Genomic DNA, 224020 nt, shown 5'->3' on the forward strand with positions numbered 1-224020 from the left:
GGGGGTGTCCGTCCTCGGAACGTCGCGATGGGGTTGGACGCCGACTGACTGTTCGTTGACGCGACAACCGCTGCGGGCGGACACCCCCCGACACGTCCCCTTCTCGCCGTACGCGGGTGCGGGCACGTCCCGACACCGCCCCTTCCGTGAGCCGGCGGGTGCGGGCGCGTTGTGGCTCACGCCGGCCGCGGGCGGCCCGCAGTGGGGGCGGGCCGCACGCGGGCGGGTGGTGCGGGTCAGGAGCAGCGGGGGCGGATGTAGCCGTCGCTGCCTGTGTTCACGTAGGCGTCCGAGATGTACTGGCCGCTCGCGATGTTGTCCCAGATGGTCGTCGTGCCGTACGGGCCCGTGACGCGGGTGCCGGGTGTCTGGCAGTGGATGGCGACCCGGGCGCCTTCCGACAGGGTCCTGACGATCGGGTAGCCCGTGCCGGGGCCGCTGCGGACGTTGAGACGGATGCCGGGTGCGATCGAGTAGTACGTGGCCGCGGCGGCCAGTGTGGTGACCACCGGCATGCCGGTACTGCGCTTGACCTGTTCGACAGGCTCTACAGACATGAAAAACCTCCCCCGTTGACCCCATGGCAGCCATGGGGTCCCGTTGATTCCCCTGAATCACGCCATCAAACACTTGTGCATGATTCGCCAGCGGAGGCTAGCAAGCCGCCTCTGTCTCGTACGAGTCATCGACTAGGCTCCGTGCGTCGCGCGCGCGAACGAACAGCACGGGGGTGGTTCCATGGCGGCGCAGGGAAACGCCGGAGCGGGCCCGGAAGCGGAACTTCCTGAACATGCCGGTCACTACCGGCTCGAGGAGTGTCTGGGTTCGGGCGGCATGGGTGTCGTGCATCTGGCCCGGAGCACCTCCGGGATGAAGGTGGCCGTGAAGGTCGTGCACGCGCAGTTCGCCGAGGACCCCGAGTTCCGGGGGCGTTTCCGGCAGGAGGTGGCCGCGGCCCGGCGGGTCAGCGGCGCCTTTACCGCGCCTGTGGTGGATGCCGATCCCGAGGCCGGGCGGCCCTGGATGGCCACGCTGTTCATCCCGGGTCCGACGCTGGCCCAGGAGGTGAAGCGGAACGGGCCCTTGGCTCCGGCCCAGTTGCGGCGGCTGATGGCCGGGCTCGCCGAGGCGCTGCGCGACATCCACCGGGTCGGGGTCGTGCACCGGGACCTGAAGCCGAGCAATGTCCTGCTCGCCGAGGACGGGCCGAAGGTCATCGACTTCGGCATTTCCCGGCCAAAGGACAGCGAGTTGCGGACCGAGACCGGGAAGCTGATCGGTACGCCGCCGTTCATGGCGCCCGAGCAGTTCCGGCGGCCCCGGGAAGTGGGGCCCGCCGCCGATGTCTTCGCGCTCGGGTCCGTGATGGTGCACGCGGCCACCGGGCGGGGGCCGTTCGACTCCGACAGCCCTTACGTCGTCGCGTACCAGGTCGTGCACGACGAGCCCGAGTTGGACGGTGTACCGGAACAGCTGGCGCCGCTGGTGCTGCGGTGTCTCGCGAAGGAGCCCGAGGACCGGCCCTCGCCCGACGAGTTGATGCGGGAACTGCGGTCGGTGGCGGCCTCGTACGACACGCAGGTGTTCATACCGGCGCAGCGTGTGGAGGAGACGCCGGACGCGGGTGAGGTGCCGAGTGCGGATGAGCCGCCGGCCGTCGGGGCTCCGCGCCGGTCCAGGCTGCGCCTCGGGAAGCGGGCCGCTCTCGGTGCCGGTGCGCTGGGGCTGGCCGTCGTCGGCGCGCTGGCGGCGGTGCCCCTGGTCGGGGGCGGTCCCGGTCCGGCGCCCGCGGTCAGCGCACCGCGGACCACGGCTGCCGCCTTCACGGGGTGGGCGGCTACGCCGTTGTCCGGGACGGGCACTCCTCTGTGTTCTTACGCGGCCCGGAAGTTGCTCTGCGCGCAGAGCGGGCTGGTCTTCGCTCTGGATCCCGCTGACGGGCGTCTGCTGTGGAAGTACTCACTGGAGGGGATCGCCGCCGACGGGCCGCCGAGTGGGGCTCCGGTCGTGTCGGGTGGCCTGGTGCCGGCCGAGCTCGGCCATGGGCAGCGGCTGACCCTGCTCGATCCCGACTCGGGTGATGTGGTGCGGCGGCAGAACATGTCCATGTCCGGCGGGGTGCAGGAGGTGGGCGGGATGGTGCTGCTCACCGCCTCCGACGGCACGGTCACCGGTGTGGACAGTGCCTCCGGGGACGTGAAGTGGAGTCAGTCGATCCCGGGGCAGGACGTGCCGTACTTCGTGGCGTTCCCGGGTGATCCGCTGGCGTACGCGGCGACCGTGTCCGGTGACGGCGCCGGTACGACGGTCACCGCGGTGGACCCGGGCACGGGCGAGGTGCGGTGGGACGCGCGGCTGGAAGGGGCCTTGGAGCCGATCGGCAGCGAGGACGGGTCGGTCGTGTTCGTCTCGGTCGATGCCGTGCGCGGAGAGGCGCGGGCCGTGGTCCGGTACAGCCCGGAGGGACGGAAGAGCGAGCGTGTGCCGTTGCGCATCCCGTTGCAGGGGGTTCAGGGCAGTGTGCGTGGGGACGTCGTCCATCTGATGGCGGAGGGCGGAGGGCTGGTCGCTGTCGATCTGAAGGCGCGCAAGCAGTTGTGGAGCCTGCAGACCGGTGTGGCCAGGGGGTCCGTGCCCGTCGCCGGCGATCGGTATGTGTACGTCACCACGCCGGACGGCCGGCTGCTCGCCGTCGACGCGCGGCGCGGGAAGCTCGTCGGGCAGACCTCGCCACGGCTGAGCGGCCAGTCGGACCGGGTTCCGGCCACGCTGCCGACGCCCGTGGTCGTGGACGGCCGTGTCTACACCGGTGCTCCGGACGGCACCGTCTTCGCCGTGGACGGGCGGGATCCGTCCGCCTGGTAGCGGATACGGGAAGGGGCCGCCTCCCTGAGACGGCCCCTTCGAGAGAGTGCTCAGCCGAGCTTCGACACGTCCCGGACGGCGCCCTTGTCCGCGCTGGTCGCCATCGCGGCGTAGGCGCGCAGGGCGGCGGAGACCTTGCGCTCGCGGTTCTTCGGGGCGTAGACGCCGTTCAGCGCCTTCTCGCGGCGGGCCAGTTCGGCGTCGTCGACGAGGAGCTCGATGGTGCGGTTCGGGATGTCGATGCGGATGCGGTCGCCGTCCTCGACGAGGGCGATGGTGCCGCCGCCGGCCGCCTCGGGCGAGGCGTGCCCGATGGAGAGGCCGGAGGTGCCGCCGGAGAAGCGGCCGTCGGTGATCAGGGCGCAGGCCTTGCCGAGGCCGCGGCCCTTCAGGTACGAGGTCGGGTAGAGCATCTCCTGCATGCCGGGGCCGCCCTTGGGGCCCTCGTAGCGGATGACGACGACGTCGCCCTCCGTGATCTGTTTCAGCAGGATCTTCTCGACGGCCTCCTCCTGCGACTCGCAGACGACCGCCGGGCCCTCGAAGGTCCAGATCGACTCGTCGACGCCGGCCGTCTTCACCACGCAGCCGTCGACCGCGAGGTTGCCCTTGAGGACCGCGAGGCCGCCGTCCTTGGAGTACGCGTGCTCGACGGAGCGGATGCAGCCGCCCTCGGCGTCCTCGTCGAGGGCCTCCCAGCGCTCGGACTGGGAGAAGGCCTCGGCGGAGCGGACGCAGCCGGGGGCCGCGTGCCACAGCTCCAGGGCCTCGGGGGACGGGGAGCCGCCGCGCACGTCCCAGGTCTTCAGCCAGTCGGCCAGGGTCGGGCTGTGGACCGAGTGCACGTCCTCGTTGAGCAGGCCGCCGCGGTGCAGTTCGCCGAGGAGGGCGGGGATGCCGCCGGCGCGGTGCACGTCCTCCATGTAGTACGTGCGGTTCTTGGCGACGTTCGGGGCGACCTTGGCGAGGCAGGGGACGCGGCGGGAGACCTCGTTGATCTCCTCCAGACCGAAGGGGACGCCGGCCTCCTGGGCCGCGGCCAGCAGGTGCAGGATCGTGTTGGTCGAGCCGCCCATGGCGATGTCGAGGGCCATCGCGTTCTCGAAGGCGGCGAAGGTGGCGACATTGCGCGGCAGGACGGTGTCGTCGTCCTGCTCGTAGTAGCGGCGGGTGATGTCCATGACCGTGTTCGCCGCGTCGACGTAGAGCTGCTTGCGCGCGGTGTGCGTGGCCAGGACCGAGCCGTTGCCGGGCAGGGAGAGGCCGATGGCCTCGGTGAGGCAGTTCATCGAGTTGGCGGTGAACATGCCGGAACACGAGCCGCAGGTCGGACAGGCGTTCTCCTCGATACGGAGGATGTCCTCGTCCGAGATCTTGTCGTTCACCGCGTCGGAGATCGCGTCGACCAGGTCCAGCGTGCGGACCGTGCCGTCGACCAGCGTGGCGCGGCCGGACTCCATCGGGCCGCCGGAGACGAAGACCGTCGGGATGTTGAGGCGCAGAGCCGCGTTCAGCATGCCCGGGGTGATCTTGTCGCAGTTGGAGATGCAGATCAGGGCGTCGGCGCAGTGGGCCTCGACCATGTACTCGACCGAGTCCGCGATGAGGTCCCGGGAGGGGAGGCTGTACAGCATGCCGCCGTGGCCCATGGCGATGCCGTCGTCCACCGCGATGGTGTTGAACTCGCGCGGGATGCCGCCGGCCTCGACGATCGCCTCGCTGACGATCCGGCCGACCGGCTGGAGGTGGGTGTGGCCCGGCACGAACTCGGTGAAGCTGTTGGCGACCGCGATGATCGGCTTGCGGCCGATGTCCGCACCCGGTACACCGGAGGCCCGCATAAGGGCGCGGGCGCCCGCCATGTTGCGGCCGTGGGTGACTGTGCGGGACCTCAGCTCGGGCATCGTCGCTCGCTCCTTCAGAGACGGCGTCAGAGGATTCGGAGATTTCTGACTGCTACGAGCGTACGCCGGTCATCCAGAAGGCGGGACGGCGTGTCCGAAATGCGGGATGACTGTCTCGGTCGACGGCTGTGTTCGGCGGGTCAGGGCCCGGTGAGATGGCCCTGTACGACCGGGGCCAGCCGCGCGATGATCAGTTCCGGGTCCGCCGAGGCCAGGGGTTCGACCTTGATGACGTAGCGCAGCATGGCCGTGCCCACGAGCTGGGCGGCGGCGAGCTCGGCGCGCAGTTCGGCGTCCGGGAGGTCCAGGCGGCCGGCGATGCGGCGCAGCACCTGGGTGGCGACGATCCGGCGGAAGACGGCCGCCGCGGTCTCGTTGGTGACGGCGGAGCGGACGATGGCGAGCAGGGGCGCGCGGGTCGCCGGGTTCTCCCAGATGCCGAGGAAGAAGCGGACCAGGCGCTCCCCCACGCCGTCGAGCGGGCCCTCCTCGATGGCCTTCGGTGCCTCCATGGCGGGGGCGAAGGACTGGGTGATCGCCGCCTCGAAGACCTGTTCCTTCGTCCCGAAGTAGTGGTGCACGAGGGCCGGGTCGACCCCGGCCGCCTTGGCGATGCCGCGCACGGACGTCTTCTCGTAACCGCGCTCGGAGAACTCCTCGCGGGCGGCGGCCAGGATGCGGTCCCGGGTGTCGGCCGACTCCGCGCGCGGGGGGCGGCCCCGGCGGCGGGCGGTGGTGCCGGTTCCGGTTCCGGTTCCGGCCGGGGGTCCGCCGGAGGGCCCGTCGTTCATCGTCGCGGCACCTTCACCGCCGAGGCCAGGTGCAGGCGCGTGAAGGCCAGCGCCTCCGCCAGGTCGGCCTCCCGCTCCGCGCTCGACATGGCGCGGCGGGTGTTGACCTCGATGACGACATGGCCGTCGAAGCCGGTCAGGGCGAGCCGCTCCAGCACCTCGGCACAGGGCTGGTTGCCTCGGCCGGGCACCAGGTGCTCGTCCTTGGCGGATCCCCTGCCGTCGGCGAGGTGGACGTGGCCGAGGCGGTCCCCCATGCGGTCGACCATGTCCAGCGCGTCGGAGCGGGCCGTCGCGGTGTGGCTGAGGTCGATCGTGAAGTGGCGGTAGTCGTCCTTCGTCACGTCCCAGTCGGGGGCGTACGCGAGCATCTCGCGGTCGCGGTAGCGCCAGGGGTACATGTTCTCGACGGCGAACCGTACGTCCGTCTCGTTCGCCATGCGCCAGATGCCCGCGACGAAGTCCCTGGCGTACTGGCGCTGCCAGCGAAAGGGCGGGTGCACGACGACGGTGCTCGCGTCGAGCTTCTCGGCCGCCGCGCGGGCCCGCTGGAGCTTGGTCCAGGGGTCGGTGGACCAGACGCGCTGCGTGATGAGCAGGCAGGGGGCGTGCACGGCCAGGACGGGGATCTGGTGGTAGTCGCTGAGTCTGCGCAGGGCCTCGATGTCCTGGCTCACGGGGTCCGTCCAGACCATGACCTCGACTCCGTCGTAGCCGAGGCGTGCGGCGATCTCGAAGGCCGTGGCCGTCGACTCCGGGTAGACCGAGGCCGTCGACAGGGCGACCTTCGCGTCCGGGATCTTTACGGCTGGCTCTGCCATGCAGGACAGATTACGGGGTGTGGTCGGGGCGGGGCGGGGGGCCTCTTCGCCGTTGTGGTGTTTGCCACGGCGGGGGTGCATGTCCTTCGCAGCTCTCTTACGCGGACTCCAATGCTCTCCTACGCGGACTCCATGTGGTCCAGGCGCCGCAGGATCACGCCCTCCCGCAGCGCCCACGGGCAGATCTCCACGCGCTCGACGCCGAACAGGTCCATCGCGCCCTCGGCGACCAGTGCACCGGCCAGGAGCTGGTTCGCACGGCCCTCCGAGACACCCGGCAGCTCGGCCCGTTCCGCCTCCGTCATGCCGGCCAGCCTCGGGACCCAGGCCTCCAGGGACTCCCGCTTGAGCTCGCGCTGGACGTAGGGGCCCTCGGCGGAGCGGGCGGCGCCGGCGATACGGGCCAGCTGCTTGAAGGTCTTGGACGTGGCCACGACGTGGTCAGGAGAACCGATACGGCTGAACTCGCCGACCGTGCGAGCGATCTCGGTGCGTACATGGCGGCGCAGGGCGCGGACGTCGTCCTGGGAGGGCGGGTCGCCGGGCAGCCAGCCCGAGGTGAGGCGGCCCGCGCCGAGCGGCAGCGAGACGGCCGCGTCGGGCTCCTCGTCGATGCCGTAGGCGATCTCGAGGGAGCCGCCGCCGATGTCCAGGACCAGCAGTTTCCCGGCCGACCAGCCGAACCAGCGGCGGGCGGCGAGGAACGTGAGACGGGCCTCCTCCGCGCCGGTGAGGACCTGGAGCTCGACGCCGGTCTCCGCGCGCACACGCGCGAGGACGTCATCGGCGTTGCGGGCCTCGCGTACGGCGGAGGTGGCGAACGGCAGCAGATCCTCGACGCCCTTGTCCTCGGCGGCCTGGAGCGCCTCCTGGACGACCGAGACCAGTTGGTCGACGCCGTGCGGGCCGATCGCGCCGTCGTCGTCGAGAAGCTGGGCGAGGCGCAGTTCCGCCTTGTGCGAGTGCGCGGGCAACGGGCACGCGCCGGGATGCGCGTCCACCACGAGCAGATGCACCGTGTTCGATCCCACGTCGAGGACACCGAGTCTCATGTACGGAACGCTACTGCCAGCCGTGCCGTCCGCCGTCCTCGGTGTGGGTACAAGGCCCGTACCCTGGACCTGTGCCAAAGACGAAAAAGGCGAAACGCGACAAATCATCGGGTGCCGCGGTGTCCGACGAAAAGGGCCTCGACTTCGCCCGCGCGTGGGTGGAGTTTCCTGATCCGGCGGACGACGAGCAGGTCTTCCGCTGCGATCTGACATGGCTGACCTCTCGCTGGAACTGCATCTTCGGCAGCGGCTGCCAGGGCATCCAGGCAGGCCGCGCGGACGACGGGTGCTGCACGCTGGGTGCCCACTTCTCCGACGAGGACGACGAGAAGCGGGTCGCCGGGCATGTGGCGAGGCTCACGCCGGACATCTGGCAGAACCACGCCGAGGGCACGAGCAGCGGCTGGGTCTCCGAGGACGAGGACGGCGACCGGCAGACGCGGCCCTTCCAGGGGTCGTGCATCTTCCAGAACCGGCCCGGCTTCAAGGGCGGCGCGGGCTGCTCGCTGCACATCCTCGCCCTGAAGGAGGGCCGCGAGCCGCTGGAGACCAAGCCGGACGTGTGCTGGCAGCTGCCGGTGCGGCGGACGTACGAGTGGATCGACCGGCCCGACGACACGCGGGTGCTGCAGGTGTCGATCGGTGAGTACGACCGCCGCGGCTGGGGTCCGGGCGGCCATGACCTGCACTGGTGGTGCACGTCGGCGACCTCGGCGCACGGCGCGGGCGACCCGGTGTACGTGTCCTACCGTCCGGAGCTGATCGAGCTGATGGGCAAGGCGGGCTACGACCGGCTGGTCGAGCTGTGCGAGGAGCGGCTGGCCTCGCAGCTGCCGCTGCTGGCGCCGCATCCGGCGGATCCTCTGGACTGACCTGCGTCTATGCCGTGGCCGGGCTCGGGTCGTCGCCTTCCGAGGGCGGGGGCCCCGAGTCCGTCGGGTCCGGGTCCGGGGCCGTTTGCGTCGGGTCCGGGTCGGGTGACGGGGGCGGGGTGGTCGGCGTCGGGTCGGGGTCCGGCGCCGAGGTCGTGGGCGTCGGGTCGGGCTGGTGCGGTTGCGGGTCGCTGGGGTGGGGATCCGGGCCGGGGCCGGGATCGGCGGGGGTGGGCGCGGTGCCGAAGCCCTCGATGTGGACGGCGGCGCCGACGGGTGCCACCGCCACCTGCGCGCGCCAGGGGCCGGAGGGCTCCCGCAGATGGTCGACGTACACCTTGATCGTCAACGACTCGCCGGGCCGTAGCGTTCCCGAGGACTGGCTGAGGTAGAGCCAGTCGGCTCCCGTGGAGGCGGACCAGCGGACCGGGGCCGGGCCCGTGGCGGTGAGGGTGATCAGGGTGGTGTCGCCCGTGTTGTCCGCCGTGACGTCCAGGGTGCTCGCGCGGCCGGCGACGGCGACGCCGATGACCTCCACGGACACGTCGGCCTTGCCGTTCTTTCCGAAGCGGGGGCCGGGTCTGGTGCTCGCGTTGCCGGTGTTCTCGTAGCCGCCGCCCGCCATCTCGCCGTCCAGGCCGAGCGGGTCGTCCACCTCGAGCGCGGAGGCGGAGCGGCCGTCCTGGGCCTCGCCCACGGGGGTGCCCCGGTAGGCGGCCCACAGGGCGAGCACGGGGGCGGCCACGACGGTGGCGACGACGGTCGTGGTGACGGCACGCGCGCGGAGGCGGTCCCTGCGGGCGGCGCGGTCCTTGGGGTCCATCGGATAGCCGCGCCGGTCGAAGCGGGGTGCGGCGCCACGCGCGCGTGGCGGGTGGGCCATGGCCACGTGCAGGGCGGCGAGGGGCGCCGGCAGGACGGGCAGCGCGGCGGGCGTGACGCTGGTGCCGGGCCAGCGGCCGGGGATGGCGCGCTCGGCGGTGCGTCGGCAGCGCGGACAGTCGTCGACGTGCCGGACGAGTTCGCGGCGCAGGGCCGTGCCGAGCACGAGCCGGTCGTCACCGACGAGGTGGGCGACGCTCGGACACGCCCCGGTCTCCACCACGGCGAGGGCGGCGCGCGTGCGTTCGACCTCGCAGGCGGCGGAGGCGAGCAGGTCGCGGGTGGCGGCGAGGTCCATGCCGAGGACGGCGGCGACCTCGTGGGCGGCGAGGTGGTGGCGCACGGCCAGTTCGAGCGCCTCGCGCTGCTCCGGGGTGGTGCCGGCGGCCTCCGGCCAGGCCAGCAGGGCCAGTTCGCCGCGCCGCCGCTCCTGGACCTCCTCGGAGAGGGCCGGGGCGGCCGGGGGTTCGGCGCGCCGTGTGCGGCCCGCAGCGTGGCTGCTCGTACGTTTCTGCTTGGCCTCGGCCAGCCCCCGCAGGCACGCCCAGCGGGCCAGCGCGTACAGCCAGGCCCTGCGGTCCGCGGGCGCCTCGGGGACGTGCCTGCCGCGGCGTTCGGCGAGCGCGAGGACGTCGCCCAGGGCGGCGGTCGCGGCGTCGTGGTCGCACAGCACGGACAGGCAGTAGGTGAACAGGCCGTCCAGGTAGGGCTCGTAGCGCGCGGGCGGCCGCTGCACCAGCGTGCGCGCCGCACCGCGGTCACGCGCTTCCCGGTGCGCCCGGTGGGCGCCGGCCGAGCGGGTCGAGATCTCCGGCGTACTGCTCGTCATTCGGCGACCGTAGGGGGCCGGGAGTGTTACCTTCCGGCGGCTTGAGCACATTTAATCCGTACGGGTGAAACGATCCCTCAATAGGGGACAGGAACCAGTTGTTCCGACGCTGGCGCGGGGTGGCGGGGCCCTGGCGCGCAGTCGGCCGCGCCCTCCGGTCCCCGCGCTGTCAGTGGCTGCGGCTACGGTTTCGTCCATGGCTGCCCGTACGAAGACCACCAAGGACCGTCCGTCCTACCGCTGCACGGAGTGCGGGTGGCAGACGGCGAAGTGGCTCGGCCGCTGCCCCGAGTGTCAGGCCTGGGGGACGGTCGAGGAGTACGGCACGCCCGCGGTGCGTACGACGGCACCGGGCCGGGTCACCACCTCCGCCCTGCCCATCGGCCAGGTGGACGGGCGCCAGGCCACCGCCCGCCCCACCGGCGTGCCCGAGCTGGACCGCGTGCTCGGCGGAGGGCTGGTCCCCGGCGCGGTGGTGCTGGTCGCGGGCGAGCCGGGCGTCGGCAAGTCGACGCTCCTGCTCGACGTGGCGGCCAAGTCCGCGAGCGACGAGCACCGCACGCTGTACGTCACGGGCGAGGAGTCGGCGAGCCAGGTCCGGCTGCGCGCCGACCGCATCGGCGCCATCGACGACCACCTGTACCTGGCGGCCGAGACGGACCTGGCCGCGGTGCTGGGCCACTTGGACGCGGTGAAGCCGTCGCTGCTGATCATGGACTCGGTGCAGACGGTGGCCTCCCCCGAGATCGACGGCGCGCCCGGCGGCATGGCCCAGGTGCGGGAGGTCGCGGGGGCGCTCATCCGGGCCTCCAAGGAGCGCGGCATGTCCACCCTGCTGGTGGGCCATGTCACCAAGGACGGCGCGATCGCGGGCCCGCGCCTGCTGGAGCACCTCGTGGACGTCGTCCTGTCCTTCGAGGGCGACCGGCACGCCCGCCTCCGCCTCGTCCGAGGCGTCAAGAACCGCTACGGCACCACCGACGAGGTCGGCTGCTTCGAACTGCACGACGAGGGCATCACGGGCCTCGCGGACCCGAGCGGACTTTTCCTGACGCGTCGGGCCGAACCGGTCCCGGGCACCTGCCTGACCGTCACCCTGGAGGGCCGCCGCCCGCTGGTCGCCGAGGTCCAGGCCCTCACGGTCGACTCGCAGATCCCCTCCCCGCGCCGCACCACCTCGGGCCTGGAGACCTCCCGCGTCTCGATGATGCTGGCGGTGCTGGAACAGCGCGGGCGGATCAGCGCCTTGGGCAAGCGGGACATCTACTCCGCGACGGTCGGCGGCGTGAAGCTCTCGGAGCCCGCGGCGGATCTGGCCGTCGCCCTCGCCCTGGCGAGCGCGGCGAGTGACACACCTCTCCCCAAGAACCTGGTCGCGATCGGGGAAGTCGGTCTCGCCGGCGAGGTGAGACGGGTCACGGGCGTGCAGCGCAGGCTGGCGGAAGCCCACCGTCTGGGCTTCACACACGCCCTGGTACCGGGCGACCCGGGCAAGATCCCCGCGGGTATGAAGGTTCTGGAAGTCTCGGACATAGGGGACGCGCTGCGGGTCCTTCCCCGCTCCCGTCGCAGAGAGGCCCCACGGGACGAGGAGGGTCGCCGGTAGACTTTGCCCAGGTCTCGCCCGTCCGTGCGAACCAAGTGTGCGACACGGGGCGCCCCAGAACCTGCGACCGGAGGAGTGCAGTGGCAGCCAACGACCGGGCAGCAGCTCCCGGAAAATCCGGTGGGAGTGCCGGTACCGATGGCCTGATGCGCGCTTCACTGAGCGCCGTGGCACCCGGAACCGCCCTGCGTGACGGCCTGGAGCGCGTGCTCCGGGGCAACACCGGCGGTCTCATCGTGCTGGGCTCCGACAAGACGGTCGAGGCGCTGTGCAGCGGCGGCTTCGTGCTGGACGTCGAGTTCACCGCGACCCGGCTGCGCGAGCTGTGCAAGCTGGACGGCGGCATCGTGCTGTCCTCGGACCTGTCGAAGATCCTGCGCGCGGGCGTGCAGCTGGTCCCGGACCCGACGATCCCCACGGAGGAGACCGGCACCCGGCACCGCACCGCGGACCGCGTCAGCAGGCAGGTCGGCTTCCCGGTGGTCTCGGTCTCCCAGTCGATGCGGCTGATCGCCCTGTACGTCGACGGCCAGCGCCGTGTCCTGGAGGACTCGGCGGCGATCCTGTCCCGCGCCAACCAGGCCCTCGCCACCCTGGAGCGCTACAAGCTCCGCCTCGACGAGGTCGCGGGCACGCTGTCGGCGCTGGAGATCGAGGACCTGGTGACCGTCCGGGACGTCTCGGCGGTCGCCCAGCGCCTGGAGATGGTGCGCCGCATCGCCACGGAGATCGCCGAGTACGTGGTGGAGCTCGGCACCGACGGGCGTCTGCTGGCCCTCCAGCTCGACGAGCTGATCGCCGGCGTGGAGCCCGAGCGCGAGCTGGTCGTCCGGGACTACGTCCCCGAGCCGACCGCCAAGCGGTCCCGTACGGTCGACGAGGCCCTGGCCGAGCTCGACGCCCTCACCCACGCCGAGCTGCTCGAACTGCCCATCGTGGCACGGGCGTTGGGCTACACGGGCTCGCCCGAGACGCTGGACTCGGCGGTTTCCCCGCGCGGCTTCCGCCTCCTCGCCAAGGTGCCCCGGCTCCCCGGCGCGATCATCGACCGTCTCGTGGAGCACTTCGGCGGCCTGCAGAAGCTGCTCGCCGCGAGCGTCGACGATCTCCAGACGGTGGACGGCGTGGGCGAGGCCCGGGCGCGCAGCGTGCGGGAGGGCCTGTCGCGGCTGGCGGAGTCCTCGATCCTGGAGCGGTACGTCTAGCCTTCGGCGCACGCTGATGTGTGAGGGGGGTGTTCCCGGTCGGGAACACCCCCCTCACACATGAAGGCCTGGCGGCCGACTGAACGACAAGCGGCTAATCGTTCTTCAGGACGAACGACGTCTGCACCTTCGCGTAGCCCGGGGCCTTGGCTTCCACCAGGTACGTGCCCGCCCCGGCCGAGCCGGAGGGAGGCGTGGCGCACTCGGGGACGCTGGGCTTGCGGTCCCACTTCAGGGCGTAGGTGATGCCGCTGCCCGCGGGCACGCGGTACAGCCGGCTGCCGGCGACCCTGGGGCAGTCCTTGGAGGACCAGTAGCCATCGTCGGCGCTCGCCTCGGTGATCGTGAACACCGCGTTCTTCGGCCCGAGATCGATCTTGCAGTCGTGGCCGGAGATGTTCCGCGCGGTCAGCAGGAACGTGGGCGTCTGCTCGGGGTCGTAGTTGTTGTGCTGGCTGCGCAGGCTGAACTTGACCATGCTCGCGGTGCAGTTGGGCAGCATGGAACCGGCGGGCAGCGTGTCGCCCGCGCCGACGCCGCCCACCGTGGTACCGCCGTCGTAGCCACCGGCACCGCCGGAGCCGCCCGAACCGATCGAACCGCTCGATCCCTCGGACCCGCCGGAGCCGGAAACGCCGCCGGAGCCCGTGCCGGAACCGTCCCCTGCTCCACCGCCCGAGCCGTCACCGGAACCGCCGCCGGACCCCGCCCCGGACCCGGACGACGAGCCGCCGGAGCCCTCGTCGCCCGACTCGTCGCGCCCGCCGGGCGCTTGGCTGATCGCCGGACCCGAACTCGACGGGCCGGGAGTGATGGAGGGCGCGGGATTCTTGCCGTTGGCGCCGTTGTCGCCGTCCTTGCCGCCTTCGCCGCCCATCGTCACGAGCCAGGTGGTCAGCAGCGCCAACAGGGCAGCCACGGACACCAGTACGACCCTCCGACGCCAGTAGATGGAGGAGGGGAGCGGCCCGACCGGATTGCGCAGAGATCCCACGGCGCAAACCTTACGAGAGATCGGAGCGTTCGCCGGTCCCACCCGCCGCTCAGGCTCACAACTTTTCCGGATCATCATGCCGGAAGCAGCCGTCTCACCCCTGTCTTTCGTCAGATACGGCACCCGACGATCGCTGGGTGTGACGGGATCGGTCCGCCACCTACCGTCCGTGACCATGGACTTCGAGAGCAGCGCGCTCTACCGCGACATCACCGACTTCGCCGACGACTCCCCGGTGTGGATACAGCACGGGGCCGGATTATGGACGGAGGCCGGACTGCTGGTCTTCGTCCTGCTGTTCGCCGCCGCCTGGTGGCGTGCCCGCCGTGACACCCCCCACGCGTTCGCGATAGCGGCCCTTGCACCTCTGGCCACGGCTGTGGCGTATGTGTGCAGTGAGGTGCTCAAGTCGGCCGTCACGCAGGAGCGTCCGTGCCGGGCGGTCGCCGGGGCGGCGGCGTCCCTGGCCGAGTGTCCGCCGCACGGCGACTGGTCGTTCCCGTCCAACCACGCCACGATCGCGGGCGCCGCGGCCGTCGCCCTGGCCCTGGTCCGGCGCACCCTCCTGTGGCTGACGGCCCCGCTCGCCCTGCTGATGGCCTTCTCCCGGGTCTTCGTCGGCGTGCACTATCCGCACGACGTGGTCGCGGGGCTGGGCCTCGGCACGCTCGTCGCCCTCGTCGCCGTACGGCTGGGCACGGGTCCGATGACTCGGCTGGCCGGGGCGATGCGCGGTTCGACGGCACCGGCCGCGCGATGGGTCACTGGGCCGGGCCCGGCGCCCGTACGGTCGTACGGGACGCACGCGCGGCCCTGAGCCGACGGGGCGTCACGGTTCGACCAGTCCCGCCTCGTACGCCACGATCGCCGCCTGCACGCGGTTGCGCACGCCCAGCCGGTCCAGGACCGCGCTGACATACGCCTTCACCGTGCCCTCGACGAGATGCAGCCGGGCGGCGATCTCCGGGTTGGACAGGCCGGCGCCGACCAGGCCGAGCACCTCGCGTTCGCGGGGGCTCAGGACGGACACGCGGGCGCGTGCCTGTGCCTCGCGGGTGAGCCGGCCGCCGCCGAGGCCCTCGTCGATGACGTACCGGGCCACCTTCGGCGACAGGAACGCGGCGCCCGCGGCCACCGCCCGTACGCCGGCGATCAGTTCGTACGGGTCCCCGGACTTCAGCAGGAAACCGGTGGCGCCGCCGCCGAGGGCGCGGGTGACGTAGGCGCCCTCGGAGAAGGTGGTGAGCATCGCGACGGCCGTGCCGGGCACGGTCCGTACGATCTCCTCCGCCGCCGTCAGGCCGTCCAGGCGCAGCATGCGGATGTCGAGCAGGGCCACGTCCGGGCGGTGGGCGCGGGCCAGCTCGACCGCCTCGCGGCCGTCGCCCGCCTCGGCGACGACCTCCGTCTCGCCGCCGCTGCCCAGGATGGCGCGCACCCCGGCCCGCACCATCGCCTCGTCGTCGGCCAGCAGCACGCGGATCATTGTGAGAACTCCTCGTAATTCTCCTGGCCTTCGCCGGACCGGCCGGCGCGCGGGACCACGTCCTTGGCGACGAGCCGCCCGGCGGCGAAACACAGTCTGAAGTGGTCGACGGAGACGAACAGCTCGCCGCTCGCCCGGTAGTAACGGCAGTCGGCGCTCTCCGGTGCCGGTGTGGCCGCCCGCTCGGCGGGCGGGTCGTTCACGTCCCGTTCGGGCAGGACGCGCTCGACATCGGCGGCCGGGGCGCCCAGGCGCAGTTTCGCGTAGGCGGCGGGTGCGAGCACCGAGTGCTTCTCCACGTACGCGTACCAGCCGAAGGCGGCTCCGACGAGGGCGACGCCCGTGGCGGCGGCCGTGCCGAGGGCCATGGCGACCCGGCGGCGGGCGTGGGTGAGCGGAGAGGGGGCGAGGCGTGCCGGTCTGGTCGCGGTCTGCTGTGCGGGGACGTACGCCCGGACGCGGTAGCCCTCCCCCTGCGGGCCCGCCTCGAACTCCCCGCCGACGGCGGTCACGGCGGTCCGCAGCCCGAGCAGGCCGGTGCCGCCACCGGAGGGCCGGGAACTGGGCTCGGTGGACGGGCCGTTGGTGACGGTGACGGACGTCCCCTCGGCCCGCCCGGTCACCGCCACGACCACAGGGGCGCCCGGTGCGTGCCGTGTCGCGTTGGTCAGCGCCTCACGGGCCACGCGGTACAGCAGCCGTTCGGCGAGGCCTCCGGGTGCCGCGGTCGGGCGCCGGCCGGCGGGCTGCTCCCAGCGGACCTGGAGGCCGGACTCCGCTGCGCGGGCTACGAGTTGTTCCAGGGTCTCGCCCGCGGGGGTCAGCGGCACCGGCTCGTCGTCCTCGCGCAGGACGCCGATGATGCGGTGCAGCCGGTCCGTGGCGTCGGCTGCCGCCCCGCGCAGTTCGGCCGCCGCCGCCCGGTGTTCGCCGGCGAGGCCGGGAGCGACCTGGAGGGCGCCCGCGCGCAGGGCGATGAGGCTCAGCTCGTGGCCGAGGGAGTCGTGCATGTCCTGGGCGATCCGCGAGCGTTCGCGCAGCCGGGCGCGTTCCTCGGCGAGGCGCTGCTCGTCCTCCAGCCGGGCCGCCCGCAGCCAGCCCTCCGCGGCCAGCTCTCGGCTCTGCCGCCAGTAGCGCCCGCCGAGCCAGGGGAAGACACAGCCGAAGAGCAGCGTGCCCGTCATGACCAGCCACTCGGGGGCCGGGTCGACCCCGGCGAGCACGATCCGCGCGGTGCCCGCACAGCCGACGGCGGCGAAGCCCAGCACCGCGGGGCGGGCCCGGGCCGCCCGCAGGCCGAGGAGCAGCGCGAACACGCCGAGGGCCGGGCCGTAGGAGACGGTGAACAGGGCCGGGGCGGCGGTCAGGCTCAGGGTGGCCGCCAGCCCGAAGGCGGCGAGCGGCAGCCGCCGGGACAGGCCGGCCGCCGCGGCCAGCGCCGCCACACCGGCGGCCTGCTGCCAGACCGTGCGAGGCTCGTTCAGCCCGATCCGGTCCGCCGTGAGCGCGGGGAGGGCGAGGGCGGCCCAGAGGAGGGCGCCCCGGGCGAGCCGCGCCGAACGAGATCGTTCCATTCGGCCGACGCTATCGGCGGACGGCGGGGCGGCACTGCTGCCGATCGTCAGGTACCGATCGTCAGGTACCTCGCCCTCTCGGGTCGCGGTGTGCCCGATTCGCGGCTCCCGCGTGGCAGGATCGAATGGCCATGACTGCTCCCACGAACACCCCGCGCACCAGCCCCGGCCCCACCGACACCGCGTCCGGCCCGCCCCAGGGCGAGGACCTGCACTCCCCCGTCATCGACTGGTTCGACGACAACGCCCGCGACCTGCCGTGGCGGCGCCCCGAGGCCGGGGCGTGGGGCGTGATGGTCAGTGAGTTCATGCTCCAGCAGACGCCGGTGAACCGCGTCCTGCCCGTCTATGAGCAGTGGCTGGCCCGCTGGCCGCGCCCCGCCGACCTGGCCAAGGAGGCGCCCGGCGAGGCCGTCCGCGCCTGGGGCCGGCTCGGCTACCCGCGCCGCGCGCTGCGGCTGCACGGCGCCGCCGTCGCCATAACGGAACGGCACGGCGGTGACGTACCGGCCGACCACGCCCAGTTGCTGGCACTGCCCGGCATCGGCGAGTACACGGCCGCCGCCGTCGCGTCCTTCGCCTACGGGCAGCGCCACCCGGTGCTGGACACCAATGTGCGCCGGGTGTTCGCCCGCGCGGTCACCGGCGTGCAGTACCCGCCGAACGCCACCACCGCCGCCGAGCGCAAACTGGCCCGCGCGCTCCTCCCCGAGGAAGAGTCGACCGCCGCCCGCTGGGCCGCCGCCTCCATGGAGCTGGGCGCGCTGGTGTGCACGGCGAAGAGCGAGTCGTGCCACCGCTGCCCGATCGCCGCGCAGTGCGCGTGGCGGCTGGCGGGCAAGCCGGAGCACGACGGTCCGCCGCGCCGCGGCCAGACGTACGCGGGCACCGACCGGCAGGTCCGCGGGCGGCTGCTCGCCGTGCTGCGGGAGGCCCACGCCCCGGTTCCGCAGGCGGCACTGGACCGCGTGTGGCACGAGCCGGTGCAGCGGGCCCGTGCCCTGGACGGCCTGGTCGCCGACGGCTTGGTGGAGCCGCTGGCGGGCGGGATGTACCGGCTGCCGCTGACCTGATGTACAGGCAGATCACAGCCATGGGTCTCCCGTAACGGCGACACAGGGTGGACAAATCACCCCATAGCGGCCTCAACACCCCCATCGCTGTACCCCGTTCCGACTTCCGTTACACAACCGACGGACAGCCGAGTGCTAGCCGCAGGCTGCTTCGGACAGCGCCGTGACAACGCCTCCGTACCTTCAAATGCGTTCCCGGAAGACACGGGACGACCAAGGAACACAGGCAGTGCACGGGCGGCGGGGAGCCGGCCCGAACGGGGAAACGGGAGGCGGTTCACCATGGCGCAGGGCGAGGTGCTCGAGTTCGAGGAGTACGTCCGCACCCGGCAGGACGCACTGCTGCGCAGTGCTCGCCGCCTGGTCCCGGACCCGACGGACGCACAGGATCTGCTGCAGACGGCGCTGGTACGGACCTACGGCCGCTGGGAGACCATCGAGGACAAGCGTCTCGCGGACGCCTACCTGCGCCGGGTCATGATCAACACGCGGACGGAGTGGTGGCGGGCCCGCAAGCTGGAGGAGGTCCCGACCGAGCAGCTCCCGGACGCCTCGGTCGACGACGCCACCGAGCAGCACGCGGACCGCGCCCTGCTGATGGACATCCTGAAGGTCCTCGCCCCGAAGCAGCGCAGTGTCGTCGTGCTGCGACACTGGGAGCAGATGTCCACGGAGGAGACGGCCGCCGCCCTCGGTATGTCGGCCGGAACGGTCAAGAGCACGCTGCACCGGGCGCTCGCCCGGCTCCGCGAGGAGCTGGAGTCCCGCGATCTGGACGCACGCGCGCTGGAGCGTGAGGAGCGGGAGCGGTGCGCGGCCTGACCGGCGAGGGGTCTGCACGGACCCGGGGCAGCATCCAGGCGGTGAGCACGGCATCGGCCGTGGTCACCGCCCTCGCCCTTTTCGTGTCCGGGTGCGGCGCCGGCGGCACCGGCGCGCGTGACGAGGGCCCGGCGCACGCCGACGCGGTGGCGGGCGCCTCCGCCGCCACACCCTCGGCCTCCCCGTCCAAGACGCCCGACACCGTGAACGCGGTCCGGCTAGTCAAGGACGACCCCAAGGTCTCACCCGAGGTGAAGCGCGAGCTGAAGCCGTGCGTGGCCGACGAGTATCCCGTCGACGTGTCCTACGGCAATCTGACCGGCGGGTCGGCCGACGATGTCGTCGTCAATGTGCTGACCTGCGGTGACGCGGTGGGCATCGGCAGCTACGTGTATCGCGAGCGGGACGGCTCGTACGAGAATGTGTTCAAGGCCGAGGAACCCCCGGTCTACGCGGAGATCGACCGCGGCGACCTGGTGGTGACCAAGCAGGTGTACGACAAGGGCGACCCGGTGTCGAGCCCCTCCGGGGAGAACGTGATCACGTACAGATGGGCTTCCGGCCGGTTCAGCGAGAAGTACCGCACGCACAACGACTACGGCAAGGTCGTCGGCGACAGCCCGTCGCCGGTGCCCGCGAGCTGACGCGGGCGCGGCGTGCGTGAACCGATCGGGCCGCTCGGACCGATCCATGGGTGAACGCGATGCACGGACCGTGCGTCCCCTGAGAGGACGGACCGTGCGTCTCCTGAGAAGTACGCACCCCCACGACCCACACGAGGACTGAGAGCACCGGGATGGCAGACCAGACCCACGTTCTGTTCGTCGAGGACGACGACGTCATCCGCGAGGCCACACAGCTCGCCCTGGAACGGGACGGCTTCGTGGTCACCGCGATGCCCGACGGACTGTCGGGCCTGGAGGCGTTCCGGACGGACCGCCCCGACATCGCGCTGCTGGACGTCATGGTTCCCGGCCTCGACGGGGTCAGCCTGTGCCGCCGTATCCGGGACGAGTCGACCGTGCCGGTCATCATGCTGTCGGCGCGGGCCGACTCCATCGACGTGGTGCTGGGCCTGGAGGCGGGTGCCGACGACTATGTGACCAAGCCGTTCGACGGGGCCGTGCTGGTCGCCCGGATCCGCGCGGTGCTGCGCCGCTTCGGGCACGCCGGCGGCGGCCGGGCCGAGGAGCCGGACGCCCCGGCGAGCGGCGGGATGCTGGCCTTCGGGGACCTGGAGGTCGACACCGAGGGTATGGAGGTCCGCCGGGCCGGGCAGCCGGTGGCGTTGACGCCGACCGAGATGCGGCTGCTGCTGGAGTTCTCCTCGGCGCCGGGCACGGTGCTTTCCCGCGACAAGCTGCTGGAGCGGGTGTGGGACTACGGCTGGGGCGGGGACACCCGGGTCGTCGATGTGCATGTGCAGCGGCTGCGGCAGAAGATCGGCCAGGACCGTATCGAGACGGTCCGTGGTTTCGGCTACAAGTTGAAGGCCTGAGCAGGGGTTATGAGGGGGCATTTCCGGCGCCTGGTCGCCGCGGGCGTGGAGCGCGCGGGGATCCGTACGGGCCTCAGATGGAAGCTGAGCGCGGCCATCGCGCTGGTCGGCGCGCTGGTGGCGATCGCGCTGAGCCTGGTCGTGCACAACGCCGCGCGGGTGTCGATGCTGGACAACGCGCGCGATCTCGCCGACGAGCGCATCATGATCGCCCAGCGCAACTTCGAGCTGTCCGGGCGGATGAACTTCCCCAACACCAAGATCGACGACCCGGATCTGCCGGAGGCGCTGCGGGACCGGGTCGAGGTGGGCCAGCGGGCGACCTATGTGGCGGACCGGCCGGGTGGCTCGCCCGACATATGGGCCGCCGTGCCGCTGAAGAACGGGCATGTGATGTCCCTGCACTCGGGCTTCACCGACCGCAGCTCGGACATCCTTCAGGACCTCGACCAGGCCCTGCTCATCGGGTCCATCGCGGTCGTCCTCGGCGGCAGCGCGCTCGGCGTGCTCATCGGCGGGCATCTGTCGCGGCGGCTGCGCAAGGCGGCCGTCGCGGCCCACCAGCTCGCGGGCGGCGAGACGGACGTGCGGGTGCGGGACGCCATGGGCGGGGTCGTCCGGGACGAGACCGACGACCTGGCGAGCGCGGTGGACGCCATGGCGGACACGCTGCGGCAGCGCATCGAGGCGGAGCGCCGGGTGACCGCCGACATCGCGCACGAGCTGCGCACGCCGGTGACCGGGCTGCTGACCGCGGCCGAGCTGCTGCCGCCGGGACGCCCGACCGAGCTGGTACTGGACCGGGCGAAGGCCATGCGCACCCTCGTGGAGGACGTGCTGGAGGTGGCCCGGCTGGACGGGGCCTCGGAGCGGGCGGAGCTGCAGGACATCATGCTGGGCGAGTTCGTCGCCCGGCGGGTGACGGCCAAGGACCCGGCCATCGAGGTGCGCGTCGTGCACGAGTCGGAGGTCACGACCGACCCGCGGCGCCTGGAGCGGGTCCTGTTCAATCTCCTGGCCAACGCGGCCCGGCACGGCAAGCCGCCCATCGAGGTCACCGTCGAGGGCCGGGTCATCCGGGTCCGCGACCACGGCCCGGGCTTCCCCGAGGACCTGCTCGCCGAGGGGCCGAGCCGCTTCCGCACCGGCAGCAAGGACCGGGCCGGCCACGGCCACGGCCTCGGCCTGACCATCGCGGCCGGACAGGCCCGGGTGCTGGGCGCCCGGCTGACCTTCCGCAACGTCCGCACGCCCGGGACGCCGGAGCACCTGCCGGCCGAGGGTGCGGTGGCCGTGCTGTGGCTGCCGGAGCACGCGCCGACGAACACGGGGAGCTATCCGATGCTGCCGGGGTCGGAGTCGTAGAGCCCGGTTCTCGCGGATGGGCTTTCGCGGACCCGGTTTTCGCGGATCAGCAGGACCAGTCCTGGTCCATGTCGAGTCCGCCTTCGCGGGGCTGGGTGAAGGAGAACCAGTTGCCGGAGTCGTCGCGGAACAGCGCCTCCGTGCCGTACGGGCGCTCCTGCGGCTCCTGGAGGAACTCCACGCCGCGGTCCTTGAGCTTCTTGTAGTCGCCGTGGATGTCGTCGGTGGTCAGGACGCCCGCGCCGAGCGCTCCCTTCGTCACCAGCTTCCTGACCATCTCGGCGGACTCGGGGTCCATCGCGGGGCCGCCGGGCACCATCAGGGTGAGTTCGACGTCGGGCTGCTTCGGTGAGCCGACGGTGAGCCAGCGCATGCCGCCCTCGCCCATGGTCATGTCCGTACGGACCTCCAGGCCCAGTTTTTCGGTGTAGAACTCCTTGGCCCGGTCCTGGTCGAGGACCCAGACGGTGGAGATGGCGAGACCCTTGATCATGGCGTGCTCCTGCTGCTCGGCGGCCGGTTCGGGTGTGCCCTGCCACGGTAGGCAGCGGGGGTGTCAGCCCGCTTCTCCGGAATTGCGCTCCTTGCCGGCGCCGGGCGCGGAGCGGAAGCCGCCGGCCCAGAGCATGGCGTAGCAGCCGGGGATGAGGGCGGCTCCCCTGCCGACGTGCTTGGTGCGGTACTCGCTGGGGGTGAGGCCGGTCCAGGTCTTGAAGCGGGCCGAGAACGTGCCGACGCTGCTGAAGCCGACCAGGTGGCAGATCTCCGTGACGGACAGGTTCGCCGTACGCAGCAGGTCCTCGGCGCGTTCTATGCGGCGGTGAGTGAGGTACTGGCCGGGGGTCTCGCCGTAGGCCTCCTTGAAGGCACGGATGAAGTGATACCGCGAGTACCCGGCGTGCGCGGCGACGGTGTCCAGGTCCAGCCCGGGATCGGCCCAGTCCCGGTCCATGGCGTCCTTGGCGAGCCGCAGCTGCCGCGTCTTGTCCATGACGTCGATGGTGGCACGGGGGTCTGACAGCGGCACCGGCCTCGCGCCCCGGCAAGGCGAAGGCCCCGGCTGGGTGTCCCGTCCGGGGCCTTCGTCAGGAGCTGGAGGAGTCCAGAGAGAGCTGGAGCAGGTCAGACCGTCTCGACGACCGGCGTCTGCGCGGCCGGGCCGTCCGTCTTGTCGTCGTCCGACGTCTTCGGTCCCGCGCCCTTCAGCGGCACCTCCTTCACGAACACCGCCGCCGCGAGCGCGACCACCGCCACCACGGCTCCGAGCAGGAACGCCGAGTGGGTGCCGGCGGAGACCGCGTGCTGGTACGCCTCGCGGGCCAGCACCGGCAACTTCTCCAGGCTCTTCGCGTCGAGCTGCGCCGACTGCTCGGTCACCTTGGAGCCCAGCGCGCCGGCCCGCTCGGCCATGACGTCCTGGACGCGGTTGTTGAACAGCGCGCCCATGATCGCGACACCGAAGGAGGAGCCGAGGGTGCGGAAGAGCGTGGTGGACGAGGACGCGACGCCCATGTCCTTCATCTCGACGCTGTTCTGCGCGACCAGCATGGTGATCTGCATCAGACAGCCCATGCCCAGCCCGACCACGGCCATGAAGACGCCGGAGGTGAAGCGGGAGGTGCCCGTGTCCATCGTGGAGAGCAGGTAGAGGCCGACGATCATCAGGACGCTGCCGAGGACCGGGAAGATCTTGTACTTGCCGGTGTTCGTGGTGACGCGCCCGGCGACCATCGACGTGACGAGCATCGCACCGAGCATCGGCAGGAGCAGCAGCCCGGAGTTGGTAGCGGAGGCGCCCTGCACGGACTGCTGGTAGAGCGGCAGGAAGAGCGTGGCCCCGAACATCACGAAGCCGGTGATGAAGCCGATGACCGACATCAGCGTGAAGTTGCGGCTGCGGAAGATGTGCAGCGGCACGATCGGCTCGGCGGCCTTCGTCTGCCAGAACACGAACCCGACGAGCGCGGCGACCCCGATGCCGATCAGCTCCATGATCCGGGCGGAGCTCCAGGCGTACTCCGTGCCGCCCCAGGTGGTGACGAGCACGATCGCGGTGATGCCGACGGTCAGCAGCGCGGCGCCCAGGTAGTCGATCCGCGCCTCGGACCGCTTCTTCGGCAGGTGCAGGACGACACTGACGGCGGCCAGCGCTATGACGCCGAGCGGCAGGTTGATGTAGAAGGCCCAGCGCCAGCCCCAGTTGTCGGTGATGGTGCCGCCGACCAGCGGACCGCCGATCATCGCCAGCGCCATGACGCCGGCCATCATGCCCTGGTACTTGCCGCGCTCCCGGGGCGGGATCAGGTCGCCGATGATCGCCATGACGCCGACCATCAGACCGCCGGCGCCGAGGCCCTGGACGGCACGGAAGCCGATCAGCTCGCCCATGTTCTGGGCCATGCCGCTGAGCGCCGAGCCGATCAGGAAGACCACGATGGACGTCATGAACGTGCCCTTGCGGCCGTACATGTCGCCGAGCTTGCCCCACAGCGGGGTGGAGGCCGCGGTCGCGAGCGTGTAGGCGGTGACGACCCAGGAGAGGTGTTCGAGCCCGCCCAGCTCACCGACGATCGTCGGCATCGCCGTACCGATGATCATGTTGTCGAGCATCGCGAGCATCATCGCGATCATCAGCGCGAGCAGGACGACCCGCACGCTCCTCGGCTGTTTCTCCCCGCTGCCGGCGTCGACCGCCGGTGTGTCCGTCGTGTCCGCCATCGCTTCCCACTCCCCCAGCTACCGCTACTTACTTGCCGACCGGCTAGTGACTACACTCGGAAGTTAGCTCCGGAACTAGCCGGGCGTCAAGTAAGTTTTATGGAAAGCGGGGCGGCGTAGGAGGATGGGCGGCACCATGGACGGCACCAGGCAGCGGCGCCGCGGGAACACCCGCCAGCGCATCCAGGACGTAGCCCTCGAACTCTTCGCGGAGCAGGGCTACGAGAAGACGTCCCTGCGCGAGATCGCCGAGCGCCTGGACGTCACCAAGGCGGCGCTCTACTACCACTTCAAGACGAAGGAAGAGATCCTCGTCAGCATCTTCGAGGACCTCACCCAGCCGATAGAGGACCTGATCGAGTGGGGCCGGCAGCAGCCGCACACCCTCGCCACCAAGCAGGAGATCGTCCGCCGCTACGCCGGTACGCTCGCCGCGGCGGCACCGCTGTTCCGCTTCATGCACGAGAACCAGGCGACGGTCCGGGAACTGCAGGTCGGCGACTCCTTCAAGGCCCGCATCCACAGGCTGCGCGACATCATCGTCGACCCGGACGCCGACCTGATCGACCAGGTCCGCTGCGCCAGCGCGCTGTTCACGCTGCACGCCGGGATGTTCCTGCTCCAGGACCTCGAAGGCGACCCCGAGGAGAAGGACAAAGCCGTCCTCGAGGTCGCCACTGAGCTGGTGACCCGGGCCCACCTGGGAGCCGGGGGCTCCTAGGAGCCCCTCCCGGGTCAGAGGGGGGTCGTCAGACCTTCACGCCCTTGGCGCGCAGGAACTTCACCGGGTCGACGGCCGAGCCGTAGTTCGCGGTCGTACGGATCTCGAAGTGCAGGTGCGGACCGCTCGAGTTACCGGTGCTGCCGGACTTGGCGATCTCCTGGCCGGTCTTGACTATCTGGCCGACGTTCACGGTGACCTTCGACAGGTGGGCGTACTGGGAGTACGTGCCGTTGCCGTGCTTGATCACGACGGCGTTGCCGTAGGCGGGGCCGTCACCGGCGCCGTTGCCGCCGGCCTTGACCACGGTGCCGCCGTGCGTGGCGACGACCTGGGTGCCGCTCGGCACGGCGAAGTCCTGGCCGCTGTGGGTGGACTGCCACATGCCGCCGTTCTGGGCGAAGCTCGCGGAGAGCTTGTACTTCTTCACCGGGTCGACCCAGGACGGCATGGCCTTCTTGGCGGCGGCCTTCTTGGCGGCGGCCTGCTTCTCGGCCGCCTTCTTCGCGGCGGCGACCTTGGCGGCCTTCTCGGCCTTCACGGCCTCGGCCTTGGCGTGCTTGGCCTGGGCGGCGGCCTGCGCCTGGACGGCACTGGCGGCGCCGGACGCGGACGTGGTGTCGGCGGCGGACGCGACCCCGGCTCCCAGTGCGACCGAGACGCCAAGGCCGGCGGCCAGCACGGTCGCACGGGTGCGGAGCTGGGACGTACGGGAAGAACGGGACGTGACGCGCTGGGACATCGAAACCTCGTGTGGAAGGGGACGGAGAAAACCACCCGGCGCACAGACGCTCGCCGAATGGCCATCCCTTGGTAACCCGAAGTCCGACAAACCCCAAAAAGCGTGATCTACGACTGAAGTTAGTAATTTGGTTCAGTGTTCTACGTCTCTTGACACAGCAGTCATACGGGACGAATCACGCACTGCACCGCACTTCCCCCCACCCTGCGCGGCAAGAATCCCTTTCCTCCCGGTCCGTTAGCCACTATTCCACCTAGTAACGGACATATCGCCTGTGCGCCATGTCACCGGAGGCCCTCTTCGGCCATTCCGGAAATGTGGCGCACGCCTCTAGGCACCTACCGTTCGGTAACCTTACGGTTCCCCTCGCGCCACCCTCGCCCACGAACATGCACACGACATGTTGCAGCGTCACGGACGTGAGAGGACCCCCCACGACATGCAGACCCGACGCCCCTGGTTGCGCCGCGTATCAGTGACCGCCGTATCGGCCGCAGCCCTTGTGGCGATGGCCGCGCCGGCCGACGCCACGACCGCCACCCGCGCCTCCACGGCCGCCACCGCCTCCCCCACGGCCGCTGCGGCGGACGTCGACTACAACACCTGGCAGAAGGACTGCCAGGCGGTGATGGCCCAGGCGCTGCCCTATCTGAAGCAGCGGATCGCGGCCACAAAGCCGGGTGAGAAGCAGGCGATCGTCTTCGACATCGACAACACCACGCTGGAGACCGACTTCGGCTTCAGCTACCCCCAGCCGGCCAACAAGCCGGTCCTGGAGGCCGCCAGATACGCCCAGGAGCACGGCGTCGCCCTGTTCTTCGTGACCGCCCGCCCGGACATCATCGCCTCGTTCACCGAGTACAACCTGAAGCAGACCGGCTACCAGGTCTCCGGCCTCTACGTCCGGAACTTCATCGACCTCTTCAAGAACGTCGCCGAGTACAAGACGGCCCAGCGCGTCGACATCGAGAAGAAGGGCTACACGATCATCGCGAACATCGGCAACAGCGCCACCGATCTCTCGGGCGGCCATGCCGAGAAGACGTACAAGCTGCCGGATTACGACGGGCAGCTGTCGTAGGGCCGCAGGGCATGCGAAAGGGGCCGGTGCTTTTCAGCACCGGCCCCTCTCACTCAGCCGTGACGCTTACGCGTCCTTGCTCAGGTTCGGCCCGCTTCCGCCGGCCGCCTGCTCGATCGGCGGGGCGTCCGGCAGGGCCGCCTTCTCCTCACCCCGGAAGGTGAAGGTCTTGGCCTCGCCCTCGCCCTCCGTGTCCACGACCACGATGTGACCGGGACGCAGCTCGCCGAAGAGGATCTTCTCCGACAGCGAGTCCTCGATCTCGCGCTGGATGGTGCGACGCAGCGGACGCGCACCCAGCACCGGGTCGTAGCCCTTCTGGGACAGCAGCTCCTTGGCGGACTGGGAGAGCTCGATGCCCATGTCCCGGTCCTTCAGGCGCTCGTCCACCTTGCCGATCATCAGGTCGACGATCTTGAGGATGTCTTCCTGGGTCAGCTGCGGGAAGACGACCACGTCGTCGACGCGGTTGAGGAACTCGGGCCGGAAGTGCTGCTTGAGCTCGTCCGACACCTTGTTCTTCATGCGCTCATAGTTCGACTTCTTGTCACCCGAGGCCGCGAAGCCCAGGTTGAAGCCCTTGGAGATGTCCCGGGTACCGAGGTTGGTCGTCATGATGATGACCGTGTTCTTGAAGTCCACGACCCGGCCCTGGGAGTCGGTCAGGCGACCGTCCTCCAGGATCTGCAGCAGCGAGTTGAAGATGTCCGGGTGGGCCTTCTCGACCTCGTCGAAGAGGACGACGGAGAACGGCTTGCGGCGGACCTTCTCGGTCAGCTGGCCGCCCTCTTCGTAGCCCACGTAACCGGGGGGCGAACCGAAGAGCCGCGACACCGTGTGCTTCTCGCTGAACTCCGACATGTCGAGGGAGATCAGCGCGTCCTCGTCGCCGAAGAGGAACTCGGCGAGCGCCTTGGACAGCTCGGTCTTACCGACACCGGACGGGCCGGCGAAGATGAACGAGCCACCGGGACGCTTCGGGTCCTTCAGACCGGCACGCGTACGGCGGATCGCCTTCGACAGCGCCTTGACGGCGTCGACCTGGCCGATGACCCGCTTGTGGAGCTCGTCCTCCATGCGCAGCAGACGCGAGGACTCCTCCTCGGTCAGCTTGAAGACCGGGATGCCGGTGGCGGTCGCGAGGACCTCGGCGATCAGCTCGCCGTCGACCTCGGCGACGACGTCCATGTCGCCGGCCTTCCACTCCTTCTCCCGCTTGGCCTTGGCGGCCAGGAGCTGCTTCTCCTTGTCGCGGAGGGAGGCGGCCTTCTCGAAGTCCTGCGAGTCGATCGCGGACTCCTTGTCCCGGCGGACACCGGCGATCTTCTCGTCGAACTCGCGCAGGTCCGGCGGCGCGGTCATCCGGCGGATGCGCATCCGGGAACCGGCCTCGTCGATCAGGTCGATCGCCTTGTCCGGCAGGAAGCGGTCCGAGATGTACCGGTCGGCCAGCGTGGCGGCCTGGACCAGCGCCTCGTCGGTGATGGAGACGCGGTGGTGGGCCTCGTACCGGTCACGGAGACCCTTGAGGATCTCGATCGTGTGCGGCAGGGACGGCTCCGCGACCTGGATGGGCTGGAAGCGGCGCTCGAGGGCCGCGTCCTTCTCCAGGTGCTTGCGGTACTCGTCCAGCGTGGTGGCACCGATGGTCTGCAGCTCACCGCGGGCCAGCATCGGCTTGAGGATGCTCGCGGCGTCGATCGCGCCCTCGGCGGCACCCGCACCCACCAGGGTGTGGAGCTCGTCGATGAACAGGATGATGTCGCCGCGGGTGCGGATCTCCTTGAGCACCTTCTTCAGGCGCTCCTCGAAGTCACCGCGGTAGCGGGAGCCGGCGACCAGCGCGCCGAGGTCCAGGGTGTAGAGGTGCTTGTCCTTGAGGGTCTCGGGCACCTCGCCCTTGACGATGGCCTGAGCGAGGCCCTCGACGACGGCGGTCTTGCCGACGCCGGGCTCACCGATCAGGACCGGGTTGTTCTTCGTACGGCGGGACAGCACCTGCATGACCCGCTCGATCTCCTTCTCGCGCCCGATGACCGGGTCGAGCTTGGACTCACGAGCGGCCTGGGTGAGGTTCCGGCCGAACTGGTCGAGGACCAGGGACGTCGAGGGGGTGCCCTCGGCAGGCCCGCCGGCGGTGGCGGTCTCCTTGCCCTGGTAACCGGAGAGCAGCTGGATGACCTGCTGCCGCACCCGGTTGAGATCTGCGCCCAGCTTGACGAGGACCTGGGCGGCGACGCCCTCGCCCTCGCGGATCAGGCCGAGCAGGATGTGCTCCGTGCCGATGTAGTTGTGGCCCAGCTGAAGGGCCTCGCGGAGCGACAGCTCCAGGACCTTCTTGGCACGGGGGGTGAAGGGGATGTGCCCGGACGGGGCCTGCTGCCCCTGCCCGATGATCTCCTCCACCTGCTGGCGGACCGCCTCGAGCGAAATCCCGAGGCTCTCAAGGGCCTTGGCGGCGACACCTTCACCCTCGTGGATCAGGCCCAGGAGGATGTGCTCAGTGCCGATGTAGTTGTGGTTGAGCATCCGGGCTTCTTCCTGAGCCAGGACGACAACCCGCCGCGCGCGGTCGGTGAACCTCTCGAACATCGTTAATCGCTCCTCAGAGCGGTCAGGCAGTGGGGGGAACTTCCCCTCCCTGTCCTTCCGCAGCTTAGTCCCGCAAGCGGGGACCGCTCATTCCAACTGCCGACACCGTCGATGGCCTCCTGACCCCGAACGCCGACATCTGCTCCAACCCGATGGTGCGAGACGATGTTCCCGCAGGCCAGGCAGTTACCCCCATCGCCAGTACGCCGATGGCGAACGTGAGACGGCCTTTCCTGCGTGTCGCCCCCTCCCACTAGGGATGTCTTACCCGTAGAGCCCGGATGTCCATGCCGGGTGCCCCGGTTCCCTCCGCTACGGGCGAACAACCTTGCGCCTTCCGGCAGCCCCCACACGCCCCCATTTCGCCACTCTGTGCGCTCGCACGGGAACCCAGCGTAACTCGCACGTCCTTCCGGCGGTTGCACTTGGCATGTTCGGCGCCCCGCACCCCGTGACCGCGTCCGCGTCCCCGCTCGTTCCGCTCCCCCGCCGGCCGCTCGACGAGAGCTGTCCGGTCCGGTGGTGGTACGAGAGGGAACTGGGCTGGCCGACGGTGCCGGGGGAGCCGGGCGAGCCGGTGCGGCTGGCGGTGGGCGCTCGCTTCGACGTCCTGGACGTGCCGGCCGAGGCGGGACACGCGGCGCTGCGGCGTCTGGGGCCGGGCTCTCCCGTGGCCGTACAGGGTGACCGCGTGCGGCTGCTGGTGGCGGCGGGCAGCGTGGAGGAGTTGCCCGGGCTGCTGGAGTGGCTGGAGTGGGGGTCGCTGGCGCTCGATCTGGTCGCGATCGGGGCGGGCGGGTCCATGGAGGCGCCGGCGCCGGCCGGGGTGAGCGGGGTGCTGCCGCGTGTGGCGGATGCGTTGTCGCCCTGCGAGGCGGACGGGGGCCTGCTCTTGCCACGTACGGATGTGCTGTCGCCCTGCGAGGCGGACGGGGGCCTGCTCTTGCCACGTACGGATGTGCTGTCGCCCTGCGAGGCGGACGGGCCGTCGTCCCGTGAGAACGTGCTGCTGCCCGGTCAGAGGGCCTCGCTGGTGCCTCCTGAGGCGGCCGTCACCGGTCCGCTGCCCCTGGGCCCGGTCGGTTCCCAGGGGGCCGCCGTGTGGCTGCGGCCCCCCGAGCCGGGATGCGAGGTCGAGGCCTCGCTGCCGACGCTGTCGGCCTTGGGGGGTGGTGGGGGCGCCCCCGATCTCGTACGGCTGGTGGACACGGTGGCCACGCACTGCCACCGGGTCCGGCTGCGGCGCGCGTGCGCCCAGCCGCCGGCCTTGCGTGCGCAAGGTCAGTAGTGCCGCTGTTCAGCCGTTGGCCTTCTCGTAAGCCTCGCGGATGGTCGCGGGGACACGGCCGCGGTCGTTGACCTCGTAGCCGTTCTCCTTCGCCCAGGCGCGGATGGCCGCGGTGTCCTGGCTGCCGCTCGAAGCCGCGCGCGCCTTTCCGCGCCCGCCCGAAGCACGGCCTCCGGTACGACGACCGCCCTTCACGTAAGCCTCGAGAAGGCCACGGAGCTTGTCCGCATTGGCGGTGGTGAGATCGATCTCGTACGTCTTGCCGTCCAGCGCAAACGTCACGGTCTCGTCCGCCTCGCCACCGTCGAGGTCGTCGACAAGAAGGACCTGAACCTTCTGTGCCACCGGATTTCCTTTCATCGATATCTTCAGGGCCGGGGAGTGTGCCGGCGTCCGCCGTATCGCCGTCCCCTGTTATATGCAGTACTGCAGTACGTCGGAAAGCAAACCGCTTTTGCCGGAAAAACACAAACCCTCGGCAGAGACCGGGAGCCCTGGCTCCGTCCGGAAACGTACGCGTTTCGGACATAGGGCACCGGGGCAGGTGTCGATCCCCAATCGCCGACGATCACAGATGCAGAAGCATCCGGCTGTTGCCCAAGGTGTTCGGTTTCACTCGTTCGAGACCGAGGAACTCCGCGACACCCTCGTCATAGGAACGCAGCAGCTCCGCGTAGACATCCGTGTCGACCGGCGTCTCGCCGATCTCCACGAAGCCGTGCTTGACGAAGAAGTCGACTTCGAAGGTCAGACAGAAAACGCGGCGAACGCCGAGCCAGCGGGCGGTGTGCAGCAACTTCTCCAGCACTTGGTGTCCGACGCCCGCGCCCTTCAGGCCCCGCTTCACCGCGAGAGTGCGGACTTCCGCGAGGTCTTCCCACATCACGTGCAGGGCGCCGCAGCCGACGACCTCCGCGTTGTCGTCCCGTTCCGCGACCCAGAACTCCTGGATGTCCTCGTAAAGCGTCACCGTTGCTTTGTCGAGCAGGATGCCGCCGCGGACGTAGGCGTCAAGGAGACGGCGCACCGCCGGGACATCGCTGGTGCGGGCCCGTCGGACCGTGATGGCTTTTGCGGTGGCTTCGGGGCTCTTCGCGGACATGGGCGGACGCTATCGCCCGCCGCGGTCCTGAGCGGAGGCGGGGTTCTCGGGAGTGGCTTCTCGGGGTTCTGCGGGTTGAGGCGGTTCTGCAGGTTGAGCCGGTTCAGCGGGTTGAGGTGGTTCGGTCGAATCAGACGCTTCGGTCGGTTCCAGGGTTTCCGGGACCTGGACGATGCGTACGGCATCGCGGAGAGCGTGTCGCTGTTCCTCGCTCATCATGCCGAAGAAGGCGACGAGAGCGGCCGCGGGGTTGTCGCTCTGCGACCAGGCGTCGTTCATCAGGGCGGCGGCGTAGGCGGCGCGTGTGGAGACCGCCTCATATCGATAGGCACGGCCTTCCGCCTCGCGGCGCACCCAGCCCTTCTGATGGAGATTGTCCAAAACGGTCATCACCGTGGTGTAGGCGATGGACCGCTCCTTCTGAAGATCTTCCAGGACTTCCCGAACGGTCACCGGGCGGTTCCACTTCCACACCCGCGACATGACCGCGTCTTCGAGTTCTCCCAATGGGCGAGGCACAGCTCAGAACAATAGTGGGAGATCTCGGGAATGGCGTGGCGGACGTGCGCTTCAGCGGCGAACAGGAACAAAAAGGGCGTACGACTCGAAGGGGCGGGCCGGGCGGGGCCTCGCTGAGTCGTACGCCGAGTGGGGCGGTTGGGGCGGTCAGGCCTTCGGGGTGCTCGCGGAGGACTGGTGGGCGCCCTCCACGCGCGCGAGGGCGGCGTCCACGGCCGCGTCCTCCTTGGCTTTGTTGGCGCCGCCCTGTGTCTTCACGATCACCCGGATCACGCCGATGAAGAAGACGGCCATGACGACCGGGGGCAGCAGCGCGGAGACATAGTCCATGGATCCAGGGTAGCCACGTCAGCCTGCGGCGAGCTGCTGGGGGTTCGCGGGAGGCGGCGGGGTGGGCTTGCGGCGCGGGAAGACCTCGCCCGGGGTGGGGATGGGGCGACGGCTGGGCTTGGGGCTGGCCGGGGAGGGGGGTGGGGTGGGAGCCGGGGCGGGTTTGGGGGCGGGTTTCGGGGCCGGTGGCTTGCGTGCGGGCTTCTTCTCGGGGTCCTTTCCGGGGGTGTCCTTGGCGGAGTCTCCGGGGGTGGAGGGGGCTGCGGAGAGACCTCCCGGGAGGGCCAGGAGGCGGGTGCGGGCCGCTGGGACGGTGGGGGTGACGGGGGTGGTGGGGGTCGCTCGGGTGGCCGGGCGGGGGGTCTGGGGGTGCTGCTGCGCGTGGGTGCGTACGCGCTGCTCGGCGAGCCGGCGGCAGCGGTCCAGGAGGGTGGCGGCGGTGGGGTTGCCGCGCAGGGCGCGGAGGGCCGTGAGGTCGTGCGGGTGGGGGCGGTATCCGGCGCCCAGGGCCTCGTCCAGGAGGGTGAGATAGCCGGCGGCGGTGCCTGGCAGGGCTGCGCGGTACCGGCCGAGGTCGGCCACGAGGAAGGCACGCAGCCTGGCCCCCTCCCGCGTCGCCTCGTCCAGCGACTCTGCTAGGCGGAGGCAGTCCTGGACGTCGTCGGACGAGGCGGAGGTGGGGTGGAGGGCGAGGGCGAGAGCGCGGCGGAGCACACGCAGCTCCTCCACGCCGAACGCCATGCCGCCGCGGGATCCGTATGGCGTGGGCATGCTGCGACGATACGCGCTAATCAGACAAATTACGCATAGGGGGCGCGGGTGTGGCGTGGGGGACCACTCGGGTGGGCGGGGTGCCTGCGGCGGCCTGTGCGGGTGTGGTGGGGGTACGCGTAGCGCCTAGCGCCGGGTGGTGGGTCGGGGCCGCGCCGGGGGGTGTCCGTCCTCGGCACGTCGCGATGGGGTGCCACGCCGACTGACTGTCCGTTGACGCGACAACCGCTGCGGGCGGACACCCCCCGACACGGCCCCTTCTCGCCGTACGCGAGTGCGGGCACGTCGTGGCTCAGCGCCGTGCGGCCCACCTGCGCTCGCGCGCCCCGCTCAGCGGCTGCGGGCGCTGGCCACGGCCGCCAGCCCCGCCTAGCCGTGGGCCGCCGGTCCCGCCTAGCTGCGGGCAATCGTGCCGCTAAGGGCGGCACGGGTGGGCGCGGCGGCACCCCGCTCCGCCGGGTTGCGGGCCCACCCGGCCCCAGCACCGGCGCCGGGTGCCTGCTCACATCCGCGAGACGTTCCGCTCGTACACCAGTCGCAGGCCGATCAGGGTCAGCCATGGCTCGTGCTCGTCTATGACCGACGACTCGCCCAGGACCATCGGTGCCAGGCCGCCCGTCGCGATCACGGTGACGTCCTCCGGGTCCTCCGACAGCTCGCGGGCCATGCGGTTGACGACGCCGTCGACCTGGCCGGCGAAGCCGTAGATGACGCCCGACTGCATCGCCTCGACCGTGTTCTTGCCGATGACGCTGCGGGGCCGGGCCACCTCGATCTTGCGGAGCTGGGCGCCGCGGACGCCGAGGGCCTCTACGGAGATCTCGATGCCGGGCGAGATGACCCCGCCGACGTACTCGCCGCGCGCGCTGATCGCGTCGAACGTCGTCGCCGTGCCGAAGTCGACGACGATGGCGGGGCCGCCGTAGAGCTCGACCGCCGCCACCGCGTTGATGATGCGGTCGGCGCCGACCTCCTTGGGGTTGTCCATGAGGATCGGGACGCCCGTCTTGACGCCCGGTTCGACGAGGATCGCGGGCACGTCGCCGTAGTAGCGGCGGGTCACCTCGCGGAGCTCGTGCAGGACCGAGGGGACGGTCGCGCAGATGGCGATGCCGTCGATGCCGTCGCCCAGGTCGTCGCCGAGGAGCGGGTGCATGCCCATCAGGCCCTGGAGGAGGACCGCGAGTTCGTCGGCGGTGCGGCGCGCGTCCGTGGAGATGCGCCAGTGTTCGACGATGTCCTCGCCGTCGAACAGGCCGAGGACGGTGTGGGTGTTTCCTACGTCGATCGTCAGCAGCATGCCCGTACCCGCCCTACTCCGCCGGCCGCAGGTCGAGGCCGATGTCCAGGATCGGCGAGGAGTGGGTGAGCGCTCCGACGGCCAGGTAGTCGACGCCGGTGTCCGCGTACGCCTTGGCGTTGCCGAGGGTCAGGCGGCCCGACGCCTCCAGGGCTGCGCGGCCCTGGACGATGGCCACCGCCTCCTCGCACTCGCCCGGCGTGAAGTTGTCCAGGAGGATCAGGTCCGCTCCGGCGTCCAGGACCTCGCGGAGCTGGTGCAGGGTGTCCACCTCGACCTCGATGGCGACGTCGGGGAAGCGGTCGCGGACCGCCTGGAAGGCCTGGGCGACGCCGCCCGCGGCGACCACGTGGTTGTCCTTGACCAGGGCCGCGTCCGAGAGGGACATGCGGTGGTTGACGCCGCCGCCGCAGCGGACCGCGTACTTCTCGAGGCTGCGCAGGCCGGGGGTCGTCTTGCGGGTGTCGCGGACCCTGGCCTTGGTGCCGTCGAGCGTGTCCGCCCACGCGCGCGTGGCGGTGGCGATGCCCGACAGGCGGCACAGGATGTTCAGCGCGCTGCGTTCGGCGGTGAGGAGGTCGCGGGTGCGGGTGGTGACGGAGAGGAGCTTCTGGCCCGCCTCCACGCGGTCGCCGTCCTCCGCGTGGCGTTCGATCTCCAGCTCTTCCTCGCAGACGACCGAGATGACGGCTTCCGCGACGCGCAGGCCGGCCACCACGCCCGCCTCGCGTGCGGTGAAGTCGGCGGTGGCCACCGCGTCCTCGGGGATCGTCGCGACCGTCGTCACGTCCACGCCGTGGGCCAGGTCCTCCTGGAGGGCCACGTTGGCGATGTCCTCGACCTCGACCGGGTCGAGGCCGGCGTCGGCCAGGAGCTGGGCGAGTGCGGGGTCCAGGCCGCACTCCAGGTACGCCTGCTCGTCCGCGCCGCAGGCACAGCCGTCGCCGCAGCCTCCGGACGAGGCGAGGGGAAGGTCGGGGGTGGTCACGTCGGTCACTGCTCCTGGGGGGCCTGGGTGGGGAGGGTCGTGGGGAAGTGTGTGGTGTCCGTGGTGTGCACGGCCAGCGAGCGGTCCGGGTTCAGGCGTACGACGATGTGGCGCCGCCAGCCGGTGTCGTCGCGCTCGGGGCGGTCCTCGCGCCAGTGGCAGCCCCGGGTCTCCTCGCGGAGCCGGGCGGCGGCGACCAGGACCCGGGCCACGCACAGGAGGTTGGTGGCCTCCCAGGTGTCGACGCCGGGCTCGGCGGTCTTGCCGTTCTCGGCGAGGGCGTCGCGGGCGTCGGTGTGCAGCCGCTGGAGCTGGTCGGCGGCCTTGGCCAGGGACCCGGCCGAGCGGAGCACGCCCGCGCCGTCGGACATGATCCGCTGGATCGTGAAGCGGGCCTCCGCGGTGAGCAGGGGGTGCTCGGGGGTCTCCGGGTACGGGAGCGGCCGGGGCACGCGCGTGAGGAGGCCGTTCTCCGCGTGGCTCGCCGTGATGTCGGCCGCGATGCGCTCGGCGTAGACCAGGCCTTCGAGGAGGGAGTTGGAGGCCAGGCGGTTGGCGCCGTGCACGCCGGTGCAGGCCACCTCGCCGCACGCGTACAGGCCGGGGACGGTCGTACGGCCCTGTGAGTCGGTGCGGACGCCGCCGGAGGCGTAGTGGGCGGCCGGGGCGACCGGGATGGGGCTGGTGACCGGGTCGATGCCGTGGGCGCGGCAGGCGGCGAGGATCGTCGGGAAGCGGTGCTCCCACATCTCGGCGCCGAAGTGCCGGCCGTCGAGGAACATATGGTCGGCGTCCTGCTCCTGCATGCGGCGCATGATGCCCTTGGCGACGATGTCCCGGGGGGCGAGTTCGGCGAGTTCGTGCCGGCCGAGCATGAAGCGCGTGCCGTCGGCGTCGACGAGGTGGGCGCCCTCGCCGCGGACCGCCTCGGAGACCAGGGGCTGCTGACCCTCCGCGTCGGCGCCCAGGAAGAGGACGGTCGGGTGGAACTGGACGAACTCCAGGTCGCTGACCTCGGCGCCCGCGCGGAGCGCCAGGGCCACGCCGTCGCCCGTGGACACGGAGGGGTTGGTGGTCGCCGAGAAGACCTGGCCCATGCCGCCGGTCGCCAGGACCACGGCGGGTGCGTGGACCGCGCCCACGCCGTCGTGCTGGCCCTCGCCCATGACGTGCAGGGTGACGCCCGCGGTGTGGCCGTCGGCGTCCGTGAGGAGGTCCAGGACCAGCGCGTTCTCGACCGTGCGCACGCCACGCGCGCGTACCGCGTCGACCAGGGCGCGGGAGATCTCGGCACCGGTGGCGTCCCCGCCCGCGTGGGCGATGCGGCGGCGGTGGTGGCCGCCCTCGCGGGTGAGTTCCAGCCCGCCCTCGGTGGACTCGTCGAACCGGGCGCCGGTCTCGATGAGACGGCGTACGGCGTCGGGGCCCTCGGTGACGAGGATGCGGACCGCTTCCTCGTCGCACAGGCCCGCGCCCGCGACCAGGGTGTCGTCCAGGTGCTGTTCGGGGGTGTCGCCCTCGCCGAGGGCCGCGGCGATGCCGCCCTGGGCCCAGCGGGTGGAGCCGTCGTCGAGGCGGGCCTTGGTGACGACGACGGTCCGCAGGCCCGCGGCCTGGCAGCGCAGGGCCGCGGTCAGGCCGGCGACGCCGGAGCCGACGACGACCACGTCCGCGTCGATGGACCACCCGGGCTCAGGCGCGTGCAGTCGTATGCCTGTGCTGGTCACGAGGCGGCTCCGAACGTTCCGAAGGTGAGGGGGAGATTGTCGATCAGCCGGGTCGCCCCGACCCGGGCGGCCACGGCGAGGACCGCCTCGCCGGTGAAGTCGCGCCCGATCTCGGTGAAGTCGGACGGGTCGACCAGCGCGAGGTAGTCCAGGGCCAGCGGCGGGTCGAGGCGGGCGGCCTCGTCCAGGACCTGGCGGGCGGCCGCGCGGACGGCCGCAGGACCGCCCGGGACGGCCGTCGCCACGGCGTGCGCGTCGGCCGCCGCGCGGGACTCGCCGATGGCGCTGAGCGCCTCGGCACGCGCGCGCGTGGCCGGCACTTCACGGGCCCGGGCCCGCAGCGCCTCCTGCGCGGCATGCCGGTCCTGGCCCGCGAACAGGGCGCTGGACAGCGCGAGGGCGGTGCGCCGCTCGGCGGGCGAGAGGTAGCGGTTGCGGCTGGACAGGGCCAGGCCGTCGTCCTCGCGGACGGTGGGGACGCCGACGATCTCCACGCCGAAGTTCAGGTCCCGCACCATGCGGCGGATCAGGGCGAGCTGCTGGGCGTCCTTCTGGCCGTACAGGGCGACGTCGGGGCGGGTCAGGTGCAGCAGCTTGGCGACGACCGTGAGCATGCCGTCGAAGTGGCCCGGGCGGGCGGAGCCCTCCAGGCGCTCGCCCATGGGGCCCGCGGTGATGCGGACCTGGGGCTCGCCACCGGGATACACCTCGTCCACGGCGGGGGCGAACACGACGTCCGCGCCGGACTCCTCGGCGAGCTTGAGGTCGGCGTCCAGGGTGCGCGGATAGCGGTCAAGGTCCTCGCCCTGGCCGAACTGCAGCGGGTTGACGAAGACGGTGACGACGACCTCGCCGTCCCGGCCCGCGATGCCGCGCGCGGTGCGGATCAGCGTGGCGTGGCCCTCGTGCAGGGCGCCCATGGTCATCACCACGGCGCGGCGGCCCGCCCGCACGCGTGCGTGCAGCTCGCCGGCGGTGCTCAGCAGGGTGGTGGTCATCGGGCGTCCCCTTCGGTGCCGTCGGTGCCGTCCGTCCCGTCGGCGAGTACCCCGAGGAGGTCCTCGGCGAGCTCCGGCTTCAGCAGGCCGTGGGCCAGGGCCCGGTCGGCGGTCGCGCGGGCCATCGCCAGATAGCCGGCGACGGTCCCCGGGGCGTGCCGGCGCAGCTCGCTGACGTGGGCCGCGACCGTGCCCGCGTCGCCGCGCGCGACCGGGCCGGTGAGGGCAGCGTCGCCGGAGCGCAGGGCGTTGTCCAGGGCCGCGCCGAGCAGCGGGCCGAGCATCCGGTCGGGGGCGGCGACCCCGGCCGCGCGCAGCAGCTCCAGGGACTGGGCGACCAGGGTGACCAGATGGTTGGCGCCCAGGGCGAGCGCCGCATGGTAGAGCGGCCGGTTCTCCTCGGCGATCCACTCGGGCTCGCCGCCCATCTCGATGACGAGGGCCTCGGCCGCCAGCCGCAGCTCCTCGGGCGCGGTGACGCCGAAGGAGCAGCCGGCCAGCCGCTGGACGTCCACGGGCGTACCGGTGAAGGTCATCGCGGGGTGCAGGGCCAGCGGCAGGGCGCCCGCGCGCAGGGCGGGGTCGAGCACCCGCGCGCCATAGCGCCCGGAGGTGTGGACGAGCAGCTGTCCCGGCCGTACGGAGCCCGTGTCGGCGAGTCCGGCGACCAGCTCGGGCAGGGCGTCGTCCGGAACGGTCAGCAGGACCAGGTCGGACCGCTGGAGGACCTCGGCGGGCGGCATCACGGGGACGTCGGGCAGCAGTTGCGCGGCACGGCGCCGGGAGGTGTCGGAGACCGCGGAGACGGCGACCGGGCGGTGCCCGGCGAGTTGCAGGGCCGCGGCCAGCGCGGGGCCCACGCGGCCGGCGCCGACGACTCCGACGGTGAGGCGCGCGGGGCGGTCCCTGGGGTCTGGCTGTGGGGTTGTGTTCACTCGACGGCGGCCTTCCCGTTCCAGTCCGCTCCGGGTACCGGACGATTTCTCGTCATGTTAACGCGATCGGTTCGAGGGGTGTTCGGCCGTCCACAGGGTGTGGGGAAGAGCCGTCCACGGGGTGTTCGGGAAATGCGGGTGCCCGCCCGCACGCGCGCGGGGCAGGATCCGGGGCATGACTGAGACGACGGAACAGGACGAGGAGCGGCGGACGGGGCTCCGTGAGCGGCGGCTGGCCGCCCATCGCGGCGCACGGCGGGTGCTCGCGCGCTTCGCCTTCCACAAGTCGCTCCGGGAGCGCCTGGCGGAACTGGCCGGGGCGGAGGACCTGTACGACCTGGACGAGCTGTCCGACGCGTACGGCGACGGGGTCGTCGAGGCGCTGGAGACCAAGGTCGCCGGGCTGCTCGGCACCGAAGCCGCCGCGTTCTTCCCGACGGGCACGATGGCCCAGCAGGTGGCCCTGCGCTGCTGGGCGGGCCGCACCGGCAACCCGACCGTCGCCCTGCACGCGCTCAGCCATCCCGAGCTGCACGAACGGAACGCGTTCAGCGAGGTCGGCGGTCTGCGCCCGATACGCGTGACGGACGAGCCGCGGCTGCCCACCGCCGCCGAGGTGCGCGACTTCGAGGAGCCCTTCGGGGCGCTGATGCTGGAACTCCCCCTCAGGGAGGCCGGTTTCGTACTGCCGTCCTGGGAGGAGCTCACGGAGGTGGTGGAGGCCGCGCGGGAGCGGGACGCCGTGGTGCACTTCGACGGGGCCCGGCTGTGGGAGTCCACCGTCCGCCTCGGCCGGTCCCTGGAGGAGATCGCGGGCCTGGCGGACAGCGTCTACGTGTCGTTCTACAAGGCCCTGGAGGGGGTCGGAGGTGCGGCGCTCGCCGGCCCGAAGGAGCTGGTGGAGGAGGCGAAGGCCTGGCGGCACCGGTACGGCGGCCTGGTCTTCCAGCAGTTCCCCACGGCTCTGTCGGCGCTGGCCGGACTGGAGCGGGAGCTGCCCCGCCTGCCGGAGTACGTCGCCCACGCGCGCGTGGTGGCCGGCGCCCTGCGCGAGGGGTTCGCGGCGGCCGGGCTGCCGTGGGCCCGCGTGTACCCGGAGGTGCCGCACACCCACGACTTCCAGGTCTGGCTGCCGTACGAGGCGGACGTGGCCGGGGAGGCGGCGGTCAGGACGGCCGAGGAAACGGGTGTCTTCCTGTTTGCCGCCGCCTGGGGCCGGGGCGGTCCGGGCCTGGCCCGCACGGAGGTGAGCGTGCGGGCCCCCGGGCTGGAGTGGACCGCCGAGGACGTGAAGACGGCGGTCACGGAGTTCGTCGCCCGGTTGCCCGGGGAGGGCGGCAGGTAGTCGGAAACGGGCAGAAGGCCGTCGGCCGCCCCTGGTGACGGTCTGCCGGCGCCCGGCGGCCGGAGCGGTCAGCCGGTGAAGCGGCGTCCAGGGTGCAGCCACCGGCTCAGGGCGTGCCGGATCCGCTGCCGGCCGCTCGCCGGGCGCCCGGCCAGGACCGCACGGAATCGGCGTTCGTCGCGCCACTCGCGGACGACCCGCCGGTCGTGTGTGCCCGGCGCGGGCGGGGCGGGCTCGCCGAGCTGCTGGGCGCGGTAGAGGTCGAGGAGGTGCTGCTGGGTGATGCTCATCGTGGATCGCCTCGGCGGGTCGGGGTGATGGAGGTCCGAAGGCTCCGCGGCTGCCCCGGTGCTCCCACCCTGCGCCCGCGCCGGAGGCGAAGTCGCGTCGATTGACGACGCCCGTCAATCGACGGGGGCGTTGTCAGTGGCTGCGTGCACCATGAAGGCATGAGCGTGCACATCGACATCGCGGGGCTGCGGCCGGAGGAGGTCGCCGTCGTGCCCTCGCCCCTGGCCGAGCTCGGAATGGCGCTGCACGCGCTGTCCGAGCCGGGGCACCACCCGGGTCTCCAGGGCTGGGTGACGGGCGTGACCGCCCGGCTCGACCCGCATCTGGCCGACCGGATGTGCGAGGCCGACTTCCTGTGGCGGTCGACGTTCTCGGACCTGTTCATGCCCTTCGCCGGCATCCCGGGCCTGAGCACTCTCCCGGGCGGCACGCTCACCGAGGAGCTGGACCTGCTCGACAAGCTGTCGGACGAGCAGTTCGTGGACGCGGCACTGGAGTTCACCTGTGCCGTCGGGTACGGCTCGTGCGGGCCCACCGCGCTGTCCGACCCCGAGGTGCGCCGCAGGGCACTGGACCTGGCCGCCGCGCGCGGGCCCCAGCAGCTGCGGTTCAGCCGGCGGCTGCTGGGCGACCCGCCCTCGATCCGGGCCTGGCTGCGGCAGTTCCTCCAGGACTGCGACGAGGCGTTCTTCGCGGAGGCCTGGTCCCGGCTGCGCCACCAGCTCGCGGCGGACGCGCGGCTCAAGACGGACCTCTTCCGGCGCAAGGGCATGGCCGAGGCGCTGGCCGCGGTGTCCCCGGCGATCACGCTCGACGAGGCGGCGGCCCGGATCACGGTCGACAAGCTGGGCGGCGACGACGGTACGTCCACCGGCGACGGCGGCCTGCTGCTCGTCCCGACGAGCCTGGGCCGGCCGCATCTGATGGTCCTGCACCGGTACGGCTGGCGGCCGGTGCTGCACTACCCGGTCGGCTCCCCCGAGCTCGCCGCCCCGCCCAATCTGGAACAGCTGGCCCTGCGCATGACCGCGCTGTCCCACCCCGTGCGGATGCGAATGTGCCGCAATCTGGCCCGCAGCGCGTACACCACGGGCGAGCTGGCACAGGTGCACGGCATGACGGCCCCGGAGATATCCCGGCATCTGGCCGTGCTGAAGAAGGCGGGCCTGCTCACCACCCGCCGCCGCGGGCGCTACGTCCTGCACCAGCTGGATGTGACGGTGGTGGCCCGGCTCGGCAGCGAGTTCCTGGAGGGGATCCTCCGGTAAAGGGAATCCTCCGGTAGAGGGGAGATCCCCGGACAGCCGACGGGAGCCGGCCGGTCGCCGTCCGGCTCAGCCGTGCCCGCCGGCCCGTACCAGCCCGGTCTCGTAGGCCAGCACCACGACCTGCACCCGGTCCCTGAGGCCCAGCTTGGTCAGGATGCGGCCCACGTGCGTCTTCACGGTCGCCTCGGACAGCACGAGCCGGGCCGCGATCTCGCCGTTGGACAGGCCCTGCGCGACCAGCACCATGACCTCGCGCTCGCGGCCGGTGAGCCGCTCCAGCTGCTGGTGCTGGGGCTGCTTGGCGGTGCCCGGCAGCATCGGTGCGAAGCGGTCCAGGAGCCGTCGGGTGGTGGAGGGCGCCACGACCGCGTCACCGCTGTGCACGGCGCGGATCGCGGCGAGCAGCTCGCCGGGCGGCACGTCCTTGAGCATGAAGCCGGAGGCGCCCGCCTTCAGCCCCGAGAAGGCGTACTCGTCGAGGTCGAACGTGGTCAGGATGAGCACCTTCGGCGGGTCGGTGTCGGCGCAGATCCGGCGGGTCGTCTCCACACCGTCGAGCTTCGGCATGCGGACGTCCATCAGCACCACGTCGACCTCGGTCGCGCGCAGCACCTGGAGGGCCTCGACACCGTCGCCCGCCTCCGCCACGACCTCCATGTCCGGCTGGGCGGCGAGCACCATCCGGAACCCGGTGCGCAGCAGCACCTGGTCGTCGACGAGCATCACGCGGATCGTCATCAAGGCCTCTTCCAAGTCTCTTTTACGGTGGGAGCGTTGCCGGTGAATGCGTTACAGGTGTCAGCGAGGGACGTGTGCCGACGTCAGTTGACGGGTTTGAGCGGCAGCAGGGCACTGATGCGGAATCCTCCGCCGGGGCGCGGTCCGGCGTCCAGGGTGCCGCCGACCATGCCGATCCGCTCGCGCATGCCGATGAGGCCGTGGCCCTGGCCGTCGAAACCGCCCTCCTCGTACAGCTCGTGCGGGGCGCCCTTGCCGTCGTCCTCGACGAGCAGGCCGAGGCCGTCGTCGAAGTACACCAGGCGCACGCTCGCGCCCGCGTTGGGCCCGCCGTGCTTGCGGGTGTTGGTGAGCGCCTCCTGCACGATGCGGTACGCCGTGAGCTCGACGCCGCTGGGCAGCGGCCGGGGCGTGCCCTCGACCTTGAAGTCGACGGGCAGCCCGGAAGTGCGGCACTGCTCGACGAGGTCCTCGATCTGCTGGACGTCGGGCTGCGGCACGTACTCGCCGGCCTCCTGGTGCTCCCCGGTGCGCAGCACGCCGAGCAGGCGGCGCATCTCGGCGAGGGCCTGGCGGCCGGTGGAGGAGATGGTCTCCAGGGCCTTCTTCGCCTGGTCGGGAGCCGCGTCGAGGACGTAGGCGGCGCCGTCGGCCTGGACCACCATCACCGAGACGTTGTGCGCGACGACATCGTGCAACTCGCGTGCGATCCGGGCGCGTTCGGCGGCGACGGCGACCTTGGACTGGGCCTCGCGCTCCTTCTCCAGACGGGCGGCCCGCTCCTCCAGCTGCGCGAAGTAGGCGCGGCGGGTGCGGATGGAGTCGCCCAGCACCCAGGCGAGGGCGAAGGGCACGGCCATGAAGACCGTCAGGGCGATGTTGCCCGCGATGTTCGTCTGGTCGCTGGGCCAGCGCAGCTGGGACAGGGGGGCCGCGCACAGGCCGGCGCCCAGCGCGAAGCGGGAGGCCCAGCGCGCGCCCTCCGCCGCGACCGTGTAGACGATCACCAGGAGGGCGAAGTCGGCCGGGCCCCGCTCCACATCGGTGATCAGCTGGGCCACGCCGACCGCGGTCGCGAGCAGCAGCATCTTCTCCGGCAGGCGGCGGCGCAGCGCGACCACCAGGCACAGCAGCAGCGTGAGCGGAACGGCGACGGCCGGTGAGCCGTATCCGCCCGCCACTCCGCCGACCACGGAAATCCCGAGGAGGACCACGGCCCAGGAGCCGTCGACCCACATCGGGTGCCTGCGGAGGAAGTCATAGAGGCGCTGCACGTAACCCAGCGTAGGGAAGCGCGATAGGTGCAGGGGTCAACCGGAGGACCGATCCGAACCGGGCGCACGTACTCCGCAAGGTGGAGTTGCGTTCGTTGTGTGCGCTTAGCCTGGCCCGGTGACACCAGGGACCAGGGCCGGGGAGCACGAGTTGCACGAGTGGCGTGGGTGGCGCGCGGCGGTGGAGGAGGCGCTGTACGGGCCGGGCGGCTTCTACCGGCGGGAGGAGGGGCCGGGCGGGCACTTCCGTACGTCCGTGCACGCGTCGTCGCTGTTCGCCGGGGCCGTGGCGCGGTTGCTGTGCCGGGTCGACGAGGCACTGGGGCGGCCCGCGGTGCTGGACTTCGTCGACATGGCGGCCGGGCGCGGCGAGCTGGCCGGCGGGGTGCTCGCCGCGCTCCCGGCCGAGGTGGCGGCCCGCACGCGCGTGCACGCCGTGGAGATCGCCGGGCGGCCCGCGGGGCTCGATCACCGGATCGAGTGGTCGGCCACGCCCCCGGAAGGGACGACGGGGCTGCTGTTCGCCAACGAGTGGCTGGACAACGTGCCGGTGGAGGTCGCCGAGGTGGACTCCGCGGGCACGGGCCGGCTGGTGCTGGTCCGGGAGGACGGGAGCGAGCGGCTCGGGGATCCGGTCGACGGGGATCAGGCTGGGTGGCTCCAGCGGTGGTGGCCGCTGTCCGGCGAGCCGGGGCTGCGGGCCGAGATCGGCCTGACCAGGGACGAGGCCTGGGCCTCGGCGGTCGCCACGGTGGACCGAGGGCTCGCCGTCGCGGTGGACTACGCGCACACAGCGGCTGCGCGACCGCCCTTCGGGACGCTCACCGGGTTCCGGGAGGGCCGGGAGACCACCGCCGTACCGGACGGCTCCTGCGACATCACCGCGCATGTGGCCCTGGACGCGTGCGCGCTGCCCGGCGGGCGCCTGCTCCCGCAGCGCGAGGCGCTGCGCACCCTGGGCGTGACCGGCGCACGGCCCCCGCTCACGCTCGCGTCCACCGACCCCACCGCCTACGTACGCGCCCTCGCGAGCGCCGGGGAGGCTGCCGAGCTCACGGCCGCGGGCGGGCTGGGCGACTTCGGGTGGCTGGTCCAGCCGGTCGGGATCCCGGACCCGCTCCGGGACTGAGCCCCTACTTGTCGATGTCCCCGACCACGAAGAACATCGACCCCAGGATCGCCACCATGTCCGCGACCAGCGTCCCCGGCAGCAGCTCCGTCAGCGCCTGGATGTTGTTGTACGAGGCCGAGCGCAGCTTCAGCCGGTACGGGGTCTTCTCGCCCTTGCTGACCAGGTAGTAGCCGTTGATGCCGAGGGGGTTCTCGGTCCAGGCGTACGTGTGGCCCTCGGGCGCCTTCAGCACCTTGGGGAGCCGCTGGTTGACCGGCCCGGGCGGCAGCTCGGCGAGCCGGTCGAGGCAGGCGTCGGCCAGGTCGAGCGCGTTGTGTGTCTGCTCCAGGAGGCACTCGAAGCGGGCCAGGCAGTCGCCCTCCTGCCGGGTCACCACCTTCAGGACGTCGCCCAGCTCGCCGTAGGCCAGGTACGGCTCGTCCCGGCGCAGGTCGAAGTCGACGCCCGAGCCGCGCCCGATCGGCCCGCTGACCCCGTAGGCGTGCACGGCCTCGGGCGTGAGCCTGCCGACGCCCCGGGTGCGGCCCCGGAAGATCTCGTTGCCGAGCACCAGGTCGTCGAAGCGGTCCATCCGCGAGCGCACGTCCGCGACGGCGGCACGCGCGCGCGTGGTCCACCCGGCCGGCAGGTCCTCCTTGAGGCCGCCGACGCGGTTGAACATGTAGTGCATCCGCCCGCCGGAGACCTCCTCCATGACGTGCTGGAGCTCCTCGCGCTCCCGGAAGGCGTAGAAGATCGGGGTGATCCCGCCCAGCTCCAGCGGGTACGAGCCGAGGAACATCAGGTGGTTGAGCACCCGGTTCAGCTCGGCGAGCAGCGTGCGCAGCCACACCGCGCGCTCGGGGACCTCCATGCCGAGCATCCGCTCCACGGCGAGGACCACGCCCAGCTCGTTGGAGAACGCCGACAGCCAGTCGTGGCGGTTGGCCAGCATGATGATCTGGCGGTAGTCGCGCGCCTCGAACAGCTTCTCCGCGCCGCGGTGCATATAGCCGATCACCGGCTCCGCGTGCCTGATGCGCTCGCCGTCCAGGACCAGCTTCAGCCGCAGCACGCCGTGCGTGGAGGGATGCTGGGGTCCGATGTTGAGCACCATGTCGGTGCTCTCCGCGGCGCCGCCGATTCCGACCATGGTCTCCGTCGTAGGAGTCATGGACCCAGTCTCTCCTACGTACGCTGGGCTCATGGATACGGGGAGTGCGCGGGAGGCGGAGCCGACGGCTGCCGTCGAGGGCACGGCGGGGGCGGCGGACGGGGACGGGCCGGTGTGGATAGCGCTGCCGCCCGGGCTGCTGAGGATGCGGCGGTTGCTGCTGGTGGTGTGGCTGGGGCTGATCGCGCTGGCCGCCGGGCTGCTGCCGGGCCTGCTGGCCGGGCCCGCCTGGGCCGTCTTCGCGGTGCTGCCGCTGGCGCTGATGGCCTGGGGGTGGGTGATGATCGACCGCAACTGGCGTTCCTGGCGGTACGCCGAGCGCGCCGACGACCTGCTGATCAGCCGGGGCGTGCTGTGGCGCGAGGAGACGGTCGTGCCGTACGGGCGGATGCAGCTGGTCGAGGTCACCTCCGGGCCCGTCGAGCGGCACTTCGGGCTGGCCAGCGTGCAGTTGCACACGGCCGCAGCGGCCACCGACGCGACCATCCCCGGCCTGGACCCGGCCGAGGCGGAACGACTGCGCGACCGGCTCACCGAGCTGGGCGAGGCCCGATCGGCGGGGCTGTGACGAAGCCCGAGAGCGCCAGGACCGCCGGGGCCGCCGGGGCCGACAAGACCACCGAGGCCGCCGGGGGTGACAGGGCCGACGAGACCGCCGGGCCCCCCGAGGCCACCGAGACCACCGACACCGCCAGGGGCGACAGGGCCGACGAGACCGCCAAGCCCCCCGAGACCGCCGGGGGTGACAGGGCCGACAAGACCGCCGGGCCCCCCGAGCCCCCCGAGCCCGCCGAGCCCGCCGAGCCCGTCGAGCCCGTCGGCGGCGTGGCCGAGCGGCGGCTGCATCCCGTCACACCGCTGCGGCGGGCCTGGGCGCCGGTCGCCGTGCTCATCGGCTGGGCCGTGCACGACCCCGACGGGGCGCAGCGCCATCTGACCCGGCTGACCACGACCACGCTGCTGATCGGCCTCGCCGTGATAGTCCCGGCCGCCGCGCTCTACGGCTTCAGCTCCTGGTGGTTCACGCACTTCGCGGTGACCGACACCGAACTGCGCATCCGCACCGGCCTGGTGTTCCGGCGCACCGCGCACATCCGGCTGGAGCGGATCCAGGCCATCGACATCACCCAGCCGCTGCTCGCCCGGGTCGCGGGCGTCGCCAAGCTGAAACTCGACGTCATAGGGACCGACAAGAAGGACGAACTGGCCTTCCTCGGCGCGGACGAGGCGCGGACCCTGCGGGCCGAACTGCTCGCCCGGGCGGCCGGTTTCGCTCCCGAGACCGCGCACGAGGTCGGTGAGGCGCCGTCCCGGCAGCTGCTGCGGGTGCCGCCCGGTGTCCTCGCCCTGTCGCTGGTGCTGACCGGCGCGACCTGGGGGTCGCTGGCGGCGGCACTCGTCGTTCCGCCGGTGCTGTGGCTGCTCACCCACAGCCTGTGGACGGTCCTCGCGGTCGCCCTGCCGCTGCTGGGCGCGGCCGGCGCGAGCAGTGTGGGGCGGTTCGTCGGCGAGTACGACTGGACGGTGGGCGAGTCGCCCGACGGGCTGCGCATCGACCACGGCCTGCTGGACCGGGCCCACGAGACGGTGCCGCCGGGGCGGGTGCAGACCGTGCGGATCGTGGAGCCGCTGCTGTGGCGGCGGCGCGGCTGGGTGCGTGTGGAACTCGATGTGGCGGGCTCGTCCAACTCCGTGCTGGTGCCGGTCGCCCCGCGCGAACTCGCGGAGGCCGTCGTCGCGCTCGTGCTGCCCGGGGTGACCGTGCCGGAGCGCGCGGCCCTGTCGCCGTCGCCGCGCCGCGCCCGCTGGTGCGTGCCGGTGTGGTGGCGGGGATACGGACTCGCCGTCACCGACGCGGTGTTCGCGGCGCGCTCCGGGCTGCTGGCGCGGAGTCTGGCGCTGGTGCCGCACGCCAAGGTGCAGAGCGTACGGATGACGCAGGGGCCCTGGGAGCGGGCCCGGGGCGTGGCCGACGTGTGTGTGGACACGGGCGCGAACAAGGTGGTGCGAGCGCGGCTGCGGGACGCGGACGAGGCGCGTGAGTTGCTGGCCCGGCAGGCGGAGCGGTCCCGGACCGGGCGCAGGGACGCACGGCCGGACCGCTGGATGGCGTGACCGGCCGGACCAAAGGCGGGCTTCAGGAAACCGCGCTGCGCAGGCCCTGCACGTCGATCTGTTCCGTCTCGTCGTGCGCGGTCAGGTCGATGACCTGGCCGATCCCGCGCGACTCCTCGTCCGCGGGCTTGTACCGGGCCTCCGCCTCGGCCTTGTGCAGGGCGAGGGCCTCCTGGCCGACGACATCCGCCAGGTCCTCGTTCTGCACGGCCTCCAGGGCGGCGCGGGACGTCTCCTGCTTCGTGCCGAAGAAGTCGAACCCGCCCTCGGTCCGCGGGCGCCGCGCCGGCGTCTGCGGGGCGACGGCCACGGCGGTCGGCACCGTGTAGTGACCTGAGGAGGCGGGCTGCGGGAGCCGCTCGGTCTCGGCCCTGGCGGAGGTGTCGTCCTGGGCGGACGTTCCGACGGCCGCGCGCTCGTGGGCGTCGACCGCCTCGGACCGCTCCTGCGGCTCGTCCTCGTGGGACGGCTCCCGCCGGTCCGGCTGTTCGTCCTGCTGCTCCTGCGCGGGCTCGTCCTCGTCGTCCTCAGGGGCGCCGTCGCCGTCGCCGTCCGGGCCGCCGTCCGGATCCGGGGCCGGGTCGCCGTCGAACCGGGCGAGCGCGGCCGCCGCGCGCAGGAACAGCCGGGAGCCCTCCGGCGAGAAGACGGCGGGAACCGCCGGCTCCTCCTCGACGGTGAGGGCCTCGGCCCGAGCGGCAGGTGCCTCGTCCGCCTCCGCAGAGGCCTCCGCGGAGGCGTCCGCCGTCTTCGCCGACCCCGCGGTCAGCGCCCGCGCCGGAACCGTCGCCTCGATCTCGAGCACCCGGCGGTCCTCCAGGACGCTCGCGCGCTCGGTCTCGGACGTGGCGTACCGGCGCAGCAGCGCGGCGTGTTCGTTGCGCAGCCCGGCCAGTTCCGTGCGCTTGGCGCGCAGCCGCTGCTCGAGCTTCACGCGCAGCTCGCGGGACTCCTCGAGGTCGCCCTCCAGTTCGGCGACGCGCTCCTCGAAGCGCCACTCGTCGCTCGCGCGCCCGCGCGTGAGGTCGGCGACGCGCTTGCCCGCCTGGGCGTCCCAGCGGCGCAGCACGACCGCGCCGACGACCGCCGTGACCGCGGCGGCCGCGGCCAGACCGCGGAGCGCCATCGGCTCCGTGAACACCCAGGGCCCCAGGGCGCAGACGAGGGAGACGCCTGCGATCGCCGACGGGGGGAGCAGCCTGTGCAGGGGCGGGGAATGGCGGTGACGTCCACGTGGCATGGCCAGAAACTTACCGCGCGTAGGCGAATCATGGTGAGCCACCCCGCAAAACAAAGCCATACCGAAGTGTTCACACCGCATCAGAACTCGGCAAGAAGCGGAATCTGCCCTTCAATCAATTCTCAAGATCATTCCCAACGGTCCCCGAACGGCTCTCCAGCCGCCCGCTGATCCACTCCAGCGTCGCCGGAATCTCGCGCCGCCAGGTGTTGAAGTTGTGCCCGCCGCTTTCGAGGACGATCGACGAGATCCGCGTCCGCCCGGTGTTCTTCACGCGCTCGATGAACCGCAGCGTGTCCGTGTAGTTGGACTCGCCCGCCTTGCTGCTGGTGACCAGCAGCGAAGTATCCGGAGCGGGCCGGTGCTTCAGGTACCACCACAGGTCGGCGCGATTCCGCAGCCCCTTGTCACCCTGGAAGAGATCACCGGTCGTGGCGTCGATCGGCGCCTTGTAGTACGCGGAGAGACCCGCTCCCGCGGCATACACATCGGGATGGTGCATGGCGATCTTCAACGCGCAGTAGCCGCCCGTGGAGTTGCCGATGATGCCCAGCCGGCCCGGCTTTCCGGCCACCCTGAACTGCGAACGCAACGCGTCGGGCAGATCCCTGGCGAAGAACGACTCGGTCTGCGGTCCGCCCGGGATGTCCACGCACTCCGTGTCCCGCGGCGGCGCCACCGTCGGCCGCAGCATCACGAGGATCGTCGGCCGCATCCGGCCCGCCCGGGCCAGTTCCAGGGCCGTACGCGGATAGTGGAGCTTCTCCACCAGCGCCGACGCCGTACCCGGGTAGCCGGTCAGCACCACGGCCGCGGGAAACGAACGGGTGCGGTACCGCGGCTGGAAGTACTCCGGCGGCAGATAGACGTACGCCGGGGTGGCGATGCGGGTCGTCCGGCCCACGATGCCGACCTCCTGGATCCGGCCGCCGACCTGGGGCCGCGCACCGCCCGCCCCCGGCACCCGCCGTGTGGCGACCACCTCAAGCGGGCCCTCGCCCCGCGCGTGGTCGACCACCACGCCCTGGTCCTTCTCCTGCCCGAACAGGTCCGCCCAGCTCGCGTAGAACCCGAAGGCCTGGTTGGCGGCGAGACCCACCGCGCCGAACAGCGCCAACTGGGTGGCCAGCAGCAGGCCGACACGCCCGCCCACCATCCGCCAGCCGCGCCGGGCCAGCCGTGGCCACAGCCAGACCGTGCCGGCGAACAGCAGCACGGCCGACAGCACCGCCAGCAGCAGCACCTTGTTGCTCGTGAGACCCATGGGTTGGTTACCTGTCCGCGCTCTCCGTCCGGCCACCTCCGCGACCACACCTTCGCGAGGGCTTGTCCCGGACTTTCCTTGGCCTTTGAAACGGCTTTGACGTGGGGAGTGAACCTCTCCCCCCGAGACACCGTCCTAGAGGGCGCAATGTCGCCGGATGCCCGAATCGGGCCCGGATCCAAGGTCTCTCGCAGAACTACGGGATGCGATGTCTGTCAGGACAGATGAGGAAATGTCGGTCGAGGTTCCGAGTCGCAGAAGCGACGCGGCGCCCACGGGCCGGGTGAACCGGGTGCGCCGGCTGCTGCGCGGACCGCGCCCCGAGGCCGTCCCCGTCCTGGTCGGCAGAGCATGCGCCCTCGTCGGCGTCCTGGACATCGCCGCGGGCGTGTTCCCGCGCTTCCGTCACAGCCGCATGCACGCCATCGCCGAGGTACTGCCCGGCGCCCTCGGCCCGTTCGCGGCCGCCCTGTCCCTCAGCACCGGCGTGCTGTTGCTGCTGCTCGCCCACGGCCTCAAGCGCGGCAAGCGCCGGGCCTGGCGGGCGGCCGTCGCCCTGCTGCCCGCCGGTGCCGTCGCGCAGTTCACGTACCGGCACTCGCTCGTGGGCGTACTCATCTCCCTGGCCCTGCTGGCACCCCTGCTGCGCCACCGCGACCAGTTCGACGCCCTGCCCGACCCGCGCAGCCGCTGGCGGGCGCTCGCCAACTTCGTGCTCATGAGCGCCGGTTCGCTGATGCTCGGCCTGCTCATCGTCAGCGTCCACTCCGAGCGCATCGTCGGCGACCCGAGCCTGGCCGACCGCATCACCCACGTCATCTACGGCCTGTTCGGCTTCGAGGGCCCCGTCGACTACCAGGGCACCACCTCCTGGACCGTGGCCTTCTCGCTCGGCGCCCTCGGCCTGCTCACCGCCGTCACCACCATCTACCTGGCCTTCCGCCCCGAACACCCCGCCGCCCGGCTCACCGAGGAGGACGAGACCCGGCTGCGCGCCCTGCTGGAACGGCACGGCGACCGTGACTCCCTCGGCCACTTCGCGCTCCGCCGCGACAAGGCCGTCGTCTTCTCCCCCAGCGGCAAAGCGGCCGTGACCTACCGCGTGGTCTCCGGCGTGATGCTCGCCAGCGGCGACCCCATCGGCGACGTCGAGGCCTGGCCCGGCGCCATCGAACAGTTCATGGACGAGGCCAAGGCCCACTCCTGGACGCCCGCCGTCATGGGCTGCTCCGAGACCGGCGGTCAGGTGTGGACCCGTGAGACCGGGCTCGACGCCCTCGAACTGGGCGACGAGGCGGTGGTGGACGTCAAGGATTTCTCACTCGCCGGCCGCGCGATGCGCAACGTGCGCCAGATGGTCAAGCGCATCGAGCGCGCCGGTTACGAAACCCGGGTACGACGTGTCCGTGACCTCGGCGACGCCGAGCTGGAACGCATCCGCCGCGCCGCCGACGACTGGCGCGGCACCGACACCGAACGCGGCTTCTCCATGGCCCTGGGCCGCATCGGCGACCTGGCCGACGGCGACTGCCTCATCGCCACCGCCCACAAACAGGACGACCACCCCGGCCCCTACGGCGACCTCAAGGCGATCCTGCACTTCGTGCCCTGGGGCACCGACGGCGCCTCCCTGGACCTCATGCGCCGCGACCGCTCCGCCGACCCCGGCATGAACGAACTCCTCATCGTCGCCGCCCTCCAGGCCGCCCCCAAACTCGGCATCGCACGCGTCTCCCTCAACTTCGCCATGTTCCGCGCGGCCCTGGCACGCGGCGAGAAGATCGGCGCCGGCCCGGTGCTGCGCGCCTGGCGCGGACTGCTCGTCTTCCTCTCCCGCTGGTTCCAGATCGAGTCCCTGTACAAGTTCAACGCCAAGTTCCGGCCCCGCTGGGAACCCCGCTTCGTCGTCTACCGCGCCTCCGCCGACCTGCCCCGCATCGGATTCGCCGCCATGCAGGCCGAAGGCTTCGTCAACCTCGCCCTCCCCCTGCCCCGCTTCCTCCGCCACCGCCGACCCGCGGGCCGCCGCCCCTGCGCCCACGGCACCACGGCCGAACGCAACGTCCGGGCGGCATGACCGAGCCCCACACGGGGCCGTCACTTGGGCCGCAGCGCCTGACGGCCCCCGCCGGGGCCTACGCTGAACATATGAGCAACCAGAGCGGACGCGGGCGCGTGGCGGGCCTACCGGAATGGGACCGCTGCGCGGTCATGGGAGTCGTGAACGTCACCCCCGACTCGTTCTCCGACGGCGGCCGCTTCTTCGACACCACGACCGCCGTCAAACACGGCCTCGACCTCGTCACCGAGGGCGCGGACCTGGTCGACGTCGGCGGCGAGTCGACCCGCCCCGGCGCCGCCCGCGTCGACGAGGCCGAGGAACTCCGCCGCGTCATCCCCGTCGTCCGCGGCCTGGCCTCCGAAGGCGTCACCGTCTCCGTCGACACCATGCGCGCCTCCGTCGCCGAACGGGCCCTCGCGGCGGGCGCCGCCCTCGTCAACGACGTCAGCGGCGGCCTCGCCGACCCCCGCATGATCCCGGCCGTCGCCGACGCCGGCGCCCCCTTCGTCGTCATGCACTGGCGCGGCTTCCTCCAGGGCGGCAACGTCAAGGGCGAGTACGCCGACGTCGTCGGCGAGGTCGTGGACGAACTGCGCACCCGCGTGGACGCCGTGCTGGCCGGCGGCATCGCCCCCGACCGCGTCGTCGTCGACCCCGGGCTCGGCTTCTCCAAGGACGCCGAGCACGACCTCGCACTCCTCGCGAGCCTCGACCGCGTCCTGCGCCTCGGCCACCCACTGCTCGTCGCCGCCTCCCGCAAGCGCTTCCTCGGCCGGGTCCTGGCCGGCCCCGACGGCCCGCCCCCGCCCGCACGCGAGCGCGACGCCGCCACCGCCGCCGTCTCCGCCCTCGCCGCGCACGCCGGCGCCTGGGCCGTACGCGTGCACGAGGTACGCGCCACGGCCGACGCGGTACGAGTCGCCCACGCCATCGAAGGGGCGCGTACGACGGGTCCCGGCGCAGAGGGAGCCCGGTGAGCGCCCCGCACACCGACGTCGAACAGGTCGAGGCCGCCAACACCGCCTTCTACGAGGCACTGGAACAGGGTGACTTCGAGGAACTGGCGTCGCTCTGGCTGACCCCCTCCGACCTGGGCGTCGACGAGTCCTACCACGACCCGGCCGACACCGGCGTGGTCTCCTGCGTGCACCCCGGCTGGCCCGTGCTCACCGGCCGCGGCGAAGTCCTCCGGTCATACGCGCTGATCATGGCGAACACGGACTACATCCAGTTCTTCCTCACCGATGTGCACGTATCGGTCACCGGCGACACCGCCCTGGTGAACTGCACGGAGAACATCCTCAGCGGCGGCCCCGCCCCCGAGGGCGACGAGGAGCTCGGCCCGCTCGTCGGACAGCTCGTGGTCGCCACCAATGTGTTCCGGCGCACGCCCCAGGGGTGGAAACTCTGGTCGCACCACGCTTCCCCCGTTCTGGCCGAAACCGACGAGGACGAGGGCGAGGAGACCCCCTCCTGAGTGGGTAGGCGCCTCACAAGGGCCGGACGCGGGACGACGACGTGGTTGGAATCACGGACCCCCGGGTATGGGCGGCTACCAACCCATGAGCCGCCGGGTTCGCCAGGGGAAACGCTGGATGAATCCTGCCCGGCCCGGCCCGGGCGCCCACCCCCGTGGCCCGGCCCCGTCCGGGCTCGCAGGTAGATTCGACTGAGGCCGGTGTGCCGCCCGCACACGGCACGGACCGGCCGTGACCGACGATTGCAGGAGTGATTCGCGTGGATCGTGTCGCGCTGCGCGGCCTGAAGGCCCGTGGGCACCACGGTGTGTTCCCCGAGGAACGCAGGGAGGGCCAGACCTTCGTCGTGGACCTCGTCCTCGGCCTGGACACCCGGCCGGCCGCGGCCGACGACGACCTGGCGAAGACCGTTCACTACGGCATCGTGGCCGAGGAGGTCGTGGCCGTCGTCGAGGGCGAGCCCGTCAACCTCATCGAGACGCTCGCCGAGCGGATAGCCCAGGTATGTCTGAAGCACGAGGGGGTCGAGGAGGTCGAGGTACGCGTCCACAAGCCGGACGCCCCGATCACCGTCCCCTTCGACGACGTGACCGTCACCATCACCCGGAGCCGAGTATGACTGCACCCTTCATCAAGGGCCCCAGCGACCCGACCGTACAGCCGGTACCCGCCTCCGTCGTCGACAAGGTCGACGCCGCCGACACCACCCTCAGCAATCCCAAATGGGCCGTGGTCGCCCTCGGCTCCAACCTCGGCAACCGACTGGAGACCCTCCAGGGAGCCGTCGACGCCCTCGAGGACACGCCCGGCCTCCGCATCAAGGGCGTCTCCCCCGTCTACGAGACCGAGCCCTGGGGCGTGGAGCCCGGCAGCCAGCCCGCCTACTTCAACGCGGTCGTCGTCCTGAAGACCACCCTCCCGCCCTCCTCGCTCCTGGAGCGGGCACACGCGGTCGAGGAGGCCTTCCACCGCGTCCGGGACGAACACTGGGGCCCCCGCACCCTCGACGTCGACATCGTGTCCTACGCCGACGTCGTCTCCGACGACCCGCAGCTCACCCTCCCCCACCCCCGCGCCCACCAGCGCGCCTTCGTCCTGGCTCCCTGGCACGACCTCGACCCCGAGGCCCAGCTGCCCGGCCGCGGCCCGGTCGCCGGTCTGCTGGACGCCGTCACCCGCGACGGCGTGGCGCCCCGCAAGGACCTGGAACTCCGGCTGCCCGAGTAGCCGTTAAGGTCAAGACGGCCGCGGAACGGGGCCACCGCCGGGGGAACTGAAGGGACACCGTGAGAGAGCTGCGCATCAGGGTGCTGGTCGGCGTCTTCGTCGTGGCCGGGGTGCTGTCCTGGGCCGGGGCCCGCCTGTGGAACTCGGTCGGCACTCTCCCGAGCGTCCCTTTGGCCGCCCCCATCGTCCTGGCCCTGATCGCCGTGGTCCTCCTGGCCACGGCGCTCTCGCTCCGCGCCCGCCTGAAGGCCCAGCGCGAGCGGCAGCCCGACGCCAAGGGCGTCGACCCCATGATGGCGGCCCGAGCAGTCGTTTTCGGCCACGCCAGCGCCCTGGTCGCCGCCCTCGTCTCCGGCATGTACGGCGGCACCGGCGTCTTCCTGCTGGAGTCCCTCGACATCCCCGCCCGCCGCGACCAGGCCATCTACGCCGGCTTCTCCGTCGTCGCGGGCATCGGCGTCATAGCGGCGGCCATCTTCCTGGAACGCGTCTGCAAACTCCCGGAAGACGACGAGAACGACGGCACGGGGGCGGCTCCGACGACGTGACGCCACCCGGGCTTCACCAGGGCGGACGGGCGAGATGCCCGTTGACCAGGAAGCCGGGGTGGGGGTCGGGGCGGTAGCTGTAGAGAGTGAAGGGCTTCTTCGTGGTCGTCCGCCGCCGCACCTCGTGCACCTGGGTCCAGGCGACCTCACGGAGTTGCAGCGAGTGCTGCTCGGGCTTGATCGTCAACCGCTCCCGGCACAGCTTCCGCGCAGGCGTCCAGGCCAGAACGGTCCCCTCTGCATCTCGCCCGTGAACCCACCCGTCGGGCGTGCCCAACGTGACCGTCGTCGGAACTGTGCGCTCCCCGTCCAAGGTACAGAGAGATCAACGACGGTAACGGGCACCACCGACACTCAGGTCAGCGCGCCATGATCAGGCTCATCGCCTCATTGCGGGTCGCGGAATCACGAAGCTGGCCGCGGACCGCCGAGGTGATGGTCTTCGCGCCCGGCTTTCGGACCCCACGCATCGACATGCACATGTGCTCACACTCGACAACGACGATCACGCCACGCGGCTCCAGGATCTGCATCAGGGAGTCGGCGATCTGCGTGGTCAGGCGCTCCTGCACCTGCGGACGCCGTGCGTACACGTCGACGAGCCGCGCCAGCTTGGAGAGGCCCGTGATCTTGCCTTCAACGGACGGAATGTAGCCAACGTGGGCAACTCCGACAAACGGTACGAGATGATGTTCACAGGAGCTCAGGACTTCGATGTCCTTCACCAGCACCATCTCGTCATGCCCGAGATCGAACGTCGTCGTCAGAACATCCTCGGGCTTCTGCCACAGCCCGCCGAATATCTCCTTGTACGCCCGCGCAACCCGCGCCGGTGTCTCCCGAAGCCCCTCGCGGTCAGGGTCCTCGCCGACCGCGATCAGCAGTTCCCGAACGGCGTTCTCGGCTCTCTTCTCGTCGAATTCGCCGAGCTGGCCCTCGCCGGCCAGTGTCACGGGGTCGGTCATCTGGGTGCCTCGTTCCTGTGTCCTTCACGGGGCGGCCTGCGGAAATGGCGAAAAGCCGCGCCCCCCAGGCTAAAACCTGGGGGGCGCGGCATCCATTCCGGGCCCGGGGGGCGCCGGGAGAGCGGTGGTCAGCTCTCGGGGCGGTCCTCCGGGGTCCGCTCGGGCGCCGGGGCGGGTTCCGCCGCGGTGCTCTTCGCGGTGGTGATCGCCGGCGTCGCGCCGTTCGCCCCGTTCGTCAGGGCCAGCTCCTTGGGGGAGAGGACCGGCGGACGGGTGGACGGCGTACGACGGGAGGAGCCGGTCCAGGCGGGCCGCGGCGGGCGCTTGACGATCTGGGAGAAGACCTCGGCGATCTCCTCCTTGCCCAGCGTCTCCTTCTCGAGGAGGGCCAGGACCAGGTTGTCGAGCACGTCGCGGTTCTCGACCAGGATCTCCCACGCCTCGTTGTGCGCGGTCTCGATGAGCTTCTTGACCTCTTCGTCGACCAGCGCCGCGACCTCTTCCGAGTAGTCGCGCTGGTGAGACATCTCACGCCCGAGGAACGGCTCCGAGTTGTCGCCACCGAACTTGATCGCGCCGAGACGCTCGGTCATGCCGTACTGCGTGACCATCGCGCGGGCCAGACCGGTGGCCTTCTCGATGTCGTTGGCGGCACCCGTCGTCGGGTCGTGGAAGACGAGCTCCTCGGCCGCGCGGCCGCCCAGCATGTAGGCGAGCTGGTCGAGCATCTCGTTGCGCGTGGTCGAGTACTTGTCCTCGTCGGGCAGCACCATCGTGTAGCCGAGGGCGCGGCCTCTGGAGAGGATCGTGATCTTGTGGACGGGATCGGAGTTGGGTGAGGCCGCCGCGACCAGGGCGTGTCCGCCCTCGTGGTACGCGGTGATCTTCTTCTCCTTGTCCGACATGATCCGGGTCCGCTTCTGCGGGCCCGCGACCACACGGTCGATCGCCTCGTCCAGCATGTGGTTGTCGATCAGCTTCTGGTCGCTGCGGGCCGTCAGCAGGGCGGCCTCGTTCAGCACGTTGGCGAGATCGGCACCCGTCATGCCGGGCGTACGGCGGGAGACCGCCGACAGGTCGACGTCGGGCGCGACCGGCTTGCCCTTCTGGTGGACCTTGAGGATCTCCAGACGGCCCTGCATGTCCGGGCGGTCGACCGCGATCTGGCGGTCGAAGCGGCCGGGGCGCAGAAGGGCCGGGTCGAGGATGTCCGGGCGGTTCGTGGCGGCGATCAGGATGACGCCGCCCTTGACGTCGAAGCCGTCCATCTCGACGAGCAGCTGGTTCAGCGTCTGCTCGCGCTCGTCGTGGCCACCGCCGAGGCCGGCGCCGCGATGGCGGCCGACCGCGTCGATCTCGTCGACGAAGACGATCGCCGGGGCGTTCGCCTTGGCCTGCTCGAACAGGTCACGGACTCGGGAGGCACCGACACCGACGAACATCTCGACGAAGTCGGATCCGGAGATCGAGTAGAACGGCACGCCCGCCTCGCCCGCGACGGCACGCGCGAGCAGGGTCTTGCCGGTGCCGGGCGGGCCGTACAGCAGCACGCCCTTGGGGATTTTGGCGCCGACGGCCTGGAACTTGGCCGGCTCCTGGAGGAATTCCTTGATCTCGTGGAGTTCCTCGACGGCCTCGTCCGAGCCGGCGACGTCCGAGAACGTCGTCTTGGGGGTGTCCTTGGTGATGAGCTTGGCCTTGGACTTCCCGAAGTTCATGACCCGGGAGCCGCCGCCCTGCATCTGGTTCATCAGGAACAGGAAGACGACGACGATGAGGACGAAGGGGAGCAGCGAGAGCAGGATCCCGACGAACGGGTTCTGCTTGGACGGCGAGACCGTGTAGCCGTCCGGGATCTGCTTGTCCTGGAACTTGGCCTGGAGCGTGTTGGCAATCGTCACGCCCTGGTCGCCGATGTAGCTCGCCTGGATCTTCGAGCTGCCCTCGATCTTTACGCCGTCTTTGAGCTCGGCCTTGATGGTCTGCTCATCGCCGGTGGTCAGCTTGGCCGAATCGACCTTGTTGTCATTGATCGCCTGGACGACCTGGCCGGTGTCCACCGTCTTGTAGCCGCCGGACGAGCCGACGACCTGCATCAACACGACCACGGCAAGGACGGCCAGCACGATCCACATGACCGGCCCACGGAAGTATCGCTTCACGTCCATCCATACGGAGCGGTGCCGCCCCGTCCCTCCTGCCATAGTGAGTTTGATAAAGACTGTTCTTCGGACGGTACCCCAGCATTGTCACCTGAAGCTGCGCGGGACGACTGGCGATCCGTCTACGCATGCTCCAACGGCGGGAAGTCCGCTGGGGTTCCCGATCACCGTCACGGCACCCCGGCCGGGATTCAGCCGCCGTACACGTGGGGCGCGAGCGTACCGACGAACGGGAGGTTGCGGTACTTCTCGGCGTAGTCCAGTCCGTAGCCGACGACGAATTCGTTGGGGATGTCGAATCCGACCCATTCCACGTCGATGGCGACCTTCGCGGCCTCGGGCTTGCGCAGCAGGGTGCACACCTTGAGGGAGGCGGGCTCGCGCGAGCCGAGGTTGGAGAGCAGCCAGGACAGGGTCAGTCCGGAGTCGATGATGTCTTCGACGATGAGGACGTGCTTGCCCTTGATGTCGGTGTCGAGGTCCTTGAGGATCCGCACCACACCGGAGGACTGGGTGCCCGCCCCGTACGAGGATACGGCCATCCAGTCCATGGTGAGGGGGGTGGACAGCGCCCGGGCGAGATCGGCCATGACCATCACCGCGCCCTTGAGGACTCCGACGATCAGCAGGTCCTTGCCCGCGTACTCCGCGTCGATCTTCGCGGCCAGCTCTGCCAGCTTGGCGTCGATCTCTTCTTTGGTGATGAGTACCTGTTGAAGGTCGGCACCCATGTCTTTCGCGTCCACCCGCATCACTTTCGGTCGTCCCACCGGCTGAGCGGCCCCTCCATCGATTGCCCGGAGGGGTCGTTGGTTCAGCCTTGCCGAATCACCAGTCTGCCACCCTGCCGCTGGGCCACGACCTTGCCGGGGAGGTTGATGGCTCCCTGACCGCGCCAGCCGGTGATGAGCCGGTCGACTTCTTCGATGTGGCGGGCGAACAGCGAGCCGGCCGGCGCACCGGCCGCGATGGCGGCCCGGCGCAGGATGCGGCGGCGTACGGCGGGGGGCAGGGCGTAGAGCTTCGCGCACTCCAGCACCCCGGTGGCGTCGCGGACGGTGGCCTCGGCCCGGCCGGCCCAGGCGTCGAGGGCGTCGGCGTCGTCGCGGGAGAGCTGTGCCGTACGGGCGAGGGCTTCGACGACGCCTTTGCCGAGGGCCTTCTCCAGGGCGGGCAGGCCTTCGTGGCGCAGCCGGGAGCGGGTGTAGGCGGGGTCGGCGTTGTGGGGGTCGTCCCAGACGGGCAGGGACTGGACCATGCAGGCCTTGCGGGCGGTCTGCCGGTCGAGTTCCAGGAAGGGGCGCCGGTAGCGGCCGCCGGCCCCCGAGACCGCGGCCATTCCGGACAGGGAGCGGATGCCGGAGCCGCGGGCGAGGCCCAGCAGGACGGTTTCGGCCTGGTCGTCGCGGGTGTGGCCGAGGAGGACCGCGGTGGCGCCGTGGCGTTCGGCCGCGGTGTCGAGTGCGGCGTAGCGGGCGTCGCGGGCGGCGGCTTCGGGGCCGCCGGTTCGGCCGACCGTGACGGCGACGGAGTCGACCGGGTCGAGGCCGAGTTCGCGCAGGCGCTGGACGACTTCCGCGGCGCGTGCGTCGGAGCCGGGCTGGAGGCCGTGGTCGACGGTCACCCCGCCGGCTCTGATGCCGAGTTTGGGGGACTCGAAGGCGAGGGCGGAGGCGAGGGCCATGGAGTCGGCGCCGCCGGAGCAGGCCACGAGCACGAGCGGCGGGGGCGGCGGCTCGTGCGAGGGGGCGTGCCGGAGTGCGGCGGTGGTGCTGTGGTGTTCGGTGAGGAGGTCGTGGAGGACGCGGCGGACCGCCAGGCGTATCGCCGCGACCGCAGGATGGGGACCCATGTCCGGTTCCCTTCATGAAGTTGTCGGGGGGTGAGCCCGAGGTCGGTCACGCAGAGTGTGTAGATGGTGACAGAACCGGGCCGTTCCCCGAGCATTGCACGCCTACCCCTGCCTCACGGTCCCTCGGACGGGTGATTGGAGGGGCGTTCGCCTGCCGTCGCCCGGTTTACTTTCACGACCTTCCCGCGATGTTCACTACTCGGCCCTGCGATGCACCCGCGCGATCCAGTCCGCCGGTTTGGCGATCTCCGTCTTGGTGGGGAGGGTGTTGGGCGAGGTCCAGACGCGGTTGAAGCCGTCCATGCCGACCTCGTCGACGACGGCCCGTACGAAGCGTTCGCCGTCGCGGTACTGGCGGAGCTTGGCGTCCAGGCCGAGGAGCTTGCGCAGGGCCATGTCCAGGCGGGAGGCGCCCTTGGCGCGGCGCTGCTGGAACTTCTCGCGGATCTCTCCGACGGTCGGTACGACGTCCGGGCCGACGCCGTCCATCACGAAGTCGGCGTGGCCTTCCAGCAGGGACATGACGGCGGTGAGGCGGCCGAGGATCTCCCGCTGGGCGGGGGTCTGGACGATCTCGACGAGGGAGCGTCCGCCGTCGTCCTCCTCGGCCTCGGGGCGGCCCCCGGCGAGGGTCTGGGCGGCTTCGCGTACGCGTTCGAGGACGGTCATGGGGTCGACGTCGGTCTCGCCCAGGAAGGACTGGATCTCACCCTCGAGGTGGTCCCGCAGCCAGGGCACGGCGGTGAACTGGGTGCGGTGGGTCTCCTCGTGGAGGCAGACCCAGAGGCGGAAGTCGTGGGGGTCGACGTCGAGTTCGCGCTCCACGTGCACGATGTTCGGGGCGACGAGCAGGAGCCGGCCGCCGCCGTTCTCCCCGGCCGGGAGGCGGCTGGTGGCGGGGGCGAAGGTCTCGTACTGGCCGAGGACGCGGGAGGCCAGGAAGGACAGCAGCATGCCCAGCTCGACGCCGGTGACCTTGCCGCCGACCGCGCTCATCACCGCGCCGCCCGGGGTGTTGCCGCGCCGGTCCTGCATCTTGTCGAGCAGGGGCTTGAGGAGTTCCCGGAAGCCGGCGACGTTCGCGCGGATCCAGCCGGGGCGGTCGACGACGAGGACGGGGGTGTCGTGCCCCTCCTCGGTGCCCAGGCGGGTGAAGCCGCGGACGTGTTCCTCCGAGGCCTTGGCGTGCCGGCGCAGTTCCGCGACGACGGCGCGGGCCTCGTCCCGGCTGACGTCGGGGCCCGGCCGTACGAGCCGGGTCGCGGTCGCGACCGCGAGATTCCAGTCGACCATGCCGGTTGAAGCACCACCGATGCTCGTCATGCGTCAACCGTACGTGAGCGCCGGCCGCTGGGGCAGGGCGGCGAGGGTGGGTGACGCCGGGGTGCGTTCTCAGGTACTCGGCGTTCGGCGGGGTCGGCAGGGCCGGGGTTTCCTGGCCGGTGCTCGGCGTCGCAGGCTGTGCCCACCCGTTCCGCCCCAGCGGAACGACTGCCCACAGCCAGGGCAGGCAGGCGGGCGGCAGTTCGGGGGACGGCTATCCGCAGCCGCACCGCGCCAGTGTCGTCGCCGCTCTGTCCAGGGCCTTCTGGGCTGCCTCGGGGTTTGTCGTGTCATTGGCCATGAACGCGAAGGCGAGGAGGCGGCCGTCCTGGTCGACCAGGGTGCCCGCGAGGGTGTTGACGCCGGTCAGGGTGCCGGTCTTGGCGCGTACGACGCCGGCTGCTCCGTCCGTGTAGCGGCTCGTCAGGGTGCCGGTGAAGCCGGCGACGGGGAGGCCGGTGAGGGCCGGGCGCAGCTCGGGACGGTCGGGGTCGGCCGCCTTGGCCAGCAGGGCGGTGAGGAGGTCCGCCGTCAGCCGGTCGGCGCGGTTCAGGCCGCTGCCGTCCTTGAAGGCGGCGCCCTTCAGCGGGAGGCCGAGCTTGCGCAGCTGGGCGCCGACCGCCCGGTCGGCGCCCTCGAAGTCGGCGCGGTCGCCGGTGGCGAGGGCCGTCTGGCGGGCGAGGGCCTCGGCGATGTCGTTGTCGCTGTTGGTCAGCATGCGTTCGACGAGGGCGGAGAGCGGGGGCGAGGAGACCGTGGCGAGGGTCTTGGCCCGGGTGGTGGCCTTGGACGGGCCGGGGGCGGTGGTCTTGATGCCGTGGGACTTCAGGAGGTCTCCGAACCGGCGGGCCGCGTCGGCCGCCGGGTCGGGGACGCGGGCGACCGGGCCCCTCGTCGAGTCGTCGGTGCGGCCCTCGTCGGCCATCAGGGGGCTGACGAGGGCGAGGTTGGGGTTGACCCCGATCGGGTGTTTTTCGTCGCCCGCGTAGAGGGTCGTGTCGTAGGAGAGCGTCACCTCGCGGACGCCCCGTTCGGCCAGGGATCCGGCCGTCTCGGCGGCCAGTTCGCGCAGGCTCGCCGATCCGTCGGAGTCCTCGTGGGCCGTGAGCGTGGGGTCGCCGCCGCCGACCAGGACGACTTCGTTCGTGTCGGGCTCCAGCGCTGCGCGGGTGGTGATGCGGTGGTCGGCGCCCATGGCGGACAGCGCGGCGACGGCCGTGGCGATCTTGGTCGTCGAGGCCGGGGTGAGCGCGGCGTCCGAGCCCGTGCCGTACAGGCGCCTGCCGCTCGTGACGTCCACGACCGCCGCGGCGGGCCGGGGGCCGAGTGCCGGGTCCTTCAGCAGGGGCGTGAGGGCGTTCGCGAGGGCCTTGCCGTCGGGGGCGGACTTCACCTTGCTGACGCCGCCGAGGCCGGTCAGCACCGGGGCGGCGCTGGGGGCGGGCCGGGGGCGGCCGGGGGCGCCCGAGGTGCCGCCGTGATCTGTGCCACCCGGGCGGTTCAGGGCGGCGGCCCGGTCCCTCTCGGCCGTACGCTGACCCGAGGAGTCCCAGGGACCGGCGGCGGTCACCACACCGGCGGCCAGTGCGAGACCGGCGGTGGCGGCACCCGCGGTGTACTGCCAGGTCTTTGCCCGCGTCAGCCGCGCGACCTGCGGTTTCCCGGCCCGTGCAAGCCGCGCGACCCGTGGTTTCGCGGCCGCGGCGGCCCGGGCCAGGCGCGGTCGTACGGCGCCCGCGATCCGCACCATGTGCGGTCTCGCGGACCGCCAAGGCCTCAGCTCTGGCACGAACACCAGCCCCTTTCGCGATCACACACCTGCGTGAGGGACACTTAACCACCAGAACTATGTGTTGATCATGGAGGAGCCACCGGTGGAGTTCGACGTCACGATCGAGATTCCGAAGGGTTCGCGCAACAAGTACGAGGTGGACCACGAGACCGGTCGTATCCGCCTGGACCGGCGACTCTTCACCTCGACCGCCTACCCGACCGACTACGGCTTCGTCGAGAACACCCTCGGCGAGGACGGCGACCCGCTGGACGCGCTGGTCATCCTGGACGAGCCGACCTTCCCGGGCTGTCTCATCAAGTGCCGTGCGATCGGCATGTTCCGTATGACGGACGAGGCCGGTGGCGACGACAAGCTGCTGTGCGTGCCGGCGACGGACCCGCGTGTGGAGCACCTGCGGGACATCCACCACGTGTCGGAGTTCGACCGTCTGGAGATCCAGCACTTCTTCGAGGTCTACAAGGACCTGGAGCCCGGCAAGTCGGTCGAGGGTGCCGACTGGGTGGGCCGTACGGACGCCGAGGTCGAGATCGAGCGGTCCTACAAGCGTTTCAAGGAGTCGGGCGGGCACTGACCCCTCCTCGACACCATCGGGCCGCACGCCTGCGCGTGCGGCCCGTTCGTCCGTTTGTGCGCATACTGAAGCTGTGGGGGGTACGAGGCTGACGTGTCGTACAGGGAGCGCCAGGCAGTGACGGACGCGGAGGACCGCAAGCCGAAGTCGGACGAGGCGAGGAGTGCGTTCCTGCCGTCGTCCGGGTACGTCGTCGACGGGGAGATGTCGACGACGTCGGAGTTCGCGATTCCAGAGGGCCTCGCCCTCCACAAGGCGGCGGGTACGGAGTCCGAGACGACGTCCGAGTTCGCCGTGCCGGAGGGGCTGGAGGTCTCGCACGCGCCGTCGGTGGACGAGGAGGGGTCGGCGTTCACACCGCCGGCCACGTACAGCGCGAAGCACGCCCTGTCCGCGTTCACCCCGCCGAGCGGGATCCCCGTGGTCAGCCTGACCAAGGACGTGCCCTGGCAGGACCGGATGCGCACCATGCTGCGCATGCCGGTGGCGGAGCGGCCGGCGCCGGAGACGATCCAGCGCCACGCCGACGAGTCGGGGCCCGCCGTGCCGCGTGTGCTCGACCTGACGCTGCGTATCGGCGAGCTGCTGCTGGCGGGAGGCGAGGGCGCCGAGGACGTGGAGGCGGCCATGTTCGCCGTCTGCCGGTCCTATGGCCTCGACCGCTGCGAGCCGAACGTCACCTTCACGCTGCTGGCGATCTCCTACCAGCCGTCGCTCGTCGACGACCCGGTCACGGCGTCACGGACCGTGCGCCGCAGGGGCACCGACTACACGCGGCTGGCGGCCGTGTACCAGCTGGTGGACGACCTCAGCGACGACGAGACGGCGGTCTCCCTGGAGGAGGCCTACCGGCGGCTGGCGGAGATCCGCCGTAACCGGCACCCCTACCCCGGCTGGGCGCTGACCGGTGCGAGCGGGCTGCTGGCGGGTGCGGCCTCCGTGCTCGTCGGCGGCGACCTGCTCGTCTTCGTCGCGGCCGCGCTCGGCGCGATGCTCGGTGACCGGCTGGCGTGGCTGTGCGCGGGGCGCGGGCTGCCGGAGTTCTACCAGTTCACGGTGGCCGCGATGCCGCCGGCCGCGATCGGGGTCGCGCTCACGCTCGTCCATGTGGACGTCAACGCCTCCGCGGTCATCACCGGTGGGCTGTTCGCGCTGCTGCCCGGGCGGGCGCTGGTGGCGGGCGTGCAGGACGGTCTGACCGGCTTCTACATCACCGCGTCCGCGCGTCTGCTGGAGGTTCTGTACTTCTTCGTGGGCATCGTCGCGGGTGTGCTGCTGGTGCTGTATTTCGGTGTGCAGCTGGGGGCGCGGCTGAATCCCGACGCGGCGCTCGGGGTCTCCGACGAGCCGGTGCTGCTGATCGGGGCGTCGATGCTGTTGTCGCTGGCGTTCGCCGTGCTGCTCCAGCAGGAACGATCCACCGTGGTGTGGGTGACGCTGAACGGTGGTGTCGCGTGGGTCGTGTACGGCGCGATGCACTATGCCGGGGACATCTCGCCGGTGGCGTCGACGGCTGCGGCGGCCGGGCTGGTGGGGTTGTTCGGGCAGTTGCTGTCGCGGTATCAGTTCGCTTCGGCTCTGCCGTTCACGACTGCGGCGATCGGGCCGTTGCTGCCGGGTTCCGCGACGTACTTCGGACTGCTGGCGATCGCGCAGAACGAGATCGACGAGGGGCTGGTGTCACTGTCCAAGGCGGTGGCGTTGGCCATGGCGATCGCCATCGGGGTGAATCTGGGGTCCGAGATATCGCGGATGTTCCTGCGGATCGGGTCTGCGGAGAAGCGGCGGGCCGCCAAGCGGACCAGGGGTTTCTGACGCCCTTTGCCTATGGGGTCGGGGCTTCCTGTCCGTTGGCGGCCGCGGGCCGGTGGGGGTTGTTGGCGCAGTTCCCCGCGCCCCTGAGAAGCAGGTCGGCTCAGTAGCCGCCGTTGTAGGGCTGCTGGTTCCCCTGCTGCTGTTGCTGGCCGTAGCCCGGGGCCTGGGGGTACTGGTTGTAGTACTGCTGGTCGTTGTAGCCGTTCTGGTTGCCGTACGGCTGCTGCTGGTGCGGGGGCTGGTCGTCCGGGGTGATGCGGCGGAGCTGGGTCGTGGCATCGTCCATGGCGGGGAGCTGGGACTGGGGGGCCGGGGCCGCGGCCGCCGCGCGCTTCTTCTTGGAGCGTTCGCGAAGGTACTCGATGATGATCGGGACGACGGAGAGCAGGACGATCAGGATGAGGATCGACTCGACGTTCTTCTTGATGAAGCCGATCTGGCCGAGCCAGTAGCCCGCGAGGGTGACGCCGGTGCCCCAGGCGATACCGCCGATGATGTTGTACGTGAGGAACGTGCGGTACTTCATACGGCCGGCGCCGGCCACGATGGGGGCGAAGGTGCGCACGATCGGGACGAAGCGGGCCAGGACGATCGCCTTGGGGCCGTACTTCTCCATGAACTCGTGGGCCTTGTCCAGGTTCTCCTGCTTGAAGAGCTTGGAGTTGGGACGGCTGAAGAGCTTCGGGCCCAGGAACTTGCCGATCATGTAGCCCACTTGGTCACCGACGACGGCGGCGATCACGATCAGCGTGCAGACCAGCCACAGCGGCTGGGTGATGTAGGTGCCCTCGGCCACGAAGAGGCCGGCCGTGAACAGCAGGGAGTCGCCGGGCAGGAACGCGAAGAGCCCGGACTCCGCGAAGACGATGAGCAGGATGCCGGGCAGGCTGAACGTGGAGATCAGATAGTCCGGGCTGAGCCACTCGGGGCCGAGCGCAAGCGTGGTCACGGGGATGTGGCTCCTGCTGCTGGGGGGATACGGGCTGGGGGCTGACTGCCTCAAAGTATCAACGCGGCCGTCATGGCCCAGGTTCCATGGGCGTACTCAGGATGCACTGTGGGCCGTCCCGGTCAAAGCTGTGAACCATGGGCATCGACGAATAAGGCGGCGGACAGGGCCCCCAGCCCGACGTCCTCGTCGTCACCACGAACGACGTACCGGGCTACCGCGTGCAGGAGGTGCTCGGCGAGGTCTTCGGCCTGACCGTGCGCTCCCGGCATGTGGGCAGTCAGATCGGCGCCGGGCTGAAGTCCCTGGTCGGCGGTGAGCTCAAGGGGCTCACCAAGACACTTGTGGAGACCCGCAACCAGGCCATGGCGCGTCTCATCGAGCAGGCACGCGCGCGTGGTGCCAACGGCGTGCTCGCGTTCCGCTTCGATGTGACGGAGGCGGCGGACGTGGGCACGGAGGTGTGCGCCTACGGGACCGCTGTGGTCCTGGCCCGGGAGTGACCCGTACGGGGTCCCGGGCCAGGGGTCACGAGGTGTGCCGGGCGGCGTTCGCCAGGATCGCGTCGCGCAGGTACACCGCGAGGCCCGGGCGGATGGCGTCGTACGTCGCGGTGAACCGCGGGTCGGCGACGTACATCTCGCCCAGACCGGTGTGCATCTCGTGCGAGCAGTCGTAGTACGTCCCGGCGATGAAGCGGCGGTGCTCCTCCGCCGTGTCCATGGCCGGCCCGGAGTCGGCCGGTGTGCCGTCGGCCATCAGGCCGGCCATGCGCCGGTGGATCGCGTCGAACCGCTCGGTGGCGCGCTTCCAGTCCTCCTTGGTGTACGAGGCCGTGCGCCGCTGTGACTGCCGATAGGCGTCGGTGCCGCCCCAGCGCTCGCGCACCTCGCCCTCGTACCGGTCCGGGTCGAAGTCCCCGAAGACCTCGAACTTCTCCTCGGGGGTGAGGTCGATGCCCATGCCGCGTGCCTCCATGGCGTGCTCCACGGCCGCCGCCATCTTGCCCAGCTTCTCGATCCGGGCGGTCAGCAGTTCGTGCTGCCGGCGCAGGTGCGCGCGGGTCCGCTTCCGGGTCGTCGAGCAGGGCGGCGACCTCGTCGAGGGGGAAGCCGAGCTCTCGGTAGAACAGGATCTGCTGCAGCCGGTCGAGGTCGGCGTCGCCGTAGCGCCGGTGGCCCGCGTGGCTGCGTTCGCTCGGGACGAGCAGGCCGATGTCGTCGTAGTGGTGCAGCGTGCGCACGGTGACACCGGCGAAGCCCGCCACCTGTCCCACGGAGTAGCTCACTTCCGCTCCCTTCTTCTTCCGTGTCTTTCTTGCGTGTCTTCTCGCGTTCGTTCCTTCGTGCTTCACGGTCGGGCCTCACGCCACGTGAGGTGCAAGCGTGTTTCCTGATTGTCCCGATTGATCCGTTTATCGTGTGCCCGTGATCCAGGACTCCGGGCGGCAGGCGCCCTCCGTCACCCCCGCGACTCCCGCCCGTGCCCTGCTGCCGTCGATCCTGCCCGCCCTGGCCGTGGGGGTGATCTGCAGCCTGATTCTGGTGGGGGTGGAAACCGCCGCCGAGCAGCTCGAGGACGTGCTGTGGCAGACCGTGCCGGACGCGCTGGGGATCGGCCGGTACTCCGTGGCGTGGATGTTCGTGATGCTCGTCGCCACCGGCATCGCGGTCGGGCTGGTGGTGTGGAAGGTGCCGGGGCACGCCGGCCCCGATCCGGCCACCCTCGGCCTGGACGCCCCGGTCCTGCCGCCCGTCGTGCTGCCGGGGCTGCTGCTGGCGACCGCGCTGATGCTGGCCGGCGGGCCGAGCCTCGGCCCGGAGAACCCGATCATCGCCGCGAACGTCGGCCTTGCGGTCTGGCTGGGCGGCAAGGCCATTCCCCGGGCGCCGGGCCGGATCTGGCCGGCGCTGGCGGAGGCGGCGACACTCGGCGCGCTGTTCGGCACGCCCGTGGCGGCGGCCCTCGTCATCTCCGAGGTGCTGACCCGGCAGGAGACGCGCGGCCTGCTGTGGGACAACCTCTTCGCGCCGCTGATCGCCGCGGCGGCCGGTGCCCTGACCGCGACCCTCATCGACCACCCGAGCTTCGACCTGGACCTGCCGGCCTTCGGTCAGCCGGGTTGGTCGGACCTGCTGGCGGCGGTCGTGGTGGCCTGCGTCGGCGCGCTGCTCGGCATGTGCGCCGTGCGGGCGCTCCCGTACGTCCACGGGGCCTTCCGCCGGCTGCGGCACCCGATGCTGATGCTCCCGGCGGGCGGGGTGGTGCTCGGCGGTCTCGCCGCCCTGGGCGGCCATCTGACGCTGTTCAAGGGGCTCGACGAGATCGCCGAGCTGGCGCACGACCCGGAGGGCTGGTCGGCCGGGGAGTTCGCCCTCATGACGGTGGTGAAGCTGGCCGCGCTGGTCGTCGCCGCGTCCTGCGGGTTCCGCGGCGGGCGGATCTTCCCGGCCGTGTTCGCCGGCACCGCCCTCGGGCTGTGCGCGCACGCCCTGGTGTCCGGGGTGCACCCGTCGGTCGGTGTGTCCGCCGGGGTGCTCGGGGTGCTGCTGGCCATCACCCGGCAGGGCTGGATCAGCCTCTTCGTCGCCGCGGTGCTGGTCCTCTCGCCGGGGATCCTCACCCTGCTCTGCGTCGCCTCGCTGCCGGCCTGGCTGCTGGTGACGGGGCGGCCGCAGATGCAGCTGCGGGAGGACGGGACGCCGCTGCGATGACACCGCTCCGCTGACAGCACCGCCCTTTTCGCACCCATCCCTGGAGGCTCCCTTGCCGCTCAACGAAGGCCCCCGTCAGTCCGGCGAACGCCGGCTGTCCGTCAACCCCTTCTACGGCCCCGCCAACCCGGTCGGCGACATGGCCGAGGCCCCGCCCACGCACCGGCTCCCGGACCAGCCCGTGGCCCCGGCGACCGCCCATCAACTGGTGCGCGACGAGCTGATGCTCGACGGCAACGCGCGGCTGAACCTCGCCACCTTCGTCACCACCTGGATGGAGCCGGAGGCCGGGCTGCTGATGGCGGAGTGCCGGGACAAGAACATGATCGACAAGGACGAGTACCCGCGCACCGCCGAGCTGGAGCGGCGGTGCGTGGCGATGCTCGCCGATCTGTGGCACGCGCCCGACCCCGCGGCGGCCGTGGGGTGTTCGACGACCGGGTCGAGCGAGGCGTGCATGCTCGCCGGGATGGCGCTGAAGCGGCGCTGGACGCGGCGCAACGCCGACCGGTACCCGGGGGTCCGGCCCAATCTGGTGATGGGCGTGAACGTGCAGGTCTGCTGGGAGAAGTTCTGCAACTTCTGGGAGGTGGAGGCCCGGCTGGTCCCCATGGAGGGCGAGCGGTTCCATCTGGACCCGCAGGCCGCCGCCGAGCTGTGCGACGAGAACACCATCGGGGTCGTGGGGATCCTGGGCTCGACCTTCGACGGGTCCTACGAGCCGGTCGCCGAGCTGTGCGCGGCGCTGGACGCGGTGCAGGAACGGACCGGGCTCGACATCCCCGTGCATGTCGACGGGGCGTCCGGTGCGATGGTCGCGCCGTTCCTCGACGAGGACCTGGTGTGGGACTTCCGGCTGCCGAGGGTGGCGTCGATCAACACCTCGGGGCACAAGTACGGGCTGGTCTACCCGGGGGTCGGCTGGGCGCTGTGGCGGGACGCGGACGCGCTGCCCGAGGAGCTGGTGTTCCGGGTGAACTACCTGGGCGGCGACATGCCGACCTTCGCGCTGAACTTCTCCCGGCCGGGCGCGCAGGTCGTGGCGCAGTACTACACGTTCCTGCGGCTGGGCCGGGACGGCTACCGGGCCGTTCAGCAGTGCGCGCGGGACGTGGCCACGGGCATGGCCGGGCGGATCGAGGCGCTCGGCGACTTCCGGCTGCTGACCCGGGGCGACCAGCTGCCGGTGTTCGCCTTCACGACCGCGCCGGACGTGACGGCGTACGACGTCTTCGATGTCTCCCGGCGGCTGCGCGAGAGCGGCTGGCTGGTGCCCGCGTACACCTTCCCTCCGCACCGGGAGGATCTGTCCGTGCTGCGCGTGGTGTGCCGCAACGGCTTCTCCGCGGACCTCGCCGAGCTGCTCACCCAGGACCTGGAACGACTGCTCCCGGAACTGCGCCGGCAGCCGGGCCCCCTGACCCGCGACAAGCAGGCGGCCACCGGGTTCCACCACTAGGTCGTGTCCGCAAAGTCCCGTCGTCCGCCCGGAGGGCGGGCCCCGCGGCGTCTGGTGCGTGCTCTCGGCGTGCCGGGCGGAGTCCCTCGTACTGGATGTACTTGGGGCTTCGCCCGGTGCGGCGAGAGTGCGTGCCGGGCGTCTCGGGGCAGGCGGGACTTTGCGGACACGGCCTAGCGGGAGTCGTCCGGCAGCACCCCGACGAACGGGGCGCCCTCGCCCGCGAAGGTGTAGGCGCCGGCGCGGATGCGTTCGATGAGGTCGCGGGTCCACTGCGCGCCCGTGTCGGCCGAGTGGACCCAGAAGTTCATGATCTCGCCGATGTGGCCGAGCTGCTGCGGGCCGCCCTCGGGCAGGTAGTCCTCGACGACGGTGGCACGCCACTCCTCTATGGACCGCACCCGCTGCTCGAGGAGGCCCAGGGCCTCCTCGCGGCCGAGGTCCACCATGAAGCCGAGCGCGGTGGTGAGCACGTCCGGCTTCTGGTCGTAGGTCGTGAGCGACTGCCGGAGCAGCGCGAAGTACTCCGCGGTGCCCTGCTCGGTGATCTCGTACTCCGTGCGCGGCGGGCCCCCGGCCGTGGACGGGGCGATCTCGTGCGCCCGCAGCAGCCCCTGCTTCGCCATCTGCTTCAGGGCGTGGTAGATCGAGCCGGGCTTGGCGTTGGACCACTCGTGAGCGCCCCAGTACTCCAGGTCGCCCCGCACCTGGTAGCCGTGGGCCCGCCCGTGCTGGCGGACCGCGCCGAGCACGAGCAGGCGGATCGCTGACATGCGGTCCAGGTTAGGACCCGGTCTCCGTCTGCTGTTCCGCGGCCACCAGCGCGAAGGCGGTCGCGCCGTCCAGTGACTCTTCCTGACAAGGACGAAACTACGGACCCTTGCGGTCAGGTTCTGTCCGCAAGGGTCCGCGGCGACCGCCTGGTTCTGCCTAGTCCTCCAGGTACAGGCTCAGGTGCTGTCCGGTGTGCGAGTGCGTCGCCTTCGCCAGTTCGGCGGGCGTGCCCGTGAAGACGATCTCGCCGCCGGTGTTGCCGCCCTCGGGCCCGAGGTCGATGACCCAGTCGGCCTGGGAGATCACGGCCAGGTCGTGCTCGATGACGATGACGGTGTTGCCCCGGTCGACGATCCGGTTCAGCAGTCCGACCAGGTTGTCGATGTCGGACAGGTGCAGTCCGGTGGTCGGCTCGTCGAGGATGTAGACCGTGCCCGAGCCGGAGAGCCGGTCGGCGAGCTTGAGCCGCTGGCGTTCACCGCCGGACAGCGTGGCCAGCGACTGGCCGAGACCGAGGTAGCCGATGCCGGTCTCGATCAGGGCCTTGGTCTTGGCCCGCAGCGGGCCCGAGAGGAAGAACTCCCCCGCTTCCTCGGCGGACATGGCCAGGACGTCCGCGATGTTCTTGCCGCGCACCCGGTGCTGGAGCACCGACTCCTTGAAGCGCCGGCCCTCGCAGACCTCGCAGTGCGTGGTGACCGGGTCCATGTAGGCGACCTCGGTGATGAGCAGCCCGCGGCCCTCGCACTCCTCGCACGCGCCCTTGGAGTTGAAGCTGAAGAGCGAGGCGTCCTCGCCGCTGGCCTTGGCGAAGAGCTTGCGGATCGGGTCCATCAGCTTGAGGTAACTCGCCGGGGTGGACCGCGAGGAGCGCGGGATGGGTGACTGGTCGACGAAGACGGACCCCGGGTACTGGTCCCTGAAGGCGTGGGCGATCAGGGAGCTCTTGCCGGCGCCGGCCACCCCGGTGACGGCGGTGAGGACACCGGACGGGATCTCCGTGGAGACGTTCTTCAGGTTGTTGGCCGTGGCGTTGCGGATCGGCAGGGTCCGGCCCCACGGGCGGGGGGTCTCCTTGATCCCGCCGGTGCGCCGCAGTCCCTGCCCGGTCAGCGTGTCGCTGGTGCGGAGTTCGTCGTAGGCGCCCTCGAAGACGATCGTGCCGCCGTGCACGCCGGCCCGCGGCCCGATCTCGACGACGTGGTCGGCGACCGCCATGACGTCGGGGTCGTGCTCCACGACGAGGACCGTGTTGCCCTTGTCGCGCAGCGCGCGCAGCAGGTCGTTGAGCCGGCTGACGTCGCGCGGGTGCAGGCCGACGCTGGGCTCGTCGAAGATGTAGGTCAGGCCGGTCAGTTCGCTGCCGAGGTGGTTGACGAGCTTGAGCCGCTGGCCCTCGCCGCCGGAGAGCGAGGTGGTGGACCGGTCGAGGGTGAGGTAGCCGAGGCCGATGGACTGGATCTGCTCCAGCGTCTCGATGATGGTGGTGACGAGCGGGGTGTCGAGCCGCTCCCGGAGCGCGGCGACCACGCCGATGAGGTCGCTGACCTGCATCTGGGACCAGTCGGAGATGTTGTGGCCGTCGATGCGGGTGGCGAGTGCCTTCTGGTTGAGCCGGGCGCCCTCGCAGGTGGGGCAGACGCCGTCGGTGAAGAACTCGGCCGCCTTGTCGCGGGCCGCCTTGCTCATGCCGCCGGTGTCGCGCTTGAGGTGGCGGCGGACGAAGCTGTCCACCAGGCCCTCGTAGCGCAGCGCCAGTACGTTGCCGTTGGGGTAGGTCACCTCGACCGTGCCGGTGCTGCCGTGCAGCAGGGTGTGCGTCTCCTCGTCGGTGTAGTCCGCGAGCTTCTTCTCGGCGTCCAGGTGCTCGTAGTTGGCGTAGAACTGCCAGTTGGCGCTGCCGACGGTGTAGCCGGGCAGGAGGATGGCGCCCTCGGCGATCGACTTGCCGGGGTCGGTCATCAGCTCGGGGCTGGGGCGGCGGGCGCGGCCGAGGCCCTCGCACTCGGGGCACATGCCCTTGGGGTCGTTGAAGGAGTAGAGCCAGGTCTGGCCGAGTCCGTCGTTGCCGTGGTTGGCGAAGAGCACGCGCATCACGGTGTAGACGTCGGTGACGGTGCCGACGGTGGAGCGGGCGTTGCCGCCGAGGGGGCGCTGGTCGACCACGACCGGGGTGGTCAGCCGGGTGACGGCGTCCACGTGCGGCCGTTCGAACTTGGGCAGGTCGTGCCGGATGTTCCAGGGGAAGGTGGCGTTGAGCTGCCGCTGGGCCTCCACGGCGACGGTGTCGAAGACCAGGGAGGACTTTCCGGAGCCGGAGACGCCGACGAAGACCGAGATCCGGTTCTTGGGGATGACGAGGGAGACGTCCTTCAGGTTGTTCTCTCGGGCACCTACGACCTGGATGCCCTCGTCGGTTGCGGTAACCGGCGTCTGGTTCACAGATCATCCTTTCCGTGTGGGGCTCACTGCGTCTGCGTCTGCGCGCGGACGGCGCGCAGTAGTTCGGGGTCCTGCGGGTCGACCGTGGGGCCGAAGCGGCCCACGGGTTCGCCGGTGGGCGAGACGAGGAACTTCTCGAAGTTCCAGCGCACGTCGCCGGTGTGGCCCTCCGCGTCGGCGCAGGGGGTCAGGGCGGCGTAGAGGGGGTGGCGGTCCGCTCCGTTGACGGCGGTCTTCTCGGTGAGCGGGAACGAGATCTGCTGGAGGGAGCAGAAGCCGGCGATCTCCTCGGGGGTGCCCGGCTCCTGCTCGCCGAACTGGTTGCAGGGCACTCCGATGACGCTGAGCCCGTCCTCGTGGTGACGGCGGGCGAGCGTGTCGAGTCCGGCGTACTGGCCGGCCAGGGCGCACCGGGACGCCACGTTGACGATGAGCAGGGTCCGGCCGCGGTGCCGGGCCAGCAGGTCGGGCTTGCCGTTGAGTTCCGTGATGGCGATGTCGAAGACGGTCATGCCGTGCACGCTAGGTTCGCCCGCTCCAGAGGTGGTCGACGTCCCGTCGAGGTGGCGGCGGACAGGCTGAGGGGGGTGTGAGCCGACCCGGGGGATTAGCCGGCTCACACCCCGGCACAGGGCCGTCCCTACCGGCTCAGGGACCGGTACTTGCGGACGGCCAGCGGGAAGAAGACCGCGAAGATCGCGAGCGGCCAGACGAAGGACATGAGCATCGCGTGTTCGGCGATCCACGAGGTGCCGCCGACCCCGGGGTTGCCGAACAGCTCACGGGTGGCGTGGGCGGTGGACGACAGTGGGTTCCACTCGGCGATGGTCGCCAGCCAGCCCGGCATCATCTCCGGGGAGGCGAAGGTGTTGGCGACGATGCCGAGCGGGAACAGCAGGGTGTAGACGGCGGAGGCCGCCTCCGGGGTCTTGATGATCAGGCCGAGGTAGATGCCGACCCACAGCAGGGCGAAGCGCAGGAGGAGCAGGAGCGCGAAGGCGCCGAGCGCCTGGGCGAAGCCGTCGCTCCAGCTCCAGCCGGCGATGACCCCGCAGCCCATGAGGATCATCAGGACGACGGTGCTGTAGAGCATGTTGACGATGCTCTGCCCGATGACGACCGAGGCGGCCGACATGGGCATGGAGCGGAACCGGTCGGTGACGCCCTTGGAGGCGTCGGCGGTGACGCCGGCCATGGTCTCGCCGATGCCGAAGGCCATCGACATGACGAACATGCCGGGCATCAGGAAGTCCATGTAGTCCCCGCCGCCCTCGACCTGCATCCCGCTGCCGAAGATGCCGCCGAAGAGCAGCACCATGAGGATCGGGAAGGCGAGGCCGGCGAGGATCTGGGTGGGGTTGCGGGCCCAGTGGGACAGTCCGCGGAGCGTGAGCGTCCAGGAGTCCGCGAGGACCCAGCCCAGTTTGGCCAGCGGGTTCCTGGGCAGTTCGGGCGCGATGATCGCGGTCATGACTGGGCGACCTCCTTGAGGCTCTGCTCGGCGGACGTGGCCGACCCGTTGCCGGTCAGGTTCAGGAACACCTCGTCGAGTGTGGGCCTGCGCAGGGCGATGTCCTCGGCCTCGATGCCGGCGTCGTCGAGTTCGCGGGCGACCGCGGTGAGTGCGGCGACCCGGTTGGCGACGACGACGCTGATGCGCCGGTTGTCGGCGTCCGTCTCGGGCTCGGCCCGCAGCAGCGCGCCGATCATGCGGCCGGCCCGCTCGAGGTCGGGGGACCGGCGGAGCACGACGTCGATCCGGTCTCCGCCGATCTTGTTCTTGAGCTGGTCCGGAGTGCCCGACTCGACGACCCTGCCGTTGTCGATCAGGGCGATCTTGTCGGCGAGCTGGTCGGCCTCTTCGAGGTACTGGGTGGTCAGCATGACCGTGCGGCCCTCGGAGACCAGGCCCCGGACGGACTCCCAGACGTCGTTGCGGCCCCGGGGGTCGAGCCCGGTGGTGGGCTCGTCGAGGAACAGCACGGACGGGGCCAGGATGAGACTGGCGGCGAGGTCGAGCCGCCGTCGCATACCGCCGGAGTACTGCTTGGCCGGCTTTCCGGCGGCCTCGGTCAGGCCGAAGCGCTCCAGCAGTTCGTCGGCCCGGCTCTGCGCGGTGCGCTTGCCGATGTGGTACAAGCGCCCGAACATCACGAGGTTCTGACGGCCGCTCAGGTCTTCGTCCACCGCGGCGTGCTGCCCAAGGAGGCCGATGCTGTAGCGGACCTGCGCCGACTGGGTGGCGACGTCGTAGCCGGCGACGCGGGCGTGGCCCTCGTCGTACTTCAGCAGGGTGGAGAGGATGCGGACCGCGGTGGTCTTTCCGGCGCCGTTCGGGCCGAGAAGGCCGTAGACGACGCCTCGGGGTACCTCCAGGTCGAGTCCCGCGAGGGCCTCCTTGTCGCCGTATTTCTTCTTCAGAGCTTCGGTCTGGATCGCCAAATCGGCGCCGCCCATGCCCGCCCCTTCTTTCGGGTGCTCAAATTTGGGTACCCAGCGAGCATAGGGGAGGGCGGCCCGGTTATTCAAGTTTTAGTACCCCCTCGGGTGCCTCCCGTCGGCGTCGTCCTCCCGGACGTCCCAGTGGTCGCGGTGGGCGGCGTACCACTCGACCGTCTCGCGCAGTCCGTCCTCCAGCGACCAGCGCGGCGCGTAGCCGAGTTCGCGGCGGATCTTGGAGTCGTCCACCGCGTAGCGGAAGTCGTGCCCCTTGCGGTCGGCCACCCGCTGGACCAGGTCCCAGTCGCGCCCGCAGAGCTCGAGGAGACGGCCGGTCATCTCCTTGTTGGTCAGATGGGTGCCGCCGCCGATGTTGTAGATCTCCCCCGGCCGGCCCTCGTCCAGCACCAGCCGCACCGCCCGGCAGTGGTCGTCGACGTGCAGCCACTCCCGCAGGTTGGAGCCGTCCCCGTAGAGCGGGACGGGCTGCCCGTCGAGGAGCCGGGTGACGAACAGCGGGACCAGCTTCTCGGGGTGCTGGCCCGGGCCGTAGTTGTTGGCGCACCGGGTGATGCGCACGTCCAGACCGTGGGTGCGCCAGTACGACCGGGCGATCAGATCGGCCGACGCCTTGGACGCCGCGTACGGGGAGTTGGGCAGCAGCGGCTCGTCCTCCGTCCAGCGTCCCTCGGCGATGGAGCCGTACGTCTCGTCCGTGGAGACCTGGACGAAGACGCCCGTGTCGTGCCGCAGCGCGGCTTCGAGCAGGGCCTGTGTGCCGAGCACGTTCGTGCGGACGAAGGCCTCGGCGCCCGCCACCGAACGGTCCACGTGCGACTCCGCGGCGAAGTGCACCACCGCGTCGTGGCCCGGGAAGACCTTGTCCAGCAGCGTGGTGTCGCAGATGTCGCCGTGCACGAAGGCCAGCCGTGGGTGGTGCGGGGGCAGGTTGTTCAGCGTCCCCGCGTAGGTGAGCTTGTCCACGACGGTCACCCGGTCGTCCTCGTGCCCCGGGTAACCGCCGCTCAGCAGTGTTCTGACGAAGTGCGAGCCGATGAAGCCGGCCGCACCGGTCACCAGGATGTTCACGCGTCTCCCCGTCCTCGTCCCGTCAGCGTGCCGCGACCGGCGACCGGTGACGTGCGGTCAGCTTCTCCAGCGTCGGCACCACTTCGTTGGGGCTCGGCGCCGACAGCATGGCCAGCCGCAGCCGTCGCGCCCCTTCCGTGAACGCCGGGTCGTCGAGCACCCGGACGAGCTTGTCGCGCAGGATGTCGACGGTCAGGCCCTCGGAGTGCAGATGCAGCCCCGCGCCCAGCTCCTCCACCCGCTGGGCGCGGTAGATCGCGTCCCACATCCAGCCGAGCGCCACCTGCGGCACCCCGTAGGCGGCGGCGGTCGCCCAGGTGCCCGCGCCGCCGTGGTGCACGATCGCCGAGCAGCTGGGCAGCAGCGCCAGCAGGGCCACGTGGTCGACCACCCGCGTGTTGTCGGGCACCCGCGACACCTGGGCGAGTTCCTTCTCGCCGAGGGTCGCCACCACCTCGACGTCCAGGTCGGCCAGCGAGGCGAAGACGTCGTTCACGTCGACGGCGTTGGGGAACTCCGTGTCCCGGATGGTGAGCCCGAGGGTGAGGCAGACCCGGCGACGCTCCGGCGGGCGGCGCAGCCAGTCCGGCACGACGGCCGGGCCCGGCCCGTTGTACGGCACGTAGCGCGTGGGCACCGTCGGCAGCCCCAGCTCCATCCGCACCCCGGGGGGCATCTGGTCGACCGACCACTGTCCCGTGACCACGTCGGGGTCGAAGGCGGCCCCGTGCCGGTCCAGGGTGTACGCCAGCCACTCCTCCAGCGGGTCGTCGCGCAGTGCCTCGGGCAGTTCCGCCTGACGCCGGCGCAGCGTCAGATGGGTGTTGGCGAAGAGGTCGGGGAAGGCCAGCAGCCGGGCGTGGGCGGCCCCGGTCGCCTTGGCGGCGATGGCACCGGCGAAGGTGAAGGGCTCCCAGAGCACCAGGTCCGGCTGCCAGAACCGGGCGTAGTCGACGAGCGCGTCGATCATCGAGTCGTTGTTGATCTGGGCGTAGAAGGTCGCCGTCAGCATCGCGTTCGACGTCCGCAGGAAGTCGAGGCTCAGCCGCTCGGGACGGTTCTCCAGATAGTCGCGGTCCAGGTGGTGCATGAGCATCCCGGGACCGACGGTCGGGATGACGGCGTCCATCCGGTGGTTCTCGCCCACCGGCACGGCCGTCAGACCGGCCCGGGTGATGCTCTCGACCGCGGCCGGCTGCCCGGCCACCCGGACCTCGTGCCCGGCGGTCCGCAGCGCCCAGGCGAGCGGGACGACGCCGTTGAGATGGGCGTCCTGTGCGAAGGCTGTCAGCAGTACACGCACCGCGGTGCTCCTCCCCTGGTGTGGGCCGGTCCGGTCATGCGACGGGGAAGCGCAGCACGCCGTGCAGGACCGCCGAGCGCATGCGGTGCAGTACCTCGGCGTTCGTGCGCAGGGCGGGCCGGAGTGCGGCCAGGGCGCGGACCGCGGCCTCGGTCTGGACGCGGACCAGCGCGTCGGTGACCGGGGCGGCGGGACCGCCGAGGAGGGTGAGCGACCGGTCGCCGTCACCGCGGCCGGGCGTGAAGGCGTCCGGGTCGGCGAAGGCCTCCGGGTCCCGGTTGGCCGCGTCGACGAGCACCACCACACGGCGGCCCTCCTCGATCGTCTTGCCGTCGAACTCGACCTGCTCGCGGGCGATACGGCTCTCGAACCGCAGCGGCGGAGCCAGCCGCAGGGCCTCCCGGACCGCGGCCGGGGCCGCCTCGGGGTCCTGCCCGATCCGCTGCCACTGCTCCGGGTGCGCCAGCAGCACCTCGACGGCGTTGCACACAGCGGTCGCGGTGACCTCGACGCCCACCACGACGGCGAGCGTGCCGACGGCGACCGCGTCCTCGGGCGACAGACCGGCGAGGCCGGTGGCACGGCCGGCCTCCACCAGGCCGGTCAGCTCGTCGGACAGGCCCGACACGGCCGTGAGCAGCGCCCGGGCGGTCCCCAGCTGCTGCGGGCAGTGGCCGGCGTCCAGGGCGGTGGCGAGACCCGCGTGCAGTTCGGGCAGGCGCTCGCGGGTCTCGTCGGGCAGGCCGAGCACATCGGCCACCACCCGCAGGGCGGCGGGGACGGCGAAGTCCCGGTACAGGTCGAACCGTTCGCCCGCCGCGGCGAGCGTCTCGCGGTAGGCCGCCTCGATCTGAGGCGCCCGCGCCGCGAGCGCCTCGGCCGACAGCAGCGGCGCGGATACCTCGGCGAGCTCGGCGTACGCGGCCGGGTCGAGGTTGAGGCGGGCGTCGTCGAGCGGGACGACATGGCACAGCCGGGGGTTCTCCCAGACGTCGACGCCCGGGTGGGACTGCGGCCCCTCCTCGGCGTGGCGCGGGGAGAACCGCGGGTCGCCGAGGATGCGGGCGCCCAGTTCGCGGCTCGCGGTGACCCACGCGCCGACGCTGCTCTCGTGCAGGCCCTGTTCGCGGGCGCGGGCCCCGTGGTCGAGCGGGTCGTCGTCACCGGCGCGCAGGATCATGGCGAAGGGGTCGCCCTGGGCGCCGAAGATGAACTGCACGCCTCGGATGGTCAGCAGATGCCGGCCCAACTCGCTGTTGGTCTGATCGGTCAGCATGACACCGTCCTCGAGAGAAGAAGGGTGAAGAGGGAAGAAGAAGGGGCGAAAGCGCCACCGGCGACGCTAGGCCGCGTGCCTACAAAGGCACTCGACACGCACTACACGCGCTACACGCCCAGGGCCCCGGCGGCGGCGCGTACGGCGGCCATGTCCTGGTCGGCCGTACCGGGCCGGGCCGGGAGCAGGGGGACGACGGACGAGCGGCCGGACCGCACGGCCGGGTGGCGGCGGGCCAGCTGGGACAGTCCCTGGCCCGGACCGGCCTCGACGAGCACAAGGTCCCCTTCCGCGAGGAGCGCGTCGAGGGCGGGCCAGAAGAGCACCGGCGCGACGGGGTGACGGGACCAGAACGCCGGGTCCTTGGTCTCCGCGGGGGTCAGGAACCGGGCCGTGTATCCGGACATCACCGGGATGCGGGTCTCGCCGACGGGCAGCGCGGCGATCCGCTCGCCTGCCCCGCGCATGGCCGGGGCCAGGGACGGGCTGTGGAACGCCGTGGAGGCCGGCACGCGCTGGAGCACGAACCCGGCGTCGGCGAGTGCCGCCGTGACCTCGCGCAGCGGGTCGTCGAGGCCGGCGAGGACCGTCTGGCGCAGGGCGTTGACGGCGCCGACGACCACGCCGTCGGTGAGGAAGGGCGCCACCTCGTCCTGGGTGGCCGCGACGGCGGCCATCCCGCCGGGCGGCGCCTGTGCCAGCCGTCCGACGCGGTCGTGGACCAGGGCGGCGGCGTCCCGCAGCGTGAAGACCCGGGAGAGGACCGCGGCCGCCACTTCGCCGATGCTGTGCCCGAGCAGGGCGACGGGCCGTACGCCCCAGTCGAGGACGAGCCGCCCGAGGGCGTAGTCGACCGCGAACAGCAGCGGCTGGGAGCGCGTGACGTGGTCCATCACCGCGGTGTCGGCCGTGCCCAGCCAGTCCTCGCGCAGCCCGGCGCTGTGGCCGCCGAGGTCCGTCAGCGCGGTCAGGGCCTCGTCCATCGCCTCGGCGAAGACGGGCTCGGCGTCCAGGAGTCCGGCGGCCATGCGCAGATGCTGCGAGCCCTGGCCGGGCAGCAGCAGGGCGACCGGTCGGGCGGTGCCGTTCATCGGTCCCTCCAGGGAGGCGTGTTCAGGATCTCGACCACGGCGCAGGACCAGCTGAAGCCGGCGCCGACGCCGAAGAGCAGGCACGTGTCACCGGGCCCGAGCGCCCCGGCGGTGACCAGGTGGTCGAGTCCGGCGAAGGGGTCTCCGGCGCCCAGGTGCCCGATCGTCCGGCTCCAGGACCAGGTGGTGCGCTCGGGGTCGATGCCGAACTTGGCGAAGTAGGCGACGTGCAGCCTGCGGTGGCCGAGGTGCGGCAGCACGAACCGGTCGATGTCCGCGAGGCCGAGCCCAGCGTCGGCGAGCGCCTGCTTGACGACGGACTCCTGCGCGGCGGCGACCCGGGCGACGGTCGGGGCCACTCCGTGGCGGGCCAGGAAGTCCCGCTTGTGCGCCTCCAGATCGACGACCTCGCGGTGGCTGAACGGGGCGGGGCCGAACGGGTCGTCGCCGCGGTGCATGCCCTCCAGGTCGGGCGCGGAGACGGTCGCGACGCTGCGGACCCGGGCGAAACCGGAGTGCCGCGAGAGAACGAGGGCGGTGCCGCCGTCGCCGTAGACGGTTCCGGGGTCGCTGCGCCACCGGTCGAAGCCCGGCGGGCAGAACCGGTCGCCGGTGGTCACCAGGGCCGCGACCCGGGCGGGGTCGGCGGCCAGGTAGGCCCAGGCCAGATCGAGGGCCGCCATGCCGCCGTTGGAGACCTGCCGGACCTCCAGCGCGGGGCACTGGTTGCCGACGGCGGTCCGCTGGACGTAGGAGGCGGGGGCCCACAGGTCGAAGCCCTGGTAGTAGAAGCTGGCGTGCAGCACCAGGTCGATGTCGCCCGGTTCGGCGGCGGCCCGCTCCAGCGCGGTCCGGGCGGCCCGAGCCGCCATCTCGGGAGCGGGCTCCCCCGCGGAGACCGTCACCGACTCCATCCGTGTGGAGCGGGCGACGGCGGCGTCGCACCGCCCGTCCGCGACCGCGTCCGCGACGCGTTCGACCGGCGGCAGCCAGGTCCCGGTCGCCCGGATGTACAGCTCGCCGCCGTTCATGCCGCCACCCTCTCCCCGGACGGGGACGCCAGGGCATCGGCGGACGTGAAGCGCTCGTCCGCGACCGCGTCCGCCACCCGCTCGACGGGCGGCAGCCAGGTCCCGGTCGCCCGGATGTACAGCTCGCCGCCGTTCACGCCGCCACCTTCCGCCCGGACCCCGCGATCGCTGCGGCGGGCGCGGGGGCCCGTACGACCATGGCGCTGTTGAAGCCGTGGTGGCCGCGGGCCAGGACCAGGGCCGCGGTGCCGGTGACCGGCCGGGGCCGGCCGACGACGAGGTCGAGGCCGTAGGCGTCGGGAACCCGGGTGACGTTGACCGTGGGCGGGGCGAGCCCGTCGCGCAGGGTCAGCAAGGCGGTCACCACGTCCAGCGGACCGGCGCCCGAGTAGAGCCGGCCGGTGGCCGTCTTGGGCACGGTGACCGGGACTCCGCCCGCCCCGAAGACCGCGGTCAGCGCCTCTGCCTCGGCCGCGTCGAGTTCGGGCACGCCCGCGCCGTCGGCGAACACGACGGCGATGTCCCGCGGATCGGCTCCGGCGTCGGCGAGCGCCTGCTCGATCGCCCGCCGCAGGGTCGGGGGCCGCCCCGACCCGGGGCGCGGATCGAAGGTGGCGCCGAAACCGGCGATCTCGCCGTAGGGGTGACGCCCCCGGGCACGAGCCCCTTCGGCGCTCTCCAGGGTGAGCAGCGCGCCGCCCTCGCCGGGCAGATGACCGGAGGCCCGGTCGTCGAAGGGCAGGTAGGCGTCGGCGGTGAGCCGTCCGCCGGCCAGTTGGGCGGCCATGCCGTACGGGCACAGGGAGCAGTCCATGCCGCCGGAGATCATCAGTTGCGCCCCGGAGCGGATCTGGCGTCCGGCGTGCGCGAGGGCGTCCAGGCCCCCGGCCTGCTCGCCGACGAAGACGCCGGTCGGCCCGTTCATGCCGTGCCGGATGGAGATCTGGCCGGTGTTGACGGCGTAGAACCACGCGAAGGACATGTAGGCGCTGACCTTCTTGGGGGACTCGCCCCACAGGTGCTGCAGTTCGCGCTGGCCGAAGCCGAAGCCGCCGGAGGCGCCGGCCGTGACGACGCCGCGTGCCAGCGACGGCACGGAGTCGAGGTCGATGCCGGCGTCGGCGACGGCCCAGTCGGCCGCGGCCAGGGCGAACTGGGTCATGCGGTCGGTCTGCGGGATCAGCCGGCTGGGCAGGTGCTCGCCCGCCTCGAACCCGGTCACCTCGCCCGCATGCCGCGTGGGATAGCGGGCGGGGTCGAACGCCTGGACGCGCCGGATGCCGTCCTCGCCGCGCAGTGTCGCCGCCCAGTAGGCGTCGAGTCCGATGCCGGTGGGGGCGACCACCCCGATGCCCGTGACCACGACGGGGGTCATGCGGCCCGCCCCTCGGGCCGGCGCAGCACCATGGCGCTCTGGAAGCCGCCGAAGCCGCTGCCCACGGTGAGCGCGGCCGCGATGTCGCGCTCCCTGGCGTGCAGGGGGACGTAGTCCAGGTCGAGTTCGGGGTCGGGGTCGGTCAGGTTCGCGGTGGGCGGGATGACGCCGTGTTCGAGGGCCAGCGCGGTGGCGGCGACCTCGATGGAGCCGATGGCGCCCAGCGAGTGCCCGATCATCGACTTGATGGAGCTGACCGGGACCCGGTGGGCCGCTGCCCCGAGGCTGCGTTTGAGGGCGGCGGTCTCGTGCACGTCGTTCTGCTTGGTGGCGGTGCCATGGGCGTTGACGTAGCCGAGCGCGTCGGGGCCGAGGCGGGCCTCGTCGAGGGCGGCGTCGACGGCGGCGGCCAGCTCGCGTCCGTCGGTGCGCAGACCGGTCATGTGGTACGCGTTGCCGCGGGAGGCGTAGCCGGCGATCTCGGCGTACACATGGGCGCCCCGGGCCCGGGCCGCGGTGAGTTCCTCGAGGACCAGGACGGCGGCGCCCTCGCCGAGGACGAAGCCGTTGCGGGTGCGGTCGAAGGGGCGCAGCGCGGTCGCCGGGTCGTCGTTGCGGGGCGAGGTGGCCCGGATGGCGTCGAAGCAGGCCACGGTGATCGGGGAGATGGGGGCGTCGGTGGCCCCGGCGATCATCACGTCGGCCATGCCCTCGCGGATGAGGGCGACCGCGTGCCCGACCGAGTCGAGGCCGGAGGTGCAGCCGGCCGAGACGACGGTGCAGGGGCCTTCGGCGCCGGCTTCCCAGGCGAGCTCGGCGGCCATGGAGCTGGGCACGAAGTGGTCGTAGAGATGGGCGCCGGCGGCGGTGTGGTCGACCAGCCACTCCTGTCCGCCGCCGCTGAGGGCCAGGTACTCCTCTTCGAGTTTCTGGGTGCAGCCGACCGCGCTGCCGAGGCTGACGCCGGTGCGGTGGGCGGTCTCGGGGTCGGGCTCGAGGCCGCTGTCGGTGACGGCCTCGCGCAGGGCGACCAGGGCGAACTGCGCCGCCCTGTCGAGCCGTTCGGCGTCCTCGGCGCTCAGCCCCTGCTCCGCGGCGTCGAAGTCGCACTCGGCGGCGATCCGGGAGCGGAAGGGGGCCGGGTCGAAGAGGCTGATGGTCCGGGTGGCGGTGCGGCCGCCGGTGATGGTCTGCCAGAACTGCTTGGTGCCGATGCCGCCGGGGGCCACCACGCCGATGCCGGTGATCGCGACCCGCCGGGTCATCGTGCCTCCCCGGTCGCGCTGTGCCGCTCCAGGTAGAGGTTGGAGCTGCTGGTGCTGATCGCCCGCAGCGCCTCGGCGTGCGGCCGGAAGTCGGCCTGGCCGACGGCGGCGCGGAAGGCGGAGACGTCGGACCAGCGGGCGATGTTGACGTAGCTGTGCGGCTTCTCCAGGTGGCGTACGAGCGTGTAGCCGAGGAATCCGGGCTGCCGCTCCATGAAGCGTGCCGTGCGGGCGAAGACGTCCTCGAACTCCTCCGGGGAGGTGCGAAGCGTGAAGCTGTTCACGAAGGTGGCCGGGCCGCCGGAGGCGGGGCCGGGCTGATCGGCTGACATGGGATCGGTGCTCCTCATCGTCCGGGCGTCCGGCGACGCGTACGCCGAGGTCAGACTGAAACCCTCCGGCGCGTGCCTCGCGGCGCCCTAGAAGACGGCTGGATCCCGCCCCCGGTCAGGGGCCCCCGCGCCCCAGCCGCACGGGGATGCCGACGTCCCGCCGCCAGGCGTGGCCGAGTCCGGCGACGGCGGCGATGACGCTCCAGCCGGCCAGCTCACCGCCCTGGTAGTGGACGATGTCGGAGCCGCTGCGCCGGGGCAGGGCCCGGCCCGCGACGATCTCGGCGAGCGGGAGCGGCTCCTGCGGGGTGCCGGCGGGGCGGCCGCCGGGGGGAGCGATGCCGACGTGCCGCACGGCGGGGGCCGATGCGGCCGACGCGGCCGGCGCGGCGGCGGTGTCGGGAGGCCGGGCAGCCGGGCCCCTGTCGGACGAGCCGTCGGCCGGACCCGTGCCGGGCGGCCAGGAAGCCGGGCCCGTATCGGACCGACCGTCGGCCGGACCCGTGCCGGGCGGCCAAGCAGCCGGACCCGTGCCGGACGGCCAGGCAGCCGGGCCCGTATCGGACGAGCCGTCGGCCGGACCCGTGCCGGGCGGCCAAGCAGCCGGACCCGTGCCGGACGGCCAGGCAGCCGGATCCGTATCGGACCGGCCGTCGGCCGGACCCGTGCCGGGCGGCCAGGCAGCCGGGCCCGTGTCGGGTGGCCGGGCGGCCGGACCGGCAGCGCCGCCGAAGGGGCGAAAGCCGATCGCCGGATCGCGGGGGTCACCCGGGGCGGCCGTCGCGACCGTGGCGGTCTGGTCGATCAGGAGCGCTCCGGCCGCGAGCCATTCGGCCCGGACGGGCGGGTGGCCGCCGGTGGTGGCGACGACGTCGGCGCGGGCGGCGGTGGTGCGGGCGTCCTCGGACACGCGCACCCGCAGGCCGGTGCGCAGGGCCGCGGCGGCGGCGAAGTCCCGGGCCCGGTCCGGTTCCCGGCCGACGACGTGCACCTCGGAGAGCGAGGGCAGCGCGTGATGCAGGACGAGCAGACAGGACCAGGCCGCCTCCCCGGTGCCGAAGAGGCCGAGCGTGGCGGGGGCCGGCGGGGCGAGGTACCGCGCGGCGAGTCCGGCGGGGATGGCGCCGCGCCAGCCGTCGAGGGCCCCGGCGTCCACGAGGCCGAGGAGGGACCCATCATCGGCGAGCAGCAGTTCCACGCAGGCGGCGGACAGGTCCGCTCGGGGTTCGAGACGGACGGCGAAGCAGCGGCCGAAGGGGCCGGAAGCGTGCGGTGCGACGGTCAGCCGGCAGCGCGTGGCGGGGAGCAGGACCAGGGTCTCTGGGCCGGGCGCCGGATCCTGGCCGAGGAGCAGTCGCTGTACGTCGGAGAACCGCTCCTCCATGAAGGCCTCGTCGTCGAAGGCGTCGTCCACGTCTTCCGAGGTCAGCATGATCGGCACAGCGATCGTCCTCTCGGGACCGGCATCTTGGGTATGCAAACTTGAGTATCACGGGACGCGTGCCGTCCTCCACCCGATCCCGATCAACGGCCGGAAGGGCTCCCCGTCAGGCGCCCTTCTCCTCCCCCGCCATGACGTAGGCGCCCGCCTCCAGGCGCTCGATCAGCGCCTCGGTCCAGGCGGCCTGACTGGCGGCGCCGTGCTCCCAGAGGCCGAGGAGCTCACGGATGTGGGCACGCTGCGGCCGCTCGCCGGCCGTCTCGTCGACCTTGGCGATCAGCTCCGACTGTTCGGCCGAGAGCGACGCGATGCGTTCCCGCAGCAGACCGATCGCCTCCTCGCGGCTGAGCGCGGGCAGCAGAACGAGCGCCGCGCCCAGCATGTCCGCGCGGTTGTTCCCCTGGCGCAGCGCGTCACGCAGCAGCCGGAAGAACTCCTCGTCGCCCGGCGGCGCGATCTCGTAGTCGACCCGGCCCGGCCAGTCCGGGATGTCGGTCGACTTCAGCAGCCCGTCCTTGGCCAGCTGCCGGAGCGCGTGGTAGATCGATCCGAACTTGATGTGCGCCCATTCGTCGGCACCCCAGGACAGCAGCTCGGAACGGACCAGATAGCCGTGCGCCCGGCCGTGCATGCGCACGACCCCCAGGACGAGCAATCTCGTGGCAGACATCGTCTCCCTGCTGAATCTCCCTCACGGGGGCGGACCGGCACCCGGCGCTCCGCCCATCGGCCGGGCCCCGCCGGCTGATCCCACGGTAGTACATGACCTGCTGTTCTCCGCGAGCGCGGGAGGGAAGGACCGCGCGATACGCCCCGGATCGAGCGCCGCTGCAACGACTCTCGACTCCCGTACGAGGTCACGGTCCGAGGGTGGAGGCCCATCGCAAAGGGTCGTTCGCCGGAACAGGGGTTGGGATGCGGGTACTCTTCACCACCTTCGCCGCCAAGTCGCACATGCATGCCCAGGTGACACTCGCCTGGGCCCTGAAGGCAGCGGGCCACGACGTCAGGATCGCCAGTCATCCCGATCTCGCCGACGAGATCACCAAGACGGGGCTGACCGCCGTCGGCGTCGGGGAGGAACTGCATCTCGACGAGCAGATGCAGGAAACCCAGGAGAACATCGGCCAGGACGTCGACCAGCTGGAGAGCCAGGCGCAGGTCGGTCTCGACATGAGCGAGACCCGGCCCGAGCGGCTCACGCCGGACTACACACTCGGTGTGTTCACGGCCATGACCTCGGTCGTCTTCCAGAACTGCTGCTCGGACCAGATGGTCGACGAGCTGGTGGAGCACTGCCGCTCCTGGAAGCCGGACCTGGTCCTGTGGGACACCATGACCTTCGCCGGCGCGATCGCCGCCATGGCCACCGGGACGGCACACGGCCGGCTGCTGTTCGGGCTCGACCTGGCGGGTCTGATGCGCGAGACCTTCCTCGGGCAGCTGGCCGCGCGGCCGCCGGAGCTGCGGGACGACCCGCTGCGCGAGTGGCTCACCTGGAGCCTGGAGCGGCACGGCGCCTCCTTCGAGGAGGCCGCGGTGACGGGCGACTTCACCGTCTGCCCGCTGCCGGCGTCCATGCGGCTGCCGGTGGACCTGCACTACGTGCCGATGCGGTACGTGCCGTACAACGGGCAGTCCACGGTGCCGCAGTGGCTCCAGGAGCCGCCGCGCAAGGGACGCCGGGTGTGCATCACCCTGGGTGTGGCGCACCGCGAGGTGCTCGGCGCCGACCGGGCCTCCATCGGGGACCTGCTGGAGGCCGTCGCGGGGCTCGAGGACGTCGAGGTCGTCGCCACGCTCAACGAGAAGCAGCTGACGGACTTCGACACCCTGCCGGACAACGTGCGGGCCGTGGACTTCGTCCCGCTCGACGCGCTGCTGCCCACCTGCGACGCGGTGATCCACCACGGCGGGTCCGGCAGCTTCGGCACGGCGATGATCCACGCCGTGCCCCAGCTCATCGTCGTCGACGGCGTCTGGGACACCATCAACAAGTCCCGCTACCTGGAAGAGCGCCAGGCCGGGCTCTTTGTGCCGGGCAAGCTCAGCGCGAAGGGACTGCGCGAGCTGCTCGTCCGTCTGCTCGAGGAGCCGGTCTTCAAGCGCAACGCCGAGGCCCTGCGGCGTGAGGCGCTCGCCGCACCCGCCCCCGCGCAGGTCGTCCCCACGCTGGAGCGCCTGGCCGTCGAGCACCGCCGCCGGTGACCGGCGCGCCGCACCCGCACACGCCCGGGCCGCCGGCCCTGCCGTACCCGACTACCTCCCGGACGGTGAACCAAGCGATGCAGTTCCGTAAGCTCAAGGTCGAGGGGGCGTACGAGTTCACCCCCCGCCAGTTCCGCGACCACCGCGGGCTGTTCGTCTCGCCCTTCCAGCTCGACGCGTTCCAGCAGGCCCTGGGGCGGCCGCACTTCCCGGTGGCGCAGACCAACCACAGCCTCTCCCGGCGCGGCACGATCCGCGGCATCCACTTCACCGTCACGCCGCCCGGCACCGCGAAGTACGTGTACTGCGCGCGCGGCCGGGCCCTCGACATCGTGGTCGACCTGCGGGTCGGCTCGCCCACCTTCCGGCAGTGGGACGCGGTCGAGATGGACCAGGTCCACTTCCGCGCCTCGTACTTCCCGGTCGGCGTCGGCCACGCCTTCGTCGCGCTCGAGGACGAAACCGTCATGTCGTATCTGCTGACGGGCCCTTACGTGGCCGAGAACGAGCTCGCCGTCGACGTCTTCGACAAGGACCTGGGCGTGCGGATCCCCTCCGGCCCGGACACGGTGCAGTCGGAGCGGGACGCCGCCGCGCTGTCCTTCGCCTCGGCCCGGGCCCAGGGCCTGCTGCCCGACTACGCCGAGTCCCTGGCGGTCGAGGAGGCCCTGTGGCAGCCCTCCGGCATCGGCGCCACGCGCTGAGCCCGGCGATGTCCACCACCACACAGGGCGGGCCGGCCGCCGGGACCGTGGCCGTGCTGGGCTCCACCGGATGCGTCGGCCGCAGCCTCTGCGACGAACTGCTGCGGACCGGGCACCAGGTGCTCGCGGTGGCCCGGAACCCGGCCCCGCACACCCGAGCGGACGCCTTCGTCCCCCTCGATGTCGCCGCCGCCGCGCCGGAGGAGCTCGCGGCGCTCCTCGACCGGCACGGCGTCGGCACCGTCATCAACGCCACCGGCGGCTGGGGCACCACCGTCGAGGAGATGCGCAGCGCCCACATCGATCTCGTGGAGCGCCTGGTCGAGGGGTGCGCCGCGACCTCCCGGCGGCTGCGGATCGTCCAGATGGGATCGATCCACGAGTACGGGCCCGTGCCCGACGGGGTCCGCATCGACGAACAGCGCGAGCCCGGACCGCTGACCCCGTACGGGCTGACCAAGCGCACCGGCTCCGAACATCTGCTCGCCCAGACCCGGGCGGGCCGGGTGGACGGGGTCGTGCTGCGCGCGGTCAACGTCTGCGGACCGCACACCCCGACGGCCAGCTTCCTCGGTGCCGTCGTGGCCCGGCTGCGCGCCCTCGGACCCGGCGAGGTGATCGGTCTCGACGTCGCCGACGCCCGGCGGGACTTCGTCGACGTACGGGATCTGGCCCGGGCGGCCGTCGCCGCGGTGCACGCGCCCGTCACCGGCCTGGTCGTGAACATCGGGCGCGGCGAGGCGGTGCCGATGCGCGACCTGGTCGACGCCCTGTTCGACGCGGCCGGTGTGGACGCCGCGTCGGCGAAGCTCAACTCCGCCGAGGTCGCCAGCAAGGGCGGCGGCTGGACCTGCGCGGACATCCGGTTCGCCGCCCAGGTGCTCGGCTGGCGGCCCACGATCCCGCTCGGCGAGTCCGTCCGGGCGATGTGGGAAGCGTCAGCGGACACCACCTCCCTGGAGGTCTCATGAGCGACACCCCTGCCCCCTCTTCCGCCGCGACGCGAGATCCCGCCGAGCGGCGGATCGACGATTCGGCCCGGCTGCGGACCGGTCCCCTCGGCGACCTCTCCGACTTCACGGACTGGTTCGCCGACTACGGCCGGCGGGCCTACACCCATGTCGACAAGGTCCCCCTGCACGCCCTCGAGGGCTGGGAGACCGACCCCGGCACCGGCGATCTGCGCCACCACACGGGCCGGTTCTTCACCGTGCACGGGCTGGAGGTCAGCAACCCGGGCGCGCCGGTGGCGCGGTGGACCCAGCCGATCATCAACCAGCCGGAGATCGGCATCCTCGGCATTCTCACCGCCCCGATCGACGGGGTGCTGCACTGCCTGATGCAGGCGAAGGTCGAGCCGGGCAACGCCGAGGGGCTCCAGCTCTCCCCGACCGTCCAGGCGACCCGCAGCAACTACACCCGGGTCCACCAGGGGCGCGCGGTGCCGTATCTCGAGCACTTCATGGACATCCACAGCCGTCCCGGAGTGCTCGCCGACGTACGGCAGTCCGAGCAGGGGTCCTGGTTCTACCGCAAGCGCAACCGCAACGTGGTCGTCGAACTGCCCGAGCCAGTGGAGGCCCTCGACGGGTACCGCTGGATGACGCTGGGCCAGATCCACGAGCTGCTGGGGCGCCGGGACACGGTCAACATGGACGCCCGGACCGTGCTGTCGTGCCTGCCGTTCACCGGTCCGGACGTCGAGCAGCCGGACGGGGACGACTTCCGGTCCGCGCTGCTGCGCTCGGGCGACCCCGGGGCGGTGAGCGTACACAGCGCGGCGGAGATCCTCGGCTGGATCACCGACCGGCGTACCAGCAGCGACATCGCGGTCCGCCGGGTCGCGCTCGGCGAGCTGCGCGACTGGAGCCGCACCGACGAACGCATCCGCCACGACGCGGGCACCTTCTTCGACGTCATCGGGGTGCGGGTCGACGCCGGCGGCCGTGAGGTCCACCGGTGGAGCCAGCCGATGATCGAACCGGTGGGGCAGGGCGTCATCGCCTTCCTTGTCCGGCGTTTCGAGGGGGTGCTGCACGTCCTCGTGCACGCGCGCGTGGAGCCGGGCTTCGCGGACGTGGTGGAGCTGGGCCCCACCGTGCAGTGCGTCGCGGAGAGCCACGCGCAGTTGCCCGGTGGGACCGCGCCGCCCTTCCTCGACGAGGTGCTGGGGGCTCCCGGGGAACGGGTCCGGTTCGACACGGTGCTCTCCGAGGAGGGCGGCCGCTTCTTCCACGCGCTCAACCGCTACCTGATCGTGGAGACCGACCAGGACGTGCCCCGCGACCACCCCGACCACCGCTGGATGACGCTGCACCAGCTGTCGGACCTGCTGCGGCACAGCCACTACGTCAACGTCCAGGCCCGCAGCCTGATCGCCTGCCTGCACAGCCTGTACCACGCGGGCTGACGGCAGGCCCCCTGAAACGCCGTGTCCCGGTGAGGCGGACCGCCTCACCGGGACACGGCGTTTAGCACCGGGGCAGGGCGTCACAGGCCGGCGATCACCTCGCGCAGCGCCTCGATCACCTTCTCCTGGACGTGCGGCGGCAGCGAGGGGTACATCGGCAGCGAGAAGATCTCCTTCGCCAGCCGCTCGGTGACCGGCAGATCGCCCTCGTGGTAGCCGAGGTGCGCGAAGCCGGACATCGTGTGCACGGGCCAGGGGTAGCTGATGTTCAGCTCGATGTCGTACGCCTTGAGCCGCTCGATGATCCGGTCCCGCTGGGGGTGGCGGACCACGTGGACGTAGTGGACGTGATCATTGCCCACCGCGTTCTCGGGCAGGACCAGGCCGGTGTCCCCCAGGCCTTCCGCGTAGCGTCGCGCCACGCGCCGCCGGCCCTCGACGTAGGTGTCGAGGCGCCGTAGCTTGCGGCGGAGGATCTCGGCCTGGACCTCGTCGAGGCGGCTGTTGTGCCCGGGAGTCTGGACAACGTAGTACCTGTCCTCCATGCCGTAGTAGCGCAGCCGGCGCAGCTCCGCGTCGGTGCCGGCGTCGTGGGTGACCACCGCGCCGCCGTCGCCGTACGCCCCGAGGACCTTCGTCGGGTAGAAGGAGAAGGCCGCGGCGTCGCCCATGGTCCCGGCGAGCCGGCCGTGGTGGCGGGCGCCGTGGGCCTGGGCGCAGTCCTCCAGGACCTTCAGGCCGTGGCGCTGGGCGAAGGCGGTCACCGCGGCCATGTCGACGCACTGCCCGTACAGGTGCACCGGCACGATCGCCGTGGTCCGCTCGGTGAGCGCGTCCTCGAGCAGGTCGGTGCGCATGAGGTAGTCCTCCTCGCGCACGTCGACGAAGACCGGCCTGGCTCCCACGGCGTCGATGGCCAGGACCGTGGGGGCGGCCGTGTTGGACACCGTGAGCACGTCGTCGCCCGGCTTCACGCCGAGCGCTTGGAGGCCGAGGACTATGGCGTTGGTGCCGTTGTCGACACCGACGCAGTGCGGCTGCCCGTGGTAGGCGGCGAACTCCTGCTCGAAGCCGGAGACGCTCTGTCCGAGGACGAGCTGACCGGACTGGAACACCGTGTCGACGGCGTCGAGGAGTTCCTCACGCTCCTCGGCGTACTCCCGCAGATAGTCCCAGACGTAGGTGGTCATCGTCCGGACACCTCCCGCTCCTTGACTCCGGTGAAGAGCCCGCGGCCGGTCGGCGGGCCCGGCTGGTACGTGACGGAGCAGCCGGCGTCCTTGAACGCCTGCTCGTACTCATCGCGCGTGAACAGGGTCAGTACGTCGATCTCGGTGAAGGTCCGGATGCCCGACGGCTCGCCGACGAGGAATTGGACCTCCATCCGGGTCGCGCGTCCCTGGAGGGTGGAGTGGGAGATCCGGGCAACGGTCCGATCGCCCTCGCGGGCCAGGTCCCCGGCCACGAACCCCTCCTTGAACTGCTCGGGGAACCACCAGGGTTCGATGACCAGCGCGCCGCCCGGTTCGAGGTGACGGGCCATCGAGGCCACGGCGGAGCGCATCTCCTCGACGCTGCCCAGATAGCCGATGGCGCAGAACATGCAGGTGACGACGGAGTACCGGCGGCCGAGGTCGAAGTCGCGCATGTCGCCCTCGTGGATGGTCAGACCGGGCCACCGCTCGAGCGCCAGATCACGCATCGGCGCCGCGATCTCCAGGCCCTCCGCCGTGGCGAAGAGCTTGCTGAAGGGGCCGAGATGGGCGGCGGTGCCACAGGCCACGTCGAGCAGCGTGTCGGCGCCCGGGGCGTGCCCGCGGGCCACGGCCGCGATGTCCTCGGCCTCCGCCGCCCAGTCCTTGCCCCGGCTGCGGTACACCGTCTCGTAGACCTCGGCGAGGTCGGTGCTGTACATGGTTTCTCCTCGGGTCAGGGGCTGGTCAGGGGGGCCTGGTCGTCGACGAGGGCGACCGCGCGCGCCCAGCCGGCCCCGGCGCCGGCGATCTTCACCGGGAAGCAGGCCACCTGGAAGCCGTACGGTGCGGGCAGCTGCTCGAGGCCCGCGAGCCGCTCGATCTGGCAGTACTCCCGGTGGCGTCCGGCGACATGGGCCGGCCAGAGCACGGCGGGGTCCCCGGTCCGCCGGTACTCGGCGATGATCGTGGTGAACGGCGCGTCCAGGCTGAACGCGTCGGTGCCGACCACCCGGATGCCCGCGTCGAGCAGGAAGGCGATGGCACTCGCGTCGAGACCGACGAAGTCGGTGAAGTACCGGCTCGTGCCGGACCACGCGGAGGCGCCGGTGTCGAGGAGCACGATGTCGGACGGGGCGAGCGTGTAGCCGATCCGGTCCAGCTCCTTGCGCAGGTCCGCCGCGTCGACCACACCGGCCTCGCGGCCCCGGACGTCCAGGACGACTCCGGGGGCGAGGAACCACTCCAGCGGCATCGCGTCGATGTGCCGGGGCACGCCGGTGCCGTACGTCGTCCGGGAGCCGTAGTGCGAGGGCGCGTCGACATGCGTGCCGGTGTGGGTGGTCAGACTCAGCCGGTCCAGCGAGAGGAACTCGCCGTCCGGCAGATCGTCGGGGTCGAACTCGATGTCGAAGTGGCGCCGCATCTCGTCGCGCATGTGCAGCGCGCCCTCGCGTGGGGACATCACCTCGTGGACCACGGGGTCCGGTTCGAACGAGCCGGCGTCCACCGGCGAGGACAGGTCAATGATGCGCACGGTCACCTCCTGGACGACCCAGCCAGCCTGGCCGCAGCCGCTCGGAAGGCATTGGAAGACCGCTCGACGACCGCACGGCCCTCTCGAGCGGGATTCGACAGGGGTGCGACAGAGGTACGCCAGGGTCGGGCGTCGAGGACCGACACGCAGGACCGTCGTAGGGGAGGCCGTTCGTGAACAGCACCGATATCCAGCAGTTCTACGCCCGCCATATGCAGTTGCTCGACGGCGGTGCCGCCGAGGCTTGGGCCGGCACGTTCACTCCCGACGCCGTCTTCAAGGCCCCGTCGATGACCGAGCCCGTCCGGGGCCGGGACGGCATCGCCGCCGGGGCGCGGGCGGCGGTCGAGGGGCGGGCCGCCGCCGGGGAGACGCACCGCCACTGGGTGACCATGACGACCGCCCGGAGCACCGGCGACGGGATCGAGACCGTCTCGTACGTGCAGATCCTCGCGACCCCGCGGGGCGGCGCCCCGCGGCTGGAGCTGTCCTGCGTGATGCGCGACCGGCTGGTCCGGCGGGACGGCGAACTGCTCGTGGCCGAGCGGCACATAACCCGGGACGACCGGCCGGCGGACTGACCTCGACCCGGCTTCGAGCCCTCGTCAGTAGCGTCCCGGCATGACTCCTAGGACTGTGATCATCACTGGTGGCGGCACCGGAATCGGCCGTGCGACGGCCCGCCGCTTCGCCGGGCAGGGAGACCGTGTCCTGGTCGTGGGCCGCACCGCCGCCGCCCTCGACGAGACGGCCGAGGGCCATGACGGCATCCGCACCCTGGTGGCGGACATCACCGAGCCGGGCGCCGGCGAAACGGTGGTGGAGGCCGCGCTGCGGGCGTTCGGGCGGGTGGACGTGCTGGTCAACAACGCCGGGACCGGCACGTTCGCACCCCTCGCCAAACTCGACCGGGCGGCGACCGAGCATCAGGTCGCCGTCAACCTGATCGCCCCGGCCTTCGTGGCGCAGGCCGCCCTGGAGGCCCTGGAGGCGTCCGGCGGCACCATCGTCAACGTCAGCTCGGCCGGCTCGCTGGGCATCCAGGGGTTCCCCGACAACTCGGTCTACTGGGCGACGAAGGCGGCGCTGAACCACTTCACCCGCACCTGGGCCGTCGAGCTGGCGCCACGCGGTATCCGGGTGCTGTCGGTCGCCCCGGGCGTGACCGACACCGGCATCGGTGAGCGCGTCGGCATGTCCGCCGAGGAGTACCAGGGGTTCCTGGGACAGCTCGCCGAGCGGATCCCGCTCGGACGGGTCGCCACGCCCGACGACGTTGCCTGGTGGATCACCGCGCTGGCCGACCCCGGGGGCCGCTACCTGACGGGCGCGGTCGTCCCGGTCGACGGCGGTCTCTCCCTCACCTGACCGCTCGTGCCGGCAAGGGCATACCTTCGGGCCGCACCGTTCGCCGGTGCGGCCCGAAGGTATGTGACGGTCGGTACGGCCGCTAGACGCCGTCGTGCTCGACCCTGCGGTGACGCACCAGCCAACCGTCGCCGTGCGGCACCAGTTCGTCCTCGCACACCGCGCTCAGGTGCAGCCTGGCCGGTCCTCCGGCCGGGGTGACGAGGACCTGTGCGTAGCAGCGGGCGCTCAGGGAGCCGTCGGGCCCGGGCACGACGGTGAGCATGGAGAACACATGCCGCCGCTGCTCCGGGGTGTCCGCCGTCCGCTCCAGGTTGCGGCGTACGGCGGCGGCCACGGCGTCCCGGCCGCGCAGGGGCTCGGGGGCGATGTTCTGCGCGAAGACGCCGTCCTCGGTGAACGTCCCCGCCCACTCCTCGGCCCGCCGCTCGTCGAGGAGCCGCATCTGCCGGGCGTAGAACTGCTGCACGGCGACATACGTCTCGGCGGGTACCGGCCCGGTGCCGCGCAGCCGCTCGGCGTGGGCGGCCGCGCACCGCAGCGTCGTGAGGCTGTTGCGGCCGAGGGCCTCGCGGATCATGGTGCGGGCGGCGGCCACGTCCGCCGTCGGGCCGAGGACGCTCGTGACGGCGCCCGGCTCGATCCGCACGGTGTGCCGGGAGGTGACGGTGCAGCCCTTGTCGTCCTCCTCGAAGATCCACTCGCCGGTGTGGGCGGCCATCAGCGCGGGTGTCCGGATCTGCTTGTAGACGATCCGCTCGGCCGGGAAACAGACGCGCACCGAACGCGTGGTGTGGGTCGCGCCGTCGGCGGTGAGCGTGTCCATCTCCAGGATCTGCTCGTTCGGGGTGTCCTCGGTGAGGACGACCCGGGCGACGTGCGGCAGCCGCTCCGTCCAGCGGTCGGCCGCGCGGATGAACTCGTACGCGTCCTTCGCCGAGCCCTCGACGCGCACACTGTCGTCGAACGTGAAGGTGAGCTCCGGGTCGGCGTCCTCCACGCCCCGGCGCAGGGCCTCCAGTTCGGACGCGGTGTTGGTGTCGATGGCCCGGCGGATCCACTCGACGTGCTCGGGATCGTCGTCGGCGGCGGTGAACGCGTGGGTGAACCGCACCCGGGTCCCCTGGTCGCCGAGCGGTTCCAGCAGCCACTCGCCGCTCATGCTCCGCACCGGCGTCCGCGACTCCTCCTGCCGGAACGTCACCCGCAGTCCAGGGCGGTCCAGTTCGCGGCGCGAGGTCCAGCTCTTGACCTCATCGTTGGCCGTCGCCCAGATCCTCAGCCGCTCCTGCCGGCCGTCGCCCTCCAGGCGCTCGACGTGCACGCACGGCGGGAAGTGCACGGGCCAGCGGGAGGCCTCGGCAACCAGGTCGAACACGGCCCCGGCCGGGGCCCGCACCTCGATCTCGTGGACGGTGGTGTGCTCGGTCTCGTCCGGCATGGCTCTCCTCAGTAGTTTCCCAGCCCGCCGCAGACGTTGATCGCCTGCGCGGTGACGGATGAGGCCGCGTCGGTCAGCAGATAGCCGACCATGCCCGCCACCTCGTCGGGCGTGGTGTAGCGGCCGAGCGGGATCTTGGCCTGGAACCGGTCGAGCACCTCCTCCTCGGTGGTCTCCCAGGCGGCGGCGTAGCCCTGCCGGACCCGCTCCGCCATGGGCGTCTCCACATAGCCGGGGCACACCGCGTTGACCGTGATCCCGGACTTGGCCAGTTCCAGTCCGAGGGCCTTGGTGAAGCCGACGACCCCGTGTTTGGAGGCGGAGTAGGGGGCGCCCAGCACCACGCCCTGCTTGCCGCCGGTGGAGGCGATGTTGACGACCCGGCCCCAGCCGCCCTCCCGCATACGGCCGGTGGTCAGGGCGGCGCGGGTGACGCGGAAGACGCTGTCCAGGTTGGTGGCCATCACGTCGTCCCACAGCTCGTCGGCGATGGTGTGCGTCTGGCCGCCGCCGCTGCGGCCGGCGTTGTTGACGAGCACCTCGACGGGCCCGTAGCGCTCCACCGCGGCGGACATCAGCGCCTCGATCTGCGCCACCTCCCGTACGTCGCACACGGCGCCGTCCACGTCGTGGCCCTCGGCGCGCAGCTCCTTGACCGTGAGCGCGACCCGGTCGGCGTCCCGGGCGCAGAGGAACACGCGGTGGCCGACGGCGGCCAGGGACCGGGTGACGGCGAGGCCGATCCCGCTGGTGGCGCCGGTGACGACGGCGACCCTGCTGGTTGGTGAGGACATCGTCCGATCAGCCCTTTCGCGTGCAGAACTCGGTGATGGACTCGACGACGTAGTCGAGCATTTCTTTGGTGAGCCCCGGATAGACGCCGATCCAGAAGGTGTCCTCCGTGACGATGTCGCAGTTGACCAGCTCGTCCACGATCCGGTAGCGCACGTCCTGGTAGGCGGGATGGCGGGTGATGTTCCCGCCGAACAGCCGGCGGGTGCCGATCCTGCGGGCCTCCAGGAAGTCGACCAGGTCCCTGCGGGTGAAACCCGCGTCGGGCAGCACGGTCAGGGCGAAGCCGAACCAGCTCGGGTCGCTGCCGGGGGTGGCCCGCGGCAGCAGCAGTCCGGGCACATCGGCCAGGCCGTCGCGCAGCCGCCGCCAGTTGTGCCGCCGGGCCGCGCCGAAGTCGTCGACCTTCTTCAACTGGCTGAGGGCCAGGGCTCCTTGGAGGTCGGTGGCCTTCAGGTTGTAGCCGACGTGGGAGAAGATGTACTTGTGGTCGTAGCCGGCCGGGAGGGTGCCGAGCTGGTAGTCGAACCGCTTCAGGCAGGTGTTGTCCGTGCCCGGTTCGCACCAGCAGTCGCGGCCCCAGTCGCGCATCGACTCGACGAGCCGCGCCAGTTCCAGACTCGCCGTGAGCACGCAGCCGCCCTCGCCGGCGGTGATGTGGTGGGCAGGGTAGAAGCTCACCGTCGACAGGTCGCCGAAGGTGCCGGTGAGCCTGCCCCCGTAGGTGGAGCCGACGGCGTCGCAGTTGTCCTCGATGAAGAACAGGTCGTGCTTACGGGCCAGTTCCGCGACCTCGGCGACGGGGAACGGGTTGCCCAGGGCGTGCGCGATCATGATGAGCCTGGTGCGCGGGGAGATCGCCGCCTCGATCTGGGCCAGGGAGGCGTTGTAGGTGCCCAGTTCCACGTCCACGAAGACCGGTGTCAGGCCGTTCTGGACGAGCGGGTTGATCGTGGTCGGGAAGCCGGCGCCCACCGTGATGGCCTCGTCGCCGGGGCGCAGCCGCAGGTCCTTCAGCTTCGGCGAGGTGAGCGCGCTGACCGCCAGCAGATTGGCCGACGATCCCGAGTTCACCATGTGGGCCTTGCGCAGCCGGAAGTAGCGGGCGAACTCGCTCTCGAACTTCCGGGTGCGCACCCCGGCGGCGATCCGCATCTCCAGGGCCGCCTCGACCAGGGCGCCCCGGTCCTCCTCGTCGAGGACCGCGCCCGAGGACAGGATCGGCGTGACCCCGGGTTCGAACCCGCGCGGTTCCTGTTCCTTGTGGTATTTGCGCGCCAGTTCCAGCACCAGCGCCTTGGTGTCCGTCACGTCTGGATCCCTCACCCTCGGTCGTGGACTGAGCCGTTCGTGCCGTGCTCGGCGACCAGCCGTTCCAGCACCGGAACGACCTCGTTGGGGCTGGGCACCGCGAGCAGTTCCTCCTGGAGCCGGCGGGCGCCCTTCGCGAACGACGGCTCGCCGACCAGCCGCTGGACCTGCTTGCGCAGGACGTCCGGAAGCAGGTCGCCGCTCGGCACGCACAGGCCGGCGCCGATGTCCTCGAGTCCGCGCCCCATGACCTCGGTGTCCCAGCCGAAGGCCAGGATCAGCTGGGGCACGGCGTGCAGTTCGGCCGTCGCCTTGGTGCCGACACCGCCGTGGTGCACGATCGCGTCGCAGGTGGGCAGCAGGTCGTTGAGCGGGACGAAGTCGACCAGGCGTACGTTGTCCGGCAGGTCCTCGGCGGCCTCGCGGGTCGCCTCGTCGACGGTCGCGACGATCTCCGCGTCCAGCTCCGCGAGATGGGCCAGCAGTTCGGCCATGTCGACGCCGACGTCGGAGGCCGAGGAGCCGAGCGTCACACAGACGCGGCTGCGCCCGGGGTCGGCCCGCAGCCAGTCCGGCACCACCGCGGGGCCGTTGTACGGCACGTGGCGCACCCGCACGGTCGGCAGCTTCAGGTCGAGCTGGGTGCTGGGCGGTGTGGTGTTGACCGTCCACTGACCCGTGACCATGTCCTCGTCGAACCCGGCGTCGCATCCCAGCCGTCGCAGTGTGCGCTCCAGCCACTCCGCGGTGGGGTCCTCGCGGTGCTCCGGCTCCTGCTCGGCGGCCAGCCGCAGGAACTCCTTGCGGGCCCGCACGCTGATGTCGGGGCCCGAGACCAGCCGGCAGTGCGCCGCGCCCGTCACCCGGGCCGCGATGGCCCCGGCGAGGGTGAAGGTCTCCCAGACCACGAGGTCGGGCTGCCAGGAGCGGGCGAAGTCCACGAGGGCGTCGACCATGGTGTCGTTGTTGAGCGCGCCGTAGAGCGTGGGCACCATGATGTTCTCCAGTGCCAGCAACTGCTCGTAGTCCCAGGGGTGTTCGCCCCGGGCGGCGTAGTCGAAGCCCTGTACGTGGGCCGAGGCCTCGTCGTGGAGCTTGCCGAGCAGCCCGAGGTCCTCCAGGGCGCCGAGCGACCACTCCACGGGGACGGCGGTCAGTCCCGTACCCGTGATGACGTCGGTCAGCTCGGGCTGGCTGGCGATCCGCACCTCGTGGCCCGCGGTGCGCAGCGCCCACGCGAGCGGTACGAGCGGGTAGTAGTGGGTGTGGTGGGCCAGTGAGGTGAACAGAACCCTCATCGCGTCTCCTCCTCGCCGAGTCGGGCCGGCAGCCTGACCAGGCGCCGGGTCAGGGGCGCCCGGCGCACGCGCACCGGCTCGCCGTCCGGCCGCGGCAGCGGGCCCCGCGCGGCCAGCGCCACCAGCGCGTGCCCGGCGAGCGCCCGCGCGGCCGGGAGCAGGGTGGCGCAGGCGGCCACGGGAAGGGGCGTCGGGGAGCCGCTGGTCCCGGCGGACCCGCCGGTTTCGTTGGCGCCGGCGGTCCCGGCCGGTACGGCGGTGGTGGTCGTGACGGCGGTGACGGTGTCGCCCGCCTCGATGCGGGTGCCGGCCACCTCCGTCGGGGCAAGGGCAACCAAGGGGCACGCCCGCCACGGCGGCCTGTGGTGCAGGACCTCCTCCACCAGCCGGGCCGCGTGTGCGGGGTCCGAGCGCAGCAGCTCCCACTCCCTCGGCCGGTCGAGGTGCCTGCGCAGCGCGTCGCCGAGCAGGTCCGCCGCGGCCCGGGCCCCGGCCACCGCGAGCACCAGGTCCGCTTCCGCGTGGGCGCGCCCGGCGAAGAGTTCCCGCAGTCCGCGTACGCCCGCCGCAAGGCGTTGCGTCGTGTCCAGCGTCTGCGGGCAGAGCAGCGCGTCCACGGCCGGGGCAGCCGCGGCGAGATCGGCGGCGAACGCCGCGCGCCGCTCCTCAGGGACGTCCAGGAGCACGGCGAACCCGGCCGCGGTCAGCGGCTCGGCGAAGTCCGCCACCAGGTCGACCGGGCCCGGGCCGAGCCGGGCCGCGGCCTGTCCGGCCAGCTCCCGCAGCGATCCGGCCCGCTTCCCCACGGCCCTCGTCCCGCCCCGCCGCGCCAGGTCCCGGGCGAGTTCCGGCGTGCGCTGCCGCTCCGGTCCGGGCAGCCACGCCTCCGCCTGCGGCACCGCGGCGGACACCGCCGGTTCGGCGCCGGCGGACAGCTCCCGCAGCGCCTCGGGGCCGGTGACGACCCAGGTGTCGAGCCGGCTGCGCCACACCGGCCCCCGCTCCGCGATCGCCGCGAGGGTTCCGCCCGCGTCGTCCGTCCCGTCCGTGCCGTCCGTGCCGTCTTCGCCGATCTCGAATCCCCGTACCAGCCGGGCGTACGGGTCACCCGCCCCCGGTACGAACGGCTCCGCGTTGATCGCGTAGAGCCACTGTGCCGCGTGGACGAGTTGCAGTTCGCGCCCCAGGGCATTCGTCGCCGCCGTCACCCCGCCACCTCCGTCATCCGATTACCTCGGCAAGGTACGGGGCCGTATTAGAAGAACACTCGAACTGCCGTTTTCGGTATCCACCGTTCCTCAAGCCGTGCTTGATCTCCCGGTCGTACGGTGGGGAACCCACTGGACTCCCGCAAGGTGATGAGGATCCCTATGCCAGAGCACCGTCAGCAACGGGCGCTCCGAATGGGCGTGATCGGCACGGCGAACATCGCGATTCGCCGGATCATGCCCGTGCTCGCCGCGCATGACCACGTCGACCTCGTCGCGGTGGCCAGCCGGGACAAGGGCAGGGCCGAGCGTGTGGGGGCCGCTTTCGGCTGCGGTGGCGTGGGGGATTACGCGGCACTCGTCGAGCGGGACGACCTTGACGCCGTCTATATTCCGCTGCCGCCCGGCATGCATCACGAGTGGGCGCTGCGGGCTTTGCGTTCGGGAAAGCATGTACTGGTCGAGAAGCCGATGTCGGACACGTACGAGAAAACCCTCGAGCTGATGTCGACCGCTTCGGAACTCGGACTCGTGCTCGCCGAGAACTTCATGTTCCTGCACCATTCCCAGCACGCGGCGGTACGCGCGATGCTCGACGAGTCCGTGGGGGAACTGCGGCTGTTCTCGGGCTCGTTCGCGGTGCCGCCGCTGGCGCCGGACTCGTTCCGGTACCAGCCGGCCCTGGGCGGAGGCGCGCTGCTCGACGTCGGGGTCTACCCCCTGCGGGCGGCCCAGCTGTACCTCACCGGGGAACTCGATGTCCTCGGGGCGTGTCTGCGCGTCGACGAGGCCACCGGGGCCGATGTGGCGGGCAGTGTGCTGCTGAGCGACGACCGGGGGGTGACGGCCCAGCTGGACTTCGGCTTCGAGCACTCCTACCGGTCGACCTACGCGCTGTGGGGCAACCGGGGCCGGGTGAGCGTCCGGCGCGCCTTCACGCCCCCCGAGCAGCTCAAGCCGGTGGTCAGGATCGAGCAGCAGGACGTGGTGACGGAACGGTCGCTGCCCGAGGACAACCAGGTCTTCAACGCGATGGACGCCTTCGTCCGAGCGGCCCTCACGAAGACCGGCCCCTTGGCCGACACCTCGGCGATCCAACGCCAGGCCCTGCTCCTCGACCGAGTCCGCCGAGCGGCCAAACTCATCGGCGACCCCAAGGCGAACCCGGCCACGGGCTTGAGCTGACGCCCTTCTCTCAGGGGCGCGGGGAACTGCGCGAACAACCCCCACCGCCCCGCACCCGCCAACGACACCGCGCCCCGCCAATTCCTCCGGCGGGGCGCGAAGCCATTCCGTCAGCGGTCAAGAACCCGGCGCAGAACCCCCTCAAGCGTCTGCCCCGCATCAACCGCCGCCTCATCCGTACGCCAAGCCACAATCCCGTCCGGCCGCACCAGACTCGCCCCCGCCTTCCCGATGCCATAACGCTCGGACACCACGTTCTCGGAGTCCGTCAGGCCGGCCCCGACCCGGTACGCCCGCACCGGCACCCCCAGTTCCACCGAGACCGCCTCCGCCGCCGCGACCCAGTCCGACCCCAGCTCGCCGGCCAGCAGGGTCCACCCATCGCCGAACAGGTCGACCGTCGAGAGCCGCTCCCCGTGCCGCGACACCAGCACATGCGGCCCACGGAAGCCGGGACGCCCGCTCGGCGTCATCGGGTTCTCCACCCGCGCCGGGTCGTCGTCCGTGGCCAGCACCGCCGAGGACCGGTAGCGGAACCCGAGCAGCGTCTCCGGGTACCCCACCGACTTGTCCCACACATCCGCCATGTGCGGCGCCATCCGCTGTGCGTAGATCGCCAGCGCCTCGGCCACGACCAGCTCCGCGGCGACCTTGCGCTCGTCCTCGTACGTTCCGAGGAGTCCCGTCCCGGCCTGCCCCTGCAGCACCGCCGCCAGCTTCCAGGCCAGGTCGAACCCGTCGGCGACGGCCGCGTTGCCGCTCATGCCCCCGGTCGGCGGGGTGACCTTCGCAGCGTCACCGACCAGGAAGACCCGCCCCTCGCGCCAGCGTTCGGCGATCCGGGCCGCCATCTCCCAGCCCTGGATGTCGACGAGCTCGGGCTTCACCTCGGGGGCGTCCAGGGCGAGGCCGATGAGTTCGACGCAGCGCTCCGGTGTGAAGTCCTCGGGGCGCTCGCCCTTGTCGGGGTCGTACTCGACGAAGAGGGTGTGCCGGTCGGGCCGGTCCGTGGGCCCGAACGTGCCCTTGAACTCCGGGTGGTGGAGGTAGTACCAGCCGGTCGTGCCCGGCTCCATGATCCCGGAGAGGTCCGCGTCGAAGATGACCCCGACCATGTGGGTCAGCGTGCCGTGCCCGTACCGCCCGATGCCCAGGGACTCCCGCACCAGGCTGCGGTTGCCGTCGGCGCCCACGAGGTACCCGGCGCGCAGGTCGTACTCGCCGTCCGGCCCCGCCAGCCGGGCCGTCACCCCATCCTCGTCCTGGCGGAACGAAAGCAGCCGGGTGTCGAAGCGGATGGATCCGCCGTGCTTCTTCGCCTGCGCGAGCAGGATCGGCTCCAGCTTGTCCTGGGACAGCATCGCCCAGCCGGCCGGCGTGCACGGCTCGGTGGCCGCCACCATGTCGTCGAAGCTCTCCGAGACGGTCCGCAGGATCTCGCCCCGCACGCTCTGGGCGAGCCGGATGACGAAGTCGCCCTGGGTGCCGCGGATGTCGTCGGCCCGGACCACCTCGTCCGCGACGCCTCCGATGCGCAGCAGCTCCATGGTCCGCGGGTTCTGCCCGGCGGCCCGCGGATAGGGCGAGAGGCCCGCCCGGCGCTCCACCACGAGCACGCGGACGCCCTGCCGGGCGAGGAACATCGCCGTCGACAGGCCGCCGAGGCCCGCACCCACCACCAGAACATCGACCTCGTGGTCGTTCATGTTGCTCCTCTCTCGTCGTTCGCGTCGTTCACGTCGTTCTCTCGGGTCCTCGGGGGTCGGCCGGTTCACGCCCGGACGCCGACGAACAGGCCGCGGCCCGACGGCGCCTCGGGCAGGTACTCGACCGCGAAGCCGGCCTCACGGAAGGCCTGTTCGTACTCGGCGCGGCTGAACAGGGAGATGATGTGGGTGTCGACGAAGTGCTGGGCGCCGGCGCCGGGTTCGGCGACCACGAAGTGCACGTCCATGTGCGAGGTGCGGCCCCGGCGGGCGGAGTGCGAGACCCGGGAGACGGTGACGCCGTCGACGGTCACGATGTCGGCGGAGACATGGCCGTCGGAGAACGTCTCGTAGAACCACCACGGGTCGATCACGGCCACCCCGCCCGGCTCCAGATGCCGGGCGAACATCTTCAGGGCCTGGCCGAGTTCGGCGACCGACGTCATATAGCCGACGGAACCGAACATGCAGGTCACGACATCGAAGGTGGTGCCGAGGCGGAAGTCGCGCATGTCGGCCGCGTGCACGGTCACCCCGGGCAGCGCGGCCCGTGCCTCCTCGGCCATCGGCTCCGACAGCTCCACTCCCTCGACATGGGCGAAGAGGTCGGCGAAGTGCCGCAGATGGCCTCCGGTGCCGCACGCGACGTCGAGCAGCCGCCCGGCGCCCGGCCTGCTCCGCCGGACCGCGGCGGCGACCGCCTCGGTCTCGGCCCGGTAGTCCTTGCCCCGCTCCCGGTGCACCAGGTCGTAGACCCGGGCGAGGTCCGCCCCGTACATCGTCTCTCCCGCGCGCTGCTCGTCCGCCACGGTCAGACCGCCGAGCGGGCGTGGGCGAGGATGACCTCGGCGAGCGGCCCGTGGACCGAGGAGGGCAGGGCGTGCCCCATGCCCGGGATCTCCTCGAGGCGGGCGGTGGGGATGAGCCCGGCGAGGTGCTTGCCGTGCGGAGCGGGGGCGATCGGGTCGTGCTCGGCCTGGATGACCAGGGTCGGCACGGTGACGTCGCGCAGCTCGGCGGCCCGGGCCGGCGGCGGCAGGGTCAGCGAGTAGTGCGCGTACGGCTCGGCGAGGGCGCCGCCCGCGTGGTCGATCGCCCGTTCCTCCCACCGCGCGTACTCGGCGTCGTCGAACGGCACGCCCGTGCCGGAGAGGATGCGCCACTTGCTCACGCGCTTGGCCACCTCGGCGGCCCGTCCCTCGGCCGGCTGGTTCATCAGGGCGAGCGCGTCCAGGAACGGCTGCTGGGGCCCGGGCAGGCCGTCCAGCGTGGGTTCGCCGCGCATCACGCGCTCGATGTTGGCGTCGAAGTCGATGTCGAGCCCGCCGCCGAGCATCATGGTCAGGCTGCTCAGCCGGTCGTGGTGGTCGAGCGCGATGACCTGGGTGATGGTCGCCCCCATCGACAGGCCGACCACATGGGCCCGGTCGACGCCCCAGCCGTCGAGGACGGCGACCGCGTCGGCGGCCAGTTCGCCGAAGCCGTAGGGGTGCTCGGCGAAGTCGCGGGTGGTGGAGCGGCCGGTGTCGCGGTGGTCGTAGCGGATGACGTGGAGGCCGCCGTCGGCGAGCCGCCGGGCGAACTCGTCGGGCCAGCCGAGGGCGGAGAGGTTGCCGCCCATGACGAGCAGCAGCGCCGGGTCGGCCGGGTCACCGAAGTCGTCGCTCCACAGCTCGACGTCCCCGCTCGGCACGATGCGTTCGGACATGTGTCTACTCCTGTGCTGGGAGGGCCGGGGCCGCTTCCTCGGACACGGCCGTGAACTCGAGGATCGAGAAGTCGAACGGGAGGGTCGTGGAGCCGCTCGTGCGCTCCGAGGCCAGGGCGAGACCGGCCGATGCGGCCAGGGCCACGACCTCGTCCCGGGTGCGCACCCGTCCCCCCATGAACGTCAGCATCCGCAGGTCGAGCAGCGTGCTGAAGAACCGGTCGGCGCCATCGCCCTCGACATCGGCACGGTCGAGGACCAGGAGCTTCCCGCCCGGTTCCAGCGCCCTGACGCATCCGCGCAGGATCGTCAGCGCGTCCTCGTCGGACCAGTTGAGCAGGACGAACGACAGCAGGACGACGTCGGCGGTGACGGGCAGCGGCTTGAAGAAGTCGCCCTCCGCCACCGTGACCCGGTCGGCCAGGCCGGCGTCCGCCATCCTGCGCCGGGCGCGCTCGGCGGGACCCGCGAGTTCGACCAGGGTGCCCCTCAGGTGCGGGGCCCGCAGGGCGATCGCCGCGAGCATGCCGCCGTTGCCGCCGCCCACGTCGAGGACGTGCCGGACCGCCTGCCAGTCGTACGCCTCGGCCGGGGCCTCGTAGGCCAGGTCCTCGTCGCAGGACATGAGCGCGTCGAATGAGTCGGCCAGCGCCACGTCCGCCGAGAGGTCCTCCCAGAAGGGCCGCCCGTACCGCCCGGCGTAGGCGGGGCGGCCGGTGCGGACCACGTCGAGGAGCCCGGTGAAGGCCAGGTCGGCGTGGGAGACGGCCCCGTTGAGGTCCATCCAGGCCCGCTGCTGGGCCGGGTGGCCGTCGGCGAGGAGCATCCCGAGCCGGGTGGGGCGCAGCGGCTGGTCCGGTTTCTCTCCGCCCTCCAGGACGCCGACGACGGTCAGGTGCCTGACCAGGCGGGAGAGCGCCTGGGGGTGGGTGCCCGTACGGTCGGCGAGGCCGGCGAGGGTGTCTGCTCCGGCCAGGAGGTGATCGACCAGGCGGAGCGTCGCGGCGACCCTCAGGGCCATCGGGGTCACCAGGTTGCCGAGGTTCTTCAGGAGTACGTCGAGGTCCTGGTCGGTCGGTTCCAGGGGTTCCCCGGGTGCGGAAGAGCTCACCGTGTTCCTTCCCTTGGGCGTCGGTGTGCCGGAACGAAGGCGCTGCTCAGGGGTCCTTTCAAAGGACCCCTCAGGGGCGCCAGCCCTCCTCGGTGGGCCAGGGCTCGCCGAGCTGGCGGTAGGTGCCGAGATAGTCGGGCCAGTCGCGGTGGTCGCGGATCTTTCCGTCGACGATCCGGATGAGGTGAATCTGTTCGCCGGAGAACTTGCGCCCGGTGGCGGGCATTCCTACGAGTTCGCCCACCTGACGTCCGTACAGGGCGAGTTTCGCCCGCACCCAGCTGCCATTCTCCTCGTAACCGATCTCCTCCAGATGGGCGTCCTCGGAGAAAGTGAGCTTCAACCACTTCACCGCGAGTGCGAACGCCTCGGGACCGCGCAGTTCCGGCATGTGTTCCAGGGCGCCGGGATTGAGGTACTCCTCGTGGATGAACTCGGCGACGTCGTCCGTCTTTCCGGTGTTGTAGCTGTTCACCATACGGCGAACAATGTCGATGCGATCGCTCACGGTCGGCACTCCTTGTCGGTCGTCGATGAGTTCATCCTGACTTCCGCGCCTCTTCGCAACAATCCTTTTCCGCACCGGCTCGACCCGTTGACAAGCCGGTTTCGAGCGGCCGCCGAGCGCCTTCCGACCCACATTTCAGAGGGACGGGCCAGGGTGGTCGGGTCGGCTTTCGTCACCCGGAGGACCCATGGACAAGACGAAGTACAAATCGACGGTCACCGAGGCGTTCAACAATGCCGCGGCGACTTATGACCAGTTGGGCGTCGAGTTCTTCACACCGATGGGCCGGCGACTGGTGGAAAGGGCCGATCCGCAGCCGGGGCAGCGTGTTCTCGATGTGGGATGCGGGCGGGGCGCTTCCCTGTTCGTGGCGGCGGAGAAGGTGGGCCCGTCCGGCCATGTGCTCGGTATCGACATCGCGCCGGCCATGGTCGAGGAGGCCCGCCGGCAGGCCGGCACGCTCGGCGCCCGGCAGGTGGAGGTCCGGGTCATGGACGGCGAGCACCCGGACTTTCCGCCCGCCTCCTTCGACGTGGTGACCGGCAGCTACAGCCTGATCTTCCTGCCCGACGCGCCGGCCGCGCTCCCCCGGTACGCGGCCCTGCTGCGGCCGGGTGGCCGGATCGCCTTCACCAGCCCGGTCTTCACGGAGGACACCTTCCCCTTCCTGCCGCCCGTGTTCACGGAACTGATCCCCGAGCGCCTGCTGCGCAATCTGCCGGCCGACTGGCGGCCGGACGCGCTGAAGCGACGGTTCAACAGCTGGCTTCAGGACACCGGAGACCTGACCGAGGCGATGGTCCGCGCCGGATTCGAGGACGTGGAGATCGCCGACGAGCACATCGATCTGCGCGCGCCGGACGGCGAAACGTGGGTCGACTGGTCCCACACACAGGGAATGCGGTTGCTGTGGCAGCACCTCCCGGAGTACGAGAACCGGCAGCTGCGCCACCGTCTGACCACCGAGCTGGACCGGCTGCGGGGCGAGGGCCCGCTGCATCTGCCCACCCCGGTCCGGTTCGTCAGCGCGTCGATCGCGAACTGAGCGCCCGCCGCGGAGCACGTGGAGCCCGGTCCCCCCTCGGACAGGGCTCCACGTGGCGTCAGTAGACGCGCACCGCGCCGGAGGACGACATCCGCACGATGTCCCCGGTGGGCCTGCGGAGGTTGCCCTGCGCGTCGATCGACTCCGCGTTGAGGATGGAACGGTGCAGTTCCTGGGCCATCGGACCGGGTTCGAGGCCGAGATGGTTGACCAGGTTGACCCGCAGGCGCTGGAAGAGCTCCAGCGCCTGCGCCCGTCGGCCGTTGAGGTAGAGGGCCCGCATGTACTGGGCGTGCAGGCCCTCGTGGTACGGGTTGTCGGCCGTCAGGGCCGCGAGCTCGGTGAGCACCTCGCGGTACATGCCGAGCCGCAGCTGGGTGTCGACGAGATACTCCAGGACGACCAGCCGGGACTCCTCGAACTGCTGGCGCCGCCCTTCGAGGATCCGGCCGGCGACGACGTCCACGAGCGCGGGTCCGCGCCACAGCTGCAGCGCGCTGGAGAGGGTGGACAGCGCGGTGCTGTCGTCCCCCGACGACAGCGCCCGGCGTCCGTCGGACACGAGCTGGTGGAACCGGTGGACGTCCAGATCCCCCTGGGTGGTGCGGAAGAGGTAGCCACCGGACCGGGTCACGAGGATCTCGGAGGCGACCTGACGGGCGGTCATTCCCGTCGCGGACGCCAGCAACTTGCGCAGGTTGAGGATGTAGGTCTGCAGCGTGGTCAGGCAGCTGACCGGAGGCTCCTCGTCCCAGAGTTCGCGTATCAGTGACGACACGGGTACCACCTGGTCGGCGTGCACCAGCAATGTGGCCAGAACGCTTCTCATCTTCGGTGCGCTCGGAGTGTGCAGATCGCCCTCGACCTGCACGGAAAGTGGGCCTAAAACTCCTAGCTTCACGACGTTCCCCCATAGATCGCAGAAAAGCTACTGGTCTATCGACCGTCAACGCCTCCGGCGGTTCACAAGTTCCCCACAGGGAGAACGGAATTTCGCCAGAAAGGAAAGCGCTGTCAGCGCCAGGATTTTCGTTGCGAGAGCAACAAAACAGGTTGCGCAATCAACAGTCGGCCCGGGTTCCTCGGGTGCCGCCGAACGAATCAAGCCACCTTCAACAGGGTGTTGACCACGGACAGAAACCCGGCAGGGGTCGTCACTTCGGAAAGATCCTCTTCGGGGATCTCCACGTCGTACTCGCGCGAGACCCGGGCCGCGGTCTCCAGGAGGGCCAGCGAGTCGTACCCGAGGTCTGTGAATTCCATGTCAACTGCGTTTACCGCGCTGGTTACAGACTCCTCTTCCCCCGCACACTCACGCAGGATGGCAAAGAGTTTCTCGCTCGTCAGTGCCGCCACGACAGTTCTTCCTCCCCTTGCGGTCGATACCTCTCGCTCCTTCGAGACCGTCAGGATCAACAACGGCCACGAAGTTCACCCTATGCAGATTCAGAAGGAACAGACTCGAGAACCGATCGAGCGGACTTGAACAGAAGGTGACCACGGCGCCCTCACCTCGTATCGCAGTCGATATCGGCGGGGCGATTGTTGTCGGTCGGGAGACTTCCGGCCTACTGTCGCAGAGAATGCCCAGACTAAGGAGGAGCCAGTGAAAGGAATTGTGCTGGCAGGCGGCTATGGCAGCCGTTTACACCCGATCACCCTGGCTGTTTCGAAGCAGTTGCTTCCCGTCAACGACAAGCCGTTGATCTACTACCCTCTGTCGGCACTGATGCTGGCCGACGTCCGGGACATCCTCATCATCGCCCTGCCCGGCGACATCCCTCAGCTGCGCCAACTGCTGGGCGACGGCAGCCACCTGGGGATCTCCCTCACCTACGCTGAACAGCCCGTTCCCAACGGACTCGCGCAGGCCTTCCTCACCGGGGCCGACCACATCGGGGACGACTCGGTCGCCCTCGTCCTCGGTGACAACATCTTCCACGGAAACGGTTTCTACGATCTCCTGGACGTGCACTCCCGGGACATCGACGGCTGTGTCCTCTTCGGATATCCGGTCACCGACCCCGAGCGCTACGGCGTGGGCGAGGTCGACGAATCAGGCCGGCTCGTCTCCCTGGAGGAGAAGCCGGAAAAGCCCCGATCAAATCTCGCCATCACCGGGCTCTATCTCTACGACAACGACGTCGTGGAGATCGCTCGCGGAATACGCCCGTCGGCACGCGGCGAACTGGAAATCACCGATGTCAACCGGATCTATCTGGAACAGGGCCGGGCGAAACTCGTCACGTTCGGCCGCGGATTCGCCTGGCTCGACGCCGGCACTCCGCAGTCGCTGCTCCAGGCCGGCCAGTACGTCCAGACCCTGGAGGACCGGCAGGGCGTACGGATCGCCTGCCTGGAGGAAGTCGCCCTCCGCATGGGCTTCATCGACGCCGACGCCTGCCACCGACTCGGGGCGAAACTGTCCCGGTCGGGGTACGGCGAGTACGTGATGGCGGTGGCAAGCGAACTGAACGTCTGACCGCCCCGGGCCGACAGCCCCGGGGGCGAAGGGCGGGCCGGGGGCGGTGGCCTCCGACCCGCTCGCTCCCCGGGGCATCCGTTCCCCGGCCGGCGCGTTCCCGGGGGCATCCGTTCCCCGGCCGGCGCGTTCCCGGGGGCATCCGTTCCCGGGCCGGCGCGTTCCCCCGACCGCCCGCTCCGGACCGCCGGTCCCCCGACCAACTCGCTCCCCAACCCACCCGTCCCCAAAACCGCCCGTTCCGGACGCCCTCTCTCCGGACCGCCGGTCCCCCGACCAACTCGCGCCCCAACCGATCCGTTCCCCGAACCGCCGGTTCCCCGGCCGACTCGCTCCCCCACCGACCCGTTCGCCGGACTGCCGTCCCCGGCCAGTTCGCTCCCCCACCGACCCGTCCCGAAGACCGCCCGTTTCCCGAACCGCCGGTCCCCCGACCAGCTCGCGCCCCAACCGACCCGTCCCCAAGACCGCCCGTTCCGGACGCCCGATCTCCGGACCGCCGGTCCCCCGACCAGCTCGCGCCCCAGCCGATCCGTTCCCCGAACCGCCGGTCCCCCCGACCAACTCGCGCCCCAACCGACCCACCCCGAAGACCGCCCGGCCCCGGACCGTCCGTTGCCAAGACCGCGCGTTCGCCGGGCCGCCCGTTCCCCGGCCGGCTCGCTCCCCCGACCGCCGGTCCCCCGGACCGCTCGCGGCCCAGTCGGGCCATTCCCCGACCCACCGATCCCCCGGCACCCCATCCCCCGGCTTCTCACCCCTCGTCGAGCAGGGTCAGCTGCTCGGCGTCGAGGGTGATGTCCGCCGATGCCATGTTGGATCGCAGGTGGGAGAGGGAGGCCGTACCCGGGATGGGGAGCAGGGCCGGTGAGCGGTGCAGCAGCCAGGCGAGTGCCACCTGCGTCGTCGTCGCACCCGTCTGCGCGGCCACCCGGGCGAGCGCACTGTCCGGGGCCGGCCGGGCCGTACCGGCGAGCGGCTTCCAGGCGATGAAGGCGATGCCCTCCCGCTCGCAGTGGTCCAGTTCCTTCTCGTAACGCCGGTCGTAGAGGTTGTACTTGTTCTGCACGCTCACGACGCGTGCCACGCCCCGGGCCTGCTCGATCTGCTCCACCGTCACCTCGGAGAGCCCGATGTGGCGGATCTTCCCCTCGTCCTGGAGCTGCTTCAGCGCCCCGACCTGGTCCTCCAGCGGCACCTGGGGATCGACCCGGTGCAGCTGGAAGAGCTCGATGCGCTCAAGGCGTAGTCGGCGCAGGCTCAACTCCGCTTGTTGGCGGAGGTAGTCGGGTCGGCCCAGCACCCGCCACTGGTGAGGGCTGGGCCGGACCTCGCCCGCCTTGGTGGAGACGACCAGGCCCGGCGCATAGGGGTGGAGCGCCGACGCGAGCAGTTCCTCGTTGGCACCGAGCCCGTAGACGTCGGCGGTGTCGATGAACGTCGCGCCGAGCTCCACCGCGCACCGTGCCACCTCGGCGGCCTTGTCCGGCCGGGCGGGCGGGCCCCAGTGATGGGAGCCCGTGAGCCGGAGCGCCCCGAAGCCGAGCCGGCCCACGGTGAGGTCGCCTCCCAGGGTGATGTGTGTACCGACGGCTCGGCCGGGTCGCACGGTGACGGTTTCCTTTCAGCCGGGGATCAGGGAAGCCGGACGGAGAGCGGGTGCTGGAAGACGCCTCGGGGGTCGTACTTCGCCTTGACCTTCTGGAGGCGGCGGTATCCGTCCTTGTAGTAGAGGGTGTGCCAGGGCACGTTGGAGGTGTTCCAGCGCGGATCGGCCAGGTCGGTGTCGGGATAGTTGATGTAGCAGCCGTCGTGCTCGTCGTTCGGCACGGGGACGCCGCCGGTGTCGCGGAACACGTCCCGGTACAGCTCGCGGATCCAGTTCAGGTGCACGTCGTCGAGGGCCGGATCCATCCAGGTGGCGGAGAACCACGCCTTGAGGATCGAGTCCCGCTGGGGCACCGCGGTGGCACCGGGCGCCACGGTGTTGACCTTCCCTCCGTACGAGTAGAGGTCGACGGCGCCCCAGCCCTCGAACGCGGGGTCGGTCAGGTGCTTGTGGACGGTCTTGATGCGCTCGGGCGTCCAGGTCCGCCTGAGGTAGGCGCTCTTCGACTTGTGCCGGTCGTATCCGCCGGTGTCGAAGCGTGCCCCGAGGGTGGCCTGGAGCCAGAGGTCCTCGGTGTGCTCGACGGTCGGCTCCAGCCCGGTCCCCGCGTTGACGGCGGTGACGTACCGCTCGATCAGTTCGGCGGCGTCGGCGCGGCCGCCGTCGAAGCGGATGTCCAGAGAGATGGAGCCGATCGCGTGCGTGTTGAGGTGCAGGGTGCTGTAGAGGCTGCCGTACCGGGCGTCGGCGTGGTTCTGCTCGTACCACCGGCTGAAGTTGGTGACGAGCTTGGTGAACTTGGCCAGGTCGAGATCGGCCCACGACCAGGTCACATAGGTGGAGCGGAGCCGGGTGGGCGGCTTGGGCAGCAGGCCCGAGGGGTCGTCGCCCGAGGCCCCGGGCGTACGGAACAGATAGCGGGTGACGATGCCGAAGTTACCGCCGCCGCCCCCGGTGTGCGCCCACCAGAGATCGTGGTGGGGATCGTCCCGCTCACGGGTGGCGGTGAGGGTGCGGGCCTTGCCGGAGGCGTCCACCACCACGACCTCGACGCCGTAGAGATGGTCGACGACGGTGCCGTCGCGACGGGTCAGCGGCCCGTATCCGCCGCCGGCGACATGCCCGCCGGCACCGACCTGGGGGCAGACCCCGGCGGGCAGGGTCACGCCCCAGTCGTAGAACAGCGTGCGGTAGACCTCGCCCAGGGTGGCGGCGGGCTGCACGGCGAACGCCCGGTGCTCCTTGTCGAAGTAGACCGCGCGCATGGGCGAGGTGTCGATGAGCACACGGACGTCGCGGTGGTCGGCGAAGTTCTCGAAGCAGTGCCCGCCGCTGCGGACCGCGATCCGCTTCCCGGCCGCCACGGCGTCCGTGACGACCTGGTCGATCTGCTTCGGCGTGTGGACCACGTGCACGAGGTCCGGCGACCCGACGAAGCGGGCGTTGAATCCCCTGGCGACCAGTTCGCCGTACCGGGGATCGGCGGCGGCGACCGTGGTGACCGGCGACTCCGGCACGCACACGTTGGCCCTGGCCCGTGCTGCCTCGGCCGGTGCCGCGACGGCCCCCGTGGTGGCGACCGCCGCGGCACCCGCCCCTGTGGTTCTCAGAAATCCGCGGCGACTGAATCCGCCCATGACACACACCCAACCCTTCGATGAGAAACGAGTGGGTGGAACGGCGCGATGACGCGTCCCCCCTCACGGCACGGCCCCCTGCCGTCCGCGCGCGGGACCCGGTTCGACCGGGCCCTCGACCGACGCGCACTCCCCCGAGCATCGCCGTAGCCGCCTCCTCACCGGAGGCGTCGGACTCCCGTCAATCCTGTGCGGGCTCCTGTGGCTCCAGCACGATGACGGGGATCTTCCGGTCGGTCTTCTTCCGGTAGCTCTTGTACTGCGGAAAAATCACGGTCATCGCCTCCCACAGGCGATCCCGTTCCCCCTCTTCCGCCTCCCTGGCGACCGCCTCGAACGTGTCCGCGGCCACCTGCACTCGCACCCGCGGCTCCGCCAGCAGGTTGAGGTACCAGTGAGGATGATGGTCGGATCCGCCGTTGGACCCGACGACGACGTAGTTGCCCTGATCCTCCCCGTAGATCAGTCCGGTCCGCCGCAGCGCCCCGGAGCTGCGGCCCCGTGTGGTCAGCAGCAGCGTCGGCTTTCCGTACCAGATGTGGCCCTTCGAACCCTCGCTGGCCACGTATCGACGCACATGCGTGGCGACCCAGCCGGTCGGGCTGTCGAGGACCTCGTCCTGTTCGTGCATGCACTCACTCCGTCCGTCGGTGGGCACAACGTATCACCGGATACTCCAATTTGAGTATCACCTGGCACTTCCCCTCAAACCACTTGGTTCAAGGGGGAGTTGCGCTGTACGACTGCTTTTGGCAGCCCCGACGGACGCGGTAAGAGCATGCTGGGCCGGACCCGCCTCACGCAACGAAATCCGGACATCGGCCACCTGCCGTCGACCGCGTCTCGAGTGAGTCTCGAGACGCTCTTCCGTGACCTGCGGAAGTGCTCTAGAAGGGGAACCCGCTGCGGCCGTGCTGCACCGAGATCCACTTGGTCGTGGTGAAGGAGTCCAGCATCGTCTCGCCGTTGAGCCGGCCGATGCCCGAGTGCTTCTCGCCACCGAAGGGGACGATGGGCTCGTCGTGGACGGTGCCGTCGTTCACATGGAACATGCCCGTGTCGATCTGCTTGGCGAACGCGACGCCCCGCTCGATGTTCCCGGTGTGGACGGCACCGCTCAGGCCGTACGGCGTGTCGTTGACGAGGCGTACGGCCTCCTCCTCGCCGTCGAACGGGACGAGGAACGCGACCGGGCCGAAGACCTCCTGCCGGAGCAGCGCCGAGTCGGCGGGGACGTCCGTCAGCACCGACGGCTCGACGAGGTTGTCGGTCCGCCCGCCGCGCACCAGGGCCGTGGCGCCCTCGGCGAGGGCCTGCTCGACCACGCCGGAGACGGCGTCCGCCTGCGAGGAGTTGATGACCGGGCCGATGACGGTCTCCGGGTCGCGCGGGTCGCCCGCCTTCAGGGTCTTCACCTTGGCGACGAACTTCTCGGTGAACTCGTCCGCGACCGACCGGTCGACCAGGACACGGTTGGCGGCCATGCAGACCTGGCCCTGATGGACGTACCGGCTGAAGACGGCCGCGTCCACCGCGTAGTCGATGTCGGCGTCGTCGAGGACCACCAGCGCGCTGTTGCCGCCCAGTTCGAGGACCGAGCGCTTGAACAGCCGGGCGCAGACGGTGGCCACGTGCCGGCCGACCGCGTCGGACCCGGTGAAGGAGATGACCTTGGGGACCGGGTGCTCGATGAAGGCGTCGCCTATCTCCGCGATGTCGGTGATGACGACGTTCAGCAGACCGGCGGGCAGCCCCGCGTCCTCGAAGATCTTCGCGACCAGGGAGCCGCCGACGACCGGCGTGTTCTGGTGCGGCTTCAGCACAACGGCGTTGCCGAGCGCGAGCGCCGGGGCGACGGACTTCAGCGACAGCAGGAAGGGGAAGTTGAAGGGGCTGATCACGCCCACGACGCCGACCGGCACGCGGTAGACGCGGTTCTCCTTGCCGTCCACCGGCGAGGGGATGATCCGGCCCTCGGGGCGCAGCGCCAGATGGACCGCCTCGCGCAGGAACTCCTTGGCGAGGTGCAGCTCGAAGGCGGCCTTCAGCCGGGTGCCGCCGAGCTCGGCGATGATGGCCTCGGAGATCTCCGCCTCGCGCTCCTCGATCAGCCGCAGGGCCTTCTCGAAGACGGCGCGGCGGGCGTACGGATTGGTCGCCGCCCACTGCTTCTGGGCACGGGCCGCGGCCTGGTACGCCTGATCGACCTCGTCGGCCGTGGCTATGGTGATCGACGCGAGCTTCTCGTCGTCGTACGGGTTGAAGTCGATGATGTCCCAGGAGCCGGTACCCGGGCGCCATTCACCGTCGATGTACTGCTGTGCAAGGTCGGTGAAGTAGGACGACGACATGTGATCCCTCGATCCCTAAGCAGACCTCTGATCGCGCCTTCACGATCTGATCACACGTCATCGTACTTCTGTTTCAGGAGAGTTGGAGGAGGCCTTCAGGAGAGTTGAAGGAGTCCTCGGAGAAGATCCCGGCTCTCCGAGGGGCCCGGGCTGTCGCTCTGGAGTTCCTTGAGCGCCTTCTCGTACTGGGCGACGTCCTCGGCCTTGTCGAGGTACAGCGCGCTGGTGAGCTGCTCCAGATAGACGACGTCCGAGAGGTCGGACTCCGGGAAGCTGAGGATCGTGAACGCGCCACTTTCGCCGGAGTGGCCGCCGAGGCTGAACGGCATGACCTGGAGCCGTACATTGGGCCGCTCGGAGATCTCGATGAGGTGCTGGAGCTGACCGCGCATCACCTCGCGGTCGCCGTACGGACGGCGCAGGGCGGCCTCGTCCAGGATGATGTGGAAGTCGGGAGCCCGCTCGTCGACGAGGTACTTCTGCCGCTCCAGTCGCAGCGCCACCCGCCGTTCGACGTCGGCCTCGCTCGCGCCCTGCATGCCCCGCCGGACCACCGCGTGGGCGTACGCCTCGGTCTGCAGCAGGCCGTGCACGAACTGCACCTCGTACGCCCGGATCAGCGAGGCGGCGCCCTCCAGTCCGACGTAGGTCGGGAACCAGCTGGGCAGCACGTCCGAGTAGCTGTGCCACCAGCCGGCGACATTGGCCTCCTTGGCCAGGGACAGCAGGGAGGCGCGCTCCTGCTCGTCCGTGATGCCGTACAGCGTGAGCAGGTCCTCGACGTCCCTGGTCTTGAAGCTCACCCGGCCCAGCTCCATCCGGCTGATCTTCGACTCGGAGGCGCGGATCGAGTAGCCCGCCGCCTCGCGCGTGATGCCCCGCGCCTCACGCAGACGCCTGAGTTGTGATCCGAGCAGCATGCGCCGCACCACCGATCCCGGCTCTCCCGCGCTCACGTTCGCCAGCCTCCCCAACGTCTTCAGGGCCCGAAGTCTGCCACTAAAACACTCCGAGCAGTACTCGTCCGGTTACGGAAACGGAATCGCATCGGAGAACGCTCGCGCGCGAATGCAAGAAGGAGGCATGCGAACGGCCGGAGAGAGACGCGAAGATGACGGAAAAATTGACCAACAAGCGGTACGGGACGGCTCATTCCGGTCACGTGCACGTGCATCTGCCCTTGCATCTGCTGAACGCATCCGAAACCATGGTCCCGCACCACCGCCGCATCGCACCGACCGCGAATTCCCGGGAGTGCCTCGCATGGGGACGAATGGATCAACCATGCTCGAGCCGTTACGGCAGGGCCTTCCGCCGCTTGATCCAGCGGCCGTGTCCGACGCCGCCTCCTGCGCTCTGCCCGCCCGCTACGAAGCGGTGCGCGACGCACGGCGCTTCACCCGCGTGACCCTCGACCAGTGGGAAATGGGCGACCGCTTCGACGACGTCTGTCTGGTGGTCTCGGAGCTCGTCACCAACGCCCTGCGGCACGGCCTGCCGGCCAACACCGCGTGTGCCGCGGGCCGGGAGCCTCCGGTGCGGCTGCATCTGATGCGCTGGACCGAGCGACTGGTGTGCGCGGTGCGCGATCCCAGTCACGACAGTCCCGTCGCGCGGGAGACCGACGACTTCTCGGCCGAGTCGGGCCGCGGGCTGTTCCTCGTCGACTCGTTCAGCGACAGCTGGGGCTGGCACCCGCTGGCGGGCGCGCTCAGCGGCAAGGTGGTCTGGGCGCTGTTCCGGCTGCCGCGATCCGGCGCCGAATGAGAAACCGCGGCGCTTCCTGGCGCCGCGGTTCTACGCGCGTCACAGCGCGTTGATTTCCGATTACCCCCAGTTTGTAAGGGGTCTGTCGACTCGTCAGCCACCCACCAGGTGGTCGAACTCGCCGTCCTTCACACCCAGCAGCATCGCCTCGATCTCCGCACGGGTGTAGACCAGCGCGGGCCCGTCGGGGAAGCGCGAGTTGCGTACGGCCACGTCCCCGCCCGGGAGCCGGGCGAACTCCACGCACGAACCCTGCGAGTTGCTGTGCCGGCTCTTCTGCCAGGCCACACCGTTCAGCCCGGCGGCCGCCATCCCGTTGTACACGTCGTGGTCCACAGGTCGCTCCCCGGTGGTGCACTGGCTTATGTGGCCATTGATGCAGTGGTCAACTGACCCGGATCATAGCCCTGTTCATGTGCGGATGCATGAGCAGATGCACGTGCACGCGGGGTGGTCCTGCGGTTACAGCTTTGACGACCGCTTTACCGAGTCCTTCTGTTTGACGGCGCTGCCTTCTCACGCGTTCCCGGAGGCAGACGGGGAAGTCGGCGGGTTCGGCGGAGGTCCGGTGGAGGCGGAGCATCCACTCTGCGGCGGGAACGAGGGGCCCGGCGGGGCCCGCGAACGAGAAGAGGGAGCTGGCGGCGCGCGGGCCAGGGACCGGGCGGGGCGGGCCGGGCTCCATGCGGAAGACGACCGCGACCCGCGAGGCCAGGGAGAAATGGGCCGCTCGCAGGACCGGGACGTCGTCCTGCGGGCCGGTGCCCGGCTCGCACCATCGGCGGACGGGCGGTCGGCCACCCGGCCCTGACGGTCCGCCCGGCGTGCACCTGATGGAGGTCCGGAACGCAGGCATGAGGTCCCCCACGCGTCAAGCGTGGGGAACCTCACCCGGGTCCTCTCAGCGGGAGGCGTACGGCAGCAGCGCCATCTCGCGCGCGTTCTTGATCGCCTTGGCCAGCTGCCGCTGCTGCTGCGACGACACCCGCGTGACCCGGCGGCTGCGGATCTTGCCGCGGTCGGAGATGAACTTCCGCAGCAGGTCGGTGTCCTTGTAGTCGATGTACGTGATCCCTGCCTGGTCCAGCGGATTGGGACGGTTCTTGGCGGGGAGCTTGCGGTCGGACTTGCGGGGCATCGGGGATCAGACCTCCAGGAGGGTGTCGAAGGCGTGCGGCAGCCGCTGCCAGGCGTCCCGCCCGGCGGCGTACTCGGCATCGGTCAGCAGGCAGGACTCCAGCAGTCGCTCCAGGCCGTCCCGGTCGAGGCCGGGCGAGGTGAAGACGAGGTGCTGGCCGCGGTCGCCGTGCTCGGGGTGCCAGTCCAGCGCGGCGGCGGCGCGGCGCACCGGCGGGACCATCTCCCAGGCCGCGTCCGGCAGGGAGGCCAGCCAGGGCCCCGCGCTCTCCACGCACAGGGCCCCGCCCGCCGCGTCCCAGTGGTACAGCGTGTCGGGCTTGTCGGCGAGCCAGAACCGGCCCCGGCTGCGGGCCGCCGCACAGGTCAGGTCCTCCAGGGCGGCGTAGAGCCGCTCGGGGTGGAAGGGGCGGCGCATGCTCCACACCAGGGTGGAGACGCCGTGCGCGTCGGCCTCGGCGGGCAGCAGGGCGCAGGCCGGGTGCTGGGCGGCCGCCGCGGCCTCCACGTCGAAACCGGCCAGGGCCGCCTCGGCCAGCGGTGTCACCGGGCGCCGTCGCGGGGCCGGCACCGTCAGGCCGTCGCCGGCCGGCGGCTCGCCCCGGCCGATCGGGACCTGGCGGGCCGTCGGATGCAGCTGCGCGAGCAGCTCGCGGTCCTCGTCGTCGGCCTCGGGAGACTCGGCGATCGCGAGGACGGGGGCGTACTCCAGCTGGCGCGCGAAGGTGTCGGCGACCGTGCGCTGGTCGGTGGCGGCGGCTGCGAGACCGCCGTCGGCCAGGTCGTCGCCGTTGCCGAGGTACGGCAGGACCAGGGCCGGGTCGACGGCGGTGAGCACGCCGGTGACGGTGAGGCCGCCGGCCGTGACGACCTCGGCCATCGCCTTGGGCTCGACGGAGTCCCACAGCTCGACGACGGCCAGCGGCGTCCGCCCGGCGTCGGCGAGCCGCTCCAGTTCCGGGACCAGGTCCTCGCGCAGGGCGCAGCAGGCACAGTCGTTGACCAGCGGCGCCTCCCCCGCGTCGAGGAGGCCGGTGACGTCCCGGACGGTCCGTACGACCGTGCCGGCCGCGGCCGTGGCGAGGTCGTGGTGGAGGGCGACGCTGCCGGGCACGTCGGCGAGCAGCCGGGCCACGGCGGCCCGGCGGGCGTCGGCGTGCAGCCCGCCGACGATCACGACGGAGAGATCGGAGGGACCAGAGGGGGCAGTCACCGGGTCAGCCCTTCTTTCCGTACCGGCGCTCGAAGCGCTCCACGCGCCCCGCCGTGTCCAGGACGCGGGCGGTGCCGGTGTAGAAGGGGTGGCTGGCGTCGGAGATCTCGACGTCGACGACCGGGTAGGTGTTGCCGTCCTCCCACTCGATCGTCTTCTCGCCCGCTCCGGCCGAGAGGGTCGAGCGGGTGAGGAAGGCGTAGTTCGCGGCGCGGTCGCGGAAGACGACCGGGCCGTACTCCGGGTGGAGTCCCTCGCGCATGGTCAGCGCTCCTCTCGGAAGTCGACGTGGCGGCCGGCGACCGGATCGAACTTGCGCAGGGTCATGCGGTCCGGGTCGTTGCGGCGGTTCTTGCGGGTCACGTAGGTGTAGCCGGTTCCGGCGGTGGACCGGAGCTTGATGACCGGCCGGAGTTCGTTGCGTGCCATGCCGCTACACTACTGAAAATGAATTCCATTTACATCTCCTGAGTCAGAGAGGTACGTCACCACATGTCCGCGCACTGCATGCTGACCGGCGCCCGGCCCGGCTTCGGCAACCGCATCTCGCACTCCCACCGGCGCACGTCCCGCCGGTTCGACCCGAACATCCAGTCCAAGCGCTACTGGCTGCCGGGCGAGGGCCGGTACGTCCGCCTCCGGCTGAGCGCCAGGGCGGTCAAGACCGTCGACACGATCGGAGTCGAGGCGGCCGTCGCCCGGATCCGCGCCCGGGGAGTGAAGGTCTGATGGCGAAGAAGAGCAAGATCGCGAAGAACGACAAGCGGCAGGAGGTCGTCGCGCGCCACGCCGCCCGGCGCGCCGAGCTGAAGGAGATCATCCGGCGGCCGTCGTCGACGGAGACGGAGCGCCTCGCCGCGCAGGCGGAGCTGCGCAGGCAGCCGCGCGACGCGAGCGCCACACGGGTCCGCAACCGCGACCAGGTGGACGGGCGCCCGCGCGGCTACTTCAGGGCGTTCGGGCTGTCCCGGGTGAGTCTGCGGGAGCAGGCGCACGCGGGGTATCTGCCGGGGGTGCGGAAGTCCTCCTGGTGAAGGGCCCCGGGGGACGCGCCCCCGAGGCCTCTTGACCGGCCCTGGTAGCTTGCTGCGATCGTTCCGGCAAGGGCCGGCGGGCCCGGTCCGGGCCCGCCGGCGGCTACAGCTTGGGGGCTTGCAGTGACTTCGGTGATCTTCTCGCGTCGCACGGGAGCGCGTCGGCGGCTGCGGGTCGCGGCGGCGGCCGCGGGGCTGGCCGGTGTGCTCGCCCTGTCCGCGTGCAGCGGTGACGGCGACTCCGGGGACGACTCCGCGTCCGGCCCGGCGCCGTCCCCCTCGGCCTCCGCCTCCGCGTCCGACGGCGCGGACGGCGGCTCGGACGGCTCCGGCTCCGGCTCCGGATCCGACACGCTGGCGGGCAGCTGGCTCGCGACGACCGGCGGCAAGGCCGTGGCCCTGGTGATCACCGGCAAGCAGGCCGCGCTCTTCGCCACCGGCGGGAGCGTGTGCAGCGGCACCGCCGGCGAGGAGTCCGGGATGCGGATGGTCCGCCTGAAGTGCACGGACGGCAGCAAGGACCGGACGACCGGCATGGTCGACTCCGTGAACAAGACCAGCCTGAAGGTCACCTGGGAGGGCGGCCTCGGCGCCGAGACCTACACCAGGACCGAGGGCGGCAAGCTGCCGACCGGGCTGCCCACGGCGGGCCTCGGGTAGGAGTGCGACTCCGGCGGGCGGCCTGCCCGGGTGCGTGACGGTCCGTCCGTCCGAGATGATCCCTCCATCGGAACCGCTCACCGCCATCACGCACCAGAGGTCCCCATGCGCACCCTTCCTCCCCTCGCCCTGGCCGCCGCCCTCGCCGGGACGCTCCTGCTGACCGCCTGCGACGACGACGGGGCCGGCACCGATGACGTCAAGAACGCGGACCGGCCGACCACTTCGGCCTGCGCGATCGGCGACATGGGCGTGCAGGTCGGGGCCGGCGCCGCCCCGGCCGCCGGGGACACCGGCAACGTCACCGTCACCCTCACCAACCAGGGCGCGCGGTGCGCGCTGAAGGGCTTCCCCGCCGTCGACCTCGTGGCCGCGGACAGCACGGCCTCCGTCCCCGCCGACAAGGCGGCCCAGGCGGCGAAGGCCGAGTCGCTCACCCTGGCCAAGGACGGCACCGCCTCCTTCACGATCACCTACGTCCGGGGTGAGGCGAGCGGCCCCCGGAGTCTCCCCGTACGGAAGGTGTCCTTCGGCCTGCCCGGCGCGACCGCCACGCACGACGTGAAGTGGTCGTACGGCCCGGTCGCCCTGAAGGGCGACGCGGGCGAGCCCGACGCCTCGGTGAGCGCCTTCCAGGCGGCCGGCGACTGACGGCGGGTCAGCGCAGCGGCGGCCGGTGCCCGACCTGGGCGCGGTCCGCCGCCTGCGCGCCCTCCGTCCAGCCCGCCGCGTCGCGCACACCGCGCAGGCGGGTCGTGGTCGTCTCCGGGAACATGCGGTCCAGCCGCCCGGTGACCGCGACGTCGCGGGAGGCGAGAACCGGGAGCAGATCGTCGCTCACCTGGGCCTGGGCCACTTCTCCCAACCGGGTGCCGATGCGGTGGGCGTAGGCCGCGAGGAAGGACTGCCGGAACGTCTTGGTGCGCTTGCGGCCCCCGGCGCGCTGGGCGGCCTCCGCCTTCGTCATCGCGGTCGTGGCCTGCACGAGCAACGAGGTGTAGAGGAGTTCGACCGCCTCCAGGTCCGTTTCGAAGCCGACGACGGTGGAGAAGCCGAGGGGTTCGTTCCACACCGCGCGGCAGTGATTGGCGGAGGCGACGGCGTCCAGCAGCACCGCCTTGGCCTGCTCGTACGGCGGTTCCACACCGATCCGGCAGGCGCCGGGGGTGTCGGGCGAGGGGGCCCGTGCCGCGAGCAGCGCCTCGTCGACGCTGTGCCGGGCCATCAGCTCCTGCGCCTTGGCGCTGAGCGCCTCCGCCTCCTCCGGGAAGCCGGTGGCCTCCGCCTTGGCGAGCAGGGCGCGGATACGGGTGAGCATGCGGGACTCGGTCCTGGCTCCAGCGGTCGTCCCACCGGCCGCCTCCCCGGCCCTCTCGTCGAGGGATTCGAGGGCGGGCAGCCGCAGCAGCAGGCGGTACAGCTCCAGCACGGCCGTGGCGTGTGAGAAGCGGTCGGCGCGGGGCGGGGCGTCGGCGGGGAGTTCCGCGAGCTGCGCGCTCCAGCGGCGGCCGCGGGGGCGGTCGCCGGGTGCCTGCGCGCGGATCAGCGCGGCCGCGAGGAGCACGTGGACGTCCTCCAGCTCGCTCCGGACGATCCGTACGACATCGGCCGGCTGCCAGCCGCGCCGCCAGGACGCCGCCACGAACTCCTCCCCGCGCCGGGCGAGTTCGGCATCCGCCGCCGAGTCGGAGGCGAGCAGGGACGCGCCGGTGTCGAGGGCCGTCTCGCCGGTCGCGTACAGGGCCACTTCGAACGCGCGGTCGACGGTAGGGGACGTACTCACGGGCCGATGGTGCCACGCACCGAGGTGTCAACTCACGGTTGACACCTCTCAGGGTGCAACCTACGGTTGACACCATGACGAAGAACCCCGACATCACGTCATCCGTGCGCCTCGACGACCTGATCGCGGCGATCAAGAAGGTTCATCAGGAACCCCTCGAGCAGCTCCAGGACGCGGTGATCGCCGCCGATCACCTCGGTGAGGTGGCCGACCATCTGATCGGCCACTTCGTGGACCAGGCCCGGCGTTCGGGCGCCTCCTGGACGGACATCGGCAGGAGCATGGGGGTCACCCGGCAGGCCGCGCAGAAGCGCTTCGTGCCGAAGGAGTCGGCCGACCTCGACCCGAGCCAGGGCTTCAACCGCTACACGCCCCGCGCCCGCAACACGGTGATGGCCGCCCACAACGAGGCCAGGTCAGCGCGCAACGCCGAGGGCCTGCCCGAGCACCTCGTCCTCGGTCTGCTGGCCGAGCCCGAGGGCCTCGCCGCGAAGGCGTTCACCGAGCAGGGCGTCTCCCTCGACGCGGTGCGCGAGGCGGCGACGGCGGCGCTCCCGCCCGGCGTCGAGGACGCCCCGGAGCTCGTGCCGTACGGCCAGGCCGCCAAGAAGGTCCTGGAGCTCACCTTCCGCGAGGCCCTGCGCCTCGGCCACAACTACATCGGCACCGAGCACATCCTGCTGGCCCTGCTGGAGCACGAGAACGGCGAGGGCGCCCTCAGCGGCCTCGGCATCGCCAAGGAGCCGACCGAGCGGTACGTCGTGACGGTGCTGGAGAAGATCGTGCGGGCGCGGGAGGAGACGCCGGAGGAGTCGTGACAGCGGCGTAGCGGCGGCGGTGTCGGCGGCGACGGCGGACGGCGACGGCAATCGGCAGTCGGCGGCGGACGGCGACGGCAGTCGGCGGTCGGCGGTCGGCGGTCGGCGGTCGGCAACGGCAACGGCAACGGCGGCGGCGGTCGGCGACGGCGACGGCGGTCGGCGGCGGTCGGGGGGCGTTGTCAGACCCCCCTGGCAGACTCGCTGCATGGCCGACCGGTGGGCGCTCGCTCCGGCCGAGGACGGTGGCGTGGACGTCGCCCCCCTCGGTCCTGACGGGCTGCCCGCCGGGCCGGTGCGGCGGGAGACGGATCCCGCCGAGGCCGTGCGGAACCGTCCCGGCGTCACGCGGTGGGTGTGGCGGTCCACCGCCGAGGTCTACCCGCGCCTGCTCGCCACGGGGGTGCGAGTCGAGCGGTGCTACGACATCGAGGCCGCCGAGACACTCCTCCTCGGCCACGAGGGGCGGTACGGGGAACCACGCTCGGCCGCGGCCGCCCTGGCCCGGCTGCGCGGCGGCCCCGTACCGCCAGATCCGCCCCAGCGGTCCGCCGAACCGGGCTCGCAGTCCTCCCTGTTCGAGCCGCAGGGCGTCCCCCTCCCCCTCGCGGACCTCCTCGCGGTCTACGCCGAGCAGCAGCGGCGGCACGAGAGCGCCGAGCACCCCGGCCGCATGCGGCTGCTCACGGCCGCCGAGTCGGCGGGCATGCTGGTGGCCGCCGAGATGAACCGCGCCGGGCTGCCCTGGAGCGCCGAGGTGCACCGGGCCGTCCTGCACGACCTGCTGGGCGACCGGTACGCGGGCGGCGGCGAGCCCCGCAGGCTGGCCGAACTGGCCGACGAGGTGTCCACGGCGTTCGGCCGCCGGGTCCGCCCCGACCTGCCGGCCGACGTCATCAAGGCCTTCGCGCAGGCCGGCATCAAGGTCTCCTCGACCCGCCGCTGGGAGATCGAGACCGTAGACCACCCGGCCGTGAAGCCCCTGATCGAGTACAAGAAGCTGTACCGCGTCTGGGTCGCCCACGGCTGGTCCTGGCTCCAGGACTGGGTCCGCGAGGGGCGGTTCAGACCCGAGTTCCTCGCGGGCGGGACGGTCACCGGGCGCTGGGTGACCAATGGCGGGGGCGGGCTCCAGATCCCCAAGGTGATCCGGCGGGCCGTGGTCGCCGACCCCGGCTGGCGGCTCGTCGTCGCCGACGCCGACCAGATGGAGCCGCGCGTCCTCGCGGCGATCTCCCGCGACCCCGGGCTGATGGAGGTGGCGGGCCGGGAGACCGACCTGTACCAGTCCGTCTCCGACCGCGCCTTCTCCGGAGACCGTGCCCAGGCCAAACTCGCCGTGCTCGGCGCGGTCTACGGCCAGACCTCCGGCGACGGCCTGAAGAACCTCGCCGCGCTCAGACGCCGCTTCCCGAGGGCGGTGGCGTACGTCGACGACGCGGCCCGCGCCGGCGAGGAGGGCCGGCTCGTGCGGACCTGGCTCGGCCGGACCTGCCCGCCCGCGGCCCGGGCCACGGACGACGGTACGGAGGAGGCCGGCATCCCCGTCGCCGACGACGACCACCCCGACACCGCCGCGCCCTGGGTGCCCGGCTACGCCTCCACCAACGCCCGCGCCCGCGGCCGCTTCGCCCGCAACTTCGTCGTCCAGGGCAGCGCCGCCGACTGGGCCCTGCTCCTGCTCGCCGCGCTGCGCAAGACCTGCGCGGACATGGCGGCCGAGCTGGTCTTCTTCCAGCACGACGAGGTGATCGTGCACTGCCCCGAGGAGGAGACGGAGGCGGTCGTGACGGCGATCCACGAGGCGGCGACCCTGGCCGGACAGCTGACCTTCGGCCAGACACCGGTGCGGTTTCCGTTCACCACGGCGGTGGTGGAGTGCTATGCGGATGCGAAGTGATCCGCCTCCTGGTCACCGTTGGCCATGTGTTAGCGATCCGTTGGCTCAACCTGATGTGATCACTCCGTCGGATCCGGCCCGGCGGTGCGCGCGTCTCGGCGCGCCACTCGGGGGAGTGTCGCCGCCGCGGCCGGTTCCGGGTCCCGGTCGGCGGAGATGAACGGCCGGGGCCCACTCAATCCCCGTCCCACCACCGCGGCTTCGGCTGTCAGATGACGGGCGGCCGCCCCAGCCGCGTGAGCCGCCACACCGTACGCCAGCGCATGGGCCGCCGCTCGCCCGCCGACTCCCGTACGCCTTCCAGGAATCCGCCGAACCACGCACGCAACCCGGCGGCGGAACGGTTCCGTGCGAGGGTGAGCAGCACCCAGACGCCCAGATGGACGGGGACGAGCGCCACCGGCAGCCGGCGCCGGACCAGCCAGACCCGGTTGCGGGCGTTCACGCGGTAGTAGATGGCGTGCCGGGCGGGCGAGGTCTTCGGGTGCTGGAGCAGCAGTTCGGGCGCGTAGAGGATGTGCCAGTCCGCGTCGGCCGCGCGCCAGGCCAGGTCGGTCTCCTCGTGGGCGAAGAAGAACTCGGCGGGCCAGTCGCCGACCTCGTCGAGCATCGCCATCCGCAGCGCGTGCCCGCCGCCGAGGAACCCGGTGACGTAACCGCCGCGCAGGGGGTCCGAGCCGCCGATCCGGGGCACATGCCGCTGCTGCGTCTCGCCGAGTTCGTCGGCGATGCGGAACCCGACGATGCCGAGCCGTTCGTCGGCGGCGTACAGATCGCGCACGCGGCGCAGCACATCGGCGTCCACGAGCAGCCCGTCGTCGTCCAGGTCGATGACGACGTCGACATCACCGAACTCCCGCAGCCGCGCGAGGGCAGCGTTCCGCCCACCGGGGCACCCGAGGTTCTCGTCGAGTTCGACAGGGGTGACCTCACCGGGCAGCGACAGCCGCCGGGCGAACTCGGGCAGCGGGCAGCCGTTGCCGACGATCACGATCCGCTCGGGCGGCACGTCCTGCTTGGCCACGGACCGGAGCAGCGCGTCGACCTCCTCGGGCCGATTGCCCATCGTCACTACGGCGACGGCGATCCTGGGCGCCCCCATGTCCTCACCTCATCACGGTCGGCAGCTGACGGGTCGACGGGCGATGCTAGCCGTTCACGGTAAGGCCCCCTTAAATACGCCTGCCGGACGACGGTCCGCCTGACTCGTTCGGCCGAACCGGCACCCGACCCGATCGGGCACAGGATGTCGGGTCCGGCAGGGGGCGCGCTGCCTAGCGTGGTGAACACCGAAGAGGCACGAAGAAGGAAGGAACCGGGCGTGCTGGAGCGGCTCAACCAGGCCATGGAACACATCGAGCGCCACCTCGACGACTCCGTCGACGCCGTGGAGCTGGCACGGATCGCGGCCACCTCGGAGTACCACCTGCGCCGGATGTTCTCCGCGCTGGCAGGCATGCCCCTGTCGGAGTACATCCGGCGCCGGCGGCTCACCGTCGCGGGCGCGGAGGTGCTCGCGGGCGGCGAGACGCTGCTGGAGATCGCGGTGCGCTACGGCTACGGCTCCGGCGAGGCCTTCGCACGGGCGTTCCGCACGATGCACGGCGTGGGACCGGGCGAGGCCCGGCGCACCGGCGCCGCGCTCGTCTCCCAGCCCCGGCTCACCTTCCGCCTCACCGTCGAAGGGAGCAGCAGCATGCACTACCGAGTGGTGGACCGTCCGGCCTTCACCGTCACCGGCTTCAAGACCCGGATCCCCCTGGTCCACTCAGGCCCCAACGAGTCGATCATCGACTTCGTCCGCGGCCTCGACAAGCCGGCCCTGGAACACCTGAAAAAACTCTCCGACCAGGACCCCCAGGGCATCGTCGCGGTCTGCGACGACCTGGACCCGAGCCGAGCGGAGGGCACGGAACTCGACTATTACCACGGAGTGATCACCTCAGCGCAGACCTCGCCGCCCGAGGGCGTCGCCACCCTCCCCGTCCCACCCGGCACCTGGGCGGTCTTCACCACTTCCGGCCCGGCCCCCCAGGCCATCCAGGAGCTCTGGCGAGACGTCTTCACCGAGTGGTTCCCGTCCAACCCGTACCGCAGCCGCCCCGGCCCGGAGATCCTCCGAACCGAACTCTCGACGGACGGCACCCACGCGAACGCCGAGCTGTGGCTGCCGGTGGAGCGCGAAACCGTCCACTGAACACCAAGAAACCCCAGGCCGGGCTCCATCCGACCTGGGGTCTCGGTGGAGCCGTCCGCTTCCCCCTCGGGCGGGACAGCGGTCCACAGGCACGCCATGGAATCACCTCGGCCCAATAACAAAAGTTTTGTCAAAGTGGCTCCATGGCCGCCACTCCCGAACCCGCTCCCGGCGAAGGCCCTGTCCGCCCGGTCTCCGTCTCCCTCCACGAAGGCACCATCGCCGCCCTCAAGGCACGCACCGGCAAGCGCGGCATGTCCGCCTACGTCGAAGCCCTCATCCAGCGCCAGTTGGAGCGCGACCGTCTGCGCGAACTCATCGAGGACGCGGAAGCCGAACACGGCTCCGTCGACCAGGCAGCGGTCGAGGCCAAGCGAGCCGTCCTGCGTGGTGACACCGCGGGCTCGGGGGACGCTGCGTGAGCGGCACCCTCGTTCTGGACTGCGAGGGCCTGTCCAAACTCGTACGCCGCTCACCCGAACTCACCGAGTGGCTGACTGCGGCCGAGGCAGAGGACATCCGCGTCATCACCAGTTCCGTCACCCTCGCCGAAGCCCGCGACCCCAAGATCAACCAGGCTCGCTTCGACTACGCGGTCTCGCGCGTCAACATCGTCCCGCCCACCGAAGCCATCGCCCGCCACGCGAGCAAGGCGCTCGCGGCAGCCGGCCTGCACGGCCACGAATACGCCCTCGACGCCCTCGTGGCCGCCACCGCGCTTACCTCCCCCTCCCCGGTAACCGTCCTGACGTCAGATCCCGATGACCTCCACATGCTGTGCGGCCCCGGCGTCCGCATCATCAAGATCTGATCAGGCCCGCGCCACCCCCTCTGCTCGACAGAGGTAGCAGTTCACAGCATCCGGCTCTTCGCAGTTGAGGGCGTAGGCGTGCTGCGCACGTGGCTGACGGTCGGCACTCACTCAGCCTTCCTCGGCGCGTTCCTCCTCGTCCCCGCGACGACGGCGCGCTCGCTCGGCGATCCCGCTGGAGAGTCTGCCCCTCACCGAGCTGGCCCGGTCCAGGGTCTCGTTGCCGAGGCTTCTGGCGGCACCGACGCCCTTCGCTCCTGTCTCAAGCGCCTTGTCCCTCACCTCCGCCGCCGCGACCGCCCATCGTCTCGTCTCCGACGACCGCCGACCGGACTCGATCCCGAGCCGCGTATGGAAGTCATGGATGCCGGTCACTACATGGTTGCTCGACTGGACCACAGCCGGGGACCTGGTCGGGTGCAGCAGCACCTTCGCGTTGGCCGCGTCGGCGGCCGCGTTCATCCGTGCCACCAGTCGCTCGGTGCTCCGCGAGATGAGATCCAGCCGATTCTGCCGGGCGATCCGAACCCCGAGGCGATGCCGGTCCAGCTCCTCCGGAGCCGCGTCCAGCACCCGGTCGAGTTCGAGCACGGCGATCGCGTCCTGCAGTTGGAAGCAACGAGCCAGAACAGCCAACCACTCCTGAGCGTTGGACTCGGCTTCCTTGGCCGCCTCGGCGAGATCACCGATCTTTGCCTTGTGCTCCATCTTCTCCGCGAGTGCGTCGAGTCGACGCAACGCGTACACCTGGGTCGTCGCAATCGTCCCCGGCGTAGCCTGCACCTTCGACCACGTGATCTCGGAAACGCGGCCCACCTGCTCCCGGATGGTCATGGCCTCCTCGATCACGAGCTCCGCTCCGATCATGTCGGACAACGCGGTGTCCTCCTGAGCGCGGAGCACGTCGTCGACCTTCTCGTCGATCGTGGAGAGATAGTCGGTGATCTCGTCCATGGTCTGCTGCATCGCGAGCTGCGCCATGACCCCCGCAGCACGAGCGAGAACCGCCGGGTTGCCCAGAAGCGATCGGGGCCCGCTCACGAATTCGACGAAACCCTTGATCTGGCCCTTCGGCCCCTTCACCACACCGGTGCTGAGACCCGTCTCCGAGCTTTCCCTCAGCCCGTACTTCTTGACGACCTGTGCCGACTCCCGGGTCAGCTTCACCCAGCAGGCGGACTCGGCAGCAACGTCCGAACCTGCCTGCGCGACCACAGCCCCGGCACCGGCCACTGACTTGAGCCGTCGCAGTCCGATGCCCTTCGACGACAGCCCCTCCGAGACGAGGAAACGTTCGACATCCGTCTCACTCCCGATGACTGTCAGTCCGTCACCGTCGCTGATCAGCTGAATCTCGTTGTCCACCCGGCTGATTCTTCACCAGTCCCCGGCTCGGCCCGCGCGTTTTGCGGCCAGTCCTCGTGAGCGTTCCGGTTCAGACCGTCTTGATCGTGCCGCCGTCGATGACGTAGTCGACGCCGGTGATGTTTCCGGCCGCGTCGGACAGGAGGAACGCGATCAGCGCCGCCACTTCCGCCGGTTCGGTCATACGGCCGGTCGTGACGTTCTGCGTCTTCACCATCCGCTGGGTGAACTCATCGAGGGACATGCCGGACGCGGCGGCCCACTGGGCGACCTGTCCGTCCGGGTCCTGGTAGACCGAGGTGCGGACCAGGCCGGGGGAAATGGTGTTCACGCGTACACCCCGGGGACCGAACTCCTCGGACAGGGACTTGCCGAGCGCTGTGAGCGCCGCCTTCGCCGAGCTGATGGCGGGCGGGAAGCCTCCGGTCATCAGGGCCAGGATGGACGAGATGTTGACGATCGCTCCCCGGCGCTCGATCAGGCTGGGCAGAGCCGCCCGCGTGGCACGGACCGTGCTGAGCACGTTGATGTCGAACGCACCGGCCCACTCGGCGTCATCGACGTCCAGGAAGCCGACGGTCGCCCCGTCCCCGCCACCCACGTTGTTCACCAGCAGGTCGATGCCCCCCAGCTCGGCGAGAGCACTGTCGATGAGGGCGGAGACCCCTTCCGCGGTGCTCAGGTCGGCCGACACCGTACGGGCGCCGGTTTCCTTCAGTTCGGGCGTGATGGTGCGAGCGGCGCCCACGACACGGACGCCTTCGCCTATCAGCGTCCGGACGGTGGCCAGTCCGATGCCCCGGCCGGCACCGGTGACGACGGCTGTCTTGGTGGTGAGGTTGAGGTTCATGGCACTCCAATTCCTGAACTACGGGCACAAATTTCTGAACTGCTGGCACAAGAGGGATGGCGAGCATGCAGGTCGGGGCGGCCCTCCGTCGGGCCGGGTGCAGGCGTCGACCGGGCGCCAGACCGGCCGCCTCCGTCGGTGTCGACGCGGCCGAACACGACGTAGGCGAAGTGGACGCCGAATCCGATCGTGCCGGGCTCGGCCAGCTCACGGACGAGGGTGCGGCGGAGGCTCGTGGACGTGCCCGGAGTCGTCGAGGTACTCGGGGTGCTCCGCCCAGTCCTCGTCGGTGGTGTCCAGCCAGAGCCGGGCCTTGTCGAGCCTCAGGGACCGAATGCCCGACGGTCGCCGGAGCCGCTCGTCCAGGTGCGATGCCGTGTGCAGCATGGGTCCGACCTCCATATACCTATGACCTGAAAGGTTATGACCATAACTATCATGACTTGAAGGAGCTTGCTAGCCTGGGGTCATGACGACAACGGATGCGCAGGCAGCGGCGCTGTGGGAGCTGGGCAAGCTGGTGAACCAGCTGGACATCCAGATCACTGCGCACGTCCGTGAGCGTGTGGCCACGATCGGTCTCACCCCGGCGCAGGCCGCGGCGCTGCGCGAGCTGACGAGTCCGATGACCTTGAGCGAGCTGGCCGGGCGGATGATCTGCGAACCGTCGAACGCCACCGTCGTGATCGACAAGCTCGAGAGCCAGCGGCTGATCGAACGGCGTCCCCACCCCTCCGATCGCCGGGCCAAGCAGCTGAGCCTCACCCCCGAAGGCGCCGAGCGCCGGGAAAAGCTGCTGGAAATCCTGCGGGAGGGACCTCCCTTGGTGGGTCTGACCGACCAGGAACAAAGTGCGCTTCAGGACCTGTTGCAGCGAGCCATATCCCGCCGCTGAAACCCATGTTCAGAGCGCGTCGTCAACCCGCCGTTCCTTTCTCGGGCAGCTGCAGGAATCCTGATACGCCTTGGCGTCAACTTGAATGCCTACGGACGAAACTCACCGGAGGGGCCGGAATACGGGAGGCATAACCTCCATCAATCGCCCTTGCCCCCATCGGCCTGCCGGGTGAGGGCCGTTACGAAGTCCTCCAGGTCGGCCGCGAGCGGGGTGCCGTTGTCCCAGACTGCCTCGTAGGCGATCTCCACGGGAGCCCCGGCCGTGGTGGCCGTACCTCCCGCGCTCGCCCTCGCGCGCATCGACTTCGGCTCACAGCTGCCCGCCGAACTGGTCCGCCTCGCCCGGGCGACCCCGGTGTGGATGGGGGCGGTCGCCAAGGTCGTCGTCCGCTACCCTGCCGCCTTCTGGCGGGAAGCGGGGCTCGCCGGGGCGGCGGCCAGCAGGACCGGCCCGCTGCAGGAGCTGCACGACATGTCGGGTCCAGACGGGCGGCCCGCCGCGCTGTGCGGCTCCGAGCCGGCCCAGGCCGTCGGCTCCGGATTCGAGCGGGCGGTGACCGCCCAGCTGACCCAGCTCTTCGACCCGGCCGCCGCCGAGCCCGAGACGCTCCACCCACATACAGGACTGGAGCGGCGAGCGGTGGACCGCACCGCCCGCCGTGCGCCACCTGGCCGACTACTCCCTGTTCGGCCACCCCCTCTACCGACGGCCCGCGCTGGACGGCAGGCTGCACTGGGCCTCGACCGAGACGGCCGACCGGTACGCCGGGCACATCGAGGGCGCCCCCGCCGCCGCCGAGCGAGCGGTGACGGCGTCCCTGACCACCCAGACCACCCCGACCACAGATGAGGCGAACTCATGCTCCAGATAGAAGCGTTGCTGCGCGAGTACGACCGTGCCCGTGCCTACACCGACGACCTGTGGAGGGACCTCACCCCGGACGAGGTGACCTGGCGCCCGCACGAGAACTCCAGCGCCATCGGCTGGCACCTCGGTCATCAGGCCCACGTCGCCCACTTCATGATCCGCAACCTCACCGCGGCCGAGCCCAGCCCGGACCCGGAACTGGACGGGCTCATGGACTCGGCGAACCCGGAGAAGTTCCGCGGCACGCTGCCCACGGTCAAACGGCTCACCGAGTTCCGCACCGCCGTCGCCGAACGCGTGCACGCCCGCATCGGCGACATCGCCGCCGGCCGGGTCGGCGCCCCCACTCAACTCACCGTCGTCGCCACCCACTTGCTCACCACGCTCATCAACCACGAGTACCAGCACGACCAGTGGATCAGCGAGGTCCGCGCCGCCGGCCTCGGCCACGCACTCCCGCCCGACCCCGACAGCGAACACCTGCGCCGGATCGACGGCTATCTCGTCGTAGACGTCCTGTAGCCCCAGGGAGCGACTCACCCGTGACAAGCACCGCCCCGGACACCACCGGCGGTATATCCCCGCGGCCCGAGGCACAGCGCCGCGTGCTCGCCGTCCTGGTCGCCGGCCAGATCCTGAGCGGGGCGGGGCTCGCGGCCGGCATCACCGTCGGCGCCCTCCTCGCGCAGGACATGCTCGGCTCCACCGACCTCGCGGGCCTGCCCAGCGCCCTGTTCACCGCCGGCTCGGCCCTCGCCGCCGTCACCATCGGCCGCATCTCCCAGGCCCGGGGCCGCCGGCCGGGCCTGGCGGCGGGATACCTGACCGGCGCCGTCGGCAGCGCGGGCGTCATCGCCGCCGCCGTCGCCGACAGCCCCGTGCTGCTGTTCATCGCCTTGTTCGCTACGGCGCCGGCACCGCGACCAACCTCCAGGCGCGGTACGCCGGAGCCGATCTCGCGGCCCCCGCACACCGTGCCCGCGCCGTCTCCACCGTCCTGGTCGCCACCACCCTCGGCGGAGTCGTCGGCCCCAACCTCGCCGCCCCCACCGGCGACCTCGCCGACACCCTCGGCATACCCACCCTGGCCGGGCCGTTCCTCCTCGCCGGCGCCGCCTACGCCCTGGCCGCCCTCGCCCTCGCCGCCTGGCTGCGCCCCGACCCCCTGCTGCTCGCCCGCAGCCTCGACCTCCAGCAACCGACGGAGGCCGCCACGGCGAAGACTCGCGGGCCGGGGCTGATACCGGGCGCGCTGACCATGATCCTCACCCAGCTCGTCATGGTCGCGATCATGACGATGACCCCGGTGCACATGCACGACCACGGCCACGGCACCGCAGCGTCCGGCCTCGTCATCGCCATCCACGTCGGTGCCATGTACCTGCCCTCACCGCTGACCGGCTGGTTCGTCGACCGCCACGGCCCAACCGTCGTCGCGGCAGCCTCCGGCCTCACGCTCCTCGCAGCCGGAATCACGGCCGCCGCGGCGCCCCCCGACTCCGTCGCCCTGCTCGCCCTGGCGCTCGCCCTGCTGGGGCTGGGCTGGAACCTCGGTCTCGTCTCCGGCACCGCGATGGTCACCGACGCCGTGCCGCCGGCCACCCGTGCCAAGACCCAGGGCATGGTCGACGTCTCCATCGCCATCGCCGGCGCCACCGGCGGCCTCACCTCCGGACTCGTCGTGGCCACCGCCGGCTACCCCGTCCTCGCCCTCACCGGCGGCGTCCTCGCCCTCGCCGTGCTCCCCGCCATCGCGGCCACCGCGAGCAGCCGGTGAGAGCACAACACAAAAGGCCAGGTCACGAATTATGTGACCTGGCCTTTTTACTGAGCCGCCTTCGGGATTCGAACCCGAGACCTACGCATTACGAGTGCGTTGCTCTGGCCATCTGAGCTAAGGCGGCGCGCTGTCCGCACTATGGTGCGATCAGCAACGACGGTAAGTCTACACAGTTTCGAAGGGTGCTCCGTACCGACCCCGGAGGCGGGCCCTCCGGGGCCGGGGCGACGGTTATGAGCAGCGCTTTCCGTCCTCGGGCGGGGTGCCGCGCAGGAGGTAGGCGTTGATCGTGCGGTCGACGCAGGCGCTGCCGCGGCCGTAGGCCGTGTGGCCGTCGCCCTCGTAGGTGAGGAGGCGGGCCGAGGAGAGCTGGCCGGCCAGGGCCTGGGCCCAGCGGTACGGGGTCGCCGGGTCGCGGGTGGTGCCGACCACCACGATGGGGGCCGCGCCCTTCGCCTCGATGCGGCGCGGCTCGCCCGTGGCGTGCACCGGCCAGTACGCGCAGTTCAGCGACGCCCAGGCGAGGCCCTCGCCGAAGACGGGGGACGCCTTCCTGAAGTCCGGCAGCGCGCTGCGCACCTGGTCGGGGGTGTCGAAGGCGGGCGGCAGGTCCAGGCAGTTCACCGCCGCGTTGGCGAACATCAGGTTGCTGTAGGCGCCGTCGGCGTCACGCTCGAAGTAGCCGTCGGACAGGACGAGCAGTCCGGCGCCGTCGTCCTCCTTCATCGCGGAGGTGAGCGCCTCGCGCAGCTGGGGCCAGGCGCCCTCGTCGTACATGGCCGCGATCACACCGGTCGTGGCGAGCGACTCGGTGAGGCGACGGCCGTCGGGGTCGCCGGTGGGGACGGGCTGCTCGTCCAGTTCCCCGAAGAACGCCTTCAGGTTCCTGCCCACCCGCTCGGGCGAGGTGCCCGCGCCGCCCAGCGGGCAGTCGGCCTGCCGTACGCAGTCCCGCGCGAACGACCGGAACGCCGTCTCGAAACCCGCCGTCTGTTCCAGGTTCAGCCGCCGCGCGGGCAGCGACGGGTCCATCGCGCCGTCCAGCACCAGCCGGCCCGCCCGGTCCGGGAAGAGCCCTGCGTATGTCGCGCCGAGGAACGTCCCGTAGGAGGCGCCGACGTAGTTCAGCTTCTTGTCGCCGAGCGCGGCCCGCACGATGTCCATGTCCCTGGCCGCCTCCACGGTGGACACATGGCGCAGCAGCCTGGGCGCGTCCGCGCCGCAGCCCTCGGCGAACGTCCGGTACGCCGCGACCAGCCCGTCGCCCTCCTTCACGTCGTCGGGCGTGATGTCCGTCTGCGTGTACGTGTCCATGTCCGGCCCGTCCAGACACTCGACGGGTTCGCTGCGGGCCACGCCGCGCGGGTCGACCGCCACCATGTCGTAGCGGGCCCGGACCTCGGCCGGATAGCCGATGCCGGCGTACGACTCCATGTAGCCGATCGCCGAGCCGCCCGGCCCGCCGGGGTTCACGAGCAGCGAGCCCAGCCGCTCGCCCGTGGCCTTCTTGCGGGCGACGGCGAGCCGGACGTCACCGGCGGACGGCCTGGCGTAGTCGAGCGGCGCCTTGATGGTGGCGCACTGGAAGCCGGGGACACCGCAGCCGCGCCAGTCCGGCTTCTGCGCGTAGTACGACGCGAGCGCCGCGGGGACGGACTTCGGCAGTGCGGCCAGCGCCGCCGGCTCCGCCGCCGCGGAGGCCGCGGACGTCGTCGGGCTCCCCGAGGAGCAGGCGGAGACCAGCAGCGCGGCCATGGCGAGGAGGCCGACCGCGGTCCTGACTCCGCCACGGGCCCTGCGGTGAGCGCCGCCGGAGCCCGCGCGACGGGGAGCGGGGTCGGAGGCGGAGGCGGAGCGAGGGGTGCGCCTTGTGTACATCCAGCGAGCGTAACTCTGCGCGATGGAATGAGTGCCGTGCGTGCGTGTCGTGCCTCGTAAGAGTTACAACGTCAACCCCAGGTCCCCCGCGTCTCCCGGCCTCGCCGGGTGTCAGCTCCCGGCCCCGCCGGGTGTCAGCCCGCTCTGAGCGCCATCGTCATCGCCTCCACCGCGAGCAGCGGCGCCACGTTGCGGTCGAGCGCGTCACGGCAGCCGGCGATCGCCTCGATGCGGCGGAGTGTGGACTCGGGGGAGCTGCCGCGGGCCAGGCGCTCCAGGACATCCTCGGCGTCCGCGTTGGCGATGGCCACCCGGGAGCCGAGCTGGAGGGCGAGGACATCGCGGTAGAACGCCGTGAGGTCGGTCAGGGCGAGGTCGAGGCTGTCGCGCTGCGTGCGTGTTCTGCGGCGCTTCTGCTTGTCCTCCAGGTCCTTGATCACGCCGGCCGTACCGCGCGGCATCCGGCCGCCCTGGGCCGCGCCGAGAGCGGCCTTCAGCTCCTCGGTCTCCTTGGCGTCCATCTCCTCGGCGAGCTGCTTGGCGTCCTCGGCGGCCGCGTCGACCAGCTCCTGGGCGGCCTTGAGCGCGCCGCCGACCTCCTCCACGCGCAGCGGCATCCTCAGCACGGCGGCACGGCGTTCGCGCGCGGCCGGGTCGGTGGCCAGCCGACGGGCCCGGTCGACATGGCCCTGGGTCGCGCGGGCCGCCGCGGCGGCGGCGGCCGGCTCGATGCCCTCGCGCCGTACGAGCATGTCGGCGACGGCGTCGACCGACGGCGTGCTCAGGTTCAGATGCCGGCAGCGGGAGCGGATGGTGGGCAGGACGTCCTCGATGGAGGGGGCGCAGAGCAGCCAGACCGTGCGGGGGGCGGGCTCCTCCACAGCCTTGAGGACGGCGTTGGCCGACTTCTCGTTCAGCCGCTCGGCGTCCTCGACGAGGATGATCTGCCAGCGGCCGTTCGCCGGCGAGGTGAACGACTTGCGCACGGTGTCGCGCATGTCGTCGGCGAGGATCTGCGCCCCTACCGCGGCCACGGTGGTGACGTCGGCGTGCGTGCCCACCAGTGCCGTGTGACATCCGTCGCAGAAGCCGCAGCCCGGGGAGCCGCCCAGGGCCCGGTCGGGGCTGACGCACTGCAGTGCCGCCGCGAAGGCCCGCGCCGCCTGGTTCCGCCCGGCTCCGGGCGGGCCCGTGAACAGCCACGCGTGGGTCATCTTCGACGCCTCGGGCGGAGGGGTGTCGGCCGCGGCGGCGGTGACCAGGGCGTCGGCGTCCCTGGCGGCAGCGTCCAGCTGCGCGCTCACCCTCTCCTGCCCGACGAGGTCGTCCCACACGGTCATGGGTCACGCCGCCCTTCCGTCACGTCCGCGTCCGCGGACCGTACTGCCCTGCGAGATCCATTGTGGGGGCGACCACTGACAACCGGCCCCGGCCCTCAGAGGGCCGGGGCCGGTGATCTTCCGAAACCGCCTGCCGGGCAGGGCCTCAGCGGCCCCGGCCCCTCCCCCGGCGCCCCCGGCCCTCGTCCGGCTCGTCCTCGTGCGGTCCGAGCAGCTCGTCCGCGAGTGAGGGCAGGTCGTCCAGCGGCGTCTCCTCGGCCCAGTCGGACCGGCGGCGGCGCGGCTCGCCCTCGGCGTCGACCTGAGGCAGCTCGCGCGTACGGTCCTCGGTCCCGTCGGGACGGGAGGCCGGGGAGTCGTCCCGGAAATAACCGGGCGGAACCCGGTCCGCCGGTTCGTCCCCGCGTACGGGCGGCAGCACGGCCGTCTCCTCGGCGTCCGTCGGCCGGACCGGAGGCAGCACGGCGGTCTCGTCCGCTGCCCAGGACGGCGTGTCCTCGGCCCCGGGGCGCACCGCGGGCAGCACCTCGGTCTCGTCACCCGCGCGGGAAGAGACCGGCGGCAGCACCTCCGTCTCCTCGCCCGCCCTCGGCGGCACCGGCGGCTTCGGCAGCTCGGCCGTCACCTCGGCGTCGGCTCCCCCGGAGGTCCGGCCGCGGCCGGAGGTCTTGCCGTCGGGCCTTTCGCCGGCCTTGCCGCCGGCGTCGTCGCCCGCCTTGTCGTCCCGCACCCGGCGCAGCACGGTCGTCTCGTCCACGGAGCCGGAGCCCGAGCCCGAGCCCGAGCCCGAGCCGGAGCCGGAGCCGGAACCTGAGCCGCCCGGGGCGTTCTCCGGTGTCACCACGGGCGTCGGCACGGTCGCCGCGTCCTGACCGGCCGACGTACGAGAAGCGCCCTGCGGAGCGGAACCCTGGGGAGAGCCCTGGGCAGAGCCTTGGGGGGAACTCTTCGGCCCCGCCTCCGCTGCCGCGGCCGCCGCCTCCGCCAGGCGTCGCGCCTCCTCGGCCCGCAGCAGCGCGGCCTCGGCCTTGCGCTGCTTCTCCAGACGGAGCGCCTCGGCCTCGGCACGCAGCCGGGCCTCTTCCTCGGCCTGCTTGCGGCGCCGGTCCTCCTCGGCCTTGCGGCGGGCCTCTTCCTCGGCCCGGGCCTTCTCCTCCGCGAGGAGCCGCGCCCGCTCCTCCTCGGCCTTCTTCTGCGCTTCCTCGGCCCGTCGCCGGGCCTCCTCGGCCTGCCGTTCGGCCTCGCGCCGCTGCGCCTCCTCGAGCTCGCGCCGCTTGCGCTCCTCCTCCTCGGCACGCAGCCGGGCCAGCTGCTCCTGGCGCTCGCGCTCCAGGCGCTCCTCCTCGGCCTTGCGGGCGGCCTCTTCCTCGGCCTTGCGGCGGGCCTCCTCCTCGGCCTTCTTCCGCGCCTCCTCCTGGGCCTTGATCTCGGCCTCGGACAGCGGCAGCACCTGGTCGAGCCGGTGCCGGACGACGGTCGTGACGGCCTCGGGCTCCTGACCGGCGTCCACCACCAGGTACCGCCCGGCGTCGGCCGCGGCCAGGGTCAGGAAGCCGGACCGCACGCGCGCGTGGAACTCGGCGGGCTCCGACTCCAGCCGGTCGGGCGCCTCGGTGAACCGCTCGCGCGCGGTCTCCGGCGCGACGTCCAGCAGGACGGTCAGATGCGGCACCAGCCCGTTCGTGGCCCAGCGGTTGATCCGGGCGATCTCGGTCGGCGACAGATCACGGCCCGCGCCCTGGTAGGCCACGGACGAGTCGATGTACCGGTCGGAGATGACGACCGCGCCGCGCTCCAGGGCGGGCCGTACGACGGTGTCGATGTGCTCGGCCCGGTCGGCCGCGTACAGCAGTGCCTCCGCGCGGTGCGACAGGCCCTCGCTGGACACGTCCAGCAGGATCGACCGCAGCCGCTTGCCCACCGGCGTCGCCCCCGGCTCGCGCGTCAGCACGACCTCGTGGCCCTTGCCGCGGATCCACTCGGCGAGCGCCTCGGCCTGCGTGGACTTGCCGGCCCCGTCGCCGCCCTCCAGGGCGATGAAGAAACCGGTGCTCGCGGGCGCCTGGTCCGGGTCGTCACCGCGGAGCAGCGCGTCGCGCAGGTCCTGGCGCAGCGGCACTCCGGAGCGGTCGTCGACCTTGGCCAGCACCAGCGCGGCCACCGGCAGCAGCAGGGCGCCGGCGAGCATCAGCGTGAAGGCCGCGCCGCCGTGCGCGAAGACGAGCTTGCCGCTCTCCAGCCGGTGTGGCCCGATCGCCGCCGCCACCAGCGGGGCGATCACCGCGCCGAGCGCCACGCAGACCCGGACGACCGCGTGCAGGTGCTCGGTCGTACGGGACCGTCGGTATTCCTCGGTCTCCTGGTCGAGCAGCGTGTGCCCGATGTTGGCGGCGATGCCCGCGCCCACACCGGCGGCAGCGAGGATCAGCAGCACGGTGGTGACGTCCGGTACCAGCCCGGCGGCCAGCAGCGCGACGCCGGTGAATGCGATCACCAGCGCGAGCAGCCGGCGGCGCGACAGGCCGGGCAGCAGCGCGGGCGCCGTACGGATGCCGACGACGACACCGCCGGTGAGCACGCCCACGAACAGGCCGTACAGCACCGGGCCGCCGCCCAGGTCCTTGGCGTGCAGCACGGACACGGCGACGGCGGCAGAGACCGCGGCGGCGACGGCCGCGCAGGCCAGCACCAGCAGCGGCATCGCGCCGGTGCGGCCCTTGTCCGCGCCGGTTCCGGTCTTCGGGCGGCGCAGCCCCTCGAGCGGGGACCGCGCGCGCGGGGTGCGCGTGGCGGGCAGTTCGAGGAAGGTCAGCACGGAGAGGGACGCGGCGAACAGCCCGGCCGCCACGTACGAGGCGAGGGCCGCCTGGTGCTGGCCGAACCAGTCGATGCCGACGCCCAGCAGGTTGTTGAAGAGGGCTGCGACGACGAGCACGACGGCCGCGAGCGGGATCGCGATGAAACCGGTGCGCAGCGAGAGCCGGCGCAGGGCGTCCAGGTGGTCGGGCAGCGGCCGGACCGTCGCGCCTTCCGGCGGCGGTGCGGGCAGCAGCGCGGGGGCCGCGCTCTCGCGGCACACCGTCCAGAAGCGCTCGGCGACTCCGGTCACGAAGGCCGTGACAAGGAGCATGGCCAGGGCGTCGTCGGGCATCCAGTCGATCCACAGCGGCGCGACGATGAGCAGCGCGGCGCGCAGCCCGTCCGCGCCGACCATGGTCCAGCGGCGGTCGAGCGGGCCGTCCTGGGAGGTGAGCGCCGTGAGCGGACCGAGGAGCACCGCGCCGAAGAGGAGCGTCGCGAGGATGCGCACTCCGAAAACGGTCGCCACTGCGAACGCCACGCCTCGATAGCCGCCCCCGAACGCGCCCTCGGCGACAGCCGCCTGGAGCGTGAGCAGGACCAGCACGAGAAGGGCCAGGGTGTCGGCCACGCCGCCCACGAGCTGTGCGCTCCACAACCGCTTCAACTGCGGACGGCGCAGCAGGGCGCGGACGGCGCGCTCGCGGGAGTCCGCGACCAGGGCATCGTCGGGGGCCGGTGGAGAGGCCGTGGGGTGCTCGGCTCGCGTCATGCATTCAGCCTATCGGGAGCCACCGACACCCTGGAGGGCCCGTCCTGGCATGCGCACGCCCCGACACCGAAGTGTTGCCGGGGCGTTCGCGTTTCGAACCCTGCGCGAAGACGCGGGCCTTGGCGGCCCGGGTCCCGAACAGGTCCTGACCGGGCCTCAGTCCTCCGTCGGCTTCGAGGCGGTCGCCGTCTTGGCCGCCGTCTTCTTCGCCGTGGTGGTCTTCTTGGCCGTCGTCTTCTTCGCGGTCGTGGTCTTCTTCGCCGCGGTCTTCTTGGCTGCCGTCTTCTTCGCCGGGGCCTTCTTCGCCGGGGCCTTCTTGGCGGTCTTCTTCGCCGGCCCCTTCGCCCGCTTCTCGGCGAGCAGCTCGAAGCCGCGCTCCTGGGTGATCGTCTCGACGCTGTCGCCGGAGCGCAGGGTGGCGTTGGTCTCCCCGTCGGTGACGTACGGCCCGAAGCGGCCGTCCTTGACGACGACCGGCTTCTCGCTCACCGGGTCGGTGCCCAGCTCCTTCAGCGGCGGCTTGGCGGCCGCCCGGCCCCGCTGCTTCGGCTGGGCGTAGATCGCCAGCGCCTCTTCCAGCGTGATCGTGAAGAGCTGCTCCTCCGCCTGGAGCGAGCGCGAGTCCGTCCCCTTCTTCAGATACGGGCCGTAGCGGCCGTTCTGCGCGGTGATCTCCTGGCCCTCGGCGTCGGCGCCGACGACACGCGGCAGCGACATCAGCTTCAGGGCGTCGTCGAGCGTCACCGTGTCCAGGGACATCGTCTTGAAGAGGGAGGCCGTACGCGGCTTGACCGCGTTCTTGCCCGTCTTCGGGGTGCCCTCGGGGAGGATCTCCGTGACATACGGGCCGTAGCGGCCGTCCTTGGCGACGATCGTGTGGCCGGTGGCCGGGTCGGGGCCCAGCTCGTAGTCGCCGCTCGGCTTGGCGAGCAGTTCCTCGGCGAGGTCGACGGAGAGCTCGTCCGGCGCCAGGTCGTCCGGGATGTCGGCGCGCTGGTGCTGCTCGGTGTCCTTCTCGCCGCGCTCGATGTACGGCCCGTAGCGGCCGACCCGCAGCACGATGTCGTTGCCCACGGGGAACGACGAGACCTCGCGCGCGTCGATCGCGCCCAGGTCGGTGACCAGTTCCTTGAGGCCGCCGAGGTGGTCCCCGTCACCGTTGCCGGCGTCGGCGGCACCGCCCTCGCCTGTGCCCTCGCCGAAGTAGAACCGCTTCAGCCACGGCACGGACTGCGCCTCACCGCGGGCGATGCGGTCGAGGTCGTCCTCCATCTTGGCGGTGAAGCCGTAGTCGACGAGCCGCCCGAAGTGCTTCTCCAGAAGGTTGACCACGGCGAAGGACAGGAAGGACGGCACCAGGGCCGTGCCCTTCTTGAACACATAGCCGCGGTCGAGGATCGTGCCGATGATCGACGCGTACGTCGACGGGCGGCCGATCTCGCGCTCTTCCAGCTCCTTGACCAGGGAGGCCTCGGTGTAGCGGGCCGGGGGCTTGGTGGCGTGCCCGTCGACCGTGATCTCCTCGGCGCTCAGGGCGTCGCCCTCGGAGACCTGGGGCAGCCGGCGCTCGCGGTCGTCGAGCTCGGCGTTCGGGTCGTCGGCGCCTTCGACGTAGGCCTTCAGGAAGCCGTGGAAGGTGATCGTCTTGCCGGACGCGCTGAACTCGACGTCCCGGCCGTCGGCCGCCGTGCCGCCGATCTTCACCGTGACGCTGTTGCCGGTCGCGTCCTTCATCTGGGAGGCGACGGTCCGCTTCCAGATCAGCTCGTAGAGCCTGAACTGGTCACCGGTCAGCCCGGTCTCGGCGGGAGTGCGGAAACGATCACCCGAGGGGCGGATCGCCTCGTGCGCCTCCTGCGCGTTCTTGACCTTCCCGGCGTACGTCCTCGGCTGCGGCGGCAGATAGTCGGCGCCGTACAGCTGCGTGACCTGGGCACGAGCGGCGGTGACCGCCGTGTCGCTCAGGGTCGTGGAGTCCGTACGCATGTACGTGATGTAGCCGTTCTCGTACAGCTTCTGCGCGATCTGCATGGTCGCCTTGGCGCCGAAGCCGAGCTTGCGGCTGGCCTCCTGCTGCAGCGTCGTCGTACGGAACGGGGCGTACGGCGAGCGGCGGTAGGGCTTGGACTCGACGGACCGGACGGCGAACCGCGTCTGCTCGAGCGCGGCGGCCAGGGCGCGGGCGTTCGCCTCGTCGAGGTGGAGGGTGTTCGCGTTCTTCAGCTGACCCAGGGAGTCGAAGTCGCGGCCCTGCGCGACCCTCCTGCCGTCGACGGACTGCAGACGCGCGACCAGCGACGACGGGTCCGACGAGTCTCCGGCCCGGCCGGTCGCGAAGGTGCCCGTCAGGTCCCAGTACTCGGCGGAACGGAAGGCGATGCGCTCGCGTTCCCGCTCGACGACGAGTCGCGTGGCGACCGACTGGACACGGCCCGCGGACAGCCGCGGCATGACCTTCTTCCACAGGACCGGCGAGACCTCGTAGCCGTAGAGGCGGTCGAGGATGCGGCGGGTCTCCTGGGCGTCGACGAGCTTCTGGTTGAGCTGGCGCGGGTTGGCCACGGCGGCCTGGATCGCGGCCTTGGTGATCTCGTGGAAGACCATCCGCTTGACCGGGACCTTGGGCTTCAGGACTTCCTGCAGGTGCCAGGCGATGGCCTCGCCCTCGCGGTCCTCATCGGTGGCGAGGAAGAGTTCGTCGGACTCCTTCAGCAGGTCCTTGAGCTTCTTGACCTGGGCCTTCTTATCGGCGTTGACCACATAGATCGGCTGGAAGTCGTGTTCGACGTCCACACCGAGGCGGCGGACCTCGCCCGTGTACTTCTCGGGCACCTCGGCAGCGCCGTTGGGAAGGTCGCGGATGTGCCCGACGCTCGCCTCGACGATGTATCCGGGGCCGAGATAGCCCTTGATCGTCTTCGCCTTGGCAGGCGACTCGACGATGACGAGTCGGCGGCCGCCCTCTGCGGTCTCGCTGGTCGGGGACAACTTCGCTCTTCTCTCCGGTCGACGCTGGGCCTCCCCGGGGTCGCTTGCCCGGGGCTGGGTCGTGGTGACGCTGCGGAGTGTGACGGTACAGCCCGCCCCCGTGTCAAACGGGAAAAGCCCGCAACGGCCACTCGAACGGTAACCCGACTACCACCATTCCTGCCGCCCGGAGTGCCCGGAGCCGGCCCGGCCCTATGCGGAGCGCGACCTCTCGATTACCGGCGGGCGCGACGCCGACTCGGGCTTCAGAGGCGGGTGAAGCACCATGTTCCGGCCGCCAGGGCGAGCACCGCGACGATGCTCGCGAGGGTCGCCGATGCGACGGGCCTCACACCCTCGGCGACGGGCCGGTGCTGGCGTACGCGCGTCACGGTCCACGCCAGCAGTCCCCCTCCGAACAGGGAGAACACCGCTCCCGCGAAGATCGCCGGTTCGCTCTCCATGGCCCCCGTGCCCCTTTTCCCCAGTCCGCGACTTCCAGCCCCGGGAGGCTGACACGCGTGGGCGGCGGGCAGGCGAACCGTAGGTGAACGCCGGGGCGACGCGGCCGTGGATCCGGGAGGACCGGCCCCCTCGGGACCCGTTCGGGACGAGGTGTCCAAATCGACTCGAAATTTATTGGCGGGCCTCTTCTCCGGGCCTCTTCTCCGGGCCTCTTCTCCGGGCCCCTCAGCACGCCGCCCCGCCGGGTTCCCTCAGCGGGCCGGCTCCAGGAACCCCTGCTCCACGAGCAGCCGGATCTGCGCCGGTGTGCGGTCGCGCAGCAGCACCGGGTCCTCGCCGATCAGCTGGGCGATGGCGTCGAGGATGCGGCCCGCGCTCATGGTGCCGTCGCAGACGCCCGCGAAGCCCGCGCCGACCGTGTCCACCCGGGTCGCCCGGCGCATGCCGCGGTTCTGGCGCAGCACGACATGCTCGGGGTCCTCGGCGCCGGGCAGCCCGACCTGTTCCTGCACGACCTCGGCGGCGAGCCGGAAGTGCCCTTCGAGCAGTCCGGCGTCGTCGTGGCCGCGGAGGTGGTCGAGCCGGTCGAAGTGGGCCTTGATGGTGTCCCCGAGCGGCTGCTCGACCGGATGCGGCCATTCCTCCACGGTGAGGGAGGGCACGGCGGCGCCCGTCCTGCGCAGGGTGATCCAGCCGAAGCCGACGGCCTTCACCTTGCGCGCCTCGAACTCGTCGAGCCATGCGTCGTACCGGGCCCGGTACTCCGCCGGGTCGCCCTCGTGGTCGCCCGCGTCCCGCAGCCACAGCTCGGCGTACTGGTTGACGTCCTGCACCTCGCGCTGCACGATCCACGCGTCGCAGCCCCGGGGCACCCATGACCGGAGCCGGTCCTGCCAGTCCTCCCCTTCCACGTGCTGCCAGTTGGCGAGGAACTGCGCGAACCCGCCCTCGTTCAGCCGCTCCCCCGCCTCCTGAACGAGCGTGCGGCACAGATCGTCCCCGCCCATGCCGCCGTCGCGGTAGGTGAGCCGGGCACCGGGAGAGATCACGAACGGCGGGTTCGAGACGATCAGGTCGTACGTCTCGTCGTCCCGGACCGGGGTGAAGAGGGAGCCCTCGCGCAGTTCGGCGGCCGGGGCGCCGGACAGGGCCAGCGTGAGACCGGTGATGTGCAGCGCGCGCGGGTTCAGGTCGGTGGCCGTCACGCGGGTGGCGTGCCGCGCCGCGTGCAGCGCCTGGATACCGGAACCGGTGCCGAGGTCGAGGGCGGCGCCGACCGGCGTACGGACGGTGATGCCGGCGAGGGTCGTGGAGGCGCCGCCGACGCCCAGGACGACTCCCTCGTCGCGGCTGCCGATCCCGCCGGCGCCGCCGACCGCGCAGCCCAGGTCCGACACGATGAACCAGTCCTCGCCGCCGGGCCCTCCGTACGGCCGCACGTCCACCGTGGCGGCGAGCTCGTCCTCGCCGGCGCGCTTGAGCCAGCCGCTCTCCAGGCAGGCGTCGACGGGCAGGGTGTCCGCCACGCGCGCGTGCGGCACGGGCTGCTGGAGCAGGAACAGCCGGACGAGCATCTCCAGCGGTGTGTCCCCGCGGGTAGCCCGGAGCGCGGGCACGGTCTCGCTCCGGGCCAGCGCCGCGTACGCGGGGGCGCCGAGCAGTTCGAGCAGTCCGTCGGCGGTGAAGGAGGCCCCGAGCAGGGCGTCCCGGAGCCGGGCGGCGACCTCGGGACGATCGGGGGCGGGCAGCGGGGACAGGGGTGACTGGCTGGCGTTACTCACGCCCCCCATTGTGGCCGCAGACACCGCAGACGCATGTGCCTGTGGCGGGGGTGGCATGTGCCTGTGGTGGGGGTGGCGCGTGCATGTGCCGGGGGTGGCGCGTGCATGTGCCGGGGGTGGCGCGTGCATGTGCCGGTATTCGGACGTGCCCGGGCCGGAGATCGCACGGCCTCTGCCGGGGATCGGACGTGCCCGGGCCAGGGATCGGACGCGCCCTGGCCAGGGATCGGACGTGCCTGTCAGGGATCGGACGTGCCTGTCAGGGGATCGCACGTCCCCGCGCGGGAATCGCCCCTCTCCGTGCCGGTGAGGGGATCGCCTACGCCGGGGATCGAACGCGCCCGGGCCGTGGGTCACACGTCCCCGCGCCGGAGATCAGATCGCACGGCCCTGTGCCGGAGATCGCACGGCCCCGCGCCGGAGATCAGATCGCACGGCCCTGTGCCGGGGAGGGGACGCGCCCCGCTCCCCGGCCCATGTCACTCCCGGCTCAGCAGCCCCCGGCGCCTCGTGCTCCTCGCCCGGCTCCAGATCGTCCGGGTCGCCGACGCCGCGCTCGGCTCAGGTCGCCGACGCCGGCCCCGTCGCCGCCTTGCAGCTCGACTGCCGGGCCATCGCCTGGCCGACCTCGCCCTCCTCCAGGTTGCTGAGCGCGTCGTTCCCGCTCTTGCTCAGCTTGTCCAGCTCGGTGGCGATGTCCTTGAGACCGTCGGCGAACTTGCCCTGGTCCTTCGTGTCGAGCCCGTCGACCTGCTTCTTCAGCGAGGCGTACGACGCGGAGATCGTGTTGAGCTCCTTGACCGCGTCCTTCTGCTTCGTCTCGCCGTTCTCGACGTCCGGCGCGCCGGCCTTGTTCACCGCGGTCCCGATCGCCTTGTAGGCGTCGGACATGTCCTGGAAGGCCTGTGCGTCGGTCTTCTGGACGTCCTCCGGTGTGCTGTTGTCCGAGGTCTCCTTCTGGATCGAGGCATTGGCCGACTCGATCTTCTTGGCCTGCGGCTGTACGGCGTCGCAGACATCCTTGGCCCAGGAGTCCAGCTTCTCGTTGTCGTCGCCGCCGCAGCCGGACAGCGCCAGTACCAGTACCGCACCGCCGGACAGTGCGGCCGCGAGCTTCTTGTTCACCGGTTTGGTCCCTTCCATGGCTCTCGGCCCCGGAACATACACGCCAGAGGCACGGCAACCGCACGTCGAGCACCCATTAAGACCTTTTTGTTATCTTTTGTACTGAGCGAGACAAGGCTCACGACGTGATCGTGCGGACACACAGAGCGGGCGGACGACGCGCCAACGCGCGCCGCCCGCCCGCACCTTGAGCTGGGGCTCGACGGACCTCCCTACGAAACCACCGCCGGATCCGGAGACTTGGGTTCCGGTTCAGCGTTGTTCTCGTCACTTACGGCGATGCCGCGCCGCTTTGACACATAGACCGCCCCGGCGATCACGACGAACGCGAGCGCCGCGATCAGGATCCGCATCCCGATGCTCTTGTCCGGGCCGTAGGAGAACTTGATCACCGCGGGCGCGATGAGCAGCGACACCAGGTTCATGACCTTGAGCAGCGGGTTGATCGCGGGACCGGCGGTGTCCTTGAACGGGTCGCCGACGGTGTCGCCGATCACGGTCGCCGCGTGGGCCTCGCTGCCCTTGCCCCCGTGATGACCGTCCTCGACGAGCTTCTTGGCGTTGTCCCAGGCGCCACCGGAATTGGCCAGGAACACCGCCATCAGCGTGCCCGCGCCGATCGCGCCCGCCAGGAACGCGCCGAGCGGACCGACGCCGAGCGTGAACCCGATGAAGATCGGCGCCAGCACGGCCAGCAGACCGGGCGTGGTGAGCTCGCGCAACGCGTCCTTGGTACAGATGTCGACGACCTTGCCGTACTCCGGTTGCTCGCTGTAGTCCATGATCCCGGGCTTCTCGCGGAACTGCCGCCGCACCTCGTAGACCACGGAACCCGCCGACCGCGACACGGCGTTGATCGCCAGCCCCGAGAAGAGGAAGACGACCGCCGCGCCCGCGACGAGACCCACGAGGTTGTTGGGCTGCGAGATGTCCATCATCAGGCTCATCGGGGCACCTTCGCCGCCGAGCTTCTCGCCCACGTCGCGCGCCCCGGTGATGATCGCGTCGCGGTACGACCCGAACAGCGCCGCCGCCGCGAGCACGGCCGTGGCGATCGCGATGCCCTTGGTGATCGCCTTGGTGGTGTTCCCGACCGCGTCCAGGTTGGTGAGCACCTGCGCGCCCGCGCCCTCGACGTCACCGGACATCTCCGCGATGCCCTGCGCGTTGTCGGAGACCGGCCCGAAGGTGTCCATCGCGACGATCACGCCGACCGTGGTGAGCAGGCCGGTGCCGGCCAGCGCCACCGCGAACAGCGCCAGCATGATCGACGTACCGCCGAGCAGGAACGCCCCGTACACGCCGAGGCCGATCAACAGGGCGGTGTAGACGGCTGATTCGAGACCGACGGAGATACCGGCGAGGACGACGGTGGCCGGACCGGTGAGCGAGGTCTTGCCGATGTCCCTGACGGGCCTGCGGGTGGTCTCGGTGAAGTAGCCGGTCAGTTGCTGGATCAGGGCGGCGAGCACGATGCCGATGGCCACCGCGACGACCGCGAGGATCCGCGGATCGCCGTCCTTGCCCAGGATGGCGGCATCGGTGACGCCGTCGAGCTCCGAGTACTTCCCCGGCAGGTAGACGAACACGGCCACCGCCACCAGCACGAGCGAGATCACCGCGGAGATGAAGAACCCGCGGTTGATGGCGCTCATGCCGCTGCGGTCGGCGCGCCGGGGCGCCACCGCGAAGATGCCGATCATCGCGGTGATCACACCGATCGCCGGAACGAGCAGCGGGAAGCCGAGCCCGGCGTCGCCGAAGGCCGCCGAGCCAAGGATCAGCGCGGCGACCAGGGTGACGGCGTACGACTCGAAGAGGTCGGCCGCCATGCCCGCGCAGTCGCCGACGTTGTCGCCCACGTTGTCGGCGATGGTCGCGGCATTGCGCGGGTCGTCCTCCGGAATGCCCTGTTCGACCTTGCCGACCAGGTCGGCGCCGACGTCGGCGGCCTTGGTGAAGATGCCGCCGCCGACACGCATGAACATCGCGATCAGCGCGGCCCCGAGGCCGAAGCCCTCGAGCACCTTCGGCGCGTCGGCCGCGTACACCAGCACCACGCACGAGGCGCCCAGCAGGCCGAGGCCCACCGTGAACATGCCGACCACGCCGCCCGTGCGAAATGCGATCTTCATCGCCTTGTGCGAGACGGCGGTCAGATCCTTTTCCGGCTCGCCTGCCGCCGGGGTGGCTTCACGCGCCGCCGCGGCGACACGCACATTGCTGCGTACGGCGAGCCACATGCCGATATAGCCGGTGGCCGCCGAGAACGCCGCTCCGATCAGGAAGAACACCGAACGTCCGGCACGCTGATTCCAGTCGTCAGCGGGCAGCAGCATGAGCAGGAAGAACACGACCACGGCGAATACGCCGAGCGTGCGCAGCTGCCGTGCCAGATAGGCGTTCGCGCCCTCCTGGACCGCCGCCGCGATCTTCTTCATGCTGTCGGTGCCCTCGCCGGCCGCAAGTACCTGGCGCACCAGGACGCCCGCGACCGCTAGCGCCGCCAGCGCGACGACCGCGATGACCACGATGAGGACGCGGTTGCCATCGGTCAGTACGGCGGCTGCGAGGTCTGTGGGATGGCCCGACTGTGGTGAGTTGAAAAGCCCCGCCATTCGTCCTCCTTGACGCTTGGGCTGAGCTCAAGATGTGGACGGGATTGTAGGTACCGGAACCTGATCAAAACAGAGCGCGATAAACGGAATTAGCCTTCCGAGGTAATGCCCTGAAAGCATTCCGAGGCGCCCGTGGAGCATGCGAATGATCGTGAACGAATTCACGCGGTGAACGGCACAGGAACTACTGTAAAGGCGAGCACTGACAGCCGCACATGACGAAGGGCCCCACGGGTGGGGCCCTTCGTCATGAACGGTGTGCGGCGTGGCCGGTTCAGACCAGAATCGTCGGCGGCGGCGTGGTCGGCCACGTCATCTTGATCAATCCGCCGTGCTCTCCCGCGCTGACCTCGACGTCGTCGACGAGTCCGCTGATGACCGCGAGGCCCATCTCGTCCTCGTCGGCTTCCCCGTCGGGGTCGCCGGGGCCGGGCGCGTGCTCACCCGGGACCGCGTGCGGGGCCTCGTCGCCGACCTCGATGGAGAACTGCTTCTCCTCCTCGATCAGCAGCACCTTCACCGGTGCCGAGATCCCCACGGTCTGGTGCAGCCCGACGGCACGGGTGCACGCCTCGCCGACGGCGAGCCTGACCTCGTCGAGGACGGCCTCGTCCACTCCGGCCCTGCGCGCCACCGCTGCCGCCACCAGCCGGGCGGTCCTGACGTGCTCGGGCAGCGCGCTGAAGCGGAGCTCAACGGTGGCCATGCATCCCCCTCGCAACTACGGGCGTGCTGTGGGGAGGCTCCGGGCCGCCGAAAGCCCGGGCCCCCTCGGTCTTCACTTCTGCCGATCTTCGGCCGGCCCGGGCGCGAGGCCCGGGACCGGTGTCAGTCGGTGGCCGCAACCGCTTCCTCGACCGAGGTGTGAATCGGGAACACCTTGGTGAGGCCGGTGATACGGAAGATCTTCAGAATGCGCTCCTGGTTGCAGACCAGGCGCAGGGAGCCCTCATGGGCTCGCACGCGCTTCAGGCCGCCGACCAGTACGCCGAGTCCGGTGGAGTCGAGGAAGTCCACGCCCTCCATGTCGACGACAAGGTGGAAACTGCCGTCGTTCACCAGCTCGACCAACTGCTCGCGCAGCTTGGGCGCGGTATATACGTCGATTTCGCCACCGACCCTGACGATCGTGCGATCGCCCATGGTCTCGGTCGACAGGGACAGGTCCACGGATCCTCCAGCACCTTGCTATCGAGCGGTCGCCCTTGGGGCACTCGGCTTCAGCCCTTGGACGCTTCGCCAGCCGCGATGGCATTCAATCACTTACCGGCAGGCGTGCACGACGCCTTGGCTCCATTGTCCGTCACGCCAGTGACACACTCGGTGCCGATGGCCAAGAATCACCGATCCGATCGAACCCCGACGGACCCCGCCTCCCGACCCGCGCCGGGCGTGGTCCTGGACCGGCTCGCATCCGGTCCGAGCAGGGCTTCGCGCGTTACTCATACGGAGCACTTGCCCCCGCGCGAGGGTCGGCATGCCGTCTGGCCGGACCGGATCCGCGCGGAGGTCGTCGCCGCCGTGCGAGCCGCGGGCATCGAACATCCCTGGGCCCATCAAGCGCGCGCTGCCGAGCACGCGCTGGACGGCGACTCGGTCGTCGTCGCGACGGGCACGGCCTCGGGCAAGTCCCTGGCCTACCTCGTGCCGGTCCTGTCCACCCTTCTGGAGGGCGCCGAGGCCCCGAACGGCCGCGGCGCGACCACCCTCTACCTGGCTCCCACCAAGGCTCTTGCGGCGGACCAGTGCCGTTCGGTGAAGGAACTTTCACATCCACTGGGCCATTCGGTGCGCGCGGCCGTCTACGACGGCGACACTCCGTTCGAGGAACGCGAGTGGATCCGCCAGTACGGCAACTACGTCCTGACCAACCCGGACATGCTGCACCGCGGCATACTCCCGTCCCACCCCCGCTGGTCCTCCTTCCTGAAATCGCTGAAGTACGTCGTCATCGACGAGTGCCACACCTACCGCGGGGTGTTCGGCTCGCACGTCGCCCAGGTGCTGCGCCGGCTGCGGCGGCTGTGCGCCCGCTACGGGGCCTCGCCGGTGTTCCTGCTGGCCTCCGCCACCGCCGCCGAGCCTTCGGTGGCGGCCCGCCGCCTCACCGGCCTACCGGTGCTGGAGGTTGCCGACGACGCCTCCCCGCGCGGCGAACTGGTGTTCGCCCTGTGGGAGCCGCCGCTGACCGAGCTGCACGGCGAGAAGGGCGCCCCCGTCCGCCGTACGGCCACCGCCGAGGCCGCCGACCTGCTGACCGACCTCACCGTGCAGGGCGTGCGCTCGGTCGCCTTCGTACGCTCCCGGCGCGGCGCCGAGCTGATCTCGGTCATCTCCCAGGAGCGTCTGGCCGAGGTCGACCGGTCGCTGGCCCGGCGTGTCGCGGCGTACCGGGGCGGCTATCTCCCGGAAGAACGCCGCGCACTCGAACACGCCCTCCATTCGGGTGAACTCCTGGGCCTCGCCGCGACGAACGCCCTCGAACTCGGCATCGACATCTCCGGCCTGGACGCGGTCGTCATCGCCGGATACCCGGGCACCCGCGCCTCCCTGTGGCAGCAGGCAGGCCGGGCCGGACGGTCCGGGCAGGGGGCGCTGGCCGTCCTGGTGGCCCGCGACGACCCGCTGGACACCTTCCTGGTCCACCACCCGGAGGCCCTGTTCGACCAGCCCGTCGAGTCCACGGTCCTCGACCCGGACAACCCCTATGTGCTGGCCCCGCACCTGTGCGCGGCCGCGGCGGAGCTGCCCCTGACGGACGAGGACCTCGACCTGTTCGGCCCTGCCTGCGAGGGGCTGCTCCCCCAACTGGAGGCCGCGAAGCTGCTGCGCCGCCGCACCAAGGCCTGGCACTGGACCCGCCGCGAGCGCGCCGCCGACCTGACCGACATCCGCGGTGAGGGCGGGCGCCCGGTCCAGGTCGTCGAGACCGGCACGGGCCGGCTGCTCGGCACGGTCGACGCCGGCGCCGCGCACTCGACGGTGCACGAAGGCGCGGTCCACCTCCACCAGGGCCGCACCTATCTGGTCCGCTCCCTGGACCTGGAGGACTCCGTCGCCCTCGTCGAGGAGGCCGCCCCGCCGTACTCCACGGTCGCCCGCGACACGACGTCGATCTCCGTCCTGGAGACGGACACCGAGATCCCCTGGGGCGACGGCCGCCTCTGCTTCGGCTCCGTCGAGGTCACCAACCAGGTGGTCTCCTTCCTCCGCAGACGGCTCATCACCGGTGAAGTGCTGGGCGAGACGAAACTCGACCTCCCTCCTCGTACGCTGCGCACCCGGGCCGTGTGGTGGACCGTCACCGAGGACCAACTGGACCGGGCCCGGATCAACCCGGAGATCCTGGGGGGCGCCCTGCACGCCGCCGAGCACGCCTCGATCGGCCTGCTGCCCCTCTTCGCGACCTGCGACCGCTGGGACATCGGCGGCGTCTCGATCCCGCTTCATCCCGACACCCTGCTGCCCACGGTCTTCGTCTACGACGGCCACCCCGGCGGCGCGGGCTTCGCGGAGCGCGCCTTCCACACCGCCCGCACCTGGCTGACCGCCACCCGCCAGGCCATCGCCTCCTGCGAGTGCGACGCGGGCTGCCCGTCCTGCATCCAGTCCCCCAAGTGCGGCAACGGCAACGACCCGCTGCACAAGAGGGGGGCGGTGCGGCTGCTCACGGTGCTGCTGGAGGGCGCCCCCGAGGAGAAGCAGGAGACGGAGGAGAAAGAGACGGCGGAGAGCGTGGCGCCCGAGCGGCCGGCCGGAGGTCCGGAGGAGCCCCTGGAGGACCGGCCCGCGTCCTCCCCGCCGCCGACGGGAGCTCCAGGGGAGCCGTCGGGGGCCCCGCCCGCGCCCTGACCTCCGCCGTGAACGGCCCGCGTCCCGACGCCGCCGTCACATCCGAGATCTCGCCGACGACCTCGCACCGCACGAGCCGCACTCCCTGTGCCCGTGCCACCCGGCCGGCCCGGGCACAGGCCGCCGTACCGCCCTCGGCCCAGTGGTCCGCCGCCGCGAGCGCCGCGAGATCCGCACCGCCCGCCGCACGGTGCCGGATCGCGACCGCCTGTCCCAGCGCCAGGACGACGCCGAACACCACGCACAGGACGGCGATCGCCCCGACGCTCCAGACAGTGGCGGAGCCCCGGTCCGGGACATCGCGCGCCATACCTCGGCGTCTCATGTGCCCACCGCCTCCTCCACCGACGCCACGGCCTCCTCGCGCACGGTGAAGGACAGCCCGCGCAGCACCGGCGGTTCGGCCACGACGGTCACCCGGACGTGTTCCGTTTCCCGGCTGACGGTCACCTCGGCGCCGGGCGGTGCCGCCTCGCGGGTCAGCCGCACGACCGCGTCGGGCGGGTCCTGGCGGGCCGCGGCGCGAGCGCCCGCCCGCGCCGCGTCCACGCACTGGATCTGCGCGGCCACGGCCAGCAGACCGCACACCAGCGCCATCGCGAACATGACCAGTACGGGCAGCACCACGGCCGCCTCCGCCGTGACGAACCCCCGGTCCGAGCCCCGCTCACATCCGCGCATTGAGGGCTTCCGTCACGATGCTCTGCAACTCCGCGCTGACCGCGCCGCCGGTGACGACCTTGTAGAGCACCACCGCGAACGCCACCGCCGCGACGATTCCCATCGCGTACTCGGACGTGACCATCCCCGCGTCCCTCCGCGCCGTACGCATTCCGCACACCAGGGCACGCAGCCGTGCCCGTACCATCTGATCCATCTCAACCTCCGTGAAAAAGTCCGTACTTCTGTCGGGTGTCGCCGGCTTCTGCCGGGTGTCGCCGGCCTCTCTCGGGCCCGTGTCCCGCGTCATCCACCACCCCCTCCGAGCACTCCGCCCGCGAGCCCGATCACCACGGGCAGTACGCCGACCGCGATGAACGCGGGCAGGAAGCACAGCCCGACCGGTGCGCTGACCATGACGCCCGCCCGGCGGGCCCTGGCCGTCGCGGCGCGGCCCCAGTCGGCTCGGGCCTCGGCGGCGAGCCGTGCGACCGGTGCGGCGGCGGGCAGTCCGGACACCCCGGCCCGTTCGAGCAACCGGGCCAGGCCTTCGGCGCCCGGGACGGCGGCCAGCCTCCGCCAGGCCGCGCCCGGTTCACCGCCCAGCCGGACCTCCGCCGCGCCACGCGCCAGGGCGTCGCCCACGGGGCCGCCCAGGGCCTCGCCCACCGCCTGCGCCGCGATCACCGGGCTGGCACCCGCCGCGATGCAGGCCGCCAGCAGGTCGGCCGCGAGGGGCAGTTGCCGTGCCGCCTCGGCGAGATCCGGTGCCCGCGCGTCCGTACCCACCACCTCCTGCCGGAGCCGCCACCGCCACATCACCACCGCACCCGCCAGTCCCACGGCGACACCGACCAGACCGCCGACCAGCGCCCACCCGGCGCACGCCACGCCCGTGGGAGGCAGCCATGTCCGCGCGGTCCGGCGCAAGGCGAGGCGCCGGACGGGAGCGGTCGCCTCCCGGGGCGACAGCTCGGCCAGCCGCCGCCGTATCCTCCGGCGGCGCCGTGCCTCCGTCAGCCACCGCGCCGACCACCCGAGGGCCAGCACGATCCCCACCGCCACCCCCAGCCTGTGGACAACTTCCCCGCTCATGCCGCCTCCTCCGCGCCCCGCACGATCCGCAGCACCCACCACAGCCCCAGGCCCTCCAGCACACCGCCGACGACCAGACAGCCCAGGCCCGCCGCGGTGTGCAGCAGGACATGGAGGGGCTCGGCGCCGAGGGCGGTGCCGATGAGAAGCCCCAGGGCCGGCAAGCAGGCGAGCATCACCGCCGTGGCCCTGGCGCCCGCCAACTGGGCGCGCAGGTCTGAACGTTGGTCCCGCTCGACGCGCAGGGCGGCGGTGAGCCGGTCCAGTCCGGCCGCGAGCCCCGCGCCCTGGTCCACGGCAACCCGCCAGCACGCCGCGAGCCCTCGGAGCCCCTCGCCCCCCGGTTGCCGGGCCGCCGCCTCGAGCGCGCCCGGCACGTCGCCGCCGAAGCGGGCCGCCGCCAGAACCGTCGCCCGCGCGTCCACCAGGCCCCCGCAGTCCCGCGCGGCCCGCAACAGCGCCTCACCCGGCTGGCGTCCGGCCCGCACCTCCCCGGCGAGCGCCCCGCACAACGCGATCACCGCATCCGCCCGCCGCTCCCGGTCCCGCCCCGCCCGGCCGGCCAGCCGGACCCGCCGCAGCAACGGCACCCCGGCCGCTCCCAGGACGACCGGCAGCACCGACGCCCCGAGCACCGCCAGCACCAGCCCGGCCACCGGTGACCACCACTCGGCCCGCAACCGCCCGCGGACCCGCCGCAGCTCACCGCTCATCCGCCGCCACCCGGGCGGCCCACTCCCGACGGCTCCGCCGCCCGCGAGCAGCAATCGCGCCCGCCGCGCCACCGAGTCCCGCTCCCCCAACAGCCAGACCGCCGCACCCATACACGCCACAGCCGCCCCCATCGACATCTCAGCCACCCCCGCCATCACTCGGGCCCTTCAGTCCGTGCCATCACTCCGCCCCCTCAGCCCCGCCATCGCTCAGCCCTCCCAGTCCCTGCCACAGCCCCGCCATCGCTCAGCCCCCTGAGCCCCCGTCACCACTCGCCCGCCGCCCTCACCGGCACACAGCCGACCTCACCCGGCCCACTGCCGCCGCCCCGCCTCCTCCGCTGTCCTCGCCGTCCCCGCCGCCCTCGCCACGAAGCAGCCCCCGCAGCCGCTCCCACCCCCGTTCGCGCACGAAGGCCTCCGCTCCCCACCGCAGCGCCGGCACCGTCCGCACCAGCCCCGACGGATCCCGTTCCAGCACATGCACCTCGGCGATCCGCCGCCGCCCGGACCGGTCGCGTACGAGGTGCAGCACCACGGAGAGGGCGGCAGCCACCTGGCTGTGCAGCGCGGCCCGGTCCAGCCCGGCGGCCGTGCCGAGCGCCTCCAGCCGGGCCGGTACATCGGCGGCGGCATTGGCGTGCACGGTTCCGCAGCCGCCCTCGTGGCCGGTGTTCAACGCGGCCAGCAGATGCACCACTTCGGGTCCGCGCACCTCGCCCACGACCAGCCGGTCGGGCCGCATCCGCAGTGCCTGGCGCACCAGGTCCTCGAGGGTGACGAGGCCCGCGCCCTCCTGATTGGCGGGTCTGGTCTCCAGCCGCACCACGTGCGGATGATCCGGCCGCAGTTCCGCCGAGTCCTCGGCGAGGACGATCCGTTCGTCCGGCCCCACCAGCCCCAGAAGGGCACTCAGCAGCGTCGTCTTGCCCGAGCCCGTGCCCCCGCTGACCAGGAAGGACAGCCGTGCGTCGAGCAATGCGCGCAGCACGCGGTCCCCGCCCGGCGGCACAGTGCCCGCCGCGACCAGCTCGCCGAGGGTGAAGGCACGCGGCCGTACGACCCGCAGCGACAGACAGGCGCAGCCCACGGCCACCGGTGGCAGCACCGCGTGCAGCCGGGTCCCGTCGGGCAGCCGGGCGTCGGCCCAGGGCCGGGCGTCGTCCAGGCGGCGCCCGGCCACGGCCGCGAGGCGCTGGGCGAGTCGTCGTACGGCCGCCGCGTCCGCGAAACGCACCGACGTCAGCTCCAGTCCGCCGCCCCGGTCCACCCAGACCCGGTCCGGGGCCGACACCAGCACGTCCGTGACCGACGGGTCGGCGAGCAGCGGCTCCAACGGGCCGCTGCCGACCAGCTCGGACCGCAACTGTGCGGCGGTGCCCAGGACTTCGGCGTCTCCGAGCACCCGCCCCTGTTCCCGCAGGGCCTGGGCCACGCGCGCGGGGGTCGGCTCGGCCCCGCTCTCGGCCAGCCACCGCCGCACCCCGTCGAGCAGCCCGGCACCCTCGGGCCCGGACACCGCTTCGGTCATCGCACTCATGGGGCACCCGCCTCGACGAGCGCCCGCTCCCAGAACCCCTTGCAGAACCGGGCGAGCGGTCCGCGCGGGGCGCCGCCCGGTGGTGCCGTGCCCTCGTCCGGGCGCAGCAGCCCGGGCTCGACCGGCACCTCGCCGACCAGGGGCAGTCCGAGCAGCCGGGCCACCTCCCGGTCGTCGAGCCCCGGCGGGTACGGCCCGCGGACCGCCACCCGCAGATCGCGCAGGACCATACCGACGGCGGACGCCACACGCCCGGCCGCCGCGACGGCCCGCAGCTCGGCGGGCACCACCAGCACGCCGACGTCCAGTTGGGTGAGCACCTCGGCGACCCCGTCGTCGATGCGGCGTGGCAGGTCGACCACGACCGTGCCGCCCCGGCGCCGGGCCGCCGCGAGCACCGCGCGCACCGCCTGGGGCGGGACGGCGATCCGGTCGCCGCGGTCCCAGCTGAGCACCCGCAGCGAGTGCAGCTCGGGCAGCGACTCCTCCAGTGCACCTCCGCCGACCCGCCCGCGGGAGGAGGCGAACGCGGGCCAGCGCAGCCCTTCGGCCGTCTCACCGCCGAGGAGAACGTCGAGTCCGCCGCCCAGCGGATCGGCGTCCACGAGGAGCGTGCGCAGCCCCTCCCGCGCCGAGGTGACGGCCAGCGCGCACGCGAGCGTGGACGCTCCGGCCCCGCCCCGGCCTCCGATGACGCCCACGGTGAGGGCCGGCCGCCCGACGCCCTCGGCCACGTCGGCGATACGGTCGACGAGCCACTGCTCGCCGTCGGGCAGCATCAGGACGTGCTCGGCGCCGATCTCGACGGCCCGCCGCCACACCCCCGAGTCGTCCTGGTCCCGGCCGACGAGGACAACGCCCCTTCTGTGCACGGCTCCGCGTACGCGCCGCGCTGCGTCGTCACCCACGAGGACGAGCGGCGCGGCCTCCCAGCCGCCTCTGCGCTCCGGCACCCCGTGGTGCACCTCGGGTGTGGCGCCCGCCGCCGCGCACAGGCGCAGCAAGTCGTCGAGGAGGTCGCTGTCCTCGGTGACGATCAGTGGTCCGCCCTGCCGCCCTCCGGCGGCCGGTGGCGGATCGTGTGTGACGGCTCCGGCCACGGTCATCCCCCTTCACTGCTTGCCTCGCGCGGCCCTGCGGCCCCGCGATTCCCGAACGTGGGAAGAACCGACAAGGCGGCCTCCCTATGAACGGCCGACAGAAACCGGCCAAACGCCCCCGGCAATCGGAACCGGCCATGAACTCGCCGCGAGCGGGGCGCGCAGGAATCACCGTGCAGCGATCTCGGAAATCGTGTGGATCTTGGTGGATAACTGTGGACGCTTCGACAGTTGTGAATATCGCCGTCACCCATACCGGTGAGCTCCGCAGGCCCTGTGTACGACTTCCACAGAGCAGTCCGACAGCTACACAACGTGACGAATCATGGGCATGACAAAGCTGCCTTCAGCACCGCATCAGAGCGGCGATCCGGCCGTACGAGGAAGGAGAAAACCCACCCGGACATGCGACGACCCCCGCCGGGGGGGAGAGCGGGGGTCGTCCCCACGGCCGACTCGGGGGGGGAGGAGTCGGGCCGGGTTAGCACGGTCGCGAACGATCCGTGACTTCCATGGTGTACCCGAGAGCCCTCTCAGGCAAACCCACACGCCCCACCTTACGCCGAATGGGCTGCCCCTATGCTCAGGGGCGTGGAAAACCACTCGTTGCCCCGCACAGCGGCCTTCTTTGACCTGGACAAGACGGTCATTGCGAAGTCGAGCACGCTCACGTTCAGCAAGTCGTTCTACCAAGGCGGTCTGATCAACCGCAGGGCTGTCTTGCGTACCGCATATGCCCAGTTCGTCTTCCTGGCCGGCGGCGCCGACCACGACCAGATGGAGCGTATGCGCGCCTACTTGTCCGCGCTGTGCCGCGGCTGGAACGTGCAGCAGGTGAAGGAGATCGTCGCCGAGACGCTGCACGATCTGATCGACCCGATCATCTACGACGAGGCCGCCTCGCTCATCGAGGAACACCACACCGCGGGCCGCGACGTCGTGATCGTGTCCACGTCGGGCGCGGAGGTGGTCGAGCCGATCGGTGAACTGCTCGGCGCGGACCGCGTGGTGGCGACCCGCATGGTCGTGGGCGACGACGGCTGCTTCACCGGCGAGGTGGAGTACTACGCCTACGGCCCGACCAAGGCCGAGGCCATCAAGGAGCTGGCCGCGTCCGAGGGGTACGACCTCAGCCGCTGCTACGCCTACAGCGACTCGGCGACCGACGTCCCGATGCTGGAGTCCGTGGGCAACCCCCATGCCGTGAACCCGGACCGCGCGCTGCGCCGCGAGGCCCTCGCGCGCGGCTGGCCGATTCTCGACTTCCACCGCCCGGTCCGGCTCAAGCAGCGCATTCCCGCGTTCTCCGTACCGCCGCGGCCGGCGCTCGTCGCGGTCGCCGCGATAGGTGCGGCGGCAGCCACCGCGGGCCTCGTCTGGTACGCGAACCGGCGCCGGACGACGGTCGCCTGACCCGATACGACCCGAAGTCCTATTTGAACCCAAAAGTAAAGAAGTGCAGCCTGGACTTCCGCTTACTGCGGGGCAGGAGTACAAAGGACTCAACGGCCCGCGAGACCAAGGACATCCGAGAGGATCACCTTAAATACGCATTTGGCCCCACGGACCGCGCATGAACACCGGGCACCCACGCGACGTCGACCCGTCGAATACGGGCCAGCCGCACCAGGTGACGGGCAAAGTTCCCGACCTGATGGGCATATACCGAGGACGCTTGGTAACCCGATGCTCATGCCAGCGGCGGTACGAGTTTCTCGTACCGCCGCATCTCTTTCCGGCCCTTCCGACTGGGTGTCACGCCGCTCCGCGCTGCAGCGCCTCACACACCGCCGTCGACTCGCGTGCCCCCAGTTCGACCGCCCTGCCGCAGTGCGCGATCCAGGCGGCCACGCCCTCCGGCGTACCGGAGACGTACCCGTCGAGGGCTTCCAGGTAGGCGCCGCGGCCCAGCTCGGCGTGGCCGACCTCGGCCGGGCAGACCGACTTCGGGTCCAGGCCGCTGCCGACCAGGACGATGCGCTCGGCCGTGCGCGCGACCAGTCCGTTGTGGGACGTGAAGGGGCGCAGCGCGAGGAGTTCGCCGTGCACGACGGCGGCCGTCACCAGCGCCGGTGCGGTGCCGCCCGCGATGATCAGCCCGGCCAGCCCCTCCAGCCGGCCGTGCGTCTCGGCCGCGCTCGGCAGCGGCAGCGCGACGAGCGGCTCGTCGACCGGCTCGCCCTCCTGCCGGGGCCGTCCCACCTGGTCGGCCTGGTCGGCGGCCGCGACCAGGTGCAGCCGGGCCAGCACCCTCAGGGGTGACTGCCGCCAGATCGACAGCAACTGACCCGCCTCCGCCGTGAGCCGCAGCGCGGCACCCACGGTGTGCGCCTCGTCGTCACCGCTGAAGTCCGTACGCCGGCGCACCTCTTCCAGGGCCCAGTCCGCGCCGGACAGCGCCGCCGAGCCACGGGCGCCGCGCAGAGCGGCCTCGGAGGTGACCGCGTTGCTGCGCCGCCGCATGATCCGGTGCCCGTAGACCCGGTCCACGGCCTTGCGCACGGACTCCACGGACTCGGCCACCCCGGGCAGCGCCCCCAGGGTCGCGAGGGGATCGGCGGTCGCACCTGCTGTACTCATGAGTACGACCCTACGCACCCCGGGGGTCCTCCCCACGGCGGAGTGGCCTTCTTCACTGCGCTACCGCTTCGCCGCCGGAGCCCCGGGCACGCCCCTCGGGGCCGGGGCGGGGCCGCCGGCGAGGAAGGACGCCCAGCCCTGCTTCGGCTTCTCGCCGACCTTCAGGGAGCGCAGCTTCTCCAGCGTCGCCGGATCCTGGGCGTCCAGCCAGTCCACGAGCCGGCGGAACGAGACACAGCGCACCTCCTTCTTGGTGCACACCGCCTCGATGACCTCCTCGACGGCCCGCATATAGGTGCCGCCGTTCCAGGACTCGAAGTGGTTGCCGATGATCAGGGGCGCGCGGTTGCCGTCGTACGCCCGGTAGAAGCCCTTGAGCAGGCCGTCGCGCATCTGATCGCCCCAGAAGTCGAACTTGTCGGGGTCGCCCTGGGTGGTGGTGCCCGACTGGTTGACCATGAAGTTGTAGTCCATGGTGAGCTGCTCGTAGGAGTGCCCGGGGAAGGGCACGAGCTGCATGGACACGTCCCACAGGCCCTGCTTCCGCTTGGGCCAGACCTGGTCGTTGACGCCGCTGGTGTCGTAGCGGAAGCCCAGTTCGCGGGCCGCCTTCATGAAGTTCCGCTGGCCTTCGAGGCAGGGCGTGCGGGCGCCGATGAGCTCCTTGTCGTAGTCGAAGGGCAGCGGGGACGCGTTCCTCATACCGGTGTTGGTCTTCCAGGTCCTCACGAACTGCTTGGCCTGGGCGATCTCGTCCTTCCAGTCCTCCACGGACCACTCGCCGACCCCGCCGCCGCTGCCGCAGAAGTGGCCGTTGAAGTGCGTGCCGATCTCGTTGCCCTCCAGCCACGCGAGGCGCAGCTGCTTCGCCGTGGCGGCGATGCCGCGGCGGTCGTTGAAGCCGATGTCGGAGCGGCCCGGGGAGTGCTGCGGCGGCCGGTACAGGTCGCGTTTCTCATCCGGCAGCATGTACACGCCGCTCAGGAAGTACGTCATCGTCGCGTCATTGGCCTTGGCGACCTCGCGGAAGTGGGAGAACAGCTTCTGGCTGTCCTCGCCCGCGCCGTCCCAGGAGAAGACGACGAACTGCGGGGGCTTCTGGCCGGGCCGCAGCCGTTCGGGCCTCGGCAGGTGGGGCTGGGCGCCGGTGTAGGCAGTGGAGCCGTCTCCGATCAGCCGGACCGCGCTCTTCGGCGCCTGGGCCGGCTTCGCCCTCTGCGGAGCGGGGGCTTCGTGCCGGGGAGTGCCGGTCGAGCAACCGGCGAGCGATGCGGCGCAGACCGCGGCGATCACGGAGCCCGCGGCGATCCTGTGGGTGGCGGCCATGTGTCGCCCACCTTCTTCCTTCTCTCGGGTGCCGACAGCGCCGCCAAATTCGCACGGGACCGAAGAAGGAATTAGTACGACAAGCCGATCAAATGGCCACTTCACTCGTCGGGGTGATTTATTCGCCCATTTGCCCGTAAAGTCTATGCCCGTCCTTTACTCTGCATTACGATCCGTTTACCGAGCGTTGATTCATCCCGCCGATTTACGCCGTGACCTACGGCCGCGACCGAACCCCGCCCCGAGCGGGAGCCCCAGTTACGCGACCGCGCAGCCCCGGAGGAGACGGGAAACAATGTCTGCCTGCGTCCCCACACGCGCCGCCGACCAGAACCGGACCGAGCGCACCCACCCGCCCCACAGCCCGCCGCCGACCGGCCCCCGCCGCTTCCGGATCGCGGGTGCCGACGTGTCGGCCTCGATCGCGGTCTTCCTGATCGCCCTGCCCCTGTCCCTGGGCATCGCCCTCGCCACCGGCGCCCCCCTGCAGGCCGGCCTCGTCGCCGCCGCCGTGGGCGGACTCGTCGCCGGACGGCTCGGCGGCTCCCCGCTCCAGGTGAGCGGACCGGCCGCCGGACTCACGGTCGTCACCGCCGACCTCATCCTGCGCTACGGCTGGCGGACGACCTGCGCCATCACCGTCCTCGCCGGACTCGCCCAACTCGGCCTGGGCTGCCTGCGCGTGGCCCGCGGCGCGCTCGCCGTCAGCCCCGCCATCGTGCACGGCATGCTCGCCGGGATCGGCGTCACCATCGCCGTCGCCCAGCTGCACATCGTGCTCGGTGGCACACCGCAGAGCTCCGTCCCCGACAACCTCCGCGCGCTACCCGCCCAGTTGGCGCACGTGCACCCGGCGGCCGTCTCGGTGAGCGCGCTGACCCTCGCGCTGCTGCTGCTCTGGCCGAGACTGCCCGGCTGGGCCGGCCGCCTGCTCCGAAAGATCCCGGCCGCGCTCGTCGCCGTGGCCGGAGCCACCGCGGTCGCCGCCCTCGCCGGTCTGCGCCTGCCCAAGGTCGACCTGCCGTCCTGGAGCAACCACGCCCTGGCCGGGCTGCCCGAGGGACCCGCGCTCGGCCTCGTCGCCGCGGTGCTCACCATCACGCTGGTGTGCAGCGTGCAGTCACTGCTCGGCGCGGTCGCCGTGGACAAGCTGGTGGCGGGCCGCCCGGGCCTTTCCGCCCACGTCGGGCGTTCCCGCCTCGACCGCGAACTGCTCGGACAGGGCGCCGCCAACATCGTCTCCGGATCGCTCGGCGGACTGCCCATCGCCGGTGTGGCCGTGCGCAGTTCGGCGAATGTGAACGCGGGCGCGGTGAGCCGGAACTCCACGATGCTGCACGGCGTTCTCGTAGTGATCGCCGCCCTGCTGATGGTCCCGCTCCTGGAGCTCATCCCGCTCGCCTCACTCGCCGCCCTGGTGATGGCCGTCGGCATCCAGATGGTGTCCCTGCACCACATCCGCACGGTGACGCGCCACCGGGAAGTGTGGGTCTACGCCGTCACCACCCTGGGCGTCGTGTTCCTCGGCGTCCTGGAGGGCGTGGCGCTGGGCGTCGCCATGGCCGTCGGCGTCGCCCTGCACCGCCTCACCCGCACCCGCATCACGCACGACGAGACGGAAGGAGTCCATCACGTACACGTCAGAGGACAGCTGACGTTCCTCGCGGTGCCACGGCTCAGCCGGACCCTGCATCTCGTACCCCATGGGGCCGACGCCGTCGTCGAGCTGGACGGTTCGTTCATGGACCACGCGGCGTACGAGACGTTGCAGGACTGGCAGAAGACGCACACCGCGCAGGGCGGCACCGTTGAGGTCGCCGGGCGGCATCCCGGCACCCGCGTCTCCGAGCCCCAGGCCTTCACCGGCTGCCGTTGCCGGCCCTGGACACCCTGGCGCAACCACCAGTGCGACCGCCCCCGGTCCGCGCCCCACTCCGAGCACGCCCCGGACGGGACGGACCGCCCCGAGCCGGACCCGGCGGGACCCGGCGGAGCAAGCGGGCACGAACTGGCGCGTGGCATCAGCGCGTTCCAGCGCAACACGGCGCCCCTGGTGCGCAGTGAACTGGCCCGGCTGGCGCGCGAGGGGCAGCGCCCTTCGCAGCTCTTCCTGACCTGCGCCGACTCACGGCTGGTCACATCGATGATCACCTCCAGTGGTCCGGGCGACCTGTTCGTCGTGCGCAACGTGGGCAACTTCGTCCCGCGCCCGGGCGAGGAGAGCGGGGACGACTCGGTGGCGGCGGCGATCGAGTACGCGGTGGACGTGCTGAAGGTCCGGTCCATCACGGTGTGCGGGCACTCCGGGTGCGGAGCGATGCAGGCACTGCTCGGCTCCGAACCCGGCGGCACCCGGACCCCGCTCGAGCGATGGCTGCGGCACGGGCTGCCCAGCCTGGAGCGCGTGGCCGACGACAGCCCCCCGTGGGGCAGGCTGGCAGGGCGAGCGCCGGAGGACCCGGTCGAGCAGCTCTGCCTGACCAACGTGGTCCAGCAGTTGGAGCACCTGCGCGCCTACGACTCGGTCGCCCGCGCCCTGAAGGAGGGCGAGCTGGAGCTGCACGGCATGTACTTCCACGTGGGCGAGGCCGAGGCGTACCTGCTCACCGAGGCGGGCGACGGCGTCTTCGACCGCGTGCGGGAGGCGGACCTGACGGCGTGAGCCGGGCACCGGCCGGGTGCGGGGCCTCTGCTGCAGCCAGGGCCGCGCACCCGGTCGGGCGCACGGGCTCGCGCTCTGTCGCCCGCCGGGCACCCGCCCGGGTGACGCGACCGGCCCGTGGCACCCCAAGCGGCACCCCCCACCCACGTGGCCCGCACCCCAATACCCGCGCGGCACGCATCCCCTGGCGCATGGGTGACGCGCGTTACACGGACTGAACCTTCCCTGGTCGGCGTCCGTGGGTACGGATGACCCCGCCGCCGAAACGGACCCCCGAGAGGTCTAAACCAATCGACGGTCGGCCCTTGTCATCGCACCCCCGGGTCTGATGAGCTGTGGCCTGGGACACAACGGACACCCCGGGAAAGGCAGATGCCGTGAGCAACGAAAGCCTGGCCAACCTGCTGAAGGAAGAGCGCAGGTTCGCACCCCCCGCCGACCTGGCCGCCAACGCCAACGTCACCGCGGAGGCGTATGAACAGGCCAAGGCTGACAGGCTCGGCTTCTGGGCCGAGCAGGCCCGTCGGCTGACCTGGGCCAAGGAGCCCACCGAGACCCTGGACTGGTCGAACCCGCCGTTCGCCAAGTGGTTCAAGGACGGCGAGCTCAACGTCGCCTACAACTGCGTCGACCGGCATGTGGAGGCCGGGCTCGGCGACCGGGTCGCCATCCACTTCGAGGGCGAGCCCGGCGACAGCCGCGCGATCACCTACGCCGAGCTCAAGGACGAGGTCTCCAAGGCGGCCAACGCCCTGCTGGAGCTGGGAGTTCAGGCCGGCGACCGGGTCGCCGTCTATATGCCGATGATCCCCGAGACCGCGATCGCGATGCTGGCGTGCGCCCGGATCGGCGCCGCCCACTCGGTCGTCTTCGGCGGCTTCTCCTCGGACGCGCTCGCCACCCGCATCCAGGACGCCGACGCGCGCGTGGTCATCACCTCCGACGGCGGCTACCGGCGCGGCAAGCCGTCCGCGCTCAAGCCGGCCGTGGACGAGGCGGTCGAGAAGGCGGGCATCGTCGAGCATGTGCTGGTCGTGCGCCGCACGGGCCAGGAGGTCACCTTCACCGAGGGCCGCGACGTGTGGTGGCACGACGCCGTGGAGCGGCAGAGCGCCGAGCACACGCCGCAGGCGTTCAACGCCGAGCACCCGCTGTTCATCCTGTACACCTCGGGCACCACGGGTAAGCCGAAGGGCATCCTGCACACCTCCGGCGGCTACCTCACGCAGACCGCCTACACCCACCACGCCGTCTTCGACCTCAAGCCGGAGACCGACGTGTACTGGTGCACCGCCGACGTCGGCTGGGTCACCGGCCACTCGTACATCGTCTACGGCCCGCTGGCCAACGGCGCCACGCAGGTCATGTACGAGGGCACGCCCGACACCCCGCACCAGGGCCGCTTCTGGGAGATCGTGCAGAAGTACGGCGTGACGATCCTCTACACCGCGCCGACCGCGATCCGTACGTTCATGAAGTGGGGCGACGACATCCCCGCCAAGTTCGACCTGTCCAGCCTGCGGGTGCTGGGCTCGGTGGGCGAGCCGATCAACCCCGAGGCGTGGATCTGGTACCGCAAGAACATCGGCGGCGACCGCACCCCGATCGTGGACACCTGGTGGCAGACCGAGACCGGCTCGATGATGATCACCCCGCTGCCGGGCGTGACCGCGACGAAGCCCGGCTCCGCGCAGACGCCGCTGCCCGGTATCTCCGCGACGGTCGTCGACGACGAGGCGCGCGAGGTGCCCGACGGCGGTGGCGGCTACCTGGTCCTCACCGAGCCGTGGCCGTCGATGCTGCGCACCATCTGGGGCGACGACCAGCGGTTCATCGACACGTACTGGTCGCGCTTCGAGGGCAAGTACTTCGCCGGTGACGGTGCCAAGAAGGACGACGACGGCGACATCTGGCTGCTCGGCCGGGTCGACGACGTCATGCTCGTCTCGGGGCACAACATCTCCACCACCGAGGTCGAGTCCGCGCTCGTCTCCCACCCGTCGGTCGCCGAAGCCGCCGTGGTCGGCGCGGCGGACGAGACGACCGGGCAGGCGATCGTCGCGTTCGTGATCCTGCGCGGTACGGCCGCCGAGAGCGAGGACCTGGTCGCCGAGCTGCGCAACCACGTCGGCAACACCCTCGGCCCGATCGCCAAGCCCAAGCGGGTCCTGCCGGTGGGCGAGCTGCCCAAGACCCGCTCCGGCAAGATCATGCGGCGTCTGCTCCGGGACGTCGCGGAGAACCGCCAGCTCGGTGACGTCACCACGCTGACCGACTCCACGGTCATGGACCTCATCCAGTCCAAGCTGCCCGCCGCACCCAGCGAGGACTGAGCACGGCATACCGGAACGGACGAGGGGCACCCGGCAGCCACGCGCTCCGGGTGCCCCTCGCGGCGTTGGTGAAGATCACTCCCTGCACCCCGTCGCACACTTAGGTAAGCTAAACAAAACGAGCTCATAGGGGTGCCGGGAAGTCTGGTCGGCAGGAAGCTGTGTCCTGCCCAGAACCGGAGGTCTCCCCCGTGACCGCGCCCCGCTCCACCACCCCTCGCAAGGTCCTCGGACGACTGTCGCTGCCCGAGCGGACCTATGTGGCGGACGCGCTGCGCACCGAGACCGTCGGCGGTGTGCTGCTGCTCGCCGCCGCGGTCACCGCGCTGCTCTGGGCGAACATCCCCGCGCTGCACGACAGCTACGAGAACGTCGCCCACTTCCGACTGGGCCCCGCCTCGCTCGGCCTCGACCTGTCGGTCGCGCACTGGGCCGCCGACGGACTGCTGGCGATCTTCTTCTTCGTCGCCGGGATCGAACTCAAGCGCGAGCTCGTCGCGGGCGACCTGCGCGAGCCCAGGGCCGCCGCGCTCCCGGTCGTCGCCGCCCTGTGCGGCATGGCCGTACCGGCGCTCGTCTACACCGTCACCAACGTCACCGGCGGCGGCTCCCTGGCCGGGTGGGCCGTACCCACCGCCACCGACATCGCCTTCGCGCTCGCCGTGCTCGCGGTCATCGGCACCTCCCTGCCGAGCGCGCTGCGCGCCTTCCTGCTCACGCTCGCCGTCGTCGACGACCTCTTCGCGATCCTGATCATCGCCGTCTTCTTCACCGCCGACCTGAACTTCGCCGCGCTCGGCGGCGCCGTGGTGGGCCTGACCGTCTTCTGGCTGCTGCTGCGCAAGGGCGTACGCGGCTGGTACGTGTACGTGCCGCTCGCGCTCGTGATCTGGGCGCTGATGTACAACAGCGGCGTCCACGCCACCGTCGCCGGCGTGGCCATGGGCCTGATGCTGCGCTGCCACCGCAGGGAAGGCGAGGCCCACTCCCCCGGCGAGCACATCGAGCACCTCGTACGCCCTCTGTCGGCAGGCCTGGCAGTACCGCTGTTCGCGCTGTTCAGCGCGGGTGTCTCCGTCTCCGGCGGAGCGCTCGCGGACGTGTTCGGCTCGCCGGAGACCCTCGGTGTCGTCCTCGGGCTGGTCGTCGGCAAGGCACTCGGCATCTTCGGCGGGACCTGGCTGACGGCCCGTTTCACCAGGGCCTCGCTCAGCGACGATCTCGCCTGGGGAGACGTGTTCGCGGTGGCGAGCCTCGCCGGCATCGGCTTCACGGTCTCGCTGCTCATCGGCGAACTCGCCTTCGCCGGCGACGAGACGATGACGAACGAGGTCAAGGCCGCCGTGCTGCTGGGCTCGCTCATCGCCGCCACGCTGGCGACCGTCCTGCTGAAGATACGGAACGCCAAGTACCGCCGCCTGTGGGAGGACGAGGAGCGCGACGACGACCTGGACGGCATCCCGGACGTCTACGAGGAGGACGACCCGGCGTACCACCTGCGCCTGGCCGACCGCTACGAGGCCAAAGCCGCGGAACACCGCCGGATCGCCCAGGAGAAGGCAGCGGCGCGCCACGAGCTTGCCGAAGTACCGGGCGGGGCAGGCGAGGACCACGACGGTCCGGCATGATCTGACGAGACGGTACAAAAGACGAAGAGGGAGAGACCGCGATGAGCGCACCCGACGGCAGCCCGGTCGGCGCCGAACGCAGCATCGGCCAGCTGTTCGCCTCGGCGACGACGGAAATGTCGGCGCTGGTGCACGACGAGATCGCGCTGGCGAAGGCGCAGCTCAAGCAGGACGTCAAGCGCGGCGCGACCAGCGGCGGCGCCTTCTCGGCAGCCGGCGCGGTGCTGATCTTCTCCCTGCCGATGCTGAACTTCGCGCTGGCGTACGGCATCCGCACCTGGAGCGACTGGAACCTCGCGATCTGCTTCCTGCTGTCCTTCGCGGCGAATGTGCTGGTCGCGGTCGTGCTGGCGCTGATCGGCGTGGTCTTCGCGAAGAAGGCCAAGAAGAGCAAGGGCCCGCAGAAGGTCGCCGCCTCGATGAAGGAGACCGCGGTCGTCCTGCAGAAGGCCAAGCCGCACCCGCGTCCGGAGCTCCCGCAGGACCGGGTCCCCGAGGCCATCGAGGCTGTGGCACGCTCGTCGTCATGACGGACCCCGCCACACCTTCGGCACAACCGGCCTCGGCCGTTCTTCTCGACGTCCCCGGCGGGAGGAAGGTGAGCCACCGCGACGTCGCCGCCAACGGCGCCCGCTTCCACATCGCCGAGCTGGGCGACGGGCCGCTGGTGCTGCTGCTGCACGGCTTCCCGCAGTTCTGGTGGACCTGGCGGCACCAGCTGGTGGCGCTCGCCGACGCGGGCTTCCGGGCCGTCGCCATGGACCTGCGGGGCGTCGGGGGCAGCGACCGTACGCCGCGCGGTTACGACCCCGCCAACCTCGCGCTCGACGTCACCGGTGTCATCCGCTCGCTCGGCGAGCCGGACGCCGCGCTGGTCGGCCACGACCTGGGCGGATACCTGGCGTGGACGGCCGCCGCGATGCGCCCCAAGCTGGTGCGGCGGCTGGCGGTCGCGTCCATGCCGCATCCGCGGCGCTGGCGCTCGGCCATGCTGCGAGACGTCAAGCAGACGCGTGCCGGTTCACACATCTGGGGGTTCCAGCGGCCCTGGATCCCGGAGCGGCAGCTCACCGCCGACGACGGGGCGCTCGTGGCGGAGCTGATCCAGGACTGGTCCGGTCCGCGCCCGCCGGAGGACGAGGCGCTCGAGACGTACCGCCGCGCCATGTGCATCCCCTCCGCCGCGCACTGCGCCGTCGAGCCGTACCGCTGGATGGTGCGCTCCCTGGCCCGCCCGGACGGCATCCAGTTCAACCGTCGTATGAAGCGGCCCGTGCGCGTGCCGACCCTCCATCTGCACGGCTCGCTCGACCCCGTGATGCGCACCCGCAGCGCGGCCGGATCCGGCGAGTACGTCGAAGCCCCCTATCGCTGGCGCCTGTTCGACGGTCTCGGCCACTTCCCGCACGAGGAGGACCCGGTCGCGTTCTCCTCGGAGCTCATCAACTGGCTCAAGGATCCCGAACCCGATCGGTGACCGGACGACCCCGCCCGGTATCCGCACGTGAACGCTCGTCCGACGAACGGCCAATTGCCTGGCGCATAGGCCAATTGGGCGCGCCGGGAGCGGTTATCGACCATGGGGCGGGGGCACACGTCGGGGTATGGGCTGGACGCACGACTACAGTGACGCAAGCCGCAATCGCCGCTCGGCGGGCGGTGCGAACCCCCACCATCGAAGCGGCGCACCGCAGATGGTGACCACGGATCCCCGGGTCGGGATCCCGCGCATCCTCCGTCGCCGGGCCCGCTGGGTCTCCGTACGTCTGCGCCACACCCGCGACTGAGGCGCCACCCGCGCGAGTGACGCCCCGACCACCCCGCCGCAGAGCCGCTCCTAGAGCGCGCAGCTGTCGCTGTCCACCTGCTGGTTGGCGGTGCGCCCCTTGGTGATGTCCTCCTGGATCTCGTCCACGGTCAGCGCGTACCCCGTCTCGGCGTCGTCGAGGGACTTGGCGAACACCACGCCGTAGACCTTGCCGTCGGGGGTGAGCAGCGGGCCGCCGGAGTTGCCCTGGCGGACGGTCGCGTAGAGGGAGTAGACGTCGCGGCGGACCGTGTCCCGGTGGTAGATGTCCGGGCCGTTGGCCGTGATGCGGCCACGCACGCGCGCGGCACGCACGTCGTACGCCCCGTTCTCCGGGAAGCCGGCGACGATCGCGCTGTCCCCGCTGGTCGCGTCCTCGGTGGTGAAGCGCAGCGCGGGCGCCTTCAGGTCCGGCACGTCCAGTACGGCGATGTCACGCCGCCAGTCGTAGAGGACGACCGTGGCGTCGTACTTCTTGCCCTCGCCGCCTATCTGCACGGTCGGCTCGTCGACGCCGCCCACCACGTGCGCGTTGGTCATCACACGGCGGCCGGAGAAGACGAAGCCGGTGCCCTCCAGGACCTTGCCGCAGCTCGGGGCCGTGCCCATGACCTTGACGATGGAGCGCTGGGCGCGGCCCGCCACGGGGCTGTTGGCCAGGGCCGGGTCCGGCGGCTGGACGTCGGTGATCGGCTCGTTCGAGAACGGGCTGAAGACCTGCGGGAAGCCGTTCTGCGCGAGGACGGAGGAGAAGTCGGCGAACCAGGTGGCGGCCTGGTCCGGCAGCGCCTGCGAGACGCCCAGCAGCACCTTGGAGTTGCGGACCTCCTTGCCGAGCGTCGGCAGTGTGGTGCCCGCGAGGGCCGAGCCGATCAGCCACGCGACCAGGAGCATCGCCACGACGTTGACCAGGGCGCCGCCGGTGGCGTCGAGGGCCCTGGCCGGGGACCAGGTGATGTGCCGGCGCAGCTTGTTGCCGAGGTGGGTGGTGAGGGCCTGGCCCACGGAGGCGCAGACGATGACGACGACTACCGCGACGACGGCGGCGGTCGTGTTCACCTCCGCGTTGTCCGTGAGCGCGTCCCAGATGACGGGCAGTACGTAGACCGCGACGAGACCGCCGCCCAGAAAGCCGATCACCGACAGGATGCCGACGACGAATCCCTGGCGGTACCCGACGACCGCGAACCACACGGCGGCGACCAGCAACAAGATGTCCAGCACGTTCACGGAGGCCACCCTGTCATGCGCGCCAGTCGAGCGGGACCTGCTTCTCGCGGTCCCAGGGCAGCTCCCAGCCCGCGAAGTGCAGCAGCCGGTCGATGATTCCGGCCGTGAAACCCCATACAAGGGCTGATTCGACCAGAAATGCCGGACCTCGGTGGCCGCTGGGGTGGACGGTGGTGGCGCGGTTGGCGGGATCCGTGAGATCCGCCACGGGGACGGTGAAGACCCTGGCGGTCTCGTTCGGATCGACGACCCCGACCGGGCTCGGTACGCGCCACCAGCCCAGCACCGGGGTGACGACGAAGCCGCTGACCGGGATGTACAGCCTGGGCAGGACGCCGAAGAGCTGGACGCCGGAGGGGTTGAGGCCGGTCTCCTCCTCCGCCTCGCGCAGGGCGGCCCGCAGCGGGCCGTCGCCGCGCGGATCGCCGTCCTCCGGGTCGAGGGCGCCGCCGGGGAACGAGGGCTGGCCGGCATGCGAGCGCAGGGAGCTCGCGCGCTCCATGAGCAGCAGCTCGGGCCCGCGCTCGCCCTCCCCGAACAGGATCAGCACGGCGGACTGGCGCCCGGCGCCGTCCTCCGGCGGCAGGAAGCGGCTGAGCTGCCGCGGCCTGACCGTCTCCACGGCATGCACCACCGGGTCCAGCCAGGCCGGCAGGCCCTCCTTGCTCGGCGTCAAAGGCCCGCCCTGTGTGTCGCTCGCCCGCGTCATCGCCACCCCCGTCGTCCTGCCGCTTCCAACGCGCGGCGGGCCCGAGATCGTTCCGCGAACGACCGCGATCCCCCGATCGGGCAGCTCATCCGGCCCCCAGCGGCGGCGCCGGCTTGCCGCCCGCGTCCAGATACGCCTGCGGGGGCCGCAGGCGCTGGCCGGGGAAGCCGCCCTTCTCGTACTTGAGCAGCTTCCTCGCCTTCTCCGGGTCGGTCTCGCCCTCGCCGAACGCCGGGCAGAGCGGGGCGATCGGGCAGGCGCCGCAGGCGGGCTTGCGGGCGTGGCAGATTCGGCGGCCGTGCCAGATCACGTGGTGCGAGAGGTCCGTCCAGTCGCTCTTCGGGAAGAGCGCGCCGATGGCGGCCTCGATCTTGTCCGGGTCGGTCTCGCCGGTCCACTGCCAGCGGCGCACCAGACGCTGGAAGTGCGTGTCCACGGTGATGCCGGGCCGCCCGAAGGCGTTGCCGAGCACGACGAACGCCGTCTTGCGGCCTACGCCGGGCAGCTTGACCAAGTCCTCCAGCCGGCCCGGGACCTCACCGCCGAAGTCCTCCACCAGGGCCTTGGACAGCCCTATGACCGACTTGGTCTTGGCCCGGAAGAAGCCGCACGGGCGGAGGATCTCCTCCACCTCCTCCGGGTTGGCGGCGGCCAGGTCCTCGGGGGCGGGGTACTTGGCGAAGAGGGCGGGTGTCGTCTGGTTGACGCGCAGATCGGTGGTCTGGGCGGACAGGACCGTGGCGACGACCAGTTGGAAGGGGTTGTCGAAGTCCAGCTCGGGGTGGGCGTAGGGGAAGACCTCGGCGAGCTCGCGGTTGATACGGCGGGCCCGGCGGACCAGGGCGGTACGCGACTCGTCACCCGGCGGATGGACGACGGCCTTCGCGGGGGCGGTGCCCTTGACGCGGGCCGTGGCCTTCTTGGGCGCGACGGTGACCTTCTTGGCGGCAGGCGCCTTCCTCACAGATGCCGCCTTCTTCACAGATGCCGCCTTCTTCGCAACTGTCTTCTTGGCGGCAGCCTTCCTGGCCGGCGCCGACTTGCCTGAAGGCACCGCCCTCTCTGTCGCTTTCGCCGTTTTCCTACCGCCATCGGGGCTCTGTTCGCCCACAGCGGAATCGCGACGTACAACCACCCGCGCAGCCCCCTCGGCCTGTGCTCTCACCGGCGATTTGGACACCCGGCCAGCCTAAGGCGTGGCACTGACATCTGCCCCGGGCCCTGAAGATCGGCGTCCAATTGGACCCCTGCCGCGTACCCCGGGACACCTGTGCGGCATCCTTGTGACAGATCACACTGTTTGGACCGTCCGGCAAAATGGGCACCTCGGTGCCTTGATACAAGGGGGATCCAGGTCCCCTGAGCAGGTCGACAAGGAGAGAACTCGTGGACGACGTTCTGCGGCGCAACCCGCTCTTCGCGGCGCTCGATGACGAGCAGGCCTCGGAGCTCCGCGCCTCCATGAGTGAGGTGACCCTCGCGCGCGGCGACTCGCTGTTCCACGAGGGGGACCCCGGCGACCGCCTGTATGTGGTCACGGAAGGCAAGGTCAAGCTCCACCGCACGTCCCCGGACGGCCGCGAGAACATGCTGGCCGTGGTCGGCCCCGGCGAGCTCATCGGCGAGCTGTCGCTCTTCGACCCGGGCCCGCGCACCGCGACGGCCTCCGCACTGACCGAGGTCAAGCTGCTCGGTCTCGGCCACGGCGACCTCCAGCCCTGGCTGAACGCCCGCCCCGAGGTGGCCACGGCGCTGCTGCGCGCTGTCGCCCGCCGGCTGCGCAAGACCAACGACGCGATGTCCGACCTCGTCTTCTCGGACGTCCCGGGCCGGGTCGCCCGCGCCCTGCTGGACCTCTCGCGCCGGTTCGGCGTGCAGTCCGAGGAGGGCATCCACGTCGTCCACGACCTCACGCAGGAGGAGCTGGCCCAGCTGGTCGGCGCGTCCCGCGAGACGGTCAACAAGGCGCTTGCGGACTTCGCCCAGCGCGGCTGGCTCCGCCTGGAGGCCCGCGCGGTGATCCTGCTGGACGTGGAACGCCTCGCCAAGCGCTCGCGCTGACGCGCACACGCGCGTGCCGTACGTCATCGGGCCCCGTCTCCTCGCGGAGAGGGGGCCCGACGTCGTACAAGGGCGGTCGTGCACGGGCACGGTCAGATGAGTCCGTGCTCCTCCAGGTAGTCCAACTGCGCCCGGACCGACAGTTCCGCCGCCGGCCACAGGGAGCGGTCCACGTCCGCGTAGACGTGGGCGACGACCTCGGTGGGGGTGCGGTAGCCGTCCTCGACGGCCGTTTCCACCTGTGCGAGGCGCTTGGCCCGGTGGGCGAGGTAGTACTCGACGACGCCCTGGGCGTCCTCCAGGACCGGCCCGTGGCCCGGCAGCACCGTGTGGACGCCGTCGTCGACGGAGAGGGACCTGAGCCGCCGCAGGGAGTCCAGATAGTCGCCGAGGCGGCCGTCGGGGTGGGCCACGACCGTCGTACCGCGGCCGAGGATCGTGTCGCCGGTCAGGACCGCCTGGTCCGCCGGGAGGTGGAAGGACAGGGAGTCGGCGGTGTGGCCGGGGGTCGGTACGACCTTCAGTTCGAGGCCGCCGACGGTGATCACGCCCCCGGCGGCCAGTCCCTCGTCCCCCAGCCGGAGGGCCGGATCGAGCGCACGAACGCGCGTGCCGGTCAGTTCGGCGAACCGCCCGGCGCCCTCGGCGTGGTCGGGGTGGCCATGGGTCAGCAGCGTCAGGGCGACGCGCTTGCCGGCCTGCTCCGCCGTGGCGACGACATGGCGCAGGTGCCCGTCGTCCAGCGGGCCCGGGTCGACCACCACGGCCAGGTCCGAGTCGGGCTCGGAGAGGATCCAGGTGTTCGTGCCGTCCAGGGTCATCGCCGACGGGTTGGGGGCCAGGACGTTGACGGCCCGCGCGGTGGCGGGGCCCGTGAGGACACCGCCACGGGGCTGGCCGGGAAGGGCTGCTGCGTCCGTCATGCGGTGGCTCCACCGGTGGTCGGGATGTGCTTGGTGAACTCGTCGTGGCCCGGCCAGGAGAGCACGATCTCGTCGTCCACGAGACGGGCCGTGGCCAGCACCGGCGTGAGGTCACGCCCCGGGGCGTCCGCGAGCGCCCGGGCGGCCGTGTCGTACGGCGTCAGCTGGCGCAGGGTCGCGAGGGTCGGCGGCATCATCAGCAGCTCGCCCTTGTCGTAGCCGGCCGCCGCCTCGCCCGGGGCGATCCACACCGTACGGTCCGCCTCGGTGGAGGCGTTGCGGGTGCGCTGTCCCTCGGGAAGGGCCGCCACGAAGAACCAGGTGTCGTAGCGGCGGGCCTCGAACTCCGGGGTGATCCAGCGGGTCCAGGCGCCGAGCAGATCGGAGCGCAGGACCAGGCCGCGGCGGTCCAGGAACTCCGCGAAGGACAGGTCCCGGGCGACCAGGGCGGCACGGTCCGCCTCCCAGTCGGCCCCGGTGGTGTCGCCGACGACCGAGTCGGGCGCCGGTCCGGCGAGCAGGACGCCCGCCTCCTCGTACGTCTCCCGTACGGCCGCGCAGACGATCGCCTGGGCTTCCGTCTCGTCGACGCCGAGCCGGTCCGCCCACCACGCGCGCGTGGGGCCCGCCCAGCGGACCTGGTGATCGTCGTCCCGGGGGTCGACGCCGCCGCCCGGATACGCGTACGCGCCTCCGGCGAAGGCCATGGAGGCGCGTCTGCGCAGCATGTGGACGGCCGGGCCGGTGCCTGTGTCCTTCAGGAGCATGACGGTGGCCGCGCGCTTCGGGGTGACCGGCGTGAGGCTGCCGGCCGCCAGTGCGCGGATGCGGTCCGGCCACTCCGGGGGATACCACTGACCGTTCGCCATGGGCGCGAGGCTATCCCGTGACGGGCGGATGTTCGAGTGGCCCCCGGGGCCGATGCCGCACCCGGGCCTGCGGAGAAGGCCTGCGGAAAGGGCCTGCCAATGGCCTGCCGAAAGGGCATGCCGAAAGGACCGCCGAAAAGGCCTGCGCGAGCGCCGTAGGGCGCTACGCGAGCTCCACCTGGATCTCGACCTCCACCGGGGCGTCCAGCGGCAGCACCGCCACGCCCACCGCGCTGCGCGCGTGCACGCCCTTGTCGCCGAGGACCGCGCCGAGCAGCTCGCTCGCGCCGTTCAGCACCGCGGGCTGGCCCGTGAAGTCCGAGGCCGAGGCCACGAAGCCGACGACCTTCACCACGCGCGCGATGCGGTCCAGGTCACCGGCGACGGACTTGACGGCGGCCAGGGCGTTCAGCGCGCACGTACGCGCCAGCTCCTTGGCCTCCTCCGGGGTGACCTCCGCACCGACCTTGCCGGTGACCGGAAGCTTGCCGTCCACCATCGGGAGCTGCCCGGCGGTGTAGACGTACGGGCCGCTCTGCACGGCCGGCTGGTACGCGGCCAGCGGCGGGACGACGTCGGGCAGGGTCAGACCGAGTTCGGCCAGCTTCGCCTCGACGGCACCCATTACTGCTTCTCCCGCTTCAGGTAGGCCACGAGCTGCTCGGGGTTGTTCGGGCCGGGCACGACCTGGACGAGCTCCCAGCCGTCCTCGCCCCAGGTGTCCAGAATCTGCTTCGTGGCGTGGACGAGCAGCGGCACGGTTGAGTATTCCCACTTGGTCATGCGGCCGACTCTAGCCCCTGGCGGACAGGGGCAGGCGGCCGACCACGGCGGCGGTTGTCCACAGCCTCCGGAGTAGCCCGGGCGCCGACTGGTTAGGCTCGAATACGTGAGCAGGCTCCAGGTCGTCAGCGGCAAGGGCGGTACCGGCAAGACCACGGTGGCCGCAGCCCTAGCGCTGGCCTTGGCCACGGAGGGGAAGCGGACGCTTCTCGTCGAGGTCGAAGGCCGCCAGGGCATCGCGCAGCTCTTCGAAACTGAAGCGCTGCCTTATGAGGAGCGGAAGATCGCCGTCGCTCCCGGGGGCGGGGAGGTGTACGCACTGGCCATCGACCCCGAACTGGCCCTTCTGGACTACCTCCAGATGTTCTACAAGCTGGGCAGCGCCGGACGGGCCCTGAAGAAGCTCGGCGCGATCGACTTCGCCACCACCATCGCGCCGGGCCTGAGGGACGTACTCCTCACCGGCAAGGCGTGCGAGGCGGTGCGGCGCAAGGAGCGCAGCGGGCGGTTCACCTACGACTACGTCGTCATGGACGCGCCGCCCACCGGGCGCATCACGCGTTTCCTCAATGTCAACGACGAGGTGGCCGGCCTCGCCAAGATCGGCCCGATACACAATCAGGCACAGGCCGTGATGCGGGTGCTGAAGTCGCCGGAGACGGCCGTGCACCTGGTGACGCTGCTGGAGGAGATGCCCGTCCAGGAGACCGTGGACGGCATCGCCGAGCTGCGGTCGGCGCGGCTGCCGGTGGGGCGGATCATCGTGAACATGGTGCGTCCGGAGGTGTTGGACGAGGCAGATCTGGAACTCGTCCGGACGGCCACGCGTTCCACGGTTGCACGGTCGCTGTCGTCCGCCGGGCTCGGCGGCGCACGGCGCGGCGGGCGCGCCGAGCGGCTGGTGGACCCGCTGCTCACGCAGGCCGAGGAGTACGGCGAGCGGTACGCGCTGGAGCACGAGCAGCGTGCGGTGCTGGCCGAGCTCGGCCTGCCGCTGCACGAACTGCCGCTGTTCGCCGAGGGCATGGACCTGGCGGGGCTGTACGCGCTGGCCCGCGACCTGCGCGGGCAGGGCGTGTCATGAGCGGGGCCGCCGCCGGACGGGGCGTGTCCATGAAGGCAGCCGTGGAACAAGGCGTCATGAAGCTGGTCATGAGTCGGAAGCAGGGGATGTCATGAGTCGACCGGACCCGGCCCACACCCACGACCCGGCCCGCCCCCGCATGTCCCCCGCCCGCCTGCTCGACGTCGATCCGCTGCTGGCGGACCCGAAGACCCGGATCGTGGTGTGCTGCGGCTCGGGCGGGGTCGGCAAGACCACGACCGCGGCGGCCCTGGGCCTGCGCGCGGCCGAGCGGGGCCGCAAGGTGGTCGTCCTCACCATCGACCCGGCCCGCCGGCTCGCCCAGTCCATGGGCATCGACTCCCTCGACAACACCCCGCGCCGGGTCAAGGGCATCGACGACTCCGCGGGCGGCGAGCTGCACGCGATGATGCTCGACATGAAGCGCACCTTCGACGAGATCGTCGAGGTGCACGCGGACGCCGAGCGGGCGGCCGCGATCCTGGGCAATCCCTTCTACCAGTCACTCTCGGCGGGCTTCGCGGGCACGCAGGAGTACATGGCGATGGAGAAGCTCGGGCAGCTGCGGGCCAGGGACGAGTGGGACCTGATCATCGTCGACACCCCGCCGTCCCGCTCGGCGCTGGACTTCCTGGACGCGCCCAAGCGGCTCGGGTCGTTCCTGGACGGGCGGCTGATCCGGCTGCTGACGGCGCCGGCGAAGCTGGGCGGGCGCGCCGGGATGAAGTTCCTGAACGTCGGGATGTCGATGATGACCGGCACCCTCGGCAAGCTGCTCGGCGGTCAGCTCCTCAAGGACGTCCAGACGTTCGTGTCCGCGATGGACACGACGTTCGGGGGCTTCCGCACACGCGCGGACGCGACGTACAAGCTGCTCCAGGCGCCCGGGACGGCGTTCCTCGTGGTCGCGGCCCCGGAGCGGGACGCGCTGCGCGAGGCCGCGTACTTCGTCGAGCGCCTGGCCGCGGAGGACATGCCGCTCGCCGGGCTGGTGCTCAACCGGGTCCACGGCAGCGGTGCCGACCGGCTGTCGGCCGAGCGGGCGCTCGCCGCCGCGGAAAATCTTGAAGAGCCCCGCATTGTGGATCAGGAGGGCGGGAAAGCTGGACTTCGTAACTCCCCCGACGCATACGACAGTTCAGCCTCTTCCACGTCCGAAACCCCAGCTCAGACCTCAGATCAGACCCCAGCTCAGACCCCGGCTCAGACCCCAGCCACGGCATCGACTTCGGCTCCCGAGGGTGGCTCCCCCACCGAGAACGCCGAGGACGCCGAAGACATCGCTGACACCGAAGACCCCGAGCGGTCCATCGACCAGCTCACGGCAGGCCTGCTGAGGCTGCACGCCGAACGCATGCAGCTGCTCTCCCGTGAGCAGCGCACGCGTGACCGCTTCGCCGCGCTGCACCCCGAGGTGGCCGTGACGGAAGTAGGCGCGCTGCCCGGCGATGTGCACGACCTCGCGGGACTGCGCGACATCGGCGACCGGCTCGCGGCGAACGAACGCGAGCTTCCCGACGCGGCCGAGCCGGAGTCGCCCGGCCGTGATGCCTGAGGGCCCGTACGGGCCCTCGACCGGACATCAGCGACGAGGAGCCCCCGTAGAGTCCCCGGTGGGAACTCCTCAGCTCACCGCGGCGTAGTTCTCGTAGATCTCGTCGTCGTCGAGGGACACGACACCCGTGCCGCGCTCGTACTCGCTGCGCGCCGTCTCCAGCAGCCGGCGCCAGGACGTCACCGTGGGCCGCCTGCGCAGCAATGCGCGGCGTTCCCGCTCCGTCATGCCTCCCCACACGCCGAACTCGACGCGATTGTCGAGCGCGTCGGCCAGGCACTCCGTACGCACCGGACATCCGGTGCATACCGCCTTGGCCCTGTTCTGCGCTGCTCCTTGAACGAACAGTTCATCCGGATCGGTAGTGCGGCAGGCCGCCTGCGCACTCCAGTCGACTACCCAGCCCATACCGGCGCCGTCCTCTCCCGAATCGAGGCTCCCCCACGGCGGCAGCGGCATATTCACCGCCGCCAGTTGAGGACGTTACGGAAGGTGGGCACAGCGCAACACCCCCGTCGGGCCCAATCTTGAATGGCCCGAACGGACTATGGGTAAGCGGCAGATCACCCGGGGGAGTGAGCTGGCGACATAAATAACTTTCCCGGCAAACCAGGACAGTTCAGTTGCGTCACAACGGACGCCGCATGACACACAAGGCGGATTCGGACACGACCCCACCAAAAAAGTTGGGGAACACCCGGAACGATTCGGGGTCGCCGGACGTATTGATACGTGGCCTCACTGCTGTGACAGTTGAGAGCAGCTTAGGCCAAGGCATATACGCCTGTCCGGCGAATGAGAACGTAGGCTGCCCTCATGCCAAAGAAGAGCTCGGGCGGTGGTCTGTCTCCTGCGCAGCAGGCCGCCAAGTTCCTCGGTGTCAGTGTCCTTGCGGGAGCCGTGCTGGCCGGCATCGCGCTGCCCGCCGTGGGCGCGCTGGGGCTCGCGGCGAAGGGCTCGGTCGAGAGCTTCGACGAGCTCCCCGCCAACATGAAGACGCCGCCGCTGAGTCAGCGCACCACGATCCTCGACGCCGACGGCGGCCAGATCGCCACGGTCTACTCGCGCGACCGCACGGTGGTCCCGCTCAAGGACGTCTCGCCGTACATGCAGAAGGCGATCGTCGCGATCGAGGACTCACGCTTCTACCAGCACGGTGCGGTCGACCTGAAGGGCGTCCTGCGCGCCCTCAACAAGAACGCGCGCAGCGGTGAGGTCTCCCAGGGCGCCTCGACCCTGACGCAGCAGTACGTGAAGAACGTCTTCGTCGAGGAGGCGGGCGACGACCCGACGAAGGTCGCGCAGGCCACCCAGCAAACCATCGGCCGCAAGATCCGCGAGCTGAAGTACGCGATCCAGGTCGAGGAAGAGCTCGGGAAGAAGAAGATCCTCGAGAACTACCTGAACATCACGTTCTTCGGCCAGCAGGCCTACGGCGTCGAGGCCGCGGCCCAGCGCTACTTCTCCAAGTCCGCCAAGGACCTCAACATCGAGGAGTCGGCCCTTCTCGCCGGCATCGTCCAGTCGCCCAGCCGGTACGACCCGGTCAACGACGAGGCGGAGGCCACCAAGCGCCGCAACATCGTGCTCCAGCGCATGGCCGCCGTCGGCGACATCTCCCGGGCGCAGGCCGGCGAGGCGATGAAGGCGCCGCTCGGCCTCAAGGTCAGCAAGCCCAGGAACGGCTGCATCACGGCGGTCAAGGGCGCGGGCTTCTTCTGTGACTACGTGCGCGAGGTCTTCCTGAACGACAAGGTCTTCGGCAAGACCAAGGAGGCCAGGGCGAAGGTCTGGAACCAGGGCGGCCTCACCATCCGCACCACCATGGACGCGGAGGCCCAGGACTCGGCACAGCGGTCCATCAAGGACCACGTCTACACGAGCGACGAGGTGGCCACCGCCGCCAGCATCGTCCAGCCCGGCACCGGCAAGATCCTCGCCATGGGCCAGTCGCGTCCGTACGGCGTCGACATCAAGAAGGGCGAGACGACCCTCAACCTGTCCGTCAACGACGACATGGGCGGCGGTATGGGCTACCAGCCCGGTTCGACGTTCAAGCCGATCGTGGCGGCGGCGGCCATCGAGGACGGCATGCCGGCGAACAAGGTGTACTCGGCGCCGTACCAGATGGCCTACCCGAGCCCGGTCTCCGCCTGCGACGGCAAGACCTGGCGGAACAGCCGGACCGACCCCGCCAAGCTCGAGAACGAGAACAGTTCGGAGGTCGGCCCGTACGACATGAAGGAAGCGACCGCCAAGTCGGTCAACACCTACTACGTCCAGATGATCAGTGACATCGGCATCTGCCCCGTGACGGCGATGGCGAAGAAGATGGGCGTCGAGCGGGCCGACGGCCGCAAGATGGACCAGGCGCCGTCGATCGCCCTCGGCACCCAGGAGATGTCCCCGCTGACCATGGCCAACGGGTACGCGACCTTCGCCGCGCGCGGCATGTACTGCACGCCGATCGCCATCGAGTCGGTCAGCCAGCGGGTCGGTGGCGAGACCAAGTCGCTTCAGGTCCCGAAGTCGACCTGCTCGCGCGCGATGTCCGAGAAGACCGCCGACACGATCAACGCGCTGCTGAAGGGCGTCGTCGAGGACGGTACGGGTTCGAAGGCCGGCCTCGGCAGCCGTCCCAGCGCGGGCAAGACCGGTACGACGGACGAGCGCTACGCGGCCTGGTTCGTGGGTTACACGCCGAACATGGCCGGCGCGGTGTGGGTCGGCGACCCCGCGCACAAGCGGAAGATGTCCGGCATCACCATCGGCGGCCGGTCGTACGGCAAGGTCTTCGGTGGTGAGGTCCCCGGTCCGATCTGGCGCGACATGATGTCGGGCGCGCTGGAGGGCAAGCCCGTGGAGCAGTTCAACGACATCCACATCCCCGACGGCCGCAACAAGAACCGTGACGACGAGGACCGCGACGACGACCGTGACGACGGGGGCAACGGCAACGGCAACGGTGGCTTCATCGGCGGCCTGGTCGGCGGAAACAACAACGGCGGCGGGGGCGGCGAGCCCATTCCGACGCCTTCGTTCTCCCTCCCCGAGGGCTTCTTCCGGGGCCAGGACAACGGCGGGGGCAACGGCAACGGCGGCCGGTTCGGCTGAGTGACCCGCGCCAGGGCCGCCCCGGGTCGGCCCTGGCGTGATTACGACAACCTGCGTCGAGCACGCCGCTGTCTCATGTGGTGACGACGACGATGGTGAGCATGACAGGCGATCTCGCCCGGCGACTGGTCACCGACGAGTTGTGGGCCCTGACGGAGCCGCTGCTGCCACCGTTCACACCGCGTCGGCAGGGCGGGGGCACCGCGCCCGTCGACGAGCGCAGGGTGCTCACCGCGGTGGTGTGGGTGCTGACCAGCGGCTGCCCCTGGCGGATGCTGCCGCCCTGGCTCGAGGTCTCACCGGCGACCGCGCACCGCCGCTTCACCGCCTGGACGGAGGCCGGTGTGTGGCACCGTCTGGACCGGGCCGCGGTGCGTGACGGACTCGCCGGCCCGGGTGATTCCGGGTGGGCCGCCGTGATCGTGAAGGCGGCGAGGCTGCGGGCCGGGCAGGCACCACGCGAGACGGCCACGAAGGGTTAGATTCACCCAGCAACGACCCAATCCGGACAGCACCGGCGCCCTTGACTCCCCAATTGAACTGGTGTTCCTTTACTCATCAGGCGCATGAGGGGGGAATGCATTCATGGGGCTCCGGAACATCTCCGAGCGGCGAACACGCGGCTTCTTGGCAAGTGCCGCGGCCACTCTGACAGTTCTGGCCGGGGTCACCGCGTGCGGCTCGGGCACAGCCGGCGAGGAACGCGGAGAGCCGGTTGCGGCCCACGGTGAAGCCGAATCCACCGCCCATCCGGCCAAGGGCCCCCTCGACGTCGTCATGAAAGAAAAGGCGGACGAGGGCAAAGGGTTCTCGCTCCGTGATGCGACAGACCTGAACCGGTATGTCAGCCCGGCCCACGCGGAGAAATTCAAGGTCTGTTTCGAGAAGGAGAAACCGGACCTCAAGGCGGTTGTCCTGTTCACGGTCCGGAGTTCCGAGACATGCCCGCCGAGGGTCGGCGCCGAAGGGAAAGCCGACGCGACGCCGGACATCGAGGGCATGGCCCTCCGTAAGGCCACCGACCGGCTCGTGCTGTCGGGATACACACCGAGGCACATCCACGTGGATGCCACCGGAGGAACCGTGTCCAAGGAACGTAGCTGGTCATACAAGGTCTGCGAGCAGAGCCCCGCGGCCGGCACCCCCTTCTCGGCGGACGTGAAGGCGCGGCTCGTGATCGCGGCCTCCTGCCACAAGGGCTGAACCAGAAACCGACGGATCCACCCCGAGACAAAAAGAGGTAATCCATGCGCAAGTTCGCACGCGCCGCGGCCGTACTTCCGATCTTCGCGGCACTCACCATCGGTATGACGGCAACCGCCCAGGCCGAGACCAACTGCACCGACTACTCCGACAACGGCGGCGCCAAGGCCACGTTCAAGGCGTACGGCGAACATCTCCTGGTCGACGACATCTTCGCCGACGGGAACTCCGCCATCGGAGGCATCGAAATCTACGGCGACGGCCACTACTTCTACTGGAACAGGAACGGCGCGGACTCCGGCGTCCGCGACGTCGACCTCAACATCGCGGAGGGAACGAGCGTCGTCATCAACGCCTTCCTCGGAAACTGGGACGGCACCACCACGGGCGGCATCGATTTCGGTTCCAACGTGGTCTCGAATTGCCACGGGGTGGCCTGACCCACCGCGTCACACCCGCGTTGGGCGAGATGTGGGAGTCGCAGGGGGCCGGCCGTATGTCCCTTACCCGGTACGGCCGGCCTCCCTGCGGCCTTCGTTGATGCCGAAGATGAGCCCGAGCTCCTGCGCCTTCGCCCCCAGGGCGAAACGGCCGCTCACTCCGAGATCCGTCATGATCCTCTGGACGCGACGCTGCACGGTCCGATGACTGACCCCGAGCCGTCGGGCAACGGTCGCGTCGTCGAGCCCGAGGTACAGCAACCTCAGCACGTCGAGATCCCTGCCGTCCCCCCGATTGGCCGCCTTCATCGGCCCCCCTTCGCCCCACCAGTCATACCGATCGGCTCAACCCGCAGCGGCCGGCTCGAGGCCGGTCAGCCGGCCAGCAGCTTCTTCACCTCGGCGGCGACGCGGCCGCCCTCGGCCAGCCCGGCCACCTTCGGGTTCACGATCTTCATGACGGCGCCCATGGCCCGCGGCCCCTCGGCACCGGCGGCTTTGGCCTCCTCGACGGCCTGGGCCACGATCTGCTGGAGCTCGTCGTCGGACAGCTGCTTGGGCAGGTACCCGGCGAGCACCTCGCCCTCCGCCTTCTCCCGCTCGGCGCTCTCGGCACGACCGCCCTGCGCGAAGGCCTCGGCCGCCTCGCGGCGCTTCTTGGCCTCGCGGGTGATCACCTTCTGCACCTCGTCATCGGAGAGCTCGCGCTTCTCCTTGCCCGCGACCTCCTCCTTGGTGATCGCGGCGAGCGTCAGCCGGAGCGTCGAGGAGCGGAGCTCGTCGCGCTCCTTGATCGCAACGTTGAGGTCATCCTGCAGCTTCGACTTGAGCGTGGTCATGGGGCTGATTGTCGCAGGTACCGGAGGAAAGACGCCCCCTGTTTTGCGGGGCGGTGGCGGGACGGGGGCGGAGTGGTGCCGGGACTGCGGCGGGGCTGCGGTTTCGAAGCGCCGGTGCCGCCAGGGGGTTTCGGGTCACCGCCCGGGCGGGGTCCACGTCCGGGGTCTGAGACGATGGTCGTATGCGCGCGCGATACGGAGTCCCCCTGGGAATCGCGGCGGCTGGTGCCGCCGGTCTGTTGTACGCCGCGGGCTTCGAAGCCCGCTCCTTCCGCCTCCGACGGGTCACCGTCCCGGTCCTGCCCTCCGGAATGCGCCCTCTGCGCGTGCTGCAGGTCTCCGACATCCACATGGTCGGCGGCCAGCGCAAGAAGCAGCGCTGGCTGCGTTCCCTGGCGGGCCTGCGCCCCGACTTCGTGATCAACACGGGCGACAACCTCTCCGACCCGGAGGGCGTCCCGGAGGTCCTGGACTCGCTCGGCCCCCTGATGGAGTTCCCGGGCGCGTACGTCTTCGGCTCGAACGACTACTACGGCCCCACGCTGCGCAACCCCGCCCGCTACCTGCTGGAGAGGGCCCAGGGCCGCCACGGCCTCAACGGCAACGCCCCGGCCGTGGGTGTGGTGCACAACCCGTGGGAGGACCTGCGGGACGGTTTCGACGCGGCGGGCTGGCTCAACCTGACCAACACCCGCGGCACGCTCAAGATCGAGGGCGTCTCACTGGAGCTGACGGGCCTGGACGACCCGCACATCAAGCGGGACCGCTACGCGCAGGTGGCCGGCGGCCCGTCCGACTCCGCCGACTTCTCGATGGGCGTCGTCCACGCCCCCTACCTGCGCACCCTGGACGCCTTCACGGCCGACGACTACCCCCTGATCCTGGCCGGCCACACCCACGGCGGCCAGCTGTGCATCCCCTTCCACGGCGCCCTGGTCACCAACTGCGACCTGGACACGGACCGGGTGAAGGGCCTGTCGACGCACACGGTGGAGGACCGTACGTCGTATCTGCACGTGTCGGCGGGCTGCGGCACGAGCCGCTACACGCCGGTACGGTTCGCGTGCCCGCCGGAGGCGACGCTGCTGACGCTGGTGGGGCGGGAATAGCGGAGGCGACGCTACTGACGACCCTGGTGGGGCGGGAGCGGCGCGAGTAGCGGGGGTGCGGCCGGGCTCGCGGGTCGGATCGGCGGGTGACCGGCGGGGTGATCGGCGGGGTATAGGGCAACCCTGGTAACCCACACAGCCCCGCCCGCATCGCCCCCTATGTCCGCTTCTGTCAGCGTGGGGGCATGACCGCCCCGATACCCAGGGACATCCCGGACCTGCCCGCGATACCGGGCAGGCCCGCGCTGAAGCCCTCCCCCGTCCCGGCCACGGCCGTCGTCAGCCCGGTCCGCCGCCCCGCGGCCGCGGCCTTCCGCCTGCTGGTCGCCTGCGCGGCGGCCGTCGGCGTGACACTCGAACTGCTCCTCGGCGACCCGTCCCGGGCCCTGGGCTACTTCGCGATCCAGAGCAACATCCTGCTGGCGCTGGTCATGGCCGTCTCGGCCCGCCGCGCCTGGTCGGCCGGCCGCCCCCTGCCGGGAGCCCTGCTGGGCGCGACGACCCTCTACGTCGTCATCGCGGCCCTGGCGTACCACGTGCTCCTGGCGAACGAGGCGAGTCCCTTCTCCCTCACGGGCGAAGCGGCCCACCCGACGGGCTGGCAGGCCCTCACCCACTACACCCTCCACACGGTGACCCCGATCGCCGCCGTACTGGACTGGCTCCTGCTCACCCCGCCCGGCCGCCTGCATCTGCGCCAGGCCAGCACTTGGCTGCTCTATCCCCTGGCCTACCTGGCCTTCTCCCTCATCCGAGGTGAACTGCTCCTCCCGGGCTCATCCGGCCGCTACCTCTACCCCTTCCTCGACGTCGACCAGGACGGCTACAAGAAGGTCCTCGGCAACGCCCTCCTCCTCGGCCTCTCCCTCTACGCCCTGGCGGTCCTCCTCGTAGCCCTCGACCACGCCCGCCCGAACCCCCTCCGGCACCCCTGGAAAACCGGATTTCGTCTCTAGCCACCGGTGGGCTAAAGTAAACGACGTCGCCGCGACAGCAGCGGCATCGGGGTGTAGCGCAGCTTGGCAGCGCGCTTCGTTCGGGACGAAGAGGTCGTGGGTTCAAATCCCGCCACCCCGACAGTTGAAATACCAGGTCAGGCCCAGTGCTGAGAGATCAGCAGCGGGCCTGATTTGCGTTGTGGCCCTGATTGGGGAGCCGGCTGGGTGTGATCTTCGAGATCCGGCTCCGGGCGCTCCCGGAGCCCTTTTGAGTCCGGTGAAACCGGCCGCCCAAGAGACCGACCTGCACGTAGGCTCTGGACGCCCGGTGTGACGCTGCCAGGGCGCATGAGGGGGACGTAGTGGATCATCTCTTCGCCGTTGCGGGCCGGTCGGCAACACCGATCGCGCCGACCGGACTTGCCGCGGAGGGGCTCCTCGAACGGCAGCACCTACAGGAGTGGGTGATTGACAACCCGCAGGTCCTGGGCGATTCGGTGCTCGTGATCACCGCTGAGTTCGACCGGTGGGCCGATACGGACGGAGTGCCGGCAAGGGATCGGCTGGACATCCTTGGGCTGGACGCCACCGGTCGCCTCGTAGTGGTCGAGCTGAAGCGGGGAACGGCCGACCGAGACGTACATCTCCAGGCAATCACGTACGCCGCCCTGGTGTCCCGGTTCGACCTCGGCACCTTGGCGCAGGCGCACCGCGACTTCCTGAGAGGCAGGGGGCAGGCCGTCGAGCTCGACGCGTGCAGGCAGCGCCTCCTGGACCATGTGGACGGAGACTGGAGTCCGGAACTTCTCCAGCGTCCTCGACAAGTGATCATCGCCGCTGACTTCCCCAAGCAGGTGACCCACACCGTGGTGTGGCTGTCGGAGATGAACCTCGACATCGACCTCGTTCAGGTGGGCCTGTGGAAGGTGGATGGCCATCTCGTCGTCGGCTTCACCAAGTTCTATCCGACGCCGGAGGTGGAGGAGTTCACGCTCGCTCCTGCCCGGGTCGAGGCCAAGGCCGCCGCCCAGAAGTTGGAGGAGCGCTCCCGGGCCCGTAACGCCGCGCATGTCCTCGTCGCCGCCGGCCTGCTGCCGGACGGGAGCAGACTGCGGCTTACGCCGAGGCACGGCGCACCGCAATCCATCCGCGAGGCCATCCTCGCCTGGGCAGGTGAGGATGACAGCCGCGCGACGGTCTCCTGGAACAACAACACCGCCAAACCGCTGACCTGGGATGCCGACGGCAAGCCGTACACGCCGACCGGACTGGCCAACCACATCTTCAAGAGCGTGACCGGCCGGACTCCCGACGGCATCCAGGGGACGACCTGGTGGGACGTCGACACCGACAACGTCCCGAACACCGTCGATCCCGATGAGTGGGCGGCGTTGGCAGGGGCCAGCATCGCGGACCTGGCCAAGCAACTCAGCGACACCCGCAAGGACTGGACGAGTCTCCACACCCTGCTGGACGCCATCCCGCCCGGGCGGTGGACGACCTACGGTGACGTGGCATCCGTCATCGGCAGCCATGCCGTTCCCGTCGGCACCCACCTGGCCACCTGCCGCCAGTGCCCCAACGCGTGGCGGGTCCTCACCGCGGTGGGGCGTGTCAGCGCGGGGTTCCGGTGGCCGGACTCAACACGCACCGGGACACCTGTGGAGGTCTTGACGGCAGAGGGCGTTCGATTCGATGGGGAAACCGCCGTTCCGGAAGCCCGCCTGCCACTGGCAGCGCTCCGGGGTCTACTCGACAACTGACTCGCCCCCAAGCCGCTCCGTCAACCGCGTGGGCAAGGTGCGTCTTTACGCACTGTGGATCACGCTGCGCATGGGCGTCGCAGTGAGCGGCGCCATCTTGTCGGTGGCCATCTGCGTGCAGGCCCTGTGACGACGGCTATGCACTTCTGGGCCGTGATGTGGGGCGATGCGTCACTACGATCACGGGCCATGGACTGGTTGGAGCGAGCCTCGAAGCTCAGGCAGTGGAGTCGGGACGGGGTGCGGGCGCCGCACAAGCCGTTGCTGCTGCTGTACGCACTGGCCCGATTCCAGGCGGATTCCGAGGACGGGTTGCGATACAGCGCGGTGGAGGCCGATCTGAAGCAACTGCTGGCGGAGTACGGTCCGGCGCGCGGGACCAGTCCCGCCTATCCCTTTCATCATCTGGTCAGCGACGACATGTGGGAGGTACGGACCGATCGCGGGCCCGGCAGCCCCGGCACCGGAGTTCGGGAACTGCGGGCCAGCGGAGCCACCGGGCGGCTGAGCCCTGACCTGCGGGTGGCTCTCGGACGGGAGCCCTCGCTGTTGGGGCGCATGGCAAGGGTGCTGCTGGATCTGCACTTCCCGCCGTCACTGCACCAGGACCTGTGCGAGGCGGTCGGCCTCGAACTGGAGCTTGCGGAGACGGACTCCCTGGCAGCGCCCGAAAGACGGCGGCGGGACCCGCGAATGCGGGACGTGGTGCTGACCGCCTACGAGTACCAGTGCGCCTTCTGCGGCTACGACGGCATGCTCGGCACCATGCCCGTCGGACTGGAGGCCGCTCACGTGCGCTGGTGGGCGTTCGACGGCCCGGACGACGTCGACAACGGGCTGTGTCTGTGCTCCCTGCACCACAAGCTCTTCGACAAGGGCGTCCTCGGCATAGGCGACGGCCACCGCGTCCTGGTCTCGCAGCGCTTCGTCGGCCGTAGCCCCGCCGCCCGCGAACACGTCACCTCACTCGCAGGCCGTCCGCTCATCGGCCCGCAACCCGGCGTCCGGCCCATCGCCACTGCCCACCGCTCCTGGCACCTCAGCCAGGTCTTTCGAGGCGCGCCACGCCCCAGCACGACCTGAGTAGTTGCGCCCGCGGGCCTGCCTGGGCGCGCCGCACCTCAGAGGTCAGCCGATGCAGCGACATGCGCCTCCGCCCATACCGTCTTGCCGAGGCGCTGAGTTCAGGGACTGAGGTCCAGGGTGCGCACCGGATGCTCCTTCCACATGTGTGGCTTGGTGGTGGCGATCACCGCACCATCCGGTCGGTCGGGGCTGGGCTGGGCGGCATAGAGCGTGTGGGCGTCGGCCCATGTGGTCGCGCGGGCCACCGAGAGGGCGGCCGGCAGGTCCAGGTCGACGATGGCGACGCCGGGCAGCGCCTCGGTGTGCTCCGCGGTACCGGGCCGGGCCCGGTCGGCCTCGACCAGGGCACACACCGTGGCGTAGAGGAACCAGCCCGGCTCGGCGTGAGCTCGATGGATAAGCCGCGAGGTCAGTACGCTGCCCCGGCCGGCGGCCACCATCGCGCTCTCGTCCAGGAACACGTGCACATCACGGGTCACGCGGCACCCGCCTCGGCCATACGGCGGTCCAGCTCGGCGTCCAGCTCGGCCTGCTGGTGCTCGTCGAGGTCGTAGCCGTTCCACTCCCGCAGCACTGCCAGTGCCTTCTCTGCCCGTTCTGCCCGCTCTGCCGGAGTGAGCAGGGTCTCGGCCAGCCGGGCCAGGTAGGAGCGCAAGGACAGTCCTTCCCCAGCAGCTATCTCGGCCAGGCGGTCGCGGGCGTCGGCGGGGATCCGGACGTTGGCATCAGACATCGCGAGAGTTCCCTTTCACGCATCGACCCGGGGTGCGGGTACGCGTACGTACCCGTACCCGCGGTGTCAGTTTAGCCTGGCCGGTAGCCCGGGGGCCGTCCGGGCCGTATGCGGTCAGGTGCGTGCGGCGGGCGTCGCCCCGGGTGAGCATGCCGGCCGAGCCGAGGACCTCGGCGCGTACGTCGTAGCCGTAGACCGCCTGGAACGTGGCCTCGGCGGTGGCCAAGGCGCCGTTGCCGAAGCGGACCGTGACGATGGCCGTGTCGAGCAGGCCGCGGTCCTTGAAGTCGGGGCGGACCACCTGAACCCGTCCGAGCGCTTGCCCTCGCGGTGCCAACTGCCACCACTCCCAGGCCACTTCGATCATGTGCGGTCGTAAACACGTTGTAAGGTGATCGTTCTCTGCTCATGCGTGGGCAGATCGCAACACCACAACGAGGGGAACCTGAAAGTGAATCTGCGTCGAACAGTGCCTTCTCGGCAGTCGTCCGCAGGCAAGAAGTTCATGTCGGTCGCGCTGGTCGGTGCCACCGTCGTCGGCGCGTCCGTGCTGTCCGTCTCGCCGGCGGCCGCGCTGAGCTGGAAGTGCAAGGAAAGCTCCAAGACCATCGACGACGCGGGGTACACCGGCCCCTGGGGCGACAACTGGGACTTCACCGTCAAGAACTGTGTGGCCCGGTCCGGCAGCTATGTCTACGCCAAGGCCAAGGTGACCTGGGACGCTCCCCCGTGGTACTCGGGGACCGACCTGTCGGAGACCTTCGACAGCGCCCAGTTCCGGCTGTACCTCAAGCACTCCGACGCGGGCGCGGACACCATCCTGCTGAAGAAGGACTTCGGCATCCGGTCCAAGCTGGCCGCCATGAACGGCAGCGGGAACGGTTCGTGGACGTCCTCCACGATCAAGAAGAAGGTCGGCGGCAAGAGCGCGTACGCCGACGGGGCCCTGCGCCTCAACTGGGACGAGGACGGCAAGGACATCATTCACTACGGCTTCAAGGCCAGCCGCTCGGTCTGACCCACTGAGCCTGTGCCGAGTTCTCCCATGGGGAGGGCTCGGCACAGTCCTTACGTGAGCGCCCCGGCCAGTGTTCCCGCCAGGGTGAGCGTGAGGAAGACCGCGCCCCAGGCCATCGCATGGCGTATGGAGCGGTACTTGAGCCAGGCGGTGTGGGAGAGGGTCTCCGGCCGGGGCTCGTCGTCGGTGACCGGTCGGGGCCTCGCGGCCAGACTCAGCAGGACCAGGGACGGGGCGCAGGCCGCGCAGCCGGCCCATACGAGGATCTGGGGAATCACGGCGTACTGAGCGGGTGCGATGACGCCGGCGGTGATCGCCACGAGCAGGGCGGTCAGGGCCGCGCCGAGCGTGGCCAGGGTCAGTCCGGCCCGGCTGTCGGCCTTCGCCAGTGCCCTGCGGGCCTCGGTCAGGAGTTCCCGGTCCGGTTCCGTCGCCCGCTCGCCTTCGAGTGTGGTCATGCGGCCCCCTCCCCCTCGGCGGTCAACGGCTTCTTCGAGTACCCGAAAGGAGCCGAGCTACGCCGGGCGTCATGTGTTCCACGTTTCGTCATAGGGGTCGTGCGGTGTGGGCACCGGCTTGGCGCGGGTGACCTCGAGGTACGGGATCGGGCCGTTGTTGACCGGGTCCTCGGTCCGGCGCGGGGTGTAGCGGCCGGTGACCTCCAGCCAGGTGTCCGGGCTCAGGACCGGGGGGACGTTGCCGGTCAGGGCGATCTTGACCGGCTGGGCGTCCGCCGCACAGCAGTTGAGGCCCATGCGGACCAGGTACAGGGAGCCCGCCCGGTCCAGGGTGACGAAGCCGGTGATCTTCAGCTCGCGGTCGCGGAGGGAACGGCCGTCGCCGTAGACCGCGCGGCCCGCGTAGTCGGCCACGCCCAGGCGGAGCGGGCCGTCGGCGGGGAGGTCCGGGAAGCCGAAGGGTTTCTGGAGGGCCGTGCCGGTGTGGGAGGCGCTGTAGGAGCCCAGGGCCGGCGGGGCGACCAGGATCAGGGCCAGGACGGGGAGCGTGAGGAGCCAGGTGACGCGGGGTTCGTGGTGGTGGTCGTGCCCGTGCCCCTGTCCGTCGCTGTCGTGCCCGTGCCCGTGCCCGTCGCCATCTGGCCCGTGCCCGTCGCCATCATGTTCGCCCCCGGCGCCATCGTGGCTGTGCCTGGCGCCATCGTGTCCGTGCCCGCTGCCGCGGCGTTCGTACCAGAGCGTCGCCGCCGCCGTCGCGATCAGTACCACGCCCGCCAGCAGGACCAGTGGGCGCAGGCCCGCCTTGACGTAGCGCAGATAGAGGTCGGTCATGCCGGCGTGCAGCAGCGTGGCGCCCAGGAGGAAGAGGAGGGCGCTCTGGGCCAGGCGGTTCACAGCAGGACCGTTCCGGTCAGGGCCGACACGACGACGGCCAGGGCAAAGGTCGCGGGGGCGAAGCGCAGGGCGAAGGCGCGGCCGAAGGTGCCCGCCTGCATCGCGAAGAGCTTCAGGTCGATCATGGGCCCCACCACCAGGAACGTCAGACGGGCCGTCAGCGAGAACTGGGTCAGCGACGCCGCCACGAACGCGTCCGCCTCCGAGCAGATGGAGAGGAGAACGGCCAGGACGGCGAGGGCCAGGACCGACAGCACGGGGTGTCCGGCCGCCAGTCGCAGCCACTCCGCCGGCACCACCGCCTTGAGCGTCGCCGCGGCCATCGCGCCGATCACCAGGAAGCCGCCCGCGTGTGTCACGTCGTGGCGCACCGAGCCCCAGAAGGCCGCGCCCTTGCCCTGGCCCTCGTACGACGCCCTTTCCGGGGGACGCAGCCAGTCCGTGCGGCCCAGGCGGTGCCAGAGCCAGCCCATCGCGCAGGCCACCAGCAGGCTCGCGACGAAACGGGCCAGGACCATCTCCGGGTTGCCGGGGAAGGCCACGGCCGTCGCCGTCAGCACGATCGGGTTGATGGCGGGCGCGGAGAGGAGGAAAGCCAGCGCCGCCGCGGGTGTGACGCCTCTGCGCACCAGTGCCCCGGCGACCGGCACCGAGGCGCACTCACAGCCCGGCAGCACCGCGCCCGCCGCGCTCGCGACCGGAACCGCGAGGACCGGGCGTTTCGGCAGGGCCCGGGCGAAGAACGACGCCGGCACGAACACCGCGATCGCCGCCGACAGCAGCACGCCGAGGACCAGGAACGGCAGCGCCTGGACCATGACCGCCACGAAGACCGTCATCCAGCTCTGCATCACGGGCGCGGCCAGGGCGCCGCGGATCGGGCCCTGGAACATCACCGCCGTGACCAGCAGAAGGGTCAGCAGGAGGGCGGAGTCGAGGTGTCTGCCCTCGTCCCGGCCTTGCCGGCCGTGCCGGCCTTCCTGGCCTTTCTGGCCTTCCTGGCCTTTCTGGCCTTTCTGGCCTTTCTGGCCTTTCTGGCCTTTCTGGCCTTGCTGGCCTTCCCGGCCTTCCCGGCCCCGGGCCGCCTCGATGTCCCCGTGCTCGCCGCTCTCCCCCGGGACGGTCTTCGTGGTGGCCACGGGCCCGGTACCTCCGGTGGTGCGCATGGGCATGCATTGCCTCCCCTTCGGTACGGACGGACGGGCCCGGGCGTTCAAGCACCTCGGTTCCCTTCTGGAACCAGCCGTCCCGGTGAGGCAGTCTTCTCCCTTGTGGGGAGCGTTCCGAATCAAGGTCAGCCAGGCGAACCGGCCACGCACATGGTCGTATGCGGTGACGACGGGCTCGCCCATCGGCTGGCCGCCGAACTCCGGGGTGTCTACGGCGAACAGGTCACGCTCGTCGTGCCGCCGTCGGGGCGTCGGGTGCGGCAGCCGGTGGTCGGACGGGCCCGGGCCGCCTCCGCGGCCCTGCTCGACCGGGTCAGCGCGGCCGTCAACCGGACGGGCACCGGCAGCGCCGAACCGCCTGCGGCCGAACAGGTCGTGGAGGCCGCCGAGATCACCGAGGCCGTGCTCACCGAGGTGGGCGCGGACCGGGCGGCGGCTCTGGCGCTGGTGTACGACGACGACGAGACCAACATCCGCGCCGCGCTCACGGCCCGCCGGATCAACCCCAGCCTGAGACTCGTACTGCGGCTCTACAACCGGCGGTTGGGACAGCACATCGAGGAACTGCTCGACCAGACGGCGGCCGTGGCCTCCGGGGCGGGACCGGGCACGGGCGTGGACACCTCGACGACCGTGCTGTCCGACGCCGACACGGCCGCGCCCGCGCTGGCCGCCACCGCCCTGGTCGGCACCAGCAAGGTCGTCCAGACGGAGGGGCTCGTCCTGCGGGCCGTGGAGCGGCAGCCGCCGCGGCCGGGCGAGGTGGCCGACCCGGGGCTGTGCACCCTGGCGCTGCTGTCCGCGACGAGCAACGACCCGGCCGGTGCCGACGGTTCCGAGAGCAGCGGGGAGCACGGGCCTCAACTGCTCCCGGACGAGATGGCGGTGGCGTCCGCGACGGGGCGCGGGACCGTCGTCCTGGAGCAGGTGTCGTACTCCGGGCCGTCGCTGTCCTCCGGGCGGGGCGGTGTGCCGCCGTTCGCCTCGCTGTTCTCGCGGCGGCTGCGGTGGTCGCTGGCGGGGCTGGTCGGGTGTGTGCTCGCGCTCGCCGTCGCGTTGATGTTCGTGACCGGGGAGCATCCCCTGTACGCCACGTACGTCACGCTCCTCGACCTCTTCGGCATCAACGATCCCGCGTACCACGAGTCCACCGGGCGGCAGGTCCTGCAACTGCTGTCCGGGCTGGTCGGGTTGCTGCTGCTGCCGGTGCTGCTGGCCGCGGTGCTGGAGGCCCTGGGCACGTTCCGCAGCGCGTCCACCCTGCGCAAGCCCCCTCGGGGGCTCGGCGGGCACGTGGTCCTGCTCGGGCTCGGCAAGATCGGGACGCGGGTGCTGACGCGGCTGCGTGAGCTGCACATTCCCGTGGTGTGCGTCGAGTCCGACCCGGAGGCCAGGGGGATGGCCACGGCGCGGCGGCTGCGGGTGCCGGTGGTGCTCGGGGACGTCACGCAGGAAGGGGTGCTGGAGGCCGCCAAGATCCACCGGGCGCACGCGCTGCTGGCGCTGACCAGTGCGGACACGACGAATCTGGAGGCCTCGCTGTACGCGCGGTCCGTGCGGCCCGATCTGCGGGTCGTGCTGCGGCTGTACGACGACGACTTCGCGACCGCCGTGTACCGGACCCTGCGGGCCGCGCATCCCTTCGCCCTCACCCGGAGCCGGAGTGTGTCCCATCTGGCCGCGCCCGCGTTCGCCGGGGCGATGATGGGGCGGCAGATTCTGGGGGCGATCCCGGTGGAGCGGCGGGTGCTGCTGTTCGCGGAGGTGGAGGTGGCCGGGCATCCGCAGCTGGAGGGCAGGACGGTGGCGGAGGCGTTCCGGGGCGGGGCCTGGCGGGTGCTGGCGCTCAATACGGCACCTCCTGGGGGGCGGCGGAGTGAAGGTGAGAGTGCGGAGGAGGAGGGTGCGCCGGCCTCGGGGCTGGTGTGGGATCTGCCTCCTACGTATGTGCTGGGGGCTGGGGACCGGGTGGTGCTGGCGGCGACTCGGCGGGGGTTGGCGGAGTTGCTGGGGCGGAGGAGGCGGGAGCGGGCGGGCACGTAGACGCCGGTTCGCTGCGCGGCTCGGCGTTACGAGGTGCCCGGCGTTGGCGCTGAGGCCGGGGCGTTGCGCAACCCGGCGCAGCGGGGTGCCGCCCGCGCCCACCCGTGCCGCCCCTGGCGGCACGCATGCCCGCGGATTGACGCGCCCCCGAGCTACTCGGCGCTCCCCCGCTCCCTCAGGTACCTCTCCGCGAACTCCAGTTCCAGCCGCACCTGCTTGATCCGTTCGTCCACGACCAAGGACCCGTGCCCGGCGTCATAGCGGTACACCTCGTGGATCGCGCTTCGCTTCTCCAGGCGTTTGACGTAGTTCTCGATCTGGCGGATCGGGCAGCGCGGGTCGTTGACGCCGGCCGAGATGTAGACCGGGGCCTTGACCTGGTCGACGTAGGTCAGAGGAGAGGACGCCTCGAAGCGGTCGGGGACCTCCTCCGGGGTGCCGCCGAGGAGGGTGCGGTCCATCGCCTTCAGCGCTTCCATCTCGTCGTGGTACGCCGTGACGTAGTCGGCGACGGGGACCGCCGCGATGCCCAGCGTCCACGCGTCGGGCTGGACGCCGAGGCCGAGGAGGGTGAGGTAGCCGCCCCAGGAGCCGCCGGTGAGGACGATGCGGTCGGGGTCGGCGAGGCCGGAGCTGACGGCCCATTCCCGGACCGCGGCGATGTCCTCCAGCTCGATGAGGCCCACACGGTGCTTCAGGGCGTCGGTCCAGGCACGGCCGTAGCCCGTCGAGCCGCGGTAGTTGACCCGGACCACCGCGTAGCCGTGGTCGACCCAGGCCGCCGGGCCCGCCGCGAAGGAGTCGTTGTCGTGCCAGGTCGGGCCGCCGTGGATGTCGAAGACCGTGGGGAGCGGGCCGGTGGTGCCCTCCGGCTTCTGGACCAGTGCGTGGATGCGGCCGCCGGGGCCCTCCACCCACACGTCCTCCACCGGCACCGAGCCGGGTGACTTCATGCCGGGCGGGTCGAGCACGACACCGCCCGTCGTGGAGCGCAGCGCCGACGGTTCGGCCGCCGAGGACCACAGGTACTCCACGCTGCCGTCGGGCCGGGCCGTGGCGCCGGAGACCGTGCCGGGCGGGGTCGGGATCTCCACCAGGGCGCGGCTCGAGAGGTCGTAGCGGAACAGCTCGCTGCGGGCCTCGAAGCCGTGCACGATGAGCAGGCCGGTGCCGTCCGGGTACCACTCGGCGCCGACGTCACCGGGAAGCTCCAGCGCCAGGTCCGTCTCCTCGCCCGAGGCAACGTCCCACACCAGGGGCTCCCAGCGGCCGCGTCGCTGGTGGCCGATGAGGAGACGGGTGTCGCCGTCGACGGGGGCGAAGCCGAGGACCTCGAGGCCGAGCTCGCGCGTACCGCCCTCGGTGTCGTCGAGGTCGGCGACCGGGGTGCCGTCGGGGCGCAGGACGCGCAGGGCCGAGTGCATCGCGTCGCCGTGCTCGGTGTGCTCGACGGCGATGAGCGAGCCGTCGTGGGAGAGGTCGCCGACGCCGGCGGACTCACGGTGACGGTAGATCTCCACCGGGTCCTCGCCGGTGCGGACGAGGTGGATCGTCGTACCGTCCTCGTCCGTCGAGCGGCCCACGACCGCCGTGCGCCCGTCGCGGCCGAGGGCGAGGCCCGCCGGATAGGAGGCCTCGAGGCCCGCGGCGGCCGGTTCGTCCGCACCGCCCGTGAACGGCTGGCGGCGCCACACGCCGAACTCGTCGCCGTCCTTGTCGTCGAACCACCAGATCCACGCGCCGTCCGGCGACAGCACGCCGTCCGTCGTGCCGTTCGGCCGGTCCGTCACCTGGCGCTGGTCGCCCGTCGACCGGTCCCACGCGTACAGCTCGTACGTCCCTGTCGCGTTCGACACGAACAGGGAGCGGTCCGGCGCGTCCTCCGCCCAGTCGGGCAGGGACACCCGGGGCGCCCGAAAGCGCTTTTCCCAGTCCGGCATCCGCTCCTGCTGTCCCGCCTGTACCACTTGTTCGTGCTGGTCCCGCGGGTCCCGCTGGTCCCGCGCATCGGACGCGTTGCTCTCAGTCATGGCCCCATACTGCCCGCCTGGACCGACATCGCGCTGCCGAGGCCCTCAGCCTGTGGACAACCTCCACCGGTCCCCCTTCCCGGCAGGGTCCGGAGGAACGGAAAGCGCGTACGGGACAGCGCCCCACCCCGCGGGCGGGAACCGTCCTGCCGCCCCGTACCGTAAGGGTGTGTACCGGTTTCTGCTGACGCCCCGATGGTGGGGGATCAACGTCTTCGTGCTGTTGTCCATCCCCTTCTGCATCTTCATGGGGTCCTGGCAGCTGGGCCGGTTCGAGGACCGCGTGCAGGACCACCGCACCGCGACCGAGCAGGTCTCCGAGGCCCGGCACGAGGCGCCCCGGCCGCTCGCCGAGATGCTGCCGGTGACCAAGGCGACGTCCGGCAAGCAGGTCACCGCGACCGGCCGCTACGGCAAGCAGCTGCTGGTGCCGGGCCGGGAACTCGACGACAAGCAGGGGTACTACGTCCTGACGCTGCTGCGCACCGACTCGGGCGAGGCGCTGCCGGTCGTCCGCGGCTGGCTGCCCGGCTCACCGGACGCGGCCGCGGCCCCCGCCCCGCCCACCGGTGAGGTCACGGTCACGGGGGCGCTTCAGGCATCCGAGTCCCCGGGCGCCAACGGCGTCAGCGCGCAGGGCGGCCTGCCGTCCGGGCAGACCGCGGCGATCAGCGCGGCATCCCTGGTGAACCTGGTGTCGTACGACGTGTACGACGCGTGGGTCACGCTCGCCAAGGGCGACTCGGGCATGAAGGCGGTGCCCGCGAGCGCCCCGCCGGACTCGGGGCTGGACCTGAAGGCGTTCCAGAACCTCGGCTACACCGCCGAGTGGTTCGCCTTCGTCGGGTTCGTGATCTTCATGTGGTTCCGGTTGCTGCGGCGCGAGGTGGAGTTCGCCCGGGACGCGGAGCTGGGCCTGGTCCAGGAGGACGAGGAAGAGGAGCGCGTGGTCGCCTGACGAGGCGACCACCCCTGCTCGGCGAGGCCGGCCGGTCGCCCTGGAGAGGCAGGCCTGCGCGCCGCAGGCCTACGCGCCCGCCAGCACGCCCGTCCAGTACACGGTCCCCGCGCACGCGTTGGACACCGTGACCGAGCTCGCGCCCGCGCCGGTACCCGGCGTGTACGTCACCGCCACGCTGCCGTCGGTCGTGCCGTCCTCCGTGGCCAGCTGCGGGGCCGTGCCCGTGTCGCCGCCGGTGGAGGTGCCGCCCGTCTCCGTCGTGTCGCCCGACGGGGTGGGGTCGGGGCTGGGGTCGCCGGGGCCGCCGACGCTGCCGCCGGGGGTGGGGCAGGTCTCCGTGGGGACCCAGGCGAACTTCACGTCGTAGGCGGCTCCGGGCGCGAGCACCAGCTGGGCCGCCTCCAGGGACGGGTCGGGCAGGCCCGCCGCCGCGTCCCCGGCCGCGTGCCGGGCCGTGCTCACCTTGCTGATGTCGGCCGTGCCCTGCGGAAGCGCGCTCACCGAGCCGGGGCCGGTGACCGTGCAGCTCGCCGCGGAGACGTTGGTGACGCGGAAGGAGCCGTAGACCGCGCCCGTGGAGTCGGGGGCGGCGCTGCTTCCGCTGGCGGGACCGAGCTGGGCCGCGGTGCACGCCGCGATGCCGGCGGCGGTGGTGGAGGAGGGGTCGGCGCCCTGGGTCGCGCCGGTGGTGGCGCCGGGGCCCTTGCCCTTGTCCTCCTCCTTCTTGTCGCCCTTTTCCTTGCCCTCGGTCTTGCCGGAGGAGCTGCCCGTGCTGCTCTCCCCGCCGTCCGGTCCCTTGCCCTCGCTCGCGCCGCCCTGGGTCTCGGAGGCGTGGCCGATGGCGGACGGGTTGGCGTCGGAGCCGGTGGAGTTGGACACGTGCACGAGCGCGGGGACGGCGGTGCCGATGAAGAGGCACGCGGCGGCCATGCCGACGACGGCCTGCCGCTTGCGGGTCCGCCGCTGGGGCACCGCCTTCCGGAGGTACTCCAGCGTGCCGTCGCGCGGTTCCACCTCCTGCACCACTTGGTGCAGCATCGTGCGCAGGTCCAGCTCGTCCGAGTCGAACCCCTCGGGGCTCTGGTCGTCGGGGCCGTGGTTCACAGTTCCGTTCCCAGCGTGCGATTGCTTCGGATCTTGCCCGTGCAGCCTGGTCGGCTCATGCCGGTCGCGCCCGTCCCGGCCCGCGCCGCCGTCCGAGGCGCTCATGCCGGCGCCTCCATGGCCAGCCGGAGCGCCGCGATGCCGCGCGAGCCGTATGCCTTGACCGAGCCCAGGGATATGCCGAGGGCCTCGGCGACCTGCGCCTCGGTCATGTCCGCGAAGTAGCGCAGCACCAGCACCTCGCGCTGGCGGCGCTGCAGACCCTTCATCGCCTTGATGAGGGAGTCGCGCTCCAGCTGGTCGTAGGCGCCTTCCTCGGCACTGGCCATGTCGGGCATGGGCTTCGACAGCAGCTTCAGGCCGAGTATGCGGCGGCGCAGCGCGGAACGCGAGAGGTTGACGACCGTCTGCCGCAGGTAGGCCAGGGTCTTCTCGGGGTCGCGGACCCGCTTGCGGGCCGAGTGAACCCGGATGAAGGCCTCCTGGACGACGTCCTCGCAGGAGGCGGTGTCGTCGAGGAGGAGGGCGGCGAGACCCAGCAGCGAGCGGTAGTGCGCGCGGTAGGTCTCGGTGAGGTGGTCGACGGTGGTGCCGGCCGCCGCGTCGTCCTCGGCGCCGTCGCGCTGGTTCGGTATGCGGGCCGGCCGCGCTGCGGGCACGGGCGCGATCACCGGCATGCCACCGGGCGTACCGGCCATGCGGGGTCGTAGAGCCGCCGGACGGGGCGGTCGTAGGACCGTGCCGCGTGCCGCGCTGAAGTCGAGTACCTCTGCCACGCCTGTTGGACACGCTCACCCCTGTGAGGGTTGTACGTGCCGGGCGTCACTTTCACGCCGACCGTCGCCGTCGACGGTCTACCCGCGTCAGGCAGCACAACAGATGGTGCGTCAAATGCCCTCATGCGTCCCGCTCTTCCCCTATGTCCAATTGTGAACGGACGTCCCCACGCCCGGTTCCAGGCGTCCCCACGCCTGATGAAGCGCTTGCACGGCCGAAGGGCGACCGCAAAGACGCTCCCCGCCCTCCGCACGGTTGCGGGGGACGGGGAGATAAATCCTCTGATGCCGAAGCGCCGCGGACAAGTGGTCCGGACCATCGATCAGCTCACATGTCGCACACAGATCCTACAAACCGCCCACGATCAGGACAGCTCGGCGGCCACCACCTCGGCGATCTGCGCGGTGTTGAGCGCGGAGCCCTTGCGCAGGTTGTCCCCGCACACGAAGAGTTCGAGCGCCGTGGGGTCGTCCAGCGCCCGCCGCACCCGTCCGACCCAGGTCGGGTCGGTGCCGACGACGTCGGCGGGGGTCGGGAACTCCCCGGCCGCCGGGTTGTCGAACAGCACGACACCGGGCGCCGTGGCGAGGATCTCGCGGGCCTTGTCGACGGTGACCTCGCCCTCGAAGCGGGCGTGCACGGTCAGCGAGTGCGTGGTGATCACCGGCACCCGGACACAGGTGACGGCCACGGGCAGATCGGGCAGGCCGAGGATCTTGCGGGACTCGTCCCGGACCTTCAGCTCCTCGGAGGACCAGCCGTCGTCGCGCGCCGAACCGGCCCAGGGCACGACGTTCAGCGCGACCGGCTCCGGGAACGGCCCGGTGTTGTCTCCGACGGCCCGCCGTACGTCACCGGGGCTGGTGCCCAGCTCCGTGCCGGCGACCAGGGACAGCTGCTGGCGCAGGGTGGTCACGCCCGCGCGCCCGGCGCCGCTGACCGCCTGGTACGAGGAGGCGACGAGCTCGCGCAGCCCGAACTCGGCGTGCAGCGCGCCCAGGGCCACGATCATGGAGAGCGTCGTGCAGCTGGGGTTGGCGATGATCCCGCGCGGCCGCATCCGCACGGCGTGCGGGTTGACCTCGGGTACGACCAGCGGCACGTCCGGGTCCATCCGGAACGCGCCGGAGTTGTCGACCACCACCGCGCCCTTGGCGACCGCCAGGGGCGCCCACCGCTCGGCGACCTCGTCGGGGACGTCGAACATCGCGACGTCGACCCCGTCGAAGGCGTCCTCGGTGAGCGCCATGACCTCGGTCTCCTCGCCGCGCACGGCCAGCTTGCGGCCGGCCGAGCGGGGGGAGGCGATCAGCCGGATCTCGCCCCAGACGTCGGCACGCTGGGACAGGATCTGGCGCATGACCGTGCCGACGGCCCCGGTCGCGCCCACCACGGCGAGCGTCGGACGCCCGGACCTGCCGGTCCGGGCGTCCTGTCGGAGGTGGGCCATCAGCGGCCGGTGCCCCCGTAGACGACTGCCTCGTCGCTGTCGGAGTCGAGCCCGAACGCGGAGTGCACGGCGCGGACGGCCTCGGGCACGTCGTCGGCGCGCGTGACGACCGAGATGCGGATCTCGGAGGTCGAGATCAGCTCGATGTTCACGCCCGCGTCGGACAGCGCGCCGAAGAAGTCGGCCGTGACACCCGGGTTCGTCTTCATGCCGGCGCCGACCAGGGAGATCTTGCCGATCTGGTCGTCGTAGCGCAGCGAGTCGAAGCCGATGCCGGACTTGTTCTTCTCCAGCGCGTCGATGGCCTTGCGGCCGTCGGTCTTCGGCAGCGTGAAGGAGATGTCCGTCAGGCCCGTGGAGGCCGCGGACACGTTCTGCACGACCATGTCGATGTTGAGCTCGGCGTCGGCGATCGTGCGGAAGATCGAAGCCGCCTCGCCCGGCTTGTCCGGCACACCGACGACCGTGACCTTGGCCTCGGAGGTGTCGTGCGCGACACCGGAGATGAGAGCCTGCTCCACCTGCTTCTCCCCTTGCTGCTGCTTCTTCTGAACGACTGGCTCGTTGCTGACCCACGTGCCCTGGAGTCCGCTGAAGCTGGACCGGACGTGGATCGGGATGTTGTACCGGCGGGCGTACTCCACGCAACGGTGGAGCAGCACCTTCGATCCGGACGCCGCCAGTTCGAGCATGTCCTCGAAGGAGATCCAGTCGATCTTCCGGGCCTTGGTCACCACGCGCGGGTCGGCGGTGAACACGCCGTCGACGTCGGTGTAGATCTCGCAGACGTCGGCGTCGAGGGCGGCGGCGAGAGCCACCGCCGTGGTGTCGGAGCCGCCGCGGCCGAGGGTGGTGATGTCCTTGGTGTCCTGGCTGACGCCCTGGAAACCGGCCACGATCGCGATGTTGCCGTCGTCCACCGAGGTCTTGATCCGGCCCGGCGTGACATCGATGATGCGCGCTTTGTTGTGGACCGAGTCGGTGATGACACCTGCCTGGCTTCCGGTGAACGACTGGGCCTCGTGGCCCAGCTTTTTGATCGCCATGGCCAGCAACGCCATGGAGATCCGCTCTCCGGCCGTCAGCAGCATGTCGAGCTCGCGCCCGGCAGGCATCGGGGATACCTGCTCGGCGAGATCGATCAGCTCGTCCGTCGTGTCGCCCATCGCGGAAACGACGGCAACCACCTGGTTGCCGTTCTGCTTCGCTTCCACGATTCGCTTGGCGACGCGCTTGATGCCCTCGGCATCGGCTACGGAGGAGCCTCCGTACTTCTGCACGACAAGGCCCACGTGCGCTCCTCGCTCAATCCGTCTCTATCCGCTCATACGCATTCGTACCGCGGTCGGCTCAGTCTAACGAGCGTCCGAAAATCCCCTCCGCGATATCGCATGGTGAGATTTCCGGGGTACTCGTTCAGAGCTGCTCATGCCCACCTGGGCACAGGCCACGCGAGAAAGTGCCCGGGGTCACAATCGTCGCTCGGCCGGCCCTGGTGCGCCAACTTTCAAGCACTAGGGTTCGGCTGTGCGCGTACTTCTGGTGGAAGACGATGAGCCGGTCGCCGAATCCCTGCGCCGTGGCCTGAAGCGCTACGGCTTCGAGGTCGAATGGGTGACCACCGGCGCGGCGGCGCTCCGGCACGAGGGCCCCTACGAGGTCGTCCTGCTGGATCTGGGCCTGCCCGACACCGACGGCCTGGACGTCTGCAAGGCGCTGCGCGAGCGCGGCGACGTCCCGATCATCGTGATCAGCGCCCGCAGCGACGAGACGGACCGGGTGGTGGGGCTGGAGCTCGGCGCGGACGACTACGTGTCCAAGCCGTTCGGGGTCCGCGAGGTCATCGCGCGGATAAGGGCGGTCATGCGCCGCGCGCGGCCCCGCACATCCGCCGCCGAGGCAGGGCCGGACCACTACGGACCCCGACTGACCATCGACCGCAAGGCCGCCCGGGTCCGCCTGGCCGGCGCGGAGGTGGCCCTCGCGCCCAAGGAGTACGACCTGCTGGCCTTCCTCACCGAGGAGCCCGGGGCGCTGATGTCGCGCGAGCAGATCATGGAGGCGGTCTGGGACGCGAACTGGTTCGGGCCGACCAAGACGCTGGACGTGCATGTGGCGGCGCTGCGGCGCAAGCTCGCCGGGGCGATCACGATCGAGGCGGTGCGCGGGGTCGGCTTCCGGCTGGAGATCGTCAAGGACGACGGGGCTTCATGAACCGGCAGCTCATCCGGAGTTACATCCTCCTGGTCGCGGTGGCGATCTTCCTGTTCACGGTGCCGGTGGCGTTCACCCTCACCAAACAGCTGCGGGACGACACCAAGCAGTCCGTCCTGCGCGAGGCGAACACGATGGCGCTGCTACTGAGCAACGGAACCGGCGCCTCGTGCGAGGCCCTGACCGAGGTGGCCAGGGCGTACGGCGACGTACAGGCGACCCCCACCGCCTCCTGTGACCCGAAGCTGCCGGAGCCCACCGCGGACGAGGCACTGGCCCGGGCCACGGAGAAGAACGAGGTGACCACGGACTGGGGTTCCGACTTCGTCTGGGGCGAGCACCTGAATGTCACCGTCCCCGCGCGGGGGGACGCGGCCGTGCGGATCGTCTACTCGACCTCGGACATGACCAAGCGGCTCTGGCAGATCTGGGGCTTCCGGGCCGGGCTCGCGGTGGTCGTGCTCGCGGCGGCCGCCGCCATCGGCGCGTTCGCCGCCCGCCGTATCACCCGGCCGCTGCGCCAGCTCAACGACATGGCCAGCAAGTTCAGCGACGGCGACCTGACGGCCCGCTCCCCGGTGACCGGGCCGCCGGAGACGCAGACCCTCGCCCGCACCCTCAACCAGGGCGCGGAACGCCTGGACACGCTGATCGCGGCCCAGCGCATCTTCGTGGCGGACGCGTCCCATCAACTGCGCACCCCGCTCACCGCGCTGCGGCTGTCCCTGGACAACATCGCGGACGGCGTGGACGACGAGTTCGTACGCGAGGACGTGGAGCAGGCGACGGCGGAGGTCGTCCGCATGAGCCGGCTGGTCAACGGCCTGCTGGTGCTGGCCCGGGCCGAGGCCAAGGTGGCGGCGGCCGAGCCGCTCCCGCTGATGGACCTCGTGCGGGAACGGCTCGCCGTGTGGAGGCCGGCCGCCGACGAGCGCGGAGTCACCATCGCGCTCAGGGGGAGTATCGACGGCCGGCCGTCTGTGCTGGCCAGCCCCGGTCATCTGGACCAGATGCTGGACAACGTGCTCTCCAATGCCCTGGAGGTGTCACCGGACGGCGGGACGATCACCGTGCGGGTCGACCCCCGGGGCGATGTGGTCGGGGTGTCGGTCCTGGACGAGGGACCCGGTATGTCGGACACCGAGAAGTCCCGCGCCTTCGACCGTTTCTGGCGGGGCCAGGGCCTGACCGGGAAGTCCGGCTCCGGCCTGGGCCTCTCCGTCGTCCGGCAGCTGGCGACGGACGACGGCGGCACCGTGGCACTGACGGACGCCCCGGGCAGCGGCCTGTGCGTGACGATCACACTCCGGGCGGCACCCCACCGGGGCGGCGGCTGACGCGGCGGCCGGGGCGGCTCACCCCTCCGGCATCTTCGAGGAGTGGTGGTTCACGATCAGCCACCTGCCGTTCGGCTGCTTCTCGTAGGCGTAGGTGTAGCGGGCCTTGACGGTGCTCTTCTCGCCCGTCTCGTGGTCGGTGAGCGCGAACTCGTACACACCCGTGTCGATCACGGTGTCGCGGTCGAGGATGTCGACCACCGACTCGACCTTCTTCCCGACCGGCTTGTTCTGGAGGAAGTGCTCGAAGTAGTCGACGATCTCGGCTCTGTCGGTGCGGACGTTGTTCGACACGGTCGGCAGCAGGACCGCGTCCTTGGCATACAGGTCGGCGACCTTCTCCGGGTCGCCGGTCCCCAGCGCGGCGTTCCAGTTGTCGAACAGTCCGAGCACCTGCGCCTTGGTGACCGTCCTGCCGGACTTCTTGCTCTCGCTCCCGGAGTCGGCTCCGGCGACCCCGGCACCGGCGGCGAAGGTGCCGGCGGCGAGAACGACCACGCCGGTGGCGACGGCGACGCGCTTGCGTATGGAGGTGGCTGCGGGGCGGCGGGTCATGTGCGTCTCCGGTGGGATCGGGGCGAGTTGGTGAAGTGACTCCAGACTCGCGTTCCACCGGTCAGGGCCCGTGCAGCGGACGTACAGGGGAGATCCAAGACGGCCCCAATTCACGCGGAGTGACCCTGCCCCAGGCGCTACTGTCCGCACATGGAGATATTGCGCTACGTGGCATTCAGTACGGATCCCGAGGGCGGCAACCCGGCAGGTGTGGTGCTGGACGCGGCCGGGGCCGACGACGCGGCGATGCTGGCGACGGCGGCCGAAGTCGGTTACTCCGAGACGGCGTTCGTGGTCGCGTCCGACGACGACACCCTGGACGTGCGGTACTTCAGCCCGCTCGCCGAGGTGCCGTTCTGCGGCCACGCGACGATCGCCACGGCCGTGGCCCACGCGGAGCGGCACGGCACCGGGCGCCTGCTGCTGCGCACCGCGGCGGGCCCGGTCACCGTCACCACCGACCGGTCGGCGGACGGCACCCTGGTGGCGACCCTGGTGAGCGTCGCCCCTCGTACGGCACCGGTCGAGGAGGGCGACCTGGCCGAGCTGCTGGCGATCCTGGGCTGGTCCGAGGCGGACCTGGACCCGGCGCTGCCTCCCCGGGTGGCCTTCGCCGGGGCCTGGCATCCGGTCCTCGCCGCCGCGAGCCGGGAGCGGCTGGCCCGCCTGGACTACGACATGGCGGAACTCGGCACGCTCATGGCCCGCAGGGGCTGGACCACGATCGACCTGGTCCGGCGGGAGTCCCCCACCGTCTTCCACGCCCGCAACCCGTTCCCGCCGGGCGGTGTGCCGGAGGACCCGGCCACGGGAGCCGCGGCGGCGGCGTTCGGCGGCTATCTGCGGGAACTGGGCCTCGTACCGACCCCGGCCACCCTGACGGTCCACCAGGGCGTGGACATGGGGCGGCCGAGCACGATCACGGTGACGGTACCGGCGGAGGCGGACACCGGAATCGCCGTGACCGGCCCGGCCGTACGGCTCTGACGCGGACCGCTACGTGGCCGGGCGCATGCCCAGCGGACCCCCGATTTCCTCGGCCATGACCCGGCCCGCCTCGAACTCCAGGGTGTCGTCGCCCATGCTCTGGTCCGTGTCCAGCCCGTCGAGTTCTGCGAGGGGCTGGTTCAGGCGGACGTGGGCGAGGACCGACTGGAGGGCGCGGAGGGTCGCGGAGGCGGTGGAGCCCCAGTTGGAGAAGTAGGAGAACTGCCACCACCACAGGGCCTCCGTGGTGCGGCCCGCGCGATAGTGGGCCATGCCGTGGCGCAGGTCCGTGATGACGTCCGTGAGGTCGTCGGAGATCCGGGCCGGGACCGGCGCCTTGCGGGGCTCGTAGGGGTCGAAGACCTCGGAGTAGATGTCGATCGGGTCGAGGAGGCGGGCCAGGTTCTCGCGGAGCTCGTCGACGTCCGGCTCGGGTCCCGAGTCGGGCTCGTAGCGCTCGTCCGGCACGATGTCCTCGTGCGCGCCGAGCCGGCCGCCGGCCAGGAGGAGTTGGGAGACCTCCAGGAGGAGGAAGGGCACGGCCGATTCCGGCTCGTCGCCCTTCGCGACCTCCGTGACGGCGACCAGGAAACTCTCGACCTGGTCCGCGATCTGGACCGCGAAATCGTCCGGGTTCTGGTCGGTCGCGTGCAGCGTGGCGTCAGACATCTAGGAGTCGTCTCCCCTCGAAGGCGCGGCCGAGGGTGACCTCGTCCGCGTATTCCAGGTCGCCACCCACCGGGAGGCCGCTGGCCAGGCGGGTGACCTTCAGGCCCATGGGCTTGATCATGCGGGCGAGGTACGTCGCTGTCGCCTCGCCCTCGAGATTGGGGTCCGTGGCCAGGATGAGCTCCGTGACCGCCCCGTCGGCCAGCCTCGCGAGCAGTTCCCGGATCCGCAGGTCGTCCGGGCCCACCCCGTCGATCGGGCTGATCGCGCCGCCCAGGACGTGGTAGCGCCCCCGGAACTCACGCGTCCGCTCGATCGCCACGACGTCCTTCGGCTCCTCGACCACGCAGATGACGGCGGGGTCGCGCCGGGTGTCGCGGCAGATGTTGCACAGCTCCTCCTGCGCGACGTTGCCGCAGGTCGCGCAGAAGCGGACCTTCGCCTTGACCTCCATGAGGGCCTGGGCGAGCCGCCGTACGTCCGTCGGTTCGGCCTGAAGGATGTGGAAGGCGATCCGCTGGGCGCTCTTGGGACCGACGCCGGGCAACCGCCCCAGTTCGTCGATCAGGTCCTGGACCACGCCTTCGTACAACGGACTGCCCTTCCTGGGTCTTCGAGGTCGTTCGCCGCGTACGGCCTTCCCGTACGTACGGTAGTTGTCGGCCGCCCGTCCGAGGAAGGCGGCGGGAGCCTCAGAACGGCAGACCCGGGATGCCGCCGCCGCCCAGACCCTGCGCGAGCGGGCCCAGCTTCTGCTGCTGGAGCGCCTGCGCGTTCTCGTTGGCCGCCTGGACCGCCGCCACGACCAGATCGGCCAGCGTCTCGGTGTCGTCGGGGTCGACCGCCTTCGGGTCGATCTTCAGGGCGCGCAGTTCGCCGGCGCCGGTGACGGTCGCGGTCACCAGGCCGCCGCCCGCCTGCCCGTCGACCTCCGTCTGCGCCAGTTCCTCCTGTGCCTGAGCCAGGTCCTGTTGCATCTTCTGGGCCTGCTGGAGCAACTGCTGCATATTGGGCTGGCCACCACCGGGGATCACGATCAGCTCCTTGCTCGGTACGGGTTTTCCCGTTCGGCACGAGCCTACGTGGTCAGGCCTGCCGTCGCCCCAGCACTCTTTCGAGTGAGCCCCCCTCGCGCCCTATACCGGATCAAGGAATACTTCCGGGCGGAAAAGTGACGAAAGCTGCGTCTTCGCCACCCATTGGGGGGTAGGAAGGGTCCGGCGCGTCAGGTGGGTCGTTCGTCGCGCAGTGTGAGTCGGCGTGGACCGCGCGTGGTCGCTCGTGGTCAGTAGGGAGTGCCGGGTGGGTCAGCCGGAGATGCAGCCCGAGGTGCCGCCTCAGGACGGGCGGGGCGAGGGGGCGTCCCGGCCGCGGCCGGGCGATCTGACCGGGCGGGCCTTTCCGCTCGGGGACTGGGGCGAGCCGGCGGTCCGGCTGGACGAGCTGTACCGGTGGGTGGAGCGCGGGGCGCTGCGGACGGCTGCCTGGTATCTCGAGGACCGGGTGTGGAAGCGGCGGTGCGCGCGGGTGCTGCGCTGCGGGGCCGCGGCGGGGGCGGTCACCGGCGTCGCGCTGCCCCTGCTGGAGCTCACCGGGGTCGCGGGCGGGGTCGCGCCCTGGGGGTGTCTGGCGCTGCTGCTGGGGGTGGCCTGTGTGGCCGCCGACCGGTACTTCGGGGTGACGTCGGGCTGGATGCGGGACGTGGCCACCGCGCAGGCCGTGCAGCGGCGGTTGCAGGCGCTGCAGTTCGACTGGGCGGCGGAGAGCGTGCGGGAGGTGCTCGGTCCGGCCGAGGGGACGGCCGCAGAGGCCGCCGAGCGGTGCCTCGGGGTGCTGCGGAGGTTCACCGAGGACATGAGTGAGCTGGTCCGGGTGGAGACCGGCGACTGGATGGGCGAGTTCCGGGCCGGGGGTGTGCCGGTGGGGATGCAGACGGTGGTGCTGTCCGGTGCGGGGCGGGGAGTCGAGGCGGGGGGTGTGAACGGGCGGTTCTCCGTGCCGCCGCCGGGGGGTGCGCGGCCGAACATGCCACGTCAGCGGCCGCCGGAGCCGAGGTGAGGGGGCGGGGTCAGTTCCCTTCGCCCTGCGCGCACAGGATGAGACCCTCCGGCGTCCAGCACGGCACGTGTCCGTGGGTGCGGGTGACGTCCTGGCCGTTGCCTCGGGAGAGGTACGTCAGGAAGCTCGACGCCAGGGAGTCCGCCGGGGGCCGGCCGTAGGTGTAGGCGTACTCGATCTCGCGGTACGGGTAGGCGCTCGTGCCGTGTTCGATGGCGTCGACGGAGGCGGGGTCGCCGTCCAGGCGCAGCGAGTGCAGGCCCTTCGCGCGGGCGGCCAGGTTGAGTTCGCTGTAGCCGACGGCGCCCGGGAGGCCGGCGACCGTGGTCAGCACCTGTTCCGTGGAGTCGAGTTCGCAGCGGATGACGGCCGCCGTCGGGTCGTCCTTGTGGACGCAGTCGACGGAGGAGTTGGCGATCTCGCCCCGCCCCAGCACCCGGCGCTGGAAGACCTGTCTCGTCCCGGAGCCCGCGTCCCGGCTGACCAGGTGCACGGGCAGGTCCGGGCCGCCGAGCTGCTTCCAGTTGCGGATCTCGCCCCGGTAGAGGCGCCGCACGTCCGTCGTGGACAGGTTCTTCAGGCCCACGTCGTCGTTGACCACCAGGGCGAAGACGGACACCGCCACCCGGTTCTCGCGCAGTTCGGGCAGGCCGGCCGGCTTGGGGCCGTCCGACAGGGCCACCAGCGGCGGGGAGCCCCGCCCGTCCCGTGCCGCCTCGGCGCCGGCCGCCGCGAGCTCCCGGATCCCGGCCGTCGAGCCGTGGGTGTCCACCTCGATGGCCGGGTCGCCGCCGCAGTCCCGCTCGTACTTGCGGGCCACCTCGCGCAGGACGGGCGCGAAGGCGGTCGAGCCGGTGAGGGTGAGGGTGCCGCTCGCGCAGCCGATCGGGGGCGGGGTGTCGTCCTGGACGACGACGATCGCCGCCAGGGTGACCACGCTCACCGTGAGCGCGATGGTGATCAGCCGCGCCGCCCGGCTGAACAGCGGCGGTTTGTCGTCCGGCGTGGCACTGCGGTTGGGGTGCACCTCGCCGTCGCGCAGGCCGCCGACCAGCCGGATCTCGTCGCCGACATCGCCTCCGGCGAGCAGCACGAGCAGCTTGAAGTGGTCGCCGCGGTTGAGCGGGACGCGGGGGATGCGCAGGGTGTTGTCCTCGTAGGCGAAGCCGCGGGCCGCGGTGAAGTGGTCCATGAGGTGGTCGGTGTCCGACGGCTGGGTCACCGAGACGCCCCGGACGGTACGGCCGGCGAACACCGCGGTCAGGCCGTGCAGTTCGGGGCCGGTGTAGTCGTCGCGGTCGATGCCCTGTGAGCCGTCGTTCTCGATGCGCAGCAGGACCAGGGTCGCGTCGGCCATGCCGGGCGCCTCGTCGAACAGGCCGAGACGGCGGTTGGCGCGGCCCGAGCGCACGTCGTCGCCGATGGGGTTGTCCATCTGCACGCGGTACCCGACGCGTTTGCGGCGCGGCACCCGGCGCTCGTACCAGACCATGACGCCCGAGGCGATGATGCCGAGGAGGGCCGTCGCCACGGCCACGAGGTTCTCCGCGCTGAGCCACTCCATCGTGCGTGCCCCCGCCGCCGCCCGAACGAAATCGATCGTCTGGTCACCGTACGACTGTACGAGCGGGTATCCGGATTTCGTCGGCTTGAATTCGCCGGACGTTCAACGACACCACGGCGACCCGGAGTTGGTCACTGCTTCGAGTACGTCAGCCGCTCCCCGCTGCTCGTGTTCACGCGCTCGAGCGTGTAGTCGGTCAGAAGGGTGACCTCGGTGGCCGCGCCGGGTGTGCAGGCGGTGCGCGGCTGCCCGACGGTCACGGTGGACGGGCCGATCTTCAGCGGGCCGTCGGCGCCCGGGGCATCGGTCAGTTCGCCCTGGAACACGCAGTGGTAGGTGCCGCCTCCCTTGGTGGGACCGTCCGCCACGAGGGACAGGACCGTGTCGCCCGGCTCGCCCTGCTGGATGGTCAGGGAGCGGGTGTGCTGCCCGTCGGCGTTGTCGATGGTGGTGGCCCAGGTGCCGAGGTACGCGGTGGGGATCGCGCCGTTCGCCGGGGTGGCGGTGGTGTCCGGCCGCGAGGTCTCCGGGGAGGAGCCGGAGTCCGAGGGGGTGCCGGTCTCCTGCGTGGGGGTGGGGCGGTCGTCGGCCCGGTCGCCCTCACCGCCCTGCATCAGCGCGTACACCGAGCCGCCCGCGGCGAGAGCGACGACCAGGGCGATCACGACGAGCAGCACGGTGGAACGGCCGTTCCGGGGCGGTTCCTGCGGTGTGCCGTACGGCGTTGGGCCGTAGGGCGGGGGTGTGCCGTACGGGGTTGAGCCGTACGGCGGTGGGCCGTAGGGCGGAGTGGAGCCGGGCTGGGGGTGTTGCTGGGGGTAGCCGTATGCCGGTGCCGGGTACGGGGGCGGGGGCGCATGTGGGCCGGGCGGTACGCCCTGGCTCGCGACCATGGTGGGCAGGTGGTTCAGCGGTGGGCCCTCGCCCGGTTGGCCCGGCGGGGGTGGGGCGGTAGGGGCGGGGGGTGCCTGCGGTACGGGGTTCGGTGACGATTCGTCGGTGGCCGGGGCGTGTTCGGGGGTGGCATCGGGTCCGCTTTCCGGCTGCGGGCCGGTGGGGGCTGGTTGCGCAGTTCCCCGCGCCCCTTGGGTCTCCGGATCCTCTGTTTCCAGCAATCGCACCGCATGCCGCCCCAGTTGGGCCACCAGCGCGCTCGGCAGCCAGGGGTCGAGGGCGCGGCCGTCGGAGACGGTGTCGTCCGCGCCGGTGCGTTCCAGGACGCGGTCGAGGGTCGGGCGGGCGGCGGGGTCCTTGCGGAGGCAGTCGCGGACCAGGTCGGCGATGCCCTCGGGGACGCCCGTCAGGTCCGGTTCCTCCTGGGCGATGCGGAACATCAGCGCGTGCACACCGCTGTTGGCGGTGCCGAAGGGCAGGGCGCCGGTCGCGGCGTAGGCGAGGACGGAGCCGAGGCAGAAGACGTCGCAGGCCGGGGTGATGCGGTCGCCCCGCACCTGCTCGGGCGCCATGAAACCGGGCGATCCGACGAGCGCGCCGGTGCGTGTGAGCCCGCCGTCCGTCACGGTCTCCAGGGCCCGTGCGATACCGAAGTCGATGACGCGCGGGCCGTCGATGGTGACCAGCACATTGGACGGCTTGAGGTCGCGGTGGACGATGCCGGCGGCGTGGATGTCCTGGAGCGCGTGCGCGAGCCCGGCCGCGAGGATGCGGACCGTCCGCTCGGGCAGGGCGCCGTGGTCGTGCCCGACGACCTGCTGGAGGCTCGGCCCGGCGACGTACCCGGTGGCGACCCACGGCACGGCCGCCTCGGTGTCCGCGTCCAGCACCGGCGCCGTCCAGTGCCCGCCGACCCGCCGCGCGGCCCGCACCTCCTGCCGGAACCGCTCCCTGAACTCCTCCTGCGCGGCCAGTTCCTCGCGCACGAGCTTCACGGCGACCGTACGGCCGCGCTCGGAGCGGGCCAGATACACCTGCCCCATCCCACCGGCGCCGAGCCGCGCCAGCAGCCGATAGGCACCGATGCCTACGGGATCCCCGGGCCCCAGCTTCTCCATCGCTCAGCCGCCTTCCCCCCACACGTGAGCAACAGATCGAGAATAGTGCGGGGCCGGGACGGGGTGACCTGGGCGATGTCTACGGTTCCGTAACAGGCGGACCCACCTGGTCGAGCACGGTGGACAGACGTTCCAGCAGCCGTACCGCCTCGTCGAGTTCCGCCTCCCCGAACGCCTTCGCCAGCCGGTCGGCGAAGGCCGCGTGCCCGGGGTCGATCCGGGTGATCGCCGCGCGCCCCTCCTCGGTCGGCGCGAGGAGCTTGGCGCGGCGGTGCGCGGGGTTCGGCCGGTACTCGGCGAGGCCGCGCTCCACCAGCAGGTCGGCGATGCGCTGCACGCTCTGCCGGGTGATGCCCATGGCGCGGGCGATGCCGGAGACGGGCAGCGGTTCGCGGAGCACCGCGCCGAGCACCTGCCACCAGGCGGCGGTGAGCCCGGCCGGCCGGGCCAGTTCCTCCGCGACGGCGAGGAACTGGCCGTTGAGCCTGAACACCCCGAGGGCACTGCGGCTGAGCAGGTCCTGACGCTCCCGGCTCACAGCGCGCCGGCCTTCTCCAGCACCGCGTACGCCGCCGCGTCGGAGTCGTGGAACAGCCGGTACCAGGCGTCGAGCACCTCCCCCTCGTAGACCCCGAGCAGCCGGAGGATCTCCCGGGCGAAGGCGACGGGCTCGGTCGGGCCCGCGGTGACCAGGGGGCCGTCGGTGACGGCGTCGGTCTCGACGTAGCGCTCGCCGCCCGCGTAGCCGGTCGCGGCCAGGTAGAAGGAGACCGCGCTGGTGTGGTCGCGGTCGTCGAGCAGGCCCTCCCGGGCCAGTCCGGCGGTGGCCCCGCAGATCGCCGCGACCGGCACGCCCGCCTCCAGGAAGGCCCGGGCCTTGCGGGCGAAGGGCGCGAGGTCGTCGCTCGTGTCCCAGAGGTCGGCGCCCGGGAGGATCAGCAGCGCGCTGTCCTCGGGCCGTACGTCGTCCAGGGCCGCGTCGGGCTGGATGCGCAGTCCGCCGGTGCTGGTGACGGGGGCCGTGGACGGGCCGACCGTCCGGATCGTGCGGCCGGCGCGGGCGAGCTGGGCCGTGGCGTGGCCGGTCTCCCAGTCGGCGAGGGTGTCGTAGACGGCGAGATGGACGGGCTTGGCGCTCATGGCTCCTCCTGGAGTTCCGAGTATGACAACATACTGTCGATTAAGCAGCATGCTGTCAATACCCCTGTGTGACACCTTCCCGTCGACAACCTGTCGCGGAAACCCCCGGACCTCACACACGACGCCGATTTCCCGCCCGCGCCCCGCGTGCCTACGCTCGCCCGCATGACCCCTCAGCCGAACCCCGAAGCCGGTGCCGCCGTCAAGGCCGCCGACCGTGACCATGTGTTCCACTCCTGGTCCGCCCAGGAACTCATCGACCCGCTCGCCGTCGCCGGCGCCGAGGGGTCGCACTTCTGGGACTACGACGGCCGCCGCTACCTCGACTTCTCCAGTGGGCTCGTCTACACGAACATCGGCTACCAGCACCCCAGGGTCGTCGCCGCGATCCAGGAGCAGGCGGCGAGGATGACGACCTTCGCGCCCGCGTTCGCGATCGAGGCGCGGTCGGAGGCGGCACGGCTGATCGCCGAGCGGACCCCGGGCGACCTGGACAAGATCTTCTTCACCAACGGCGGCGCCGACGCCGTCGAGCACGCCATCCGCATGGCCCGTCTGCACACGGGCCGCCCGAAGGTGCTCTCGGCGTACCGCTCGTACCACGGCGGTACGCAGCAGGCCGTGAACCTCACCGGCGACCCGCGCCGCTGGGCCTCCGACAGCGGCACGGCCGGGGTCGCGCGCTTCTGGGCGCCCTACCTCTACCGCTCCCGCTTCTACGCCGAGACCGAGGAGCAGGAGTGCGCGCGGGCGCTGGAGCACCTGGAGACGACGATCGCCTTCGAGGGGCCCTCGACCGTCGCGGCGATCATCCTGGAGACGATCCCGGGGACGGCCGGGATCATGGTCCCGCCGCCCGGCTACCTCGCCGGGGTGCGCGAGATATGCGACAAGTACGGGATCGTCTTCATCCTGGACGAGGTCATGGCCGGGTTCGGGCGGACCGGTGAGTGGTTCGCGGCGGACCTGTTCGACGTCACGCCCGACCTGCTGACCTTCGCGAAGGGCGTGAACAGCGGCTATGTGCCGCTGGGCGGTGTCGCGATCTCCGGCGCGATCGCGGAGACGTTCGGGAAGCGGCCGTACCCCGGCGGTCTGACCTACTCCGGGCACCCGCTGGCCTGCGCGGCGGCCGTGGCGACGATCGACGTCATGGCGGAGGAGGGCGTTGTCGAGAACGCGGCCCGGCTGGGCGCGTCCGTCGTCGGGCCGGAGCTGCGCGCGCTCGCCGAGCGGCACCCGAGCGTCGGCGAGGTGCGCGGCACCGGCATGTTCTGGGCGCTGGAACTGGTGCGGAACCGGGAGACGCGCGAGCCGCTGGTGCCGTACAACGCGGCCGGGGAGGCGAACGCGCCGATGGCCGCCTTCGCCGCCGCCGCGAAGGGCGGCGGGCTGTGGCCGTTCGTGAACATGAACCGGACCCATGTGGTGCCGCCCTGCAACATCAGTGAGGCGGAGCTGAAGGAAGGCCTCGCGGTACTGGACACGGCGCTGTCGGTAGCGGACGAGTACACGGAGTAAACAACTGTAAACCCGTCAGTAACCGACAACCTCGCCTCCCATTCGAACGCGTAAGGTGGCGTGCTCGTAGACATATACGTGCACGCCACCCGAACGCGACGAGGGAGACGCCCTGACCATGCCCGGCAGGACCGGCAACGGCGCCGTGACGCGCAGCACCCTGCGCCAGCAGATCGCGGACGCGCTTCGTGACGAGGTGCTGGCCGGACGGCTCCAGCCGGGGCAGGAGTTCACGGTCAAGGAGATCGCCGAGCAGTACGGGGTGTCCGCGACGCCGGTGCGCGAGGCCCTGGTCGACCTCTCCGCCCAGGGGCTCCTCGACGCCGACCAGCACCGCGGCTTCCGGGTCCACGAGTACTCGGCCGAGGACTTCCGCGGCATGATCGAGGCCCGCGACCTGGTCATCGAGGGGATGTTCCACGCCCTGACCTCGGGGCAGCGGGCCTCCCTCCAGCCCGACGACCCCCGGGTCGCCGCCGTGCTCGCCGGGGTCCGGCGGCGCGGCGAGGAGGCCCAGCGGGCCGCCGCGGCCGGTGACCTCACCGTCCTCATCGGCTACGACCTGCGCTACTGGCGCGAACTCGCCGCCCTCTTCGGCAACCCGTACCTGGGCGACTTCCTGCACCGGCTGCGCGTCCAGACCTGGGTGGGCGCGGTGCAGCATCTGCGCCGCCTCCCCGACCTGCGCGGCGAGCTGTGGGCCGGCCACACCGCGCTGGTCGACGCCCTGGCCGCCCAGGACACCGGCACCGCCCGGGCGATCATCGCCGGCTACAACTCGCACTCGCTCGCCCTGATCGAGCGCCTCTCCTCCTGATGGCCTGCGTCGCGGCTGTTCGTATGGGTATGGGACATGCACGACAGGAGCCTCTGGCGTGCCGCACCGATACCCTTCCCTGACCACCGTGCTATCCGACGCCACCCGAACGCTGAGCTGAGCGAGGAGCCTTCTTTGGCCTGTGACCTGTGGCTGGTACCGCTCGTCGATGTCTTGTGCCACACGCCGGACAACCCGTTCGCCGAGGAACTCGCGCAATACAACAAGGTGCTCGCCGAGGCCGGGTTGCCGCCGGTGCCGGTGTACCAGTACATGCCGGGCCTGTCCGGCGATGTCGCGCCGGTCGCGGGCTTCGACTACGACGCGCTGCACTTCCTGCGCCGTGCCTATCTGCTCCAGGTGTGCGGCCTGCCTGTGACGCCCGTGGGCGAACTCGGCGGCGACTACGAGCAGTTGCTGGAGATGTTCGAGTCGACGGCCCAGCAGTCGCATCTCGTCTGGCACTACGACCACGCGGGCGCGTACGTCCCCGTCGACTTCCCCAGCCCGCTCGCCGACGACGATCTCCTCGCGGGCGGCGGCCCGCTGGGCTCCTCGCACGCCCTGCTGCGGGAGCTGGAGACGGTCGCCCCCGCCCTCGGCATCGACCCGGCCAACCCGCCGGCGGCGCCCCAAGCACCGCCGACCCCCACGGAGCTGGAGGAACCCGCCGCCCCCGCCCCGTACGACCCCAGCCCGTTCGCCCGCGAGCGGCACGTCTGGCTCGGGCTGCACGCGGCGGTCACCCGGAGCCTGGCGCAGGGGTCGATGATCGTCTTCAGCTGAGGTCAGCGCAGCTGGGACAGCCCCTTCCGGAGGTCGTCGCTGTTCATGATCGGACAGACCTCCACCTCGGCGTTGAGGTCGGTGAAGAACGACTCCAGCGCGGGAGGCAGCTGAGAGCTGTCCTGCATGTCGAAGACCATGAAGCAGGTCCTGCGCCCGCCCATGGGGCCGAAGTAGGCCGCCTCCGGCTTGAGCCTCTCCATGGCCTCCTGCATGATCTGCGGCATCTTGCCGGCCCGGAGGGCCTCGTTCGCCTTGTCCGTGTCGAGCGTCGCCTTGAGCATCACGCGCATAGCACTCACCTGGTTTCTGTTTCTCTCACGGCTGCTGTGATCAGACTATGGCCGGGTTTGCGGCAAACATCCGTTTGCTACTCCATCAGAGGACGTCGGGAAACCACCGGCAGCCCATCGGTCGGATGACGGCCACTCGCCGAAATTCCATGGCATGTAAGTTCACGTGTGTATGCGGGTTCTCGCAGCTCGGCCCGAAGGGAGAGATCACTCCCCGGGGAGAGAACTTCGTGACGCAGGAGTCCGACTACGTCACCGGAATCGCGGAACGGTTCGCCCGACGTGGGGGCAGGAACGCGCAGAAGTACACCCATCTCGTGCGGTACGAGATGGAGCCCGGAACCCGGGACGCACTCATCGCCGCAGGACGCGGTTCGGGTGACAACATCGCCGCGATCCGCGAGAGCTTCGGCATCCATCTCGACGAGATCGGGGAGAGCACCCAATTCGTCCATGTGAAGCTGGAGCGGGGCGGGCTGAACTTCGGCCTCCGCGAGGGATCCGCCCATGTGTTCAACTCGAACATTCTGAGAATGAAGCACGAACTGCTGTGACCGCGCACCAGCGCTCAACGGGGTTGCCCGAACCGGAATCAGGAGAACGACACAGATGTCAGGTGACGCGGTGGAAGCGAACACGCCGATGGAGCGGGCGGACTCGATCGTCGTCGGCCGTGGGTATGTCGGGCGGGAGCGCGCCGAGGAGGTCGCGGCAGAGGTTCCCGAGGCACGCACTCACATCC

General features: G+C 71.3%; 214 protein-coding genes, 2 tRNA genes and 6 pseudogenes (1 of these 222 cut by a window edge). 85 read left to right on the forward strand and 137 right to left on the reverse strand.

Annotated features, from left to right (window positions below; all coding sequences use genetic code 11):
* Window positions 1–236 precede the first annotated feature (236 nt).
* Window positions 237–557 carry an SH3 domain-containing protein gene (locus ACFT32_RS19880; protein WP_382490772.1) on the reverse strand — a complete coding sequence of 107 codons (321 nt, stop codon included), beginning with the start codon at window positions 555–557 and terminating at the stop codon, window positions 237–239.
* 181 nt (window positions 558–738) lie between these two features.
* Between ACFT32_RS19880 and ACFT32_RS19885 the strand changes: the two genes are divergently transcribed.
* A complete protein-coding gene (locus tag ACFT32_RS19885) occupies window positions 739–2865 on the forward strand; it encodes a PQQ-binding-like beta-propeller repeat protein (protein WP_382490775.1) in 2127 nt (708 codons plus the stop codon).
* Window positions 2866–2915: 50 nt separating this feature from the next.
* Here ACFT32_RS19885 and ilvD read toward each other — a convergent pair whose 3' ends face one another.
* The 4 genes from ilvD to ACFT32_RS19905 all read right to left on the reverse strand — a co-directional run bounded on the left by ilvD (window position 2916) and on the right by ACFT32_RS19905 (window position 7433).
* Window positions 2916–4769, reverse strand: coding sequence for a dihydroxy-acid dehydratase (gene ilvD / locus ACFT32_RS19890; protein WP_382490778.1), 1854 nt, complete (start codon window positions 4767–4769; stop codon window positions 2916–2918).
* A gap of 140 nt (window positions 4770–4909) precedes the next feature.
* Window positions 4910–5560 carry a TetR family transcriptional regulator gene (locus ACFT32_RS19895; RefSeq protein ID WP_382490781.1) on the reverse strand — a complete coding sequence of 217 codons (651 nt, stop codon included), beginning with the start codon at window positions 5558–5560 and terminating at the stop codon, window positions 4910–4912.
* Window positions 5557–6381 (reverse strand): sugar phosphate isomerase/epimerase family protein, encoded by an 825-nt coding sequence (locus tag ACFT32_RS19900; protein WP_382490784.1) that lies wholly within the window; start codon window positions 6379–6381, stop codon window positions 5557–5559. Before ACFT32_RS19900 ends, ACFT32_RS19895 begins: the two co-directional genes overlap by 4 nt.
* A 119-nt stretch (window positions 6382–6500) precedes the next feature.
* Window positions 6501–7433 carry a Ppx/GppA family phosphatase gene (locus ACFT32_RS19905; RefSeq protein ID WP_382490787.1) on the reverse strand — a complete coding sequence of 311 codons (933 nt, stop codon included), beginning with the start codon at window positions 7431–7433 and terminating at the stop codon, window positions 6501–6503.
* A 71-nt stretch (window positions 7434–7504) separates the two neighbouring features.
* Here ACFT32_RS19905 and ACFT32_RS19910 point away from each other — a divergent pair, with 71 nt between their 5' ends.
* Window positions 7505–8305 carry a hypothetical protein gene (locus ACFT32_RS19910; RefSeq protein WP_382490790.1) on the forward strand — a complete coding sequence of 267 codons (801 nt, stop codon included), beginning with the start codon at window positions 7505–7507 and terminating at the stop codon, window positions 8303–8305.
* Between the two features lie 7 nt (window positions 8306–8312).
* Here ACFT32_RS19910 and ACFT32_RS19915 read toward each other — a convergent pair whose 3' ends face one another.
* Window positions 8313–10016, reverse strand: a complete 1704-nt coding sequence (locus ACFT32_RS19915) for a hypothetical protein (protein ID WP_382490791.1) — start codon at window positions 10014–10016, stop codon at window positions 8313–8315.
* A gap of 196 nt (window positions 10017–10212) precedes the next feature.
* On the opposite strand from ACFT32_RS19915, the gene radA reads away from it, so the two are divergent.
* Together radA and disA are read left to right on the forward strand one after the other, a co-directional pair.
* Window positions 10213–11622 (forward strand): DNA repair protein RadA, encoded by a 1410-nt coding sequence (gene radA, locus ACFT32_RS19920; RefSeq protein ID WP_382490794.1) that lies wholly within the window; start codon window positions 10213–10215, stop codon window positions 11620–11622.
* A gap of 80 nt (window positions 11623–11702) precedes the next feature.
* Window positions 11703–12827, forward strand: coding sequence for a DNA integrity scanning diadenylate cyclase DisA (disA, locus tag ACFT32_RS19925; RefSeq protein WP_215119785.1), 1125 nt, complete (start codon window positions 11703–11705; stop codon window positions 12825–12827).
* 94 nt (window positions 12828–12921) lie between these two features.
* Here disA and ACFT32_RS19930 read toward each other — a convergent pair whose 3' ends face one another.
* Window positions 12922–13821: a hypothetical protein gene (locus tag ACFT32_RS19930; protein ID WP_382490798.1), complete on the reverse strand. Its 900-nt coding sequence runs from the start codon at window positions 13819–13821 to the stop codon at window positions 12922–12924.
* Between the two features lie 175 nt (window positions 13822–13996).
* On the opposite strand from ACFT32_RS19930, the gene ACFT32_RS19935 reads away from it, so the two are divergent.
* On the forward strand, window positions 13997–14638 hold the full coding sequence (locus ACFT32_RS19935; protein WP_382490800.1) for a phosphatase PAP2 family protein: 642 nt from the start codon (window positions 13997–13999) through the stop codon (window positions 14636–14638).
* 12 nt (window positions 14639–14650) lie between these two features.
* Here the strand turns inward: ACFT32_RS19935 and ACFT32_RS19940 are convergent, their stop codons facing one another.
* Window positions 14651–15307 (reverse strand): response regulator, encoded by a 657-nt coding sequence (locus ACFT32_RS19940; RefSeq protein ID WP_382490803.1) that lies wholly within the window; start codon window positions 15305–15307, stop codon window positions 14651–14653.
* The gene (locus tag ACFT32_RS19945; RefSeq protein WP_382490806.1) at window positions 15304–16881 is read right to left on the reverse strand and encodes a sensor histidine kinase; all 1578 of its coding nucleotides are present in this window, start codon (window positions 16879–16881) and stop codon (window positions 15304–15306) included. Before ACFT32_RS19945 ends, ACFT32_RS19940 begins: the two co-directional genes overlap by 4 nt.
* A 131-nt stretch (window positions 16882–17012) precedes the next feature.
* Between ACFT32_RS19945 and ACFT32_RS19950 the strand changes: the two genes are divergently transcribed.
* The 5 genes from ACFT32_RS19950 (at window position 17013) to cseC (ending at window position 21639) form a co-directional block, all read left to right on the forward strand.
* Window positions 17013–17954 carry an A/G-specific adenine glycosylase gene (locus ACFT32_RS19950; protein ID WP_382490808.1) on the forward strand — a complete coding sequence of 314 codons (942 nt, stop codon included), beginning with the start codon at window positions 17013–17015 and terminating at the stop codon, window positions 17952–17954.
* A 282-nt stretch (window positions 17955–18236) separates the two neighbouring features.
* Window positions 18237–18776 (forward strand): SigE family RNA polymerase sigma factor, encoded by a 540-nt coding sequence (locus tag ACFT32_RS19955; protein WP_030251439.1) that lies wholly within the window; start codon window positions 18237–18239, stop codon window positions 18774–18776.
* Window positions 18764–19420, forward strand: a complete 657-nt coding sequence (locus tag ACFT32_RS19960) for a hypothetical protein (RefSeq protein WP_382490812.1) — start codon at window positions 18764–18766, stop codon at window positions 19418–19420. Before ACFT32_RS19955 ends, ACFT32_RS19960 begins: the two co-directional genes overlap by 13 nt.
* Window positions 19421–19572: 152 nt before the next feature.
* On the forward strand, window positions 19573–20274 hold the full coding sequence (gene cseB / locus ACFT32_RS19965) for a two-component system response regulator CseB (protein WP_382490815.1): 702 nt from the start codon (window positions 19573–19575) through the stop codon (window positions 20272–20274).
* A gap of 9 nt (window positions 20275–20283) precedes the next feature.
* Window positions 20284–21639: a two-component system sensor histidine kinase CseC gene (cseC, locus tag ACFT32_RS19970; protein WP_382490818.1), complete on the forward strand. Its 1356-nt coding sequence runs from the start codon at window positions 20284–20286 to the stop codon at window positions 21637–21639.
* A gap of 46 nt (window positions 21640–21685) precedes the next feature.
* On the opposite strand, the gene ACFT32_RS19975 is transcribed toward cseC, so the two are convergent.
* The 3 genes from ACFT32_RS19975 to ACFT32_RS19985 all read right to left on the reverse strand — a co-directional run bounded on the left by ACFT32_RS19975 (window position 21686) and on the right by ACFT32_RS19985 (window position 24357).
* Window positions 21686–22132 carry a VOC family protein gene (locus ACFT32_RS19975; protein WP_382490821.1) on the reverse strand — a complete coding sequence of 149 codons (447 nt, stop codon included), beginning with the start codon at window positions 22130–22132 and terminating at the stop codon, window positions 21686–21688.
* Between the two features lie 63 nt (window positions 22133–22195).
* Complete coding sequence (locus tag ACFT32_RS19980; protein ID WP_382490824.1) at window positions 22196–22630, reverse strand: helix-turn-helix transcriptional regulator; 435 nt, start codon at window positions 22628–22630, stop codon at window positions 22196–22198.
* Window positions 22631–22761: 131 nt separating this feature from the next.
* The gene (locus ACFT32_RS19985) at window positions 22762–24357 is read right to left on the reverse strand and encodes an MDR family MFS transporter (RefSeq protein ID WP_382490827.1); all 1596 of its coding nucleotides are present in this window, start codon (window positions 24355–24357) and stop codon (window positions 22762–22764) included.
* A 124-nt stretch (window positions 24358–24481) separates the two neighbouring features.
* Between ACFT32_RS19985 and ACFT32_RS19990 the strand changes: the two genes are divergently transcribed.
* Window positions 24482–25078, forward strand: a complete 597-nt coding sequence (locus tag ACFT32_RS19990) for a TetR/AcrR family transcriptional regulator (RefSeq protein ID WP_382490829.1) — start codon at window positions 24482–24484, stop codon at window positions 25076–25078.
* A gap of 28 nt (window positions 25079–25106) precedes the next feature.
* On the opposite strand, the gene ACFT32_RS19995 is transcribed toward ACFT32_RS19990, so the two are convergent.
* Window positions 25107–25820 (reverse strand): M23 family metallopeptidase, encoded by a 714-nt coding sequence (locus tag ACFT32_RS19995; RefSeq protein ID WP_382490832.1) that lies wholly within the window; start codon window positions 25818–25820, stop codon window positions 25107–25109.
* A 439-nt stretch (window positions 25821–26259) separates the two neighbouring features.
* On the opposite strand from ACFT32_RS19995, the gene ACFT32_RS20000 reads away from it, so the two are divergent.
* The gene (locus ACFT32_RS20000) at window positions 26260–26901 is read left to right on the forward strand and encodes an HAD family acid phosphatase (RefSeq protein WP_382490835.1); all 642 of its coding nucleotides are present in this window, start codon (window positions 26260–26262) and stop codon (window positions 26899–26901) included.
* A 66-nt stretch (window positions 26902–26967) separates the two neighbouring features.
* Here the strand turns inward: ACFT32_RS20000 and ACFT32_RS20005 are convergent, their stop codons facing one another.
* On the reverse strand, window positions 26968–29493 hold the full coding sequence (locus ACFT32_RS20005; RefSeq protein ID WP_382490838.1) for an ATP-dependent Clp protease ATP-binding subunit: 2526 nt from the start codon (window positions 29491–29493) through the stop codon (window positions 26968–26970).
* 430 nt (window positions 29494–29923) lie between these two features.
* On the opposite strand from ACFT32_RS20005, the gene ACFT32_RS20010 reads away from it, so the two are divergent.
* Complete coding sequence (locus tag ACFT32_RS20010; RefSeq protein ID WP_382490841.1) at window positions 29924–30781, forward strand: SCO3374 family protein; 858 nt, start codon at window positions 29924–29926, stop codon at window positions 30779–30781.
* Window positions 30782–30790: 9 nt separating this feature from the next.
* Here ACFT32_RS20010 and ACFT32_RS20015 read toward each other — a convergent pair whose 3' ends face one another.
* From ACFT32_RS20015 to ACFT32_RS20060, 10 genes are all read right to left on the reverse strand, one after another.
* Window positions 30791–31126, reverse strand: coding sequence for an Lsr2 family protein (locus ACFT32_RS20015; protein WP_184594809.1), 336 nt, complete (start codon window positions 31124–31126; stop codon window positions 30791–30793).
* A gap of 223 nt (window positions 31127–31349) precedes the next feature.
* Window positions 31350–31883, reverse strand: coding sequence for an amino-acid N-acetyltransferase (locus ACFT32_RS20020; RefSeq protein WP_382490843.1), 534 nt, complete (start codon window positions 31881–31883; stop codon window positions 31350–31352).
* 9 nt (window positions 31884–31892) lie between these two features.
* The gene (locus ACFT32_RS20025; protein ID WP_382492677.1) at window positions 31893–32366 is read right to left on the reverse strand and encodes a BlaI/MecI/CopY family transcriptional regulator; all 474 of its coding nucleotides are present in this window, start codon (window positions 32364–32366) and stop codon (window positions 31893–31895) included.
* Window positions 32367–32549: 183 nt separating this feature from the next.
* Window positions 32550–32732, reverse strand: coding sequence for a hypothetical protein (locus tag ACFT32_RS20030; protein ID WP_382490846.1), 183 nt, complete (start codon window positions 32730–32732; stop codon window positions 32550–32552).
* Window positions 32733–32750: 18 nt separating this feature from the next.
* Entirely contained in the window at window positions 32751–33473 is a 723-nt protein-coding gene (locus ACFT32_RS20035; protein WP_382492680.1) for a hypothetical protein, read from the reverse strand.
* A 532-nt stretch (window positions 33474–34005) separates the two neighbouring features.
* The gene (locus ACFT32_RS20040; RefSeq protein ID WP_382490849.1) at window positions 34006–34803 is read right to left on the reverse strand and encodes a type III pantothenate kinase; all 798 of its coding nucleotides are present in this window, start codon (window positions 34801–34803) and stop codon (window positions 34006–34008) included.
* Window positions 34804–34816: 13 nt separating this feature from the next.
* Window positions 34817–35791 carry a carboxylating nicotinate-nucleotide diphosphorylase gene (nadC, locus tag ACFT32_RS20045; RefSeq protein ID WP_382490851.1) on the reverse strand — a complete coding sequence of 325 codons (975 nt, stop codon included), beginning with the start codon at window positions 35789–35791 and terminating at the stop codon, window positions 34817–34819.
* A 5-nt stretch (window positions 35792–35796) separates the two neighbouring features.
* Window positions 35797–37518 (reverse strand): L-aspartate oxidase, encoded by a 1722-nt coding sequence (locus tag ACFT32_RS20050; RefSeq protein ID WP_382490854.1) that lies wholly within the window; start codon window positions 37516–37518, stop codon window positions 35797–35799.
* Window positions 37515–38516, reverse strand: a complete 1002-nt coding sequence (panC, locus tag ACFT32_RS20055) for a pantoate--beta-alanine ligase (protein WP_382490857.1) — start codon at window positions 38514–38516, stop codon at window positions 37515–37517. Before panC ends, ACFT32_RS20050 begins: the two co-directional genes overlap by 4 nt.
* Window positions 38513–39451, reverse strand: coding sequence for a Rossmann-like and DUF2520 domain-containing protein (locus tag ACFT32_RS20060; protein WP_382490859.1), 939 nt, complete (start codon window positions 39449–39451; stop codon window positions 38513–38515). Before ACFT32_RS20060 ends, panC begins: the two co-directional genes overlap by 4 nt.
* Window positions 39452–39626: 175 nt before the next feature.
* On the opposite strand from ACFT32_RS20060, the gene ACFT32_RS20065 reads away from it, so the two are divergent.
* The gene (locus ACFT32_RS20065) at window positions 39627–40796 is read left to right on the forward strand and encodes a threonine aldolase family protein (protein ID WP_382490862.1); all 1170 of its coding nucleotides are present in this window, start codon (window positions 39627–39629) and stop codon (window positions 40794–40796) included.
* Window positions 40797–40864: 68 nt separating this feature from the next.
* Here the strand turns inward: ACFT32_RS20065 and ACFT32_RS20070 are convergent, their stop codons facing one another.
* The gene (locus ACFT32_RS20070; RefSeq protein ID WP_382490863.1) at window positions 40865–41086 is read right to left on the reverse strand and encodes a hypothetical protein; all 222 of its coding nucleotides are present in this window, start codon (window positions 41084–41086) and stop codon (window positions 40865–40867) included.
* 159 nt (window positions 41087–41245) lie between these two features.
* Here ACFT32_RS20070 and ACFT32_RS20075 point away from each other — a divergent pair, with 159 nt between their 5' ends.
* Window positions 41246–42355, forward strand: coding sequence for a DUF5937 family protein (locus tag ACFT32_RS20075; protein WP_382490866.1), 1110 nt, complete (start codon window positions 41246–41248; stop codon window positions 42353–42355).
* 66 nt (window positions 42356–42421) lie between these two features.
* Here the strand turns inward: ACFT32_RS20075 and ACFT32_RS20080 are convergent, their stop codons facing one another.
* Both ACFT32_RS20080 and ACFT32_RS20085 read right to left on the reverse strand, forming a co-directional pair.
* The gene (locus ACFT32_RS20080) at window positions 42422–43093 is read right to left on the reverse strand and encodes a response regulator (RefSeq protein ID WP_382490869.1); all 672 of its coding nucleotides are present in this window, start codon (window positions 43091–43093) and stop codon (window positions 42422–42424) included.
* 83 nt (window positions 43094–43176) lie between these two features.
* The gene (locus ACFT32_RS20085; RefSeq protein ID WP_382490872.1) at window positions 43177–44367 is read right to left on the reverse strand and encodes a sensor histidine kinase; all 1191 of its coding nucleotides are present in this window, start codon (window positions 44365–44367) and stop codon (window positions 43177–43179) included.
* A gap of 118 nt (window positions 44368–44485) precedes the next feature.
* Between ACFT32_RS20085 and ACFT32_RS20090 the strand changes: the two genes are divergently transcribed.
* Window positions 44486–45496 (forward strand): SAM-dependent methyltransferase, encoded by a 1011-nt coding sequence (locus tag ACFT32_RS20090; protein ID WP_382490875.1) that lies wholly within the window; start codon window positions 44486–44488, stop codon window positions 45494–45496.
* Between the two features lie 4 nt (window positions 45497–45500).
* Here the strand turns inward: ACFT32_RS20090 and ACFT32_RS20095 are convergent, their stop codons facing one another.
* Window positions 45501–46652, reverse strand: coding sequence for an NADH-quinone oxidoreductase subunit D (locus ACFT32_RS20095; protein ID WP_382490878.1), 1152 nt, complete (start codon window positions 46650–46652; stop codon window positions 45501–45503).
* Between the two features lie 31 nt (window positions 46653–46683).
* Between ACFT32_RS20095 and ACFT32_RS20100 the strand changes: the two genes are divergently transcribed.
* Both ACFT32_RS20100 and ACFT32_RS20105 read left to right on the forward strand, forming a co-directional pair.
* Entirely contained in the window at window positions 46684–47220 is a 537-nt protein-coding gene (locus tag ACFT32_RS20100; protein ID WP_382490881.1) for a PH domain-containing protein, read from the forward strand.
* A 257-nt stretch (window positions 47221–47477) separates the two neighbouring features.
* The gene (locus tag ACFT32_RS20105; protein ID WP_382492681.1) at window positions 47478–48767 is read left to right on the forward strand and encodes a PH domain-containing protein; all 1290 of its coding nucleotides are present in this window, start codon (window positions 47478–47480) and stop codon (window positions 48765–48767) included.
* Window positions 48768–48789: 22 nt separating this feature from the next.
* Here ACFT32_RS20105 and ACFT32_RS20110 read toward each other — a convergent pair whose 3' ends face one another.
* Window positions 48790–50007 (reverse strand): hypothetical protein, encoded by a 1218-nt coding sequence (locus ACFT32_RS20110; protein WP_382490884.1) that lies wholly within the window; start codon window positions 50005–50007, stop codon window positions 48790–48792.
* Window positions 50008–50122: 115 nt separating this feature from the next.
* Window positions 50123–51271 (reverse strand): alpha/beta hydrolase, encoded by a 1149-nt coding sequence (locus ACFT32_RS20115; RefSeq protein ID WP_382490887.1) that lies wholly within the window; start codon window positions 51269–51271, stop codon window positions 50123–50125.
* 232 nt (window positions 51272–51503) lie between these two features.
* Between ACFT32_RS20115 and ACFT32_RS20120 the strand changes: the two genes are divergently transcribed.
* The 6 genes from ACFT32_RS20120 (at window position 51504) to ACFT32_RS20145 (ending at window position 56586) form a co-directional block, all read left to right on the forward strand.
* Window positions 51504–53348 carry a phosphatidylglycerol lysyltransferase domain-containing protein gene (locus ACFT32_RS20120; RefSeq protein WP_382490890.1) on the forward strand — a complete coding sequence of 615 codons (1845 nt, stop codon included), beginning with the start codon at window positions 51504–51506 and terminating at the stop codon, window positions 53346–53348.
* 71 nt (window positions 53349–53419) lie between these two features.
* Entirely contained in the window at window positions 53420–54310 is an 891-nt protein-coding gene (folP, locus tag ACFT32_RS20125) for a dihydropteroate synthase (protein WP_382490893.1), read from the forward strand.
* Window positions 54307–54810, forward strand: a complete 504-nt coding sequence (locus ACFT32_RS20130; RefSeq protein ID WP_382490895.1) for a nuclear transport factor 2 family protein — start codon at window positions 54307–54309, stop codon at window positions 54808–54810. Before folP ends, ACFT32_RS20130 begins: the two co-directional genes overlap by 4 nt.
* A 260-nt stretch (window positions 54811–55070) precedes the next feature.
* Entirely contained in the window at window positions 55071–55430 is a 360-nt protein-coding gene (gene folB / locus ACFT32_RS20135) for a dihydroneopterin aldolase (RefSeq protein ID WP_184594766.1), read from the forward strand.
* Window positions 55427–56038 carry a 2-amino-4-hydroxy-6-hydroxymethyldihydropteridine diphosphokinase gene (folK, locus tag ACFT32_RS20140; protein WP_382490898.1) on the forward strand — a complete coding sequence of 204 codons (612 nt, stop codon included), beginning with the start codon at window positions 55427–55429 and terminating at the stop codon, window positions 56036–56038. The genes folB and folK overlap by 4 nt, the downstream gene beginning before the upstream one ends.
* Before the next feature lie 59 nt (window positions 56039–56097).
* A complete protein-coding gene (locus tag ACFT32_RS20145) occupies window positions 56098–56586 on the forward strand; it encodes a DUF3180 domain-containing protein (RefSeq protein WP_382490901.1) in 489 nt (162 codons plus the stop codon).
* A 13-nt stretch (window positions 56587–56599) separates the two neighbouring features.
* On the opposite strand, the gene ACFT32_RS20150 is transcribed toward ACFT32_RS20145, so the two are convergent.
* The 7 genes from ACFT32_RS20150 to dacB form a co-directional block, all read right to left on the reverse strand.
* Entirely contained in the window at window positions 56600–56773 is a 174-nt protein-coding gene (locus tag ACFT32_RS20150; protein WP_382490904.1) for a hypothetical protein, read from the reverse strand.
* 172 nt (window positions 56774–56945) lie between these two features.
* Window positions 56946–57551, reverse strand: coding sequence for a GTP cyclohydrolase I FolE (folE, locus tag ACFT32_RS20155; protein ID WP_382490906.1), 606 nt, complete (start codon window positions 57549–57551; stop codon window positions 56946–56948).
* Window positions 57552–57679: 128 nt separating this feature from the next.
* Entirely contained in the window at window positions 57680–59719 is a 2040-nt protein-coding gene (gene ftsH / locus ACFT32_RS20160) for an ATP-dependent zinc metalloprotease FtsH (protein ID WP_382492684.1), read from the reverse strand.
* A 185-nt stretch (window positions 59720–59904) separates the two neighbouring features.
* Window positions 59905–60465 carry a hypoxanthine phosphoribosyltransferase gene (gene hpt / locus ACFT32_RS20165; protein WP_184594965.1) on the reverse strand — a complete coding sequence of 187 codons (561 nt, stop codon included), beginning with the start codon at window positions 60463–60465 and terminating at the stop codon, window positions 59905–59907.
* A gap of 62 nt (window positions 60466–60527) precedes the next feature.
* Complete coding sequence (gene tilS, locus ACFT32_RS20170) at window positions 60528–61565, reverse strand: tRNA lysidine(34) synthetase TilS (protein WP_382490909.1); 1038 nt, start codon at window positions 61563–61565, stop codon at window positions 60528–60530.
* A gap of 195 nt (window positions 61566–61760) precedes the next feature.
* Window positions 61761–62888, reverse strand: coding sequence for a zinc-dependent metalloprotease (locus ACFT32_RS20175; protein ID WP_382490912.1), 1128 nt, complete (start codon window positions 62886–62888; stop codon window positions 61761–61763).
* Window positions 62889–63102: 214 nt separating this feature from the next.
* On the reverse strand, window positions 63103–64638 hold the full coding sequence (gene dacB, locus ACFT32_RS20180; protein WP_382492687.1) for a D-alanyl-D-alanine carboxypeptidase/D-alanyl-D-alanine-endopeptidase: 1536 nt from the start codon (window positions 64636–64638) through the stop codon (window positions 63103–63105).
* 124 nt (window positions 64639–64762) lie between these two features.
* Between dacB and ACFT32_RS20185 the strand changes: the two genes are divergently transcribed.
* Together ACFT32_RS20185 and ACFT32_RS20190 are read left to right on the forward strand one after the other, a co-directional pair.
* Window positions 64763–65254: an inorganic diphosphatase gene (locus ACFT32_RS20185; protein ID WP_215119828.1), complete on the forward strand. Its 492-nt coding sequence runs from the start codon at window positions 64763–64765 to the stop codon at window positions 65252–65254.
* Between the two features lie 117 nt (window positions 65255–65371).
* A complete protein-coding gene (locus ACFT32_RS20190; RefSeq protein ID WP_382490915.1) occupies window positions 65372–67069 on the forward strand; it encodes a threonine/serine exporter ThrE family protein in 1698 nt (565 codons plus the stop codon).
* A 100-nt stretch (window positions 67070–67169) separates the two neighbouring features.
* On the opposite strand, the gene ACFT32_RS20195 is transcribed toward ACFT32_RS20190, so the two are convergent.
* Window positions 67170–68018: a DedA family protein gene (locus ACFT32_RS20195; RefSeq protein ID WP_382490918.1), complete on the reverse strand. Its 849-nt coding sequence runs from the start codon at window positions 68016–68018 to the stop codon at window positions 67170–67172.
* A 137-nt stretch (window positions 68019–68155) separates the two neighbouring features.
* Here ACFT32_RS20195 and ACFT32_RS20200 point away from each other — a divergent pair.
* Window positions 68156–68521: pseudogene (locus ACFT32_RS20200) on the forward strand (YbjQ family protein).
* 25 nt (window positions 68522–68546) lie between these two features.
* On the opposite strand, the pseudogene ACFT32_RS20205 reads toward ACFT32_RS20200, so the two are convergent.
* Window positions 68547–69306, reverse strand: a pseudogene (locus ACFT32_RS20205) (MerR family transcriptional regulator).
* A gap of 139 nt (window positions 69307–69445) precedes the next feature.
* Here ACFT32_RS20205 and ACFT32_RS20210 point away from each other — a divergent pair.
* Window positions 69446–70732, forward strand: a complete 1287-nt coding sequence (locus tag ACFT32_RS20210) for an ion channel protein (protein WP_382490921.1) — start codon at window positions 69446–69448, stop codon at window positions 70730–70732.
* Between the two features lie 52 nt (window positions 70733–70784).
* Complete coding sequence (locus ACFT32_RS20215) at window positions 70785–72191, forward strand: glutamate decarboxylase (RefSeq protein WP_382490922.1); 1407 nt, start codon at window positions 70785–70787, stop codon at window positions 72189–72191.
* Window positions 72192–72364: 173 nt separating this feature from the next.
* On the opposite strand, the gene ACFT32_RS20220 is transcribed toward ACFT32_RS20215, so the two are convergent.
* From ACFT32_RS20220 to ACFT32_RS20295, 16 genes are all read right to left on the reverse strand, one after another.
* A complete protein-coding gene (locus ACFT32_RS20220; protein ID WP_382490925.1) occupies window positions 72365–72964 on the reverse strand; it encodes a PadR family transcriptional regulator in 600 nt (199 codons plus the stop codon).
* A gap of 157 nt (window positions 72965–73121) precedes the next feature.
* Window positions 73122–75407, reverse strand: a complete 2286-nt coding sequence (locus tag ACFT32_RS20225; RefSeq protein WP_382490927.1) for an ATP-binding cassette domain-containing protein — start codon at window positions 75405–75407, stop codon at window positions 73122–73124.
* 23 nt (window positions 75408–75430) lie between these two features.
* Complete coding sequence (locus ACFT32_RS20230) at window positions 75431–75919, reverse strand: glutathione peroxidase (protein ID WP_382490930.1); 489 nt, start codon at window positions 75917–75919, stop codon at window positions 75431–75433.
* A 128-nt stretch (window positions 75920–76047) separates the two neighbouring features.
* On the reverse strand, window positions 76048–76878 hold the full coding sequence (locus ACFT32_RS20235) for an ABC transporter permease (protein ID WP_215119846.1): 831 nt from the start codon (window positions 76876–76878) through the stop codon (window positions 76048–76050).
* Entirely contained in the window at window positions 76875–77864 is a 990-nt protein-coding gene (locus ACFT32_RS20240; protein WP_382490933.1) for an ATP-binding cassette domain-containing protein, read from the reverse strand. The genes ACFT32_RS20235 and ACFT32_RS20240 overlap by 4 nt, the downstream gene beginning before the upstream one ends.
* Window positions 77865–77939: 75 nt before the next feature.
* Window positions 77940–78935 (reverse strand): dTDP-glucose 4,6-dehydratase, encoded by a 996-nt coding sequence (rfbB, locus tag ACFT32_RS20245; protein WP_382490936.1) that lies wholly within the window; start codon window positions 78933–78935, stop codon window positions 77940–77942.
* 22 nt (window positions 78936–78957) lie between these two features.
* Entirely contained in the window at window positions 78958–80238 is a 1281-nt protein-coding gene (locus ACFT32_RS20250) for an activator-dependent family glycosyltransferase (protein WP_382490938.1), read from the reverse strand.
* 34 nt (window positions 80239–80272) lie between these two features.
* A complete protein-coding gene (locus ACFT32_RS20255; RefSeq protein WP_382490941.1) occupies window positions 80273–81514 on the reverse strand; it encodes a P450-derived glycosyltransferase activator in 1242 nt (413 codons plus the stop codon).
* Window positions 81515–81624: 110 nt separating this feature from the next.
* On the reverse strand, window positions 81625–82605 hold the full coding sequence (locus ACFT32_RS20260) for an acyltransferase domain-containing protein (protein WP_382490944.1): 981 nt from the start codon (window positions 82603–82605) through the stop codon (window positions 81625–81627).
* Window positions 82602–83636 carry a ketoacyl-ACP synthase III family protein gene (locus ACFT32_RS20265; RefSeq protein ID WP_382490947.1) on the reverse strand — a complete coding sequence of 345 codons (1035 nt, stop codon included), beginning with the start codon at window positions 83634–83636 and terminating at the stop codon, window positions 82602–82604. The genes ACFT32_RS20260 and ACFT32_RS20265 overlap by 4 nt, the downstream gene beginning before the upstream one ends.
* The gene (locus ACFT32_RS20270) at window positions 83633–83773 is read right to left on the reverse strand and encodes a hypothetical protein (RefSeq protein ID WP_382490950.1); all 141 of its coding nucleotides are present in this window, start codon (window positions 83771–83773) and stop codon (window positions 83633–83635) included. Before ACFT32_RS20270 ends, ACFT32_RS20265 begins: the two co-directional genes overlap by 4 nt.
* Window positions 83770–85011: a ketosynthase chain-length factor gene (locus ACFT32_RS20275; protein ID WP_382490952.1), complete on the reverse strand. Its 1242-nt coding sequence runs from the start codon at window positions 85009–85011 to the stop codon at window positions 83770–83772. The genes ACFT32_RS20270 and ACFT32_RS20275 overlap by 4 nt, the downstream gene beginning before the upstream one ends.
* Window positions 85008–86276, reverse strand: coding sequence for a beta-ketoacyl-[acyl-carrier-protein] synthase family protein (locus ACFT32_RS20280; RefSeq protein ID WP_382490955.1), 1269 nt, complete (start codon window positions 86274–86276; stop codon window positions 85008–85010). Before ACFT32_RS20280 ends, ACFT32_RS20275 begins: the two co-directional genes overlap by 4 nt.
* On the reverse strand, window positions 86273–86608 hold the full coding sequence (locus ACFT32_RS20285; protein WP_382490958.1) for an antibiotic biosynthesis monooxygenase family protein: 336 nt from the start codon (window positions 86606–86608) through the stop codon (window positions 86273–86275). The genes ACFT32_RS20280 and ACFT32_RS20285 overlap by 4 nt, the downstream gene beginning before the upstream one ends.
* A gap of 115 nt (window positions 86609–86723) precedes the next feature.
* The gene (locus tag ACFT32_RS20290) at window positions 86724–88040 is read right to left on the reverse strand and encodes a hypothetical protein (RefSeq protein ID WP_382490960.1); all 1317 of its coding nucleotides are present in this window, start codon (window positions 88038–88040) and stop codon (window positions 86724–86726) included.
* A 115-nt stretch (window positions 88041–88155) separates the two neighbouring features.
* Window positions 88156–88719, reverse strand: coding sequence for a PadR family transcriptional regulator (locus tag ACFT32_RS20295; protein WP_328341777.1), 564 nt, complete (start codon window positions 88717–88719; stop codon window positions 88156–88158).
* A gap of 245 nt (window positions 88720–88964) precedes the next feature.
* Here ACFT32_RS20295 and ACFT32_RS20300 point away from each other — a divergent pair, with 245 nt between their 5' ends.
* The 4 genes from ACFT32_RS20300 (at window position 88965) to ACFT32_RS20315 (ending at window position 93371) form a co-directional block, all read left to right on the forward strand.
* A complete protein-coding gene (locus tag ACFT32_RS20300) occupies window positions 88965–90257 on the forward strand; it encodes an activator-dependent family glycosyltransferase (protein WP_382490962.1) in 1293 nt (430 codons plus the stop codon).
* A gap of 77 nt (window positions 90258–90334) precedes the next feature.
* Window positions 90335–90961, forward strand: a complete 627-nt coding sequence (locus ACFT32_RS20305) for a dTDP-4-dehydrorhamnose 3,5-epimerase family protein (RefSeq protein WP_382490965.1) — start codon at window positions 90335–90337, stop codon at window positions 90959–90961.
* Window positions 90928–91932, forward strand: a complete 1005-nt coding sequence (locus ACFT32_RS20310; protein WP_382490967.1) for an NAD-dependent epimerase/dehydratase family protein — start codon at window positions 90928–90930, stop codon at window positions 91930–91932. Before ACFT32_RS20305 ends, ACFT32_RS20310 begins: the two co-directional genes overlap by 34 nt.
* On the forward strand, window positions 91929–93371 hold the full coding sequence (locus ACFT32_RS20315) for an NDP-hexose 2,3-dehydratase family protein (RefSeq protein ID WP_382490970.1): 1443 nt from the start codon (window positions 91929–91931) through the stop codon (window positions 93369–93371). Before ACFT32_RS20310 ends, ACFT32_RS20315 begins: the two co-directional genes overlap by 4 nt.
* An 80-nt stretch (window positions 93372–93451) precedes the next feature.
* On the opposite strand, the gene ACFT32_RS20320 is transcribed toward ACFT32_RS20315, so the two are convergent.
* Genes ACFT32_RS20320 through ACFT32_RS20330 form a run of 3 tightly spaced genes read right to left on the reverse strand, consistent with a single transcriptional unit; the run spans window position 93452 to window position 96101 of the window.
* The gene (locus ACFT32_RS20320; protein ID WP_382490972.1) at window positions 93452–94561 is read right to left on the reverse strand and encodes a DegT/DnrJ/EryC1/StrS family aminotransferase; all 1110 of its coding nucleotides are present in this window, start codon (window positions 94559–94561) and stop codon (window positions 93452–93454) included.
* Window positions 94558–95286, reverse strand: coding sequence for a class I SAM-dependent methyltransferase (locus ACFT32_RS20325; protein WP_382490975.1), 729 nt, complete (start codon window positions 95284–95286; stop codon window positions 94558–94560). Before ACFT32_RS20325 ends, ACFT32_RS20320 begins: the two co-directional genes overlap by 4 nt.
* Window positions 95287–95300: 14 nt before the next feature.
* A complete protein-coding gene (locus ACFT32_RS20330; RefSeq protein ID WP_382490978.1) occupies window positions 95301–96101 on the reverse strand; it encodes a cyclase family protein in 801 nt (266 codons plus the stop codon).
* Between the two features lie 173 nt (window positions 96102–96274).
* Between ACFT32_RS20330 and ACFT32_RS20335 the strand changes: the two genes are divergently transcribed.
* Both ACFT32_RS20335 and ACFT32_RS20340 read left to right on the forward strand, forming a co-directional pair.
* Window positions 96275–96682: a nuclear transport factor 2 family protein gene (locus ACFT32_RS20335; RefSeq protein ID WP_382490981.1), complete on the forward strand. Its 408-nt coding sequence runs from the start codon at window positions 96275–96277 to the stop codon at window positions 96680–96682.
* 55 nt (window positions 96683–96737) lie between these two features.
* Window positions 96738–97469, forward strand: a complete 732-nt coding sequence (locus tag ACFT32_RS20340; protein ID WP_382492690.1) for an SDR family NAD(P)-dependent oxidoreductase — start codon at window positions 96738–96740, stop codon at window positions 97467–97469.
* Between the two features lie 82 nt (window positions 97470–97551).
* Here the strand turns inward: ACFT32_RS20340 and ACFT32_RS20345 are convergent, their stop codons facing one another.
* From ACFT32_RS20345 to ACFT32_RS20365, 5 genes are read right to left on the reverse strand one after another with little or no spacing between them, the layout of a single operon-like run.
* A complete protein-coding gene (locus ACFT32_RS20345; protein WP_382490984.1) occupies window positions 97552–98910 on the reverse strand; it encodes a nuclear transport factor 2 family protein in 1359 nt (452 codons plus the stop codon).
* Window positions 98911–98918: 8 nt separating this feature from the next.
* Complete coding sequence (locus ACFT32_RS20350; RefSeq protein ID WP_382490987.1) at window positions 98919–99704, reverse strand: SDR family NAD(P)-dependent oxidoreductase; 786 nt, start codon at window positions 99702–99704, stop codon at window positions 98919–98921.
* Between the two features lie 7 nt (window positions 99705–99711).
* Entirely contained in the window at window positions 99712–101013 is a 1302-nt protein-coding gene (gene rfbH / locus ACFT32_RS20355) for a lipopolysaccharide biosynthesis protein RfbH (protein ID WP_382490989.1), read from the reverse strand.
* Between the two features lie 11 nt (window positions 101014–101024).
* A complete protein-coding gene (locus ACFT32_RS20360; RefSeq protein WP_382490992.1) occupies window positions 101025–102311 on the reverse strand; it encodes an activator-dependent family glycosyltransferase in 1287 nt (428 codons plus the stop codon).
* Window positions 102308–103519, reverse strand: coding sequence for a hypothetical protein (locus tag ACFT32_RS20365; protein WP_382490994.1), 1212 nt, complete (start codon window positions 103517–103519; stop codon window positions 102308–102310). Before ACFT32_RS20365 ends, ACFT32_RS20360 begins: the two co-directional genes overlap by 4 nt.
* Before the next feature lie 162 nt (window positions 103520–103681).
* Here ACFT32_RS20365 and ACFT32_RS20370 point away from each other — a divergent pair, with 162 nt between their 5' ends.
* On the forward strand, window positions 103682–104704 hold the full coding sequence (locus tag ACFT32_RS20370) for a Gfo/Idh/MocA family protein (protein WP_382490997.1): 1023 nt from the start codon (window positions 103682–103684) through the stop codon (window positions 104702–104704).
* 110 nt (window positions 104705–104814) lie between these two features.
* Here ACFT32_RS20370 and rdmE read toward each other — a convergent pair whose 3' ends face one another.
* The 5 genes from rdmE to ACFT32_RS20395 all read right to left on the reverse strand — a co-directional run bounded on the left by rdmE (window position 104815) and on the right by ACFT32_RS20395 (window position 109737).
* The gene (gene rdmE, locus ACFT32_RS20375) at window positions 104815–106410 is read right to left on the reverse strand and encodes an aklavinone 12-hydroxylase RdmE (RefSeq protein ID WP_382491000.1); all 1596 of its coding nucleotides are present in this window, start codon (window positions 106408–106410) and stop codon (window positions 104815–104817) included.
* Window positions 106411–106475: 65 nt separating this feature from the next.
* Window positions 106476–107225 carry a class I SAM-dependent methyltransferase gene (locus ACFT32_RS20380; protein ID WP_382492693.1) on the reverse strand — a complete coding sequence of 250 codons (750 nt, stop codon included), beginning with the start codon at window positions 107223–107225 and terminating at the stop codon, window positions 106476–106478.
* On the reverse strand, window positions 107222–108118 hold the full coding sequence (locus ACFT32_RS20385) for an alpha/beta fold hydrolase (protein WP_382491002.1): 897 nt from the start codon (window positions 108116–108118) through the stop codon (window positions 107222–107224). The genes ACFT32_RS20380 and ACFT32_RS20385 overlap by 4 nt, the downstream gene beginning before the upstream one ends.
* 4 nt (window positions 108119–108122) lie before the next feature.
* Entirely contained in the window at window positions 108123–109229 is a 1107-nt protein-coding gene (locus tag ACFT32_RS20390; RefSeq protein ID WP_382491005.1) for a methyltransferase, read from the reverse strand.
* A 70-nt stretch (window positions 109230–109299) separates the two neighbouring features.
* Window positions 109300–109737, reverse strand: coding sequence for an ester cyclase (locus ACFT32_RS20395; RefSeq protein ID WP_261681994.1), 438 nt, complete (start codon window positions 109735–109737; stop codon window positions 109300–109302).
* A 187-nt stretch (window positions 109738–109924) separates the two neighbouring features.
* Here ACFT32_RS20395 and ACFT32_RS20400 point away from each other — a divergent pair, with 187 nt between their 5' ends.
* Window positions 109925–110782, forward strand: coding sequence for a class I SAM-dependent methyltransferase (locus ACFT32_RS20400; protein ID WP_382491009.1), 858 nt, complete (start codon window positions 109925–109927; stop codon window positions 110780–110782).
* Window positions 110783–110840: 58 nt separating this feature from the next.
* Here the strand turns inward: ACFT32_RS20400 and ACFT32_RS20405 are convergent, their stop codons facing one another.
* Both ACFT32_RS20405 and ACFT32_RS20410 read right to left on the reverse strand, forming a co-directional pair.
* The gene (locus ACFT32_RS20405) at window positions 110841–111611 is read right to left on the reverse strand and encodes an AfsR/SARP family transcriptional regulator (protein WP_184594679.1); all 771 of its coding nucleotides are present in this window, start codon (window positions 111609–111611) and stop codon (window positions 110841–110843) included.
* 272 nt (window positions 111612–111883) lie between these two features.
* On the reverse strand, window positions 111884–112138 hold the full coding sequence (locus tag ACFT32_RS20410) for an acyl carrier protein (RefSeq protein ID WP_382491012.1): 255 nt from the start codon (window positions 112136–112138) through the stop codon (window positions 111884–111886).
* Window positions 112139–112388: 250 nt separating this feature from the next.
* Between ACFT32_RS20410 and rfbA the strand changes: the two genes are divergently transcribed.
* Entirely contained in the window at window positions 112389–113264 is an 876-nt protein-coding gene (gene rfbA / locus ACFT32_RS20415; RefSeq protein WP_382491015.1) for a glucose-1-phosphate thymidylyltransferase RfbA, read from the forward strand.
* Window positions 113265–114018: 754 nt separating this feature from the next.
* Here the strand turns inward: rfbA and ACFT32_RS20420 are convergent.
* The 5 genes from ACFT32_RS20420 to ACFT32_RS20440 all read right to left on the reverse strand — a co-directional run bounded on the left by ACFT32_RS20420 (window position 114019) and on the right by ACFT32_RS20440 (window position 119781).
* Complete coding sequence (locus ACFT32_RS20420; protein WP_382491017.1) at window positions 114019–114873, reverse strand: aldo/keto reductase; 855 nt, start codon at window positions 114871–114873, stop codon at window positions 114019–114021.
* A gap of 26 nt (window positions 114874–114899) precedes the next feature.
* Window positions 114900–116510: an FAD-binding oxidoreductase gene (locus ACFT32_RS20425; protein WP_382491019.1), complete on the reverse strand. Its 1611-nt coding sequence runs from the start codon at window positions 116508–116510 to the stop codon at window positions 114900–114902.
* Window positions 116511–116691: 181 nt separating this feature from the next.
* Entirely contained in the window at window positions 116692–117141 is a 450-nt protein-coding gene (locus ACFT32_RS20430; protein WP_215119876.1) for a nitroreductase family deazaflavin-dependent oxidoreductase, read from the reverse strand.
* A gap of 256 nt (window positions 117142–117397) precedes the next feature.
* Window positions 117398–118861, reverse strand: a complete 1464-nt coding sequence (locus ACFT32_RS20435) for an aldehyde dehydrogenase family protein (RefSeq protein ID WP_382491022.1) — start codon at window positions 118859–118861, stop codon at window positions 117398–117400.
* Between the two features lie 95 nt (window positions 118862–118956).
* A complete protein-coding gene (locus tag ACFT32_RS20440) occupies window positions 118957–119781 on the reverse strand; it encodes a helix-turn-helix transcriptional regulator (protein WP_189725931.1) in 825 nt (274 codons plus the stop codon).
* A 343-nt stretch (window positions 119782–120124) separates the two neighbouring features.
* On the opposite strand from ACFT32_RS20440, the gene ACFT32_RS20445 reads away from it, so the two are divergent.
* Window positions 120125–120628 (forward strand): ATP-binding protein, encoded by a 504-nt coding sequence (locus tag ACFT32_RS20445; protein ID WP_382491025.1) that lies wholly within the window; start codon window positions 120125–120127, stop codon window positions 120626–120628.
* Between the two features lie 93 nt (window positions 120629–120721).
* On the opposite strand, the gene ACFT32_RS20450 is transcribed toward ACFT32_RS20445, so the two are convergent.
* The 5 genes from ACFT32_RS20450 to rpmG all read right to left on the reverse strand — a co-directional run bounded on the left by ACFT32_RS20450 (window position 120722) and on the right by rpmG (window position 123407).
* Complete coding sequence (locus tag ACFT32_RS20450) at window positions 120722–120940, reverse strand: DUF397 domain-containing protein (protein WP_229873094.1); 219 nt, start codon at window positions 120938–120940, stop codon at window positions 120722–120724.
* Window positions 120941–121529: 589 nt separating this feature from the next.
* Window positions 121530–121766, reverse strand: a complete 237-nt coding sequence (gene rpsR, locus ACFT32_RS20455; protein WP_382491027.1) for a 30S ribosomal protein S18 — start codon at window positions 121764–121766, stop codon at window positions 121530–121532.
* 6 nt (window positions 121767–121772) lie between these two features.
* Entirely contained in the window at window positions 121773–122978 is a 1206-nt protein-coding gene (locus tag ACFT32_RS20460) for a CobW family GTP-binding protein (RefSeq protein WP_382491029.1), read from the reverse strand.
* 4 nt (window positions 122979–122982) lie between these two features.
* On the reverse strand, window positions 122983–123240 hold the full coding sequence (locus ACFT32_RS20465) for a type B 50S ribosomal protein L31 (RefSeq protein WP_382491032.1): 258 nt from the start codon (window positions 123238–123240) through the stop codon (window positions 122983–122985).
* A 2-nt stretch (window positions 123241–123242) separates the two neighbouring features.
* A complete protein-coding gene (rpmG, locus tag ACFT32_RS20470; protein WP_184594658.1) occupies window positions 123243–123407 on the reverse strand; it encodes a 50S ribosomal protein L33 in 165 nt (54 codons plus the stop codon).
* 63 nt (window positions 123408–123470) lie between these two features.
* Between rpmG and rpmB the strand changes: the two genes are divergently transcribed.
* From rpmB to ACFT32_RS20490, 4 genes are all read left to right on the forward strand, one after another.
* Window positions 123471–123707 (forward strand): 50S ribosomal protein L28, encoded by a 237-nt coding sequence (gene rpmB, locus ACFT32_RS20475; protein WP_382491035.1) that lies wholly within the window; start codon window positions 123471–123473, stop codon window positions 123705–123707.
* The gene (gene rpsN, locus ACFT32_RS20480; protein ID WP_382491038.1) at window positions 123707–124012 is read left to right on the forward strand and encodes a 30S ribosomal protein S14; all 306 of its coding nucleotides are present in this window, start codon (window positions 123707–123709) and stop codon (window positions 124010–124012) included. The genes rpmB and rpsN overlap by 1 nt, the downstream gene beginning before the upstream one ends.
* A 132-nt stretch (window positions 124013–124144) precedes the next feature.
* Complete coding sequence (locus ACFT32_RS20485) at window positions 124145–124672, forward strand: hypothetical protein (RefSeq protein WP_382491041.1); 528 nt, start codon at window positions 124145–124147, stop codon at window positions 124670–124672.
* A 105-nt stretch (window positions 124673–124777) separates the two neighbouring features.
* On the forward strand, window positions 124778–125323 hold the full coding sequence (locus tag ACFT32_RS20490) for a DUF4232 domain-containing protein (RefSeq protein WP_382491045.1): 546 nt from the start codon (window positions 124778–124780) through the stop codon (window positions 125321–125323).
* 7 nt (window positions 125324–125330) lie between these two features.
* Here the strand turns inward: ACFT32_RS20490 and ACFT32_RS20495 are convergent, their stop codons facing one another.
* Entirely contained in the window at window positions 125331–126455 is a 1125-nt protein-coding gene (locus ACFT32_RS20495; protein ID WP_382491046.1) for a DUF2786 domain-containing protein, read from the reverse strand.
* A gap of 74 nt (window positions 126456–126529) precedes the next feature.
* Here ACFT32_RS20495 and ACFT32_RS20500 point away from each other — a divergent pair, with 74 nt between their 5' ends.
* Both ACFT32_RS20500 and ACFT32_RS20505 read left to right on the forward strand, forming a co-directional pair.
* Complete coding sequence (locus ACFT32_RS20500; RefSeq protein ID WP_382491049.1) at window positions 126530–127273, forward strand: Clp protease N-terminal domain-containing protein; 744 nt, start codon at window positions 126530–126532, stop codon at window positions 127271–127273.
* Between the two features lie 208 nt (window positions 127274–127481).
* Entirely contained in the window at window positions 127482–129173 is a 1692-nt protein-coding gene (locus ACFT32_RS20505; RefSeq protein WP_382491050.1) for a bifunctional 3'-5' exonuclease/DNA polymerase, read from the forward strand.
* A gap of 208 nt (window positions 129174–129381) precedes the next feature.
* Here the strand turns inward: ACFT32_RS20505 and ACFT32_RS20510 are convergent, their stop codons facing one another.
* The gene (locus tag ACFT32_RS20510; protein WP_382491053.1) at window positions 129382–130275 is read right to left on the reverse strand and encodes a glycosyltransferase family 2 protein; all 894 of its coding nucleotides are present in this window, start codon (window positions 130273–130275) and stop codon (window positions 129382–129384) included.
* 219 nt (window positions 130276–130494) lie between these two features.
* On the opposite strand from ACFT32_RS20510, the gene ACFT32_RS20515 reads away from it, so the two are divergent.
* The 3 genes from ACFT32_RS20515 (at window position 130495) to ACFT32_RS20525 (ending at window position 132181) form a co-directional block, all read left to right on the forward strand.
* Window positions 130495–131370, forward strand: coding sequence for an effector binding domain-containing protein (locus tag ACFT32_RS20515; protein WP_382492697.1), 876 nt, complete (start codon window positions 130495–130497; stop codon window positions 131368–131370).
* 143 nt (window positions 131371–131513) lie between these two features.
* The gene (locus ACFT32_RS20520; protein WP_382491054.1) at window positions 131514–131792 is read left to right on the forward strand and encodes a hypothetical protein; all 279 of its coding nucleotides are present in this window, start codon (window positions 131514–131516) and stop codon (window positions 131790–131792) included.
* Window positions 131789–132181 carry a type II toxin-antitoxin system VapC family toxin gene (locus ACFT32_RS20525; protein ID WP_382491057.1) on the forward strand — a complete coding sequence of 131 codons (393 nt, stop codon included), beginning with the start codon at window positions 131789–131791 and terminating at the stop codon, window positions 132179–132181. The genes ACFT32_RS20520 and ACFT32_RS20525 overlap by 4 nt, the downstream gene beginning before the upstream one ends.
* Window positions 132182–132292: 111 nt before the next feature.
* Here the strand turns inward: ACFT32_RS20525 and ACFT32_RS20530 are convergent, their stop codons facing one another.
* The 4 genes and pseudogenes from ACFT32_RS20530 to ACFT32_RS20545 all read right to left on the reverse strand — a co-directional run bounded on the left by ACFT32_RS20530 (window position 132293) and on the right by ACFT32_RS20545 (window position 134783).
* Window positions 132293–133546, reverse strand: a complete 1254-nt coding sequence (locus ACFT32_RS20530) for a hypothetical protein (RefSeq protein ID WP_382491060.1) — start codon at window positions 133544–133546, stop codon at window positions 132293–132295.
* Between the two features lie 70 nt (window positions 133547–133616).
* A complete protein-coding gene (locus ACFT32_RS20535) occupies window positions 133617–134396 on the reverse strand; it encodes an SDR family oxidoreductase (RefSeq protein ID WP_382491062.1) in 780 nt (259 codons plus the stop codon).
* A gap of 105 nt (window positions 134397–134501) precedes the next feature.
* Window positions 134502–134623, reverse strand: a pseudogene (locus tag ACFT32_RS20540) (MBL fold metallo-hydrolase); the annotation flags it as partial.
* Window positions 134604–134783: a hypothetical protein gene (locus ACFT32_RS20545; RefSeq protein ID WP_382491064.1), complete on the reverse strand. Its 180-nt coding sequence runs from the start codon at window positions 134781–134783 to the stop codon at window positions 134604–134606. The pseudogene ACFT32_RS20540 and the gene ACFT32_RS20545, both read right to left, overlap by 20 nt.
* 82 nt (window positions 134784–134865) lie before the next feature.
* Here ACFT32_RS20545 and ACFT32_RS20550 point away from each other — a divergent pair, with 82 nt between their 5' ends.
* On the forward strand, window positions 134866–135291 hold the full coding sequence (locus ACFT32_RS20550) for a MarR family winged helix-turn-helix transcriptional regulator (protein ID WP_382491066.1): 426 nt from the start codon (window positions 134866–134868) through the stop codon (window positions 135289–135291).
* 140 nt (window positions 135292–135431) lie between these two features.
* Here ACFT32_RS20550 and ACFT32_RS20555 read toward each other — a convergent pair whose 3' ends face one another.
* Entirely contained in the window at window positions 135432–135671 is a 240-nt protein-coding gene (locus ACFT32_RS20555) for a hypothetical protein (protein ID WP_382492786.1), read from the reverse strand.
* Here ACFT32_RS20555 and ACFT32_RS20560 point away from each other — a divergent pair.
* From ACFT32_RS20560 to ACFT32_RS20575, 4 genes and pseudogenes are all read left to right on the forward strand, one after another.
* A pseudogene (locus ACFT32_RS20560) lies at window positions 135559–135840 on the forward strand (FAD-dependent oxidoreductase); the annotation flags it as partial. The gene ACFT32_RS20555 and the pseudogene ACFT32_RS20560 overlap by 113 nt on opposite strands.
* A gap of 112 nt (window positions 135841–135952) precedes the next feature.
* Window positions 135953–136165, forward strand: a complete 213-nt coding sequence (locus ACFT32_RS20565) for a hypothetical protein (RefSeq protein ID WP_382492788.1) — start codon at window positions 135953–135955, stop codon at window positions 136163–136165.
* Window positions 136153–136683 carry a DinB family protein gene (locus ACFT32_RS20570; RefSeq protein WP_382491067.1) on the forward strand — a complete coding sequence of 177 codons (531 nt, stop codon included), beginning with the start codon at window positions 136153–136155 and terminating at the stop codon, window positions 136681–136683. Before ACFT32_RS20565 ends, ACFT32_RS20570 begins: the two co-directional genes overlap by 13 nt.
* Before the next feature lie 20 nt (window positions 136684–136703).
* A pseudogene (locus ACFT32_RS20575) lies at window positions 136704–137938 on the forward strand (MFS transporter).
* 53 nt (window positions 137939–137991) lie between these two features.
* On the opposite strand, the gene ACFT32_RS20580 reads toward ACFT32_RS20575, so the two are convergent.
* From ACFT32_RS20580 to bldG, 11 genes are all read right to left on the reverse strand, one after another.
* A tRNA-Thr gene (locus ACFT32_RS20580) sits at window positions 137992–138065 on the reverse strand.
* 107 nt (window positions 138066–138172) lie between these two features.
* Window positions 138173–139819, reverse strand: a complete 1647-nt coding sequence (locus ACFT32_RS20585) for an alpha/beta hydrolase (RefSeq protein WP_382491070.1) — start codon at window positions 139817–139819, stop codon at window positions 138173–138175.
* Between the two features lie 134 nt (window positions 139820–139953).
* Window positions 139954–141159 (reverse strand): DNA polymerase III subunit delta', encoded by a 1206-nt coding sequence (locus tag ACFT32_RS20590; RefSeq protein ID WP_382491073.1) that lies wholly within the window; start codon window positions 141157–141159, stop codon window positions 139954–139956.
* A 145-nt stretch (window positions 141160–141304) separates the two neighbouring features.
* The gene (gene tmk, locus ACFT32_RS20595; RefSeq protein WP_382491076.1) at window positions 141305–144730 is read right to left on the reverse strand and encodes a dTMP kinase; all 3426 of its coding nucleotides are present in this window, start codon (window positions 144728–144730) and stop codon (window positions 141305–141307) included.
* 156 nt (window positions 144731–144886) lie between these two features.
* Window positions 144887–147718, reverse strand: coding sequence for a type I DNA topoisomerase (topA, locus tag ACFT32_RS20600; RefSeq protein ID WP_382491078.1), 2832 nt, complete (start codon window positions 147716–147718; stop codon window positions 144887–144889).
* A gap of 245 nt (window positions 147719–147963) precedes the next feature.
* The gene (locus tag ACFT32_RS20605) at window positions 147964–148161 is read right to left on the reverse strand and encodes a hypothetical protein (protein WP_382491081.1); all 198 of its coding nucleotides are present in this window, start codon (window positions 148159–148161) and stop codon (window positions 147964–147966) included.
* Between the two features lie 252 nt (window positions 148162–148413).
* Entirely contained in the window at window positions 148414–149952 is a 1539-nt protein-coding gene (locus tag ACFT32_RS20610) for a methyltransferase (protein ID WP_382491083.1), read from the reverse strand.
* A gap of 552 nt (window positions 149953–150504) precedes the next feature.
* Window positions 150505–151086 (reverse strand): small secreted protein, encoded by a 582-nt coding sequence (locus ACFT32_RS20615; RefSeq protein WP_382491086.1) that lies wholly within the window; start codon window positions 151084–151086, stop codon window positions 150505–150507.
* A gap of 194 nt (window positions 151087–151280) precedes the next feature.
* On the reverse strand, window positions 151281–153686 hold the full coding sequence (locus ACFT32_RS20620; RefSeq protein ID WP_382491089.1) for a sodium-translocating pyrophosphatase: 2406 nt from the start codon (window positions 153684–153686) through the stop codon (window positions 151281–151283).
* A 274-nt stretch (window positions 153687–153960) separates the two neighbouring features.
* A complete protein-coding gene (locus tag ACFT32_RS20625) occupies window positions 153961–154392 on the reverse strand; it encodes an ATP-binding protein (RefSeq protein ID WP_382491091.1) in 432 nt (143 codons plus the stop codon).
* A gap of 122 nt (window positions 154393–154514) precedes the next feature.
* Window positions 154515–154856 carry an anti-sigma factor antagonist BldG gene (gene bldG / locus ACFT32_RS20630; RefSeq protein ID WP_003991900.1) on the reverse strand — a complete coding sequence of 114 codons (342 nt, stop codon included), beginning with the start codon at window positions 154854–154856 and terminating at the stop codon, window positions 154515–154517.
* A 78-nt stretch (window positions 154857–154934) separates the two neighbouring features.
* Here bldG and ACFT32_RS20635 point away from each other — a divergent pair, with 78 nt between their 5' ends.
* The gene (locus ACFT32_RS20635) at window positions 154935–157538 is read left to right on the forward strand and encodes a DEAD/DEAH box helicase (protein WP_382491093.1); all 2604 of its coding nucleotides are present in this window, start codon (window positions 154935–154937) and stop codon (window positions 157536–157538) included.
* Window positions 157539–157578: 40 nt separating this feature from the next.
* Here the strand turns inward: ACFT32_RS20635 and ACFT32_RS20640 are convergent.
* The 7 genes and pseudogenes from ACFT32_RS20640 to ssd all read right to left on the reverse strand — a co-directional run.
* Window positions 157579–157863, reverse strand: a pseudogene (locus ACFT32_RS20640) (Rv3654c family TadE-like protein); the annotation flags it as partial.
* Window positions 157860–158219, reverse strand: a complete 360-nt coding sequence (locus ACFT32_RS20645; protein WP_382491096.1) for a TadE family type IV pilus minor pilin — start codon at window positions 158217–158219, stop codon at window positions 157860–157862. The pseudogene ACFT32_RS20640 and the gene ACFT32_RS20645, both read right to left, overlap by 4 nt.
* Entirely contained in the window at window positions 158206–158415 is a 210-nt protein-coding gene (locus tag ACFT32_RS20650; RefSeq protein WP_382491099.1) for a DUF4244 domain-containing protein, read from the reverse strand. Before ACFT32_RS20650 ends, ACFT32_RS20645 begins: the two co-directional genes overlap by 14 nt.
* An 89-nt stretch (window positions 158416–158504) precedes the next feature.
* A complete protein-coding gene (locus ACFT32_RS20655; protein WP_382491102.1) occupies window positions 158505–159293 on the reverse strand; it encodes a type II secretion system F family protein in 789 nt (262 codons plus the stop codon).
* Window positions 159290–160162: a type II secretion system F family protein gene (locus tag ACFT32_RS20660; protein WP_382491105.1), complete on the reverse strand. Its 873-nt coding sequence runs from the start codon at window positions 160160–160162 to the stop codon at window positions 159290–159292. Before ACFT32_RS20660 ends, ACFT32_RS20655 begins: the two co-directional genes overlap by 4 nt.
* Before the next feature lie 130 nt (window positions 160163–160292).
* The gene (locus tag ACFT32_RS20665) at window positions 160293–161546 is read right to left on the reverse strand and encodes a TadA family conjugal transfer-associated ATPase (RefSeq protein ID WP_382491108.1); all 1254 of its coding nucleotides are present in this window, start codon (window positions 161544–161546) and stop codon (window positions 160293–160295) included.
* Window positions 161543–162646 (reverse strand): septum site-determining protein Ssd, encoded by a 1104-nt coding sequence (gene ssd / locus ACFT32_RS20670; protein ID WP_382491109.1) that lies wholly within the window; start codon window positions 162644–162646, stop codon window positions 161543–161545. The genes ACFT32_RS20665 and ssd overlap by 4 nt, the downstream gene beginning before the upstream one ends.
* Before the next feature lie 579 nt (window positions 162647–163225).
* On the opposite strand from ssd, the gene ACFT32_RS20675 reads away from it, so the two are divergent.
* Window positions 163226–164059, forward strand: coding sequence for an HAD family hydrolase (locus ACFT32_RS20675; RefSeq protein ID WP_382491112.1), 834 nt, complete (start codon window positions 163226–163228; stop codon window positions 164057–164059).
* Between the two features lie 342 nt (window positions 164060–164401).
* Here ACFT32_RS20675 and ACFT32_RS20680 read toward each other — a convergent pair whose 3' ends face one another.
* Together ACFT32_RS20680 and ACFT32_RS20685 are read right to left on the reverse strand one after the other, a co-directional pair.
* Window positions 164402–165226: an oxidoreductase gene (locus tag ACFT32_RS20680; protein ID WP_382491114.1), complete on the reverse strand. Its 825-nt coding sequence runs from the start codon at window positions 165224–165226 to the stop codon at window positions 164402–164404.
* Window positions 165227–165286: 60 nt separating this feature from the next.
* Complete coding sequence (locus ACFT32_RS20685) at window positions 165287–166552, reverse strand: hypothetical protein (protein ID WP_382491117.1); 1266 nt, start codon at window positions 166550–166552, stop codon at window positions 165287–165289.
* Between the two features lie 295 nt (window positions 166553–166847).
* Between ACFT32_RS20685 and ACFT32_RS20690 the strand changes: the two genes are divergently transcribed.
* The 6 genes from ACFT32_RS20690 to ACFT32_RS20715 all read left to right on the forward strand — a co-directional run bounded on the left by ACFT32_RS20690 (window position 166848) and on the right by ACFT32_RS20715 (window position 174962).
* Window positions 166848–169214 carry a SulP family inorganic anion transporter gene (locus ACFT32_RS20690; RefSeq protein ID WP_382491120.1) on the forward strand — a complete coding sequence of 789 codons (2367 nt, stop codon included), beginning with the start codon at window positions 166848–166850 and terminating at the stop codon, window positions 169212–169214.
* A gap of 377 nt (window positions 169215–169591) precedes the next feature.
* Window positions 169592–171547: an acetate--CoA ligase gene (gene acs / locus ACFT32_RS20695; protein ID WP_382491121.1), complete on the forward strand. Its 1956-nt coding sequence runs from the start codon at window positions 169592–169594 to the stop codon at window positions 171545–171547.
* A 191-nt stretch (window positions 171548–171738) separates the two neighbouring features.
* Window positions 171739–173175, forward strand: a complete 1437-nt coding sequence (nhaA, locus tag ACFT32_RS20700; RefSeq protein ID WP_382491123.1) for a Na+/H+ antiporter NhaA — start codon at window positions 171739–171741, stop codon at window positions 173173–173175.
* Between the two features lie 41 nt (window positions 173176–173216).
* Window positions 173217–173705, forward strand: a complete 489-nt coding sequence (locus tag ACFT32_RS20705) for a phage holin family protein (protein WP_382491126.1) — start codon at window positions 173217–173219, stop codon at window positions 173703–173705.
* The gene (locus ACFT32_RS20710) at window positions 173702–174652 is read left to right on the forward strand and encodes an alpha/beta fold hydrolase (RefSeq protein WP_382491129.1); all 951 of its coding nucleotides are present in this window, start codon (window positions 173702–173704) and stop codon (window positions 174650–174652) included. The genes ACFT32_RS20705 and ACFT32_RS20710 overlap by 4 nt, the downstream gene beginning before the upstream one ends.
* A gap of 127 nt (window positions 174653–174779) precedes the next feature.
* Window positions 174780–174962: a hypothetical protein gene (locus ACFT32_RS20715; protein WP_382491131.1), complete on the forward strand. Its 183-nt coding sequence runs from the start codon at window positions 174780–174782 to the stop codon at window positions 174960–174962.
* A gap of 50 nt (window positions 174963–175012) precedes the next feature.
* Here ACFT32_RS20715 and ACFT32_RS20720 read toward each other — a convergent pair whose 3' ends face one another.
* From ACFT32_RS20720 to nth, 3 genes are all read right to left on the reverse strand, one after another.
* Window positions 175013–176212: a MarP family serine protease gene (locus tag ACFT32_RS20720; RefSeq protein ID WP_382491134.1), complete on the reverse strand. Its 1200-nt coding sequence runs from the start codon at window positions 176210–176212 to the stop codon at window positions 175013–175015.
* Window positions 176213–176225: 13 nt separating this feature from the next.
* Window positions 176226–176921 (reverse strand): NUDIX hydrolase, encoded by a 696-nt coding sequence (locus ACFT32_RS20725; RefSeq protein WP_382492698.1) that lies wholly within the window; start codon window positions 176919–176921, stop codon window positions 176226–176228.
* An 85-nt stretch (window positions 176922–177006) separates the two neighbouring features.
* Window positions 177007–177975 (reverse strand): endonuclease III, encoded by a 969-nt coding sequence (nth, locus tag ACFT32_RS20730; RefSeq protein WP_382491137.1) that lies wholly within the window; start codon window positions 177973–177975, stop codon window positions 177007–177009.
* Between the two features lie 332 nt (window positions 177976–178307).
* On the opposite strand from nth, the gene ACFT32_RS20735 reads away from it, so the two are divergent.
* Window positions 178308–178982, forward strand: coding sequence for a Crp/Fnr family transcriptional regulator (locus ACFT32_RS20735; protein ID WP_215119931.1), 675 nt, complete (start codon window positions 178308–178310; stop codon window positions 178980–178982).
* 92 nt (window positions 178983–179074) lie between these two features.
* On the opposite strand, the gene ACFT32_RS20740 is transcribed toward ACFT32_RS20735, so the two are convergent.
* The 4 genes from ACFT32_RS20740 to ACFT32_RS20755 form a co-directional block, all read right to left on the reverse strand.
* Window positions 179075–179905, reverse strand: a complete 831-nt coding sequence (locus ACFT32_RS20740; RefSeq protein WP_382491140.1) for an MBL fold metallo-hydrolase — start codon at window positions 179903–179905, stop codon at window positions 179075–179077.
* Complete coding sequence (locus tag ACFT32_RS20745) at window positions 179902–180774, reverse strand: NUDIX hydrolase (protein WP_382491143.1); 873 nt, start codon at window positions 180772–180774, stop codon at window positions 179902–179904. Before ACFT32_RS20745 ends, ACFT32_RS20740 begins: the two co-directional genes overlap by 4 nt.
* Window positions 180775–180937: 163 nt before the next feature.
* Entirely contained in the window at window positions 180938–181399 is a 462-nt protein-coding gene (locus ACFT32_RS20750) for a RidA family protein (protein WP_184594579.1), read from the reverse strand.
* Window positions 181399–181557 (reverse strand): DUF4177 domain-containing protein, encoded by a 159-nt coding sequence (locus tag ACFT32_RS20755; RefSeq protein ID WP_097218487.1) that lies wholly within the window; start codon window positions 181555–181557, stop codon window positions 181399–181401. Before ACFT32_RS20755 ends, ACFT32_RS20750 begins: the two co-directional genes overlap by 1 nt.
* Before the next feature lie 106 nt (window positions 181558–181663).
* Between ACFT32_RS20755 and ACFT32_RS20760 the strand changes: the two genes are divergently transcribed.
* Window positions 181664–182641: an ArsA family ATPase gene (locus ACFT32_RS20760; protein ID WP_382491147.1), complete on the forward strand. Its 978-nt coding sequence runs from the start codon at window positions 181664–181666 to the stop codon at window positions 182639–182641.
* Window positions 182642–182732: 91 nt separating this feature from the next.
* On the forward strand, window positions 182733–184196 hold the full coding sequence (locus ACFT32_RS20765; RefSeq protein WP_382491150.1) for an ArsA family ATPase: 1464 nt from the start codon (window positions 182733–182735) through the stop codon (window positions 184194–184196).
* A 69-nt stretch (window positions 184197–184265) separates the two neighbouring features.
* Here the strand turns inward: ACFT32_RS20765 and wblA are convergent, their stop codons facing one another.
* Window positions 184266–184604 carry a transcriptional regulator WblA gene (gene wblA, locus ACFT32_RS20770; RefSeq protein ID WP_184594573.1) on the reverse strand — a complete coding sequence of 113 codons (339 nt, stop codon included), beginning with the start codon at window positions 184602–184604 and terminating at the stop codon, window positions 184266–184268.
* Between the two features lie 408 nt (window positions 184605–185012).
* On the opposite strand from wblA, the gene ACFT32_RS20775 reads away from it, so the two are divergent.
* From ACFT32_RS20775 to ACFT32_RS20790, 4 genes are all read left to right on the forward strand, one after another.
* Complete coding sequence (locus ACFT32_RS20775; RefSeq protein ID WP_382491153.1) at window positions 185013–187310, forward strand: transglycosylase domain-containing protein; 2298 nt, start codon at window positions 185013–185015, stop codon at window positions 187308–187310.
* Between the two features lie 101 nt (window positions 187311–187411).
* The gene (locus ACFT32_RS20780) at window positions 187412–187792 is read left to right on the forward strand and encodes a transposase (RefSeq protein ID WP_382491156.1); all 381 of its coding nucleotides are present in this window, start codon (window positions 187412–187414) and stop codon (window positions 187790–187792) included.
* Window positions 187793–187895: 103 nt separating this feature from the next.
* Window positions 187896–188513, forward strand: a complete 618-nt coding sequence (locus ACFT32_RS20785; protein WP_382491159.1) for a hypothetical protein — start codon at window positions 187896–187898, stop codon at window positions 188511–188513.
* A gap of 44 nt (window positions 188514–188557) precedes the next feature.
* Window positions 188558–188953, forward strand: a complete 396-nt coding sequence (locus tag ACFT32_RS20790) for a hypothetical protein (RefSeq protein WP_382491160.1) — start codon at window positions 188558–188560, stop codon at window positions 188951–188953.
* A 63-nt stretch (window positions 188954–189016) separates the two neighbouring features.
* Here the strand turns inward: ACFT32_RS20790 and ACFT32_RS20795 are convergent, their stop codons facing one another.
* Complete coding sequence (locus ACFT32_RS20795; RefSeq protein ID WP_382491163.1) at window positions 189017–189262, reverse strand: response regulator transcription factor; 246 nt, start codon at window positions 189260–189262, stop codon at window positions 189017–189019.
* Between the two features lie 65 nt (window positions 189263–189327).
* Window positions 189328–189792 (reverse strand): GatB/YqeY domain-containing protein, encoded by a 465-nt coding sequence (locus ACFT32_RS20800; RefSeq protein WP_382491165.1) that lies wholly within the window; start codon window positions 189790–189792, stop codon window positions 189328–189330.
* A gap of 182 nt (window positions 189793–189974) precedes the next feature.
* Between ACFT32_RS20800 and ACFT32_RS20805 the strand changes: the two genes are divergently transcribed.
* The 5 genes from ACFT32_RS20805 (at window position 189975) to ACFT32_RS20825 (ending at window position 194685) form a co-directional block, all read left to right on the forward strand.
* Complete coding sequence (locus ACFT32_RS20805) at window positions 189975–190901, forward strand: metallophosphoesterase (protein ID WP_382491167.1); 927 nt, start codon at window positions 189975–189977, stop codon at window positions 190899–190901.
* Between the two features lie 185 nt (window positions 190902–191086).
* A complete protein-coding gene (locus tag ACFT32_RS20810) occupies window positions 191087–191857 on the forward strand; it encodes a Pr6Pr family membrane protein (protein WP_382491170.1) in 771 nt (256 codons plus the stop codon).
* A 47-nt stretch (window positions 191858–191904) separates the two neighbouring features.
* A tRNA-Pro gene (locus tag ACFT32_RS20815) sits at window positions 191905–191978 on the forward strand.
* A 223-nt stretch (window positions 191979–192201) separates the two neighbouring features.
* Window positions 192202–193602 (forward strand): DNA-binding protein, encoded by a 1401-nt coding sequence (locus ACFT32_RS20820; protein ID WP_382491173.1) that lies wholly within the window; start codon window positions 192202–192204, stop codon window positions 193600–193602.
* Window positions 193603–193791: 189 nt separating this feature from the next.
* Window positions 193792–194685 carry a phosphorothioated DNA-binding restriction endonuclease gene (locus tag ACFT32_RS20825; protein ID WP_382491175.1) on the forward strand — a complete coding sequence of 298 codons (894 nt, stop codon included), beginning with the start codon at window positions 193792–193794 and terminating at the stop codon, window positions 194683–194685.
* A gap of 101 nt (window positions 194686–194786) precedes the next feature.
* On the opposite strand, the gene ACFT32_RS20830 is transcribed toward ACFT32_RS20825, so the two are convergent.
* The 3 genes from ACFT32_RS20830 to ACFT32_RS20840 are packed head-to-tail and all read right to left on the reverse strand — an operon-like array spanning window position 194787 to window position 195788.
* Window positions 194787–195128 (reverse strand): hypothetical protein, encoded by a 342-nt coding sequence (locus ACFT32_RS20830; RefSeq protein ID WP_382492701.1) that lies wholly within the window; start codon window positions 195126–195128, stop codon window positions 194787–194789.
* Between the two features lie 35 nt (window positions 195129–195163).
* Window positions 195164–195421 carry a hypothetical protein gene (locus ACFT32_RS20835; RefSeq protein ID WP_382491178.1) on the reverse strand — a complete coding sequence of 86 codons (258 nt, stop codon included), beginning with the start codon at window positions 195419–195421 and terminating at the stop codon, window positions 195164–195166.
* Window positions 195414–195788: a Gfo/Idh/MocA family oxidoreductase gene (locus ACFT32_RS20840; protein ID WP_382491181.1), complete on the reverse strand. Its 375-nt coding sequence runs from the start codon at window positions 195786–195788 to the stop codon at window positions 195414–195416. Before ACFT32_RS20840 ends, ACFT32_RS20835 begins: the two co-directional genes overlap by 8 nt.
* Before the next feature lie 138 nt (window positions 195789–195926).
* On the opposite strand from ACFT32_RS20840, the gene ACFT32_RS20845 reads away from it, so the two are divergent.
* Complete coding sequence (locus tag ACFT32_RS20845; RefSeq protein WP_382491184.1) at window positions 195927–196439, forward strand: hypothetical protein; 513 nt, start codon at window positions 195927–195929, stop codon at window positions 196437–196439.
* Between the two features lie 50 nt (window positions 196440–196489).
* On the opposite strand, the gene ACFT32_RS20850 is transcribed toward ACFT32_RS20845, so the two are convergent.
* The 3 genes from ACFT32_RS20850 to ACFT32_RS20860 form a co-directional block, all read right to left on the reverse strand.
* Window positions 196490–196897, reverse strand: a complete 408-nt coding sequence (locus tag ACFT32_RS20850) for a hypothetical protein (protein WP_382491187.1) — start codon at window positions 196895–196897, stop codon at window positions 196490–196492.
* A gap of 69 nt (window positions 196898–196966) precedes the next feature.
* A complete protein-coding gene (locus ACFT32_RS20855; protein WP_382491189.1) occupies window positions 196967–197791 on the reverse strand; it encodes a TIGR03943 family putative permease subunit in 825 nt (274 codons plus the stop codon).
* Entirely contained in the window at window positions 197788–198963 is a 1176-nt protein-coding gene (locus tag ACFT32_RS20860) for a permease (protein WP_382491192.1), read from the reverse strand. Before ACFT32_RS20860 ends, ACFT32_RS20855 begins: the two co-directional genes overlap by 4 nt.
* A gap of 147 nt (window positions 198964–199110) precedes the next feature.
* Here ACFT32_RS20860 and ACFT32_RS20865 point away from each other — a divergent pair, with 147 nt between their 5' ends.
* Window positions 199111–201003, forward strand: coding sequence for an NAD-binding protein (locus ACFT32_RS20865; RefSeq protein WP_382491195.1), 1893 nt, complete (start codon window positions 199111–199113; stop codon window positions 201001–201003).
* 152 nt (window positions 201004–201155) lie between these two features.
* Here the strand turns inward: ACFT32_RS20865 and ACFT32_RS20870 are convergent, their stop codons facing one another.
* Complete coding sequence (locus ACFT32_RS20870) at window positions 201156–203033, reverse strand: S9 family peptidase (RefSeq protein ID WP_382491198.1); 1878 nt, start codon at window positions 203031–203033, stop codon at window positions 201156–201158.
* Window positions 203034–203202: 169 nt separating this feature from the next.
* On the opposite strand from ACFT32_RS20870, the gene ACFT32_RS20875 reads away from it, so the two are divergent.
* Window positions 203203–203991: an SURF1 family protein gene (locus ACFT32_RS20875; RefSeq protein ID WP_382491201.1), complete on the forward strand. Its 789-nt coding sequence runs from the start codon at window positions 203203–203205 to the stop codon at window positions 203989–203991.
* A gap of 69 nt (window positions 203992–204060) precedes the next feature.
* Here ACFT32_RS20875 and ACFT32_RS20880 read toward each other — a convergent pair whose 3' ends face one another.
* The 4 genes from ACFT32_RS20880 to ACFT32_RS20895 form a co-directional block, all read right to left on the reverse strand.
* On the reverse strand, window positions 204061–205098 hold the full coding sequence (locus tag ACFT32_RS20880; RefSeq protein ID WP_382491203.1) for a hypothetical protein: 1038 nt from the start codon (window positions 205096–205098) through the stop codon (window positions 204061–204063).
* 101 nt (window positions 205099–205199) lie between these two features.
* On the reverse strand, window positions 205200–205775 hold the full coding sequence (locus ACFT32_RS20885; RefSeq protein ID WP_382492703.1) for a SigE family RNA polymerase sigma factor: 576 nt from the start codon (window positions 205773–205775) through the stop codon (window positions 205200–205202).
* A 464-nt stretch (window positions 205776–206239) separates the two neighbouring features.
* Window positions 206240–207325, reverse strand: a complete 1086-nt coding sequence (locus ACFT32_RS20890) for an aspartate-semialdehyde dehydrogenase (protein ID WP_382491212.1) — start codon at window positions 207323–207325, stop codon at window positions 206240–206242.
* Window positions 207325–208617, reverse strand: a complete 1293-nt coding sequence (locus ACFT32_RS20895; protein ID WP_382491215.1) for an aspartate kinase — start codon at window positions 208615–208617, stop codon at window positions 207325–207327. The genes ACFT32_RS20890 and ACFT32_RS20895 overlap by 1 nt, the downstream gene beginning before the upstream one ends.
* A gap of 235 nt (window positions 208618–208852) precedes the next feature.
* Between ACFT32_RS20895 and ACFT32_RS20900 the strand changes: the two genes are divergently transcribed.
* Window positions 208853–209539 carry a response regulator transcription factor gene (locus ACFT32_RS20900; RefSeq protein WP_382491218.1) on the forward strand — a complete coding sequence of 229 codons (687 nt, stop codon included), beginning with the start codon at window positions 208853–208855 and terminating at the stop codon, window positions 209537–209539.
* Window positions 209536–210876 carry a sensor histidine kinase gene (locus ACFT32_RS20905; RefSeq protein ID WP_382491220.1) on the forward strand — a complete coding sequence of 447 codons (1341 nt, stop codon included), beginning with the start codon at window positions 209536–209538 and terminating at the stop codon, window positions 210874–210876. The genes ACFT32_RS20900 and ACFT32_RS20905 overlap by 4 nt, the downstream gene beginning before the upstream one ends.
* 18 nt (window positions 210877–210894) lie before the next feature.
* Here ACFT32_RS20905 and ACFT32_RS20910 read toward each other — a convergent pair whose 3' ends face one another.
* Complete coding sequence (locus ACFT32_RS20910) at window positions 210895–211431, reverse strand: SgcJ/EcaC family oxidoreductase (RefSeq protein ID WP_382491223.1); 537 nt, start codon at window positions 211429–211431, stop codon at window positions 210895–210897.
* 150 nt (window positions 211432–211581) lie between these two features.
* Here ACFT32_RS20910 and ACFT32_RS20915 point away from each other — a divergent pair, with 150 nt between their 5' ends.
* Window positions 211582–212418 (forward strand): PhzF family phenazine biosynthesis protein, encoded by an 837-nt coding sequence (locus tag ACFT32_RS20915; protein WP_382491225.1) that lies wholly within the window; start codon window positions 211582–211584, stop codon window positions 212416–212418.
* 9 nt (window positions 212419–212427) lie between these two features.
* On the opposite strand, the gene ACFT32_RS20920 is transcribed toward ACFT32_RS20915, so the two are convergent.
* The 3 genes from ACFT32_RS20920 to ACFT32_RS20930 all read right to left on the reverse strand — a co-directional run bounded on the left by ACFT32_RS20920 (window position 212428) and on the right by ACFT32_RS20930 (window position 214121).
* A complete protein-coding gene (locus ACFT32_RS20920; RefSeq protein WP_382491227.1) occupies window positions 212428–213087 on the reverse strand; it encodes a DUF5063 domain-containing protein in 660 nt (219 codons plus the stop codon).
* Complete coding sequence (recR, locus tag ACFT32_RS20925; protein ID WP_350701165.1) at window positions 213080–213679, reverse strand: recombination mediator RecR; 600 nt, start codon at window positions 213677–213679, stop codon at window positions 213080–213082. Before recR ends, ACFT32_RS20920 begins: the two co-directional genes overlap by 8 nt.
* A gap of 100 nt (window positions 213680–213779) precedes the next feature.
* Window positions 213780–214121, reverse strand: a complete 342-nt coding sequence (locus ACFT32_RS20930; RefSeq protein ID WP_078899404.1) for a YbaB/EbfC family nucleoid-associated protein — start codon at window positions 214119–214121, stop codon at window positions 213780–213782.
* 268 nt (window positions 214122–214389) lie between these two features.
* On the opposite strand from ACFT32_RS20930, the gene ACFT32_RS20935 reads away from it, so the two are divergent.
* Window positions 214390–215145, forward strand: a complete 756-nt coding sequence (locus tag ACFT32_RS20935; protein WP_382491231.1) for an SLATT domain-containing protein — start codon at window positions 214390–214392, stop codon at window positions 215143–215145.
* Window positions 215146–215155: 10 nt separating this feature from the next.
* On the opposite strand, the gene ACFT32_RS20940 is transcribed toward ACFT32_RS20935, so the two are convergent.
* The 4 genes from ACFT32_RS20940 to ACFT32_RS20955 all read right to left on the reverse strand — a co-directional run bounded on the left by ACFT32_RS20940 (window position 215156) and on the right by ACFT32_RS20955 (window position 219861).
* Window positions 215156–216709, reverse strand: coding sequence for a substrate-binding domain-containing protein (locus ACFT32_RS20940; protein WP_382491233.1), 1554 nt, complete (start codon window positions 216707–216709; stop codon window positions 215156–215158).
* A gap of 131 nt (window positions 216710–216840) precedes the next feature.
* A complete protein-coding gene (locus ACFT32_RS20945; RefSeq protein ID WP_382491236.1) occupies window positions 216841–218721 on the reverse strand; it encodes a serine/threonine-protein kinase in 1881 nt (626 codons plus the stop codon).
* Window positions 218722–218800: 79 nt separating this feature from the next.
* A complete protein-coding gene (locus ACFT32_RS20950) occupies window positions 218801–219259 on the reverse strand; it encodes a MarR family winged helix-turn-helix transcriptional regulator (protein ID WP_382491238.1) in 459 nt (152 codons plus the stop codon).
* On the reverse strand, window positions 219256–219861 hold the full coding sequence (locus tag ACFT32_RS20955) for a type 1 glutamine amidotransferase family protein (protein WP_382491240.1): 606 nt from the start codon (window positions 219859–219861) through the stop codon (window positions 219256–219258). Before ACFT32_RS20955 ends, ACFT32_RS20950 begins: the two co-directional genes overlap by 4 nt.
* A gap of 165 nt (window positions 219862–220026) precedes the next feature.
* On the opposite strand from ACFT32_RS20955, the gene ACFT32_RS20960 reads away from it, so the two are divergent.
* The 3 genes from ACFT32_RS20960 to ACFT32_RS20970 all read left to right on the forward strand — a co-directional run bounded on the left by ACFT32_RS20960 (window position 220027) and on the right by ACFT32_RS20970 (window position 222985).
* Complete coding sequence (locus ACFT32_RS20960) at window positions 220027–221382, forward strand: aspartate aminotransferase family protein (RefSeq protein ID WP_382491243.1); 1356 nt, start codon at window positions 220027–220029, stop codon at window positions 221380–221382.
* A 118-nt stretch (window positions 221383–221500) separates the two neighbouring features.
* On the forward strand, window positions 221501–222199 hold the full coding sequence (locus ACFT32_RS20965) for a GntR family transcriptional regulator (protein WP_382491246.1): 699 nt from the start codon (window positions 221501–221503) through the stop codon (window positions 222197–222199).
* Between the two features lie 135 nt (window positions 222200–222334).
* Complete coding sequence (locus ACFT32_RS20970; protein WP_382491248.1) at window positions 222335–222985, forward strand: hypothetical protein; 651 nt, start codon at window positions 222335–222337, stop codon at window positions 222983–222985.
* A gap of 2 nt (window positions 222986–222987) precedes the next feature.
* On the opposite strand, the gene ACFT32_RS20975 is transcribed toward ACFT32_RS20970, so the two are convergent.
* The gene (locus ACFT32_RS20975) at window positions 222988–223278 is read right to left on the reverse strand and encodes a DUF3303 family protein (RefSeq protein WP_382491251.1); all 291 of its coding nucleotides are present in this window, start codon (window positions 223276–223278) and stop codon (window positions 222988–222990) included.
* Between the two features lie 230 nt (window positions 223279–223508).
* Here ACFT32_RS20975 and ACFT32_RS20980 point away from each other — a divergent pair, with 230 nt between their 5' ends.
* Together ACFT32_RS20980 and ACFT32_RS20985 are read left to right on the forward strand one after the other, a co-directional pair.
* Window positions 223509–223832: a hypothetical protein gene (locus ACFT32_RS20980; protein ID WP_382491254.1), complete on the forward strand. Its 324-nt coding sequence runs from the start codon at window positions 223509–223511 to the stop codon at window positions 223830–223832.
* Window positions 223833–223887: 55 nt separating this feature from the next.
* A protein-coding gene (locus ACFT32_RS20985) for a hypothetical protein (RefSeq protein WP_382491257.1) crosses the window boundary here: on the forward strand, window positions 223888–224020 show its 5' portion. 434 nt of this gene lie beyond the right edge of the window; the window shows 133 of its 567 coding nt (coding positions 1–133); the start codon lies at window positions 223888–223890; its stop codon lies off the right edge, out of view.

Source organism: Streptomyces sp. NPDC057002, from assembly GCF_042673825.1.
GTDB lineage: Bacteria > Actinomycetota > Actinomycetes > Streptomycetales > Streptomycetaceae > Streptomyces.

Coding starts and splice junctions, on each gene's coding strand:
- ACFT32_RS19880 (WP_382490772.1), bottom strand. CDS start 557: ATGTCTGTAGAGCCTGTCGAACAGGTCAAGCGCAGTACCGGCATGCCG.
- ACFT32_RS19885 (WP_382490775.1), top strand. CDS start 739: ATGGCGGCGCAGGGAAACGCCGGAGCGGGCCCGGAAGCGGAACTTCCT.
- ilvD (WP_382490778.1), bottom strand. CDS start 4,769: ATGCCCGAGCTGAGGTCCCGCACAGTCACCCACGGCCGCAACATGGCG.
- ACFT32_RS19895 (WP_382490781.1), bottom strand. CDS start 5,560: ATGAACGACGGGCCCTCCGGCGGACCCCCGGCCGGAACCGGAACCGGA.
- ACFT32_RS19900 (WP_382490784.1), bottom strand. CDS start 6,381: ATGGCAGAGCCAGCCGTAAAGATCCCGGACGCGAAGGTCGCCCTGTCG.
- ACFT32_RS19905 (WP_382490787.1), bottom strand. CDS start 7,433: ATGAGACTCGGTGTCCTCGACGTGGGATCGAACACGGTGCATCTGCTC.
- ACFT32_RS19915 (WP_382490791.1), bottom strand. CDS start 10,016: ATGACGAGCAGTACGCCGGAGATCTCGACCCGCTCGGCCGGCGCCCAC.
- radA (WP_382490794.1), top strand. CDS start 10,213: ATGGCTGCCCGTACGAAGACCACCAAGGACCGTCCGTCCTACCGCTGC.
- ACFT32_RS19935 (WP_382490800.1), top strand. CDS start 13,997: ATGGACTTCGAGAGCAGCGCGCTCTACCGCGACATCACCGACTTCGCC.
- ACFT32_RS19940 (WP_382490803.1), bottom strand. CDS start 15,307: ATGATCCGCGTGCTGCTGGCCGACGACGAGGCGATGGTGCGGGCCGGG.
- ACFT32_RS19945 (WP_382490806.1), bottom strand. CDS start 16,881: ATGGAACGATCTCGTTCGGCGCGGCTCGCCCGGGGCGCCCTCCTCTGG.
- ACFT32_RS19950 (WP_382490808.1), top strand. CDS start 17,013: ATGACTGCTCCCACGAACACCCCGCGCACCAGCCCCGGCCCCACCGAC.
- ACFT32_RS19955 (WP_030251439.1), top strand. CDS start 18,237: ATGGCGCAGGGCGAGGTGCTCGAGTTCGAGGAGTACGTCCGCACCCGG.
- cseB (WP_382490815.1), top strand. CDS start 19,573: ATGGCAGACCAGACCCACGTTCTGTTCGTCGAGGACGACGACGTCATC.
- cseC (WP_382490818.1), top strand. CDS start 20,284: ATGAGGGGGCATTTCCGGCGCCTGGTCGCCGCGGGCGTGGAGCGCGCG.
- ACFT32_RS19975 (WP_382490821.1), bottom strand. CDS start 22,132: ATGATCAAGGGTCTCGCCATCTCCACCGTCTGGGTCCTCGACCAGGAC.
- ACFT32_RS19980 (WP_382490824.1), bottom strand. CDS start 22,630: ATGGACAAGACGCGGCAGCTGCGGCTCGCCAAGGACGCCATGGACCGG.
- ACFT32_RS19985 (WP_382490827.1), bottom strand. CDS start 24,357: ATGGCGGACACGACGGACACACCGGCGGTCGACGCCGGCAGCGGGGAG.
- ACFT32_RS19990 (WP_382490829.1), top strand. CDS start 24,482: ATGGGCGGCACCATGGACGGCACCAGGCAGCGGCGCCGCGGGAACACC.
- ACFT32_RS19995 (WP_382490832.1), bottom strand. CDS start 25,820: ATGTCCCAGCGCGTCACGTCCCGTTCTTCCCGTACGTCCCAGCTCCGC.
- ACFT32_RS20000 (WP_382490835.1), top strand. CDS start 26,260: ATGCAGACCCGACGCCCCTGGTTGCGCCGCGTATCAGTGACCGCCGTA.
- ACFT32_RS20005 (WP_382490838.1), bottom strand. CDS start 29,493: ATGTTCGAGAGGTTCACCGACCGCGCGCGGCGGGTTGTCGTCCTGGCT.
- ACFT32_RS20010 (WP_382490841.1), top strand. CDS start 29,924: ATGTTCGGCGCCCCGCACCCCGTGACCGCGTCCGCGTCCCCGCTCGTT.
- ACFT32_RS20020 (WP_382490843.1), bottom strand. CDS start 31,883: ATGTCCGCGAAGAGCCCCGAAGCCACCGCAAAAGCCATCACGGTCCGA.
- ACFT32_RS20025 (WP_382492677.1), bottom strand. CDS start 32,366: ATGTCGCGGGTGTGGAAGTGGAACCGCCCGGTGACCGTTCGGGAAGTC.
- ACFT32_RS20030 (WP_382490846.1), bottom strand. CDS start 32,732: ATGGACTATGTCTCCGCGCTGCTGCCCCCGGTCGTCATGGCCGTCTTC.
- ACFT32_RS20035 (WP_382492680.1), bottom strand. CDS start 33,473: ATGGCGTTCGGCGTGGAGGAGCTGCGTGTGCTCCGCCGCGCTCTCGCC.
- ACFT32_RS20040 (WP_382490849.1), bottom strand. CDS start 34,803: ATGCTGCTGACGATCGACGTAGGAAACACCCACACCGTCCTCGGCCTG.
- panC (WP_382490857.1), bottom strand. CDS start 38,516: ATGACCACCACCCTGCTGAGCACCGCCGGCGAGCTGCACGCACGCGTG.
- ACFT32_RS20065 (WP_382490862.1), top strand. CDS start 39,627: ATGACTGAGACGACGGAACAGGACGAGGAGCGGCGGACGGGGCTCCGT.
- ACFT32_RS20070 (WP_382490863.1), bottom strand. CDS start 41,086: ATGAGCATCACCCAGCAGCACCTCCTCGACCTCTACCGCGCCCAGCAG.
- ACFT32_RS20075 (WP_382490866.1), top strand. CDS start 41,246: ATGAGCGTGCACATCGACATCGCGGGGCTGCGGCCGGAGGAGGTCGCC.
- ACFT32_RS20080 (WP_382490869.1), bottom strand. CDS start 43,093: ATGACGATCCGCGTGATGCTCGTCGACGACCAGGTGCTGCTGCGCACC.
- ACFT32_RS20095 (WP_382490878.1), bottom strand. CDS start 46,652: ATGACTCCTACGACGGAGACCATGGTCGGAATCGGCGGCGCCGCGGAG.
- ACFT32_RS20100 (WP_382490881.1), top strand. CDS start 46,684: ATGGATACGGGGAGTGCGCGGGAGGCGGAGCCGACGGCTGCCGTCGAG.
- ACFT32_RS20110 (WP_382490884.1), bottom strand. CDS start 50,007: ATGCCACGTGGACGTCACCGCCATTCCCCGCCCCTGCACAGGCTGCTC.
- ACFT32_RS20115 (WP_382490887.1), bottom strand. CDS start 51,271: ATGGGTCTCACGAGCAACAAGGTGCTGCTGCTGGCGGTGCTGTCGGCC.
- ACFT32_RS20120 (WP_382490890.1), top strand. CDS start 51,504: ATGTCGGTCGAGGTTCCGAGTCGCAGAAGCGACGCGGCGCCCACGGGC.
- folP (WP_382490893.1), top strand. CDS start 53,420: ATGAGCAACCAGAGCGGACGCGGGCGCGTGGCGGGCCTACCGGAATGG.
- folK (WP_382490898.1), top strand. CDS start 55,427: ATGACTGCACCCTTCATCAAGGGCCCCAGCGACCCGACCGTACAGCCG.
- folE (WP_382490906.1), bottom strand. CDS start 57,551: ATGACCGACCCCGTGACACTGGCCGGCGAGGGCCAGCTCGGCGAATTC.
- ftsH (WP_382492684.1), bottom strand. CDS start 59,719: ATGGACGTGAAGCGATACTTCCGTGGGCCGGTCATGTGGATCGTGCTG.
- hpt (WP_184594965.1), bottom strand. CDS start 60,465: ATGCGGGTGGACGCGAAAGACATGGGTGCCGACCTTCAACAGGTACTC.
- tilS (WP_382490909.1), bottom strand. CDS start 61,565: ATGGGTCCCCATCCTGCGGTCGCGGCGATACGCCTGGCGGTCCGCCGC.
- ACFT32_RS20175 (WP_382490912.1), bottom strand. CDS start 62,888: ATGACGAGCATCGGTGGTGCTTCAACCGGCATGGTCGACTGGAATCTC.
- dacB (WP_382492687.1), bottom strand. CDS start 64,638: ATGGTGCGGATCGCGGGCGCCGTACGACCGCGCCTGGCCCGGGCCGCC.
- ACFT32_RS20220 (WP_382490925.1), bottom strand. CDS start 72,964: ATGTCAGCGATCCGCCTGCTCGTGCTCGGCGCGGTCCGCCAGCACGGG.
- ACFT32_RS20230 (WP_382490930.1), bottom strand. CDS start 75,919: ATGACCGTCTTCGACATCGCCATCACGGAACTCAACGGCAAGCCCGAC.
- ACFT32_RS20235 (WP_215119846.1), bottom strand. CDS start 76,878: ATGACCGCGATCATCGCGCCCGAACTGCCCAGGAACCCGCTGGCCAAA.
- ACFT32_RS20240 (WP_382490933.1), bottom strand. CDS start 77,864: ATGGGCGGCGCCGATTTGGCGATCCAGACCGAAGCTCTGAAGAAGAAA.
- ACFT32_RS20255 (WP_382490941.1), bottom strand. CDS start 81,514: ATGCTGACCGATCAGACCAACAGCGAGTTGGGCCGGCATCTGCTGACC.
- ACFT32_RS20260 (WP_382490944.1), bottom strand. CDS start 82,605: ATGAACGGCACCGCCCGACCGGTCGCCCTGCTGCTGCCCGGCCAGGGC.
- ACFT32_RS20265 (WP_382490947.1), bottom strand. CDS start 83,636: ATGAACGGCGGCGAGCTGTACATCCGGGCGACCGGGACCTGGCTGCCG.
- ACFT32_RS20275 (WP_382490952.1), bottom strand. CDS start 85,011: ATGACCCCCGTCGTGGTCACGGGCATCGGGGTGGTCGCCCCCACCGGC.
- ACFT32_RS20280 (WP_382490955.1), bottom strand. CDS start 86,276: ATGACCCGGCGGGTCGCGATCACCGGCATCGGCGTGGTGGCCCCCGGC.
- ACFT32_RS20285 (WP_382490958.1), bottom strand. CDS start 86,608: ATGTCAGCCGATCAGCCCGGCCCCGCCTCCGGCGGCCCGGCCACCTTC.
- ACFT32_RS20290 (WP_382490960.1), bottom strand. CDS start 88,040: ATGCTGACCTCGGAAGACGTGGACGACGCCTTCGACGACGAGGCCTTC.
- ACFT32_RS20295 (WP_328341777.1), bottom strand. CDS start 88,719: ATGTCTGCCACGAGATTGCTCGTCCTGGGGGTCGTGCGCATGCACGGC.
- ACFT32_RS20300 (WP_382490962.1), top strand. CDS start 88,965: ATGCGGGTACTCTTCACCACCTTCGCCGCCAAGTCGCACATGCATGCC.
- ACFT32_RS20305 (WP_382490965.1), top strand. CDS start 90,335: ATGCAGTTCCGTAAGCTCAAGGTCGAGGGGGCGTACGAGTTCACCCCC.
- ACFT32_RS20315 (WP_382490970.1), top strand. CDS start 91,929: ATGAGCGACACCCCTGCCCCCTCTTCCGCCGCGACGCGAGATCCCGCC.
- ACFT32_RS20320 (WP_382490972.1), bottom strand. CDS start 94,561: ATGACCACCTACGTCTGGGACTATCTGCGGGAGTACGCCGAGGAGCGT.
- ACFT32_RS20325 (WP_382490975.1), bottom strand. CDS start 95,286: ATGTACAGCACCGACCTCGCCGAGGTCTACGAGACGGTGTACCGCAGC.
- ACFT32_RS20345 (WP_382490984.1), bottom strand. CDS start 98,910: ATGCCGGACGAGACCGAGCACACCACCGTCCACGAGATCGAGGTGCGG.
- ACFT32_RS20350 (WP_382490987.1), bottom strand. CDS start 99,704: ATGTCCTCACCAACCAGCAGGGTCGCCGTCGTCACCGGCGCCACCAGC.
- ACFT32_RS20360 (WP_382490992.1), bottom strand. CDS start 102,311: ATGAGGGTTCTGTTCACCTCACTGGCCCACCACACCCACTACTACCCG.
- ACFT32_RS20370 (WP_382490997.1), top strand. CDS start 103,682: ATGCCAGAGCACCGTCAGCAACGGGCGCTCCGAATGGGCGTGATCGGC.
- rdmE (WP_382491000.1), bottom strand. CDS start 106,410: ATGAACGACCACGAGGTCGATGTTCTGGTGGTGGGTGCGGGCCTCGGC.
- ACFT32_RS20385 (WP_382491002.1), bottom strand. CDS start 108,118: ATGTCCGAACGCATCGTGCCGAGCGGGGACGTCGAGCTGTGGAGCGAC.
- ACFT32_RS20400 (WP_382491009.1), top strand. CDS start 109,925: ATGGACAAGACGAAGTACAAATCGACGGTCACCGAGGCGTTCAACAAT.
- ACFT32_RS20405 (WP_184594679.1), bottom strand. CDS start 111,611: ATGAGAAGCGTTCTGGCCACATTGCTGGTGCACGCCGACCAGGTGGTA.
- ACFT32_RS20425 (WP_382491019.1), bottom strand. CDS start 116,510: ATGGGCGGATTCAGTCGCCGCGGATTTCTGAGAACCACAGGGGCGGGT.
- ACFT32_RS20430 (WP_215119876.1), bottom strand. CDS start 117,141: ATGCACGAACAGGACGAGGTCCTCGACAGCCCGACCGGCTGGGTCGCC.
- ACFT32_RS20435 (WP_382491022.1), bottom strand. CDS start 118,861: ATGTCGTCGTCCTACTTCACCGACCTTGCACAGCAGTACATCGACGGT.
- ACFT32_RS20440 (WP_189725931.1), bottom strand. CDS start 119,781: ATGCTGCTCGGATCACAACTCAGGCGTCTGCGTGAGGCGCGGGGCATC.
- ACFT32_RS20445 (WP_382491025.1), top strand. CDS start 120,125: ATGGGGACGAATGGATCAACCATGCTCGAGCCGTTACGGCAGGGCCTT.
- ACFT32_RS20450 (WP_229873094.1), bottom strand. CDS start 120,940: ATGGCGGCCGCCGGGCTGAACGGTGTGGCCTGGCAGAAGAGCCGGCAC.
- rpsR (WP_382491027.1), bottom strand. CDS start 121,766: ATGCCCCGCAAGTCCGACCGCAAGCTCCCCGCCAAGAACCGTCCCAAT.
- ACFT32_RS20465 (WP_382491032.1), bottom strand. CDS start 123,240: ATGCGCGAGGGACTCCACCCGGAGTACGGCCCGGTCGTCTTCCGCGAC.
- rpmG (WP_184594658.1), bottom strand. CDS start 123,407: ATGGCACGCAACGAACTCCGGCCGGTCATCAAGCTCCGGTCCACCGCC.
- rpmB (WP_382491035.1), top strand. CDS start 123,471: ATGTCCGCGCACTGCATGCTGACCGGCGCCCGGCCCGGCTTCGGCAAC.
- rpsN (WP_382491038.1), top strand. CDS start 123,707: ATGGCGAAGAAGAGCAAGATCGCGAAGAACGACAAGCGGCAGGAGGTC.
- ACFT32_RS20490 (WP_382491045.1), top strand. CDS start 124,778: ATGCGCACCCTTCCTCCCCTCGCCCTGGCCGCCGCCCTCGCCGGGACG.
- ACFT32_RS20500 (WP_382491049.1), top strand. CDS start 126,530: ATGACGAAGAACCCCGACATCACGTCATCCGTGCGCCTCGACGACCTG.
- ACFT32_RS20505 (WP_382491050.1), top strand. CDS start 127,482: ATGGCCGACCGGTGGGCGCTCGCTCCGGCCGAGGACGGTGGCGTGGAC.
- ACFT32_RS20510 (WP_382491053.1), bottom strand. CDS start 130,275: ATGGGGGCGCCCAGGATCGCCGTCGCCGTAGTGACGATGGGCAATCGG.
- ACFT32_RS20520 (WP_382491054.1), top strand. CDS start 131,514: ATGGCCGCCACTCCCGAACCCGCTCCCGGCGAAGGCCCTGTCCGCCCG.
- ACFT32_RS20535 (WP_382491062.1), bottom strand. CDS start 134,396: ATGAACCTCAACCTCACCACCAAGACAGCCGTCGTCACCGGTGCCGGC.
- ACFT32_RS20545 (WP_382491064.1), bottom strand. CDS start 134,783: ATGCTGCACACGGCATCGCACCTGGACGAGCGGCTCCGGCGACCGTCG.
- ACFT32_RS20550 (WP_382491066.1), top strand. CDS start 134,866: ATGACGACAACGGATGCGCAGGCAGCGGCGCTGTGGGAGCTGGGCAAG.
- ACFT32_RS20570 (WP_382491067.1), top strand. CDS start 136,153: ATGCTCCAGATAGAAGCGTTGCTGCGCGAGTACGACCGTGCCCGTGCC.
- ACFT32_RS20585 (WP_382491070.1), bottom strand. CDS start 139,819: ATGTACACAAGGCGCACCCCTCGCTCCGCCTCCGCCTCCGACCCCGCT.
- ACFT32_RS20590 (WP_382491073.1), bottom strand. CDS start 141,159: ATGACCGTGTGGGACGACCTCGTCGGGCAGGAGAGGGTGAGCGCGCAG.
- tmk (WP_382491076.1), bottom strand. CDS start 144,730: ATGACGCGAGCCGAGCACCCCACGGCCTCTCCACCGGCCCCCGACGAT.
- ACFT32_RS20605 (WP_382491081.1), bottom strand. CDS start 148,161: ATGGAGAGCGAACCGGCGATCTTCGCGGGAGCGGTGTTCTCCCTGTTC.
- ACFT32_RS20610 (WP_382491083.1), bottom strand. CDS start 149,952: ATGGGGGGCGTGAGTAACGCCAGCCAGTCACCCCTGTCCCCGCTGCCC.
- ACFT32_RS20615 (WP_382491086.1), bottom strand. CDS start 151,086: ATGGAAGGGACCAAACCGGTGAACAAGAAGCTCGCGGCCGCACTGTCC.
- ACFT32_RS20620 (WP_382491089.1), bottom strand. CDS start 153,686: ATGGCGGGGCTTTTCAACTCACCACAGTCGGGCCATCCCACAGACCTC.
- ACFT32_RS20625 (WP_382491091.1), bottom strand. CDS start 154,392: ATGGCCACCGTTGAGCTCCGCTTCAGCGCGCTGCCCGAGCACGTCAGG.
- ACFT32_RS20635 (WP_382491093.1), top strand. CDS start 154,935: ATGGCATTCAATCACTTACCGGCAGGCGTGCACGACGCCTTGGCTCCA.
- ACFT32_RS20645 (WP_382491096.1), bottom strand. CDS start 158,219: ATGCGCGGATGTGAGCGGGGCTCGGACCGGGGGTTCGTCACGGCGGAG.
- ACFT32_RS20650 (WP_382491099.1), bottom strand. CDS start 158,415: ATGGATCAGATGGTACGGGCACGGCTGCGTGCCCTGGTGTGCGGAATG.
- ACFT32_RS20655 (WP_382491102.1), bottom strand. CDS start 159,293: ATGAGCGGGGAAGTTGTCCACAGGCTGGGGGTGGCGGTGGGGATCGTG.
- ACFT32_RS20660 (WP_382491105.1), bottom strand. CDS start 160,162: ATGGCGGGGGTGGCTGAGATGTCGATGGGGGCGGCTGTGGCGTGTATG.
- ACFT32_RS20665 (WP_382491108.1), bottom strand. CDS start 161,546: ATGAGTGCGATGACCGAAGCGGTGTCCGGGCCCGAGGGTGCCGGGCTG.
- ACFT32_RS20675 (WP_382491112.1), top strand. CDS start 163,226: ATGCTCAGGGGCGTGGAAAACCACTCGTTGCCCCGCACAGCGGCCTTC.
- ACFT32_RS20680 (WP_382491114.1), bottom strand. CDS start 165,226: ATGAGTACAGCAGGTGCGACCGCCGATCCCCTCGCGACCCTGGGGGCG.
- ACFT32_RS20685 (WP_382491117.1), bottom strand. CDS start 166,552: ATGGCCGCCACCCACAGGATCGCCGCGGGCTCCGTGATCGCCGCGGTC.
- ACFT32_RS20690 (WP_382491120.1), top strand. CDS start 166,848: ATGTCTGCCTGCGTCCCCACACGCGCCGCCGACCAGAACCGGACCGAG.
- ACFT32_RS20705 (WP_382491126.1), top strand. CDS start 173,217: ATGAGCGCACCCGACGGCAGCCCGGTCGGCGCCGAACGCAGCATCGGC.
- ACFT32_RS20710 (WP_382491129.1), top strand. CDS start 173,702: ATGACGGACCCCGCCACACCTTCGGCACAACCGGCCTCGGCCGTTCTT.
- ACFT32_RS20715 (WP_382491131.1), top strand. CDS start 174,780: ATGGGCTGGACGCACGACTACAGTGACGCAAGCCGCAATCGCCGCTCG.
- ACFT32_RS20725 (WP_382492698.1), bottom strand. CDS start 176,921: ATGACGCGGGCGAGCGACACACAGGGCGGGCCTTTGACGCCGAGCAAG.
- ACFT32_RS20740 (WP_382491140.1), bottom strand. CDS start 179,905: ATGACGGACGCAGCAGCCCTTCCCGGCCAGCCCCGTGGCGGTGTCCTC.
- ACFT32_RS20745 (WP_382491143.1), bottom strand. CDS start 180,774: ATGGCGAACGGTCAGTGGTATCCCCCGGAGTGGCCGGACCGCATCCGC.
- ACFT32_RS20750 (WP_184594579.1), bottom strand. CDS start 181,399: ATGGGTGCCGTCGAGGCGAAGCTGGCCGAACTCGGTCTGACCCTGCCC.
- ACFT32_RS20755 (WP_097218487.1), bottom strand. CDS start 181,557: ATGACCAAGTGGGAATACTCAACCGTGCCGCTGCTCGTCCACGCCACG.
- ACFT32_RS20765 (WP_382491150.1), top strand. CDS start 182,733: ATGAGTCGACCGGACCCGGCCCACACCCACGACCCGGCCCGCCCCCGC.
- wblA (WP_184594573.1), bottom strand. CDS start 184,604: ATGGGCTGGGTAGTCGACTGGAGTGCGCAGGCGGCCTGCCGCACTACC.
- ACFT32_RS20775 (WP_382491153.1), top strand. CDS start 185,013: ATGCCAAAGAAGAGCTCGGGCGGTGGTCTGTCTCCTGCGCAGCAGGCC.
- ACFT32_RS20780 (WP_382491156.1), top strand. CDS start 187,412: ATGACAGGCGATCTCGCCCGGCGACTGGTCACCGACGAGTTGTGGGCC.
- ACFT32_RS20785 (WP_382491159.1), top strand. CDS start 187,896: ATGGGGCTCCGGAACATCTCCGAGCGGCGAACACGCGGCTTCTTGGCA.
- ACFT32_RS20790 (WP_382491160.1), top strand. CDS start 188,558: ATGCGCAAGTTCGCACGCGCCGCGGCCGTACTTCCGATCTTCGCGGCA.
- ACFT32_RS20795 (WP_382491163.1), bottom strand. CDS start 189,262: ATGAAGGCGGCCAATCGGGGGGACGGCAGGGATCTCGACGTGCTGAGG.
- ACFT32_RS20800 (WP_382491165.1), bottom strand. CDS start 189,792: ATGACCACGCTCAAGTCGAAGCTGCAGGATGACCTCAACGTTGCGATC.
- ACFT32_RS20805 (WP_382491167.1), top strand. CDS start 189,975: ATGCGCGCGCGATACGGAGTCCCCCTGGGAATCGCGGCGGCTGGTGCC.
- ACFT32_RS20810 (WP_382491170.1), top strand. CDS start 191,087: ATGACCGCCCCGATACCCAGGGACATCCCGGACCTGCCCGCGATACCG.
- ACFT32_RS20825 (WP_382491175.1), top strand. CDS start 193,792: ATGGACTGGTTGGAGCGAGCCTCGAAGCTCAGGCAGTGGAGTCGGGAC.
- ACFT32_RS20830 (WP_382492701.1), bottom strand. CDS start 195,128: ATGGTGGCCGCCGGCCGGGGCAGCGTACTGACCTCGCGGCTTATCCAT.
- ACFT32_RS20835 (WP_382491178.1), bottom strand. CDS start 195,421: ATGTCTGATGCCAACGTCCGGATCCCCGCCGACGCCCGCGACCGCCTG.
- ACFT32_RS20840 (WP_382491181.1), bottom strand. CDS start 195,788: ATGATCGAAGTGGCCTGGGAGTGGTGGCAGTTGGCACCGCGAGGGCAA.
- ACFT32_RS20845 (WP_382491184.1), top strand. CDS start 195,927: ATGTCGGTCGCGCTGGTCGGTGCCACCGTCGTCGGCGCGTCCGTGCTG.
- ACFT32_RS20850 (WP_382491187.1), bottom strand. CDS start 196,897: ATGACCACACTCGAAGGCGAGCGGGCGACGGAACCGGACCGGGAACTC.
- ACFT32_RS20860 (WP_382491192.1), bottom strand. CDS start 198,963: ATGCCCATGCGCACCACCGGAGGTACCGGGCCCGTGGCCACCACGAAG.
- ACFT32_RS20865 (WP_382491195.1), top strand. CDS start 199,111: ATGGTCGTATGCGGTGACGACGGGCTCGCCCATCGGCTGGCCGCCGAA.
- ACFT32_RS20870 (WP_382491198.1), bottom strand. CDS start 203,033: ATGACTGAGAGCAACGCGTCCGATGCGCGGGACCAGCGGGACCCGCGG.
- ACFT32_RS20885 (WP_382492703.1), bottom strand. CDS start 205,775: ATGCCGGTGATCGCGCCCGTGCCCGCAGCGCGGCCGGCCCGCATACCG.
- ACFT32_RS20890 (WP_382491212.1), bottom strand. CDS start 207,325: ATGGCCCACCTCCGACAGGACGCCCGGACCGGCAGGTCCGGGCGTCCG.
- ACFT32_RS20905 (WP_382491220.1), top strand. CDS start 209,536: ATGAACCGGCAGCTCATCCGGAGTTACATCCTCCTGGTCGCGGTGGCG.
- ACFT32_RS20910 (WP_382491223.1), bottom strand. CDS start 211,431: ATGACCCGCCGCCCCGCAGCCACCTCCATACGCAAGCGCGTCGCCGTC.
- ACFT32_RS20915 (WP_382491225.1), top strand. CDS start 211,582: ATGGAGATATTGCGCTACGTGGCATTCAGTACGGATCCCGAGGGCGGC.
- ACFT32_RS20920 (WP_382491227.1), bottom strand. CDS start 213,087: ATGTCTGACGCCACGCTGCACGCGACCGACCAGAACCCGGACGATTTC.
- ACFT32_RS20940 (WP_382491233.1), bottom strand. CDS start 216,709: ATGGAGTGGCTCAGCGCGGAGAACCTCGTGGCCGTGGCGACGGCCCTC.
- ACFT32_RS20945 (WP_382491236.1), bottom strand. CDS start 218,721: ATGGAGAAGCTGGGGCCCGGGGATCCCGTAGGCATCGGTGCCTATCGG.
- ACFT32_RS20955 (WP_382491240.1), bottom strand. CDS start 219,861: ATGAGCGCCAAGCCCGTCCATCTCGCCGTCTACGACACCCTCGCCGAC.
- ACFT32_RS20960 (WP_382491243.1), top strand. CDS start 220,027: ATGACCCCTCAGCCGAACCCCGAAGCCGGTGCCGCCGTCAAGGCCGCC.
- ACFT32_RS20965 (WP_382491246.1), top strand. CDS start 221,501: ATGCCCGGCAGGACCGGCAACGGCGCCGTGACGCGCAGCACCCTGCGC.
- ACFT32_RS20975 (WP_382491251.1), bottom strand. CDS start 223,278: ATGCGCGTGATGCTCAAGGCGACGCTCGACACGGACAAGGCGAACGAG.